The sequence below is a fragment of the Streptomyces sp. NBC_00820 genome, assembly GCF_036347055.1.
In the GTDB taxonomy this organism is placed as follows: domain Bacteria; phylum Actinomycetota; class Actinomycetes; order Streptomycetales; family Streptomycetaceae; genus Streptomyces.
The window spans coordinates 226,154-452,666 of sequence record NZ_CP108882.1; the positions used below are offsets into that span (position 1 = coordinate 226,154).

The following is a 226,513-nucleotide window of genomic DNA, read 5'->3' on the forward strand; positions in this document are numbered from 1 at the left end:
GCGCAGGCGCATCCCTGGGGAGGATCGTCTTCACCGAACATGCGCTGCCCACCGCCCGCCCGGTCAACCATGTCCTGGACGGCGGCGACGTCGTCATCCGCACCCACGAGGGCGCGGCCCTGACCTCCCAGGCCCGGCATGCCGCCGGCACCGGTGTCGTCGTCGCCTATGAAGCCGACGCCATCGACCCGGACACGCGCCTGGGCTGGAGCGTCGTCGTCACGGGATACGCGCGCCTGGTGACCGACACCGACGAACTGAACCGTATTCAAGAGCTGTTGGAGCCCCTGCCGTACCACCCAGTGCGCCCCCTCACACGGTGATCCGTCGTCCGGAGACGACGAGGGGACCGATGCGGATCCACAGGCTGCGAAAGCCCCCTGCCCAGGGTTCGCTGTGCGCCCGTTCCGTGAGCCGGCGCTGCTCGTGGGGGTCCGTGACGACGTGTGCCGGTCCACGGGCCAGAACGCTCCAGCCCTGGCTGAACGCGTCGTCGATGCGGTCGACCTCGAAGGCGACCTGGCAGCCGTCGGCCAGGGAGGGGGTGGCCCCTCGGGCGGTCCGGAAGACGACGGCACCGTCCACCATGCTGTAGTTGACGGGCACGATCACCGGCCCGGATTCCGTGGGGACCGCGAGCCTTCCCACTGCGTGGGCCGCCAGGAGTGTGCGGCACTCGCCGGGACGCATCGTGGTGAACTCCGGTGCGTGCCCGGCGCGTCCGGTTCCGGGTGGCAGGTCGGCGGCGCCGCCGGTGAGTTCGGTGACCGTGGTCTCCAGTACCTCGGCCAGCCTCGTCAGCGCATCGATGGCCGGTGTGGCCCCCGGATGCTCCTCCAGGTACCCGAGATAACTGACCGCCATCCCGGCTCGTGCCGCCACCTGGCGTCGTGTCAGGCGCAGCTTCACCCGCCGGGCGACGAGCCGACGGCCCAGATCGCCCAACGGCGCCCCCGTGGCGACCTCGACGGACGCGTCCGTCGTCACGCTCGCCCTCGCTCGTTCGGTCATGATCGGTCACCTTGTCTCGTCAGGCCGTGGGCACGGCCACTTCGTGCTGCTCCCCGCCGAGCACCACCTTGAGCGCGCCCGTCTCGGCGGCCCGGGAGAAGATCTCGTACGCCTCCTCCATCAGGTCCAGCGGGAAGGTGTGGGTGACCAGCTCCGCGGTGGGCAGTCGGCCGGCGGCGGCCATCCGCAGCAGCGTGGGGGTTGAGTACGTGTCGACCAGTCCGGTCGTGATCGTGACGTTCTTGCTCCACAGCTCTTCCAGGTGCAGCGTGGCCGGCCCGCCGTGCACGCCGATGTTCGCCACGTGCCCGCCGGGACGGACCATGCGGGTGCACAGCTCGAAACTCTCCGGGACCCCGACCGCCTCGATCACCACGTCCGCGCCGAGCCCGTCGGTCAGATCCGCCACCAGCTGGCGCGGAGCCTCGTGCGCGTCCGCCACCGCGTCCGCGCCGAGCCGCCGGGCGGCCTCCAGGCGGGCGGGCGCCAGATCCACCACGACGATCCGCGCCGGCGCGAACAGGCGGGCCGTGGCGATCGCCGCGAGCCCGATCGGGCCGGCACCGACGATGACCACCGTGTCTCCGGGACGCACCCGGCCGTTGAGGACGCCCACCTCGTACGAGGTGGGGAAGATGTCCGCCAACAGCACGGCGTCCTCACTGCGGACCGTGCCGGGCAGCGGGTACACGGACAGGTCGGCAAAGGGCACCCGCACGTACTCGGCCTGGGTCCCGTCGACCAGGTGGCCCAGGATCCAGCCACCGCCGCCCCGGCACTGACCGTAGCTGCTGTCCCGGCAGTAGGAGCAGCGGCCGCAGGCGGAGATGCACGACATCAGCACCCGGTCGCCCGGTCGCACCGTGCGCACGTCGCCGCCGGTCTCGACGATCTCACCGACGGCCTCATGACCCAGTACCGTGCCCGGACGGACCTCGGGCACGTCCCCTTTGAGGATGTGCAGGTCCGTCCCGCAGATGGTCACGACGCCGACCTTCACCATCGCGTCGGTCGGCTCCTTGATCCCGGGATCCGCGACTTCTTCCCAGAACGCCTGCCCGGGACCGTGGAAGACGAAGCCTTTCATGACGCCCCTCTCTTCGGTCTGTCCCGGGACCCCGTTCCGGTGCGCCCGACAGGGAGGTCGGGCCGGGCCCCGGCGCGGTGCCGGAAGGGCCCCGCACCTTCAAGAGTGCGGGCTGTGCGACAGGCTCCGCTTGGGCCGACCGGCCCTCGCGGCCGGTCGGTCGGCGCCCGCCCGCGCCCGGTCCCGATGCCCTTGGTGGCCCTCGTCCGGATCCGGTCGGCCCTACCGGCCGTTTCCGAGCCGCGCTTCGGCTCGTAGCGTCGACGACGGCACAGCAGCGGGCCAGGGCGGCAGTCGGGCGGCCGGGGAGACCCGATCCACCCACGCAGGGGGGCGGCCGGGACCGCCGGGACCACGGGCAGGGCCTGAGGCCTGTGGACACGGCCCTCGCCACACACTGTTGGGCGAGACCGCGGCCGACCATGGCACCGGCGTCCGCACCACAGTCGTTCGACGCCGGCGGCTGGAGGACGCGCCGGTCGAGGTCAGGCAGACTCTGGTACCACAGCGCCGGCAGCCCGGCTCTCGGGCGAGTCCACGAGGCCTACGGTGAGGGGTCGGGACATCGTCTCCACCTCCTGGGCAACGCATCCGGTTCCAGCGTGGCGGCGCGGCGACAGGCCGGGGCAGAGGCCGAACGGCCCGGCCGGGGACCGAGGGGCCCTGTCGCAGGTCGTCGTACCGGCACATGCTGGAAGTCGGCAGGAACGCCCACCGACGGCCATACGGAGGCATCATGTTCAGCAGCCCGCACATCGTCAGCGATGTCATGACCCGCACGGTCGTCTCCGTCGGCCGGTGGGCCTCGTTCAAGGACATCGTCGGCATGATGCAGGAGCGGCGGGTCAGCGCCCTGCCCGTACTCGAGGGCGAGGGCCGGGTCGTCGGTGTGGTCTCCGAGGCCGACCTGCTGCCCACGGAAGAACTCCGGGACAGCCCCGAGAAGGGCTACGCGCTGCTGCGCCCCGCCGAGGTGACGAAGGCCGGCGCACTGACCGCGGGGGACCTGATGTCCTCCCCCGCGATCACGGTCCCGGCGAACGCCACCCTGGCCGAGGCTGCACGGATCATGGCTCGCGAGAAGGTCAAGCGGCTGCCCGTCGTCGACGAGGCCGGGCTGCTGGAGGGCGTGATCAGCCGCGCCGACCTGCTCAAGGTCTTCCTGCGCGACGACGAGGACATCGCCGAGGAGGTTCGGCGGGAAATCGTGTCGTACCTCTTCCCACTGCCGACCTCCAGAATCCATGTGGACGTGCACGACGGAGTCGCCACACTGACAGGGCGGGTCCGCGACGCCGCCCTGGTCCCCGTGGCCGCGCGGCTGGTGCTGGCCGTCGAGGGAGTCGTGGACGTGGGGTTCGACCTCGCCCAGGGCGAGAGGCCGGGGCAGGCGTAGGGGGTCCTCGTCGCTGTGCGGCAGGGCCCGGTCGGCCCTGGTGCGACCGCGGCCCACGAGTGATGATCGGGATGGACGGCCGCAGTCCGTCCATCCCGGGGAAACGAGGGGTCTTCATGGCCGAGACACGCACCTTCACGGAACAGGACCCGATCCGGGTGTTCCTGCTGGACGACCACGAGGTCGTGCGACGCGGCCTGACCGACCTGCTCGACGCCGAACCGGACATCCGTGTGATCGGTGACGCGGACACCGCGGAGCACGCCCTCGTGCGCGGACCGGCGCTGCGCCCCGACGTGGCCGTGCTCGACGTACGTCTCCCGGACGGCGACGGCATCACCGTCTGCCGCGAGCTGCGCAGCCGGATGCCGGAACTGGCGTGTCTGATCCTGACGTCGTTCGACGACGAGGAGGCCCTGCTGGACGCGATCATGGCCGGCGCGGCCGGTTACGTCCTCAAGCAGATCAAGGGCTCCGACCTGGTCTCGGCCGTGCGCACCGTCGCCTCAGGCCAGTCGATGCTCGACCCCGCGACCACGGCCCGGCTCCTGCACTCGCTGCGCGCCGGCCCGGCCGAGGAACCGTCCCTCCCCCCGGAGCTGACGGGCCTGTCGCCACGGGAACGGGACATCCTCGCTCTCATCGGCGACGGCCTCACCAACCGCGAGATCGGCAAGAAGCTGTACCTGTCGGAGAAGACCGTCAAGAACCACATCTCCCGGCTGCTGGCCAAGCTCGGCGTGCAGCGCCGGGTCCAGGCGGCCGTCCTGGCCTCCCACCTGGACCAGCACGAGACCGGAAACCACTCCGCGCACTGATCGCGCTCGCGGAACCCTCGGTCAGGCAGAGGTCAGGTACCGGCCCGCCGGTGCCTACCCCGGTTACCTCTACAGCGACCTCGCGTCCCTCTGCGAACGCTGCGGCAGACTCAAGGGCCGCCCGGGGCCGGTGACCGTCCTGTCGGTGCTCACCATGCCCGCGGGTGACATCACCCGTGCCGAACCGGGCCGGCCAGGAAGGGCCACCGGGATCGGCCCGACGACCGATGGGCACTGGCACATCAGCCGTACCGAGGCCTTCAATGGAATCGGCGACGGCACTCCTCCACGCCGCCGCAGCAAGGAGGCAAGGGCGATGTCCACTCCCGCATCGACGAAGAACAGCGACCATGCCGCCCTGTCGGTGATCGGAGGCAGCCGTGTCCCGGCCCGGTGACCGCCGGCCGATCGTGGTGGGCGTCGATCCCGACCCCGCTCACCGGATGGCGCTGGCCTGGGCGGCCGACGAGGCCACGCGCCGTCGGCTGCCGTTGCGTCCGGTCCTCGTCGAGGGCGTGCCGACCAGGGGCTACGGAAGGGGGGAGATCCCTCCGTCCTGGGAGGAGTGGAACCAGGCCCTGCACAAGGCCGGGAAGCGGGCACTCGAAGAGACCGCGGAGTTCGTCGCGGCGAAGCACCCACAGCTCGAGGTGGACACGCTCCTCGCGGAGGGCGATCCCGTGTGGGTGCTGCGCGAGCAGAGCCGCGACGCCACGGCTGTCGTGCTGGGCTCACGACACCTGAGCCGGGCCCAGGAGGTGTTCGGCTCCGCCTCGGTCGCGGTGCCCGTCATGGCCCATGCGCACTGTCCTGTGGTCGTCGTCCCCGAGCCGGAACACGTCAGCCAGGAACCCGAGCGCCCCGAGTACTACGTCGTCGGGGTCGACGGCAGCGAACACTCCGCCGCGGCGGTCGACGTGGCGTTCGAGGAGGCCGCCCTGCGTGGTGCCGAGCTGCGAGCCCTGTTCGTCTGGCAGCCCGGGATGCTCAGGGTCTTCGACGAACACGGGCCGCAGCAGGAGTGCCGCCGGATGCTCTCCGAGATCGTGGCCGGCCGCCGCGCCCGCTACCCCGAAGTCGACCTGCGCCACGAACTGGTCGTCGGGCATCCCGTGCAGGTGCTCACCGAGGCCTCGGCCCACGCGCTGGGCCTGGTGGTGGGCACCCGAGGGCGCGGGGGCTTCACCGGCATGCTGCTGGGCTCGGTCAGCCAGGGCGTGCTGCACCACGCTCGTTGCCCCGTCATCGCCGTCCCGTACACGGCCGCGTAGGCGACCGCGGCCGTCACGGTCCACCCGGCCCCGCGTCAGGCCCGTATGGCCCCTGCCCGTAGCGGTGCGCGAAGCCCACGCTGGAGACCGGATCCGGAGCGACGTACTCGGCCTGTCGTCCGCGGCGCCGGCCGCGGTCTAGCTGACCGAGGCCGGCGCACCTGGCAGCGAAGGGAAGCCACCGTGTCTGCAGAACCCTTTGACGAGGACACCATCACAGGGCTCGTGGCGGACGCCACAGCGGCCCCCTCGCTGCACAACGCACAGCCCTGGAGATTCCGTTACCTGGGGGGCGTCGGCGTCCTGCGCCTGTACGCCGACCTGAAACGTGCCCTGCCGCGCACCGACCCGGAGAGGCGGGGTCTGCATCTGGGCTGCGGTGCCGCGCTGCTCAACCTGCGCGTGTCAGCCGCCGCCGCAGGGCTGGCGCCGGTCGTCCGGCTGCTCCCGGACCCGGCCGACCCCGGGTTCCTCGCCGAGGTGCACCTGCGCGCCACCGCACCCCCCGACCAGGCGCTCGCCCTGCTGCACCCCGCGATCCACCGCCGTCACTCCAGCCGCCACCCCTACCGCGACGAGGAAATCCCCGCCACGGTACGGGAGCACCTGTGCGGCGCTGCCCGCGCCGAGGGTGCGCAGCTGCTGTTCCCCGGCGCCTGGCACGTGCGGTCGATCCTGGAGCTGGTGTGGGACGCCGAGGGGCAGGAGGCGGAGGACGCCGGAGTGCGCGGCGAAACCGCGCAGTGGGCACGGACGGAACCGTCGGGGACCGCTGAGGCGCCTGACGGGATCCCCGCCGAGGCGTTCGGCCCACGGCAGCGCGGTACCGCCGCCCCCGTGCGTGACTTCGCCGTCGGACGCCCGATGCCGGGCCGCCCGTGGGCGTCCTTCGAGAAGAACCCACAGATCGCGATTCTGGGCACAGCCCGTGACGGGCCGGCGGAATGGCTTCGCGCCGGACAGGCACTGGAACGGGTCCTGCTCCGGGCCACCACGGACGGGCTGGTCGCCTCAGTGACCTCCCAGCCGCTGGAATGGCCGGAACTCAGGTGGGTGGCTCGCGACCCGGTCTCGTCCATGGCCCACGTACAGATGGTGCTCCGGCTCGGCTACGGCCCCCAAGGCCACCCGAGCCCGCGCCGGCCGGTGAACGAAGTGCTCGACATCGTCTGAGCAATGGCATGGCCCGAGCAACGACGGAGGCAGCACCATGAAGGTCTCCGAGGTGACGACCGCCCCTCCCGTGTGCGTCGCGGGCAGCGTCTCCCCTGTGGACGACCTCCAGGTGGCCCACCTGACGTTCCGCCGCGCCGGTGTGCGACGCCTTCCGGTCCTCGACGGTGGCCGGGTGGTCGGCGTCCTGACCACCGACGACCTGTTCCTGGACGTATTCCGGCGGCCGGCCGACCTGCTGGGACCGGCTGCCCGGAGCGTGATGCAAGAGCCGCCCGGGCCGCCTTCGGCACGCGGCGGTCCGTATGAGCCCTGAACCGGCCCGGCGGGGAACGGCCGCGCTGCGCGAGGCGCCCCGCCACGGACGCCGGCGTGCGACGGGCGTCCCACGTGCCAAACCCCGAGGTGAGGCTTCTGCCGGGCGACGAACTCCTGCGGCACCGTGCCCCGCGTGGCAGGTTGGACACATCACCATTCTGAGGAGAGGGCGGCGATCATGCGAGCTCACCTCGGCGACCAGCTCGTCGTCGAAAGCCGGGCGACCGGCGCCGGCAGGCGCGACGGCGAGATCGTCGGACTCCACCACGAGGACGGAACACCCCCCTACGATGTGCGCTGGTCGGACACGGACGAGGTGACGCTCGTGTTCCCCGGGCCCGACGCACACATCAGCCACCTCCAGACCGCGCGAGAAGCACAGCCGGACACGGGTGAGGCGGGGACCATGTCCACAACCGCCCCACCGCGCGAGGCGGCCAACCCCGGCGACATCGGCCGCCGCGTGGCCCTCGAGCGCCGGCGACAGGGAGTCAGCATGGAGGAGGCAGCCCGCCGCGCCCGGATGTCGCCCGACTATCTCGCCTACCTCGAGGAACAGCCGGCGGACCCGACTTCGTCCACTCTCATCAGGCTGGCCGGCGCACTGGGAACCACGGTCGCCGCTCTGCGCGGCGGCGGCATCGATCTCCCACCGGGCCAGGGACACGCACTGCTGCACCCTCGGCTGAGGGACCTCGGCCCGGAGGAATGCCGCACCCTGCTCTCCACGCACGGCGTGGGACGCGTCGCGGTACGGACGTCCGACGGCCGCCCGGCGGTCGTCCCGGTCAACTACGAGGTCATCGACGACGCCATCGTCTTCCGGACCGATCCGGGCTCCGTGACCGCAGCGGCCGCGGGCAAGGAGGTCGCATTCGAGGTCGACCACGTGGACGAAGCCCTGAGTCAGGGCTGGAGCGTACTCGCCGTCGGTCCCGCGAGTGTGGTGACGGAGCCCGACGCCGTACGCAGGCTCACCCAGCATGCCCACACCACGCCGTGGGCGGGCGGTGAGCGCGAGATGTGGGTGTCGATCAGGCCCGCGAGCCTCACGGGCCGCCGGATCACTCCGGCCGATCAGTAGGCGGACAGGCCGGCGGATGTCGGAATGGACATGGGAGTGGACGGGCTACGACCCCACCGCCGAACAGTTGCGTGAATCTCTCTGCACACTGGGCAACGGCTACTTCGCCACGCGGGGCGCGCTGCCGGAGTGCCGGGCCGACCTGGTGCACTACCCGGGAACCTACGCGGCCGGGTGCTACGACCGCCTGGATTCGACCGTGGCGGGGCGCCGGGTGGTGAACGAGGATCTGGTCAATCTCCCGAACTGGCTGCTTCTCCGGTTCCGTCTGCGCCGCGCCGAGGGCACGTGGGGCCCGTGGTTCTCTCCCAGCACGCACTCCCTCCTGGACCACCGCCACACCCTGGATCTGCGCCGTGCCACCCTCACCAGGTCTTTCCGTCACCGGACCGGCGAGACGGGTGTGCTCGGCGTGGAACAGACCCGTCTGGTGCACATGGGGGATCCTCACCTGGCCGCGCTTCGGACGGTCTTCACCGCCGAGGGCTGGTCCGGAGAGATCGAGATCGAGAGCTGTCTCGACGGTGAAGTGATCAACGGCAATGTGCACCGCTACCGCGCGCTCAGTCACCGCCATGTGACCCGGGTGCGGACGGGCGCACAGGAGCCTCACACGGTCTGGCTGAGCTGTCGCACCAGCACGTCGGACATCGCTGTCGCCCTGGCTGCCCGGACAAAGGTGGTCTCCGACCGGCCCCCGTCGTCGGAGCTTCGTCCTGGCCGCCACCGTGCCACTCATCGCCTCGTGATCCCGGCCGTCCCGGGCCGTCCCGTCACCGTGGAGAAGACCGTGGCACTCCACACCTCACGGGACACAGCGATCAGCGACCCCCTCGGCGAAGCGGTCGACCGGGTGTCAAACGCGGCGGACTTCCCCACTCTCCTGGACTCCCATACCGCCGCGTGGGAGCAGTTGTGGCGGCGAGCGGACATCCAGGTGTCCGGCGAGGCCGGCCGCACTCTGCGATTCCATCTCTTCCATGTCCTGCAGACGCTGTCACCGCACACCGCGGATCTTGACGTGGGCGTCCCGGCCCGGGGACTGCACGGCGAGGCGTACCGGGGTCATGTCTTCTGGGACGAGCTCTTCGTCCTGCCGTATCTCAACCTCCACTTCCCGGAGGTCTCCCGGGCGCTGCTCAACTACCGCCACCGGCGCCTCCCGCGGGCCTGCCGGGCGGCCGCCGCGGCCGGCCGGGCCGGGGCCATGTACCCGTGGCAGAGCGGCAGCGACGGCCGTGAGGAGTCCCAGGAGTGGCATCTCAATCCCCGCTCGGGCCGTTGGCTGCCGGACCACTCCCGGCTTCAGCACCACGTGGGCTCGGCGATCGCCTACAACGTGTGGCAGTACTGCGAGGCCACCGGCGACACGGAGTACCTGCACACCAAGGGCGCGGAGATGCTGCTGCAGATCGCCCGCTTCTGGGCGGACCTCGCCGTCCTCGACACCGCCACGGGCCGCTACCGGATCCGCGGGGTGGTCGGCCCCGACGAGTACCACGACAGCTACCCGGGTGCCGAGTCGCCGGGACTGGACGACAACACGTACACCAATGTCACCGCCGCCTGGGTCCTCACCCGCACGCTGGAACTCCTGCGGCGCCTTCCCGCATGGCGTCGCGAGGAACTGTTCCAGCGGGTCCGGCTGGGAGCTGAGGAAGTGCCCAAGTGGGAGGAGGTCTCGCGTCGGTTGCGGGTGCCCTTCCACCAGGGCGTCATCAGCCAGTTCGACGGCTACGACAACCTCGCCGAACTCGACTGGGACGCCTACCGCGCGCGCTACGGCACCTTCCGGCGGCTGGACCGGATCCTCGAGTCCGAGGGCGACACGGTCAACCGTTTCAAGGCGTCCAAGCAGGCCGACGTCCTCATGCTCGGCTACCTGTTCTCGCCCGCCGAGCTGCGGGCTCTGTTCCGGCGTCTCGGCTACGACCTGGACGACGACATCTGGCGCAGAACCGTGGACTACTACCTGCGGCGCACCAGCCACGGCTCCACCCTCAGCGAACTCGTCCACGGCCTGGTCCTCGCCAAAGCCAGACGGGCCGAGGCATGGCAGTACGTCCACGACGCCCTGGAAGCGGACATCGCCGACATCCAGGGCGGCACGACAGGCGAGGGCGTCCATCTCGGGGCCATGGCCGGGACCCTCGACCTGGTGCAACGCGGCCTGACGGGACTGGAGACGCGCGAGGACGCCCTGTGGCTGCACCCGGTGCCTCTCCCCACGCTCTCGGAATACGGTTTCACGATGCACTATCGCGGTCACTGGGGCATTCGTGTACGGCGCCGCGGGGGTCAGTTGGAGATCGCCGTCCCGGACTCGGACGAGTCGTCGATCCGAGTCGTACTGGCCGACCGTGCGGTGACCGTCGCCCCCGGGGAGACGTGCGTGCTCGTGCTGCCGGAGGAGTGACCGACACCGCCTCTGCGCGAGACGGTACGGGAGGCAACCGACGACCTCGTGCACGGCTGAACTCATCGCAGAGAGAGCCGGATCCCGTCGCCATGGCCGCGTGGATCGGTGATCACTCAGCGGTGAGGGCCGACGGCGGAAAGTCCCTGCTCGCCCGGACCGAACCGTCGTCCGAGACGGTGAGGAGGGCGTAGCCGGGCTGCGAGGCGATCCATTCGTGCGCTTCGCCGGCTCCCAGCACGACCGCCGCCGTCGCGAACACGTCGGCCCACACCAGCGTGGGGCCCGTGACCGTGGCGGAGAGCAGGCCCCGTGCCGGCCGTCCGGTACGTGGGTCGCTGATGTGGCCGCCCCGCTCTGTCGTGCCGGAGGTGGCGACGGCGATGTCGCGGCCCTCGACGCACGTCAGCAGGTGCCCGGGGCGCCGGGGGTCGCTGATGCCGATCCGCCACACGCCCGTGCTCCCCGCCCGCACGTCGCCGCCGGCGTTCACGCACACGTCCGCGGCTCCCGCCTCCCGCAGAAGGCGCCACGCGCGTTCTGCCGCCCAGCCCTTGACGAGCCCGCAGGGGTCAGGCGCACCGTCCGCCCAGACGTCGAAGGCCCCCCGGGTGCGACTGTGTGCCGTCTCGCACAGCTCCAGCACGTGCCGTACCTGAGGGGGCACCGTGTCGCGCCGGACCTCGCCGCGGCGCAGGCGGCTGATCACGCTGTCGGTGCGGAAAGGCGAGTACACCCGGTCGGCATCGTGGAGGAGGCGCACGGCGCGGGTCAGGGCACCCCGCAGACCGGGGGTGGGCGCGTGGCGGAGGTCGAACGAGACGACCGTGCCCATGACCTCCTCGGTGTGCCGCATCCGCTCGTCCGCCTCAGCCACTCGCCTTGTCCAGGGCGCTCTGCAGGGAACGGACGTACCCGCCGCTCGTGTATGTCGCTCCCGAGACGGCGTCGATGCGGGCGCTCTGTGCGTCGAGCGCCTCACCGGTCAGGCGCGGCACCGCGTAGGAGGCGATCTCGCGGTCCCGCGGATTGCCGTCCGGCGTGCGCAGTGCGGTCACACCCGTGAGCCTTCCGCCCCGCAGGGTGATCCGCACCTGAACGGGTCCGTAGGGAGTGTCGACCGTGTCGCCCGTGTAGACGCCCGAGGGGTTCGCGGTGGTGCCGTGTCCCTGCAGCGGCGAGGTTCCGCCCGTGGGGCCGGCCGCCGCCGCGGGCGCGGGCGGCTGGTGCGGCTTGAGAGCGAGCAGCGTGGTGATGCCGGCCGCGGTGGCGGCGAAGGTGAACAGGGTACGGCGCATGAAGGTCTCCGGCGGGAGGGTGGTGGAGGCAGGCACGAACCGGCCGACGCCCGGGAACGGGCTACGGGGACGCTGCCGGACAGGGCCTAGAAGGTGAACGACTCGCTGTGGATGCGGCGGGAGGGCACTCCTGCCGCCCGCAGGGCGTCGCGGGCGGCCTCGGCCATCCCCGGCGGTCCACACACGTAGCAGTCACGGGCACGGACGTCGGGGACCAGGGCCCGCAGGTTCCGCGCGTCGAGCGGGAGCCGGTAGCCCGCCGGTTCGCTCACCGAGAGGTGGAGCCGGGCGCCGCGAGTGGCCGCCAGCGTCTCCAGTTCGCCGCGCAGGACCAGGTCCTCGGGCCTGCGGGCCCAGTACAGCAGCACGGTGTCGCCGGGCAGCGTCTCGAACAGAACCCGCAGGGGCGTGATGCCGACACCCCCTGCCAGGAGCAGGCTCCCGGTACCGCGGGCGCGATCCGGCGTCAGCGCGCCGTACGGCCCCTCCGCCCAGACCCGGGTGCCGGGACGGAGCCGCGCCAGCTGGGCGCTGTGGTCGCCGGCGGCCTTGACCGTGATCCTCAGTCCACGGCCGTCGGCCGGCGCCGACAGCGAGTACGGCGAGGAGGTCCACCGCATGCCGGGCGCCATGAACCGCCAGCGCATGAACTGCCCGGGGCGCACGTGCAGCTCCTCCATGCGGTCGCCCGTGATGAGCACCGACACCACGCCCGGGCCCTCGGGCCTGACCTCGGCGACCCGCAGTCGGTGCCGGCGCGACAGACGCAGGGGTTCCAGCACGCGGAACCAGCAGATCAGTCCCGCGACACCGCCGTACAGGGCGTACCAGCATGCCTGGGCCGCGGGATGACCCACGAAGTCCGCCCCGGTCGACAGTTGGTGCCCGAAGGCCAGGAACACGGCGGCGTAGGTGGCGAGATGGAGGTGGTACCACGTCTCGTGGCGCAGTCGGCGGCGTGCGGCCCGCGCGGAGACGAAGGCGGTGACCAGGAAGATCACGAACGCGGCGAGCGCCTTGAGCATGTCCGGGTAGTGCAGCAAGACCTGACCTGCCTCGGTGACCGGCGACGTGCGACCGGTCAGGGCATAGCCCTCGATGATCAGCAGCAGGTGGGCCGTGACGAGCGTGATCGTGTACCTGCCGAGCCAGGCGTGCCACCGCGCCAGGCGGTCCGGACCGGCTGTGCGGTCCAGCCAGGGCATCCGGCTCATCAGCAGCACCACCAGCGCGCACAGGTATCCGGCCAGCAGCCCCGACAGGCGTCCCGCTCCCGTCAGCCAGCCCGGCAGACCCACCACGGTGGACGTGTCCGACCACCACAGCCCGAGTACGCCGATCCCCCCGGCCACGGCCGCCAGTCGTACCGACCAGACGATCACCGCGACAGGCACGCCCCGCCGGCGGACCGGTCCTCGGTGATCGCGCGGCGCGCTGAGGAGTCGTATGCCGTCAGTGCTCACGCTGTGGTGCTCCTTGCCCGCGGGGACCACCGCGCCGGGCGGCGCGATGAGAGCACCGTGGCCGAGCAGGCTCTGAAAACCCTCTGAACGGGGGCGATGACCGGGTGGTTCAGAGGAAACTCAGAGGATTCCCGTACGCGTGGGTCCTCACGCATGCCGCATGCTGGAGGCGCGATGAACACCCACGACTCCCCCACCCCGCCCCTGCGTACCTCCGACGGAAGGATGCCTCGCGCCCTCGTCGTGGACGACGAGGCCGACCTCACCGACGTCGTAGCGGCCGCCCTGCGTTCCGAGGGCTGGCAGGTGCGCACCGCGGCCGGTGCGGCCGAGGCGCTCACCGCAGCCGCTTCGTTCGAGCCGGACGCCGTGGTCCTCGACTGGATGCTGCCCGACGGCGACGGACCGGGCGTCCTGCGCGCACTGCGCCGTGACCGTCCCAGCATCTGTGTGCTCTTCCTCACCGCACGCGACGCCGTGGAAGACCGTGTCGCCGGAATCACGGCCGGCGCCGACGACTACGTCACCAAGCCCTTCAGCATCGAGGAGCTCCTGGCCCGGCTGCGCGGTCTGATGCGCAGAGCCGGCCTCACCGCGCGGAGCGCACCGGACAGCACACACCTCGTCTTCGGCGATCTGGTCATGGACGAGGACGCCCGTGAGGTCACCCGCGGCGGCAGCCCCGTAGAGCTGTCCCGGACCGAGTTCGAGCTCCTGCGCTACCTCATGCGCAATCCCCGGCGCGTACTCTCCAAGGCCCAGATCCTCGACCGCGTCTGGGCCTACGACTTCGGGGGCCGTGCCCACGTCGTCGAGCTGTACATCAGCTACCTCCGCAAGAAGATCGACGCGGGTCGGCCGCCACTCATCCACACCGTCCGCGGCGTGGGCTACGTCCTGCGCCCGGCACTGCGATGATCCGCGCGAGGGGCATGCCCCGGTCCCTGCGGGCACGTCTGACCGCGGGACTCGTGTGCCTGCTCGCGCTCGCCTGCACGTGTGTCGGCATCGTCACGGTCCTGGCGCTGCAAGGGTTCCTCGTCAGCCGCCTGGACCAACAGCTCGTCACTGCCGGCGGCCGGTTCGCCGCCAGCCTGGAACACGAGGCACGGCCCGACGCCGACAACGTCCCGGACACCCGAGGCCAGGCCGACGGCACGTTCGGCGCCCGCACCCTGGACGGCCGGGTCACCGTGGCCGCGGTCGTGCACGGGGCCGCCGACCTCACCGTTCCGCTGACCACGCGCGACCGGCGCACGCTGCTCGCCGTACTCCCCGACGGCCGGCCCCGCACGATCCACCTGAGCGCCACCGGTGCCTACCGCGTCGCCGCCTGGCGCGGCGACGACCGTGACATCCTGCTCACCGGCCTGCCCCTGCACCCGGTCGAGGAGACCGTGCACCGGCTCGAGGCCGTGGAGTCGGTCGTCTTCGCCGCGGTCCTCGTCACCGCGGGCGTGGCCGGCGCGCTGTGGGTACGACGCTCTCTGCGTCCGCTGGACGAGCTGGACCGTACGGCCCGGGACGTGACCGCCCTCCCGCTGGCCGCCGGACAGGTCGCCATGCCACCGCCCCTGCCGGCGGACCGCCCCGACACAGAGGTGGGCCGCCTCACCCATTCCTTCAACCAGCTGCTCGGTCACGTCGGCGACGCCCTCGACCGCCGCCACCGGGGCGAAGAGCGCCTGCGCACCTTCGCCGCCGACGCCGGACACGAACTGCGGACCCCCGTCGCCACCATCCGCGCCCACGCCGAACTCGCCCTGCGGCAGGCCGCACCCCTGCCGGGCGACGTACGGCACGCCCTGGAGCGCATCGAGGTGCAGTCACGGCGCATGAGCGTCCTGGTCGACGAGCTCCTGCTCCTGGCGCGGCTCGACGCGGGACGCGAGCTCCGCCGGGAACCCGTCGATCTGACCCGCATCGTGCTGGACGCCACCGAGGACGCCGCCGCCCGTCACCCCGGACACCGCTGGGAACTCGATCTCCCCGAAGAACCGGTGGAGGTCACCGGCGACCCGGAACGCCTCCAGCAGGCCGTGACCAACCTCCTCAGCAACGCGGGCCGCCACACCCCGGAAGGCACCCGCGTCGACATCGCCCTGTCGGCCGGACCGCGGTGGACGCGGCTCTCCGTCACCGACGACGGCCCCGGCATCCCCGCCGATCTCCGCGCGCGGGTGTTCGGCCGCTTCACCCGGGGCGACACCTCCCGCGCCCGTGCCACCGGCTCCACCGGCCTCGGACTCGCCATCGTGGACGCCGTCGCCCGGGCGCATTCGGGACGCGCGGAGGTACAGAGCAGGCCCGGCCGCACCTGCTTCACCCTCGTCCTGCCGAGCGCGCGCGATGGGCAGCCGGTCGAACCCCCGTGATCCACGGGGGAGTCGGTGGGCGGACCTCGATCAGTTCGGCTCACCCGAGCGGCGGGCACCGCGGTGGATGAACTTGCTGGGCAAGCAGTTGTGCGAGCCGATGGGCCGCCGGCGGGACGACGGGGGGAGCTGACGGTGGCCCGGTCTCCGCCCCGCCGGCGACCGCCGCCTCCCGACGCCTGCGAGCGGCGCGCACACCTCTCGCATGTAATTCCCCGTCGACGAAGCATGCTTGGACCGCAGGCTGCGCGTTCTGTCGGTACGCCGATGCCCCGGGCCACCTGAGTCTCACGCGTCCACACGCCCGGCACATCCCAGAGGCGGGGGCCGGAGGCGGGGGCCGGAGCAACGGTGGACTGAGGGCTGCGGGCCGGGGCCCCAGGTCGCGCTCGACGAGGTTACGAGCCCTCCGTGAACGCGGTGGCGTGGTCGGCGGCCCACTGGCGGAGCGTTCGCGGTGCGGTCCCGAGGATGTCGGTCACCGCAGTGGTGACGTACGCGGGCTGTCCGACCGCCGCGCTCCACGCGGCGAGCAGCATGTCGACGACCGAAGCGGGCGCCGTACCCTCCGACAGGCTTCGGAACTCGTCCGGCGTCATCTCCTCGAATGCGATCCGGCGCCCCAGGGCGTCACCGATGACGTCCACCTGCGCGGCTTGGGTCAGCGATTCGGGTCCGGTGAGGACGTAGTCGCCTCCGACGTGTCCGTCCTGACAGAGCGTCCGCGCCGCGACGGCTGCGACGTCGCGGTCGTCGACCGGTGCCGTCTCGGCGGCGCCGTAAGGCCACCGGACGACTTCGCCCTCCCGGATCGCGGGCGCCCACCAGGCCAGAGAGTTCGACGCGAGCATCCCCGGCCGGATGATCGTCGACTCGAGACCGGTGGCCGCGATGAGTCGCTCGATGTCGGCGTGCAGTAGCGCCATGGGATTGGGCTGCTGGAAGAAGGGGTGCGCCGTCTGGTGCGGGGAGGAGAGGAAGACGACCCGCCGTACGTGGGCTGCCAGTCGCTCGATGACTGCCGCGGCGGTGCGAGGCGGGGCGGTCCACACGAGGAAGACCGCACCGGCGCCTTTCAATGCCGGGTCGAGCGACTCGGGCGCGGTGAGGTCGCCGGTAAAGACCTCGACCTTCGCCGGAAGGGTTGCCGCCGCCTCGGGGCGATGGGTGAGGGCGCGGACCGGCACGCCCGCGTCGAGGAGTCGGTCGATGACGACGCGGCCGATCCGGCCCGTCGCCCCGGTCACGAGCACGGGAGGAATGTCTGTCTGATTCACGCCGCCATGAAAACGTTACTCGGTTAAAAAAGCAACTCGGTAATGAATGTTACGGTGGATGGATGAGCGAGCCGACGGGACTGCGGGCCCGCAAGAAGGAGCGGACACGCGACGCCATCGGCAACGCGGCCGTCTCACTGTTCCTGGAGCACGGCTTCGACCGCGTTTCGGTCAACGACATCGCCGCGGCGGCCGAGATCTCCAAGCCGACCCTCTTCCGGTACTTCCCCACCAAGGAAGACCTGGTGCTGCACCGGTTCGCGGACCATCAGGGCGAGGCGGCACGCGTCGTACGTGACCGCGGGGCGGGCATCGAGCCGGTGACGGCGCTGCACCGGCACTTCCGGGCCGGCCTCGATCGGTACGACCCCGTCACCGGCCTCAACGATCATCCCGAGGTGGTGGCGTTCCACCGGCTGGTGTTCAGCACACCGAGCCTCGCGGGACGACTCACGCAGTACCAGCTCGAGGACGAGGAGGCACTGGCCGACGCCCTCGGCGAAGGCATCCAGGCACGCTTGCGAGCAGCCCAGGTACTCGCGGTCCAACGGGTGCTCGCCCGGGCCAACTGGCAGAAGATCGCCGACGGCCGGACCGCCAGCGACGTCCACCCCGAGGCCGTGGCCGATGCCGACCAGGCATTCAACCACCTGCACTGACAGGCAACACTCCTGGCCGAAGAAGACTGCGCGGCCCGGTGCACGCGTTGCCACGGGCCCGGTCAGACCGCTTCCGCGGATCCTGACGGCCACCGGCTCGCTCGTCGGAGACAGGTCGCCGGCACGGTCCCCATCCGGTAGCCACGGAAGGTGACGGGGCACGGCCGGACAGCTCGCCGTCAGGTGGCCGCCGACGGGAACTCCGGACCGACCACCTCAGCGGGTGAGCGAGCGGAACTCAGGCTGGTCCACGATGCGTAGCCGGGTACCGTCGGATTGCCGGCGGACCACCTGCGCTCGGGCGCCGGCGCCGCCCTTGGGTGGGGTCGAGGTGAGGGCGATGTCCCCGCAGACGAGCGTCGGAAGCGGCTTCTCCGGTTCGAATCGGGGCGCGCCGGCGAGCACCTTCTCCCACAGTTGACGGATGGCTTCCCGACCGGTCGTCACGCTGCCCGGTGGGTAGGCCATCACCGCGTCCTCCTCGTACAGCGCGGCGAGGCCGGCGGCGTCACCGGCGTTGGCGCGTTCCACGAAGAGGCGGGTGAGGTCCTCCGGCTTCAGGGCCTTCTCGTTCTCGGACACGACGCCCCCTCCCCCGGGCCGATTTCCAGCGCGTCCGTCTTCGAGCGGCGACTCGACCAAAGGCCAATCAATCGTCACGACCCGTTCTACAATCAGGAGTTATGGAGCTCAGGCAGTTGAAGTACTTCCTCGCTGTTGCCCAAGAAGCGAACTTCACTCGCGCCGCCGAACTTGTCCATATCAGCCAGCCCGGGATCAGCGCTCAGATCCGTCAGCTCGAGAACGACCTCGGGGCGACGCTCATCGATCGGTCGGGCCGCAGCGCCGGGCTGACCGCGGTCGGGGAGGTCGCGCTCGACCGCGCGCGGTCTGTGCTGGCGGCGGTGGATTCGCTGCGGCAGGCCGTCGACGAGATGAACGGACTCGTTCGAGGCAAGCTCGTCGTCGGCATGGTCACGGCGTGCACCATCACCCCGTTGTTCGATGCGCTGTCCAGCTTCCATCGCGCGTATCCGGGCGTGGAGATCAGCCTTGTCGAGGACGACTCCGACCAACTCGTCGACCGCGTCCGCGAGGGATCCGTCGACCTGGCCCTGGTCGGCACGGCCGGCGAGCCGCCGGACGACCTCGACGGATGGCAGATCGTCGCCGAGCCCATCATCGCCGCGGTGCCACCCGGTCATCCGCTGGCCGAGCAGGGTTCGGTCACCCTCGCCGAACTCAGCGCGCACCCGATCGTCTGCCTGCCTCGCGGGACCGGGATCCGCGCGGTACTCGACCAGGCCGCTGCCGCACTGGGTCTCACGTTGACCATCTCCCTGGAGGCGAGCGCCCCCGGCGCGGTGGTCAACCTCGCGGAGCGAGGGCTCGGGGTGGCCGTGCTCTCCGAGTCCATGGTCGCCCGGCACGAGAAGCTGCGGACCGTGACCATCAGCGACGTCGGCATCTCCGCGGTGCTGGCCCTGATCGCCGCGCCCACCAAGAGCCCGGCACTGTCTGAATTGCTGGTGCACTGCCGGCGATCCTTTGGCGAGCCACGGCGCGAGGAGCTGGTGCCGGTGAGCGGAGTGGCCGACGGCAGTGCTGTGACCGCATAGGCTCGCCGTGTTGGTGGTCGTGGCGGTTGGATGCGTGGTGACGTCCGATCCGACCGCTGGAAGCGCGGTGGCCGCGCCTGTCCGTGTGCGCAGACTGACCGACCAGGAGGGGCAGCGGCTGCAGCGGATCGTGCGCCGGTGCAGTACAAGTTCAGTGCGTTACCGGCGCACGATGATGCTTCCGGCCCCGTCCGGCGGGAACCGGTGCCGATGATCGCGTAGCTGCGCGGCGGTTGATGGTGAAGCCGATGTCGGCCAACTCGTGGGTGATCCGTTGCGTGGACCACTTGTGCTCGCGCCGCCAGATCTCGATCTTGTCGATCACCTACGCGGGCGACGCGTTCGGATTCCGGCGCGGGGTCGACGGCCGGTCTTGCAGGCCAGCCTCACCGTGACGCCGCCAGCGGTTGACCCACTTCGACGCACACGCACGGGATATCCCCATTTCGGCGGCGACGTGTGCGATCGGCCGAGTCTGGCAGCGCTCGACCAGGCGTCGGCACCCTTCGATGGACAGCGGAGCGTTGGCGTGCGTCATGGACGCCTTCCTGCCGGAAATTGAACGACGATTGCCGCCCCAAGGACTCCATGCAGGTCATCGAGCACGTGCGTCATGGTCTGGTGGGGCGTCCCGCGGTTATCGTCAGTTGAACTCGGCCGCGTGGTCGATGGCCCACCTCGCGAAGGTGCTGGCCGGTCGGCCGGCGAGGCGCTCAACATGATCGGTGGTGCGGTTGGACTCTGGTCGCCACACCGCAGCGGCGACAAGCGCCTCCGCAAGTGGCTCGGGACGACCGTCTGCGAGCATCCGTGAACGCGCGAGATCAGCGGGGAGTGCCTGGAATCGCAGATCGCGTCGGAGCGCAGCACCGAGGTGAGCGATCTGGTCGGCGCGGCTGAGTACCTCGGGTCCGGTCAACATGTGTGGGCCGTGGTCCAGGTGATCGTGGTGTGCGAGCAATACAGCTACGGCCGCATCAGCGACATCGCGCTCGTCGACGACGGCTGTGCGCGCCACCTCTGGGCCTGAGACGACATCACCCGACCGCAACTGTTGCACCCAGCCACGTGCGTTGGAGGCCAGCGTGTCGCTACGCAGCACCACGGGTCTCAGACCGGCATCGTGGAGCAGGGATTCCATATCCGCGTGCACTTGAACGATGGGATCACTCTGACCAGCGGCTTCGTCGTCTATGGCGGTCGAGGACAGGTAGACGACACGCGGCGCCGCCGCAGTGAGTTCTGCGATCAGGTCGTGGGCAGGGGCGGAATCGAGCAGTGGCCAGATCAGAAAGACCGCGTCGATGTCCACGAGCGCCTCGCGCATGGCACCGGGGTCCGTGAGGTCACCGACCACCCACTCGACTCCTGGTCGCGGGCCGGCCTGATCGCGCACCAGGCATCGTACGCGCGCGCCGTGTGCTTGGAGACGGTCAACAATCTCTCGGCCGAGATTGCCAGTCGCTCCGGTGACCAGGATAGATGGACGGCACGGGGAGCTTGTGGGGTCGGTGGTATCAGGCATGATCGAGACGCTATGGGTTCAGGTCGACATGAAGGCAAGGAGCGTGCGGTGAAGACGATCGGGGAAGTAGCCGCAGAGCTCGGCGTTGAGGCTCACGTGCTGCGGCACTGGGAAAACGTTGGTGCCCTCACCGTGCGTCGCGATCGCAACGGCTACCGCATCTATGACGACAGCGCGCTGGAACAGGCACGTACCGTGCTGAAACTGCGACGCGTTGGGCTCTCATTGCCCGAAGTCACCTCCGCCATGTCGCCGACGAAGTCGGCGGCACAGGCCGTCGTGAGGGCGAAGATCGCGGCACTCGAAGATGAAGTCGTCCACAGGCAGCAGGCAATCACCTTCCTGCAACACACCGTTGAGTGCCGGCACCGATACCTCGACGACTGTCCGGACTGTGCGACCTTCGTCCGCGAAGCTTGAGCCGCACCGCTGGAGTTCGCAGCCCCGAACGGTGCCCACGCCGCCGTCATGAACGTCACGTCCTGCAACAGCCAGGCCGTCCGCTACCGGCCCCGCCGAGGCGAGTTGAACTGGCCCCGGTTCGCGGATGATCCGTGAAGATCGGGCGTTGTGCGGTGGCCCCGGTGGGTAGCTTGATCTGGGACCACCGCTGACAGAGGTGCGGGGCGAGCGCCTGATCGAGTTTCAGCGTGCGGTGATCTCCGGCCTCCGTCGAGCGAGTGCGTCACGCTGTATTCCCGTCGGCATCGGTGTGGCGTGGGAGCAGGCAGTCGAAAACAACCTCTGCCAGCCTCCCGGGCCTCTCACTCGTGCCGCGCCGGCGGCTGGCCGTCAGTGCGGCTACGACGATGGCCTGCACGTCTGCTGCGCCCACGTCGTCGCGCACTGCCCCGGTCCGCTGGGCGCGGGAGAGGAGCGCGCCGAACAACTCGCGCAGCTGTGCCGCCAGCCCCTCGGCCTCGACGCCCATGGGGCCGCCCGCCGCCGTGATGGCCTCGGTCAGGTCCTGCTTCGCATATGCCTCGGCGGTCATCCGGGCGAGGAAGGCGAAGAACGCCGGCCCGGCCTCCGCCTCGGCCAAGGTGGCGCGGGCATCGAGCGTCAGCTGCTCCAGGTGCTCGCGCACGACGGCCTCGAACAGCACCTCCTTGGTGGGGAAGTGGCGGTGGACGGTGCCCGATCCGACCCCGGCCCGCCGGGCGATTTCGTCCAGCGGGACCGCGAGGCCCTCGGCGGCGAAGGCTGTACGGGCGGTCTGCAGGATGCGCTCTCGGTTGCGGCGCGCGTCGGCACGCAAGGGGCGCTGTCGCTCGGTGGTCAAGTGCCCTCCAGGGACGGGGGTTTGGAGTATTGATAACCGGGGCCTGCGCCCCGTATATTCAATCACGTAAACGGGGCCATCGCCCCGGTTACGTCGAGAGGAGTGCCCCATGACCACTGCAGCACCGCGTGAAGTCCTCCAGCATTTCCTCCGTCTGACCGCCGACGGCCCCAGCGAGGGGATGGCAGACCTGTTCACCGCGGACGCCGTCTTCGAGATGCCCTACCTGCCGCCGGGCGCACCCGTGCAGGAGCCGGGACGAGACGCCTTCCGGGGCCACCTGCAAGAAGGGCGAAGCTGCAGAAGTTCACGGCCATGGACCGCGTCCAGGTGCACGAGACGACCGATCCCGAACTCGTCGTGGCCGACTACCGCCTCCACGGCCGCGTCCTGGCCACCGGGAAGCAGTTCGCCTTCGACATGGTGATGTTCGCCCGCATCCGGGACGGACTGATCACCTGGTCGCGCATCTACTCCAACCCGCTCGACGGGGCGATCGCCTTCGACGCGGCTGAGGGACTGCTCGCCGCGATCACGGCTGCTTACTGATCATTTCAGCATGAGGCCTTGAGTTGTCGCAGGCAGATGATGCTGCATGCGAGTTGGAGCAGACCTTGGTGGAGGTCGGCGCGGATCTCGTAGCGGATGCGGAGCCGCTTGAACTGGTGGAGCCAGGCGAAGGTCCGCTCGACCACCCAGCGGGTCTTGCCGAGTCCGGAGCCGTGGGCCAGGCCGCGGCGGGCGATCCTCGGCGTGATACCGCGGCGGCGGAGGATGCGGCGGTACTTGTCGTAGTCGTAACCCCGGTCGGCGAAGAGTCTGCGGGGTCGTCGTCGCGGGCGTCCGCGCAGGCCGCGGATCGGTGGGGTGACGTCCAGTAGCGGCAGGAGCTGGGTGACGTCGTGGCGGTTGCCGCCTGTCAACGTGACCGCAAGCGGCGTGCCGTGCCGGCCGACGATCTGCCACGGCTTGCGCGGCGCCTCCAAGTCGGCGCGGAGCCAGTCGTCGACCGTCTTCTTGTACGGCTCCATCCGCGGCGATGTTCGCGCCGGCTGCTTGCGTGGCTTCGGCACCGGCACCGGCAGGGCCAGAGCTTCCCGCACCAGCCGCCGGTGTACGCCGTCCTTCCGCGACAAGGCCCGGATCGACACCTGCTGTTGCCAGCTGTCCCGGCGGATCCGGTCAAACAACTCCTGCTTGGACAAGGACATCCACAGCACCCACCCTCGGCGCACCACAAACACCGTTCCACCGCAAGACCCAAGGTGGGGCCAGTTCAACTCGCCTCGGTGCGGCCGATAGCGGACGCCCTAACCACGAGAAAGGCATCCGCTGGGGCAGACGCCCCCTCAAAGCCGCGCGCTGACCAACCTGGCGAACCTACGCGGTCACAGCACCAGGTCGTTGACGCCCCCATCGCAGACTCACCAAGGGTGCCGTAACCCCGAGAGCAACCATGACCACCGCGGTGACCCAATGCCGCGGTTCCTGTCCCAGGCCGAGTACCGAAACCGCACCCACCACAGTTCCGAGGCTGAGACTCAGCGCCGGCCACCACTCCTTGCGGCGAAGCAACCCGGGAACCCAGTACAACGTCACGATGGCTCCTGCCACGAACGCGAACTCGTAGAACCCTCCACCGTCGGGAAGGCTCCAACCGCCACGGCGCCGCCCATTGTTGTGGTGCACCAACCCCAGATGCACCGTCCCGGCCACTCCCCAGCACAAGGCACTCGCCCCCGCCGCGCCGATCAGTGCTCGCCACCCGTTATGCCCCACGCCGTGGATCGTAGCCGCATCGGTCAGTCTGCGTACCGCGTACAGGGATGGGCCACCAAGACCTCCAGCGTTCGGCACGGATGTCTGCCGCTCCTCCAACTGCTCCAACCGCTGACCCGGCGAACCTATGCGGACACAGCACAAGCGGTACGGCACTGGCCGGATATCCGGTCCGCGGGATCGTACGAAGAGGAGGCGCCGACGCCGACGCCTTCGCGTGCCTCGTCCTGTCATGTCCGGTCAGCTCTGCCCGGGGGCCGTGCGCCACCGAGGCCGTCACGAGGTGGCCGCTCCTCAGCCTTGCGTGGCCGCCGGCGACCGGCCGGGAGTCTCCCCGGCCGGAGCCTTCGGCTGCTGGGCGGCCTGGAAGTCGGCCGCGCGGATCAGCAGCAGGGAGAGCATGCCGCCGACCAGGGCCACGCCGGCCGAGATGTGGAGCAGGGTGTTGAGGCCGTCCGCCAAACCAGCCTTGGCGACGTGGGCGACGTCGGCGCGGTACTGCTCCGGGACGAGCCGCACGGCCTGTCCGCTCTCACCACCGCGTACCAGTGCGGCGAGCTGATCGCCGCGGCCCGCCGACCCGGGGACTCCGCGCAGCCCGTCGCGGATCCTGTCGCCGATGACGACGGAGAAGACGGAACCGAGGACCGCGACGCCTCCGCTCACCCCGAGCTGACGGAAGGTGCCGTTCACCCCCGACGCCATGCCGGAGCGGGAGAAGTCCACGACGCCGACCGCGGTGGAGGCGAGCGGCGGATTCACCATGCCGGCGCCGATGCCGCCCAGTGCGAGGCCGGGGATGAAGTGCTCCCACCCGGTCGACTCGGTCGCCCCGCCCATCAGCAGCAGAGCGGCACCGACCACGAGCAGACCCACTCCGATGAGGTAGCGGGCCGGGATCCTGGTGCTCAGCCGGCCCGCGATCAGGGACGCGGCCAGCATCGGCAGGGAGGCGGTGAGCAGCCGGAGGCCGGTCTCGAGAGAGGAGTACCCCAGGGCGTCCTGGAAGTAGACCGCCAGGAACAGGAACATCGCGAACAGTGAGCCGTTCATCGCGAGGGCGGCGATGGACCCGCCGACGAACGTGGGAATGCGGAACAGCTTGAGGTCGAACATCGGCTGCTCGGACTTGGCCTCGACGATGAGGAACAGGAGCAGCAGGACGCCGCCGACGGTCAGACCGGTCACCGCGCCCGGGTTGCTCCACTCGGTCTCACCCGCGCGGATGAGGCCGTAGACGAGGGTGGCGAGGCCGCCGGAGAGCAGGACGAAGCCGGGCCAGTCCAAGCGGCGGGCGAACATCGACTTGGTCTCGTCGACGCGCAGCGCGGTGATCAGGAACACGAGGATGCCGATCGGGACGTTGATGAGGAAGATGCCCCGCCAGCTGAAGCCGCTGGAGATCAATCCGCCCGCAACCGGTCCGATCGCGGAGGCGAGGCCGGTGACCATGCCCCACACGCCGAACGCCGTGCCGCGCTCCTTGCCCTGGAAGCTCCCCGCGATCAGGGCGAGACCGGTCGCGAACATCACCGCGCCGCCGACACCCTGCAGCACCCGGGACAGGATCAGCATCAGTGGCGACTGGGCCGCACCGCACAGCAGGGAGGCCATGGTGAACAGCCCCACACCGGTCGCGTAGAGGCGCTTGCGGCCGAACCGGTCGGCGAGCGTGCCGCTGCTCAGCAGCAGTGAGGCGAGCGTCAGAGCGTATCCGTCGATCACCCACTGCAGGTCGGAGAAGCCGGCCGCCAGGTCGTGCTGCACATCGGGCATGACGACGTACACGATGGTGGTGTCCAGCAGGAGCATGAAGGTCCCGCCGCACACTCCCAGCAGCGTCCACCATTTCTTTTCCATGTGTGTCCCTTCCGCTTGGTGAACTCGCGTAGCAGAAGAGGGCGCTGCGGGTGCGTTCGGTCAGCTTCTCGGCAGCCACGCGGAGGTCGTTGCGCGGTTCATGCTCGTGACCCCACGGCCAGAAGTCCAAGACCTGGTTTTTGTCGATGCCCAAAGTTGCGGTTATGGCACGGTGCGACCTGCGGGCCAGTGCGCCGACGCCCCCCGGCGCAGGTCGCCAACTGCCCCCGCGTGAACGACTCCGCGCAGGTGCGCCGGAGTCGATCACCCGGCATATTGGCCTGCCGGGCCCGCTGAGATGTGCAACTCGGGCGGGAATCCGGTCCAGCGCAGCCCGGTGGGCGGATGCCGCGATGTCGTTGGAGGAGGGGACGGAGGCCGGGCGGCCAGGCGTGCCTTCGGCGTGACACAGCCGACCGTGCACAAGGTGTCGTTACCCCTACGGACAGCATCACGGCCGCCTACCCTGCTACGTGGTAACCGCTGCCTTCTGTGCGGGGATCACGGTCGTTGCCGAGCGTTGCACTGCCGTACTCGCCGCCGGCAACCCACTCGACCTTCAGCGCGAATCGGACATCGCCCTTTCCGGGATTGATCCTGAGACTCAGCTGTTTCGGAGCGTCAGCGGAAACAGTGAAGGGGAAGTCCGTTCGGTTGGATTCGGCCTTTTTGGCCGTTGGCACAACAGGGACAGGGCTTTGCGTCAGATTCACGTCAAACATGGGCTCATGTGCCGTACCTGTGCAGGTTGCCGGAGAAGGCTTCTGTCCATCCTTCGGGAGAGGCACATCGGACAGGACCTTCACCTTGATCCCGGTGACCATGACGGCCTGGTCGGTCTTCGCCTGCAGCACAAGAGGAAGTGTGACGGGTGCGCAGGGGGTAGGACCCGGGGTGTACGCCGTCAGCCCGGGCGGCCCGGAGATCTTGTCCCAGGCCCATCCCCATATTCCTTGAACTGCCCAGAACCCCATGGCCCCCAGCAGCGGCAGAATCACGAGCGTCGCCCAGTGGGTGCGGTCCCGTAACGGCGCCCAGGGCTGCGTCGCTGAACCCGTCCCGGGCTGTGGTTCCCGCCTTGCGTCCGCATCGGCCTGCGGCGATGTTCCCGCACTCGAGTCCTCAGACATACGAACCTCTCCAGGTCCAGGCATTCCTGTACGCCCATGCTCTCAAGTCGTCGGCAGTCATGCGTGATTCGACAGGAACCGATCGACCCGGCCAAAGAACAGCTGCTGCACCGGGAGTTGAACCCCTTCGCCGTTTCCGGGTCCGCACGACGGCGCCTGCCGCGGGCGTCCGAGATCGCCCGGCGCGTGCAACCCCCGCCAGGTGAATGACCGTCCCCCGTCATGGCGCGGAGAGTGAATCAGGGGGACGTGTGATGGCTGGTGGGACGGTCGGCGGGGCGGACGTGGATGCGGTTCGGCGGCGGGTGCGGCGGCAGATGAGGTCGTATGCCGCTGCGAGTCTGGCCACCGTGGTGCCCCCGGCGCTGGGGCTGTACGAGGACGCCTCGGGGTTGTTCGGGGTCTCGTGGGGACTGGGGGCGCTCGTGGTGTTCACCGCCCTGTTCAGTGTCAAGCAGGCCCGCAAAGGCGCCGAGACGGGCCGGGTGGCCGCCATCCGGGACGAGGGGCTCGCGACGGGCGAGTACACGCTCACCCAGTACAAGGTGTTCCTCCCCGACGACCGGCCGAAGAGTTCTCCGGAGCGCGAGGAGTCGCCCCTGACGCTCCGGACGACCAACCTCGGCCTCCAGCACTGGGACAACGACGTTCTGCGCTGGAGCCACCCGTGGGCCGGCCTCCGCCTCGTCGTCGAGGACGAGCTGCTGTTCGTGCACCACGAAGGACAACTCATCGCCCGGTTCTGGGTGTTCACGCCGTTCGGCGCGATCGACGAGATCCTCCTCGCCGCCGACCGGCTCCAGCGGCACCGGTCCCACCGTTGAGCCCCGCCGCCGCACCGCCGACAGGCTGATGGGCGCGAACCTTGCGTCGTCGACGAGGCGCGCCACAGTGCCGACCCCGTCCGGCTGGTGGAGCTCTCCGGCCCGTCGAACCTCTCCGCCACCCGCTACGTCCTGTCCGCGCACCCAGGCAAGGGGAAGGGCCCATTGCCCCGTAGAGCAATGTGGACCTGCGTCGACGGAGCAGCCAGAGAAGGCCTTTCGGACGGTCGGCGTCCTGACGTATCCGTTCCAGACCGGTCGCTCAGGCGGGGCCCGGGGCCTGCACACGATCGCCAGAGCCGGTTGCTGCTTCCACGCGCGGCCGTGGCCGCGAGCGACGGGACGCAGATCTCCAGTTCCTCGCGGAACGCAGAGCGCTGGGGACAAAGGCGAACCACCGGGTGGGGCACTTCGCGGCCGCCACCCCACCCTCGGTTATCGACGATAATAAAATAATGTTAGCGTTGAATCATGACAAAGGAGCGATTCTCGGCGGCGGACAGCCGTGAGCGCATCATCGCCGCCACTCTCGCCCTCCTGAACGAGGAGGGACGCGACGGGATCTCGACCCGGGCGGTCGCCACCGCCGCACACGTGCAGGCACCGACGATCTACCGCCTCTTCGGAGACAAACAGGGGCTGCTCGACGCGGTGGCCGCCCACGGCTTCGCCGCGCACATCCCACAGAAGCGGGCGCTGGAGGCGGACGGCGACCCCGTGGACTTCCTGCGCGCGGGCTGGGAGGTGAACATCTCCTTCGCCCTGGAGAACCCTGCGCTGTACGCACTCATCTACGGCGAGCCGCGCCCGGGGGTGCGGGTCGAGGCGGCGGAGATCGCAGAGAAGATCCTGGCCGACGCCATCCACCAGATCGCCGCGGCCGGCCGCCTGCGGGTCGACGAGGCCCTCGCGACCCAGCTGGTGCACGCCGGCGGCCGCGGGGTCGCACTGGAACTCCTCTCCCGCCCCCCGGAAGAGCGCCACCCGTCCCTGAGCACCGCCGGACGGGAGGCCGTGATCGCCGCGATCACCAACGACACCCCCCAGGCCGCGGACCCCGGCCCCGTCACCGCCGCCGTCTCGCTGCGCGCCGTGCTCTCCCAGAGCAGCGCGCTGACCGACAACGAACGCACCCTCCTCGAGGAGTGGCTCGACCGCGTCGCCCTCGCCGACAACGACCGGAGCACCTCATGATCGTCATCACCGCCCCCACCGGCCAGATCGGCCGGCAGACCCTCGACCTCCTCCTCGACGGCGGCCACCCCGTCCGGGTCATCGCCCGCGACCCCTCACGGCTCACCCCGCGCACCCGCGAGCAGGCGGAGATCGTCCAGGGCTCCCACAGCGACCCGCAGGTCCTCGCCGAGGCCTTCAAGGGCGCCGACAGCGTCCTGTGGCTGGTCCCCCCGAACTCGGGCACCGACGACAACCGGGAGCACTACCTCGGCTTCACCCGCGCGGCCTGCGAAGCCATCACAGCCCAAGGCGTGAAGCGGGTCGTGGGCGTCACCAGCCTGGGCCGCGCCTACAAGAAGCCCGCCGGACAGCTGTCGGACGCGTTCGCGATGGACGACATGATCGAGTCCACCGGGGTCGGCTACCGGGCGCTGGCCATGCCGTTCTTCATGGAGAACCTCCTCCAGCAGGCCCAGGCGATCACGACGCAGGGCATGTTCTTCATGCCCAACGCGGCCGACCGGCCGCTGGCGCTGGTCGCCACCCGCGACATCGCCGCGGCTGCCGCCCGGCTCCTGGCGGACGACTCGTGGTCCGGGCAGGACACCGTCCCGGTGATCAGCCCCGACTCCCTTTCGCCCGACACCATGGCGGAGGTCCTGTCCGAAGTCCTGGGACGTCCGGTCCGCTTCCAGCAGGTCGGCGCCGACACACACAAGGCGACGATGCTCCAGTACGGGATGAGCGAGCCGTTCGCGCAGAGCCTGGTCGACATGGCTACCGCCCAGAGCGACGACATCTACGACGCCGAGCACGCGCGGGCCACGCCCGCCCCCACCAGCTTCCGCCAGTGGAGTACGGAAGTCCTCAAGCCCGCCGTCCAGGCCTGAACGACAGCACCACCCGGCGTGCGGCCCGCCGCGCGCCGACAGCGGGTGCGGGTGCGGGTGCCCCTGGGGTCACCACCGTTCCCCTCCCCCACCAGGCTTCCTCCACCAGGCCGTACCCGTCGGTGACTTCTCCGTCGCCCGCCTCGCCCAAGCGTTGGGCACCACCACGGCATACGTCCGGCACCGCTCAAAAACGGCGTCCGCCTGCGCCCCGCCGGGTCCTGTCCGGGCCGCCCCAGGCGGAAGGGATCGTCACACACCCGTCCGTGTCAGGCACGCTTGCTTCCGCAAGCCGCCGTCAGCTTGTTGTGGAGGGTTCTGTGGCGTCGGCGTCCTGGGTGGCGAACCAGGTCGCGAGGAGTCGCAGTCCTTCCTCGGAGGGCGATCCGGGTTCGGCGGTGTAGATGGTGAGGGTGAGGCCGGGTTCGGCGGCCATCTCCAGTCCTTCGTAGGCGAGGGCGAGGTCGCCGACCGCGTGATGGTGGAAGCGTTTGGTGCCGGTGCCATGGTGGCGGACGTCGTGGGCGCCCCAGCGCGTGCGGAAGTCGTCGCTTCGGGTCGAGAGCTCGCCGACCAGGTCGTGGAGATCCTTGTCGTGGGGGTTGCGGCCGGCTTCGGTGCGCAGGATGGCGACGGCGACGTCAGCGGCCTTGTCCCAGTCGGGGTAGAAGCGTCGGGAGGCCGGATCGAGGAAGTTGAAGCGAGCCAGGTTCGCTTGGTTGTGGGGCGCGGCGTAGACGTCGGCGTACAAGGCTCGGGCGAGCTGGTTGGCGGCGAGGATGTCCATGCGGCCGTTGCGGACGAAGGCCGGGCCGGCGGTGATGGCGTCCAGGGTCCATTGCAGGCTTCGGTGGGCCGTCCACTGGGGGGTGGCTCGGCGGCGGGGTCGGGTGAGGGCGTCGGAGCCGTCCGCTGTCCGTGCCAGGTTCAGCAGGTGGGCGCGTTCGGCGTCGTCGAGCTGCAGAACGCGGGCGACGGATTCGAGGACAGCCGGGGAGACGCCGGCGAGGTTGCCGCGCTCCAGCTTGGAGTAGTACTCCACGCTCATGTCGGCCAGCGCGGCGACCTCGCTCCTGCGCAGGCCGGGCACGCGCCGACGGCTGCCGGTGGGCAGGCCCGCCAGCTTGGGGGTGATCTTCGCTCGCCGCGAGGTGAGAAACTCGCGGACCTCCGCTCGGTTGTCCACGCCTTCGACGGTACGTCCCGCCGGCGGCCGTAGGGATGTACTGGCAGTACACCCTTTGACGGTGTCTCGCTACGTGCGCCGGGAGCGGGTTACCTGGATGACGTGGTGCTCTCCGCCCGGGCTTTGCGAGCCGGTCGGGCGGTCAGCCACCTTTCTCTGCACTCGGCGACGGCCGGTTTCCGCCGGCACGCCTCGGAAAGGAACCCTTCTCATGCGCGGCGCAGTCATCCACGCCCCCGGCGACATCCGCTTCGAGACCCTGGACGACCCGAAGCTCCTGCACCCGACCGATGCGATCATCCGTACGGCCGTGACCTGTGTGTGCGGCTCCGACCTGTGGCCCTACCGCGGTCTGGAGCCCACGGACGAGCCGCACCCGATGGGCCACGAGTACGTCGGCTTCGTCGAGGAGGTCGGCTCCGCGGTCACCTCGGTCAAGCGTGGCCAGTTCGTGATCGGCTCTTTCGCCACATCCGACAACACGTGCGCGAACTGCCGGAACGGCTTCCAGTCGAACTGCCTGCACCGCGAGTTCATGAGCACCTGCCAGGCCGAGTACGTGCGCATCCCCAACGCGCAGGGCACCCTGGTCGCCCTCGACGACACACCCGACGAGCGGTTCTGGCCCGGCCTGCTGGCCGTGTCCGACGTCATGGGCACCGGCTGGTGGGCCGCGGAGGCCGCCGAGGTCGGGCCCGGCTCCACCGCCGTGGTCGTCGGCGACGGGGCAGTCGGCCTGTGCGCGGTCATCGCCGCGAAGGAGATGGGCGCCGAACGGATCATCGCCATGAGCCGCCACGAGCCCCGCCAGAAGCTCGCCCTGGAGTTCGGCGCCACCGACATCGTCACCGAACGCGGCGAGCAGGGCGTCGACCGTGTCAAGGACCTGACCGACGGCATCGGCGCCGACTCGGTGCTGGAGTGCGTCGGCACCCCGGAGGCCATGCGGCAGGCACTGCACTCGGCCCGGCCAGGTGGCGACGTCGGCTTCGTCGGCGTCCCCCACGACGTCGTGATCGACGGCCAGGAGCTGTTCTTCTCCCAGGTCGGCCTGCGTGGCGGCCCCGCCCCCGTGCGCCGCTACCTGCCCGACCTGATCGACCGCGTCCTGACGGGCCGGATCGACCCGGGCAAGGTGTTCGACCTCACCTTGCCCCTGGACCAGGTCGCCGAGGGCTACCGGGCCATGGACGAGCGCCGCGCCATCAAGACCCTGCTCACACCCTGACCGACTCCCACCAAGAGCCTGTGGCTGTGACCACGACGTCCCGTGCACCCCAGCTGCTCAGAACTCGTAGCACTCGTAGAACAAGAGAGAACCACCATGCCCCAGCAGTCCGCCCCCGAGGAACTCAGGGCGATCGCCCCCAAGCTTGTCGAGGTCACGAACGACGTCCTGTTCGGCGACGTCTGGAAACGCCCCGGTCTGTCCCCTCGCGACCGGAGCCTGGTCACCGTGAGCACGCTCGCCGCCCTCTACCGCAGTGAGCAGCTCGGACACCACCTGGGTGTCGCCCTCGACAACGGACTGACCGTCGAGGAACTCTCCGAGGCCATCACCCATCTCGCCTTCTACGCCGGCTGGCCCAACGCCATGACCGCCGTCAACCGGCTCAAGAAGATCGCCGACGAGCGCGGCGCCTGACGCACCCCGCCTCGTATCCCGACCCCGCGAAGGAGAACAACCATGGAACACATCACCGAGACGGCCACACTGAAGGCCCCGGCCGAACGCTTCACCGGCGACGTCCACCTCAACATGATCGAGTCCCCCACCTCCCCCGGCCGCCTCGCCGCCGCGCTCGTCCGCTTCACCCCTGGCGCCCGCACCAACTGGCACTCCCACGCCAACGGCCAGACCCTCTACGTCACCGACGGCGTCGGCCTCGTCGGCACCCGTGACGGCAGCGTCGTGCGCGTCAGCGCCGGAGAGACCGTCAAGTGCCCCGCTGGTGAGGAGCATTGGCACGGGGCCACCGACACGACTTTCATGGCCCACATCGCCATGGTCGTCGGAGACACCGACGGAGACGGCACCACATGGCTGGAGCCCGTCACCGCCGACGAGTACGCCGCCGCCCTGAACACCACCGACTGACCCACAGGAACGGTCTCCTCCGCAGAAGGCGGCGCAACGGGACGCAGAGGCCGTGCAGGAGACCGCACGGCCGATGCGTCGCAGCCGGCCGGCGATGGCCTCTCGGCGAAAAGAGCGACGGCTGTGCCTGGGACGGGTGCGGTCAGGCGTCCAGGCGGCGCCCCGCGAGCCAGGTGACGATCTCGGGGTCGTGGTGGTCGAAGAACAGCGAGCCGCCGGCGTCCAGGGTGGCGATCCGGGCCATCTGGTCGTCGGTGAGCCGGAAGTCGAAGATGTCGATGTTCTCGGCCATGCGTTCGGGGCGAACGGACTTGGGGATGGCGATGACTCCGCGCTGGGTGAGCCAGCGCAGCACGACCTGTGCCACGGACTTGCCGTACTCCTTGCCGATGCCGGCCAGCAGCGGGTTGGTGAACAGGTCGTTCCTGCCTTCCGCGAAGCCGCCCCAGGACTGGATCCGCACGCCGTGCTCGCGCATGAGTTCCTGGTAGCCGGCGCGCTGGAAGAAGGGGTGGGTCTCGATCTGATTGACCGCCGGGGTGATCTCGTTGTTGACGATCAGGTCGATCAGCCGGTCGGGGTAGAAGTTGGCGACACCGATCGCCTTCGCCGCCCCCTCGCGGTTCAGTGCCTCCATGGCGCGCCACTGGCCGTAGACATCGCCGTAGGGCTGGTGCATCAGGTACAGGTCGAGGTGGTCCAGGCCCAGCTTGTTCAGGGACGTCTCGAAGGCGCGCCGGGTGTTCTGCTCCGCGGGGGCGTCCTGCACCCACAGTTTGGTGGTGACGAACAGGTCCTCGCGGGCGATGCCGCTGGACTTGATGGCGCGGCCCACGGCCTCTTCGTTGCCGTAGGCGGCGGCGGTGTCCAGCAGCCGGTAGCCGGCGGCCAGTGCGTCGGAGACTGCGCGTTCGGTGTCCTCGGCGGGGATCTGGTAGACGCCGAAGCCGAGCAGCGGCATCTCGATGCCGTTGTTGAGGGTGACGAACTGCATGAGCGGTGATCCTTCGTTCTGGGGCGACGTCAGGGGCGGACGAGGGCCTTGAGGACCTGGCGGTCGGCCATGGCCCGGTAGGCGTCCGGGGTCCGGTCGAGGGTGAAGGTCCGGTCGAAGACGCGGCCGGGGGCGATCGTGCCGTCGAGGACGTCGGGCAACAGCTGTTCGATGTAGGCGCGGGCGGGGCCGGCGCCGCCGGTGAGGGTGATGTTGCGCATGAACTCGGCCGGGCCGATCGGGCCCTGCTCGTACTGCGGGACGCCCAGGCGGCTGATGGTGCCGCCGTCCAGGACCGCGCCCAGGGCGGTGTCCAGGGCCTGGCGGGTGCCGACGGCCTCGATCACCTTGTGCACGCCGCCGGTCAGCTCGCGGATGCGGGCGATGCCCTCCTCGCCGCGCTCGGCGACGACGTCGGTGGCGCCGAACTCGCGGCCCAGGCCGGTGCGCGCCGCGTGGCGGCCGGCGAGGACGATCCGTTCGGCGCCCAGCCGCTTGGCGGCGATCACCGCGCACAGGCCGACCGCACCGTCCCCGACGACCAGCACCGCATCGCCTCGGCCGACGCCTGCGGTGACCGCGCCGTGGTGGCCGGTGGTCATCACGTCCGACAGCGCCAGCAGGGACGGAAGCAGCGCGGAGTCGGCGGCCACCGGCAGCTTCACCAGCGTGCCGTCCGCATGCGGGACGCGGACGGCTTCGCCCTGGCCGCCGTCGACACCGTCGAAGCCGTACCGGCCACCGTTACGGCACGAGATGTGCAGGCCGCGGGCACAGTAGTCGCACGTGTTGTCGCTGTACGTGAACGGGGCGACGACCAGATCGCCCGCCTTGAGCCCGCTCACGTCCGCACCGGTCTCCTCGACGACGCCGAGGAACTCATGCCCCATGGGGCGGCCGGTGTCAGTGGCGGGCATCGACTGGTAGGGCCACAGGTCGCTGCCGCACACGCACGCGGCCACCGTGCGTACCACGGCGTCGGTTGGCTTGACGATCTTCGGGTCGGGCCGCTCCTCGACGCGGACGTCTCCGGCTCCGTACATCACTGCTGCACGCATAAGAGGGGTTACTCCAAACGGGGGGGTGGGCTGTCGCACCGGGGGCGGAATCAGCGTTCGAGCATCTGAGCCTGTGCCTCGGTGTGGGTGTCGCCGGCGGCGGGCGGCAGGCTGCTGAGCTTGTCGATCTGCTCACGGGTCAGCGTGACGGCGTCGGCGGCGGTGTTCTCCTCGACGCGGCCGACCCGCTTGGTGCCGGGGATCGGGGCGATGTCGTCGCCCCGGGTGAGCAGCCAGGCCAGCGCCACCTGCGCGGGCGTGGCACCGACCTCGGCGGCCAGGGCCTGCACCTCGTCGGCGATCGCGAGGTTGCGCCGGAAGTTCTCGCCGGTGAAGCGCGGGTTGTCGCGGCGGAAGTCGGAGGCGTCGAACTGGTCGGTGGAGCGGACGGTGCCCGTCAGGAAGCCGCGGCCCAGCGGGGAGAACGGCACCAGGCCGATGTTCAGCTCCCGCAGGACGGGCAGGACGCGCTCCTCGATGCCGCGCGTCCACAGGGAGTACTCCGACTGCACCGCGGTGACCGGCTGCACGGCGTGGGCGCGGCGGATCGTGTCCGGGCCGGCCTCAGAGAGACCGAAGGCGCGCACCTTGCCCTCGGCGATCAGCTCCGCGACCGCGCCGGCGGTCTCCTCGATCGGCGTGTTCGGATCCACCCGGTGCTGGTAGTAAAGGTCGATGTGGTCGGTGCCCAGCCGCTTCAGGGAGCCCTCGACGGCGGTGCGGATGTTGGCCGGGCCGGAATCCAGGTTCCAGGCGCCGTCGCCGCCGTGGGAGACCAGGCCGAACTTCGTGGCCAGCACCACCTGGTCCCGGCGCCCCTTCAGCGCCCGGCCGAGCAGTTCCTCGTTGGTGTAGGGGCCGTAGATCTCGGCGGTGTCGATGAGGGTGACCCCCAGCTCCAGCGCCCGGTGCACGGTCCTGATCGACTCCGCCTCATCGGTGCCGGAGCCGGTGTAGCCGTGGGACATTCCCATCGCGCCCAGGCCGATCCGGGAAACCTCCAGGTCACGCAGTTTGATGTACCGCATATCGCTCTCTCCGGTTCGTGTCGTAGTCCGGCCCCTCGCGCTCGCCCGGCCCGGCAGATCGGGCCTGCTGTGGTTCGGGCGGCGGGGTGCCGGCGTCTCGCTCATTCACCTTGGACCGGATTGCGCGCGGGTGGCAGGGCGGGCTCTTCGGGGGTAATGACAGGGCCCCCCACCGGCCCGCGCAGCGGGTGCCCGGCGGGCGAGACTGGAGTCATGGCATCCGAGAGCGCGAACAGCGAGGGAGTCGAGCTGGGCCGCTTTCTGCGCGCCCGCCGTACCCAGACCCGCCCCGAACACGTCGGCCTCACCGTCGGCGCCGGCATCCGACGCACCCCCGGCCTGCGCCGCGAGGAGCTGGCCACCCTCGCCGGCATCAGCATCGACTACTACGTGCGCCTGGAACGCGGCAAGGAGACCCGCCCCAGCCCCTCAGTCCTCGACGCGCTCGCCCGCGCCCTGCGCATGGACGACCAGGAACACCAGCACCTGCGCGAGCTCGCCGCCCGGGCCGCCCGCTACACCCCCGAACCCCCGCCCGCCCCCAGCCGGACCGTGCGCCCCCACCTCAAGCTGCTGCTCGAATCGCTGCGCCCCAACCCGGCGTACGTCATCAGCCGCAGCATGGACCTGCTCGCCTGGAACCCCGGCGGCCTCGCCCTCTACGCGGGCCTGGACGACTGGCCCGTCAAGCACCGCAACCTCGCCCGCTATCTCTTCCTCCACCCCGCAGCCCGCGACCTCTTCACCGACTGGGACCGGCAGATCACCGCCTGCGTCGCCCGCCTGCGCGCCATCGCCGGCACCGCCCCCGACGCCCCCGACCTCACCAACCTCGTCGGCGAACTCCTCCTCAAGAGCCCCGACTTCGCGGGACTCTGGGAACGCTACGAAGTGACCGGCCGCAAACCCGCCCACAAGACCTTCCAGCACCCCCAGGTCGGAACGGTCACCCTCACCTCGCAGTCCCTGCACGTAGAAGGCACCCCCGGCCAGCGCATCGGCGTCTACACCGCCGAGCCCGGAACTCCCGGCCACGACGCCCTGCTCCTGCTCGACATGACGGCACCCCGGCCGACGGAACATCCCACGCCCGCCCCGAAAGCCACCGGCCGACAGCCGTAAAACCGCCGCGCCTCCGATTTCCTCAAAAACGGCTCTCGCCACGATGCTGTGAATCCGCAGGTCATCCACGACCAGGATCGTGGTCTGCCTCCCATCAGGGAGGAGCCAGGTCACCCCGGTCCTCACAGGGCGTCGAGGTCGAACTAGCCTTCGGTCCATGGCCTTGCGACCTGACGAGTTCTACGACCACGCGCTTGCCGCCGCGGATGGTGAGCGTCGGCTCCCGCTCGCACGCATGACAGGGTGGAACATCAGCCCGTTCGAACCAGACGGATTGCGCGTCGCGCCGCTGCGCCCTCCGGTTCTGCCCGAGCCTGCGCGGCACGGCGAGGACCCGTCGAGCTGCGAGGCGTGCAGCGACAGCGGCCGAGGTGACGGGATCTGGTTCAACGACAGTTGGCGGCTCACCCGGATCACGGGAGTCGGTGTGCCGCTGGTGCTCATGCTGCATCCGCTCGAGCACTATGACATGGCTGACCTGCCTGATGAGCTGGCAGCCGAGTTGGGGGTTCTGTCCACTCACATCGTCCGCCACGTGCAGGCCCTGCCACACATTTCGCGAGCCCACGTCTACCGCATCGGAGACGGAGGCGCACACCTGCACATCTGGTTCTTCGCCCGACCCGAGGGACAGACCCAGCTGTTCGGATCATGGATGCCTGTCTGGGACGATCTGCTGCCGGAATACCCGGCAGATGTCGCAGAGGCGGATGCGGCGATCGTGGCAGACGCGCTGACCGCCTCCATCGGGGGTCGCCGCTCGGCTGCCGGCGAATCGCCGCAGGACTGACCTGCCGGCGGACGCGGCGAGCGGCGTGCGGCGACGCTCAAGAGCCCTGGACCGGGCCACCAGACTCCAGGAGCTGAAGGCAGGGTGATCCACCCGCTACGCATCACCCCCTGCCGCGGTGGCAGGGGGTGATGCGCACAGTCGCGGCTGCGGCTAGGCCCCGGCCTGCTGATTGTCGGTTGTGACAGGGTGCTGACATGTCCAACCCCGTCGCGTACCCGGTCTTCCGCACCACCGACCCGGTACTGGCTCTGCGCGTGGCGCGTCAGCTTGCAGCAGTGGGCGAACGGCACGCCTCCTGGCTGGCAGAGCAGATCGGTCAGTCCGTCATCGGCCCACCGCAGGAGTAACCCCCGATCGAGCCCTGCCGCTGCAGGGCGATCACGTGTCTGTCCCGTCTCCGCGTCGTTTGGGGTGGACCTGGGGCGGGGCGATCTGAGTGATGCGGAGTGGGAACGACTGCGCCCGTTCCAGCCAGTCAGTAACAGGCGTTGTGGCAGACGGTGGGATCACCGGAAGGTGATCAACGGGATTCTGCACCGCGTGCGGACCGGGGTGCAGTGGCGTGACCTGCCCGAACAGTTCGGACCGTGGAAGACGGTCTACGAACGTCACCGGCTGTGGTGGGCCGACGGAACTTGGGAACGACTACTTCAGCAGGTCCAGAGCGAGGCCGACGCAGCAGGTGAGCACGAAGCCCGACAGTCTCGCGGCGGACAAGACCTAGAGCAGCGGCCCCCGTTCGCGACTACCTGCGACATCGAGGCATCCGGCACACCATCCCAGAGAAGACCGACACCCAGACAGCCGATGGGGCTGCGGTTGCTCACACGTCACTGCCGTTGCCGTCGCCCGCCGCGCGAAGATGTCCGTCCGGCGACCCGGGGGGCGACTTCGTTCGCCTGAATGAGGGGCGCGAGCAGGCGCGCACCATGTCCGTGCCGCCGGCATCGGGCATCGTGGCCAGCTCACGGCTGCTGCCGTGCCCCAGGACGGCGGTCACGGCCGACCCGTCCGGCCCCCTCCCGGGCCGCCCCTGGACTTCGAGGCCTTCTACCTCAGCTGCCCTGGGTGAGGGCTGGCCTGGCGCCTGGTGTTCGGTCAGGTATGTGCGGAGCGTCAAGGGGAAGTGACGATGATATGGGCGTTTCTTCGAATGGCCGAGGTGAGGCTCGTCGCGTGGGTGGCAGCCCGGCGGTGAGAGTGGCGGCGCGGGCGGGCTTCGCGGCCCGTGGACTGATCTATCTGCTCGTGGCCGTCATCGCGGTGCAGATCGCGTTCGGCGGTGACGGCAGCGGACGGCAGGCCGATCGCGGGGGTGCCCTCGGCCAACTGGCCGACAAACCCCTCGGGTCGGTGATGCTGTGGATCGTCGGACTCGCCTTGGTCGGCATGGCCTTGTGGCGGCTGTCCGAGGCGGTGTTCGGCGCGTCCGGGCCTGACGGCGCCAAGCCGTCCAAGCGGGCGATGTCCGCCGCACGGGCCGTCTTCTACGGCTTCGTGTCGTACTCGGTGCTGTCGTACGCGGCCGGAGAGGAGGGCAGCGGCAGCGGCTCCTCCGACCAGCAGACCGACGACGTCACCGCGACAGTCCTGAAGTGGCCCGGCGGTCAGTGGATCGTCGGTGTCGCGGGAGCGGTCGTGGTGGGCGCCGGTGTGTGGATCGCGTACCGGGCCGCGCGGCAGAAGTTCCGCAAGCACCTGCGGACCGAGACGATGTCCCGCCAGGTCACGCGGGGCACCGACATCGTCGGTACAGCGGGCGGTGTGGCACGCGGAACCGTCTTCGCCGTAGCCGGGGTCTTCGCCCTCGTCGCGGCCGCCCGGCACCAGCCCGACCAGGCCAAGGGTATGGACGACACACTGCGTTCGTTCCGGGACCTGCCCGCAGGCCCCTGGCTGCTGGCGCTGATCGCGCTCGGCCTCGCGGCATTCGGCCTGTTCTCCTGGTGCAACGCGCGCTGGCGCAGACTCTGACCCGGCGGCCGCGCGCGGGGCGAGTCGCGAGGTCTCTTTCGGTGGTGGTCCGCGCCGCGCCCGAGGAAGGCGCCGTGGGCGGCCGGGCCTCGCCGGGCCGCGTCGCATGGGGCGCCGAGATGCCGCGCCCTCCTTGCCGGCGCGTTCATCGAACCGTGTCAGGACAGACGCAGCAGCTCTGCCAGGTTGCCGCCGAGTACCCGGTCGCGGACCTCGCCGGGAGCTGTCACTCGTTCCACCGTGGTGCGGGCGACGACGGGGTCTCCGTAGGGGGCGTCGGAGCCGAAGAGGGTGCGGGTGGGGAGTTCGCGGATGGCGAGCCGGACGGCGAAGATCAGATGTGCGGTGGAGAGTTCGAGGTAGATGTTGGGTGTGGCCCTGGCCAGTTCGATCGCCTGCATCCAGTTGGTTCCGGCGAGTTGGCTGATCACCAGCGGCGCCTTCGGATAGCGCGCCGCCAGGCTCGCCAGGGTGCGGATGTCGCCCGCGGTCGTGGGCGCCCAGCCGTGGACGATCACCGGCAGGCCGGCGTGGTCGTGCGCGGCCTGGAGGACGGGCTCCACCAGGGCTGCACGGTCGGGAGGCGGAGTGAGCTCTCCGACGCCGTGCAGCCCGCGGGCGACCACGTCACGGGCTACGGCCTCCCCCGTCTCGGCGGCGGGGCGGCCCAGCCGCACGGAGCCGAAACCGAGAAACCGGTCGGGGTGGGCCGCCAGGGCCGCATGCAGCTCACGCTGCGCCACGGCGAAGCCATCGGCCGCGGCCGCGCCGTCCGCCTCGCCCTTCAACGCGGTGTCCAGCACGCTCATCTCGCGACGCAGAGATGCCAGATCCTTCGCCCGCTCCGGGTGCGGGCGAGTGGGGAAGAGGACGACACGGTCGACGCCCGCGTCGTCGAGCGCGGACAGGTGCGGCCCGAGCGGGTCGTGAACGTGACTGTGCGCATCGATGATCATGATCACCCTCCGAAGGAGTGGGGCCGCGGATGGAATGCGGCCGGGCCAGGCCAGTGTTGACCCCTGACACGGTTGGAAGGTCAAGCGAGGAGACGGGTTCGTGCTGATCGGGGAGTTGGCCGCACAGACCGGAACCAGCGAGCGGCTGCTGCGCTACTACGAGCGAGCGGGGCTGCTGCGGCCCGAACGGCTGCCCAACGGTTATCGGGTCTACCCCGCCTCCGCCGCCGATGACGTACGACGTATCCGCGCGCTCCTCGCCGCCGGGCTCCCCACCCGCGTCATCCGCCAAGTCCTGCCCTGCACGACGGACACGGCAACCGTGCAACCGTGCCCCGGTGTGCTCCGCGCTCTCCGCGAGCAGTTGCAGGCCATCGAGCAGCGGGCCGCCGAACTCGCCTCAGCGGAGCAGGTGCTGCGGGAGACCATCGCGGGCGCGGAGGCGCGACACCCCTCGTAGTCATGGCGGATGGAACTCCGGCCTCCGAGCACCGTTCGGGCCCCTCCCTCCCGAAAGTCCCCCTGGTGCCTTCGAGAACCCATCTTCAGACCGGTGAGAGGCCTGACCGAGATACGGGTCAAAGGGGCAACGGGATGGATGGCTGCCGTGGGGACGAGGTTTGTGACGGTTCTTGTGAGCCCTCGCCGTATTTCAGGGGGATGTCCGCGCTGCTCTGCCAGCGGCAGAACAGCGGGTGGACCGGGCTCGACGATCACTACGGTCCCGTCTCATGACGACGATTACGACGCGTACGGTCGAGTACCCGGCCGACGGTCTGACGATGATCGGGCACCTCGCGCTCCCGGCCGGTGTCGACCGCCGGCCCGCGGTGCTGCTCGGACCAGAGGGCACGGGGCTCAGCGACGTCGAGCGCCGCCGGGCCGATGCTCTCGCCGAGCTGGGATACATAGCGCTGGCCTTCGACCTTCACGGCGGGCGCTATTTGAGCGACCCCGAGGAGATGCTGGCCCGTTGCATGCCACTGCTCGCTGATCCCGACCGGATGCGAAGCATCGGGCATGCGGCGCTCGACGTGTTGCGCACCGAGCCGCGGACCGACCCCGACCGGATCGCCGCCGTCGGCTACGGCACCGGGGGCGCTGTCGGGCTGGAACTCGGGCGCGACGGCGTCGACCTGCGCGCGATCGGCACAGTCAACGCACTGACCACGGGCCGACCGGGCGAGGCGGCGCGAATTCGCTGCCCGGTGTGGGCCGGGGTCGGGTCGGAGGACCCGATCATGCCGCCCGCGCGACGGAACGCGTTCACCGCTGAGATGCAGGCCGCGGGCGTCGACTGGCGCCTCGCGGTCTACGGCGGCGCCTTGCACGCCTTCCACCATCCGCCGGTCGACCACCCCACGGTCCCCGGCGTCGGCTACCACCCGCAGCACGCGCAGCGAGCCTGGCGCGACGTCGTCGACCTGCTCGCCGAGTGCCTGCCCGTGACGGAGGATCTGGGGGCATGACCCAGGCGAACATGCCGGCCCCAGGCTTGGTCGGTCATGCACTGACCCGGCCGAGCGCGAGGCGGTCCTGAACGACGCGATGGACGGCATCGTCGCGTCCATCGCGATGCCGCTCCCGTCGGACCTGTGACGCCTCAAGCAGCGTGGACGGGTTCGGCAGATCGGGGCAGGGATGCGTCGGGCCGGACGGCGGGCCGGTGAGTCTGCGGGTCATGAGCGTGATCGAGGCGAGGGTGAGCAGCGACCAGCCGATAGGGTCGGGCGCTATGACTGACTGGACCGGGGTACGCGAGCGGGTTCTTGCTCTGGCCGCCGTCCCGGGCAGCGACAAGGTGTTCGGGGCGGTGGGACACGGCTTCGCACTCGCTGCACCTCTGACGGCGGCCGAGGTAGCCGATCTCGAGGCGTGGTTGGGTGTCGAGCTGCCCGAGGACTATCGCTCGTTCCTGCTGCACGTCGGAGCTGGCGGGGCCGGCCCGGCTTACGGCGTTTTTCCGGTGCGGCGCGAGGGGTCCGGCGGGTGGCACTGGATTGGATATTCCCCTGAGGAGTTCGAGCCGGGCGTGGTTGCCGAGTTGTTTCCGGGAGGGGCGGATCCAGAGACAGCGGCAGGGATCCTGGCCGAGCAGCCTTTCAGGGAGGAGTTCGACGACCTCGCCGATCTCGAAGCAGCCTTTGAGGTGTGGGAGGAGCGTCTGGCAGATGTGCAGTACGACCCGCGCTTCACTGCCGGGGCGCTTTGCCTGTGCGATGAGGGCTGCGGGCTGACGGCCTGGCTGGTTGTCACGGGATCGGAGCGCGGCCGAATGTGGCGTGACCCGCGCTCCGACGGCGAGGATCTGCATCCGATACGTCAAGCCGGCGGCTCTCGGTCGGACTTCGCCGGTTGGTACCTCGGGTGGCTCACGGCCGCCGAGGCCGCCTGCGGCCTGGACCGATAACAAGGCATCCGCTAACGATCCCGGCGAGCGCGATCTCTACGCCTGTTGCCCAGTTGCGTGGTGTCCGAGCCGTGCGCGCATGGAGACAGGGCTTCCTGCACAGCTTGCGGGTGTTCAAATCCGACCGAGCAACAGGGGCCCTGTTGTCGCAGCCTTCCGCTTGTGTCCCGCATCGTCCAACTCGGTTGCCTGTGGGTGTGATTGCCTCGCTCATCGGTGCGGGAACGCGGGGGATCGGCCGCGCAGGCGGGCGTCGGCGAAGGCACGTGCCCACGCCGGTGGTCGCCACCCGCACGGCCGGACCGACGATCTCCTGCACCGGTGGCGGTGCTCACATCCGCACCGGGTTTCCTGACGGTGGCCAGGGAACAAGATGATCAAGAAGGCCTGTGGGCACTTCGTGTTCGGGCCTGACAACCTCCCATCCGCTCACTCGGAGCACTTGACGGTCAGGCCTGTACGACTGATTGCCCGTCAAGTTGGAAACCTCGTGGTTTCGGCTCTCCCGAGCCGTCTGGCAACGTACGGAGACCTGGTGGACATAGAGGTTGCACGAAATGAAGGAGATGGCTCCGCGAAGCCGCTGACCGCGACGGGCGGCGCCGTGGGGGAGCCCCTGGAGGACGGCGTCGAGCTCGGTGACCACTGGACGGGGGTGGACGCGGCCGGCCTGGCGCGCGCCGCCCGGGCGCAGGCCGAGCGGGCCTTGCCCGGAGCGGAGGACATGGTGTCGTATCTGGCGGCGCAGGTGTCCGACGATTCCCACCGGGACGTGGTGGGTCCCCTGCTCGACGGGCAGGGGGCCAGCGGCGTCGTCGTGAGGCGCGGCGTGGTCGTCGCTTCCTGGGGGGACCCGGCACGGGAGGAGATGGCGTTCAGTGCGACCAAGAGCGTCCTTTCGCTGGTTGCGGGTGTGGCGTTCGACGACGGGCGGCTTCGACTGGACGAGCCGGTCTGCCGATCCGTCGACCTGCCGCAGTTCGCCAACGGGCACGGACGCGGGATCACGTGGCGCCATCTCCTGGATCAGACCAGCCAGTGGGAGGGCGAGCTGTGGGGGAAGCCCACGGCGGTCGACGCCCAGAGCACACGGGAGGGGACGGAGTCGGCAGGAGGTCCTCCCGGAGAGGGCTGGGCCTACAACGACGTCCGGGTGAACCTGACCGCCCTGGCACTCACAGTGCTCTTGCGGCAGTCCCTGCCGGAGGTGCTGCGGAGCCGGATCATGGAGCCGATCGGCGCCTCGCCCTCGTGGTCCTGGCACGGCTACACAGACTCCGTGGTGGACATCGACGGCCATCCCGTACCCGTGGTGTCCGGAGGCGCACACTGGGGCGGCGGGCTGTGGATCAGCGCCCTCGACCTGGCCAGGATCGGACACCTCTGCCTGCGGGGCGGGACGTGGGGTGACCGTCAGGTCATCTCCCGCCGATGGATCGACGAGATGTGGACGCCCTGCCAGGTCAAGCCGAACTACGGGCTGTCCTGGTGGCTGAACGACGACCGCACGGTCTGGCCCGAAGCCCCGGCATCCGGGCGCTGCGCCCGGGGAAACGGCGGCGGCCATCTGCTGTGGATCGACCCCGCGCGGGACCTGGTGATCAGCTCGCGCTGGGGAGCGGACGTCGAGTCGCTGTTGACAGAGGTGTCGAGGGTGGTGAAGCCGACCCCGGCCGAACAGTGACCGTGGAAGAAGGCGCAACTCAAGCCACAGGCGTTGACGTCCGTCGGATCTGCGATCTGTTCGGACACTCGATCGATGCGGCCTTGCGCTATGCCACGACACTCCGCCACCCCGACCTGACCGCCGGTCGCGCCATGATTCCCATGAACTCGCCCGTGGGTTCATGGGAATCACGGGCGCGGTATTCGTGAACTCACGGACCTTGAGCTTCATCCGCTGGTAGGTGCCGGTGAATCCGTGCTCGGCCACCAGCCTCACGTGAACCACGGCTCCCTTTCATCAGGTTCCCGGACCGCAGCATCGCATCGATCAGCTGGGCGACCTCATCCACCATCTGCCGACGGCCATGTCCGGGCACAACCCGACACCGCAGGGCAACCGATGCCTGGGAGGACAAGTACGTGCGGAGTGGGGGCGGTTGAGCCCCGTCTCCTTCGCGAGTGCGGACAGGCTCATGGCCCCGGACTCTCGCAGCCCGCGAAACGCAAGCTCTCACCGACCCGCATCTGTGCCCTGTTCACCCAGCTGAACGGCACCCACTTGCCGAAGGCCCTGCCCCTGCAGGTCAGCTGACACACCGTTCCAGAGGGACAACCGTCCCGAGCTGGGGGGGTGACGTCCTGGGGCCGAGCGCGTCGCCTGCGCCTGACATGCCGCCGCCTTACGGAGGCCGACCCCCGACCGGCGTGCGCCTTCACGGGCCTGACCGCGCGCCACTCCCCACCCCCAGCCACGACTTTGCCGATCCTTTACAACCCGTACCGCTCCTGTCTCGTCTCTCCGCTCGATCCATCACGCAGCCTTCCCGGCCACCCGCCGGGTCGGCCGACGAAAGAGAGCGATTCATGCGCCGAACAGTCCTCAGCGCCACGGCAGCCGCGTGCGTCGCCGTGCTGGCGAGCACGGTGCCCGCGTTCGCCCACGGGGCGAGCGCGTCCCCGACCGCCCGCCCCTCCGCCACCTCCGGACCGTCGGCCCGGCCGAGCGCGCCGGCCAGTGCGGAGCCGAGCGCGGTCCCCACCCGGAAGCCGAGCCGGGCGGCCTCCCCCGTGCCGTCCGCCGCGCCGAGCAAGGGACGCGGCCAGGTCGGCGTCGTACCGAGCGGCGCTCCCAACACCGGTGTGACCACCGGCTCCGACAGCTCCGGCTCGGACGGCATGCTGATCGGCGGCAGTGCCGCCGGCGCCCTCGCGGTGGGCGGCGCGGCGGTCTTCCTCGTGCGCCGCCGACGGGCGACCGGGGCATGACCCATCTCTCCAGGCGCGTGTTCGTCACCGCGGCGTCGGCCTCGCTGCTCGTGAGCTGCGCCGGCCACGGCGGCGACGGGGCGTCCGCAACTCGCCCCAGTGGCAAGCACGTCACCGCCCGCTCCTCCGCGGATCCGGCGAACGCGCCGGACACACTGGGCCGTTCGGTCCCGGCGCGGCTGCGGATTCCCGGGATCGGCGTCGACACCCCGGTCATGCGACTTGGGCTGGCGCAGGACGGCAGCGTGCAGGTGCCCCCGATCATCGCGCACGACCGGGCGGGCTGGTACGAGCGCTCCCCGACGCCGGGACAGACGGGTCCGTCGGTGATCCTCGGCCATGTCACGGTCGGCGCCTACGGGGACGGTGTCTTCCGCCACCTCGACCGGCTGCGCCGGGGCGACGGGATCACTGTGCGCCTGGAGAACGGCAAAGCGGCCGAGTTCACCGTCACCTCCGTACGGACCGTCGCCAAGGCCGACTTTCCGACGAAGGCGGTCTACGGCGACGTCGACCGGCCGGAGCTGCGGCTCATCACATGCGGTGGCCCCCGTACCGGCGACGGCTATCTCGACAACGTGATCGTCTTCGCCGCGTCGAGCACCGCGAGCCACTGACCGGTTGCCGCCCGCCCCGATCCCGGGCCGATGGAACGTACGCCCTCGGTCCGGGGTCTTTCCCGCGGGTGCCCCACGCACCCGGGCGCAAAGAGTGCCCCCATCCCCCATGGAGAGCGTTGAAACGGTCCCGTGAGAAAGCGGCAGCAGAGCTGTTCGCCGTTCTCTACCCGCGCCTGGCCGGCTGGTGCCGCCGTCTGGTCGACGACGACGAGACCGCCCACGAGATCGCCTCGGAGGCGTTCACCCGCCTCTGGGCCCGCTGGACGTCCGTGTCAGAACCCCGGGGGTTCCTCTACGTCACGGCCGCCAACATCGTCCGGGACCACTGGCGTCGCCTGGAGCGCGAGCGCAGAGCCATGCGCCGCGCCACCGTGGAGGCATCCGTCCTCCCGCCCACCGAGCAGACCGACCCCTCGGTCCGCCTGCTCGTCCAGGCGCTCCCCGAACGACTGCGCATACCGACCCTCCTGCACTACTACGCTGACTTGCCGATCCGGGAGGTGGCCATGCTGACCGGACGCAAGGAAGGAACCGTCAAGGCCGACCTGCACGCGGCCCGCGAACTGCTCCGCGCCCACCTGAGGAGAAGCCTTGATCACATACAGTGACGACGGTCCGGACTTCGAACCCGACGACCCCCTCGCCGTCATCATGCGGCCGCCCTCCGGACACCTCATGCCTCCCCCCGGCCGGTACGAGGAGATCCGCCGCGGCGCGGCCCGCCGCCGCATCCTGCGCGTCGCCGTCGGAGCCGGCGCGGCCTGCGCGGCCGCTGCCCTCTTCGCCGTACCGCTGCTGCGCACCACCCACCAGGACCCCGCCTCCCCGACGGTCCCCCTGGCTCCGCCCCCCGCGAGCAGCCCCACAGCCCTACCGACCCCGGCCGAGCCGGTTCCCGCGAGTGTCACTCCTCGCCCCGGCGCCCGCTCCTCGGCGGGTACGACGCCCATTCCCACCCGTCCACCGGCCGCCACCGCCTCACCCTCCGCCGTCCCCTCGACACCCCCTGCGGGACGCCGGCCCTCGGCCCCCACCCCACGCTCGCGCACGGCGGCGCCGTCGACGGCCCCGGCGCGCTCCGACGCTGCCGCGGCCTCAGCCGGAGCAAGGTGACGCGCGTGCATCGCACAGAACCCGTTCACCAATCCCCTCGGCAATGTGACAGGCGGAAAGGTGTCCCGACCCGCGCGGAACGGAACATCGCCGCGGACACCGCCCTCGGCCTCCTCGCCACCTGCAGCATGCCCACCCTCCGAATCCGGCACCGGCACCCTCCTCGTCCGCCGACTGGTCCAAGCCCTCACCCGCACCTCGACAGGGCGACGTTCCAGACCTGGCAGCCACGCGATCCCACAGGCTCCGGCGGTTACCTCGGCATGAACGGACTGTCCCGCGTGGCGACAGCGATTGCCGCTCCGCTCGCCACCACCGCTGTCCCACCCCACGCCTGGATGTCCTGCTGGACGGCATCGAGTTCAGATGGGGAATATCCGACTCAGGGCCGGGAGGAAACCTCGACCGCTTTCACCCGGCAGTCCGAGCACGTCCCGGACCTCTTCGCGACGAACAGATGCCGATAGACGGTCACTTGGCGCCGCGGGATGCCACAGAGCGTCTCGCTCTCCATCAAGGCATGCTCCACAGCCGGGACACGTGTCTCCCGGCATGCAGCGAAGCGCGTCGGAGCAAGCCCGAACTCGAAGCTGAAAGATCGGAGGGCGTGACCAAGCTGCGGCATGGCCACCACCCTCGCACGTGGTCCGATCAACGCGAAGTCAAAAAGACAGGCTCTGGCCAGGATAGCCCCCGACGCCGGAACGACGCCCGATGCTCATAGGGAGCATCGGGCGCCGGCGCGTATGCCGGACTGTCATGTCCGAATCTGGCAGAAGACCGTCATTGCCGCCACCAAGTCACGCGGGTCAGGATGGGCCCATGTCCAGCACCCGCCGCATCATCATCCCGGTCTTCCCCGACGTCGACCTCCTCGACGTCACCGGCCCGGCCGAGGTCTTCGCCCCGGCCAATCGGGAGACCGGGGGCGCCGCAGGTTACCGGGTCGAGCTCGCGGGGCGGGCCCGCGGCGAGGTCACAACGTCGGCGGGGCTGCGGCTGGTCGCGGACCTGTCCTTCGATGAGGTGGACGGCGTGCTGGACACGCTGCTGGTCCCCGGGGCGGTCGAGGCGGGCCCCGGCGGCCCGGTCGCCCGTGTGGACGGCGACGTGGTGGCGTGGGTCGCCCGGGTCACGCCGCTGGCCCGGCGGGTCGTGTCGGTGTGCGTGGGCGCACACCTGCTGGCCGCCGCCGGGGTGCTCGACGGCATGCTCGCGCTGCGACGAACGGCACCTGGACAGTGCCGGCGCGCTATAGGCCGACCTCCTCGTATCCGCTCCTTCGGCAGCTTGATCTCGTCCAAGTGAGAGATCAGGGCGTCGGCGGCATGACATCGACGTGACTACCGGTCAGGTCTCGCGGGCCCGCAGGCGGCGCAGCATGCGGGGGTCCTCGAAGCCGACCGCGCGGGCGGCGGCATCGACCGTGGCGCCGTGGCTGATGAGGTGTTCGGCGCGTTCGAGGCGGAGGGTCTGCTGATAGCGCAGTGGGGTGAGGCCGTCAGTGGCGCGGGTGAAGCGACGGGTGAGGGTGCGTTCGCTCACGCCGATGGCCGCGGCCAGGTCGGGCAGGGGCAACGGCTGGTCGAAGCGGGCGTCGAGCAGGTCCTGGGCGCGGTGCACGGTGTCGTCGAGGTGGGACCGGTACCTGAGCATGGCCCCGACCTGCGGTTCGTCGCCGTTGCGCCGCGCGTAGACGACCATGTCCCGGGCCACCTGGGCGGCGACGGCGGGGCCGTGTCGGGTGGCGATCAGGTGGAGGGCAAGGTCGATGCCGCTGGCGATGCCGGCCGAGGTGATCACCCGGTCGTCGGCGGTGTGCAGGACATCGCGGACGACCACCGCCCTGGGGTAGCGGCGTGCGAGCTCGTCCTGCACACCGTGGTGGGTGGTGCAGCGGCGGCCGTCGAGCAGGCCGGCTCGGCCGAGCGCCTCGGCTCCGGCGCAGACGCTGGCGACGGTCCCGCCCCTGGCGTGGTGATCCCGGAGGGCCTGCAGGGAGGCCTCGCTGATGGCAGGGCCGTCGACCAGGGTGAGCGCACGCCAGCCGGGCACCACGATCAGGTCCTCGGGGCCGAGCTCGGGCCAGTCGATCCGGACCGCCAACGGCAGGCCCTGAGCTGTGGGGATCAGGGGCTGCTCGGCGACGTAGCTGAGGGTGTAGGGGTGCCCGAAGTCGGAGGCCGTGGAGAAGACCTGCGCGGGGCCTGCCAGGTCCAGCAGGTGGAGTCCGGGCACCAGGAGGAAGGCGATCTGGTTCACGATCCGGTCATCATGCCGGAGATCCGGCCGCGGCCTCCAGCTCCCCGACGGTGGCGATGGTGGCGAAGCGTCCGGCAAGGGCGTACTCGCTGCGCCTGATGACCTCCCCGGCGCTCAGGGTGCGGGGGTCCGCCAGCAGTTCGGCGATGCTCTGGTCGGCGGGAGCGTCACGGTGCGGAATGGGATTGGTCGCGGTGGCGTCGATGACGAAGGTGACCAGGTAGCCGAGGTCGCTCGCGACGCGGGTGGTGGTCTCCACGCACTGCTCGGTGCGGATGCCGCAGACAGTGAGCTCGTGGATGCCGCGCTCCGTGAGGAGTTGCTGCAGGTTGGTGGTGGTGAAGGCGTTGTGCGAGGTCTTGTGGATCAGCGGTTCCGTGTCCCGGCGCTCCAACTCCTCCATCAGCCGGACATGACCGAGGGCGGGGTCGAAGACATTGCCGCTGCCGGGCTCGGAATGCAGCACCCACACCACCAGGTCCCCGGCCTGGCGGGCGAGGCGGACCAGTCGGTCCACCTGGTCGGCGATCTTCGGATTGGAGATGGTCTGCCACAGCGAGCGGGCGCGGAAGGATTCCTGGACGTCGATGACGATCAGTGCTCGGGTCATGTCCCAAGCCTGACCGGCGCAGCCGGTGTGGCGACAGGCCTCATCAGGTCCGAGTGCGGACCGATCCGGTCACGGCAGGAGCCGCGGTGATGCGGGGCGTCCTTGCGGCGCGCTACTGCGCCGCGGGCTCGGATCGTGCCATGGCTCCGCTCGGAGTTCAGTCCGCCTCGTACCGAGCCGAACGCTGTCGTAAGGCAAGGTTCTCGCCTTACGTAGCCTCCAGAGCTTTCGCAGCCCCTCGACCTCTGCGTGGTGAGCCTGCTGCTGCCGGGGGGCGGGCGCTCAGCGCTCCTACGGCTGCTGAGGCAGACGGGTCGCCTGGCGGTTCCGTACGCTCCACCGCGGTCAAACCGCCCTTGGCCCAGTGCCGTTCGATCCGGGTGCGCGGTTCCACGCTTCGGCAGAAGAAGTCGGTGCTCACTGCGGCTTGGCGGGCCACTGCGGTGAAGCTGACTGACTTGCCGGCCGGTCTTCACCGGCTCGGAGACGGACGGAACCTGGGCGCAGCCTCTGGAGCGCGTGCAGGTCAAAGATGATGCCGTGGGCACGGTGGAGTGGACCGTTTCAGTGGACTCCACCACCAACCGTGCCCACCGGCACGCCGCCGGCGCCGCCTACGGGTGGCCGCAAAACCCCGCGATGCGTGGGGGTGCGGAAGGCGGCGGGGCGGTCAGGACTTGTCTCGGGAGCGTGCGGTCGGGAGTGGTGGCGGGCCGGTGGGGGCAGGCTGGGCCTTGCTCAGGAGGGCGAGACCCTGGCCGGTGCCCGGATCGACACCGCCGCCGATGCCGGTGCCGCCACCGATGCCGGTGCCGATGCCGGTGCCGGTGCCGGGGTCCGTGAGGCCGCCCCCGGTGGTCGGCGGAGCCGGGACGGAGACGACGTTGGAACGCCCCGATTCCGCGGCGCCGTTGACGGCAGTGACCGCGAACTCGAAGTTCCAGTTGCCGGGGAAGAGGAAGGCGATGCCCCGGTCCGGGGTGTCCGAGATGTACTCGTCGGACTGCCAGGGGCCGTTCTCCGTGCGGTTGCGGTACCAGACGCGGTAACCGGCGGCCTGCGGGGAACCGCTCCAGTTGAGCTGCACCGTCGTGGCGTCCAGGGACTTGATGCGCAGGTCCGTCGGGGCCGGCGGAGTGCCCGCGCCGATGGTGACGGGACGGGCGCCCGCCGGCAGGCCGCCGCCCACCGCGTTCCAGGTGACCATCGCGACCAGGTAGTGATGGCCCGGGGTCAGCCCGTCGATGTGCGCCGAGGTGCCGCGCACCGCCGTGCTCTGGATGAAGGCGCCCGGCGTGTCCTTGTCCCAGGTGATGATCTCGTAGCGGTCCACGCTGTCGCTGTACGGCCCCGTGGCGGGCTCCCAGGAGAGGTCCACACCGTCCAGGGTGGCGTGGGTGAGGATCTTCGCGGGTGCCGCCGCCGTGTGCGGGTGGGCGGTGGCCCGGATCACCGGGGACCACGCCGAGGTGCCGTCGCCCGCGTTGTCGACACGGACCGAGTACTCCCATTCCCAGCCGTCCTGGGTCCAGGTCGTGTCGTAACGGTTCGCCGTGACCGGCGTCTCGTTCCACGCGGTCGCGCCCACCAGCCGGGAGCGGACCGTGTAGCCGCGCGCGCCGTACACCCGGTCCCAGGTGACCGTGACGCCCAGGTCGCTCGATACGGCCTTGACGTTCCGTGCGACGGTCAGCGGGCGTTCCGGAATCGAGTGGGGGACGTCGGGGACGGTCTGACCGATGCCGTACCGGTCGTGAAGAGTGCGTTCGAAGGCCTGCGCGATCTGGAACTCGCCGAGCGCGTTAGGGTGCAGCCCGTCGTAGCCGGCGGGACAGGCGCCAGGGGCGCAGCTGTAGTTGCCCGACCAGTCGACCGTCTCGATCGGTGAGGTGACGGTGCTCCACTGCGGGACTGCCTGGCGCAGCATCAGGTCGTAGTCGGTGGTGCTGAGCGGCAGGTCGTCCCGCCCGCCGATGGCGGTGCGCTGGGGGACGTCCGCGAGGGCGAACTTCACGTCGGGACGGGCTGCCCGCGCCTCGTCCACGAACGTCTTCATACTGTCGAGCGTCCCCTGCGGGCCGCTCACGAACCAGCCCATGTCGTTGAAGCCGAGACCGACGAGGATCAGGTCGGGGTTGTACTGCGCCACCATGCCCCGGATCAGCTTCTTGTCCTGCATCACCTGACGGCCCCAGACCCCGAAGTGGTCGCTGTCGAAGGCCGGGTCGGCGCCGGCCGCGTAGCCGCCGGAGGTGTCCGGGTCGTCCAACGAGGCACCGGGGGTCTCGCCCTGAAGGGCCGGCCTCGACGGGGGCTGCGGCAGGGCCTGCGCCTTGGTCCCCTTGTACGGGCCGACGAAGTCGACGGCGACGTGCTGGTTACGGAACCACTCCCAGAGCCGGTAGCGCCAGGTCCAGTCGCCCTCGTACCCCTGCGTCATCGAGTCGCCGACGACCATGACCCGCAGGGGGACGCTGTTGCCGACGCCCCGTTGAAGCTCTCCGAGGCGCTCCACCAGGCGCGGCACCATCTCGGCCAGGTGATCTCCCAGGTACGCCAGCGGGTTGCCGAAGTTGCCCAGCCGGGCGGCGAGGCCGCGCAGGTTCTCCTGGATCCGGGTGACGAAGGTTCCGGCGCTTTCGCCGGCCCACTTCACCAGGGCACCGCCGAAGGCGCCTCCCGCCGCGCCCCAGAAGGCCGCGGCGAGCAGACCGCCCCACGTGTCCGGGTTCTGGAAGTCCGCATGGTCGAAGGCCGCGTTCATCACCTCGGTGACGAAGCCGCCGATCCCGCCTCCCACGGCCCCGCAGACAGGGGCGGCAGCCGCAGCCCCGGGCGCGAACATGGCGAGACAGGCGCCGCTCGCCAGCACGGTCGCGGCCAGGCCGGCCCCGCCCGCGAGGAACTTCTGCCACCACGTGGCGCTCGTGCCGATCCGCCCGGAGGGCAGGACGAGCACGATGCTGTCGCCCACGGTCTCGATCCGGCCGTCGTAGTCCCCGACGTCCGTCGTCGGGTAGAGCCCCACCGCGTTGTCCCGCGCGCGGTCGTAGAGCGCCTGGGCGAGGGTGTGCCCGGAGTTCTGGTCGGCGTGGACGGAGTCGACCACTTCCTGGGCCTCGGCGCGGGTCTCGTCGCGGCGCTCGGGCACGTTGTAGTCGAAGGCCACGACGAGGTCGTCATCGCTCTGGGCGAGTGTGCGCAGCGACCCCGCGTCCCCCGCACAGCCCATGCGGAGGGTCATCTCCGGGGCGTTCGCCACGGCGCCGAAGGAGGTGGCATGCGCGGCGCAGGCCGCGCCAGCGTCCTGGTCCTGCGCCGTCGCGGGTCCCGTGCTCAGCGCGGAGCCGGTGACCACCATGGTCAGCGTGAGGAGGAGGGGCACCAGGCGGTCGAGGAGGGGGCGGCGCGGGCCGGCGCCCCGCTTTCTCCGTACCGCTGCCGCTGGTCTGGGTAACGCACGCATCGTGATCGGTGTTTCCTTCCGGATCGGGGAGAAGCACTGGCGGCCGGACCGGGCTCGCGGTCACGGCGCGCGCCGAAGATGCGAATCCCGGCGAACGGCCGACTCCCCCGGTGAGATTCCAGGGACGCCAGTGTGGTTGCCTCGGCGCACGAACCCGCCCCACTCGGCCGCCGCGCGAAGATGTCACAACCCGACGTCGAGATCATCTTCGGGTGCGGGGAGGGGGCAGGGGTAGGGCGGCACGTGATTGGTGCGCGAACTCATGTGCGGGGAGCGGGGCGTCGCCGCGTCTGCGTCAGTGCGGGGCGGTGCGGTGCGGTGCGGTGCAGTGCGGTGCAGTGCGGTGCGGTGCGGTGCGGTGCGGGGGATCGTCCCCGCGCGTGCGGTGGTAGCCCATCGGCGGGAGCCAGTGCCAGTTGCCCCAGGGCGCGACCCGTGGGCGATGGGGGCTTCAGCACGGTCCTTCGCTGTGCCCACGCCGCAGAGCCGGAGCAGTTGTTCACCGGCCAGTGGCAAGCCGCCCCACCAAGCTCGATGCCTACAAGCCCTACCTCGACCAGCGATGGCAGGAGGGCTCGACCAATGCCTGGAAGCTGTGGGAGGAGATCAAAGAACAGGGCTACCCGGACGGCTATGGCAACGTTCGCGCCTACGTCAGCCGGCATCTACGCGGCAAACCCCAGCCGATCGGCCCCGGCCGCCATCTGCCCGCGTCGTTACCCGCTGGATCCTTGCCCACCCCGAGGCCCTGGGCGAGGGCGACCGGCTCCAGCTCAAGGCCGTACTGGCGAACTGCCCTGAACTGGACGCACTCGCGGGGCACATGCGCTCCTTCGCCCACATGCTTACTCAGCTGCAAGGCCACCAACTGCCGACGTGGATCGAGGCCGCGACCAACGCCGACCTGCCCAGCCTCCAATGATTCGCCCGGCACCTGGAGCGCGACCTCGACGCCATCACTGCCGGGCTCTCGCAGCCGTGGAACTCCGGAGTGGTCGAGGGCCACGTCAACCGGATCAAGATGCTGAAGCGCCCGATGTTCGGCCGCGCAGGCTTCGAGCTCCTGCGCAAGCGCGTCCTGCTCTACTCCTGAAAGACTGCTCAGGACGCATCGTCGATGAGCCCGAATCCCTCCGGGAACTCTTCCAGGAACTCGCGGCGAGCCGGGTTGGTCTCGGCGGCTGCCATCTCCCCGACCAGGGCGAGCAGCTCCTGTCGCTGATCATTCGACAGCGTGCTGACCAAATGGGCGACACCCTCCAGGACCTTGACCGCGTCGTCTGGATCCATCTGCTGGTCCTCGCAGCCGTCGACGAACCACAGGACATCGACCAGTGCCTCAGCCAGGGCATGAGTCAGGGACGGGTACGAGGACGTCACAAAGGGCTCCCAGAAGATCAACGGCGCAGTCCGGCCATCCCACCACACACCACTGACGTCACTGTCCGTGAGCCACCACAAGAAGTGGACCAGAGCCCCCATTCTCGTGAACGAAGCCAACTCTCTCCATACCACCGGTCCGTCACGGCTGCTGCACTCCTCATCGAGCTCAGGCCGTGATCGCTAGTAACCCGTCATGCGGAACCACCGCATCGTTGCGACGAGCTCTTCACCGAAGTCCTCACAAAGCGCGAGCAGCTCGCCACCGGAGGACGAGTCGAGCAGCCCTGCGGATTCGGGGAAAGCCCGGAGGGCGCCGTGGCAGGCAGACTCGACAGCGAAGTTGCGTGATGCGAAATATCCCCCGCTCGCCCGGTCCGCCAGGTGGGCGAGATATTGGCGGTGGGCTTCCTCCGAGGGATGGGAGTAGAACGAGCCCTCGACGAGACGGTCGAGGTAGTCCGCCAAGCCGGACAGGGATTCGACTACCCGCTCGCCCGCATCCGAGCCTGACTCGTCCAGCAAATCGCCGAAGGCCAGCAGGTTGCCGATGGTTTCCAGTTGGATGAGCTGGACCGTGTCCGGGTCGACTTCAGACGTGAAGAGCGGGGCCGTGCGCAGCTCGGCGATTGCTTGCCTGTATGCGTGATGCGACTGTTCGTCGGCGGTCGCCGCTGCCAGTCGGAACAACGAATCCAGCACAGACAGGTCGACGCCCCACTCCGCGTCCATTTCGAACGCGAAGACCGGTGCGCGCCACCGCCACAGAGCAAGGGCGGCATCCTGACGCTGACGGACGGGATCCAGGTCGGCCAACCGCTTGATCTGCACCACGTCCTTGCGTCAGCCCTTCTGATCTGCCGTTCCCTGCTCAGCCTCTTTCGCCTCGGACACTGTAGAAGCTTCAGAAGGACAGCGTGACAGCCAAGGCGATGCCCAACCCAAGCCAAAGCCCGGATCGGCCATACCAGTTCAGAATGCCCTCTCGGAATGAGGTCGGCTGCTGCTCCAGGGTGACGGCATGGCGCCGACGTCGAGGCTGGACCGAGGCCGATGTCTGGCCCCGCTTGCACGCCGCCCTGCTGGGCGAGCTGCGCCGTGCCGACCTGCTGGACATGCTCGACCTGCTCGACCTGCTCGACCTGCTCGACCTGCTCGATTGTGCCGTGGACGGCTCGCGCATCCGGGCCCTCAAAGACATCTCAGGGGGCTAAGAAGTCAAGCTGGTGGACGTAGCCGAGTTACCAGGGTCGGCCTGCTGCGCCGTGGTGGCGTCCACTTGCGCGATCGACCAGGGCGAAGACGGACAGGGCGACCGTCGACGCGGCCCCCGTGGCCAGGGCATCCGCCACGTACCGGCCCAGGTCCGGCCGCAGGATGTCCACGAGCCCGAACAGCACGACAAACCCCGCGAGGCACGCCGCGACCGCGGCCCGCCAGCAGCGGTGATACGCAAAGAACCATTGGGCCAGGCCCATGCCGATCAGTGGGGCAGGGGACAGCTGCGGCTCGTCGAGGGCGGCGAGTACTCCGTATCCCAGTCCGCTGACCGTCCAGCAGGCGGCGCTCACGAGTGCCGCCTCGCTCCAGGACACGGGCCGCTTCACTTGTGCCGTCCGTGCCGTCCGCTGACGGCACCATCGGCCCGACTGCGCGCTCGCCACTGGGACACGCCTGCAGCGGTCATCGAGAAAATCATGAGCGGTCCGGCAGCCCAATAGAGCACGGCCATCGGCCAGGCCGGCTCCTTGCCGGCCAGCATGGTCGTCATCTTGCCAGCCATACCGATGCCCAGCAGCACATAGGCGAGACCCCAGGTGCGGGCTACCCATACGGGACCCACGATCGGCCGCAGCGGCCGGTGCGGCCGGAGCACGGCCAGCCCTCCCAACCACGCAGAGCCCAGTGCCACAACCGTCATGAACACTCCCCCGGCCGTGTCCAACGCATCGGTCTGGATCCCGAGCATTCGCGCCACACTCTTCCCACGTCACGCGGCCCCCAACGCCAGGCCCGCCCCGGGTCACCATGATGGCAGTCCGGGCGCGAGACCTCAGCTGCAGGGCGCGGCAGGTGGCTGGAGCGGCTGCCTTCCGGCATCCGGCAATGTGGGAGGCCCGGACTACGGTCACGCAGGTGCTGGGAGAAGTGGCGGGAAGGCGCGTTGTTCGTCGAAATGCTGGCGGGTCTTGAGGCAGTGGTGGAGCTGGCCGAGGAAGCGGTTCAGCAGGTGCCGTTGTGCGGCGGCGTGCCAGTCTCCGTGGTCGCGTCGGCGTCGGTAGTGCATGTTGGCTCCGGGTGAGGTGGTGAGGGCGGCGAAGGCCCAGAGGAAGCCGGCGTTGATGAGGCGGTTGTTCTTGACGAAGCGTCGGCCGACGAAGCGCTTTTTGCCGGAGGCCCGGGTGATGGGCGCGGATCCGGCGTACGACTTCAGCGCCCTGGCGTCGGCGAACCGTGCCCGGTCGTCGCCCAGCTCGGCGAGCACGCGGGCGCCGAGCATGGGCCCCAGGCCCGGGAAGCTGAGCAGGATCTCGCTGTCGGCGTGCTGGTGAAAGGCGGCTGTGGCCGCCTCCGCGAGGTCGTCCGCGGCCTCGCGGAGGCGGCCAGCTGCTTGAGCAGGGCCAGGAGCTGGTGGCCGAAGGCATCTTCGACGCCGGGCAGCTGGTGGGCGTATTCGGCGCGGAAGACGCCCCGCAGCCGCTCGGCTTCCGCCTCGCTCCCCCGGACTGATCCATACCTGTGAGACACCTGGACTCGTGATTCGTGAGTCACGCGGCCTGGCGGAAGCCGAGCCAGAACCCGAGTCATGGCAGCACCGGACGGTCGACAGGCCGGCATCACGATGCTCCAGGGAGAAAGATCCGGTCACGCAGCTCAAAGCCTGTGCGCGTGCCGGCGTCCGGATGATGAGGTGACACGGTGACCAACCGGGATGAGGCGGCGGCTGTCCGCCCGTTGACACGGGCTTGGGTGAGCCGGCAACTGGAGGCCGGCGAAAGGATCGTCGGAACCGAGGCGCTGCACGGCGGCATCACCGCCGAGGTGCGGAGGCTGAGCATCGGCACGCGGGACGGAGGCACCCGTGATCTGGTGCTGCGGGCCTTCGTCGATCCGCTCTACGTGGAGCGCGCCGAGGACTGGCTGAACAGGGAGGCCCGCGCCCTGACCCTGCTCGCGGGGACAGCCGTACCGGCTCCTGTACTGGTCGCCGTCGATCCGACCGCCGCGCACTGCGATTATCCGTCGCTCCTCATGACACATCTGCCGGGACGGACGGTTCTCGACGATGCGGGACTGGAGACGCGCGTTCCTCTGCTCGCCCGTCAACTCGTGGCGATCCACGCGTTGCGGCCCACCGAACGGCCCCAGGCGTACCAGGCGTTGACGACTGCCGACACCGTCGTGGTTCCGGAGGGCGCCGACGTGACCGCATGGGCTGCGGCGATCGACGTCATCCGCGAGCCCGCCCCGTCCGATGAAGAGCGGTTCCTGCACCGGGACTTCCACCCCGGCAACGTGCTGTTCGACGTGCCGCCCTCAAGGCCGGACGATGCGCGGATCACCGGTGTCGTCGACTGGGCGGCTGCCTCCTGGGGGCCGGCGGATCTCGACGTGGCGCACTGCTCCACCAATCTCGCGCTGCTGCACGGCCCGGCGTGGGCTCAGCGGTTCGCCGAGGCGTACGAGGAGGCCGGCGGAGTGCTGGCCGCGGCCGCGAGTGAGCGCCTGTACTGGCGAGTTCGAGACGCGCTGGCATTCTCGGAGGACTTGCAGTCGGCGGCACGGGCATGGCGAGAGGCAGGCAGGACAGAGCTGACGACGCGAGCCGTGGAGGAGCGACTCGATACCTATGTCACCACCCTGATGGGCGCACCGGACCGAGGCGGGGCGGAAGGACCGTAAGAGCCGTCGATGCGGAAGCCTCCGCATTCCTGCACGGAGTGGCGCGGAAAGGCTTGTCACCGATGGGCGGCAACCCTCCAAGCCGTCGTCGCCGTTGCCGGTGGCTTCGGGGGCCGGGTCCGAACTTCCACACCGCGAACAGAGGGCCTCTCGCGTGTTCACAGCCCTGGGGTTTGCATCAGATCAGTGCTCCGTTCCCTCCAACGGGCTGTCCAGTGCGGTCATGGACCCTCCGGGTGAGCCCGCGTCCCGGCTTCGCCTCCGGAGTGTGCGGCATCTCCAGCATGCGGCAATTGCCTCCACCCCGATGCCCCGCCACTGCGGCGGCCGATTCATCGGCCGATCGACCTCTGTGCGAGCGACGACCCTGGTCTGCTCCCCTCCGATCCTGCGGATATGCTCGCGCCATGCGACGACAGGATCGAATAGCCAAGTTGGTTCGCTGGCTGGTGGTTTGGGCCGCGTTCACCGTCGTCATGCGCTTTGTCACCGGCCTCGCGCACATCTACAGGGGCTGGCCGACCACCGCGGTGACGTCCGCGTTGGTGGTGGCCTGCTGGTACCTGGTCTCGTGGTTGCGGTCCCGCAGGGAGCACAGCGCCACAGCACAGTAACCGGACGACGAGCTCGGACGTCGTATCCGCGGATGAGACCCGCTACCCAAGCTTCTGCGGCAATCACACAAGGTTCAGCGTCAGAGGACACGCGGAACGGATACCGGTCGGCCTTCCTGGCGACGTGGGTCTAGGGTCGTATATCGAAAGTGGACCCAGGTGATGCGCTTGCCCTGCTCCAGAGGTAACCGTCTCGGCGTGCACGCGCTGGCAGGATTGGTGATCTCCCCGCGTCGGAGGACGCGGGCCAGGACGGAGAGGTCAGCCACGTCCATAGCCGGACCTACGAACACACGTACTGTGGTTGAGGAGTTGCTGCGCAGAATCGGCGAGGGCGACCCTGAGCGCATCGCCGAGCTGTATGCCGAGCAGAGCGATTGGAAGCTCGACTGGCCGGAGGCCGAGCACGGCCGTACTGGCACGCCGTGGATCCGTCGCCGGTCCACGCGGGCCGACGTGGCCGCCCACTATCGAGAGCTTGCCGAGTACCACGTGCCGGAGCATGTGGCGACGGAGGTCGAGCGCATTCTTGTCGACGGAAGCGACGCGGTCGTGCTCGGCGAGATCCGACAGACCGCCCGGCCCACCGGACGTGCATATCAGGCGCGGTTCGCTCTGCATCTCACCGTCGAAGACGGCCTTGTCACCCGGCACCGTGTCTACGAGGACAGCCTGGCCGTCGCCCAGGCATTCGAGGCCGAGGACCAGTGAAAGCCACCGGACCAGGCGCGAAGGCGCTGATCACAGCCACTCTTCAATGACCGCGACGAGTGGCTGCGACACCCCGGTCCGCCCAGCCCGGAGTGCCCGAGGCGCCGAGCAGTTCCAGGGTCAGGTCGATGACCAGCTCCGGCCGACCCACAAACGGAGAGTGCCCCGTCTCCCACTCGCGGACGGAGTCGCAGCGCGCGGCCATGACCCGTTGGAGTTCGGGATCGATGGCTCGGTCCTTCGTGCAGACGGCGTAGACGGAAGGGGCATGTTTCCAGCTCTGGCGTTCCGGGACTCCTCGCCCGCAGCCGGCGGCCTGGGCGCGTAGTAGTCCCACTGCCCAAGCGGCCAGGTGCTCAGGGCAATCTGCATACAGCGCATCCACGGCGCGGTTTGGGTCAAGGCGCGTAGAACCGTCGTGCTGCGGCTCGATGGCGGATTTCAACTGGCTGGATGCGCCGCCCAAGCCCGCCGCACTCTCCCCCGCATCCGGTACGAAGGCCGCCAGGTACACCAGACGCCCGACTCCGCACAGGCCAGTGATCACCGACCCTCCGTAGGAGTGGCCCAGAACCAAGGGAGGCTCCGCCAGTCGGTCAACGGCGGCCTGCACCGCCGCCGTATCCGCAGCCAAAGAGCCCCTGTGCAGTTCGGGAGCGACCACGTCCACGCCTGCCGCTCGCAAGCCCTCGGCAACCCGGCTGAAGTGCTCAGGCTGGTGATAAAGACCATGAACCAAGACTGCGCTGGGCACTTGGGACGCCTCCCCGGGTCGACGTGCCGAGGAAAACGATCCTAGACGTCGAGCTTCGCCGGTGATCCATTTTCGATACGCGCCCTGACGAGCTCGTGCACGGTTGGCGGTGCGCGTCGTGAATCGTGGATTCGCCGGTTGGTTCACACTCGCGGAGCGGTGGGCAGGGCGACGGTCTGCTGCCGGGAGAGCAGTGCGGCGACGGCTTGGACGGGGTTGCTCATGGGGTCGCGGCGACCGTGGTGCCGGGCCAGGGCTCGCCAGTTCTTTGGTGCGGTCTGTCTGCGTAGCCCTGCCGGGCGAGTCAGGGCACGTGAACGGGTGACGTGCGGCAAAGTCGTCCTGACTGCGCGGTAAGTGCTGTGACGACATGCATCGCACTTCACAGGGAGCATTCATGCGTCGTATCGCCGCAGTGACTCTCGGGGGCCTCGCGTTCCTCGGATTCGCCGGCACGCCTGCCAGTGCTGATCCTCCTCCGGACCCACAGACCGAGACCACATGTCTCACCCAGGCCGCTGGCGATATCACGAGCCTCGTGGACCCCGCCAGCCCCGCAGCCCCTCCAGAGGTCACTGGCGCTGCATGCCTGGCACCCTGATCTGTACATGAGCTGGACCGGTCCGCTTGGCCGAACCGGCCAAGCGGACCTTGGCCATGTCGGTTCTCCGGGGGCACAGGACCGATCCACTGGGCGCAGCGCCACCCCAGAAGTTGAGCCAGAACCGATCAACGACGCTGGAGTTCGTCACCACCCGCAGGCCATGCCGTTCAATCAGCCCAGCCCTCGGTGTTGGCGCAGGATTCGTAGGAGTAGCGGGTATCGCGGTCCCACTCCTCCCCGGTGATGCGTTCGTACGCCCGGTCTGGTGCGTAGAGCAGGGGCTCGGCCCAGATGAGGTCGATGGCGTAAGGAGTGAAAGCTGCAGGGTCCTGGAGGACGTTGTCGAATTCGGTGCGGCCGGCGGCGACGACCGCGGCACGGGTGTAGAGGAAGGCGTCGTCGGACAGGTTGTGTCCGTATTCCTTGCGGTCCAGCCGGTAGAGCGCCCATGACAGTTGTTCGGCAAAGCCGATGACCAGCGCCAACGGGGACTGGGCATGCCGCTCGGTGAGCGTGACTGCAAGGAGTTCGCCGTCCGGGTCAGTCTCCGCGGGCCTGCAGTCCTCGATGAGCTGCCAGAAGGCGTCTTCGTTCATGCTGGCGAGCATGCCGCAGGGGTCTGACAGCCCTGGCTCCGGGTCACCTGTTTGCTGCGGCCGTGAGAAGGACGCGTTTGCGGAGCAGGGGGAGCTTGGCTCGTCCGAGCATCTGGCGTTTGACCATCTTGATGTGATTGACGCATCCCTCGACGGGTCCGGAGTTCCAGCGTGTGCTCAGGCCTTGGAGCACGGCACCCTGGTCTTCCTCCAGGCCGGTGGCGAAGGCATGCAGGCGGGGCAGGTCCGGGGTGCGGACGGCGATGATCCAGCTTTGAGGTGCTGACCGGAGCATCTTTGAAGGATCTCCGCGAAGCCGCGGACGCGCTCGTGGAGGGCCTTCAGTTCAGGGCAGTTGGCACGTAGGGCGGGCGAATTGTTGGCGTTCTCCGTCGGCCGGATGCTCGGAGTGCCACGCTGATGGGGCTCCTTGAATTCGGCCACTCCGTGATCGGGGGTGGGACAGACCTGCTCTCCGAAATTCCCCACCGGCGGCCAGCCGACCTGCGTCGGAACGGCGCACCTCCGGATTCGCCTGAGATCTGGCCGCAGTTGGGGCCGGGGTCCCGCCGGTATCAGTCTGCGCCGTCGAGGACCTGGCGCTGGAGTCGCTCGCGGAGTCCGGCTTCCTCGGGGGTGAGGGGTGCGTCGCGGCGTCGGACACGCGCCGGCTTGGGCGGCAGCCGGAGCCCGTCCTCTTCGGCGTCCTGCTCTGCCTCGGCCGGACCCGGTACAGCGAGGCAAACGACGGGTTCTTGCCAGCACACCAACGGTGCACCTGGTGTGATGTGGTTCACATCAGCGGCCTGTCACGTCCGGTGCGGGTTGCTTGTCCCATGGGCGTCACCGGCATCGAAGCCGGTGCCCGACCTTGGGAGATCCAATGAACAACGGCCACCACATCGTCGTCCTCGGCGCCGGCTACACGGGCTTGTTCAGCGCCATCCGGCTGGCCCACCGCACTCGCCGGACCGGTGTGAAGATCACCCTGGTCAACCCCTCGAGCCGCTTCGTCGAGCGGCTGCGGATGCACCAGTTCGCCGCCGGGCAGGAGCTGGCCGACCATCAGATCCCCGACCTGCTCGCCGGGACCGGCGTCACGTTCGTCCAGGGCACCGCCACCGCCATCGACCCCGAGGCCCGGCAGATCACCGTCGACGGCGCCGAGACCCTCGGCTACGACACGCTCGTCTACGCGCTGGGCAGCTCGACCGACACCGGCAAGGTCCCCGGCGCCGACACCCACGCGTTCACCCTCAACAACCCGGAGATCGCCGGTCGGTTTGCCGCGCGGCTCACCGAGGTCGCCGCGTCCGGCGGCACGGTCACCGTCTGTGGCGGCGGCCTGACCGGCATCGAGGCGGCCACCGAGATCGCCGAGAGCCACCCCGGCCTGGACGTCACGCTGATCAGCCTGGACGAGCCCGGCGGCATGATGGGTGCCAAGGCTCGGGCCTACCTCTACGGCGCACTGGGCCGCCTCGGCGTCACTCTTGAAACCGGCGCCCGCGTCACCAAGGTGCTGCCCGACGCCGTCGAACTGGCCGACGGCCGGCTCGTCCGCACCGACGCCTGCCTGTGGACCACTGGCGTCAAGGTGTCGCCGCTCGCCGCTGCCGCCGGGATCACCACCGACGACCGCGGCCTCATCCTGGTCGACGCCACCCTGCGTTCGGTTTCCCACCCGGAGATCCACGCCATCGGCGACGCCGCCGCCGTCCGTTTGGCCTGGGGACAGATCCACGGCACCTGCCAGAGCGGCCTGCCCACCGCCCAGTACACCGCCGACACCATCGCGCGGCTCGTGCGCGGCAAGGCGGTCAAGCCGTTCCGCTTCGGCTACTTCCACCAGCCGGTCAGCCTCGGCCGCCGTGATGCCGTCATCCAGTTCACCAAGGCCGACGACACCCCCCGCCGCATGCACCTCACCGGCCGCAGCGCCGTCGCGTACAAGGAGATGGTCAGCGCCAGCCCGCTCATGACCTACCGATTCAGCAAGCACATGAACGTCACCACCATCGTCTCCAAGGGCGGCCGCGCCACCCGCGAGCCCGCGGCATGACGGGCACATCAGCTCCCAGCGCCGTGCTCTCGGGCCTTGCCGCCCTGGTTACGGCGCTGGCAGCATGAGCCGATGGTCGACGCCAGGGACGAGCAGGACCCGTACATCGAACACCGCAGGCTGCTGTTCGCCACCGCCTACCGCATGCTGGGCAGCGTCACCGACGCCGAGGACGTCCTTCAGGACACCTGGCTGAGCTGGAGCACCGCGGACCGCGAAGCGATCCGCCACCCCAAGGCCTACCTGGTGCGCACGGTCACCAACCTCTCGTTGAACCGCCTCACCTCCGCACGGGCAACCCGCGAAACCTACGTCGGGCCGTGGCTCCCCGAGCCCCTGCTGACCTCCCCCGACATCGCAGCGGAGACCGAATTGGCCGACAGCGTCTCCACCGCGATGATGGTCGTCCTGGAAACCCTCAGCCCCGTCGAACGCGCCGTCTTCCTGCTCCGCGAGGTCTTCGACTACTCGCACGCCGACATCGCCGAGACCCTCGAACGCCCCGAGCCGACAGTCCGCCAGATCGCTCACCGCGCACGCGAGCACGTCCAGGCCCGCCGCCATCGCTTCGACGCCGACCAGACCCAGCGCCGGCTGGTCACCGCCCAGTTCATGGACGCTTGCGCGGGGGGCGACCTGAACGCCGTCATGGAGCTGCTCGCCCCCGAGGTCACCGCTTGGTCCGACGGCGGCGGAAAGGTCACCGCTGCCCGCCGCCCGCTTCACGGCACCGACCACGTCGCGCGCTGGATCGTGGGTTTCCTGGCCAAGCCCGAACTGGCGGCCCTGACCATGGAGCCAGCCATCATCAACGGCGAGCTCGGCGTCCTGGCCACCCTCGGCGGACACACCGTCGGCGCCCTCTCGTTCGACCTCGTCGACGGCCGCATCCAAAACCTGCGCTTCCAGGTCAACCCCGAGAAGCTCAGCGGCCTGATCCCCGACAACAGCTTGGCACTGCCCTGAAGCATCCAATCCTGAAGCCCTACTGGCGGGCCCTGGACCGGGACCAGCTGTCCAGGGCCGCCGCAGCCCGTCGCCTACGACGCCGAAGGCGCCCTTGACGGAGCCGAGTCGCCCCGAACCCTGCGCTGGCGGGCGAATCGGCCCCAGTTGACGAAGGCAACGGTCTGGGCAGCGAAGAGCATCGCTGGCCGTTTTCAGGGCTGTGACCGCGCTTCCGTGATGACTACGGATGGATGAGGTACGGCGTCTGCTGTTGGATAGCCCGATGGAGCGCATTGAGGCTGAGCTGTTCACGGATCCAGGCAACGACGCGGTTGTCCGCCTGCCACCACGTCACTTCCCGGGCGTGCTGATCCAGGGGGACTCGCTGTCGATCATCCGCGGCGACGTTGCTGAAATCGTGGAAGCCTGCGCCCAGGGCAACGTCGATGACGCGCACGAGGCTGCCACCATCCTGCTGGCCAACTTCGACGAGTTGCTGGCCCGCTACGAAAGCGCGCTGGAGGCTCACGACATCAAGCGCCCCTACTGATCGCAACCGCAAGGGCCGACGGCTGGCGTTGTCTGGCCGCCGGACGTCGCTCATCCGTCTGCTGTCGGCGCCGGTGGTACCGGCCCGGGCTCCGCGGGTCCTGGGAGTGGATGACTTCGCCTTCCGGCGTGGCCACACCTACGGAACGATGCTCGTGGACGTGGAACAGGGCAAGCCGTTCGATGTTCTGCCCGACCGCAGCTCGGAGACCTTCCTTGCCTGGCTGGAGACTCATCCCGGAGCAGAGGTCATTTGCCGGGACCGGGCCACCGGCTACACCCGCGCGATCAAGCAGGCCGCCACCGGGGCGACCGAAGTGGCCGACCGGTGGCATCTGCTGCAGAACCGATGTCCCAGCGTTCCAGGAGCCGGACGCGAGTCCAAAGCACCGGTGCGTGGTAGCCGTTCAGGCGCTGCATTGCGGCGCGGTGCGATCGGGTGCCCTGTGGAAGCTGCACGAGGAACTCGCGCCGATCACCGAACAGGCCCGAGGAGACAGCGAGGTCGTACCAGTCCGCATTGAGCCTCTCGACCAGGTGCGGGGTGTCGTACCGATGGGAGAAGCCGTCGGTCACGTCTTCGCCGCCCCATCCACGGACGAAGGGCATCGTGCCCACCGGTACGGCATTGGGTATGACTTCTAGACCAGCCCGCCGTAGCGGCCGGTACACCTTGCGTTCGCGTTCCTTGATGCCCATCGGCCCATGTTCTACCAGGCCAACAACCCCTTGGCCCTCCGATTTTTCCGCCTCTACGTGATCGGCCGGACAGCTCCCGGTCACTGATGGTCCGGCAGCTCCCGCGGTAGCCCAGGTTCTGGAGCTCGGCAAGCAGCTGGATGGCGTTGGGGTGTCCTTGGGCCCAGAGTTTGTCCAGGTGGGACTTGTAGGGGTTCGAGCCGGCTGGCCGGGGGGCCGGCGCCTTCCGGTCAGCAGCTGATTCGGGGACTGCCGCGCAGGCGTTGTGGCGGACGGTGCAACCGCCCATGTGCAGTTCTCTGGCGATCGCGCCAGCCCCTACGGACGACGAGGACACACACCACCACCGGCTCCCCCCATCACCACAAACACCGTTGCGGTAACGGGGTATCTCCTGGACGGCGGTGGGTGGGACCGGCCGGTGCGCGATGTGTGTCGCCCACCGGCCAGTCCCGGCCACCAGCCCGGCCCAGCCTCTCCGTCGGCGCGGTCGCTGCCGTCAGAAGCGCATCGCGTACGAGATGCGCCGCCGCAGGGACTTGACCCGCTGGGCGTCGTGGAAGCGGGAGTCCTGCTCCAGGACGCTGGTGGCCTCGCGCACCTTCGCGCCTGCCCGCTCGATCGCCTCGTCGAGCGGCATCACCAGGGGCAGGCCGAATATCTCGACGATTCGCTCCACGCGCTCGCGGACACTTCCGCCCACCACGTGGTACGGGATCTCCAGCTCCTCCAGGGTCTCGATCAGCAGCTCGTCGGACATCTTGCGGAAGGGTTCGGAGACGGGCCGGTGGCCGTCGGCCTTCATCTCGAACTCGACCGGCAGATGCACGTAGGCGTCGTAGATCCGCTTGGCGCGCGCCTTGGCGACGGCGCCGTACGCGTCCATGTACTGGCGGTAGAACCGCTTGACCGGCAGTCCGGCGACGTTCTTCGCCGTGCGCACGAACAGGTTGGCGCCGGGGTTGATGCCGACCCGCATGCGGGCCTCACCGTAGATCCACTCGTGGATCACGGAGCCGTCGGAGATGAACGGCCCCTCGCCCGACTCGTTGTGGATCCGCTCCTCGAGCCGGCGCAGGCCGAGCATCGTCAGCTCCATGGCGCTCAGTTCCTGGACCTGCTTGCCCGGGACGAGGTCGAGGAGGATCTCGCGCGAGGTCAGCGCGTGAGTGCGAGGGATGCCCGTCGCCATCGACAGGGTCTCGGTCGTGGTGCTCTTGCCGCTGGAGTAGGTTCCCGAGATCGCCAGGTGCAGACCGCGCTGCGGGACGTCGGGGGCGGGCGTGCTCGTCGGGGCGGGGGTACTCGTGTTCCCCATGGTGTGTTCTCTTCCCGTCGTGGATGGCCCGGCCGCGGCCGGGGTGTGGAGTGGAGGGGTCAGCCGCCCAGGCCCAGGCCGCCGCTGACCGGCAGGACCGCTCCGGTGACGAAGCGGCCCGACTCACCGGCGAGGTAGCGCACGGCGGCGGCGACGTCGGCCGTCTCCCCGGCGCGGCCGAGTGGCGTGATGGCCAGTAGGTGGTCGCGCCGGCGGTCGGTGATCTCGCGGCTCATGGCCGTGTCGATCAGGCCGGGCGCGACGACGTTGACCGTGATGTTCCGGGGGCCGAGTTCCCAGGCGAGCGAGCGGGCCATGCCGAGCATTCCGGCTTTCGCCGCCGCGTAGTTGACCTGTCCGGGCGCCCCGTACGCATAGGTCATGGACGACATCAGGATGATCCGCCCCCAGCGTGCCCGCACCATGCCGCGCACCGCGCGGCGGACGGTACGGAAGGCGCCGTGCAGATTGACGTCGACGACGTCGGTGAAGTCCTGCTCGTCCATGCGCAGGAACAGCGTGTCCCGGGTGATGCCCGCGTTGACGACGAGTACTTCGACCGGCCCGTGTGCGGCCTCGGCCTTCTCGAAGGCCGCGTCGATGCTCGCCGGGTCCGTCATCTCCGCGCGGACGCCGAGCAGTCCGTCGGGCGGTTCGGTGTCGCGGTGGGTGACGGCGACGCGGTCGCCGTCCGCTGCCAGGGCGGTTGCCACGGCGAGTCCGATGCCGCGGTTGCCGCCGGTGACCATGACCGAGCGTCCCATCAACGGCTCCTCGGGGCGGTGGTGTCGGGCCGGTACGGACGCCAGCCGGTACGTGCGAGATTGCCCGTGGCGGTCTCGGCCAGCAGGCGGCCGATGTCCCACCGGCTGAGGACCGGGCCGAGCGGCTCGGTGTGCTGCGGAGGCTGCTGCTTCATCGGACCGCCTCGCAGCCCGCCGACGCCGCGCACGGGCGCCCGCCGTCGGCGAACAGGTACTCCACGGCCGCCGCCAGGCGGTCCGTCGTCAGCGCGCTCGGCAGCAGCCGCCGGGCGAAGCGGGGGCTCTGGGGCACTCCCGGCCGCGTCTCCTCGATCAGCAGCGGCGGCAGGAGCGCCATCGGTGTGCGGGACAGCGCCGCGTCGCTCTCCGCGAGGAAGCGTGCGGCGCGCTCACGGTCCGCCTGCGGCAGCCAGTCCAGGAACGGCAGCCGGACCTCGACGACCTCGTCCCCGTCGTCCGCGAGGTCCTCGCGGACGGCAGCCACGAGATCGCGCACCACTCGGCGAGGGGCGGCCTGCCACTCCTCGCGCAGCAGCGGCAGGTGACGGCGGGCGTCGTCCAGCAGGACGAGCAAGGGGCGTTCGTCGTCGAGGTACTCGCGCACGAGGGCGCGCTGTGCCTCGTCCGGCCACAGTCCCGTCGGGGTCCATTTCCTCCTTCCGGGCTCGACGGCGGGCTCGTTCCAGAGCACGCGGGCCGGTCCCTCGAGTATGACGAGCACGTCTCCCAACCGGAGCGTGGGCGTAAAACGCATGATGTGTTTCCCCCGTTTTTTCTGCCACGAAATGTGCGCGAAAAAAAGACGGCTTCGCGCATGCCGAATCACCCGCCGGCGGACCGGACGTTCCGGAGAATCGGACACAGAGATTTCGCGAGTAATTGATGTGCCGTTTACGCGGCGGCGGGCAGGCGGTGGGCCAGCCAGCAGCGTCCGCCGATCCCGGCGAAGTCGTCGATCGCCAGTTCCGCGGTGCGCCATAGCGCGTCGCCCATGGGCAGGAGCCGGCTGCTCGCGGTGCGCACCGTCGGCACGAAGCTGCGCCCCAGGGGGCGCACCGGCGTGCGCGCGTTCATGACGAAGCGCCGCATCCACAGGGTGTCGCTGTCGCCCCGCGCCAGGCCGTCCTGTGCGTAGAGCAGGATCTGGGCGAGCTGGGCCACGCCCACGATCGCGTCGACCAGCGAGACCGACGGCCCGTACGCCGCTTCGGCTCCGCAGGTGTGCGGGGCCGCCTCCGCGCCCTCGGCGACGACGTGCCGCAGCACGCGGACCTCTTGCCGGTCCAGGTCGACGCGAACGTGTTCGGCGCGCTGCTCGCGCCGCTTGTAGCCCTTGCCGTAGTGACGCGCGTGCGCGGGGCCGAGAGCCTGTTTCTCGTCGGAGTACCTGGCCGGCTCCCCTGCCGCGTCGCCCTGTTCGTGCACGAGTGTGCAGCGGACCTTCAGCCGCCCGACCCGGCACTCGAACGTACTGGCCAGGGTCGAGTCCTGCGCGGACGGTCCTTCGACGGTGACGAGCCTGCCCTGTACGGGAAAGTCCGCCAGCTCCTCATGGGGGCTGCTCCCGGCCCGTACGTCGGCGTGACGCAGCCAGATCCTGCGCCGCTCGGCCGGGCTCAGACCGAAGGCCCGGGCGAGGTGCACCTCCGCCAGATTGGCGGCGAGCACCAACGCGTCGATGCTGCTCAGGTGCGGCCTCAGATCGCCGGTGCCCGATTTGCGGGACCAGTCGCGCGGGTACGTCAGCGTGCCGCGCGCGGTGACGAGCGCGCCCGGCCGGGGGCTCCCGTCAGTGGTGATGTCCGTGAGGGTCTGAGTGACGCGCTTGTATCCGCTTCCGAAAAAGCGCGAGCTGCCCGACCCGAGGCAGCTTTCCAGAGATGCGTAGAGTAACTCGCTGCTGCCCTTACCGTTCTCTATGGAGTTCATTCCCCGTTAAACCTTCCCCCGTGTCCGGGCCGCACGGCCCGGACGGAAAAAGACTAACACGGGGGTAGGTCCCGGAGAAAGCATGATAAGAGGTGTGACACCCTCCACAGATCAAACTCAATTGATCCTCAAAAAGGGATTCATTAATTCCAGTTCCGCTTTGATCTCCGCGGTTCGGGTTCCGTTCCGGCGCGGCCTCCGATTCGCCTTCTGGTCCGGGTTTCACCGAAACCGGGCGTCACCAGGTCGCGGACCGGATTCACTCGCAGGCGATCACGCGGGGCCAGCGGTCGGCGAGCAGATCGCCGAGGAGGGCCCGCAGCCGCTCGCGGTCCTCCACGGGTACGGCCGCGAGGAAGTCCCGCTCCACCGCGTCAACGGCGCGCCCCGCGCGCTCCAGCGCCGCCCGGCCCTCGTCCGTCAGGCGCAGGATGTAGCGCCTGCGGTCCGACGGGTTACGCCGCCGCTCCACCTGGCCGGCCCGCTCCATCTCGTCGACGAGGGCCACCATGGTCGTGGGGTCGAGGTGGAGCAGCCGGCTCAGATCCTGCTGGGACAGGCTCAGATCGCTTTCCAGCGCGGCGAGTACGTAGAAGTAGCGCAGCCGCATGCCCTGCTCCGCGAGGGCGCGCTCCGCGTCCTCCATGAGGATCGCCCCGGCCTTGTTCAGCAGATAACCGGTTCTGCGGACGAGAGGGAAGTCGAAGCCGCCGGTGGACTGCGCCGGGGTGGGCGTCGCCTGTGTCATGCGGGCCGTGCCCCCTTCTCGCTCGGTTGTCGCTCTTCGTCGCCCGGTCGCCGCTCGGCGGTGCCGGAGCGCCTGCTTGTCGGCCGGCGGCGCCGAAGCACTGGGTGGCCGGCCGGTGATGCCGAAGCGCCTGGCCGCCGGCCGGTGGTACCGAAGTACTCGGTGGAGCCGAACGTCCCTGGTGCCGATCGTCGATTCTACAAAGGCTACTGGCGGTGGCGCCGGGCTCCAAGGCCGGTACCACCGCCAGTTGCCCGACGACCGGCTCTACCGCTCCCCGCCGGAGCGCACGGACTCCGCCGCGGAAAGCCCCTCGACGCCCGCGCCGCCTGCGATGCCTTGCGAGTCCGGGGTGTTCACGACATCGCCCCGGGCGCTCTCGTGCAGGTCCCGCGTGCGGATGAAGAGGAAGCCCACGAGCGAGCCGACGACGGCGACGGCCGCGCACACGAACATCACGTCGGTCAGTCCGTCCACGAAGGCGGTACGGGCCGCCGCCTGGAGCGCGGGGGCCATCGCCGCGGGCGCCCGGCCGATGGCCTCCGCGCCGCCACCGGCCGCCACGGCATCGCCGAACTCATGTGCGGAGGAGCCGAGTTGGCGACCGACGTCGGACGTCGCGAACAGGTCACTCACCCGGCTCTGGAACGCCGCACCGAACCCGGCGATCCCGATCGCGACACCCACCTGCTGGAACGTCTCGTTGATCCCGGAGGCCATGCCCGCCTTGGCCGGCTCGACGACGGCGATGGACAGTGACGCACGCGGCGGGTTGAACAGCCCCATGCCGAGGCCGATGCCGAACATGCTCGGCAGCAGCGCGGTCCAGGCGGTGTCCGGACCGATGAGCGCGACGAGACCGAGGCCGAGCGCGATGAGCGCGAGGGAGGTCCCCATCAGCAGCCGCTGCGGCACGCGCGTGGTCAGCGAACCCGCGACCGCGGCGGCGACGAACAGCGTCCCGGTCAGAGGAAGGAACCGCAGTCCGGTCTGCCAGGGCGAGAACGCCAGCACGTTCTGCACGTACGACACGAGGAGGAAGATCGCCGACATCGTCGCGGCGGCGCACACCAGGGTCACGACCGACACACCGTTGAAGGTCATGTTCCGGAACAACGCGAGCTGGAACATGGCCCGTTCGCCGCGGTGCCGCTCCACGAGGGCGAACACGACGAGGAGAACCGCGGAGGACGCGAACATGCCGACGATGGGCGCGCTGCCCCACCCCTCGGCCTCGCCTCGCAGCAGCGCGAGGACGAGAAGCGTCAGCGCACCGGTGAAGAGCACCATGCCCCACCAGTCGACGGCGACGGCCGACTCGGCGCGGGACTCACGCATCCGCAGTCCGCTCACGGCCAGGGCGATCAGCCCGACCGGGACGTTCACCAGGAAGATCCAGCGCCAGCTCAGCCCGTCGGTGAGCGCGCCCCCGATGAGCGGGCCGAAGGCGATGGACAGCCCGACCACACCGCCGAAGATCCCGAAGGCCTTGCCCCGGTCCTTGCCCTGGAACTCCTGCCCGATCAGCGCCGGGCCGACGGCGAACAGCACGGCCCCGCCGAGGCCTTGGACCCCCCGGGACACGGACAGCATGACGGCGTCGTTCGCGAGGCCGCAGGCCAGTGACGCGAGCACGAAGACGACGAAGCCCACGTTGAAGACGCGTTTGCGGCCCAGGCGGTCCGCCAGCGATCCGGCCGTCAGGAGCACCGCCGCGAGCCCGAGGGCGTACGCGTCGAGCACCCATTGGAGTGAGGTGAAGCTGGCGTCGAACGCGTCCCTGATGTCAGGCAGCGCCACATTCACCACGGTGAGGTCGAGCAGCAGCATGAACGTGGCCACGCACACCACGGCCAGGGTCCAACCCCGCCCGCTGGTCGGTGTCGTTCGTTCGGACATTGTTCCCCCGAAATCTGAATGATCAAGAACTTAAATCATCGAAATTCCAACGATCCGAGAAGATACGAAGCGGCTGGGGGCGTGTCAACGAAAGCCGCACATTTCGGCCATGATCAGTCCGGGTGACGCAGAAGGGTGCGGATCGCTCAGAACGAGTAGGTCTTGTCCGCGAGGACAACCTCTGGCGCCTTCCTGGTCCGGCCGGGCGGCCGCCCGGCAGCACGGCGGGTCGTCCGGCAGCACGGCGGGTCGTCCGGCCCCAGGCTTCGCACCAGGCAGAACCCAGGAACGGGGACTCCCTGCCAAGTCCAGCGTGTTGAGCACGAGCTGACCGACTTCCTCGGTCCGAGGGGGTGCTGCTCGTGAACACGACTCATCGCGATCTCACCTCGCAGCGCTCCAACGGATCAGTGCTGCCCGGCGGGCGGGGCAGTGAACTTGGCGAGTTGCCCTCGTTGGAGCATCACGAAAGCGTGGTCATCGGGGGCCGGCAGGGGTGGGACTGGGGGCGGCACCGGCATCGTCCCCCTTCACAGGCGCCGCGACCCCGGTGACCACGGTGGCACATCAGTGCGGCTGGTCGTCCACCAGCGCCTTCATCGACGTCTTCCGCCGCGCCTTCGGCCACACCCCTGGCTCCCACCCGACGGGCTGAGGGCACGTACGAGCCTGGACCCAAGGCGGTTCGCATCGACCGGTGGCCCCGACATCGGTGACGCCGTCGACCTTGACGGCCCGCGGGTCGCCGAGGAGTTCAGCGAGCGGGGCGTCATCACCCCTTCGCACACCCCGGCAGGTGCTACCGAAAGGCCGGCAGGTGGCGCGCGACCCAGTCGTCGAAGGGCCTGGCAGGGCGGCGGAGGACCGTCTGCACGTCAGGGCTGATCGCCTGCTCGACCGGCAGCGGCTCCCCGATGACGTCCAGGGTGCCGTCGACGATGTCGTCGGGCATGAACCGCGCCATCTCCGCGTGTGCCTCCTCGCGGGACAGTTCCACGAAGGCGACCTCCTCGCCCAGGGCCCGGGAGATCGCCGCGGCCTGTCGGCGCGGGCTGATGGCCTCGGGGCCGGTCAGTTCGTACGTACGGCCCTCGTGCCCTTCTTCGTGCAGTGCGGCCGCGGCGACTGCGGCGATGTCGGCCGCGTCGACGACCGGCAGGGCCACGTCGCCGAACGGGGCGAAGATCCTGCGCCGGGTACGGACCGGCTCGGCCCAGGCGAGGGCGTTGGAGGCGAACGCGCCCGGGCGCAGGATCGTGAAGTCCGCCCCGGAGGCACGCACAGCGCTCTCGAAGTCGCGCAGGCGGGTGTGCGAAAGGGCTGCGGGGCGGGTGGAGTTGATCTGGGAGGAGAGCAGGACGATCCGCTTGACCCCGGCCTCCTCTGCGGCGCCGATCAGGACGTCCGGGCTTTCGCCTCGGCCGTTGAGCTCGCCGCCCAGCAGGAGGAATAAGGCGTCGGCGCCGTCGAGGACGGGCCGCATGCTCGCACCGTTCCCGATGTCCGCCCGGGCGTGCCGGACGCCGGCCGGGAACTCCTCGGGCCGTGGATGCCGCGAGACGGCCACGACGTCCTGCCCCGCCTCGACGAGGAGGGGCACCAGGGTACGTCCGATCTTGCCGGTCGCGCCGGTCACCACGATCATTTCCATCACCTCAAAGTGAGTTGGTCGACTGACTTACTCGTGGACCGTAACACGGCTCTCCTGGGGGCTGTCTATAGTTAGTTGTGTGACCAACTCAGCGAATTCCCGGGCGCGTTCGGCAGACAAGCGCCGACGGCTGACGACCGAGGCCGCCCGGGTGCTGCACGAACAGGGCGTCGAGCGCACCACTCTGGCGGACATCGCGCGCGCGGCCGACGTTCCCGTCGGGAACGTCTACTACTACTTCAAGACCAAGGACGAGTTGGTCCTGGCCGCGCTCTCCGAGCACCGGGCGCACCTGGACGAACTCATCGGCCGACTCGACCAGTTGCCCGCCCCGGTCGATCGTCTCAAGGGGCTGATCGAAGCCTGGGTAGACCAGCGGGAGGTCGCCGCCCGCCACGGCTGTCCCACCGGCACCCTCGCCGTCGAACTCGACAAGCGTGCCGACGGCACCCTCGACGCGGAGGCCGGTACGGCGATCCGGCACCTTCTGGACTGGACCGAATACCAGTTCCGCGCCATGGGCCTGCCCGAACCGGACGACCTCGCCGTTACCCTCGTCTCCGCCTATCAGGGCATGTCGCTCCTGGCCAACGCCCTGCGCGACCCCGACATCATGGCCCGCCAAGGAGCCCGCCTCCTGCGCTGGCTCACCTCCCTGGCGACTCCCGGCCGGCCCGCGGACCCCGCTCGGCAGGCGCCGGGACACTGATCCCGACAGCCCCGCCGGCCCTGACACCGCCGCGCGGCTGTCGGTGTTCGGTCACGGCGCACTTCGTGGTGCGGGTCGGGGGGTGTGGGCGAGGTAGACGGTGTTGGCCGACTCGCGTTCCTGCAGCGGATTGTCGAAGGAGACGACCTCGGCCCGCGCCTCGACGAAGGCCTGGGCAAGCACCGCGAGGAACTCCTCGTCGGGCCGGTCGTTGGACCAGAGCGCGAACACACCGCCCGGGTGGAGGCGTTCGCCGAGGCGCCGGAGGCCGTCGAGCTGGTAGAAGTCGGCGTTGCCGGGGTGCAGCAGGTGGCGTGGCGAGTGGTCGATGTCGACGATGATCGCGTGGAACCGGCGCTCGGGGGCGAGCGGGTCAAGGCCGGCCGTGGAGCGGCTCATTGAGAAGAAGTCACCGTGCACCAGCCGGCACCGCGGATCCGCCGCCAGCCCACTGGGGATCAGCGCGCGCTCATGCCAGTCGATCACCGCGTCGATCGCGTCGACGACGACGAGCGAGCCCACGTCCGGGTTCTTCAGCACCGCCTCGGCGGTGTAGCCGAGGCCCAGGCCACCCACGACCACGTCGAACGGTGCGGTCGCGGCGAGTTCGGGGGTGGCCAGTTCCGCCAGGGCGAGGTCGGCCAGCTTCACCTCGGCGACCGTGAACAGACTGGACATCAGGAACTCGTCGTTGAGCTTGATCTCGTAGACCGGTTCGGCGATACCCGGATACCTGCGCCGCCGGAGAGCGAGCTCACCCAACGACGTCTTCTGCCAGTCGAGTTCTTCGAAACGCGCGCTCACTGGATCACTCCCCGTCTTTCGGTTCGAGACGTGCACATGCAGGGTCTGCAGTCCGCTTCGTCCTGTCGTCGACTCGCTGTGCTCGTCCGAGATCCCACCGGGCTCTTCACGGCGGCGCAGTCGACGGCCAGGCGGCCAGCAGACGGCAGACGGCAGACGGCAGACGGCAGACGGCAGACGGCAGACGGCAGACGGCAGACGGCGCAGTGTATCCATCTCGCCCGTCGGCTGAACGGGTACGCCGCGCCCGTCGGCTCGCCGCCGAACGTGATGTGCGATCAAGCACGGACAGAGCGCGGCGCATCCACCCCGAAGGTGGCTGTATCAGGAGGTGGGAATCCTCGTGAGGCGTTCCGCGAGCGTGCCGGCGAACTCCTCCGCCCGGGCCAGCTGGGTGCGCAGATCGGCGACCCGCTGCTGCGCGGCCCGCTCGAAGCCGCGTATCCGCTCCAGCAGTTCCCCGCGCTCCCCCGACGGCAACTCCTCGCCCGAGTCGAGGCGCTCGGTGGCGTCGAGCAGGGCGCGCATCTCGTCCAGGGTGAAGCCGAGCGGCTTCATCCGCCGGACCACCATCAAGCGGGCGACATCGGCCTCGCCGTAGAGGCGGAAACCGCCCTGGGAGCGGGCGGAGGGGACGACGAGGCCCGCCTCCTCGTAGTGGCGGATCGTGCGCAGCGACAGCTCGGTGCGTGCGGCGACCTCGCCGATCTGCATGTGCTCGCTGTTCACGCGGGGTAGCTTCCTCGTCCCTCGGTACGGCCGCTCCGACGTCAGGGCAACCCTACCCTAACGTTAGGGTAGGGTTGCCCTGACGTCGGGGGACCATTTGCCGCGCCCGCCTCACGGTGCCGGATGTCGTCCCGCGCCTGTCAGTCCTGTCGGGGCCGATGACGCCCCCGGCGAAGATCGTTGTCCGTAGGAGAGAGCGAGCGCGTGACCATGGTGCATGGCGCTGCCGTCTGTCCGCCGTGACCCTTCGCCCCCAAGCAGTGTCCGTCTGCCTCGCCGGTCGTGTCGCTGCCCACTGACTTCGGTCCGCCGCTCGCGGACTTCGTGGATCGCCGCCCCGGCTCTCCATACCCTCCTGCACGCCCGCCGTGATGTCGGGTGTGCCCGAGCACGACAGGTTCCGCTTCTCTTGTCTTCCCCCGCACCGTCCCCGGCCGAGCGACTGCGCGGCATCCGGCCGGCCCGCCCCTCCTGGCTGTCGCCGAAGGTCTTCCGTACCGAGGTCCTGGCCGGATTCGTGGTCGCGCTGGCGCTGATCCCGGAGGCGATCTCGTTCTCGATCATCGCCGGCGTCGACCCGGCGATCGGCCTGTTCGCGTCCTTCACGATGGCGGTGACCATTGCCGTCGTCGGCGGCCGCCCGGCGATGATCTCCGCGGCCACCGGCGCCGTCGCCCTGGTCACCGCCCCGCTCAACCGTGAACACGGCTTCGGCTACCTCGTAGCGGGTGTCATCCTCGGCGGCGTCTTCCAGATCGTCCTCGGCGCGCTCGGGGTGGCCAAGCTGATGCGGTTCATACCGCGCAGCGTGATGGTCGGCTTCGTGAACTCCCTGGCCATCCTCGTCTTCATGGCGCAGGTGCCGGAAATGACGAACGTGCCGTGGGCCGTCTATCCGCTGATCGCCGCCGGCCTGGCGCTCCTGGTGTTCTTCCCGAAGGTCACCAAGGTGATCCCGGCGCCGCTGGTGTCCATCGCCATCCTCACCGCCATCACGGTGGCCGCGGGCATCGCGGTACCGACCGTGGGCGGCAAGGGCGAGCTGCCGTCCTCCCTGCCGGTGCCCGGCCTGCCGGACGTGCCGTTCACCCTGGACACGCTGACGACCGTCGCCCCGTACGCGCTCGCCATGGCCCTGGTCGGTCTCATGGAGTCCCTGATGACCGCCAAGCTCGTCGACGAGATCACCGACACCCATTCCTCCAAGACCAGGGAGTCCATCGGCCAGGGCATCGCCAACATCGTCACCGGCTTCTTCGGCGGCATGGGAGGCTGCGCCATGATCGGCCAGACGATGATCAACGTGCGGGTGTCCGGCGCCCGCACCAGGCTGTCGACGTTCCTGGCGGGCGCGTTCCTGATGGTCCTGTGCATCGTCTTCGGGCCGGTCGTCTCCGACATCCCCATGGCCGCACTCGTCGCGGTGATGGTCATGGTTTCGGTGGCCACCTTCGACTGGCACTCCATCGCCCCGAAGACCCTCGGGCGGATGCCCGCCGGGGAGATCGCCGTCATGGTGATCACGGTCGCGTGTGTGGTCGCCACCCACAACCTCGCCATCGGCGTCGTCGTCGGCTCGATCACCGCGACGGTGGTCTTCGCCAAGCGCGTCGCCCACCACGCCGAAGTCACCGCGGCCACCGACCCCGATGGCGGCACTGTGGTCTACCGGGTCTCCGGCGAGCTGTTCTTCGCCTCCTCCAACGACCTCGTCGGCCGCTTCGCCTACGCCACGGACCCCGACAAGGTCGTCATCGACCTGTCCGGCGCGCACGTGTGGGACGCGTCCTCCGTCGCTGCCCTGGACGCCATCGAGGCCAAGTACGCCCAGCGCGGCAAGACCGTGGAGATCACCGGCCTGAACGAGCCCAGCGCCCGCATCCACCAGACGCTCAGCGGCGAGCTCACCGGCAGCCACTGACCGGCGTGCGTACACCGGAGCCGACGGCGCGGAGGCTGTCGGCTCCGGCGGCCTTCGCCAGGGCGCGGGCGGCGGTGTGCTCGTACGGGAACGTAACCGCGACGCCCGATCGCTCGGCGACGGCCCGGCGGAACTCACGCGGCCTCTTCGGAGTGACTCGCGCCAGTTCCCGGGCCCGGACGGCGGTGGGCCACACCCGGTCGAAGCGGTCCTCTGGGCCGCGACACGGGTCCGGCTCACGCGCGTGCGACGGGACCGGCTCACGCGCGTACGGCTGAGATCCCGGGCCGGGTGCCGACCGGAGTCGTCAGTATGACGGCGAGCAGGGGCAGCGCCGCGGTGGCATGGGGTGCCTGTGCGGCGGCAAGGCCGGCGACATCGTCTGTCAGGAGTGTGCCGGGGCGGGGAATCGCCAGGACGTTCAGGCCGGCGGTGGCGGCGGCGCGGATGCCGTTCGGGGAGTCCTCGGCGGGTGGCCTCCGGGCCGGGCCCGCAGCGGGAAGACATGCCCCGGCCGGATCAGCCGCTCGGGACCGCTGCCGGGGTCGGCCAGGGTCCGCAGCGTCAGCGCCCGGTCCGCCGTGCCAATCCCGGAACCGGTGCCTGCCGCGTCCACCGACACGGTGAACGCGGTCGCCTCCACGCCGCCGGCATGCGGGACCATCAGCGGCAGTCCGAGCCGCTCGGCGACTTCCGGCGCCATGGGTGAGCAGATCAGCCCGGAGGTCCAGCGCACGAAGAAACCCACCGCCTCCGCGGTCGCGAACTGTGCAGCCATCACGAGGTCACCCTCGTTCTCCCGGTCCACAGCATCGACCACGATCACGGGCCGCCCTCTGCGCAGCTCCTCGACCGCGCCCATCACCGTGTCGGGGACCGTGCCCGGCCCTGGTACCGAAACCGACGTCATCGCGACCCGCCGTTTCCCTTGTCCTGACTTCTGCGAGGTGTATCGGTGACCAGGTTGCCGGGCTTGAGGGCCCTGGACCGGCGCATGAAACACGTACCGAGGCTGCCGCGAGCGCGGGCGTGCGTTCGGCCGCGGGACCCGCGACCTCCCCCGTTCCGTCGCGCCGTGGGGTGAACGTTCTCGCCGAAGACGCTCCGGCAGGAGTCGACCGGGCCGTCGCGGCGCCCCGCAACGCTTCCGGCGAGGGTCCGTAGGCCACGCGGCCGTCGGCGGAGCGCGTCGCGCCGGTATCGCGCTCGTATCGCGCTTCCACGAGCTGCACGCCGCCCGTGCGCAGGAGATCGCGCCGGCCTGAACAGGTCCGAGGACGGCTCGCCCACCTGGTTCTGCGAGGCGCGGGACGTGGGCGGCGAGCCATCTCCCGGACGCCGAACCGGAAAAGGATCTTACCGCCCTCCGGCCCCAACTACGATGGCAGTCAACCCAGTTACACCGTACCCCGACAGACCTGACCGACCGTCCTTCCATCGCCCCACCGCTGAAGGAGACCTCGTGCCCGAGCAGCCGATACTCGTCCTGGACCCCACCGGTGCAGACCACCACGCGGAGCACGAGGCCCTGCGTGAGCGGGGTCCGGCCACACGCGTGGACCTGCTCGGCGTGACCGCCTGGTCCGTGAGTGACCCGGCACTCCTCAAGCAGCTCCTGACCAGCCCGGACGTGTCCAAGGACGCGCGAGCGCACTGGCCGGCCTTCGCGGACACCGTGCCCACCTGGCCGCTGGCCCTCTGGGTCGCGGTGAACAACATGTTCACGGCGTACGGCGGCGACCACCGCAGGCTGCGCCGGATGGTCGCGCCCGCCTTCAGCGCGCGCCGGATCGCCGCGCTGAAGCCTGCCGTCGAGGAGACGGTGACCGCCCTGCTGGACGAGCTGGACACCCGGCGCGAGGGTCAGACCGTGGACCTGCGCGAGCATCTGGCCTACCCGCTGCCCATCGCCGTGATCAGCCGTCTGATGGGTGTGCCGGAGGCGCACACCGGCGCCTTCCGCCAGGCCGTGGACGGTGTCTTCGACACCACCCTCACCACCGAGGAGGCGATGAAGAACACCGTGGTTCTGTACGAGGGGCTGGACCAGCTGGTCGCGGCCAAGCGCGCGGAGCCCGGCGACGACATGACGTCGCTGCTGATCGCCGCCCGCGACGAGGAGGGGGACGGCAGCGCGCTCACGGACGAGGAGCTGCGGGACACCCTGCTGCTGATGATCAGCGCCGGGTACGAGACCACGGTCAACGTCATCGACCAGGCCGTCACCTCCCTGCTGGCCGACCCCGCGCAGCTCGCCCACCTGCGCGCGGGCCGGGCCGACTGGGACGACGTGGTCGAGGAGACCCTGCGGCACGAGCCGGCCGTCAAGCACCTCCCGCTGCGCTACGCGGTCCGGGACATCGAGCTGCCCGACGGCCGGACGATAGCCCGCGGTGAGGCGATACTCGCCTCCTACGCCGCCGCCAACCGTCACCCGGACTGGCACGGTCCGACGGCCGACGCGTTCGACGTGACCCGCCCGACGAAGGAACATCTCGCCTTCGGTCACGGCGTCCACTTCTGCCTCGGCGCCCCGCTGGCCCGCCTGGAGGTCGCCACCGCGCTCCGTCAGCTCTTCGAACGTTTCCCGGACGTGGAGGCGGTCGTCCCGGCCGCCGAGCTGGAGCCGCTCCAGTCCCTGATCAGCAACGGCCACCAGACGCTTCCGGTACGGCTGCGGCCGCTCCGCGACTGACCTCGCGGGTCGCGGCTTCTCCGCGATGCGATGCGGCCGGGTCCGGCCAACGGGCACAGCGAAAGCTCGGCAGGTCGCGGGCGGTGCCGGGCGCCGGCCCGTCCGCGTCCGCCGAAGCGTGCCCGTCGGCGATACCCCCCGACTGGCGGGGTGCGCTTCGGCCAGTCGGCGGGGTGCCTTCGGAACGCCGCCGGGGTGGGCCGGGGCGACGAAGGGGCAATCCTCAGAGCATGAGACCGGACACACCGCCGACCGCGCCATCAGACGTACCGGGCGGGCGCTGGGGTGGAAGGTTCTCCGGCCTCGCAGGTGGGGCGCCGTACGGTCGAGGTCGGCCGCCCGGCCTCCCGCCTTCCCGACCAAACGTGACCGATCGGGCGCTCAGCGTCATCATCCTCGCCCGAGCACCTCGTCAGGGCTCTCGAAACATCCGGGACGCGATGGGAGAAGAGAAGTGACGCAGACACGAGCAGGACAGGTCGTGGCGCAGGGGGGCTTCACGCGCGGTGATGTCGCCCGGGCACGCGCCGACACACCGGGATGCGCCAAGGTCGTGCACCTCAACAACGCGGGCGCCTCGCTCATGCCCCGCCAGGTCCTCGACGCGTCCGTACGCCACCTCCACCTCGAAGCCGGCATGGGCGGCTACGAGGCCGCCGCCCACGCCGCCGAGGACATCGAGTCGGTGTACGGCTCCGCGGCACGGCTGCTGGGCTGCGACCGTGACGAGATCGCGCTGGTCGACAACGCGACCCGGGCGTGGGGCATGGCCTTCTACGGGATCCCCTTCCGGCCCGGGGACCGCATTCTGACCAGCACGGTCGAGTACGCGAGCAACTTCATCGCGTACCTCCAGATCGCCGAGCGCACCGGCGCCCGCGTCGAGGTCGTCCCCGACGACGAGCACGGCCAGATCTCCGTCGACGCCCTGCGCGCCGCGATGGACGAGCGGGTGCGGCTCATCTCGGTGACGCACGTCCCCACCAACGGGGGCCTCGTGAACCCGGCGGCCGAGGTGGGAAAGGTCGCTCGCGAGACGGGCGCGCTGTATCTCCTCGACGCCTGTCAGTCGGTCGGCCAGCTCGACGTCGACGTGCGGGAGATCGGCTGCGACATGCTCTCGACGACGGGCCGCAAGTACCTGCGCGGTCCCCGCGGCACCGGGCTGCTCTACGTCCGACGAGACGTACTCGACCGACTCGTCCCACCGACCCTGGATCTGCACTCCGCGACCTGGACCGCCGCCGACCGGTACGACATACGGCCGGACGCACGCCGGTTCGAGACGTGGGAGGCCAACTACGCGGCTCGGCTGGGCCTCGGCGCCGCCATCGACCACGCCCTGGGCTGGGGCCTGCCGAGGATCCAGGCGCGGGTCACCCAGCTCGCCGAGACACTCCGCGAGCAGCTCGGCGAGGTGCCCGGCATCACCGTGCGGGATCTGGGGGTACGACGCTGCGGTATCACCACGTTCACCCTGGACGGCGTAGCGCCCGACAACATCAAGTCGGCCATGGCCGCTCAAGGGATCAACGTCAGTGTCTCTCGTACGGCCTCGACCCGGCTCGACATGGACGCCCGGGGCCTCGCGGAGGTCGTCAGGGCGTCCGTGCACTACTACAACACGGAAGAAGAGATCGCCGCCCTGGTCTCTGCCGTGCGGAACTGCTCCTGCTCAGGCCCTGGAACAGCGGCCGGGGCCGGGACCGGCGCTCACGGCGGCAAGCTGGCTTCCGTCCGCTGACCGACCGCCCGTGGGCTCGCGGTGGCAGGGGTTCACCGGTTCGGATCGACGGGCAGTTCCAGGCGCAGCTCGTAGCCGCCGTCGGGCATGGGGCGCGATGTGACGCTGCCACCGAGGAGTTCCGCACGTTGCCGCAGGCCGACGAGGCCGTGGTGGGAGCTGGGCAGCACGAGGGCGAGGCGGGTGGGGGCGGTGTTGGTGACGGTGGTGTGCAGGATGCCGGCCCTGTGGTGGATGCGGATGACGGCCGTCGCGCCGGGGGCGTGTTTGCGCACGTTGGTCAGGGCTTCCTGCACCGTTCGGTAGACGGCCCGCTGGACGGTCGGCGGAAGGTCCTCCGGCAGGTCGGTGTGCAGTTTCGCTTCGATACCGCCGGCGTCGACCAGCTGGTGCAGGTCGGCGAGGGAGGGCTGGGGGGTGAGTTCCGTGGGCCGGCTGCCCGAGGCGCGCAGCACGCTGACCATGTGGCGCAGTTCGTCGAGGGTCTGCACACTGAGTCGCCGGATCGTGGCCGCGGCCTGTCTGGTCTTGGCGTCCGGTCCGGCGACCTGGAGCGCTCCGGCCTGTACGGCGATGAGGCTGACCTGGTGGGAGACGACGTCGTGCATCTCCCGGGCGAGCTGCGCGCGCTCTTTCGCGAGAACGCTCTGGTCGGTCAGCAGCCGTTCGTGCTCGCGGGCCTCGGAGATCTCGGCGAGGCGCAGGGACAGGTCGCGCCGGGCCTGTACCAGCTGGCCGAGGAAGACGGGGGCGGTCGCGGTGGCCAGCGTGTAGGTGAGGTGGAAGAGGTTGGCGGTCCCGGTGAGTTCGGTGGTCTTCAGCGACGACCAGGGCCACGGCAGGAACGCGCCCACCCCGAAGACCAGTGCGCACGCGCCCAGCAAAAGGCGATGTCTGCTCAGTGAGGCGAGGGTGTAGAGCGCGGCCGTGGTGGCGAAGGCGGCGTCGGAGATCAGGGCGGTCGGGAGGGTGAGGACGAAGGTCGTCAGTGGAAGCCGGCGCCGCAGCAGGAGAGCGAAGGCGGCGAGCAGTGCCAGGGCCATGGCCGGCTGGTCGCCGAGGCCGACGTGCACCGACGCGTCCGCCAGCGCGACGCCGACCAGAGCGACGTCCAGGAGCGGAGCAGGCACCCTTCGGGGCGTCATCCGGCGTCCTCTTCCTTCGACGGCGCCAGCAGCCCCGCCCGCTCGGCGATCAGCACCGCCTGGACGCGGCTGCTGACCTCCAGCTTGTTCAGCACGGCACTCACATGGCCTTTGACGGTGCCGGTGCTCAGGTGCAGACGGTCGCCGATGTCGGTGTTGGCCAGCCCCTCGGCCACCAGCACGAGGACGTCGCGCTCGCGCTCGGTCAGCCGGGCCGTGAGCCGGACGGCCGAGGGGTCACGCGCGCCCGCGTCGAGGTAGCCGTCCACCACGGTGCGGGCGACTTTGGACGACAGCACGGGGCCGCCTCGGGCCAGCGCTCGTACCAGCTGGGGAAGCTGCTCGGGGTCGGTGTCCTTGAGCAGGAATCCGGCGGCTCCGGAGCGCAGTGCGGCCGTGACGTACTCGTCGGTGTCGAAGGTGGTGAGCATGGCCACCACCGGGGGCTCCTGGAACCGGCGGATGTCGGCCAATACGGTGAGCCCGTCCACGTCGGGCATGCGGATGTCCAGCAGAACGATGTCGGGTCGCAGCTCCCGCACCGCCCGTACGGCGTCGGCGCCGGGAACCGCACCCACCACCTTGATGTCGTCCGCCGCGTTGAGAATGTGCGAGAAGCCCTCGCGGACCAGGGCTTCGTCGTCGACCACCAGGACCTGGATCACGTGCGCTCCACTCGTCGCGGGTTCGCCGGTGGATCCGTACCACCCCAGAGGCCGGGCATCGGTCGCCCATCCGTGATTCCCGCCGGTTGGCGGGGTGGACCCAGCCGGTTGGCGGGTTGGGCCTCGACCGGTACGCGGCGTGGCTTCGGAGGGCTGCCGGGGTGGGCCGAGGCTCATCCAGGAGAGTCAAAAAAACTTGGACGGCGATGTCGAGAACGCGCGATCGGCTCCGTCCCCGAGGTGAGCGTGACCACAATGGGTCGCACCAGCACCGAGGAGAAGCACGATGGCCAAGTACCTGCTGCTCAAGCACTACCGCGGCGCTCCGGCCGCAGTGAACGACGTGCCCATGGACCAGTGGACTCCGGAAGAGATCTCGGCCCACATGCAGTACATGCACGACTTCGCCGCCCGGCTCGAGAAGACCGGCGAGTTCGTCGAGGGTCAGGCACTCGCCCCCGAGGGGACCTGGGTGCGGTACGACGGTGAGGGGCGCCCGCCGGTCACCGACGGCCCGTTCGCCGAGACCAAGGACCTCATCGCCGGCTGGATGGTGATCGACGTCGACAGCCACGAGCGCGCCGTCGAGCTGGCCGGGGAGCTGTCGGCCGCTCCCGGTGCGGGCGGGAAGCCGATCCACGAGTGGCTCGAAGTGCGCCCGTTCTTCGGCGCGGCGCCCACCATCACGGAGTGACTTCTCCGATGAACGAGGCCCTGCTCCGGAGCCTCACGTGAACGCGGCCCTGTTCCGGAGCCTCACGCCGAGCGTGCTCGGGATCCTCGTCCGCCGCGGAGCCGACTTCGCGGCGGCCGAGGACGCCGTGCAGGACGCGCTCGTCGAGGCGGTCCGCGTCTGGCCGGCCGACCCTCCCCGGGACCCGAAGGGCTGGCTGGTCACCGTGGCCTGGCGCCGGTTCCTCGACGCGACCCGGGCGGACGCCTCCCGTCGCCGGCGCGAGGACCGCGTCGACGAGGAGCCGGCGCCCGGGCCCGCGCCCGCGACGGACGACACGCTCCAGCTCTACTTCCTGTGCGCCCACCCGTCGCTCACGCCGTCGTCCGCGGTCGCGCTCACCCTGCGCGCCGTGGGCGGCCTCACCACCCGCCAGATCGCCCAGGCCTGTCTGGTGCCCGAGGCGACCATGGCGCAGCGCATCAGCCGGGCCAAGCGCACCGTCTCCGGTGTCCGCTTCGACCAGCCCGGCGACGTCGCCACCGTGCTGCGCGTCCTCTACCTGGTCTTCAACGAGGGCTACTCCGGCGACGTCGACCTCGCCGCCGAGGCCATCCGGCTCACCCGGCAGCTCGCGGCCGCGATCGACCACCCCGAAGTGGCGGGGCTGCTCGCCCTCATGCTGCTCCACCACGCCCGGGGCGCCTCCCGGACCGGGCCCGACGGCAGGCTGGTGCCGCTCGCCGAGCAGGACCGCGGCCGGTGGGACACCGAGTCGATCGCCGAGGGCGTCGAGATCCTGCAGGCGGCCCTGGCCCGTGACCGGCTGGGCGAGTTCCAGGCCCAGGCCGCCATCGCGGCCCTCCACGCCGACGCGCCCACCGCCGGGGAGACCGACTGGGTGCAGATCGCCGAGTGGTACGACGAACTCGCGCGCCTGACCGACAGCCCGGTCGTGCGGCTCAACCGCGCGGTGGCCGTCGGCGAGGCCGACGGACCGCGCGCCGGGCTGGCGGCGCTCGCGGCGCTGGACGACTCGCTGCCCCGACACACCGCGGTGGCGGCGTACCTCCACGAGCGCGACGGCGACCTGGCGACGGCGGCACGGCTGTACGCCGAGGCGGCCCACAAGGCACCCAGTCTCGCCGAGCGCGATCACCTGACGCGCCAGGCCGCCCGGCTCAACGCCCGCCGGTGCCGCTGACGGGTCACGCCCGGATCCTCCCGCGGCGGTAGCGGGCAAGGGAAACGCCGGGCGCACCCCTGTTCTCCATGGCGGCCGTCGCCCGGGGCGCCTTCATGTCTGTCGTTCCCGCCATCAGGCGTCGAGGCCGCCGCGCTTGACGAGCTGGCCCGCGATCACGTTCTTCTGGATCTCGTTGGTGCCCTCGCCGACGATCATCAACGGGGCGTCGCGGAAGTACCGTTCGACGTCGAACTCGGTCGAGTAGCCGTAACCACCGTGGATGCGGACGGCGTTGAGAGCGATCTGCATGCCGGTCTCGGAGGCGAACAGCTTGGCCATGCCGGCCTCCATGTCCACCCGCCGGCCGGCCTCGGCCTCCCTGGCGGCGTACAGGGTGAGCTGGCGGGCGGCGGTCAGCGACGTGGCCATGTCGGCGAGGTAGTGGCCGACCGCCTGGTGCTGCCAGATGGGCTTGCCGAACGACTCGCGCTCCTGGGCGTAGGCGAGGGAGTCCTCCAGCGCCGCCCGGCCGACGCCGAGCGCACGGGCCGCGACCTGGAGACGGCCGGTCTCCAGACCCTTCATCATCTGCGAGAAGCCGTTGCCCTCGACGCCGCCGAGCACCGCGTCCGCGGGCACTCGGTAGTCGTCGAAGGCCAGCTCGCAGGTCTCCACGCCCTTGTAGCCCAGCTTGGGAAGGTCGCGGGAGACGGTGAGCCCCGGTCCGTGTTCGGCGAGGAGGATCGAGATGCCCTTGTGCGCGGGGCTGGCGTCGGGGTCGGTCTTGCACATCAGCGCGATCAGCCCGGCCCGCCGGGAGTTGGTGATCCAGGTCTTGGAACCGTTGACCACGTAACCGCCCCCACGCTCGGCTTCACCCCCACGCTCGGCTTCACCCGCCCGGGAGGTGCCCCCGTCGTCCTTGCGGGCTACGGTGCGCATGGCCTGCAGGTCGGAACCGCCGCCGGGCTCGGTCAGGGCCATGGTGGCCCGCGTCTCGCCGGTGGCCATCTTCGGCAGGTAGCGGCCCTTCTGCTCCTCGGTGCCGAAGTGCACCAGCAGCTTGGCCACCACGGTGTGGCTTCCCATGGCACCGGCCAGGCTCATCCAGCCACGGGAGAGTTCCTCGGTGACCAGGACGAAGCAGGGCATGGAGACCGGGCTGCCGCCGTACTCCTCGGGGATCGCCAGCCCGTAGATGCCGAGCTGCTTCATCTGCTCGATCAGGGCCTCCGGGTAGGTGTCGGAGTGCTCCATTTCCTGGACGACGGGCTTCACCTCCTTGTCGACGAACTCGCGTACGGTCTTGACGACGAACTGCTCGTCCTCGGAGAGGGCGTCCAGGGTGCTCACGGTGTACTCCTCGTGGTTCAGGGCGCTCAGGTCGTTCAGTGCGCTCAGTGCGCTCAGTGCCGAAGCGTGCTGTCAGATGACGCCGTCGGCCCGCAGTCCCTCGATCCGGGCTGCGGAGAGTCCCAGTTCGGTCAGGATCCGCTCGGTGTGTTCGCCGACGGCGGGCACGGGGTCCATGCGCGGCCCGATGCCGGCCAGGTCCGCAGGCGGCCGGAGTGCCGGCACCACGGCGCCCGGGATGGCCACTTCGTGCCAGCGGCCGCGCCCGGCGAGCACCGGATGGTCGATGAACTCCCGTACGTCGTTGACCCCGGCGTTCGCGATCCCTGCCGCGTCCAGCAGCTTCATCACCTCGTCGCCGTCGGACCGCAGGAACCACTCGGCGATGATCACGTTGAGTTCACCCCGGTGGGCGACCCGGTCCGGTCCCGTGGCGAACCGCAGATCGTCCACCAACTCCGGCCGGGCCAGGACGCGTTCGCACAGCGCCGCCCACTCCCGCTCGTTCTGGACGGAGAACAGCACCTGCTTGCCGTCGCCCGCCGTGTAGGCGCCGTACGGTGCGATGGTGGCGTGCTGGGTGCCGATGCGCGGGGGCTGCGTGCCACCATGCCGCGTGTAGTAGGCGGGCTGGCCCATCCACTCCGCCAGCGCCTCGAAGAGCGAGACCTCCACCGCCCGCGCCACACCCGTGGTCGCCCGCGTGTACAGCGCCGTCAGGATGCCGGAGTAGGCGTACATGCCCGCGGCGATGTCGGCGACCGACACCCCGACCCGAGCGGTCTCCTCCGGTGTGCCGGTGAGCGAGACCAGGCCGGTCTGGCACTGCACGAGCAGGTCGTAGGCCTTGCGGTCCGCCCACGGGCCGCTGGTGCCGTACCCGGAGATGGTGCACGGGATCAGCGAGGCGTACCGCTCCGTGAGGGATCCGGCGTCCAGCCCCAGGCGGGCCGCCGCACCAGGAGCAAGGTTCTGCACGAACACGTCCGCCCCGCCCAGCAGTTCCTCCAGCACCTCCCGGCCGGCCGGGGACTTCAGGTCCAGCGTCACCGACTCCTTGGACCGGTTCAGCCAGACGAAATAGCTGGACTGGCCGTGCACGGTGGTGTCGTAACGGCGGGCGAAGTCACCGTCTCCCGGCCGCTCGACCTTGATCACGCGGGCACCGAGGTCCGCGAGCTGGCGAGTGGCGTAGGGTGCGGCCACCGCCTGCTCGACACTCACGACGGTGACGCCAGAGAGCGGAAGTGCGGTCATGTTCGGACCTCCAGGGATCTTCCAGGAGCCTTACGGGGAACGTGCTGCGCGGAGGACCCGTCACCGGCGGATCTCCCGCAGGGTTCACACGGCAGCTCCGTCGGTGCGGAATAGGGGTGCGATCGCGCCCTCCAGTCGCCCGATGCACCGTCGTGCGGCCGGTGCGTTCCGGGAGCCTCCCTCGTTCCGGCAGCAGTGCCATCATGGATGCTCATGGCGCCTCAGGTGAAGTACTGATCTTCGACGGCCCCATGCCCGGCAGCCGGTACGGCCCTGGTGGAGCGCGCCCGGCGTGCCCTGAACGAGCCGCAGTGGCCGACCGCGCCGCCCTCGCCACCTGTTGAGGAGAAGTCATGCACATCGTCCGGAACGGGCTCGGTCCCTACGTGGAATCGTGGAGTCCCTCAGCGGTCACCGAGGACGACGTCCTCTCCCCCGCCCCGGTCGCCGCGCTGTCGGCGCTCCTGGACCAGCCGAAGCCGGTCACGACGGCCGGCGATCCACTGCCCCCGCTGTGGCACTGGCTGTACTTCCTGCGATGGCCGGCGCAGCTGGACCTGGGAGACGACGGACACCCCCGTCACGGCCACTTCCTGCCGACCGTCCCCGACCGGCAGCGGATGTTCGCCGGCGGACGCTGCGAGGTCGTCGAACCGCTGCGGGTCGGTGAGCCCGCTCAGCGCGTCAGCGGCGTGAGCACGGTGGCGACCAAGCAGGGCTCCACCGGGGAACTCCTCTTCGTCACCGTGCGCAGCGAATACCTTCAGCACGGCGCCACGTGCGTGGTCGAGGAACAGGACATCGTCTACCGGTCCGGGCGGAGCGCCGGACGGCATCCGGTGGATCTCGACGTCACCGCCGAGCCGCACTCCGAGGATGCATGGCGGCTTCCCCTGCGCACCGGCCCCGCGCTGCTGTTCCGGTTCAGCGCCCTCACCGCGAACGCACACCGCATCCACTACGACGCTCCGTACGCCCAGGGCGTGGAGGGCTATCCCGGCCTCGTCGTCCACGGCCCGCTCCTGGTGCTCACCATGCTCGAACTGGTACGCCGCAACGCTCCCTCCCGCCCTGTGCGGTCGGTGTCGTACCGGCTACGGCGTCCCGCGTTCGCGCGCGAGCACCTGCTGGCGTCCGGAGCACCGACGGGACGGAACGCCGCCCTGAGCATCGCGACGCATCGTGAACGGCGCCACGCCACGGCCGAGGTGGCCTTCGCGTGACTCTCTGCCACGTGGAGCGACGCCGGTCCACGTCAGAGTGATCTCGTCGGCGGCCACATATAATCGATCGATGCATAAGCGGGCTACAAGTGCCGACCCTGCGGTGTCCGGGGTGCCGTCGGACGACCTGATGATCGCCGTGGAGCAGTTGGTCCGCTACATGCGCCACAGCGCCACCGCCGGCGGCCTGAGCACCGCGGCGTCCACCGCGATCGCCCGGCTGGGCCGGGAAGGTCCCCAGCGGCTGACCGTGCTGGCCCGGGCCGAGGGAGTCTCTCAGCCGAACATGACCCAGCTCGTCACCCGTATGGAACGTGGCGGGCTGGTGCAGCGGGTCGCCGATCCCAGCGACGGCCGGGTGGTGCTGGTGGAAGCCACCGAGACCGGTCTCGAGGTCTTCCGGCAGCGCCGCGCAGAGCGCGCCGAGGCCCTGCAGCAGCTCATCGAGGAACTGGCCGAGCCGGAACAGCGCGCGGTGAAGGTCGCGCTCCCGGCCCTGGCCCGCGCGATCCAGGACCGTCAGTCGCGTTCCTGAAGCCCTGTTCGTCCACAGGCGTTCTCCCTGAAGCCGACGACCGGCTGGACTACGACGGCCCCGGCGACGAGAATTTCCGCTTTGCCGGATGGCTGTACGGACTACGCCGATGGCGCGCCTCGCACCCGGTGCAACTGCTGGCGGCGACCTGTGCGCTGACGCTCGATACCTTGCTCCTGCTCACGGTCGGCTCGCCGTGCGGGCTCGGACTGGCCGTGGCCCTGACCGGTGCCACGATCCCGCCCCTTCTGGTGCTCTTCTCGGTGCTCACCGTGTCAACTGTCCACCAGACCGTCCTGACCCAGGCGTTCTCCTGGCTCGGCTCCGCCAACGCGGCGGGCTCGGCCGCTGCGGCGGCAGTCTCCGGCTGGGCGATCGACTCGCTCGGGGCGCACGGTGGGTTCATCGTCACCGCCGCGGGCCGCCACCACGATGACGCTCCAGAGCCTCGCCGGCCTACGCCTGTTGCGCACGCCGAGGGAGCGGTCGACGCATACGAAGCCGACGACGAAACGGGACCACCCGCGCGGACCATGAAGTCCCCCGCGCATGTGGACTCGGCCCGGCCAGGAGAGAGCCGGCCCGCAAGCGCCCCAATCAGTGTCGGCGCTCTCGGACTGCCGTTCGTCGTCCGAGTTACCACCACCAACGTCTTCGGCGACGCCGGCGGCATTCACCTGCTGTCGCGCATCACCGAGATCCGATGCCCGTTCCGTCGTTTCAGAGCTGGTAAGGCCACAGTCCGATGCTGTCCCGCCGGACACGGACCTCGACCCAGGTTCCATCGGCCCCGTCCGGCGGCAGCGGGTCGGCGAGGTCGAAGAGGATCTGCGAGCCGCCGACCTCGAGGAAGGCCGCTTTGTCGGCGGTCAGGCTCAAGCGCCCTCGCAGGACGATCCAGTCGCCCTCCTCGCCCACCGCGGACGAAGCAATGGCGGCAGGCATCGTGTTGCCTGCCCAGGTCATGTCCTCGTCGACCGTCCACTCGACATGATGCTCACGCCCCACACCGGCCGGGTCCCCCCGCCAGGGCACCACGACGGTCCCCAGCGCGGAGCGCACGCGCACCATCCGGGACGGCGTTGAATCCTGCCTCGTCGCCTCTGTCTCAACCAGCACCCCGCAATCATCCACAGTGCTGCCCAGGAGCGTCATCCGGCGTACCGGTCGCGCGAGGACCCGCGTTCCCGACACGTTTGACCGGGCTTCCACACCTCTCATATAGTTCGTTGCGCAACTAATTATACCTGAGGTGTTCCGGTTCCACGCAGGCCCTTTGGCTGCCGCGAATCAGCGCGTGGAGTCAGCGTCGCCCCTGTCCGCCGGAACAGCCCTCCCGGCACCGGGGGTCGGCTGAGGCGGTCTCCCGCCTCGCGGTCACGGCCCTGCGGAATCCGCGCGGTCCCAGACCTCGTCAGCAAGGAACCAGGCATGCCCGACACTTCAGCCCAGCACGCTCCCGTGGCCTCGCGAGTCCGTTCGCGGCAACCCGTCCGTCCCCGGGGGCCCGCGTGGATGCGGTCGGTGCTGGTTCCGGTCGCTGTGGCCGTCGCGATCGGGACGATCTTCATCGGTGTGTACCTGTCGGCGTTCCACGCCCCCACCGCCCGCGGTCTGCCGGTCGCCGTGGTGTCCTCCGACCGAGCCGCAACGGTCGCGGCACGCCTGTCGCGACAGTCCCCGGACACCTTCCGCGTCCAGGCGGTGCCGGACAGGGAAACCGCTCGTACCGCCGTCGCACGGGGAGAGGTCTACGCCGCCTACGTTCCCGGACACGCCACCGCGGAGCTGCTTTTCGCGGGCGCCCACGGACCTGGGGTCAAGACCTTGGTGGTCAGGGCCTTCGGTGCGGCCGCCCATGCGGGTGGGGAGCGGCTGACGGCTGTCGACGTCGTCCCGGCGTCACCGAGGGACGCCAACGGACTCGTCGTCTTCTACACGACTTTCGGACTGGTCCTCGCCGGTTACCTGTTCGGCATCATGACGTTCCAGTTCGGCCCCGGACTGACCACGGGACGACGCCTGCTCTCGCTCGCCGCGTTCGGCGGTGCGGGCGGCCTGACGGTGGCCGCCGTCGTAGCGGCGTTCGATGTGCTGCCCGCACCGTTCTTCGGGGTCGCGGGCCTGGTGGCCCTCGTCGCCATGGCCGTGGGCGCGTCCACGATGCTGCTCGTACGGACGCTGGGGGCTCTGGGCTCCAGTGCCGCAGCCGTGGTGTTCATGACGGTCGGCAACGCGACCAGCGGCGGCAGCCTTCCCCCCGATTTCCTGCCCGTCTGGCTGAAGCCGTTCTCCGCCGTCCTCCCGGTCGGGGTGGGCGTACGCGCCGTCAACGGCCTCGCCTACTTCCACGGCGACGGAATCATCAGCGGCATCGCCGTACTGACCGCCTGGACGGGCTTCGGCATCGGCGGGCTGATACTCCGGCAGCGCGTCTCGCGGCGCGCCTGACCGACTCGGGCCGCCCACGGGGAGTGGGCGGCCGCATGGTTCATGTGCCGGTTCACGGACGGGCAGAGCCCCAGGCCGCGCGACACCGCTCCTTCACGTGAGAACGTGGCCACCGTCAGGCGCTTGCGGCGGGGCCGTCGAACGCGCCTGGCCCTGTCTGGACGGTTCAGGTCCGGACAGGGCCGAGTGTGAGGTGTGCGGGTGCTAGGGGGTGTCGTTTGGATCAGGTCGGATCAGGCCGCGGCGTCCGGTGCGGTGCCTCGCAAGGCGGAGGATCTGCCGCGTACCGGACGTACTCGGCTGATCCGACAACGCGGCGAGGTGCCGTGCCGGGCGTCGCGGACCCGAGCTGATCCAAACGACACCCCCTAGGGAGGTCAGCAGGTTTCGGCTTTTTCGTCGAAGCCGACCGTGGACCAGATCCCGGCGAGCTTGGTGAGCTCCTCGTCGGAGAGCTTGTCGAGGAACTTCTCGCGGAGGCTGGTCCGGTGCACCTTGCCGGCACGGCGGTAGGCCTTGCGGCCCTCGGCGGTGAGGACGGCGTCGAGGCCCCGGGCATCCGTGGGGCACTTCTCGCGTACGACGAGGCCCTGGCGCTCCAGGTCGTCCACGATGCGGGTGAGTCCGCTGCGGCTGATCAGCAGGGAGGCGGCTATGTCCTTCATCCGCACGCGGCCCTCGGGGGCCTCGGCGATCGTGAGCAGTACCTCGAAGGAGGACAGCGACATGCGCTCGGTGGCCATCAGCTCCGCGTCCAGGGTGCGCAGCAGCTTCAGATGGGTGGCGAGGAAGCCGAGCCAGACCGAGCGCTCGTCGTCGTTCAGCGGACGGGACGGCGAACCCTGCCGATCCGAGGTCCTGCCTCGGTCCTCGCTCGCGCGGTTCTCGGCAGTGTGGCTCACGAATGCCCTCCAGAAGTTTGTTTCACAACGAATTATATCGGGCTCCGGGGGACGAAGCACGTCCCCCGGAGCCCGGCACCGCGGCGGAGGTTACTCGCCGGGCTGCGGGATGATCAGCTTCTCGAAGCCGGAGACCATGCCGTACTCCAGGCGCAGGGCCTCCAGGACCGAGTACGCGTGGTACTTGGTCATGACGTCGGCGCCGGCCAGGCGCTGGGCCCAGGTCTGGCCGTTGTCGGTGACCTTCTCGAGGGTCTTCTTGGTGACGTAGTTGGTCATCTCGTTGAAGTAGTTCTCCCACAGGACCCAGGCGTTGCTGAAGCCGATGCGCTCGATGTACTCGAACTCCTGGCCGTGGTCGAGGGCTTCCTTGGAGAACTCGATGATGTCGTTGGTGTAGTCGCGGGAGGCCCTGGCGTCCTCGGGGGTGCCGTAGCGGTTGACGTGACCGGAGACGACGCCCTTGAAGTCGTAGCCGAGGATCCAGTCGTGGGCCTCGGCCCAGCCGCGGATGTTCTCGGAGGCGTCGCAGTGCTTGAAGGCGCTCCATCCGGGGCTGATGATGTCGATCGCCGCGAGCGCCTTCTGCTGCGGGGCGTAGATGAAGATGTTGCCCGGGGTGTGGTTGACGCCGTGGTAGTCGAGATTGAACCGGACGCCGTTGACGTCGAGGGTGTCGCTCTCGGTGATCGTGTCGGTCGGTACCGGGAGTCCGCGCTTGCCACCGAGGTCGGGCCAGCGCTGGATCATCTCGCGGGTGTAGTCGTGGGATATGACCTTCACGTGGTCGTTGGCGAAGATGCCGGCCGCGCCGATGTGGTCGGAGTGCCAGTGGCTGTAGATGAGGTGCGTGACGGGCTCGTCGGTGACCTCGGCGACGGCACGCTTCAGGTTCTCGCCCAGCAGCGGCGGGGCGTCCACGACGACGACGCCGTTGCCGGTGCGGACGAACATGGTGTCGTACGCGCCGGAGGTGACGTAGTACGCGCCGTCGTGGATCTCCTCGACGTGGTAGCCCTTGGCGATCCGCTCCGGCAGGAACAGCGCGCCGTAGCCGTCCGCGGGGATGGGGCGGTAGTCGGCGAGCGTGTTGAGCGGCATGCCCGCGGCGCCGAGCTGGTGACGGTCGGTGGGCGTGCCGGGATTTGCGAAGTCGGTCATGATCCTTTTTCCTCTTGCCTTTTGCCTTTTGACTGTTGGACGGTGGGGATGCGGCGGCTCGGGGTCCGTGCCGCTACTCCCCGATGCGCAGCACGGGCTTGATCACAGCTCCGGTCCGCGTGTCGGTGACGGCCTCGTTGATCCGGTCGAAGCCGTAGAAGGTGATGAGCCGGTCGAAGGGGAACCGTCCGGCCTTGTAAAGGTCGATGAGCTGGGGGATGAACAGCTGCGGGACGGAGTCGCCCTGGGCGACGCCTCGCACGGTGCGCCCGCCGAGCAGTGCGTTCATGTTCACCGGGGCGTGGGTCCCGGCCGGGGCTCCACCGATCAGCGTGGCCGTCCCGAGGGGAGCCAGGGCGTCGACGGCGAGGGTGAGCATCTCGGGCCGCGCGGTGATCTCCAGGACGTAGTCCGCTCCGGTCCCGGTGATCTCCGCGATCCGTGCGCCGGTGTCCTCCTCCTTGCCGTTGACCGTGTGCGTGGCGCCCAGCTCGCGGGCGAGTTCCAGGCGTTCGTCGACGATGTCCACGGCGATGACCGAGCCGGCTCCGGCCACCTTGGCCGCCATGACCGCGGCCAGGCCCACGGTGCCGGTGCCGATGACGACGACAGACGAACCGGCCGCCACCTTCAACGTGTTGAGCACCGCTCCGGCGCCGGTCTGCAGACCGCAGCCCAGCGGGCCGAGCAGCTCCAGCGGGATGTCCTCGTCATCGATCCTGACCACGTTGCGTTCGGTCGCGAGAGCGTGCGTGGCGAAGGACGACTGCCCGAAGAAGTGGCCGTGGATCTCCTCGTCCCCGGCGCGGAGCGCGTTGGTGCCGTCCAGGCGGGAGCCGCCGAAGTTGGCGGGGAACGACAGGGCGCAGTACGCCGGGTTCCCGGTGAGGCACGGGGTGCAGTGGCCGCAGGCCTGGTAGGACAGGACCACGCGGTCGCCGGGGCTCACGGTGCTGACCGCGTCGCCCACCCGCTCCACGATGCCCGCCCCCTCGTGCCCCAGGACCGCGGGCAGCGGGGTGGGCAGATGCTGGTCACGGACGTGGATGTCGGTCTGGCACAGGCCGGAGGCCACCACCTTGACCAGAACCTCGTCGGGCCTGAGGACCGTACTGAGGGTGAGGTCCTCGAGAGCGAACGGACCGCCCTTCTCACGCACCACCGCCGCTGTGACGGAGACGGCGGGACCCGGGTCCCCGCCTGTCCGCGGTGAGGGCGAACCCTGCGCTGTCACCATGATTGTTTCTCCCAACCGGACGCACGCCCCGTGAGACGGACCCGACGGTCACGTGGGGCGTGGCAGTCCTTCGGCCGCCCCTGTGGGGGCGTGCTGCGAAATACGGAGGCGAACCTGCGGCGACCGGGCGTCGGCGTGACACCCCGAGGCGCATTTAGTTCGTTCTGCAACGAACCATAGGTCGCATCGGAATCGCGGTCAAGCGAGGGTGACGTCACACTCCCCCGAGCGAAAACACCTCTCCACGGGCCACACGACGACTGCTACGCTTCGTTGCGCAACGAACCATGTGGTTGGATTCGCGGCATGTCCGGACCAGCCGCGGCGCCTCCGGCGACCGAGGCTCGGCGTCCGGCGGACCGCTCCTGGGCGACCTGCCCGGACCCCGCCGAGGACGGCCGGGAACGGGCTGCGGATGAGCTCCGGACCGGCTGCAGATCGGCTCCGGACCGGCCTGCGGACCGGCCTGCGGTCCAGCCGCGGATGGGCCGCGGATGGGCTGGAAGCCGCGGCACGACCGTCGGGTCGAACCGCTCAGGGCGTGCTCCGTGCGCGCCGAGGCGACCCGTCCGTCGTCGGAACGGCAGCCCGGGCCGCGGCTCCGCGTCCAGGGGTACCGGCATGGCCGGCTGCCCCCTGGCATCCGCTTCACCTGCCCCGGCGCCCACGGCGACGGCCCACACACCGCCGCTCGCCGGGACAGCCCGTCCAAGCGCGCCAGGACGCGTCCCCAGCCTTCCCCTCCCCGATTCATCGATCGCGAAGAATCCCGAACCACCGAGGAAGCAGCTCTCATGACCACGACACCCCACGCCCGCAACCACATCGACGGGCTCTGGACCGACTCCGCCACGATCGGGCGATCGACCGACCCGGCAACCGGTGAAGTGCTCGGCACCTTCGCCGACGGCGGCGCGGCCGAGGCACGTGCGTCGATCGACGCGGCGCGGCGCGCCTTCGAGACCGGTGACTGGGCCCGGGACCGCGATCTGCGCGCCAGGGCCCTGTTCGAGATGTCCGACCGGATGGCGGCCCGCCGCGACGAACTGGTCGCCCTGCTCTCCCGCGAAAACGGCAAGATCCCCGCGGAGGCGGCTCTGGAGGTCGATCTGACGATCTCCAAGATCCGCTACTACGGCGCCCTCGCCCTCACCGAGAGCGGGCGCGCCTCCGAGGTCAAGCCGGGCCTGTACTCGATGACCCTGCGCCAGCCCGTCGGTGTCGCCGGAGTGATCGCCCCGTGGAACTCGCCGGTCATCCTCTCCGTGCGGAGCTTCGCCCCGGCGCTGGCGGCCGGTGCGACCGTGGCGCTGAAACTGCCGGCACAGACCGCGCTGACCAACAGCATGCTGTTCGAGATCGTCGCCGCTGTGAAGAGCCTGCCGAAGGGGGTCTTCAACGCCTTCACCGAGTCCGGCAGCGCCGGCGCCCGGCTGATCGTGGCCGACCCCGAGGTCGACGTCGTCAGCTACACCGGCAGCACACATGTGGGCCGTACGATCATGGCCGGCGCGTCCCCGACGCTGAAGGGCATGTCCCTGGAACTGGGTGGCAAGACCCCGATGATCGTCTTCGACGACGCCGACCTGGACGCCGCCGTCCCGGTGCTCACCAAGGCCATCACCACCTTCACCGGGCAGTTCTGCATGGCGGGCAGCCGCGTCCTCGTCCAGCGGGGCATCGCGGACACGCTGCGCACCCGGCTGTCGGCGGCCCTGGAAGCAGTACGCGTCGGCCCCGGCAGCGACCCCAGCAGCGAGATGGGGCCGCTCATCGACCAGGCCAACGCCGACCGCGTGGACAACGAAATCGCCGACGCCGCCGAGTACGCCAAAATCCTGGTCAGGGGCGGCCGGATCACAGACGGCCCGCTCGCGCGCGGCGCCTTCGTCCGCCCCGCCCTGATCGAAGTCGACGACGTCGACCGGCCGATCGTCCAGGAGGAGATGTTCGGCCCGGTCGCCACCTTCGAGATATTCGACACCGAAACCGACGCCATCACCCGCGCCAACGCCACCGAATTCGGCCTCGCCGCCGCCATCTGGACCCGTGACGCGGACCGCCCCCTGCGCGTAGGCCGAGAACTAGACGCCGGCACCGTCTGGACCAACACCTGGGCCGTCGTCGTCGACCAAATGGAAGAAGGCGGTTTCAAGCAAAGCGGTGTCGGTCGGCTCAACGGCGAACGTGCCCTGGAGGAATTCCAGGAAATCAAGCACATCGTCCATCTCGCTCCGCGCATAGCCTGACCTACCAGCTGCCGAACCGCCGCCCCGGCATCGGCACCGACCCCAGCCCCGGCCTCGCGCACCAAGTGAGGTGCGCTGCGGCACGGGCGGTGGACGGTGGGGCCGTATGGCAGTGGGGCCGTGGGGCGGTGGGGCCGTGGGGCGGTGGGGCGGTGGGGCCGTGGGGCGGTGGGGCCGTAGGACGGTGGTGGGGGCTGATGCCGGGGTGGCGGTGGGGCCGTGGGTGGTGAGGGTGCGCGGGCGGCCAGGGTCGCTGGAACGTGGGTGCGATTCCGGGAGCCTGGTCCTCGCCTCTTTCGCATGCGGGCCGGCCGTGAGTTCCGGAGGGGCGGTTGTACGGCTATCGAATGCGCATTTGCGGCCCTGCGGCGCGGCGGCTTCGAGGTCGCCGAAGCGCACGGTCACAATCTGACCGACGAACCCTGTCTACTCTTCGTCCACCACCGGGCCGTCGGTGACACCGCATGTACCGCCGACGATTGCGTCGCGCTGTGGACACCACCGATCTCGTACCCTTCCCCGGAGGAACTGGCTTATGCCCAGCGACAAAAACGCAGTCACCTGTCCGTTTGATTTCAGCGATGCCCTCGAATTCGATCCCGTGCTCGCCGAACTGATGCAACAGGATTCTCCTGCCCGCATCAAGCTTCCCTACGGCGATGCCGACGCGTGGCTGATCACCGGCTTCGACGCGGTGAAGCGGGTGACCACGGACCAGCGGCTGAGCCGGGCGGGGATCATCGAGCACGACTACCCCCGGCTCACGCCGGAGCCGATCGTCTCACCCGAGTCGATCAACGTCATGGACCCGCCGCACAGCAGCCGTGTCCGCCAGCTGGCCTCGCAGGCGTTCACCCAGCAGCAGGCCGACGGCATGCGGCACCGGATCGTCCGGCTCACGGACCACCTCCTGGACGAGATGGAGAAGCAGGGGCCGCCGGCCGACCTGGTGGAGCACCTGTCCAACACGCTTCCCCAGCAGACCGTGATGGACCTTCTCGGCGTCCCCCGCGAGGACTGGCCGCGCATGCAGGAGTACGTGCGCCGGCTGCTGATCGTCGGTGCCGGCAGCAAGGCGGCCGCCGCGAAAGCCAAGGCAGACCTCACGGCCTACTTCGCCGAACTCGTCGAAGAGCGCCGGCACACGCCGGGACCGGACCTCATCAGCCTCATGGCCGAAGCCCGGGACGGCGACGACTGCCTCAACGACAGGGAACTCGCGGTCATGGCGCTGACGCTGGCGCTCAGCGGCCAGGACACCGCGACCTGCCAGATCAGCAACATCGTCTATCTCCTCCTCACGCGTCCCGAGCTCGCGGACTACCTCAGGAGCCGCACCGACGACCTGACCGACGTCCTGAGCGAGATGCTTCGCTACATCCCGTTCCGTAAGGGAGTCGGAATCCCCCGGGTGGCCCTTGAGGACGTGGAGCTGGACGGCGCGGACATCCGGGCGGGGGACTTCGTCCACGTGTCGTACCTCGCGGCCAACCGTGACCCGGAGCACTACCCGAACCCGAACGTCATCGACGTCGACCGGCCGAACCGTCCTCACATGACGTTCGGCTGGGGCGGGCACCGGTGCATCGCGGTGCCTCTGGCCATGGCTGAACTCGAAGTGGCCATCGGGCGACTCCTGGAGCGCTTCCCCGAGCTGCAGCTGGCCGTGCCGCCGGAGAAGGTGCTCTGGGACACGGAGACGATCCGGCGTTTCCCCTTGCGGCTGCCCGTCACTTGGTGACACGGGCTGACGGCCTTCTCGGGCCTCGCTCACCCACGTTCCACCGGACGCGGCCGGTGGAACGTGGGTCAGTGGAATGTGGCCGAGGTCCATGGCGGGCGGGACAGTGTGAGGCTGGGGCGCCGACGAGGCCGGGCTGGTCATGTCCGCGGTGGTGAGCGCCGGAGCGGGCGGTCACGGGCGGGTGGTGGCGGAGGCGACTGCCTTGGTGGCGCAGACGGTGCCGCGGCCGTCGACGATGGCGCAGGCGCGGAAACCGGCGAGGTCGGCGCGGTCGTCCACGTGCGCCATGCGGGTGTGAGCGTCCTGTCCGCGCTGTTGCCGGTATTCCTGGGAGTTCTCTTCGTCGTGCCCGACCGTGAGGGTGACGCGGTCGCCCAGGGAGGTGCCGCTCATCTTGGCCCAGGCGGCACGGCAGCGCGGGCTGTAGCGCAGCTCGACGAGAATTCCGTAGCCGCGGCCGGAGTACGCCGTGGTGGCGTCCTGGGCGCACACCGTGGTGGTCGGCTCTACGGACGTACAGGAAGCGCCGCCGCAGGTGGCAGGGGGCGCGGAGCGGGCCGAGGCCCCCGACGTCGTCCGGTGCGGTGCCCCTCCGGCCTGGGTGGAGCCGGCGAAATACCAGGTCAGGAACGCGATCGCGAGGACGACGGCCGCCCCTGCGGCTGCCAGGATCGTGAGTGCGGTCCTCTTTTTCGGCGCCTGGCCCGGTTGTTGTGCGTGCCCTGGTTGTGACTGGCCCGGTTGTGACTGGCCCAGTTGTGACTGCCCCGGTCCGGCTTCCGCGTGTGCCGGTAAAGGCGTCGTCGGTGCGGTGGGTTCGGGCGGGGGCGCAGGTGTGGAAGTCGGCCTGAGGCCGCGGCCGCGTTCCGCCATCGCTTGCTGGTGCAGTTCCAGGGCGCGTGCGAGTTCGTTGTCGTTCGCCGGCGCGTCGGTGGGCCGCGTGTGGATCCGGTGGAGCTCCCGGATCACCTCGACGGTGGGGAGTGTGGTCCCCGACTCCCACCGTGAGACCGTCGGTTGCCTGGTTCCCAACTTCCTGGCGACGGCGCTCTGGCTCCGGTTGCTCTCCTCACGCCAGCGTTTGAGCGTCTGCCCCAGCTCGACTCCTGCGGGTGTCGGCGGCTCCTGGCCGCCGCCGGTGTCGTTCGGAGGCTGGGTGTCCACTCGCACGCTCCCTCTGTCCAGTCCATAACGCCAGGTCAAACCCCATACGCGCGACGGCGTATATGCAGGTATGGCCGATACGCGGCATAGCGTAGAACCCGGTCGGAACTTGGTCCAAGGTTGTCGTCAGCCGGTGAGAACGTCCCGGCCACTCCTCTCCTCCGCGGTCCCTGGCCGTGCCATGCCCTGGCGCGTCACGGACATGCGCGGAGACGTGACACGAAAGGACTAACCCACATGAACGCGAAGTACCGTACGAGCCTGCGGATCGCCGCCGGAACAGCCGCCTCCGCCGGACTCCTCGCCGCGATCGGCGTGGCCACACCCGTCGGCACCGCCGCCGCCCGCGACGCCGGCACCACCGCTCCGGCGCGCCTGGCCCAGCCGCTCGGCTCCGTCCACGCCGGCGCGAAGGCGGTGGGCGCCTCGCACGCCCGGCGTTGGCCCACGCTGCGCTCCGGCAGCCGCGGACCGGCGGTCCGCGCGGTCCAGCACCTGCTGACCGCGCGGGGGAACGCGGCGAAGGCGGACGGCGTGTTCGGCTCCCGTACCAAGGCCGCGGTGAAGGCCTTCCAGAACCGGCACCACCTGCGCGCGGACGGTGCCGTGGGTTCCGGCACCTGGAACGCGCTGGTCGTCACCGTGCGCTCCGGCAGCCGCGGGCACGCGGTCATCGCGGCCCAGCAGCTCCTGACCGCTCGGGGGCATGCCGCGAAGGCGGACGGCGTGTTCGGTTCCCGCACCACGACCGCGGTGAAGGCCTTCCAGAACCGGCACCACCTGCGCGCGGACGGCGTCGTCGGACCCGACACCTGGAGCGCGCTGGTCAGCGCCCCCGCCGGCGCGACGCCCGTGCCCCGCGGGTACGTGCTGAAGTTCAGCAAGAACTGGGACCGTACGGACGATTCGAGGCTCGCCCTGTACCGCGACGGGCGGCTGGTGAAGAGCTACCGTGCCGGATCCGGCATGGGCAGCACGGACGAGTGCGCCAAGAAGCGCGGCTGGCTGCCGAGCGGCACCTACAAGGTCCTCGGGCACCAGACCGACCGCAACAGCGCGATCAAGGGGTACGCGATCCACCTCGCGGACAAGGCCTGCCACCCCAAGCGTGGGCAGAAGCCCGTCAGGCGCGGTGATCTGTTCATCCACAGCAACATGACCCCGGGTGGTGCCAGTCGCTGGCGCGGCAACTACAAGTCCTACGGGTGCGTCAAGCTCGCTCCCGCCGACATCAAGAACCTGTTCGCCCACCTGAACCAGGCTCACTGGCCCAAGAACCTGACCCTCCAGGTCGGCTGACACCACCGCTCCGTCGGCGAAGGAATCCAGGAAGGGATCGGAGAAGGGATCCGGGAAGGCATCGGGGAACGTGCTGGGAAGGGGCTTGCCGGGCAGCACTGCCCGGCAAGCCCCTCCAGATGCGGGAGGAAGAGATCCGCCCCATGTCCGCTTCCGGGTGCATGCCATGATTGCTACCGCCCAGTAGGTTCATGTGTGCTGATCGGAGGTCACGGCATGGCCCGTGTATTCACTGTGAGCGGCGACATCGTCATCGACGTCTCGCCCGACGCCGCCTACGAGGCCGTGAGCCGCCCCGCTGACATGGGCCGTTGGAGCCCCGAGAACCTGGGGACGGCGGGAGGAGCGGCGGACGGACCCGTCGAGCTGGGCACGACCTTCGTCGGGCGCAACAAGCGCGGAAGGTTCCGCTGGGTGACACGGTGCACGGTCACGGCGGCCGATCCGGGCCGTCGCTTCGCGTTCCGGGTCCACTCCATCGGGCTCAGCCGCCCGCGGCTGCGCGGCCCGATCGCCACCTGGGAGTACCGCTTCGAGCCGGCCGACGGCGGTACGCGGGTCACGGAGACGTGGACCGATGACCGGCGGGCGTGGCCCGCATTCGTGGCGAACACCTTCGACCGGATAGCCACCGCGGGCAGCACGTTCGCCGACTTCCAGACCCGCAACATCCACATGACGCTGCGGAACCTCAAGCGGGCACTGGAGACCCCAGAGGGCTGATCACGCCGACGTCCCGCCGAGCTCCCGCGCAGTTCCCGCCGTCGCGCGTGAACGTCGTGTGCAGGCAGGGACGTCCAGGGGTGTGGATGATCATGATCTTCGCAAGTCGGGGTAGGCGCGTCTGTCGAGCGTGAAAGCTTTCCGACATTGGAGTTCCCATGCCTGCAGAGCCCCTGCCCGCCCCGCCCGGCGCGTCAGCGGCCGTTCAACTGGCGGCCGCCTGGCCGGGCTGGGTGGAGGACCACACCGCCGCCCTGGTCGAGGTACCGCTGCGCATCGCCCTGATCGTCCTCGCGCTGGCGTTGGTCCGCTGGGTCGCGAAGCGGGCCATCACCCGCGTCGTCCAGCACATCCTGGAACCCTCGGGCGGTGATCGCGAACCCAGGCAGCGGCGCTCGAACCAGCGCGCCGCCGTCCTGCACCGCGACCGGTCCCGTGCCTCGCAGCGACGCGAGCAGCGAGCGCGCACCATCGGTTCGGTCCTCAGCAGCGCCGTGACGATCGTGCTGTTCCTGATCGGTACGGCCATGATCCTCGACCAGGTCGGCATCGCCCTGGGCCCCTTGCTGGCGAGCGCCGGCGTGGTCGGCCTGGCGATCGGATTCGGCGCGCAGAGCCTGGTCGCCGACTATCTCTCCGGCCTCCTCATCATGCTGGAGGACCAGTACGGCGTCGGCGACACGGTCGACCTGGGTGAGGCCGTGGGGGAGGTCGAGCACGTCGGACTGCGCCTGACTCACGTGCGCGACCTCAACGGCGGCCTGTGGCACATCCGTAACGGCGAGATCCTGCGCGTCCGCAACGACAGCCAGGACTGGGCCCGCGCCGTCCTGGACGTCGCCGTCGCCTACGACGCCAACCTGGACGCCGTCTACCAGGTGCTGGAGAGCACCGGGCACTCCCTGCGCGAGGATCCGGAGTTCGCCGACGTCCTGCTGGAAGACCCCAGCGTGTGGGGCGTGCAGTCGCTGGACGCCGACGGCGTCGTCGTCCGTATCGCCGTACGGACCTCCCCTCTCAAGCAGTGGGCCGTCACACGCGAACTGCGCCGTCGCGTGAAGGAGGCCCTCGACGCCGCCGGCATCGACATCCCCTTCCCGCAGCGCACCATCTGGCTGCGCACCGACGACCCGGCGACCGAACTCGCCTCGCAGGCACGCTGATCCGGACCCGCGTCACTACGCGGGCGGCGGTGCCGGGGGAAGGCTCCCCCCGGCACCGCCGACGCACGTCGGCAGCACCGTTGCCTTCCGAACGCGCGAGAGTTCTGGGCCGGATCCGGCGCTGCCGAGGTCGGGGTCGCGGGTGTCCCGGCACGGGATGTCGGCCGTGGTTCACGGCTCGGGCGGACGCTCGGCGTGCGGTTCGGTGGCGGGGAGCGGTTCGACCACGGCGTGGCCGAGGCGCGGCCGGATCCACTCACCGTCGCGTTCGATGCCGAGCACGCCGCCGAGGAAGGTCATCTCGACGGTGCCCCCGGGTGTCTCCCAGTGGAAGGGCACGCGGGAGACGTGCGAGGGGAAGTTCTCTTCGCCGGTGCTTCCGGGGCCGAACGACCGTTTGGGAGCAGGCCCCTCGTCGGGGTAGTCGTGGGCGAGGAAGGCGGTGATCCAGCCCGTGACGCGATCACCGCCGGACGCCGATTCCCATTTGTAGAGCGAACGCCAGAAGCTCTGGTCGACACCCCAACCCGAGGCCGTCGCACTGATCGCGTCCAGCACGGGATGCAGGGCGGCGAACCACGGACTCAGGCCTTCGAACCACCCCTCCAGCTCCCGCACTCGTGCCGCCAGCATGCGCCAGTCCCGGTCGGTGCCCTCCAGGCGGATCCTGGGGATGCCGCAGAGCGAGATCCACTTGAAACGGTAGTACGGGCTGACCACGTCCATCAGCGCCACCAGCGCGGCCGTGGCGTCGGCGGGGGTGGTGGTCGAGAACGCGGGCTGGAACAGGTCGGCCACCTCATCGCCGATGCGGGCGCGCAAGGGCTGTTGGACGAGGTTGATCGAGCGCTCCCAGTCCAGCGAGGCCAGATCGTCGCGGATCGTGATCGTCTGCCGGCGCCCGGGCGATTCGGTGAAGACTCCCGCGTACGTATCGGAGTTGAGGCCTACGTGGACGGCCACCTCGTGCACGACGGCGTACCAGAGCAGATCCGGTGAGAGGCTCAGTGGCAAGTGGGCCGTGAAGCACAGGTGGAGAGCGCGCAGGAGGAGGCTGGAGGCGGGCTCCGTGCCGTCCGGAGTGTCGGAGGACCAGCCGACGAGGCGTTCGGTGCTGCGGTGGTGGCAGCGCGCTCGGGTGCGAAGTACCGCGCGCAGGAAGCGCTCGTTGCCAAGTTCGGTGAGTGCGGAGGCGAGTCGGGCGGCTTCGGCGGCATGGGCGGCTTCGACGACGCCGTCAGCTTCGTCGACTTCGCCCAGCGGCAGGTCTATCTCGAGTGCCATCCCTGTTCCTTCGACACGGTGATCGGCCCCGATCCTAGAAGACCTGCGCGATCCCGGGTTCCCGCAGGGTCCTGGGTTCCCGCAGGGTCCTGGGTTCCCGCAGGGTTCCGGGTTCCGGCAGGGGTTCCCGCAGGGTCCTGGGCGGCGGCCTGGAATCACCAACAAGGTCTGAAATAGCGTCACTTGCAGGAGAGTTCCGACTTCCGCCGGCCCCTGGAATCCGGCGCGCAAAGCTTTGCGCAATGGCTATGCGCGGGCGCCTCGGGCCGCTAGCTTGTGGGCACCTGGGCAGGTCGACGGCGACCTGTACCGAGGAAAGCCGAGGAAAGGGGCGGATCGTGGGACGTCTGCGTTTCCCTGTCAGGGCCTCCGTCGTCACCATGGCGGGCATGGCCCTGCTGGTGACCGGGTGCACGTCGACCAAGAGTGGCGGAGCGGACAAGGGCGACCAGGCAGGCGGCGAGATCACCGTCGGGCTGGTCACCAAGACGAACAGCAACCCGTACTTCGTCAAACTGCGCGACTCGGCGAAGGCCGAGGCAGGCAAGCGGGGTGCCCGGCTGATAGCCCTCGCGGGCAAGTTCGACGGCGACAACGAGGGGCAGGTCGACGCGATCAACAACCTGGTCGCGCAGCACGTCAAGGGCATCCTGATCACCCCGAGCAACTCCAGCGGCATCCTCGGCGCCATCAAGGCGGCCCGCGCCAAGGGCATCGTGGTGATCGCCCTGGACACCGCGACGGACCCGGCCGACGCCGTGGACGCGACGATCGCCACCGACAACAAGGCGGCCGGCGTCGCGCAGGGCTCGTACGTCAAGGCCGCGCTCGGGCACCGGAAGCCCGATGTCGTCCTGCTGGACGGCACGCCCGGCTCGACCGTCGACGAGCTGCGGCACGCCGGATTCCTGCAGGGGATGGGGCTCAGCAAGGGTTCCCCGGAGATCAAGGGCACCGCCGTCACCAACGGCGACCAGACCAAGGCCCAGACCGCGATGGAGAACCTCTACCAGCGCGACCGGAACGTGAACGCCGTCTACACGCTCAACGAGCCGGCCGCCGCCGGTGCCTCCGAGGCCCTGGGCGGCAAGAAGGACGTGGTCATCGGCTCGATCGACGGTTCCTGCTCGGGCGTACGCAACGTGCGTGACGGGAAGTTCGCCGCGACGGTCATGCAGTTCCCGCGGAAGATGGCCGAGTTGGGCGTGGACGCCGTGGTCGACTACGCCAAGAGCGGGAAGAAGCCCTCGGGCTTCAACGACACCGGCTCCCAGCTGATCACCGACAAGCCGCTGGCGGGACTCGCGTCCAAGGACACCGCCTGGGGCCTGAAGAACTGCTGGGGCTGATCCGTGACCGCCACGCACACTCCCTCCCCCGCGGCGGCGGAGAGCACCGCCGCCGCGTCGCCCCTGAAGGACGCCGCCGTGCGCGCTCTCGGCAACACGGCGGCGGGCCCGCTGGCCGCGCTGATCGTCGCCGTGGCCGTGTTCGCGCTCAGCACCGACACGTTCTTCACCCTCGACAACGGCTCGCTCATCGTCGAGCAGTTCCTCGTGGTCGGCACCCTCGCGCTGGGGCAGACCCTCGTGATCCTGACGGCCGGCATCGACCTGGCCAACGCGGCCGTCATGGTGCTGGGCACCCTGGTCGTCGCACGCCTCGGGCAGCACGCGCTGCCCGGGGGCCTGGCCCTCGTCGCCGGCATCCTGCTGTGTACGGCCGCGGGCTGCGTGGCGGGCGCCTTGGTGACGCGTCTGAAGCTGCCGCCGTTCATCGTCACCCTCGGCGTCCTCAGCGTGCTGACCGCGACCGGCCAACTGTTCGCGGGCGGCGAGAGCTTCGCCGTCCCCTCCGGCATCCTCACCATTCTGGGCGAGCGTTCCTACCTGTTCGGCCAGATCGAGGTCACGTACGGCATGGGGGTCATGCTGGTCCTGGCGGCCGGCCTGTGGTTCCTGCTGACCCAGACCTCCTGGGGACGCAACGTGTACGCCGTCGGCGACGACGTGGAGGCGGCCCGGCTGACCGGCGTCAGCACCCGGCGCATCCTGCTGAGCGTGTACGCGCTGGCCGGGTTCGTCTACGCGATGGCGGCCTGGCAGGCGCTGGGCCGTATCCCCAACGCCGACCCCAACGCCTTCCAGACCGGCAACCTCGACAGCATCACCGCCGTCGTGATCGGCGGGACCAGCCTGTTCGGCGGCCGGGGCGGGATCCCGGGCACGGTGCTCGGCGCCCTCGTCGTGACGGTCCTGGCCAACGGGCTCACCCAGGCCGGCATCGACAGCCTCTACCAGCAGGTCGCCACCGGCATCCTCGTGATCGCCGCCGTCGCCGTCGACCGTGTCGTCCGCGGGAGGGCCGCATGAACGTGCAGCGAACCGCCGCCCCGGCGGCCGGCACCGACGAACCGGGCGCGGGTGCCGTCGAGGTGGTGATGCGGGCGACGGGACTCGTGAAGCGGTACGGCAACGTCGTGGCCATCCGCGAGTCCGACTTCGAGATCCGCGCCGGCGAGGTCCTCGCGGTCGTCGGTGACAACGGCGCGGGCAAGTCCAGCCTGATCAAGGCCCTCACCGGGGCGCTCGTACCGGACGCGGGATCCATCGAGCTGAACGGCCGCCCGGTCCATTTCCGCGGGCCTCGCGACGCGCGCGCCGCGGGGATCGAGACGGTCTACCAGACCCTCGCCGTCGCACCGCAGATGGACATAGCCGCCAACCTCTTCCTGGGCCGCCCCCTGCGCCGCCCCGGGGTCCTGGGGTCGACGCTGCGCATGCTCGACCACAAGGCGATGCGGGCCCGCGCGGCCGAGCAGCTGGACCGGCTCGGCATCGCCACCGTCCAGGACATCACCCAGCTCGTCGGCACCCTGTCCGGCGGTCAGCGGCAGGCCGTGGCCGTGGCACGCGCCGCGATGTTCGGCACCAGCCTGATCATCCTGGACGAGCCGACCGCCGCGCTGGGCGTGCGGGAGTCGCGCCAGGTGCTGAACCTGATCGCCCGTATCCGCGACCGCGGCGTGCCCGTCGTCCTCATCAGCCACGACATGCCGCAGGTCTTCGAGATCGCCGACCGCATCCACGTGCACCGCCTCGGCAGGCGGACCGCCCTGGTCACCCCGCGGACCTGCACGATGACCGAGGTGGTGGGCCTCATGACCGGCGCGCTGCGGACGGGCTCCGACGGCACCCTGCTGGAGAACACCGCACAGCCCATGCCCCCGGACGAGGCTCCGCACCCGCGCGCCTCGGAGTCCGCCGAATGACGGTCACGGGCGCCGACCGCGCGCCCTCGACCGGCACTTCGGGGCGTGACCCGCTCTACGGACATCCGTCCCTGGACGGTCTCGTGGAGCGGGCCCACGCCCTGGCGGCCACGCGCCGGACACTGCTCGGCATCGTCGGCGAGCCCGGTGCCGGCAAGTCCACGCTCGCCGCGCAGCTGTGGGAACGTCTGGAGGCCGACCGGCCCGGTCTCGCCGTCCCGGTGTCCATGGACGGCTTCCACCTGGCGCAGAAGGTCATCGACGCGCGGGGGCAGTCGGCCGTCAAGGGCACGATCGACACCTTCGACGCGGACGGCTTCCTCGCGCTGCTGCGCCGTACCCGGACCGAGACCGGGAACAGCGTGTGGTGGCCGGAGTTCACGCGCGAACTCGAGGATCCCGTGGCCGGCTCGATCGAGGTCAGCCCGCGCCACCGCCTGGTCATCGTGGACGGCAACTTCCTTCTCTCGGACCGCGATCCGTGGCACCGGGTGAAGGGCGAGCTGGACGAGACCTGGTTCCTGGACGCGGAGCCACGGGCACGCCGCGAGCGGCTGGCGCGCCGTTACATGCGGTACGGCTTCACTCCCGAAGCCGCGTACGCGAAGGCCGGCGGCGTCGACGAGGACACCAGCGCGCTCATCCGGAGCACCGTCTCACGTGCCGATCTGGTGCTCGGCGAGGTCGGATAGGCTCCCCGGCATGCCAGGCAGAGCACCGCGACAGAGACCGACGATGGCGGACGTGGCACGCCGTGCGGGTGTCTCCGTCTCGACGGTCTCCCATGTGCTCAACAAGACCCGGCCCGTGGCCCCGGCGACGGCACGCGGTGTCCTGGAGGCCGTGGCCGATACCGGCTACGTACCCGACCCGGTCGCCCGTGCCCTCGACAGCACCGGTTACGGCACCATCGGTCTGGCCATGTCCGCCCTCTCCAACCCGTACTTCAGCAACGTCGTGCACGGGATCGACCGCCACGCCTCGGCCGCGGGCTACTCCCTGGTCCTGGCGGACACCCGTGACGAGCGGGACACGGAGATCAAGGCCGTGGGCGAGCTGCTGCGCCGCAGGGTGAGCGCGGTCCTGCTCGCGCCGTCCGGCGACGGGGCACAGGCCCTCAGCTACGCCGACCGGGTCGACGTCCCCGTCGTCGTCATCGACCGGTTCGTTCCGGCGGGCGTCGACCAGGTGGCTGTCGACAACGCCGAGCCCACCGCCGCGCTTGTCGACCATCTCGCGTCCATCGGGCACACCCGCATCGCCATGATCACCGGACGGGAGGGCATCACCACCACGGACGAGCGCCGGGACGGCTACCGGACAGGCCTGCGGCGCAACGGCATCGACACCGAGCCCCGGTACGAGGCCGGCGGTGACTCCAGTGAGGAGGGCGCCGCGGCGGCGGTCGGCCGGCTGCTGGCGCTCCCCGAACCGCCCACGGCGCTGGTCGTGGGCAACAACCGCATGACCATCGGCGCGATGCGTGCCCTGCGCGACGCCGGTCTGCGTGTTCCCGCGGACATGGCGCTGGTCTCCTTCGACGACTTCGAGTGGGCCGACCTCTTCCACCCCCGGCTCACCGCGATCGCCCAGCCCGCGCTGTCCATCGGCGAGCAGGCCGTGTCCATGGCCCTGTCCCGCATCGCCACGCCGTCGCTCCCGCCGCGCAGGGTCACCATCAACCCGTCCTTCGTGCACCGTGAGTCGTGCGGCTGCCCGGCGCCCCGGGCGGACTGACGGCAGCGGCGCCGAGACCGGACTCGACCCGGATCACCGGCCGGGGTTCGCGTCGGCGCGGGCCGGCACGCCGTGGGTCAACTCCCTTGGGCCAGCTGTCCGTCCAGGAACACGGTGTCAAGGGACAGCGTGCCCAACGTCGCTGAGGCCTTGGTGAGCGCAGCACGGTCAGTTCAGGTCGAGTGGGATCACTTCGCCGATGACGGGCATGAGGCATCTGTTCTCGCTGCACGCCCCGTAGCTGACGACGACTTCGGCGTGGCGCGGGCTGGTTGTCTGCCGGACCGGCAGCGTGAACGTCACGGGGCCGTCCGGATAGACGGGGATCTCGGTCGGCAGACCGGCCGGCCGCAGCAGCCGGGTGGCGGCGTTCACCTTCGGCCTGCCCGCTGCGGTGAGGTCACCGCGGACGGCGAGCCTGGTGGGGATGCCCAGTCCGTCGACTCCGTGTGCGGGCAGATCGATGCTGTAGATGTGGAAGCCGCGCTGTCGGGGGCTGAAAGTGGTGCGCAGCTCGCGCCGGCCGTCGGCCGAACTCAGCAGGGTGGCGGTGACCTTGACTCCGTTGGCCGTGATGTGCCCCGTGGGTTCGGGGACTTGCTGCCGGCCGCAGCCGCCGACGGTGAGGACGAGGACGGCCGCTACGGCCGCGCCGCCCGCGACGTGGTGCCGACGTGCCGCGGTCACCGGTTTCCTCTGGGTGCCCAGTGGGTCAGGAACGCTTTGATCTGGGCGGGGCTCATGGTCCGGGCGTCGGCGAAGGAGCCGTCGTTGGTGGCGGTGCGCAGGGTGCCGTCCGGCTTCAGGACGACCAGGGCCGGGATGCCGCTGGTCCGCAGGTTGACGTAGTCGTCGGCGACGTCGAGGTTGTGGTCGAACTGGCCGACGTCGACGGCGACCACGACGTAGTCCTTGCGCAGCACCGGCTCGACCTGGGCCGAGCGGAACATCCCGCCCAGGACCCTGCAGTCCGGGCACCAGTCGGCGCCGAAGTCGATCAGTACTTCCCGGTGTTCCCTGGCCGCGGTGGCAAGAGCGGCCTTGATGTCGGCCTTCGCGTTCCGGGTGGCGTCGTACCCCTCGGGGAGAGCCGGAGCGGACGTCCGCGGCGCCGCGGAAGTGGGCACGTCGCTGGGAGAGTTCGGCGCGGTGGGCACGGAACTCGCGGTCGGCTTCCTCGCCTTGCCGGCCGAGGACGCCGCGTCGGTGGTGCCGCCCGCAGCACACCCCGCGGTGAGCGCGGCGGCGCATATCGCGGCCGCCAGACCAAAGCGCCTTCTGCGCATGATGGTTCCCCTCCCGTTGATGATCGGCCGGAGGAGGATAACGCCATTCGGACGCCCCACTCGCACCGGCCTTGACCGTGCACCGCGGCCGACGGGTCGCTGTCGCCGACGCGGCTGTCCGCGCGGGTGTGCCGTGGCCGGCCCGGATCGATTCCCGGGCATCACGGCTCCGGACGGTTTCCCTCACGGGCGCCCCGAAACCCGGCGCACCCCGAGGCTCCCGGACTCGGCATGATGATCCGCATGACTTCGATCGCCCAGACACCGATCACCAGCCTGGATCTCACCGGATTCACCGAACTCGAGCCCGGCGTGTGGAGCGACACGGCGGGACTCATCCTGTCGGTCCACTTCTTCCCCCTCGTCCCGGACCTGTCGGCCCCGCTGCACGAGCTGGAGCGGCTGCGGTTCGGGAGCGCGCAGGGCACGGCAGGGTCCGGGGGCGGCCTCATCGAGGCGGTGGTGGGGACCGTGGACGGGGTCCCGGCGTTGCGCCAGCTGGTCAAGATGCCGTTGCAGAGCAGGCGGGGGCAGGCGTTCATAGGCAGCTGGACGCTGCCGAAGGACCGGTGCAGCACCGTGGTGAAGGTACAGGCCGCGGAGGGCGGGACGACCGGTCTACGGGAGGCCGTGGTGCTCGGTCAGGTGGGGCCGGCCGACTTCTTCCAGCCCCATCCGTACGCCGGCGGCGGGCAGTTCGGCGGGCTGCCGTACCACGTGGGCGACCTGGAGCAGTGGGATCCCCAGTTCCCGGACCACCCGCTCACCCTGGTACGCGCCGCGCTGAACCGCATCACGCCGACCCTCACTCTCCACGATCAGTTCAAGACGCTGCCCGACTTCGCCGGGCCGACGCCACCCCAGGCCCATCCGGGCCCGCCCGCGTCCTCGTACGGACCGCCCCCGGCTGCGTACCCGGGCCCCACTCCCCCGCCGTTCCCGGGCCCGGCGGCCCCGTCCGCGCCCCGACGCGGTTGGTTCCGCCGCAAGGGTGTCTAGCCCGCGAACCCGCAGGTCAAAGCCTCCGGCCGGACGATCCGCCGTACGAGAGCGACCGTCGGCACGATGAGGACCTCTTTCCCGCCGACCGCTGGAGGACGAGGATGCCGTCCGAATCCCTGCCCGTCCGCCCGCAGTGCGGGGAGCCCTTGACGGCGGGCGGCCTCGTCCTGTGCCGGCGTGAGGACGACGAGCGCGCCTGCCGATCGGTCTGGAGCTGTTCGAGCCGACACGTCTGGTGGAGATGGGCCGACCGCCCGTCGGCCCCGCTGGAGCACTGCCCGCACCCTGGTCTGTTCGCCAGGTGAGGGGCGGTGGTCCGCCGGGCCGGGACACGGCGGCGGAGGGGACCTGACGCGTCGGCGCGGGAACCCTCCACGGATGCGTCAGCGGGGAACGCAGCCGAACCAGTTCACCGCGCCGGGGTCGGACGTGTAGCCCATGCATCTGATGGTTCTGTCGTGCAGGGTCTCGGTCCGGTCGGCCTTTCCGTTCGCATACTCCGTCTTGTAGTGGGGCTGTACGAGGGTGTCGATCCTGACGATGTACCAGGGGCGCTTGCTGGCCGGGATGCTGCATCCGTGGCTGGTCATGTTGCGGCTGGGGTCGCCCCTCCAGACGGGCCGTTCGGCGCGGTCGCAGTGCGCTCTGACGTTGCGGCCGGAGGCGTCCGCGGTGCCGGTACCGGTACCGAGCAGGGCCGTGGCGCCCGTGGCCACCGCCGCGGTGACGCCGAGCAGTCGTTTCAGGGTGAGGTTCATCGATGGGTCCTCCTGCCAGCTGTGGTGACGGCCGGGAGTCGCCATGTCACCTTGAAGTGATAGTCACACTTATCCGGGATGTCCGGCTCGGCAGCCGACGGCTCAGTCCTCCGACCCGGTGACGTCGGTCCTGCCAATGCAGCAGGCCCGGTCACACCCCGGCGGCGGGGAGAGTCCGCCGCTTCCGCCGGACGACACCCTCCCCGCACTGTGGCTCGCCGACGAGTATGGAGGAGGAAAGGTGGGAAAACGACGCATCAACGACGCGGCTGGCACCCGCCCGCATCCTGGTCGCACGATGTCGACTGGGCGCAGTTGTGGCGAGTGGCCCTGCTCGGCCGCGGTCGTGTACTCACGTACGGCTGCTGCCGGGCCCGCGTGCCGCCGCCGTCCCCCTGCTGGTGAGGGGCATGTCGGCGCTGCGCCTTCCGGGTACCGGTGAGTGATTGGGGGAAGGGTGACTGCCGACCGATGCTCACGCCCACGGGCGCCGTTCGTCGTGTGCGGCGTGCCCGTGGCCGTGTCCGTGATGGGGCTGTCCACTGTCCCGATCCCGGGGCCGTGACCATGTCGCGCCGAAGGCCGGGCCGACGCCTCGCGGCCGGCGGTCGCTCAGGTTCCGTACCACCCGGCGGTCGTCCGGATTCCGCACTGCTGAGTGCCCGGGAAGGCCTTGATCGGCCGCCGATTCCGGCAGGTGATCCGGATGGCGGTGTCGCCGGGCGCGTGGGCACCGCCCGTTCCGGGGTACGCGGGCGGCTCGGCGACGCTCTGTTCCGTGGGGTCGCCGGGCCCGGGGGACCCGAGAACCGGCAGCGTGTTCATGGCACGCCGGGGCCTCGCTGGTTCGCGGCGGACCGGCCGATCCGCGTGGTCCACGGCGACGCGGCCATGTTCGCCGGCGGGCTGTCCGCCCTGCTCCTGCAGTCCCTGCATCCACTGGCGATGACAGCGGTCGCCACCCATTCCGGCTACCGGTCCGACCCGTGGGGCCGGCTCGCCAGAACCAGTACGTTTCTGGCGTACACCGCCTACGGCACCGCGGACGACGCCCAGCGGGCCGTCGACCGGGTGCGAACCGTGCACGAGAGGATCCGGGGCCGTACTGCCCGTGGTGAGCCCTACCACGCCTCGGACTCGCACCTGTTGGCGTGGGTGCACGTAGCGGAGGTGTACTGCTTCCTCAAGGCCCACCAGCGCTATGGGGCACGGCCACTGGACGCCGCGGGCCGGGAGGGCTACGTGGCCGACATGGCAACGGTCGGTGCGGCACTGGGCGTGGAACGGCCGCCCACGACGCTAGCGGAACTCATCGAGCGGATCGACGCCTACCGTCCCGAACTGCACGCCACCGAGCAGGCGCGCGAGGCGATGGGGTACGTCCTGCTGCACCCGCCGCTGCCGAGGCCCTTGCTGCCCGCGTACCTCCTGCTCGGCGCGGCGGCCGTCACCCTGCTGCCCGCCTGGGCACGTGACCAGCTGGGGCTGCCTGTGCTGCCCCGTGCCGAGCGCTGGTGCGTGCGCCCGGCCGGAGCCGCGGTGACCGGGCTGATCCGGTGGGTGCTGCCACCGCCTCCCCCGACCCCGCGTGGGCCCGGGCCGAGTACCGACCACCGATGAGGCCCGTCATGTCCGATCACCCGGCGCGAACGACGGAATCCGTCTGGGACTATCCCCGCCCGCCTGCCCTGAGAGCCGACGGCCGGCGTGTCCGTGTCACCTGCGCGGGCACGCCGGTGGCCGACACGCGACGGGCTGTCCGCGTGCTGGAGACGTCTCACCCGCCGGTCTTCTACATCCCGCCCCAGGACGTCCGCACCGATCTGCTGACGCCCGCGCCTGGAAGCACCTGGTGCGAATGGAAGGGGCGGGCCGTCTACTGGGACCTGGCCGTGGGCGATGACGTCCGCGGACGGGCGGCCTGGAGCTACCCTCACCCATCGAGCGGGTACGACCGGCTCACCGGCCACTTCGCCTTCTACCCCTCCCGAGTCGACCTCTGCACGGTGGACGGCGAGGTCGCCACCGCACAGGAGGGCGACTTCTACGGCGGATGGGTCACCGTCGAGATCGAGGGCCCGTTCAAGGGAGGCCCGGGTACGGCTGGATGGTGACCCGGCCCGGGCGTCTGCCGCGCTGGTGAGCGGCCGACACCGCTCACGCGCGGGTGAGCGGCCGACACCTCTCAGGGGATCACGGCTTCTATCGTGGCCGCAGGAAGACCTCGTCCACGTAGCACCACGCCCACTCCTCGCCGGCCTCGGCCGAGACGGCCACGGGGTGTCCGCTCTCCTCGTGGTGCGCGGTCGCGTGGGCACCGGGAGAACTGTCGCAACATCCGACATGCCCGCACGTCAGGCACATGCGCAGATGGATCCACCGCTGGTTCCCGGCCGTGCACTCCTGGCAGCCGCCGCAGGGCGGCGGGAACGGGGCGGGCTGGTCGAGATGCGCGCAGTGCCGGCCCTCCGGCCGCCCGCCGTCCGGTCGTAGCACCCACGTGCTCATGGCTCACGTCCGTTCTCGCGGTCTGCCCTGTCCGGCGTACCGTGCGGATCCCCCGAGGACTCTTCCGGGGAACCCGCACGCGCGGTTGCACCAACCGCGTCCGCGGTGGCGCGCTCCAGCCGACAGGCCGCACAGTGTGCCTTTGCGCACATTGTCCGGCGGACCGCGCCTCCGTGCCGTGGCCGGCGGACGGACGCACGGACGCACGGACCAGCGGAGCGGTCACAGCCGCCCCACGGTCATACCTTGCAGAAGCCGCTGGTCTTCAGGGCCCGGTTGATCTGCTTGCCCTGTGCCTGCGTGGTCGTGACGTCCTTGTACGAGAAGCGCTGCGAGGCCGACCGGTCCAGCTTGACGGCGCCGCCGTTGATCGCGGTGCACTGATTGCGGGCCGCGTCGACGGCCTTGTCCTCGTACTTCACGATGTTGGGGCTGACGGCGGAGAGGTCGTGCAGCAGCTGAGCGCGCTTGGCGCCGGTCGGCTCGGGCGGCAGGCCGATGGCCTTCGCGGCGGCGCCCTGGCCGGTGGCCGGCGTCGTGGCGCCCTTCGGCTTGCCGTTCTTGCCGGTCTCACCGGACGTGCTGGACTTGCCGGCCTCGCTGGACTTGCTCGTCTCGCCGGACTTGCCGGCCTCGGCGGTCTCGCTCTTCTTGCCGGTCGTCGAGGCATGCTCACCGCTGCCCGGACCGTCGGCGTGGCCAGGGCCGGAGCAGGCGGTGAGTGCGAGGGTGGCGGCGGCCGCGAGGAGCGCGGCGGCAGTGCGGGTGTTCAAGGTCCCCCCTTGGACGTTGTACTGGAGGGGCCATCATGACGCCTGTGATGCCGCTATGAGGAATCTATGGTCAGATCGGGTGGAATTTCCGTCTGTCGTACAGAATCAGGTCGCCGGTCCTGTCATTGACGACGTGGTGAGCCCCTTGGAGTGCCGAGGTGGGGTCACAGCCGCCGGGCGGACCGGCCGGCCCCCGTGTCCCGACAGGGCGGATGCTGCCAACTTCCTTACAGAACAACGTTGTTGCCCGTCCGGGATCCGCCGTGATAGCCGATGGTCATGGATGTTCACGGACGGGACCTGAGGTACTTCGCCGCTGTGGCCGAGGAGTTGCACTTCACGCGCGCTGCCGAGCGCCTGTACGTCTCGCAGCCTGCGCTGAGCAAACAGATCCGGGCACTGGAGAGACAGGTGGGGGCCAGACTGTTCGATCGCGACCGGCGCGACGTGCACCTGAGCGAGGTCGGCGCCGCGCTGTTGCCGCACGCTCAGCGGATTCTCGCCGAGTGGGAGGCAGCCCAGGAAGCGGTCGCCCGGGTGGTGGCCGACCGGGAGGCCGTACTCGTCGTGGGGATGAGCACCAGCCCGGGGCGCGGGGGTGTGCTGCCGGCGATCCGCTCCCGCTTCACCGCCGCGCGTCCCGACGCCCGCATCAGACTTCGCCAGGTCCCCTGGGACGACCCGACCGCCGGGCTCGCCGACGGCACGTGCGACACGGCGTTCGTGTGGCTGCCGCTGCCCGATCCGGACCGCTACCGGTGGGTGGTGGTCGCCGAGGAGCCCCGCCTGGTCGCCATGCCCGACACCCACCCGCTCGCCGTGCGGGAGATCGTCGACTTCACCGACCTGATGGACGAACCGTTCCTCGCTCTGCCCGACAGCGCCGGGCCGCTCCGGGACCACTGGCTCGCCGACGACGCCCGCGACGGGAAGCCGGCGCTCATCGGCGCGGAGGTGGCGAGCGCCGAGGAGACGTACGAGGCGCTCGTCGCGGGTCTCGGCGTGGTGCTGCTGGCCACCGGGAACGCCCCGCTGATCTCCCTTGGCGGAGTCGTCACCCGTGCGGTGAAGGGCATCTCACCCAGCCGCTTCGTCCTGGCCTGGCGCGCCGACGACCGCCGTCCGCTGGTGCGCGACTACATACGCGCGTGCGAGCAGGCAGCCGGGGCGACGGGCTGAGACGCGGCGCAGCCACGCGATGCGGCGCGGTATTCCCAAGGGTTCGAACGGAAGCCGTCTCGTGCCCGGCGCTTCCGCCTCGCCCGCATCGTCACAGGCCGCCGGGATCGAGTTCCGCGTGCGCACGGCACATCGCGGTGATGCGCAAGACATGCGCGCCTGCGGCCAGGGGGGGTCGGCACGCGCATGCTCGCCGTGCTCCGTGCGGTTTGGTGTGACGGGCCGTGCGGAACATCAGACCTGTTCCGTCACGGTCGGATGGTCAGTAAGTTGGCTCAGAGGTCGGGGGGTTGGGCGTGCGCGACAGAAATCGTGGCAGATTGCCGGGCTGCTCTGTGGATCATCCTGGGATGTCGACCGAGGGCGGTATCGACGTCCAGCAGCAACTAGAGTCACTCATCCGGGACTTCCGCACCAGTGATCCACCGATGCCGGTCGTCGTGCTGCACGCCGAGGAAGCCGACGACGACGAGCGGGTCGTCGGATCCGTCGAGGAACTCTGCGCCGGCCAGAACGCCCACGGCACACGTTGCGCGGTCGCGTCGCCCGATCAGGAGGGCAGCACGGAGGTGCGGCGGGCGGCCGCACTGGTACGGGACCTCGGTGACCCGAAGCGCTGGGGTACGCGCGCTTCCCTCTACCGTCGGTACGCGTTCCCGCGCCTGCGACTGGTGCACGCGATCGAGGACGCGGTGCGTGAACTGGGGCCCGACTGGCCCGCACCGCCTGCCGGCGCCTCCCCCGCCGCGAGCGCGTACGACCCCGCACAACGCCTTCTCAACCAACTGGCGAAGCAGCGCTGGCGGCCGAAGAGCGCCGCACGCTGGCACTCCGGAGTGCCGCTGTTCGACATGGCGCACATCCTGCCCGCCAGTCTGGTCGCGGTACTGACCGCGCTCCTGGCCCGCACCGACTGGTACACGGCCGTCATCCTGGGAGTGGGCTTTCTGCTTCTCCTGGCGGTGCTCAGCTCCGTCCTGCCGGGCCGCGCGCCGATCTTCCTGTGGCTCCGCAGGGAGAGCAAGTGGTTCATGACCACCACGTTCCTCAGGGCGGCCGCACGGGGCCGGGTCACCGAGGTCTCGCTGCTCCGACCCGTGCGCTCGTGGCAGGCGATCGCGGCACGCGCCTTCGACGTGGCAGAAGCGCTGAATGAAGGCGACGAGTTCCAGCTCCAGTTGTACGTACTCGCACTCTTCGAGGACCTGCGCGACAACCACCGCCGCTGGAGCTGGGATCTGCGCGGATTCAAACGTCCCCGGCCGCCCATGCTGTTCCTGCCTCACGTGGGAACGGGCAACGGTGGGATCGAGTTGATCAAAGCCGTCAGCGACGTGCGCAGCCGGCGCAGCGAACTGGATCCGCTGTTGTGTGTGGCCGCCGTACCGGCGGCGGACATACAGCGGCTGGAACGCAGCGTCGTCGGTGAGCCGCAGCCCGGCCGGACGGCGCGGCCGTTCCAGGACCGGCTGCGGGACTGGTACGAGGAGTGGGCGCGCAGCCTCCGGTCCGGGCAGTCCCCCAGCCGCGAGCGGGCGGTGGTGCCCTGGGTGCTGAAGATCCCGCTGCCCTCGTCCGAGCTGGCGCCGCTGCGGGATCGCCGGCGGCACTGTGTGAAGGCCTCCACGAGGCCCACCCTCGCGCGCGTGGCGTGGGCGCTGCACACCTTGGTCGTGGTGGCCGTCGTGGTCGCGGCCACCGTCGCCGTGCGCGCTGAACAGCTCTCCCGCGAGTACTGCTCCGCGACGGTGCTGACGGCCAACCGGGACACCCGGCGCGAGGCCACGTCGGGCGGGAGCACGGAGTGCATAGGCATCGCCACCGGGGACGTGCGCTTCGCCGACTGGCTGCCGAAGAGCGAGCCCGGCGGCCACGACGCCAAGGCGTCCACCGGCGTGAGCCACGCGCCGTGGACGTTGGCCGAGCTGGAGGGCCGCATCGGCCAGGAGAACGACAAGGTCCTCGACACGCATCCGGGCCATTACGTCAGCGTGGTCTACGCGGGTCCACTCAGTGTCGATCCCCATGACGGCTCGGCACCGGTGAAGGGGGTGGAGGAACTGGCGGGCGTGTATCTGGCGCAGGCCGTCATCAACGACACCTTCACCGTGAAACTGCGCGTCCTGATCGCCAACGGGGGCGTGGACCTGGACCACCAGACCGACATGGCCAAGGCCATCGCCTCCTACGCGGCGACGGATCCGACGTTGGTCGGGGTCGTCGGCACCGGGCGCGACCTGAAGTCCAGCGAGGCGACGACGCGCACGCTCCGGGACGCGGGGCTGCCCGTGGTCTCCGGTACGAACTCCGCCACGTATCTGCCCCGTGAGTTCGCCAACTGGTTCAGCCTGGCCGCCACGGACGAGTGGCAGGTCTCTCAACTCGGCCTCATAGCACGCCAGCTGCGGACGCCGGGTTCCACGCAGTTCGCGTTGACGCTGGCCCGGGACACCGCCCGGACCGACGACCGCTACACCGATGAACAGGCACGCTACGGCGGGCAGATGCTCAGCAGGTACGGATTCACCCCACTCCCCCAGCGCCGCTACACCCTCACCGGCGGCAAGCCCGAGTTCCGGCTGCCCGCCGAGGAGTTCTGCGGCGGGGACCGCGTACCGTCGGTGATCTACTTCGCGGGACGGGTGGAGGACGTCGATCCCCTGATGACCCAGTTGGGCACGGAACCCGGCTGCGCCGACAAGAAGATCTCCATCATCACCGGCGACGACCTGTCCAAGGCCGACTTCGCCCAGGGCAGGGACGCGGTGGCTCCGAGGGTCACGCTCTATCACGCCTCGCTGGCCGAACTGCGCAAGCCCGCCAGGGGGACGACGTTCTACCAGGACGCCGGCAGATACCTGCCGGGGCTCGACAAGCAGTCCACCCGCTACGACACCGCCACTTTCGCGAGCGGCCAGACAGCCCTGGCGCACGACGCGACCCGCGCCCTGTACTGGGCGGCCACCCGCAACGGCATCCCGCAGAGCCGCGCCGCGACCTGGGTGAACCTCAGGACCGTCAATCTGGAGGGGATGGCGACGGGCACCATCGATTTCACCCACGCCCCGCTCTACGGCGACCGCAGCGGGCACAGCATCGTCCTGATGGAGGTCTGGCACGCTGCCGACGGAAGTCTCGAATCACGCGAGGTGTGCAGCAGAGTGGCCGGGGACGTGCGTCCGCTGACCGGGAAGGAGTGTTCCATCAGCCACCACGGCTGACGTCGGCGCGCCGGCATCGGCGCGCTCGCCCGGGACGGGGTCGGGTCTCCGTCGTCCCCGCACTGTCTTCGGTCCCAGGCGCCGATGACGGCCTGCTCGCGCAGAACAACGCGCCGCTCGTTCACGTGGTGTCGAGCTGCCCCGTCGGCAGGTTCGTTCCGACGGCGCCGTTGACGGTTTCCGAGTCGAAGTGTGCTGCCGTGCTGGGGAGTTCAGCCCAGTCCGCAGCGGTCGAGTGCGGCACGAACCCGGGTGAGCCCCTCCGCTCTCCAGTGGTCCCGGTCGGGCATCTGGTCGTCTCGGCGCCAGCGCCAGGCCGAGAACATCGCCCAGTTCAGGGCGCGGCACCGGTGGATCAGGCCGTGGTCAGCCCCCGCGTAGTGTGCTCCCACTTCTTCGGGCGCATGGGCGAGGTCGAACTCGATCGGCCCACGGCAGCACGTGGCGAGGTCCACGAGAAGCGGCCCTCTCCTGGTGTTGAGGAGGTTGCCCGGATGCGGCTCGCCGTGCAGCAACTGGTCGCCGGCCTTCTCGGCGCTGATCGCGGCGCTCAGTCCGCTGAGTGTGTCGCTGAGGAGTTCCCGGCCCGGATCGGGCAGCTCGGGAGACCGCTCCCGGTCGTTCACCTCTCTCAGCGCCCCGGCGACTCGATCAGTGAAATGCGGTGCGTCCAGATCGATCTGGCGCAGGGCCGCATGGTGCCGCAGGAGCACGTCCGCGTAGTCCGCCGGCGCGATCTCCGATTCCACGGGTCCGTAGTAGGTCCAGAGCGAGATGGCGAAGGCATCACGCACATACACTCGCGGGTCGACCCGCGGCTCGAGTTCAGCCACCGGAGCGTCGACGTCGGCGAGACGTCGAGCGACCTCCACCTCGAACTCTGAATCAGCCAGCTGCCCCAAAGGCGCGACCCGAGCCAGAACACCGCAGGGGACCAGGCTCAGCGCGACGCGGTCCGAGTCGTGGATGACGACCACATCGTCGACCCGAAGCCCCAGCTCCGAGGCGGTCACCCGTCCCGCCGCAACCGCGCGACGGAGTTCCAACGGCTCCATGCCGCCCTCCTCGTTGTTGAGTGCACTGGACCGCCCAGCGCAGCACACGGCTGGGGCCAACAGCGACGCCCCCGATGCCTTCGCGGACATCATTCGATACCCAGACCCGGGTTGTGTGGTCTTGTTCACGGCACGTCGGCGATGCTCCGAACCGTCCGTCCTCCCTGACGGTCCGAGGCGATCAGCAGCGGCGCACCGTACGAGCTCCGGGTCCGCGTCACCGGCTCCTGACACCGGAACCCTGGTGCGCCGCTTCGGCCCAGCCCGTACGATGCCGTACATCCCTCGTCGTCCAGCGGCCAAGGACACCGGTCTCAGGTTCGCCTGGAATCGGAAACCCGGGTTCGAATCCCGGCGAGGCAACCCGCCCGCGCCATCGAGCGGACCGCGTATCCGCGGTTCATGCGCCTGATCATCACGCGTGAGCCGCACGTGTCCTTCACCCCGGGCGAGGATGAGCGGGTCCGGGCCGAGGAAGTCACGCCCTGGAAGCGGCGGTTCGTCACGGGCAGCTGTCGCGCCCTCCCCCGGCACAGGGGAGCAGGACCGTCCGCGCACGTCACCTCACACGAAGGGTGGTGACCTTGTCCGCGAGCGACTCGCACGCAAGGGCGACGGCCACCCGCTGCGGTAAATCGATGGCGCACGCGAACCACTGTGTCCACCCTGGTCCCCGTGGCAGAACCCAATTATCAGATCCGCGCCTTATACGCGGATTCCGCGGTCACCGTCTACCAGGCGTACGGGCCGGAGATCGGTCTGCCGACGGCCCGGGAGGGCCGTTTCCCCGCCGTGTGGCAGCGGGTCCGGATGACATGGGTCATCAAGGCGCGTTCACGGCCTTTTCCCTCTGTCGGAAGTGGCCGGCCCCTGCAAGGGAAAGGCCTCTCCGCTGATCCAGTGCTCGAGGCAGGATCCGCAGAGGACCCGGCTCGACGCCGGGTCCTCTGCGGATCTGTGGTTCAGTCGGTGTCGTCGCCGCACTCCGGCTCGGCGAGGCTGCCCTGCCGAGCCGCTCGCGTCGGCAGGGACGGCTGGGTGCCGTCCTTGGCGACCGGCTGGAAGTAGTGGTCCAGCGCCCAGGCGGCCACGCGGGTGCCGGCCCGGCAGCCGGCCACGTCCGCCGTGCGGGAGTGGACGCCGCCCCACACACGCGCGTCGACGACGTCCCGGTTGAGGTCGTCGGCGGACCCGTAGAACCGCGTGGTGCCGGTGACCTCGGAGGGGACGTAGAGGTCGATGTGCGAGGTGCGGAGGACGCCGGTCAGCGCGCGTGCCACGGCGGCGGCGACGGTCGTATGGCCGGCGATGTAGTCCGGGTGTGGTGGGGTGAGGAGCAGCGGCTCCCAGGCCGGGTCCGCCGTCGTCGCGGGGTTGCCGTCGGTGTCGGCGAGGCGGATGGCGGTGATCGGCCGCCAGGTGCCGTAGTGGAGCTTGGCGTCCCATGCCGTGACGACGGCGTCGGTCGCCGACGCGTTCACCGCGGCGAACAGCCGGGCCGTCTCGGCGATGCCGAGCCGGTGCCGGGCGGCGTGGTCCCGTACGGCGATCTGGACCTGTTCGACCAGGTTGCCGCTGAAGAAGAGGGCGGTCTCGGTCTGCTGCGCGCTCCTGCCCGAGCCGGTCTTCACGCCCATGGTCTTCAGCTCCTGGACATCCTCGGCGTAGGCGGCCGAGGAGAGGGCGGGTGGTCCGCCGGGCCGGAACTGCTGCGGGGAGGCGAGCAGGAGGGGGCGGAGCCTGGCGAGCCAGGTGTCGATGAAGGGCTGGAACGCGGGCGGGGTGGGCCGCCAGACCCCCGGTGCCGGGGATGCAGTGAACGGAACGTCCGCGAACCTTCCGTCCCCTTCCCGGAGTTCGATGATGCGGGCGGCGGCGCGCTTTCCGTAGTCCACGCCCTGGTCTCTGGTGTGACCGGCCGGAAGAGCGGCGAGCGAGTCCGCGTAGGCGGTGTCGAGCCGCTCCTTGAAGGCGGGGAAGTAGGTGAGCAGCACGTCGTGGGCCGCGGTGGCGGCGGCCGCCGCGGAGGATGCCTTGGCCGGACCGCGCTCGTGCCATTTGTACAGGGCGTAGCCGCCTTCGATCCCCACCACGGCGTTGTACACGGCGGCGGAGACGAATCCCTCCCAGATCGCTGCCTGCCCGGAGGGGCGTGGGCCGAGGCTGGTCTTGATCGTGTCGGTGGCGATGGCGTTCCACTCGCGGACCACGGCTGCCGGGTCCGCCGCGGTCCGGGTGTGCGCGTCGGGGGGACTTGTCGCGGCGGTGAGCGTCACGAGGGCGATCGCCGCGACGGCGCAGATGAATCCCCGGGCATGTGAACGCGGAGGAGTGGGAAGAGGGGGCTCTTGATGCACAGCGTGCTCCCTAGAGTCGAGTGCCCAAGGCATAGCAACGGCCCACTGGGTGAGCAAGACAACTCGCCGCGAACCGGGCAGGTTCAAGGCGCCCTCGAACGCCTCACCGCCCGCTGTGCGGAGATCACCGCCGGACAGCCCCCGCACCCGCCCCGGGCCCCGGCGAACCGCGCTGCCCTTGTTCCCCGAGAGCTCCCCATCGCAGCCTGTTGACCTGCTCTGTGACCGTCCGTCGAATCCTCGCCACGTTCTCGGTTCGCGCCCGACGACGGCCAACACCCGATCGCAACCTTCGACCGCATCCACACCGCCCTGCGCACCCGCGTGAAGCTGTTTCCTCCAGGTGCTTCGGCTGTCTCGATCGCGAGCGCGACCACGCGCGGGACCGCGCGATCCGGGCAGGCTGCCCACCGATTCGATCACTTGGACGCGGTGCGACAGAATCTTCCTGGTAAGAGGCCTGCGGGCCGTTCGATCCCACCAGAGAAGCGTGCATGTTTCAGGAGACACCGATCTACACCCGCCTCATCACCGAGCGCGGAGATGTTCCCGCCATGGTGCGTGGCGAAGCGGACCGCATCCATCGTGACCTGGAACGGGTCACCGGTTATTCACCCGTCCTGGCACCGCATCACAGCTTTCGCTCCATCGCTCCCGCCCCCAACCACTGATCCCTTGGGCTGAGATCGGCGAGCCGTGGGCCGGGGTGTGCCGTTGGCTGACGCCCAGTAGGCGTGGATCGGGCCTCTCCCGCCCGACCGGGCGCCGAGGCGAGGTGTTCGGTGGCGGGGGTCAGGAAGCGTGCGGCCGCCCGCCCCCGTCACCGGAGCGGGCCCGCGTACCCGCGTGTCCGCGTTCACTTCTCGGCGGACGCCGGTCCGTTTCGCCGGCACGGAACGCGCGGTGGCCGGTGTCCACGGGCGGCCGTCGTGTTCCCGCGCGGGTGGGGTGACCGCGGCGGCCCACCAGGGTGCGCGTGCCGTACCGGTACGGATGGCCGGTGGCCGGGCGTGCGGGTGGGTCCGAAGGCCGGTGCGCGGTGCGGCGGTTTTCAGGATGTGGCTTCCGAAGGGTTGCCGTCCGATTGACTCACCCCTTAAATCAAAACATGAACTAAGCAGTGGGACAGGTGACTTGAACCCCCAGTCGAGGAGCCGCCGCATGAGACTGAGATCCCTGGGTACCGCGCTCGCCGCCCTCGCGGCGTTGATCGCTCTGCCCGCAACCCATCCGTCGGCCGTCGCGGCCGAGACCCCCTTGTCGCAAGGAAGGACGGTCGTCGCGTCGTCCGAGGAGACCGCAGCAACCACCGCCGCCAAGGCCGTCGACGGCGACACCGGGACCCGTTGGTCCTCCGCCGCCGGTGACGACCAGTGGCTCCAGGTCGACCTGGGCGCCGTCGCCACCGTCACGCAGGTGGTCCTGAACTGGGAGGCCGCCTACGGCAAGGATTACAAGGTCCAGATTTCCGGGGACGGGAGCACCTGGACCGATCTGAGATCCGTCACCGGCTCCGACGGCGGCGTCGACACGCTCGACGTCTCCGGCCAGGGCCGCTACGTGCGCATGCTCGGCGTGCACCGCGCCACCCAATGGGGCTACTCCCTCTGGGAGTTCCAGGTCTTCGGGACGGCGAGCGGCGCCCAGCCCGCCTGCGGCACGTCGAACGCCGCCCAGGGCAGGAGCGCCACCGCCTCCTCCACCGAGAACGCAGGCACCCCCGCCTCCGCCGCCTTCGACGGCAACGCCGGGACCCGCTGGTCCAGCCAGGCCTCGGACCCGCAGTGGGTCCAGGTGGACCTCGGTTCCGTCCAGGACCTCTGCAAGGTCGATCTGACCTGGGAGGCGGCGTACGGCAAGGACTTCCAGATCCAGACGTCCTCCGACGGCCAGGGCTGGAGCACCCTCAAGAGCGTGACCGGCGCGAGCGGCGGCACCGCCTCCTACGACGTCAGCGGATCGGGCCGTTACGTCCGCGTCTACGGCACCGCACGTGGCACGGTCTACGGCTACTCCCTGTGGGAGGTCGCCGTGCACACCGGCTCCACCGGCGTCCCGCCGGTCCAGGGCGGTGGCGACCTCGGCCCCAACGTCATCGTCGTCGACCCCTCCACCCCGAACCTGCAGCAGAAGTTCGACTCCGTCTTCGCCCAGCAGGAGTCGAACCAGTTCGGCACCGGCCGCTACCAGTTCCTGCTCAAGCCGGGGACCTACAACGGCATCAACGCCCAACTCGGCTTCTACACCTCCATCTCCGGCCTGGGCATGAACCCCGACGACACCCAGATCAACGGTGACATCACGGTGGACGCGGGCTGGTTCAACGGCAACGCCACGCAGAACTTCTGGCGTTCGGCCGAGAACCTCGCGATCAGGCCCTCCAACGGCACCGACCGGTGGGCCGTGGCCCAGGCCGCCCCGTTCCGCCGCATCCATGTCCAGGGCGGCCTCAACCTCGCGCCCAACGGCTACGGCTGGGCCTCCGGCGGCTACATCGCCGACTCGAAGATCGACGGTACGGTCGGCCCGTACTCCCAGCAGCAGTGGTACACCCGCGACAGTTCGATCGGCGGCTGGACCAACGGCGTCTGGAACATGACCTTCACGGGCGTACAGGGCGCACCCGCGACGGACTTCGACAGCGGGTCGTACACCACGCTGGACACCACTCCGGTCTCCCGGGAGAAGCCGTTCCTCTATCTGGACGGCTCCGCCTACAAGGTGTTCGTGCCCGCCAAGCGCACCAACGCCCGCGGGGTGTCCTGGCCGGCCAACGCGGGCACCTCACTCCCGATCGACCAGTTCTACGTCGTGAAGCCGGGCGCGACCGCGGCCACCATCAACACCGCGCTCGCCCAGGGGCTCAACCTCCTCTTCACTCCCGGCGTCTACCACCTGGACCGCCCGATCGAGGTGACCCGGGCCAACACGGTGGTTCTCGGCCTCGGCCTCGCCACCCTCGTGCCGGACAACGGCGTCGACGCCGTGCACGTCGCCGACGTGGACGGGGTCAGGCTCGCGGGATTCCTGATCGACGCGGGCTCCGCGAACTCCGACACGCTCCTGCGCATCGGCCCCACCGGCTCCTCCGCCGACCACTCCGCCAACCCCACGACCATGCAGGACGTGTTCGTCCGCATCGGCGGTGCCGGTCCCGGCCTCGCCACCAACTCGGTCGTGGTGAACAGCAACAACGTCGTCATCGACCACACCTGGCTCTGGCGCGCCGACCACGGCAGCGGCGTCGGCTGGGACACCAACCGCGCCGACTACGGTCTGCGGGTCAACGGCAACGACGTACTCGCCACAGGCCTGTTCGTCGAACACTTCAACAAGTACGACGTGTTCTGGAGCGGCGAGCGAGGCCGCACGATCTTCTTCCAGAACGAGAAGGCCTACGACGTGCCGAACTCCGCCGCCATCACGCACGACGGCATCGTCGGCTACGCCGCCTACAAGGTCGCCGACTCGGTCACCTCGCACGAGGCGTGGGGCCTGGGCAGCTACTGCAACTTCACGTCCGATCCCTCGATCGTCCAGGCCCACGGCTTCCAGGTCCCGACGACATCGGGCATCAGGATGCACGATCTGCTGGTGATCTCCCTCGGCGGCAAGGGGCAGTACGCCCACGTCGTCAACAACACGGGCTCCCCCACCTCCGGGACGAGCACCATTCCCTCCAAGGTGACCCAGTTCCCGTAGGAACGGGCGCGCGACGGTGCCCCGGGACGCGACGGCCGCGGCCCGGGGCACCGTGCGAGGGGCCGTCGGCCGCCGGGACGTTTCCGGGACGCGCTACGCCGGGTCCTGACGGCGGTGGGCACGTGTGTCGTGCAGGAAGTGGTCGCCGATGGCGCGCAGCGTGGGGGCGGCGAGCGCGCGGCCCATCAGGACTCTGACGTTGCGCCAGAACCGGTCGAGTCCTTCGGCTTCGGCGAGTTCCAGCACGCGCTCCCCGGTGAGGAGTGCGGTCCTGAAGGTGGCGGCCTCGGCGGCTGCGACGAGTGCGGCCACGTCGGCACGCTGCCCGGCGTCGAGTTCCGGTCCGGCGCGCAGCGCGCGTGCCATCGCCGCCGTCGCCCGCTCGACGACCGCGGACGCGGTACAGGAGGCCAGCGCGAGTTCTCCGAAGGCCAGCAACAGATCGGCGTCCGTGGCGGGCATGGGCGCGAGCGGGCCGGTGCCGTGGGCCGCCCATCGGGCGTGGGTCTCGGCGAGGCTGAGGTCCCTCGCCTCCGCCAGCGCCCCCTCGGCGATGCCCAGGGCGACGTGCGCGAGCATCAGCCGCAGGGCGAGCGGGGCGACGGTGGCGTACGGCGCGCTGCTGTCCTCGTCGTGGGCCGCGGGTCCGAGCACCTGATCCGCGGGGACCGGCACGTCGTCGAAGAGGACGGTGCCCGCGTCGGCGAGCCGCTGGCCGAGCCGCTCGGGCGACGGAGTGCGGGTGACACCCGGGTGACGCGGATCCACGAGGACGACGAGGGCCTCGCCGGTGGACGTGCACACCGCGTCGAGCACGAACCGGTCGGCCACGTTGGCCGCGGTGGCCAGGACCCGGTGCCCGCTGAGCAGAAAGCCTCCGGCGGCCGGGGTGAGCACGGGTGAGGCTCCCCCGCCGCCGGGGCGACCGGCCTCGCCCGGGCCCGGGAGGCCGAAGTCCCCCGCCCACAGCCACTGTTCCGCCGCCGCGCGGGATTCCAGGTCCGCGGCGTGCTCGGGTGCGGCGAAAAACCGGGGGCTCCAGGACAGCACATAGTGGCGGCCCAGCAGTTCGCCCATCGAGCCGTCGGCGGCCGCGATCCGGCGGACGATGGCGCAGGCGTCCTCCCACGCCGTCCCCGTCGCCGTCTCCGTCGCCGTCTCCGCGCCTGCCCCCGCCTCCGCCCCCGTTCTCGTCGCTGCCCCTGTCCCCGCGACCGCCGTTCCGGGCGGCGCGAGAACGGTCTGCAGGCCGGATTCACGCAGGCGTGCCACCTCGTCGTACGGCGGCTTGCCGGCCCTGTCGCGGTCGGGCGCGTCCACCGCCAGGTCCTCACCGAACTCGTGGGCGACGCGCTGCCAGAAATCCCCGGGAGGGGCACCGGCCTCCGCCGCGGCCTCACTCGTCGTCGCACCCCGCACTTGCCCGGAACCCGCGCTCACAGCCACCTCGGACCATTCCCTAGTATTCCTAGTGCCTTAGTAGGAATTAATCCTGCGGGCCGGGAGATGCCGCGAGCAAGGGAGCATCCAGCACCTGGACACGAGCGTCTCGCCCACCGGAACAGGGTTACGGATTCAGCCAGGCGTCCGGCGTCTCGGAGAGCGCCACGACCTCGGCGGGAAGCTGCGCCGACACCACGTGGGCGAGGGAGGTCCCGTCGAGGATCTGCCGGACGTTGACGCGCAGCGCGATCCACAGGGGAAGCAGCGACGTGGCGGGCCCCGAGTACGACAGGTCCGGTGGGCGTACGTCCTGCACGGACACCAGTGGCCCGTCCACGACGCGGATGACGTCCGCGATGCTGATGGACGCGGCGGGCTTGGCCAGGCGGTAGCCGCCGCCCGCGCCGCGCTGGCTCAGTACGAGCCCGCCGCGGCGCATGTCGTTGAGGATGCCCTCGAGGAACTTGTGCGGAATCGCCTGGGCTTCCGCGATCACCTCCGCCTTGAGGGGCCCGGCGTCGCCGGCCGCGGCGAGTTGGAGCGCGGCCCGCACCGCGTAGTCTGCTTTGGCCGAAATCCGCATGACAGCATTATCCTGCACGGCGCCGCCCCGATGGCTGCGGGGCGCTGCGACTCACGCCGAACCGGGCACGCGGCGTCACGCGTGCCCCGGCAGGTACTCTGGCCGGCGCCCTGTCCGGCCGGACCGGGGGACGGGGGCGCACGCGGGTGCGCGCTCCGCCCGTCCGGCCGGGTGGGCGCATACCCGTGCTTCAACTCCGCACGTCATGCTGGTACTTCGTGACCGCCTGTGGTTACCTGACTGCATGACCGTGCTCGTGATCCGCCGCCACGTCGACTACGTGCGCGTCACCACCACGGCGTGTCCCGCCGTGAGCTGACGCTCCCCTCCGGCACGCGATCGTCTCCCCCCTCCTTCTCCGCCCTCTCCACTCTCCGAGCACCCGTGCTGTCCGCTGCCCGGGCACGGCGCACGGCCTCTCGGTGCCTGCCTCCACCCTCCTCCTGCGCACCCGCGCTCCCGCACGCCAGCACAAGGGAGAACCATGAGCCAGCCCCTCGACTCCGTCGCCGCCGGCCACACGCCCGAGGACGAGCCCGTCGGCCCCGACACCTCCGCCTGGTCGTTCGAGACCAGGCAGATCCACGCCGGCGCCGTGCCGGACCCGGCGACCGGGGCGCGGGCCGTGCCGATCTACCAGACCAGCTCGTTCGTCTTCCGCGACACCCAGCACGCCGCGGACCTGTTCTCGCTGGCCGAGCCCGGCAACATCTACACCCGGATCCACAACCCCACCCAGGACGTCTTCGAGCAGCGCGTCGCCGCCCTGGAGGGCGGGGTCGGCGCGGTGGCGGTCGCCTCCGGGCAGGCCGCGGAGACCCTCGCCGTGCTGACCCTGGCGTCCGCCGGCGACCACCTCGTCTCCAGCACGTCCCTGTACGGCGGCACCTACAACCTCTTCCGCCACACGCTGCCCAAGTTCGGCATCGAGGTGTCCTTCGTCGACGACCCCGACGACCTCGACGCCTGGCGGGCCGCGATCCGGCCGGACACCAAGGCGCTGTTCGCCGAGACGCTCGGCAACCCGCGCGGCAACGTGCTCGACGTGCGCGGGGTGGCGGACGTCGCCCACGAGGCGGGGGTCCCGCTGATCGTGGACAACACGGTGCCGACCCCGTATCTGCTGCGGCCCATCGAGCACGGGGCCGACATCGTCGTCCACTCCGCGACCAAGTTCCTCGGCGGCCACGGCACCACCATCGCCGGTGTCGTCGTCGACGGCGGTACCTTCGACTTCGGCGCGCACCCAGGCCGCTTCCCCGACTTCAGCGAGCCGGACCCCAGTTACCACGGTCTTCGGTACTGGCCCGCGCTCGGACCGGGCGCCTTCGCGGTCAAACTGCGGGTGCAGTTGCTGCGCGACCTCGGTCCCGCCCTCTCTCCGCACTCCGCGTTCCTGCTCCTGCAGGGCGTGGAGACCCTCAGTCTGCGCCTCGAACGGCACTCCGCCAACGCCCAGGCCCTCGCCGAGTGGCTGGAGCAGCGCGACGAGGTCGCCGCCGTCCACTACCCGGGACTCGAATCCAACCGGTGGTACGCGGCCGGGCAGCGCTATCTCCCGCGCGGTGCCGGGGCGGTGCTGGCCTTCGAACTGCGCGACGGGGTCGAGGCCGGGAAGCGGTTCGTGGACGCGGTCGAGCTGTTCAGCCATCTCGCCAACATCGGGGACGTACGCAGTCTCATCATCCACCCGGCGTCCACGACCCACAGCCAGCTGGACGAGGCGCAGTTGGCCGCGACCGGCACCTCGCCCGGTCTGGTGCGGCTGTCGGTCGGCATCGAGAACCTCGCCGACCTCAAGGCGGACCTGGAGGCCGGCTTCCGCGCGGCGAAGGCCGCGTCCTGAACATGGTGCGCACGCCGTCCGCGGTCCCTCTTCCGCCGGCCTCCGGGGCCTGGCGGGAGGGGGACCCGCCCGGCCGCCGCCGATGGCATCTGCGGGAGAAGCCGCTGCCCCTGGAGGCGGGCGGCGAACTGCCGGGTGTACGGCTGGCGTTCGAGACCTGGGGACGGCTCGCACCGGACCGCTCCAACGCCGTGCTGGTGCTGCACGCGCTCACCGGCGACAGCCATGCCGCCGGACCCGCCGGACCCGGGCACCCCTCCCCCGGCTGGTGGGACGCGCTCATCGGTGCCGGGCTGGCCCTGGACACGGACCGCTGGTTCGTCGTCGCCCCCAACGTGCTGGGCGGCTGCCAGGGCAGCACCGGACCGTCCTCGCACCGCCCCGACGGGCGGCGCTGGGGCGGGGACTTCCCGTTCCTGACCCAGCGCGACCAGGTCGCGGTGGAAACCGGTCTGGCCGACGACCTGGGCATCGAGCGCTGGGCACTGGTGATCGGGGGCTCGATGGGCGGGATGCGCGCCCTGGAATGGGCGGTGACGTATCCGGAGCGGACGGACGCGCTCCTGCTGCTCGCCACGACCGCGGCGGCGACCGCCGAGCAGATCGCCTGGGCGAACATCCAACTGCACGCCGTCCGCGCCGATCCGCACTGGCGTGGCGGCGACTACCACGACGCCGCTCCCGGCCGCGGACCGCACGCGGGACTCGGCCTGGCCCGCCGCCTCGCCCATGTCACCTACCGCAGCGAGCCGGAGCTCGCGGCCCGCTTCGGCCGGACGCCACAGGGCGCGGAGGACCCCTGGCGCGGCGGCCGCTACCAGGTCGAGTCCTACCTCGACCACCACGCGGCCAAGCTGGTCCGCCGTTTCGACGCGGGCAGTTACGTGACGCTGGTGGAGGCCATGAACAGCCACGACGTCGGCCGTGACCGCGGTGGCACGCGCACCGCCCTGCGCCGGGTGACCGCTCGGACCCTCGTCGCCGGAGTCGGCTCCGATCGCCTCTATCCGCTCTCCCAGCAGGCGGAGTTGGCCGCCGGGATCCCTGCCGCGGACCGTCTCCGCGTGATCGAATCCCACTACGGCCACGACGGCTTCCTGATCGAGGCCGAGCAGGTCGCCGCACTCGTCCGTGAACTCGTCGGTTAGCCAGCCGACAGGACCTGCGGCCGGTCGCTCGGGACCGTGACCCATCACTCCTACCGTTCGGCGTATCCGACGGGCGACGGGACACGGCATATCTCCGACATCTCGGTGTCCGACTCCGGCCGGATCATCGTCAGTTCGGCGGCGGACGCCGGCGACGACGGTCCGTTCGACTCCGCGGTCAGCGACGCCGGCCGGGTGATCCTGTCGCAGGACGGCCGGGTCAAGGTCACGCTCACGCCGTCTCCGGTCGTCCTCGGCGCGTTCCCCCAGTACAAGATCGAGGCGGTGGAGTGCCTTCCGGGGTCCACCGACGCTCTCCTCGGCACCGACGACGAGAACCATGGCGGATACGTGCGGACCATGCCGTTCTGCCGGGGCTGACGCTTCGGGGAAGGCCTGGCTCGGCATTGCTCGTCGGCCCCTTCTCGGGCCTTGCCGGCGCACACGGGGGACAGCCTCGGCGGTGTTCGTGACCACCGCCGCCGGTGGCGTCAGGTCGGCGGCGGCTCCGTGAGCGTTCTGGTGAACGGGGTGACCGGGCGCTCCAGGCGTTCGCCGTCCACGGTGATGGTGACCGCCTCGTTGTAGAAGGCGAGGAGGTCTTTGACGGCGCCCACCGCGGGCAGCGGATCCGGATAGCTCCAGACGACGTTCGACGGGACGTCGGCCTCGCCCCGCCACGACCAGTACGCGGCGGTGCCCTTGTAGGGGCAACCGGTGCTGTGGTCGCTCGGTTCGAACAGATCCAGGCGGACGTCCTCGCGCGGAATGTAGTACCGGGTCGGCAGGCCGGTCTCGAAGACCAGGACGGGGCGGTGGGTGTCGGCGACGACGGTGCCGTCGATCTCGACCTGGACGTGGCGGCTGCTGGCGATGGCGTCCACCCGTTTGTGCGGGTCGCGGGGGTGGACGAAGATCTCTTCCTCCTCCTCGTACCAGTGGTCCAGGCCCCGGCCGGCACGCCGGAACCACTCGAAGGCGATGTGCCCGGCCAGGTCCTCGGCCGGGAACGTCCAGGCCGCGTTCTCCATCAGCTCGCCGCCGGCTTCGAGGTCGTAGAAGGTCCGCGATCCGGTGTGCGTGTCCTTCGGGGGGTTCCTGGCCGGGTGGAGCAGGTCCTCGCGGACGTCCCCGCGCGGGAAGGCGTACAACGGCACCGGCACGCCGGGCTCCCACACGAGGACGGGGTGCCTGCTGTCGACGACGGTGACGTCACCCTTGCGGCCTCGCACCCAGCGTTCGCAGGGCTCCCACAGCAGGCCTTCCGGGGTGGTCCTGACGGCTCGCGCGGTGGGGAACGTGGTCATGACCGGCTCTCCTTCGGCTGGCTCGCGCGGTGACTCCGGCGGGGCGGGCGCGCGGTTCCCGCGCCGAGTACCGCGCCGGGTCCCGGCCTCGTTCGGGCGACCTCGCATCCGCGGGTACCTGTCGACGGTACTGCCGGCCCTCGGCCGCTGCGATCCGGGAGGGTCGCGGTACCAGTGCCGCCGCGCCTGCGCCGAGCAGGCTCAGGACAGCTGACGGGACGTGCTCGCGGTGGGCGTCGGCGTCTGCGGCCGGCCCAGCTTCTCCATGACGCGGTCGCGCAGCAGCTCGTACTCCTCGCGGAGTCTGCGCCACTCGGTCACGGGCGGGCGGGGTATGACGACGCCCTCGGTCACGATCTCCTCCGGCCCGAACTGCTCGCGGGTGAGGTCGATCTCGATGCCCATGCCCAGGCGGTTCCACCAGTGGTAGTCCACGCGCTCTCCGCCGACGAGGACCTCTCCCCTGAGCAGTTCGCCTCCCAGCAGGTCATGGAGCACCATGGCGGTCACCCCGCACTGGTCGCGGGCCGGATTCTCCTCGCTCCAGCGCGACCGGTACTCGGGCGTGCACGTCCGCGCGCTCCAACTCCCGCGCACGGCTTGTTCGATGTCGGTGAGAAGCAAAGGTGTCATGCCGGTGATCCTGCCAGTCGGCACCGACAACGGCCGGGCCGACGGACCCGGCCCCGTTTCCTGCGCGCCCGTGCGACTCGAACTGAACCGCCTTACGGTCCAAGGGTGTTATCACTTGAACGAACCGATGACCCTGTGGGAGTCCCGCACGCTGGTGCGCGGGAACGCGTCGACGTGGGAGGACCGGGCGCTCACCGCTGTCGGCCGGGCGGGCCCGGGCTGGAGCTTCGCCCTGGAGCCGCGTCCGGGCGCGACCTTCGCCGGGCAGCGGTTCGTCAACCCCGGCATCGCCGCTTCCCGGGGCACCCGCGGTGACGGTGTGGCGCGAGCCCGCCGGGGGGGCGCGGGCCCGGTGTCTTCCATCTGTCCGTCGCGGTGGACGGGGCGGAGCAGTACGCGTTCACCGTGACGGGGACCTCGGTCGTCACCCGCGGTCCCGTGCCAAACGTGCTGGACCCGGACCGGCTCTTCCGGCAGGACGACGACCCGCATGCCGAGTGGCTGGGCGAGCGGGGGGCCCTCGAAGCGCTGGCCGTCGAGTTCGGGGTGCGGTTGCCGCGGTTCGCGCTCCGGCACGGACGGCTGCATACGTTCCGGACCCAGCCGTGGAACCGGGCACCGCGCGCCGGGGAGGGCTATGTGACCGTGCGCGTGACGAGCATCGGACTGTGACGGCGTACGGCATCGGCTGAGACGGGGGCGGGGAGCGCCCCGGCCGATTGAGCGGTGGCACCGGTTGGGGGGGCGCCCCCGGTGGACCGGTGGTCGCCGGGGGCGGTTCGGCGCTCGGGGCGCCGGCGGTCAGGCGGCCGGCCCCTCTCCCTCGCGGACCAGTCGCCAGGCTTCGGTGAAGAGTTCGGGGAGCGTGCCGGGGAGCAGTTCGAAGGACCTCACCTCGCTGCCGTCGCCGCTCAGCTCCGCGCCGAGCAGGGACGCCTTCCACGACTCCATCGGCGGCAGCGGCTTCTTGGCGTGGGCCCAGGGGCCGGGCAGGAAGAGCGTGCGTCCCGCGCGGGCACGGCGGTCCTCCAGCACCAGGCCGCGCGCCACCAGCTGCGCCGCGGCCGCCTTGTGACGGGCCGGTGTCCAGGCGTTCCAGCGCCGCACGTTGCGGTCCGACGGCATGGGGAGCAGCAGGAGCTGGAGGTAGAGGGCGGCGGCGTCCTCCGGCAGGCCGAGGGTGGCGGCGACGTCGGCGACCAGGTCGGGGACGCAGGCACGCGGGTCGGACTCGTAGCTGCCCGGAGGCAGGTCGTCGGCGGTGATACGGGCCATGACCCGGTCGCAGGTGCCGTGCGCCAGCCACTCCCGGCGCCGGCTGCCGCGGCTGCCACGGATCAGGCCCGAGTGCAGGACCCTGGCCGGTGAGTCGTGGCCGGCCAGCACCTTGCGCAGGTGGCGGACGGCCTCCGGCGCTCCGGCGCGTACGGGGTCGCCTGCGGGGAGGTCCGCGTACGCCCACGCCAGGCCGGTGAAGAGGGCGTCCGCGACGGCCGTGGCGTCGTAGTCGCTCATGACGTCCCATGCGGTGCGCAGGTGACGGTGTTCGGGCGGGCAGGACCGGAATCGGAGGTAGAAGCCCGGCGGCAGGGTCGCGTTCACCGGGTCGAGGAGCAGGTGGCACAGGTGGGTGGCCGGCATCCCGGTCTCCAGGGCGACCGCGGCCTGCCAGGTGCTCCACGGCGCGTGCGGACGGGCTCCGTGCTGCTCGTCCCAGGCCGCGGCGGTGCGCTCCGCGACACGGGCGAGGCCGTCCGGCAGCCAGAGGTCCGCGGGGTCCGCGGGCATCACGTCGGCGAGCAGGGCGAGCCGCTCGTCGTCGCACAGCATCCCCAACTCGGCGTGTGCCGATTCGAGTTCGCCGGCCTTGAAGCCGAGGGCGGCGCGCTCGTGTGTGTCGAGGAAGGGCGGGTGGTAGCTTCCCGCACCGGGGTTGCCGGCAAGGACGAGGGCCGCGGCGGGGCGGCTCAGACCGGTCGCCTCGCTCAGGGCGACGACCGCTTCGGCGTCCCGGGCGACCGGGCCGCGCTCCCGGACGAGTTCCACCAGGCGCAGCAGTTGTCCGGGGGTGCCCCAGCCCCGGTGGCAGTCCACGACGTGGAGCGGGTCTTCGGGGCGCGGCGCGGTCCCGCCGCCCGGGAGGACGGCCTCGAAGTAGCGGGTCTCACGCGCGGCGGGCAGGTGCAGTCCGAACGAGGCGCCCTGGTGGTCGCGGACGGTGAACGAGGTGGTTCCGGCGAGCCGGCCGAGACGGAAGCGGTAGGCCGGGTCGGCGAACGGTGTCTGTGCCCACATCTCCAGGAAGTCGAGCAGCACCTCGCGGCGCACCGGCCTGGTCTCGGGAGCGGCCGCGCGCAGCGCGATCGCCCCCACGCGGCCTATGAACGCCGTCCAGCTGCCCGCCGCGGGGAGACGGACCTCCCTTTCACCGGGGCCGGGCGCCCAACTGCCCTCGATGTAGCGGCCGACGCGTCGGATGTCGGCGAAGGTGTCGTCGTTCCAGCAGCCCCCGGCCCCGACGAGACCCTGCAGGGCGGCGGTTGCCGCGTATCCGTTCCACGTGCGGACGGGGGTCCCGGGGGCGACCGTGTCGATCTCGTTCATGCGTCCGATGATGGCGTACGGCACTGACAACGGACCGCGCCGGTCCACGACACCGCACCCCGCTGCCGCCGCGTCCCGCCGGAACTCCGGGACGCGGCGGCAGAGGTGACGGCTCATCGGCCACGGCGAGGAACGGGCATACCGGCGGCGCGGAAGTCCCACGGCATCGGACGGTCCGCCACGTGGGCCGCTAGTGCGCGAGGGACGCCGGCCCGGCGGACCGGCCGAGGTGGACGGGAACGCTCTGGTGACCGTTGGAGATGAAGCTGGGGAGCGGCTCGAGTTCGCCGGGTTCGACGGCGAGGCGCAGGTCGGGGAAGCGGGCGAAGAGGGCGGAGAGCGCGATGCGTGCCTCGATGCGGGCGAGTTCGGCGCCGAGGCACAGGTGCACGCCGTGGCCGAAGGCGAGGTGCTCGCGGGCGGTGTCGCGCGTGCTGTCGAAGTCGTCGGCGTCGGGGCCGTGGACGCCCGGGTCGCGGCCGGCGGCGGCGTAGTTGATGACCAGGCCGTCGCCCTGGGCGAAGGTGATCCCGGTGGCTTCGTCGGTCACGTCGCGTACGGCGAAGCGCATGATGATCGTCGCGATGGGGGCCTCCAGCCGCAGGGCCTCCTCGACGACCTGTTCCCAGGCGGTCTTGCCCGAGGTGACGAGGGCGAGCTGGTCGGGATGGGTGAGCAGGAGGACCGTGGCGTGGTCGAGCAGGTTGACGGTCGTCTCGTGGCCGGCGCCGATGAGCAGCATCATGCTGTCGGCCAGTTCCTGCTGGGTGATCTCGCCGTCGGCGTGGGCGCGGACGAGCTGGGACGTCACGTCGTTCTCGGGGTGCCGCTGCTTGTGTTCGATCAGCCGGCCGATGAGCCCGTACACGGCGGTGGCGGCGGCGACGGCTTCCTCGGGGGTGGTGCTGGTGCCGAAGAGCCGGCCGATGCTGTCCCGGAACGCGTCGTGCAGGTCGTCGGGAACGCCCAGGATCGCGTTGACGACGAGGAGGGGCAGGCGCCAGGCGAAGCGGGCGCGCAGGTCGACGGTCTCGTCCGGGCCCGCGTCCTGGAGTTCGTCCAGCAGCCCGTCGGTGATCTCCTCGATCCGCGGGACGAGGGCGCGTACCCGGCGTGCGGTGAAGGCGGTGGAGAGGGCGCGGCGCAGCCGGCGGTGCTCGGTGCCGTATGCGGACAGGGCGTTGCGGACGTCGACCCAGATGCGCAGGGGCCAGTCGGCGGGGACCTCCCCGTCGATGTAGGCGGGCCAGTGCTGGGAGGCGTCCTTGGAGATGTCGGGGTGGACGAGCAGGCGGCGTATGAGGGCGGGGTCGGTGACCGACCAGGCGTTGATGCCGCCGGGGAGGACCACCGGGGCCGCCGGTCCGAGGGCGCGCAGCGCGGTGGCTTCGGCGTGGATGTCCGCGCCGGCTGCGTCGAGGGCATAGGGGCAGCCGGTGACGGGGGTCAGGGAGGTCATGGCATCACTTTCCGGCGGGGGCGAGTGGGGCGTGGGGCTGGAAGCGGACGGGGAGGGCGGCGGGGCCGGCGAGGAAGGTGCCGGGCAGGGGCGGGATCCGGTCCGCGTCGATGGCGAGGCTCAGTCCGGTGAGCCGGTCCAGGAGGCGTTCGACGGCGGTCTCGGAGATGACGCGGGCCAGTCCGGGGGCCGGACAGGCATGGGGGCCGGCCGAGAAGGCGAGGTGGGCCCGGTTGCCGACGCGCTCGTCCGGTGCGACGGCCAGCTCGGGGTCCCGGTTGGCCGCGGCGAAGCTGCACAGGATCGGGTAGCCGGGTTCCACGAGCACGTGGTCGATCCGCTGGGTGCCCTGCGCGTACAGCGGGCAGTAGTTGGCGACGGGCGGGTCGTCCCACAGGACCTCTTCGAGGGCGGCGGCGACGGGCCGGATGCCGGTGTGGACGCTGCCGGAGAACCGTTCGTCGGTGAGGTAGCGCTGCACGCCGCGTGCGATGTGCTTTCCGGCCGGGGGCGCGGCCGCGCCGAAGACGAGGAGCAGGGTCTGGACCAGCTCCTCGTCGCCGAGGCCGGTCTGGACGAGGTAGGTGACGATGTCGCGGCCCGGCCGGTCGCGCTTGAGCCGTACGAGGTCCAGGCAGGCGGATTCGAGGTCGGCGTTGGCGTCGGCGGCGTCGGGGCCGGCGGCGAAGAGCCGGGTGACGGCGTGGACGATCCGTTCGCCCAGTTCGGGCGGGCAGCTGAAGAGGTCGATGACGGTGAGCATCGACAGCGGGTCCGCGTACTGGCCGACCAGGTCGGCTTCGCCGGCCGCGGAGAACGTGTCGACCAACTGGTCCGCGATGCGGGCGACGGCGTCGGTCACGGCGTAGGTGTCGACGCGCGCGAGGGCGGAGGTGATGGCGCCGCGCAGCCGCAGGTGCTCCTCGCCGTCCTTCCACAGGGCGTTGTCCCGCGGCTGCATCATCATCCGGGCCGGGCTGTCGGCCGGTACCCGCCCGTCGCGCAGGGCCTCCCAGTTGGTCGTGGGGTCCTTCGCGAACAGTTTCGGGCTGTTGCGCAGGAGGTGGACGACGGCACGGTAGGTGACGGCCAGGTAGCCGTAGACGCCGGGGGCGATCTCGACGGGGGCGATGGGGCCCTGCAGGCGGAGCCGCCGGTAGGTGGCGTGGGGGTCGGCGTCGAACTCCGGGCCGTGGATCGGCAGCGGAGCCTCGGACGGTGAGGTGTGCGCACCCGGTGGACACTGCGCGGCGGGCGGGGAATGCGGGTTCATCAGGGGGACTCCGGCATGAGGGCGAGCAGATGGCGGATCAGAACGGTCAGCGCGGTCCGCGAGCTGCCCGGATCGCGTGCGTCGCAGATGACGAGGGCGGTGGGACCGTCGAGGTCCATCACCTCGCGCAGGCGCTCCGGAGGGTGGACGGGCGCGCCGTCGAAGGCGTTGACGGCCACGGTGTACGGCAGCCCGAGCTTCTCGATCAGTTCGAGGATCGGATAGGTCTCCCGCAGGCGCCGGGTGTCGACGAGGACGAGTGCGCCGAGCGCGCCCGCCGCGAGGTCCTGGAGGATGGGGAAGAACCGTTCCTGGCCGGGCGCGCCGAAGAGGTACAGGACGAGGTCGTCGGCCAGGTGCAGCCGGCCGAAGTCCATCGCCACGGTCGTGGTGGACTTGTCCGGCAGATCGGTGTGGTCGGTTGCGGTGCCCGCTTCCGTCATCACCTCTTCGGTGCTGACGGGCCGGATCTGGGAGAGCCCGTGGACCAGCGTGGTCTTCCCGGCCCCGACGTGCCCGGCGATCAGGATCTTCACGGTCCGTTCGGTCCCGCGCAGTGCGGGCGGCTCAGAGGCTTTGAAGCCCGGCAAGAACGTCCTCCAGCAGTTCGCGGGTCTTGGCGGTGGCGGGGGCGGTGATGCGTTGCCGTGTGGTGATGTGCCCGCTCTCCATGAGGTCGGCGAGCAGGATGCGCAGCACGCTCACCGGCAGTTCCAGGAGTGCTCCGAGTTCGGCCACCGACTGGGATCCGCCGGCGAGCCCCGCGAGGATCCGGAGCTGTTCGGGGTTGAGTCGGGCGTGGGAGAGGGTGCCGGACGACGGGGACAGGGTGACCAGGGTGATGTGGTCGAGGGTGTTGCGGCAGGCGTGCGACCGCCCTCCGGTGATCACATAGGTCCGCACCAGCCGGTCGTCACCATGTCCTGCCGGGCTCATCCGTGTTCGGCGCGGAGCTGCCTCGGCCCGACACTGAGTTCGGTGCCCAGGCGTTTGACCACGTCGGTCATCTGATAGGAGAAGGCGGCGATGTCGACGTCGCTGTCGGCGGACGCGACGAGGAAGCAGCCGTTGCCGGCGGCGATGATGAACAGGAACCCGCCGCGGTAGCTGACCATGGTCTGCTGCCAGGGCGTCGTCTCGTCGCCGACGAACCGCGCGGCGTTGCGGCTGAGCGACTGGAGCCCCGAGGCGGTCGCGGAGATCTGGTCGGCCAGGTCCTGCTCGACGTCCTGGGAAGCCACCATCGGCAGTCCGTCGGAGGACAGGACGACCGCGTGACGGGCGTGCGGGAACTGGACGAGGTTGTCGACGATCCAGCTGAGGTCGGGTCGGACGCTGCTGGTCACGAGGTCGGCTCCTTGGGTGCGGAGGGCTGGGCGGGGGCGTGGGCGCGGGTGATGCGGGCGAACGCGGCCAGGGCCTGGCCGGCGTCACGCGGCGGGGGTTCGGTCGTGGGCAGGGTGCTCTCCGCCCGCTGCGGCGCGACCCGGCGGCGCATCGGCAGTCCGTCCTCCGCCACGGGGTACGAGCGCGCCGGCTCGGCGGCGTTCCCGGCGTCCGTGCCGGCGGGAGCGGGCGTGCTCCGCGTGGCGGGCTCCGGGGCGGGGGTGGCCGGTGCGTCGACGAGGAGGTCGCGGGGTACGAAGACCACGGCCCGGGTTCCGCCGTGGCGGGAGTACTCCTCGTCGATGCTGACGTGGAAGCCGTACCGGGAGGCCAGGTCGCCGACGCCCGCGTGTCCGAAGGCGGCCGGGTTGTCGATCTCGGTGAACCGGAAGGGTTCGCGGCCGGACAGCCGCCGGTCGGCCTTGTGCCGCACCTCGACGGCCATGCCCGGTCCGGCGTCGTGGATCTGGATGCTCACTCCGCGGTGCGCCTCCAGGATGGTCACCTCGACCGGTGTCGTCGGCGCGCTCTGGCGGGCCGCGTTGTCCATCAGCTCGGCCAGCACCAGCACCAGGGCCTCGACGATCCGGCCCGAGACGTGGAACTCGCAGGTGGCGGGGACCTGGACCCGGCGGAAGTCGCGGATGCGCGACATGCCTCCGCGTACCGCGTCCAGCAGCGCCGTGTCGTCACGGCGGCGGCCGGGCCAGCTTCCGGTCAGCACACTCAAGAGCTGCAGGCGGCGCAGCAGTTGGCTGGTTGCGTGGTCGATGGGCTGGATCAGTTCCAGGAGCCTGTCGTCGTGCCGGGTGTCCAGCAACTGGGTGATGGCCACCTGGAGTTCGTAGCCCAGGGACTGCACCGAGCGCGTGGCCGCGCGTACGGCGACCCGTGCCGCGCCCTCCGACCGCTCGGTCTGCTCCGCGATCAGCCTGCTCATCTGCTCCAGGACCGACAGGTACGCCGTGTCGGTGGCGGTGCCGCCCAGTTCGGCGTGCAGCGGTCCCTCGGACGGTGTGGCGGCGTCCGCTCGGCTCTCCTGCGCGAGCAGGTGCCGGGGCAACCGGGTCGCGGCCAGGTGTGCGGCCTCCGCCTCGAGAACGGCGGCTCGGCGGTCGGCCTCGGCGGCGGCTCTGGCGGAGCGGCTCGCCTTGACGCGGTACCGGATCGCGACGCTTCCCGCGGCGGCAGCGGCGACGGACGGAGCCCACAGCAGCACGTCCTGCATGAGCGGGTTCATGGCAACCTCTTGGCTTGGGGGTGGCGTGCGGGCCGGGGGCCGCCACCGCGCGGCCGGACGAACGGTCCGGCTCCGGGCGGCACCCGGGACGGGTGCCGCCGTTGCCCGAGGCGCGGGTCCCGTAAGTGACGCCGGCGCACCCGGACACCGGCGTGCGGCTCCCTGCCGCCGGGGAGGGGCGGTAAGGCACTCACACTTCCCCCTGGCGGGCAACTCGGTGAACGTCTGCGTATGACCGTCAACTCGGCCTGAAAACAACCCGGTTGGAGAACGGAAGGTGACACGGCCGAACCGGATCGTGATCCTCCCCCGAGCGTCGCCGCACTGTCAACCGAAGTGGACGGCTCCCGCTTCGACGGCTACTTCTCGATCTGGAGGACCGCCATCATGCCCGCGTCCTCGTGGTCGAGTACGTGGCAGTGCACGACCGTGCGGCCCGGATACGGATGACCATGTCTCCGCGTGGGGGGGGACGTCGACGGTGTCCCGCAGCCCGTAGTTCGTCTGCGGCTTGCCGTCGACGCTCATCACCTGGAAGTCGTTGGTGTGGACGTGGAACGAGTGGACCTCGTCGCTGTGGTTCTTGATCGTCCACTCCTCGACGGTGTCGAGCCTGGACGCGTGCCCGCCTTGTTCTCCGTGAAGACGATCGACTTGCGCTGGGCGACGGCCGCCGTCCCCAGGTCGTCCACCGGGGCGACACGACGCGAGGGGCCGGCGCCGCTGTCACCTCGATCAGCGGACCGTACGTTCCCGGGAGCCCGACGAGCCCGGCACGCGACCGCGCCGCCTCCCGCACCCGCGTCGGGCTCCCGGTACGCCGGCCTGTTGGCCCGGCGATGCCGCCTTACCCGGCGGCCTCCGCCTCGCAGTAGGCCTGGTACTTCTTGGCGTCGAGCAGACCGTCGAGCTGGGCCCTGTCGGCCACCTTGACCTCGATCAACCATCCGTCGCCGTACGCGTCGGTGTTGACGTCCTCCGGCGAATCGTTCAGCATCTCGTTCACGGCGGTCACCGTGCCGGTCACCGGCATGTAGAGCTCGGTCACCGCCTTCACCGACTCCACGCTGCCGAACGGTTCCGTCGCCTCGAACCTGTCGCCCTTCTTCGGCAGCTCGACGTACACGATGTCGCCGAGCTGCTTCTGGGCGTAGTCGGTGATACCGATACGCACGGTGTCACTCGCGGTCCGTGCCCACTCGTGGTCCTCGGTGTAGCGGAGATCTGTCGGGACGTTCGCCATCAGGGGCTCCTTGAGGGTTGATCAGCGGGATCAGCCTGCCGCCTGCGGGGCCACGGCGAACGCAATGTCACCCGGACGAGTGGGGGCGGGCGGCGGTCCCGCCGCGGGCCGCCCGACGTTCCCGGGGGCGGAAACGGCGGTCCCGGGACGGTCGGAGAGCCGCGCGTCCGGGCGACGGTCGTAGCCGGTCAGTCACCCACCACGAAGCCGACCGCCTCGTGGGCGGCCTCCGCCCGCTCGGCGGCCTCCCGGCCGTCGGCTCCGGTCGCCAGCACGTACCCCTGTCGGCTGCCGGAACCCTCGAGCCGGCCGAGCTTCTGGCCCTCGTGCGCGGTGATCCGCACGCTCACCACTCCCGGCAGCGCGCGGGCCGCCTCCACTGCGCCGACGGCGCGGACGACGGTGTTCTCGTGGGCGAAGAAGCGGATCGCGGCGGCAGGGGCCCGGGGGTGCGACTTGGTGGGGCCCGAGGCACCCAGCATCGCGGCGGCCGTGGCCGCCGCGAGACGCACGCCCGTCACCAGCTCCACCATCTGCCAGATCTGGTCGCCGCCGAAGCGGGTCTGGGTCTCGATGACGACCGGGGTGCCGTCCTCACGGATTCTGAACTCGGTGTGCGCGGGCCCCCACCGCTGGCCCAGGGCGTCGAGCACGGCCGTGGTCGCCGACGTCACCGCCTCGTGGACGGCAGGGCCGAGCGGCGCCGGCAGCCGGTGACCGGTTTCGACGAACGCGGGCGATCCGGTGGTGGCCTTCTCGGTGACCGCCAGGACCTCGTGCCTGCCGTCGAGAGTGAGCGTCTCGACGCTGACCTCCTGCCCGGGCACGTACTCCTCGGCGATGACCGCGCCGCCCCCGGCCGAGGCGTGCTCCCAGGCGGCGGCCAGCCCGTCGGGTCCCTCGGCCAGGCGGACACCGCGGCTGCCGGAGCCGGCCGCGGGCTTGAGCACGACCGGGGCGCCCGACCCGGCCTGGAAGCGCACCGCATCCGCCAGAGAGCCGCAGGCGCGGTACGGGACGCTGCGCAGCCCGTGCTCGTCCAGCAGGGCACGCATGCGAAGTTTGTCGCGGCTGTCACGCACCGCGGGCAACGGGTTGTGCGCGAGCCCGAGCCGCTCACCGATGCGGGCCGCGGTGAGCAGATGCTGTTCCGCGAAGGACAGCACCCCGTCGAAGGGAGCCTCCCCGTGCTCGTGGAGGAAGACCGCCGTGGACTCCGCCAGAGCGGGGCCGAGCCGGTCGTGAACGATCAGGGTGTCGGCCCGTTCGGTCTGGAGCGGGGTGAGCCCGGCGCGCTCCTGCACGAGGGTGATGCGGATGTCCAGCTCGGCCAGGGACGCGAAACCCGAGTCCCGTCCGCCGACGAGCAGCAGATGGGGGCGATCCGCGACGCGGTCGACGACGGGCTCGGCCACGGACTCGGGCTCGGGCTCGGGGCCGGGGCCGGGGTCGGGGCCGGGGTCGGGGCGCGCCGCCGTCAGCTGGTCCGTCATGGGCCGGTTCCGCCTTCCGGTGACTGCCGTGACGGGGCGCGGTGTGTCCATGCTGTACGTCATGCCTCAAACCGCCTTCGTCGAGGTCGCGTTGTGCGTGCGACCAGCAAGACCGGCTCCGCGCCAGGATCCAAACAGGCGGAAGATCACGGATCAAGGCCGGAGGCCCTCTCATGATCGAGATGTAGGTCACAGAGGCCAAAGGGAACGACGTCCGCGGTCGGACGGGACGACGTGGGCGCCGAAACCCGCCTGGGCCGGGGCCGGGGCAGGGTGAGGGTAAGGGGCAAGGGCAGGGCCAGGCTGGCCGTGTGCCGCCGGAACGCTGTCAGTGATCGGCGGCTGCCTGCGCGGGCGATCGCTCGCCGGCCCGGCCGGTCACCGCCGCGGCGAGGCTCGGCTGGAGGCGGCGTGCGGCGTCGAGGTGGTCGCGGGTCCAGATCAGGCGGACGGCCGTGGCGGCCCGCGCCTGGTCGCCGTGCATCGCGCGGAAGATGGCGTCGGCCAGGCGGGTGGCCAGGGCCGGATCGCTCTCGACCGGATCCGGCAGGGCGGTGTGGTCCTCCAGGGTGGCGGCGAGCGCGGTGAACCAGCCGGTCACGCGGGTGGTCGCGGCCAGCAGCGTGTGGCGGTCCTCGGCCCGCTCCGCGCCGGGGCGCGGGTCATCCGCGTGCCGCCACAGGGACAGGACGGCGTCGGCGGCGAGCCGCAGTCCGACCACGCCGGTGACGAGCGTGGTCATGTCTGCCAGGGGCAGCGGTTTGGAGCCCCGTTCGGCCAGGTAGTTGCGGAAGGCGTCGTCGAGCCGGCGCGCGGACGCGGCGGCCTCCTGGCCGGCCCGCAGCGCCTGCTCGGGGCCGATGGGTCCGGAGGCGGAGCCGACGGCGTACTCCACCGTGGACGTGAGGTAGCGGGCACTGTCGGTGTAGGCGTCGGCCAGGGCGTGGTCGACGGCGGCCGCGGCGCCGCGCGGCCAGAAGAACAGGGCCACGAGAACGCTCACCCCGCAGCCGAGGGCGATGTCCTCGATGCGCAGGAGCACGATGTGCCAGTCCGGGTTCTGGTCGATGTTGAACAGCACGACCAGGGTGACGGTGAAGGCGGCCTGGCCGGCCGCGAAGGAGATGACGGCAGGGGCGATTCCGGTGAGCAGGACGGCGAGCGGCAGCAGGAACCACAGCACGGTCCCGTGATGTCCGATCAGCCGCAGCAGCCCGGCGCCGACGACGGATCCGACGACGGTTCCCATGATGGCCCGTACGGCGTTCTGGCCCGTGTTGAGAGCGTTGGACCGCAGCACCGACAGGGTGCCCAGCAGCACCCAGAAGGAGTGCTGAACGCTTGTCACGTCGGCGAGGGCGACCGCGATTCCCAGGCCGACCGCGCCGCGGAGACTGTTGTGCAGCCACAGCGAGTGACGCTCCAGGTGGGCCTTGGCCCGGGCCGCGGCGGCGGCCAGAGGTCCGGTCGGGTCGTCCGGTTCGAGGCCCAGGAGCCGTTCGGGCCAGCTGCGTTGTTCGGCGGCCGCGGCCTCCTGGACGTTGGCCGCGATCTGCAGCACCGCGAAGCCCAGCTCGTGGGCGCGGAAGGACAGGTCCAGCGCGGTCAGGAATCCGTAGACCTCCGCCACGGTGCCCGGGCGGGCGGCGGGCAGACGGGTGGTGGAGCTGTCCTCCATACGGTCCAGAGCCGAGCGCAGCGCGGCAGCCGAGGAACGCAGGCCGGACGTGTCCGCGCGCAGGTCGCCGAGAAGGCCGGCGGCCGCGTCGAGGACGTCGGCCGCCGCGCGGCGCGCGGCCCGGGCGGTCACGTCGCGCCGCGGAAGGCCGTCGCTGTAGTCGGCCGTGTCGTTCAGGATGCCGTGCAGCCAGGTGAGTTCGTCGACCAGGCGTACCAGGGCCCGGGAGGTCGCCGACAGCCCGGTGGGCCGGTAGGGAGTGGCGTCGAAAGCGCGCCGCAGGTCGGCCGCGGCGGCCTCGGTCCCGTCGGCGGCGGCCCTGCACCGGGCCACGTCGGGGGCTGCGGAGCCCCCGTCCAGGTAGGCGGCCTCCGTGCGCAGCTGTTCGGCGGCCGCACGGCAGACGCGGGCCGCGGGCGGCGCGACGGGATCACCGGCCGGACGCGGCCACAGCAGGCAGATCGCGAGCGTGGCGGCCGCGGCCGCGAGACCCGCCCCGGCGAGTCGGTCGGGCAGCTGCGACAGCGGGGCCGGCGTGGTCACCGGCAGGATGAACGCCAGCAGCAGCGCGGTGGCCGACCCGGCGAGGACCGAGCTGACGACACCGCTGAACAGCACCAGGAAGCCGACCACGACGGTCACGACGACGGCGAGCCACATCCGGGGTGCCGCCGCCGTCCCCAGGCAGATCAGCACGGCCCATGCCACGGCCAGGCTCAGGTGTGCGCGCAGGCGCTGCACCATGGGGCCGGTGAACTCCACGAGCAGCAGCATCGAGAACGACGCGAAGGCGGCGTAGCTCGCCATGACACGCGAGTGGAAGACCTGGGAACAGAGCGCGAACAGGGCCGGCATGACCAGCGCCGTCCGGCAGGCCCGCCGCGTCGCCGCCAGTTCGGGGTCACGGGAGCGCAGCCACTCCCCTGCCCGCGCCGCGCTGATCCGACCCGGTGTTCGCATGGACCCGCGCACCTCTCGCCGAGGGGGCGTACGGCCGCCCCGCTGCCGACGAGTATCCGTCGTACTCCCCCGTCCGGCCGGGACCTGCCGTGCGGCTCCCGGAGGTGGCGCAGTACGCCAGGGGGGCGCGGGCGCGGCAGGGCGTTCAGATGTCACGGCCGAGGGGCTGGCGGCGCCGATGTCGAGATGGGCGTGCCGCGTGATTGTCGGCGCGGTGGATTCACCCGAGCGTTCACATCAGGGCCGCGAAGTCGACGGGGCCGGGGCGAGGGTCTGCTCGACCCAGATGGTCTTGCCGCGGGGGCCGTAGCGGCTGCCCCAGCGGCTGGAGAGCTGGGCGATGAGGAACAGGCCGCGGCCTCCCTCGTCGGTCCAGCGCGCCCGGCGCAGGCGTGGCTGGGTGTTGCTCGGGTCGGTGACCTCGCAGACGAGGACCTCCTCGCGGATCAGCCGCAGCCCCACCGGGCCGCCCGCGTAGCGGACCGCGTTGGTGACCGGCTCGCTGACGATCAGTTCGGTGGTGAAGGCCATCTCCTCCAGCCCCCAGTCGGCGAGTTGCCGGGTGGCGGCCTGCCGGGCGTCGGCCACGACGGCCGGGTCCGCGGTGAACTCCCAGCTCGCGGTGGACCGTTCCGGTACGGCGCGGGTGCGGGCCAGGAGCAGGGCGATGTCGTCACGGGGCGGTGCGTCGCCGAAGCCGGCCAGCAGCGCGCGGCCGGTGCGGAGGGGTCCGTGCCCAGCACGCGGTAGGTGACGTCGACCGGATCGCCGCAGCGGTGCCGGAGCAGGGCGCGGCCCGCCTCCGGAAGGCCGGTGCCGGGCGTCGCGCCCCGGCACTCCTCGGCCAGCAGGGCACGCACCGGGAGGCCGCAGACGTCTTCCGCGCTCCGGCCCAGAAGCTGGGCGGCCGCCTCCGACCAGCGCGTTACGGTGCCCTGGTCGTCGAGCACGGCCGTCGCGATACCGGCGAACGAGAACACCTGCTCCCCGGCACCGGCGCTGAACCCGCGCATCCCGCTCCTCCGGCTCGGGAGCCCCCGCCTCTTTCTACGGTGCGTCCGCGGGGGTGCGCGCGCTTCCCGCGGACGGCTGCGCCGGCAGGCGGCGACGGGCGGGTCGGCGCGGGCGCGTCCGGCGAGCCGGCCGCACGCGCCGCGAGCTCACGCCGGTGTCGCGAAGACCGGCGTCAGCGTGGCCCGCGCCAGGCTGTGAGCCAGGAGCTGGAAACCGAGCCAGGCGGGGGTGGCGTCCGGCGCGATGTCGAGCGTGGGGACGTCCAGCGCGTGCACGACGAAGATGTAGCGGTGGGCGCCGTGCCCGGGCGGGGGCGCGGCGCCCAGGTAGCCCCGCTCACCCGCGTCGTTGGCCAGCGTCTTGGCGCCTGCCGGAAGGTTCTTCCCGCCGACGGCGCCGGCGTCCGCGGGCAGCTCGTTCACGGATGCGGGGATGTCGTACACCGCCCAGTGCCAGAAGCCGCTGGCCGTCGGCGCGTCCGGGTCGTAGCAGGTCACCGCGAAGCTCCGGGTGTCCTCCGGATAACCCTCCCAGGACAGCTGCGGGGAGCGGTCCTGCCCGGGGCCGCCGAACAGGCCGCTGCACTGGGCGGCGTCCAGGGTCTCTCCGTCGGCGATGTCGGTGCTGCGCAGCGTGAACCGCGGCACCGGCGGCAGAACGCTGTAGGGATCGAAGGGGTGAGGCATGTTCATCTCCTTGACGTCGACGGACATTTACCCATAATGCGCCCGATCGGCGACAGACCATCACCCTGCGGACGTGGCGCCGCTCGACGGCCGGACAGGCCGGACACGGCGGGTGCGCCGGACACGGCGGCTGTGCCGCGCGCGTCAGGCACACCAGGCGTGCCAGGTGCGCCAGGCGCATCGGGCACTTTCGGCGCCTTCCCCGGAGCGACGCACCCATCTTTGCTTCACAGTACACGCAGATGCATAATGCGGTTATGCAGAATCGGGTGACGCCCCCAGCGCCCCCAGCACCCCGGACGCGGCCGCCGCGACCTCGTCCGCGCTGGGCCCGCTGGGCCCGCTGGGCCCGCTCGGCCGGCTCGGCCGACTCGGCCGCGACGAGCCCCAGCGGCCGGCCGAACTGGCCCGCGTGATCCGGGACGGCCGAACACCCTCCTGATCAGGCCCGTCAAGATCCCTGCCCCGTCGCGACATGACTGGAGAGAACCGGTAATGAGTGCACCGCGTGGAAAGACCGCCAGCCCCTTCAGGCAACCGAAGGCCGTCTGGGCCGTGGCGTTCGCCTGCGTGATCTCGTTCATGGGCATCGGTCTCGTCGACCCGATCCTGCCCGCCCTGGCCGAGAGCCTGCACGCCTCCCCCAGCCAGGTCTCCCTGCTGTTCAGCAGCTATCTCATCGTGACCGCGGTGGCCATGCTGTTCGTCGGCTGGTTCTCCAGCCGGTTCGGCGCCAAGCGGACCCTCGTCATAGGCCTGGCCGTCATCGTCGTCTTCGCCGCGCTGGCCGGCACCTCCGGCTCCGTCGACGGCATCGTCGGCTTCCGCGCCGGCTGGGGCCTGGGCAACGCCATGTTCATCGCCACGTCCCTGGCGGTCATCGTGGCCTCCGCCAGCGGCGGCTTCGGGGGCGCGATCATCCTGTACGAGGCCGCGCTCGGCCTCGGAATCGCCGTGGGCCCGCTGCTGGGCGGGGAGTTGGGGGCCATCAGCTGGCGCGGCCCGTTCTTCGGCGTCGCCGTCCTGATGGCCGTGGCCCTGGCCGCGACCGTCGCCTTCGTGCCCTCGCTGCCCAAGCCCGAGCGCCCCACCTCACCGATCGCCCCCCTCAGGGCACTGCGCCACCGCGGGCTGCTGACCATGGGCATCATGGCCCTGCTGTACAACTGGGGCTTCTTCACCATGCTCGGCTACGCCCCGTACCCGATGAAGCTGAGCGCCCACGGACTCGGGCTGGTCTTCACCGGCTGGGGTCTGCTCGTGGCCGCCTTCAGCGTCTTCTTCGCCCCGCGCCTTCAGGCCCGCTTCGGCACCGCCCCCGTCCTGTACGCCAACCTCGTCGGCCTGAGCATCGTGATGGCCGTCATCGCGGCCGGTGCCGACGACCCCACCGTGGTGATCGTGGCGGTCGTCCTCAGCGGTGCCTTCATCGGCGTCAACAACACCCTGACCACCCAAGCCGTCATGCTCGTCGCCCCGGTGGAGCGTCCGGTGGCCTCCTCCTCGTACGGCTTCCTGCGCTTCATCGGCGGCGGCCTGGCTCCGTACGTCGCCGGAAAGCTCGCCGACTCGGGCGGCCTGAGCGTTCCCTTCTACCTCGGCGCCGGCACCTTCCTCCTGGCCGTCCCCGTCCTGGCCGGCGGACACCATCTGCTGCGTCAGGCCGAACAGCGCGCCGATGAAGGCGAGTCGGTCGCCGCCCCGGCCCTCGTCCCCGTCCGCGGCGCATCGGCCGGCGGCAGCGCGTCCACCGGCGGCGCATCCGCGGTCATCGTCGCCGTGGGCGCCCACGACAAGGCTCCCGCCATCGTCGACGCGGCCGCGCGGCTGGCCCGCGACACCGGCAGCCCGCTGGAGGTCGTCCACGTCCAGCAGACCGCCGTGGTCGAGGAGCAGGCCGTCGACACCGAGTCCGCCGATCAGGCCCGCGCCGCCGTCACCGCCCACCTCGACCGGCTCGCCTCGCTCGGTGTCGCCGCCACCGGTCAGGTCCTCACCAGCGTCGGCGACCACGCCGCCGCCAGCCGCGTCCTGGCCCGGCACGCCGCCGAGGTGAACGCCCGCGCCGTCGCCGTCGGCCGCTCGCCGCGCGGCCCCCTCGTCCAGTTCGCCGACGACAGCTTCACCAGTGCCCTCACCCGCTCCTCCAGCTGCACGGTGGTCCTGGTCGATCCGGAGGACGCACCCCGGGACCTGACCACGGACTCCCTGGCGGAGCTGCGCGACAGCGCGGTCTGAACGCCCCCTCCGCTCCCCCTCGCGGGCGGCGGCAGTCGCTTGCGCCGGACGGCGACGAACGGCGACGGCCGTCGCCGGTCCGCGGGCCGAACCGGTGCCCGGCGCAAGGCCTTCCGCTTGCCCGGCCCCCCGTCCGAGCCGCCCTTCGGGGGGTGCGCGGGTTCTGAACTCCCATGGTCCGGCCACCTCGGCACGTACGCCCGCGACGGCCGGCCGGATTCAGTCTCCCTCCGGACGCCGCGCGACGAAGACGAACTCCCGGCCGGGGCGGTCGGGAGCGTCCCGCACCTCGTCGATGACGTACCCCCGTGCGATCAGGTCCGCCTCGACCTCCCGTCGCTCGCGGAAGCGCAACGTCGAGTCCGAGGTGAGCACTTGCCCGTCCGCGGCGAAGACGTAGGTCGACCGGAACGTCACCAGCGGCCCCCTCACGTCCGTCACCTGGACCCAGCTCTCCACGGCGCCGACACCCGGGATCCGCGTCACGCCGTACGACTTCTCGCGGGTCCATTCCTCCCATGCGCGCCTGGCGGGGTCCCGCGTCTCGAACACCAGGCGGCCACCGGGCCGCAGAGACCCGTACGCGCCGCGCAGTGTCTCCTGCCAGTCCTTCGGGTCCACGATGGCCTGGGCCACGTTCGCCGTCATGGTCGCGAGGTCGACCCGCAGCGGCGGGAGGGCCGTCGCGTCTCCGTGGATCCAACGCACCCGTTGCCCGCCCGGCTTGCCCTGGGCCACGTCGACGGACGCCTGGGCGGGGTCGACCCCGACGACCTCGATCCCGCGATCGGCCAGGAGGAGGGCGAACACTCCCGTGCCGCAGCCGATGTCCAGCACCCGGCGGGCCCTGAACTCCTCCGCCATGCGGGCGTAAGCGTCGAGGTCGCCGCGATCGGGGTCGAGCAGGTCGTAGATCGCGGCGAGGCGTGGATGTCCGAAGCACTCGTCAGCCATGGAGGTGAAGGTATGCGGCGCCGGCTCCTCGGCTCCACCCGGTTTCGCTGTCGCCCGGCGGTTTCCGGCCGGTGCGCGGGGGTCCGGCGGGACCCCACCGCGAAGATCATTTCGTTGGGGCGCGTAGGCCGGATGCCCGTGTCCGGATGCGCGTGGAGTGCGTTCGCCACAGGATCCTGATCATGCGGACATCTCGTGTTACCCGGTCCTCTCTCCGTCCGATGCGGCGCGGTGGTGCGCGCCATGCCATATCCGCGGCTGTCGCCTGCGGCGTGCTGCTGACGGCGACCGCGGCGTGCGGTGGCACCGCCGAGCGGACGAGCCCCGCCGGCGCGCCGGGAACCAACAATCCGGCGTCCCCCGCCTCTCCCCGCCTGACCGTGGGCACCCGCCTTCCGGGCGTCGGTGACCGGATGTGGAAGCAGGTACCGGCCGGTACCCGTCAGGCGCTGGTCGTCTACGGCGATCGCCGGGACTCGCCCGACAGCGTCCTCGTGCTCTACGAGAAGCGCGGCACGGCCTGGGAACAGACGGCCAGCTGGCCCGCGCACAACGGCAGGATGGGCTGGACGACGGACCACCTCATGGACGACGAGCGCAGTCCCGTCGGGGTGTTCACCCTCACCGACGCGGGAGGCTCGCTCAGGAGTCCGGGCACCCGGCTGCCGTACTGGTACGACGACAACGCCTTCGCGGCCTCGGTGATCCAGGAAGAAGCTCACGCCCACGACTTCGACTATGTCATCGCCATCGACTACAACCGGCTCAAGGGCTCACCGCCCTTCGACTGGACCCGCCCCGACGGGGTGGAGAAGGGCGGCGGGATCTGGCTGCACGTGGACCACGGTGACGGCACCTCGGCCTGTGTCACCGTCCCGGCGTCCGGGATGAAGACCCTGCTGCGCACCCTCGATCCCGCCCGCCACCCCGTCGTGGTGATGGGAGACAGGGAACACCTCAAGGCCTGAGGCGCGAAGGTCCGTGCCACTGACCGGAGTTCGGATCACCCCTCGTGCGCCTGCCGGAGGGGTGATCCGTACTCCGGACCGAATCTGAGTACGCGCACTCATGCACCCGTCTCCCCTCACCGCACAAAGTAGGGGCGGAGGTGGGGAGATGGAGAAGAGAGCGGCGACTTGGTGGTGCCGGGGCCGTGTCCGGTGCGCGCAGGTGAGCCATCTGCTGCTGGCGTTCACCTTGATAGGGCTCACGACGGCGTGTTCCCGTGAGCCGTCGGAGAAGAAACTGAGGACGCAGGCCACGTCACCCCCGGCGGAGGCCCGCAGGGCGGCGGAGGAGCGGAGGATCCGCGCCCTGATCGACCGCCTGTCCGCTGTCGAGGGTCTGGAGCACGTGGGCACGCGCCTCGCCGACTTCTGTGCCAGGCCGTACCGCGGTTCGGTCTTCGAGAACTTCCACTCCCCCTACACCCTCACGTGCGACATGCGGGCCGACGTCTACTTCGGCGTCCGGGGCGACATCACCGACGTGCTGCCCCGGATCCGCGCGGCCGGCATCGCGGCCTGGGGACCGCATGACGGCGAGGGGCGGGAACTGCCGCACGCTGCGGGGACCGTGGCCTACGCGCTCGACTACCACCGCGCACACGGCCGGGACCGGGACGGCACCCTGATGCCCGCTCCGACCCTCGAAGCTCGGGGGATGCTCATCGAATGGGACCGCTCGGACCTGCCGCTGCCGAACCGGATCGAGGAACCCACCCCGTGCCCCCCGGCCAAGGCCGCCGTCTACCAGCGCTGCGCGCTCACCCCCGACGCGTCCATGAGCCTCACGACCGCACGGACCCGCTACGGCACGGTCCTGCGCTTCAGTCTCGGTGACGGGGTCTTCCCCTCGTCCCCCTACTTCACCGTCGCCCGCCGGAAGTGACCCCGGCATCCACCCGGCCGCGTGCAACGGGAACAGACGGCCACGATGCCCTGCCGGCCGTTCGTTCAGCGCGGTCCGGGACGCCTCAACTGGGCTTCGTGGACGGATGGTTACTCGGCCGAGCCGGGCGGTGTCCACGGCTTCGGGCGGGGCGGCGGGGCCGCCAGGGCGCCGCGGAGGAGCTCTTTCAAGGTCTTCGGCGGAGCTTCCTTCTCCTCCTGGGAATGCACGAGCCGCGCTGTGGACACCCGTATGTGGCAGTCTCGGTGCCGCTGCCTGACGAGCACCACCCATGAACCGTCCTGCGCGCGGAACGCGTGCCGGGCCGGTTCGTCTCCCGGCCGGGCATGCCGGGCGAGGACGTCGGGTACGTGGTGCAGAGCCGCGTCCTCGGCCGCCGCGACGGCCTGCGCCTCGTCCCCCTCGATGTGGTGCGTGCCCACCAGCATCCACCGGTGCAGTTTCAGCGAGGTGCCGTCGACGGTCTCGCTCACCCGAGTGTCCTCTTCGATGAGGACGTACCACTCAGCAGTCATGGCTGGTGCCTATCTGTCTTTCCAGGGCCTGCGCGGGCCGACGAGCAGTCCGGCGAACGGCATCGACGTCACTCGCGGGAACGCTTTCCGACCAGCACAAAGATCATTTGTTCGGCCCCGCGCATCCTGCCATGTGGACCAACGGCAGCGGACGTCAGGCCGTCCGGCCGGGCGGCCCATGAGGCCCTGAGGCTCCGGGACTCCGGGGTTCCGGGACTCCGGGGCCGCGTACTCCGCGAGCAGTACCTCGATGGCTTTTCCGCCGATCAGGTACACCGCGCCGGCGATGGACAGGCCCGGGATCAGCTCGGCGGCATGGGCGATCACGTCGCGGGCGATCTCCATCCCGTCGACCACGCCCCGCAGGGCCTGCTCCCAGCCCGGCGTACCTTCGGAGAAGTAGTGGAACCTGATGTCCGGCGGTTCGGCGGGATCGGCGCCACGCGTCCGCACGCGCGCGGCGTGCGGACGCGCGCTGATGCCGCTCAGCCCTCTCCCGCGGAGGGCGCGGGATCGGTGCGGGCCTCCGGTGCGGAGCCCTGCGGGTCGGTGACGGCGGTCGCGGGGCGTGGCATGAGGAGCAGCGCGGCCATGGCGGCGACGCTGCAGCCGACGATGTACCAGCTGATGTACGTACTCGAACCCGTGTGCTTGAGGATCGCCGCGGCGATGAGCGGCGCGGGGCCGCCCGCGATGACCGAGGCGAGCTGATAGCCGAGGCCGGCCCCGCTGTAGCGCACGTTCGTCCCGAACCCTTCGGCGATGAGCGCGGCCTGGGGGCCGTACTGGACACCGTGGAAGACGAGTGAGAGCACGATCGCGAGGAGGACGAGCCCCGAGCTTCCCGTGTCGAGCAGGGCGTAGTAGGGGAACGCGAACAGCCCGACGCAGCAGATGCCGATCCCGTAGATCAGGCGTCGGCCGAACCGGTCGGAGAGGTGGCCGAAGAGGGGGACGCAGACCAGTCCGACGGCGGCCGCGACGAGCGTGTCGTTCAGCAGGTCGCCCTTGGCGAGCCCGACCTTCTCGGTACCGTAGGTGAGCACGAAGGTGATGAAGAGGTAGAAGGGGGCCTGCTCCGACATCCGGACGAAGGCCGATGTCAGCACCGCGCGGGGCTGGTGCCGCAGCACGTTCCACACGGGGTTGCGGACCACCACACGTTCCTGCTTCACCTCGGTGAAGGCCGGGCTCTCCAGTACCTTCAGCCGTACGTACAGGCCGATGCCGATGAGCACGACGCTGGCGAGGAAGGGCACGCGCCAGCCCCAGTCGTCGAAGTCGTCGCCGGTCGTGGCGTTCATCAGCTTGACCATGCCGGTCGAGGCGAGAAGGCCGAGCGGCACGCCGAGCTGCGGCCAGCTGGCCATCACTCCGCGGCGCCGCCGCGAGCCCCATTCCATGGACATCAGGACCGATCCGCCCCACTCACCGCCGACACCGATGCCCTGGACGACGCGCAGCAGGACGAGGAGCAGGGGCGCGGCGTACCCCAGGGTGGCGTAGCTGGGCAGGAGGCCGATGAGGAAGGTGCTGACACCCATCAGGACGAGGGTGGTCACGAGGGTCGACTTGCGGCCCACCCGGTCGCCGACGTGCCCGAAGATCGCGGCTCCCAGCGGGCGGGCCGCGAAGCCGACGAACTGCGTACCGAAGGATGCCAGCACCCCGGTGTAGGTGGCCTGGCCGGGGAAGAACACGTGGGGGAAGACCAGGGCGGCGGCGGTGCCGTACAGGAAGAAGTCGTACCACTCGATCGCGGTGCCGACCGTGCTGGCGACCGCGGCGCGGCGGCGGTGACGACGCACCGCTCCAGGCGTGGCCGAGGGGGTCTCGTACGTGGTCATCGCGGCTCCGAAAGTAGTTGAACCACTGCACCAGTCAACGAACTCCGGTGAGGTTCCTGGTCCGCCGCGGGTGTGTCAAGGGATAGCGCAGTGATGGGCGGGGCACCGGGTGCTTTCCGATGAAATGATCACGGTGTGGGGGTGCGTGACCCGTGCTCGTCCCCGCGGATGCGTAACGCCTGCTCGTCCCCGCAGACGCGTGACGCGTGCTCGGCCGTGCAGGTGCCGACGAAGGGGAGCGGGAGGGCGGTCGGACTCCCGGTCGGGGCCGCCCTCCGTCGCCCTACGAGCGGTGGGCCGCGCGGATCGAGGGCCGTTCGACCGCCTCGGCCAGCCAGTCCAGGTCGGCCGTGTCGCCTGTCACGGTGTTGCGGAGCACCCCCACCCCGTCGATGCCGATCTCGACCAGGTCACCGGCGTGCAGGGTGAAGCCGATGTCCGGCACGATGCCCGTTCCGGTGGACAGCACGACGCCGTCGGGGAACCGCTGGGAGTGCAGCAGATGGTCCACCAGGGTCTGCGGGGGACGGTGGAACGCGGCCGTGGAGGTGGTCCCTTCGAAGGCCGCCGCGCCGTCGCGCCACACCACGAGGGAGATCTTCAGCGCCTCGGGGTGCGGGACCTCCCACGCGGGAACGATGCCCGAGGACACCGCGGCGCTGCCGGCGTAGATCTTCGCCTGCGGAAGGTAGAGCGGGTTGTCGCCCTCGATGGAGCGCGAACTGACGTCGTCGACGACGACGTAACCCACCGTCTCACCAGAGTGGTTGACGACCAGGCCCAGTTCGGGTTCGGGGACGTTGAGCGGAGAGTCGTCCCGTACGGCGATCGGTTCGCCGTCGGTGACCACCCGCCACGGCACCGACTTGAAGAAGAGTTCGGGTCGTCCGGCGTCGTAGACCCGTTCGTAGACGGACTGCTCGGTGCTCTCCTCGACGCGGGCCTCGCGGGAGCGCTCGTAGGTGACACCCGCGGCCCACAGTTCCATCCGCCCGTCCAGCGGGGGCAGCAGGAGCACCTCTCCCCCGTCGGTGTCCGCGGCGGGGCGGGCCGCGGTGGCCTCGACGAGGGCGCGCAGGTTCGCGGCGGGCAGGCGCAGCAGGTCCGCCACCCGGGGCGCGCCCGCGAACTCGCGTATGCCGCCCGCCTCGTCGGTGATTCCGGTACGGACGGCTCCGGTGCCGTCAGCGAAGCGCACGATGCGCGTCATCGGAAGTCCTCTCCTTGTGGGTCCGCGATGCCTGTCCGACCCAGTGAAAGGTCGTGACGACCACGGCGCCGACGGCCACGATCGCGGCCACGGCGTACAGTCCGCCGGCGCCCGAGCCGGTGCCCGACTCGATGACGCCCATGAGATAGGGGCCGAGGAAACCGCCGAGGTTCCCGAAGCCGGAGATCAGCGCGATGGTGCCGGCCATCTGGGCGCCGGACAGGATCGTGGGCGGCACCGTCCAGAACACCGGCTGTGCGCCGAGGAACCCGAAGGCGGCGACGCACAGCGCGGCGACCGCGGGCACCGGCGGCAGGAGGACCGCGCCGGTCAGACCGGCCACGGTCAGCAGCAGCGCGAGCCGCAGCGGCCCCCGACGGTCGCCGGTGCGGTCCGAGAACCACGGCAGGATCAGCACGCCGGCCAGGGCGAACACCCACGGCAGGGCCGAGACGAAACCAATTCCGACGTCGCCGAGTCCGTCGATGCGGCCGACGAGGGCAGGCAGCCAGAACGTCACGCCGTACACGCCGATCTGGATGGCGAAGTAGACGTACATCAGTCTGAGGACCCGGCTGTCGCCGATGATGTCGCGGATGCGCCGGGGCGACGCGGCGGCGTCCGGCCGGTCCTCGTCGAGACGCGCGGCGAGCAGTCGCTTCTCCTCGGCGTCGAGCCAACGGGCCTGCTCGGGGCGGTCGGTGAGCAGCCAGGGCACGGCGAGCGCGAGCAGCACGGTCGGCGCGCCTTCCAGGACGAACATCCACTGCCAGCCGTCCAGGCCCGCCAGCCCGTGCAGCCCGATCAGCCAGCCGCCGACCGGGTTGCCGATGATGCTGGCCACGGCCACGGCCGCCTGGAACATCCCGGTGGCCCTGCCTCGTTCGGCGGCCGGGAACCAGTAGGTGAGGTAGAGGATCACGCCGGGGAAGAAGCCGGCCTCGGCCACGCCGAGCAGGAAACGCAGCAGATAGAAGGTGGCGGGGCTGGAGACCAGCGCCATCGAGCAGGACAGCAGCCCCCAGACGAACATCAGCGCGGCGAGCCAGCGGCGCGCGCCGAAGCGGTGCAGCACGAGGTTGGACGGCACCCCCAGCAGGGCGTAGCCGAGGAAGAAGACGCCGGCTCCGAAGCCGTACGCGGCCGCGTCGATGCCGGCGTCGGTGGCGAGATGGGTTTTGACGAGGGCGACGTTCGTGCGGTCCAGAAAGCTCAGCACGAACATCAGGAACAGTGGCGGGAGCAGACGGCCGGCGACTTTCCGGCGCACGCCCTCCGCGGTGACGACCGCGTTCACGGGACCTCCCTGCGGCTCAGACATCTGACCGCTGGACCGTAGAAGGCGAGCAACCTCCCTGACAAGACACGTACGTTCAGCAATTTTTCCATAGGGCACGGTCTGGTCTTCGCGGCAGACATCTGACATCTTGAGCGCCGTAAGGCCTCGCACCCCGAATCTCGTACCCCGGGTCTCGTATCCGGGATCTCGTTTCCGGGATCTCGAATCCGGGGCCCCGGATCCGTACGGCCGGCGTGATGTGGCGTGCGTGCCGCGCGGGGTCGTGAGGCAGCGGGCGTACCCGTGCGCCCGCACGGCGTCCCATGGACAGGAGTGAGTGCCGATGACCGCTCGTATCGTCGACGTCGAGACGATCGACCTCCGCTTCCCGACCTCGCTGGACCTCGACGGCTCGGACGCGATGAACGAAGCCCCCGACTACTCCGCCGCGTACGTGGTGCTGCACGTCGACGGCCACGACGACGGCCCGGTCGACGGCGCGGATACGGCCGTCGGCGTCACCGAGGGCCACGGTTTCACCTTCACCATCGGACGCGGCAACGAGCTCGCCCTGCAGGCCGCCCGCGCGATCGGTGAGCGGGCCGTCGGTATGTCCGTCGACGAGATCGTCCATGACCTGGGCGGCTTCTCGCGCCACCTGCTCGGCGACAGCCAGCTGCGCTGGATCGGCCCGGACAAGGGGGCGATCCACCTCGGTACGGCCGCCGTCGTCAACGCCGCCTGGGACCTGGCCGCCAAGCGCGCGGGCAAGCCGGTGTGGAAGCTGCTCGCCGACATGACCCCGCGGCAGATCGTCGACCTCGTCGACTGGCGCTATCTGAAGGACGCGCTCACCCCCGAGGCCGCCGTGGAGATGCTGGAGTCCCGGGCGTCCGGGCGTGCGGAGCGCGAGGCGTACGTCAGGGCGCACGGCTACCCCGCCTACACCACCAGCGCGGGCTGGCTCGGCTACGACGACGCGAAGCTCGCCCGCCTCTGCCACGAGGCCGTCGCGCAGGGCTGGGACGCGGTCAAGCTCAAGGTGGGCGCCGATCTCCAGGACGACATACGGCGCTGCCGGATCGCCCGCGACATCATCGGGCCGTCCCGGCGGCTGATGATCGACGCCAACCAGACCCTGGGGGTGGAGGAGGCCATCGCCTGGGCGGAGGCTCTCGCCGAGTTCGACATCTGGTGGTTCGAGGAGCCCACCAGCCCGGACGACATCCTGGGCCATGCCGCGATCGCCCAGCGCATCGGCCCCACCCACGTCGCCACCGGCGAACACGCCCACAACGCGGTCATGTTCAAGCAGTTCCTGCAGGCCAAGGCGATCGGCATCTGCCAGATCGACGCGTGCCGGCTCGGCGGGGTGAACGAGGCCGTCGCCGCCCTGCTGCTCGCCGCCGCGCACGACGTTCCGGTCTGCCCGCACGCGGGCGGGGTCGGCCTGTGCGAGCTGGTCCAGCATCTGTCGATCTTCGACTACGTCGCGGTCAGCGGCTCCATGGAGAACCGCGTAGTCGAGTACGTCGACCACCTCCACGAGCACTTCCACGACCCGGTCCGTGTCCGGGGCGCCCGGTACCTGGTGCCCGAGGCGCCCGGCTACAGCGCACAGATCCGCCGCGACACCCTGCGGACCTACCGCTACCCCGACGGCCCCGTCTGGAGCACGCGGCGCCCGGTGGGAGACTGACCCCATGCCGACCAAGCCAGACGCGGGTGCGGACGGCGGCAGCGTCGTCGACGTGGCGATCAGCCGCCTGAAGAAGCGCATCGAGACCGGCGAGTTCAAGCCGGGACACCGCCTCCCCCCGGAGGCGGTGCTCGCCGCCGAGCTCGCACTCTCCCGGCCCTCGCTGCGCGAGGCCGTCCGCGCCCTCGCCATGGCCGGCGTCCTGGACGTGCGCCGCGGCGACGGCACGTTCGTCACGGACCTCCGCCCCGACCGGCTGGTGAGCGCCATCGGCAGCTTCCTCGACCTGGCCAACGACACCGGCCTCGGCGAGATGCTCGAATGCCGCAAGGTCCTGGAGCCCGGCGCCACCGCGCTCGCCGCCACCCGCATCGACGAGGCCGCCCTCGACGACCTGCTGGAGCGGATCGAGCGCATGCGCACCCTCCAGGATCCGGAGGAACTGGTCCACGAGGACCTGGCCTTCCACGGCGCGGTGGTCGCGGCGACGGGCAACCTGACGCTGGAGTCCCTGGTCTCCTCCGTGACGCACCGCACGGCGCGGGCCCGTATCTGGCGGGCCCTGGTCAAGTCCGACGTGCTGGACTGGACACATCAGCAGCACATGGACATCTACGAGGCGCTGCGTGCCCGCGACAGCCTCGGTGCCTTCGCCGCGGCCAGCCGCCATGTCAACGCCGTGGACACCTGGGTGCGTACACGGCTCGAAGGACTGCGGGAAGAGGCCTGAGCGCGGGGCGACGCGCGTTCCCGGGCCACGTTTCTCGCCGCCGCGGACGGGGGTTCGTACGATCCCCCGTCCGAGCCGGGTCGGCGTCCGAGCCGGGTCGCCGTGTGACCGGGTCGGCGCGTGGCCGGGTAGCCGTGTGACCGTCGATCCCCTCGTCCGAGCCGCGTCGCAGTGTGGCCGGCTCACCGCTCCGGCGCGGGGCGTGGCCGCTATCCGGCCGGGCTCGTGTCCCGGCAGCGCTCCTGCGAGATCAGCGCGGCGATCTGTGACCGGGAGGAGAACCCGAGCTTGGCGAGGATGTGCTCCACGTGCGCGTCGGCCGTACGCTTGGAGATCACCAGCTGCTCGGCGATCTCCCGGTTCGTCATGCCCTTGGCGATCAGGGTGGCGACCTCACGCTCGCGTTGCGTGAGGCCGTTGCTTCCGGACGGCCTGGGCTGTGCGGGGATGTCGGGGGGCAGGTCGTCGCGCGACAGGGCGAAGGCGACCAGTTGCTCCCTCGGCAGCCGGGCTCCCTGGCGGCGCAGCCGCTCCAGCTGCAGGTCACCGAGCGCGTCCTCGGCGGCCCTGAGTGCCTGTTCGTGCAGTTCCGTCAGCAGCGGATTGCCCAGCGCTCGCCGCCGGTCCAGCAGGTCGTACGGTGCGTCCACGCCGCCGAGGATGACAGCGGCGCGGTGGTGGCGCCCCTGGGCGACGGCCGTCCAGGCGACGGCGTCCAGGGTGACGCCCAGGTCCAGTACGCCGTCGCGGAGGTCGTGCAGTTCCACGGCCCGCCGGCCCGTCCGCTCGGCCGCCTCGGCATCCCCGGCGGCCAGGTGGGCGACGGTCAGGTAGCCGTGCGCACAGCCCTGGATGTAGCTGTCCGTACGGTCGTCGGCGACCAGCCCCGTCAGGTCCCCCAGGACGGCGAGCGCGCCTTCCGTCCGGCCGCCGAGCGCATACGCCATGCCCAGGCGCAGGTTGGCCACCGCCAGGTCCAGTTCCGTGCCGACTCGGCGCAGTTCGTCCAAGGCGACGGTGAGCTCGGCCACCGCCTCGTCGCATTCGCCGAGGAAGGCCGACGCCTGGCCCGAACACAACCGGGCGAGCGCGATCAGTCGCGGGTCCGCAAGGTGTTCGGCCTGTTCCCGCATCTCGCGGGCCAGCCTCCGCGCGGTGGCCGGGTCACCCTGGAGTGCGGCGAAGGTGGAGGCCCACTGCAGTGCCCGTACCCGCTCGGGGGACACCTCCCGCTGCTGGGCCAGGGCCAGTTCCAGCCAGTGGGACGCCTCGGCGGGCTGTCCGCCGCACAGCCAGTACGGCCACATCGCCGAGGCCATCGACAGCAGGTCACCGTCCGCCTGGGCGTACTCCAGGGCGGCGCGGAGATTGTCGTGCTCGGGCAGCAACGCCCGGTGCAGACGCGCCTGATCGGGGCTCAGGAACCGTTCCTCCAACTGCCGCAACCGGCTCCGGTAGTAGGCGGTCAGCCGGTGCCGTACAGCGGCGGTCTCGTCGAGCTCCGCCAGCCAGTCGGCGCCGAACTCGCGGATGGTGTCGAGCAGTTGATAGCGGTTGTCCAGCCGTACCACCACGGACTTGTCCACCAGGCCGATCAGCGGGTCCACCACGGCGTCGGTGGGCAGTTGAAGATCCGTGCACACGGACTCCACCGCCCCGAGGTCGAAGGTACCCGCGAAGACCGACAGGCGGGCCCACAGCAGCCGTTCCGTCGGCGAGCACAGTTCATGGCTCCAGCCGATGGTGGTACGCAGCGTCTGGTGCCTCGGAAGCACCGACTTCCGGCCGCCGTTGAGGATCGCGAAGCTGTCGTTGAGGCGCGCGGCCAGTTGCTCCAGCGGCAGCGCCCGCAGCCGTACGGCGGTCAGCTCGATGGCGAGCGGAATCCCGTCGAGGCGGCGGCAGAGCGCGGCGGCGAGCACGCGCTGGCTGTCGGTGAGCCGGAAGCCGGGAACGGCCACTGCCGCGCGCTGCTCGAACAGCTCCAGCGCGTCTCCCCCCTCGCCGCCCTCGGGCAGTCCCAGCGGCGTCACGGGCAGTACGTATTCGCCGGGGATGTCGAGGGCCTGCCGGCTGGTGGCCAGGACCTTCAGGCCGGGGGCCTGGGACAGCAGGAGGTCGGCCAGCAGGGCGCAGGCGTCGACGAGATGCTCGCAGGTGTCGAGAACGAGGAGCAGCTCGGCATCGGCGACGTGCTCGATGACCGAGTCGATCGGCGACCTGCCCGTCCGGGCCGGCAGCCCCAGCGCTTCGGCGACCACGCCCGGCAGCAGGTCGGGGTCCTTCAGGCCGGAGAGTTCGGCCAGGCGCACCCCGTCGGGGAAGTCCGCGGCCGCCTCGGTGGCGGCCCGCAGCGCCAGCCGGCTCTTGCCGACCCCTCCGGGGCCGGCCAGCGTGAGCAGCCGGGCCTGCTTCAGCAGCTGCCGGATCTCCTCCAGTTCATCGAGTCGGCCGACGAAGCTGGTCAGTTCGGCCGGCATCTGTCCAGGGCGCCGCCATGAGGACCCCAACTGCACGTGTACCCCCCGTAGTCACCTTCCGCGTACGCGACGTGTCCGAGGGTAGCGGCCTTTCCATGCCTTCCACCGGTCCTTTCGCCAGGCTCCGCCACCGCGCCGGGTCGTGGACGTGTGCGAGCGGCCCGGCGGGGTGCCGCCCGCCATGCCACGGACACCGGCGGACGAAGCGTCGTCCGAGGAGGGAACGACGCCCCGTCCGGAGGAGAGCGACGTGCCTTCCGGAGGAGAGCGACGTGCGGCTGCCCAGCCGACCAGGGCAGCCGCACACGCCCGCGCCACCGGGAAGCGGGACCGCACCGGACGCCTTTCTCATGACAGCCGTGGGGATGACCAGCATCGACGGCGTCCGGACCGTTCCGCCCCCGGGCGGCAGAAAGACCTTCGCAGGCTGTACGGAGTTCCCGCATCTGTAGTCGACCGAGATCGGTATGCGTATGTGGCGGGCCGGGCGAGTGCGGCATGCGTACGTATGCGGCAGTGGAGAGTGGGCGCGCCACCGCTCACCGACCACCGGTCACCACCCACCACCCACCGGTCCTGCCTGACGGGAACGGCTGATTCGCGTTCTTTCGCGTCCTCGAGTCACTCCCCCGGTCCACCGGGTCCGCCATCGCCGCCCCTCAACTCCCGTGACAACGATGTCTGTTACGGCTGTGGACACCGTGAAGTCGGCGTGGTCTCATGCCTGCAGCCCGCCTTTACAACGTTGTAGGCGTGCCCGCAGGCAAGTGCAGTCGTCTCCTCATGTCCGTTGCGCTCACCAGAGTGCCGCTGTCCCAGGATGGAGCGTGCCGTGCGACCCCCCTTCTCCAGAACTCCGCGCCCGCGCCGCACACGTACCCTCGGCCTGATGCTGGCCTGTACGTCGGTGGCACTCAGTCTGGCCTGCGCCGATGTGGCGGCCGCGGGCACCCCGGGCGACCGGTCGGGCCGCCCCGCGACGGTGACCGTGGCCGACGCCCGCTTCGAGGTGCTGTCACCGACCCTGATCCGTACCGAGTACGCCGGAGACGGCCGGTTCGAGGACAGCGCCACGTTCAACGCGATCGGCCGGAACGCCTTCACGCCACGCCCCTCCTACACCTCGACCGTGAAGGACGGCGTCCTGACCCTCACCACCAGCGCCCTGACCCTGCGCTACCAGGTGGGTTCCGGACCGTTCGACGCACACAACCTGACCGTCCAACTCACCGCGGGCCAGAACCCGGTGCTGGCCGCGCCCTGGCGACGCTCCTCGTGCACGCTCGGGACGCTGTGCGAGGCGGAGGACCAGGCGTACGACGGTCCCGGCATCGCCGTGGACCACCCGGGGTTCACCGGCAAGGGCTTCCTCGCGGGCTTCGAGGTCGACAACAACTCCCTGTCCACCGATGTGCGGGCGCCGGCGGCGGGCACGTACGACTTCGCCGTGCGGTACGCCAACTCGGCCGGCAGCGACGGCCGGCACGAGACCCGCACGCTCAGCCTCGCCGTGGACGGGGGCGCCGAACGGAAGGTGAGCCTGCCGGAGACGGCCGACTGGAACACCTGGGCCGTGACCCGCGTACCCCTGGCGGTCGGAGCCGGCCCGCACACCGTGCGGCTGCGCCGCGCCGCGGCCGACTCCGGGAGTGTCAACATCGACAGCACCGCCCTGGTCGGGTCCGGTGCGCCGTACCCGTCCAGGGCGGAGACGGCCGCTCCCGGCTGCCGGTTCGGCACGAGCTGCGAGGCCGAGGACGCGTCCACGGCGGGTACCGCCGTGATCGCGACCGACCACCAGGGGTACTCCGGCGACGGATTCACCGCCGAACTCAACAAGGGCGCCCAGCTCTCGGACCGGATCGTGGGCGTGCCCCAGGACGGCACCTACCTGCTGCATCTGCGCTACGCCAACGGCACGGGCGGCGACGGTCTGCACCAGACGCGCGACGTGACGGTCGGTACCGGGGACGGCACGACCCGCGCCCTCTCCCTGCCGCCGACCGACGACTGGGACACGTGGAAGTCGGCTTCCGTACCGGTGGAGTTGAAGGCGGGCGACAATCGGATCACCCTGAACTGCCCGGAGTCCGCCGCCTGTCACGTCAACGTGGACACCCTCGCGCTGACGCCCGCGACGGACACCGCCCCCGCCCCGCACCTGGCCCTGGGCGGCTACCGGCGCAGTCTCGACGGATTCAACGGCGAGGGCGGGGCGACGCCCCGGACCGCGCCCGGGCTGCTGCACCGGGACGGCTGGTACCTGCTGGACGACACGACGTCCGCCGTCTACGACACGGACACCGAGAAGGCCGGCCCCCGTCCGTCCCACGCCGGCGCGCCCTACCAGGACGGCTACCTCTTCGGCTTCGGACACGACTACCGGCAGGGCCTGTCCGACCTCGCCACGCTGACCGGTCCCCCGCAGCTCCTGCCCCGCTGGGCCTACGGCGTCTGGTACTCGGAGTACATCGACCGCACGGCGAACGACTACGAGAACACCATCCTGCCCGCGTTCCGCGCCGCCGGCGTGCCTCTGGACGTTCTCGTCACCGACACCGACTTCAAGTCCCCCAACACCTGGAGCGGATGGAACTTCGATCCCGCCAAGTACCCTGATCCCAAGGGGTTCTTCGACTGGTCGGCGGCACAGGGACTGCACAACACCCTGAACGTGCACCCGAGCATCCTCGACTCCGACCCCCAGTTCGCGACGGCGCAGGCCACCGCCAAGGGCAAGCTGCGCAAGGGCGGATGCTCGTCCGCCGGGGGCGCCGCCTGCTACACCTTCGACTTCGCGGACCCCGACCAGCTCGACGCCTACCTCGCCCTCCACCGGCCGATGGACGCGGCGGGCAACGACTTCTGGTGGCTGGACTGGTGCTGCGACGCCTCACGGTCCTCGCGGGCCGGAGTCACCCCTGACGCCTGGATCAACCAGAAGTACGCCGACCTCACGGCCGAGACCAGTGGACGGGGATTCGTCCTGTCCCGTGCCTACGGCTCCCTCCAGGCGGGCGGATACAGCGGCGGGGTCGGACTGCCCACGGGGCCCTGGGCCGACAAGAGGACCACGCTCCACTTCACCGGCGACACCGCGTCGACCTGGGGCACCCTGCGCGCCGAAGTCGGCTACACACCAGGCGAGTCCGCCGCCACCGGCATGTCGGCCATCAGCCACGACATCGGCGGCCACAACGACGGGTTCGGCATCCCCGGCGCGGAGACCTACACCTCCGACGGCCGCTCCCACCGCACCACGAAGCTGCCCGACGACCTGTACGCGCGCTGGGTGCAGTTCGGCACCTTCCAGCCGGTCGACCGCCTCCACAGCAACCACAGCGACCGGCTCCCCTGGCAGTACGGCCCCGACGCGCGGAAGTCCGCCGAGAAGTTCCTCAAGCTGCGCGAGGCACTCGTGCCGTACACCTACACCCTGGCCCAGCAGGCCGGCACCACGGGCGTTCCCGTCGTACGGCCGCTCTACCTCGACCACCCGGAGGAGGAGAGCGCCTACGACAGGTCCGGCAGCGAGTACCTGTACGGGCCCGACCTCCTGGTGGCACCGGTCACCACGCCGGGCGCCCAGGCCACCACGTCGGTGTGGTTCCCGCCGGGCCGGTGGACGGACTACTTCACCGGGCGCACGTACACGGCGGGCCCCGGCGGAGCCACCGCCGACGTGTCGAGCACGCTGGACACGATGCCGGTCTTCGTCCGCGCGGGCGGCGTGATCGCCACGCGGACCGGTGACACGTCCGGCGACACCCGCAGCCCGCTGACCAAGGCCGGCGTCACTGTGGGCACCGGCGCACCCGGCACCTTCACGCTCTACGAGGACGACGGGGTGAGCCCGGTCTCGAAGCGTGCGGCGACCACCAAAATCCGCTACACCGAGCACGGCGGCGACCACCGCGTGCGCATCGGACCGGCCAAGGGCTCCTTCCACGGCCAGGTGACCCGCCGCCAGTGGACCGTCTCCTTCGCCGGGACGGAACAGCCACCGGCCCAGGTGACGGCGGACGGCACGCGCCTGAAGGCCTCGGCCTGGCACTGGGACCCCGACACCCACGTCCTGCGGGTCACGTTGCCGTCGTCCGGCATCCGCGAGGCGGTGACGGTCGGCTACCGGTAACGGCCGGCGCAACCAGCCTGGGGGCCTGCGCACCGACCTCGGCGCGCAGGCCCTACGGATTGCCCGTCCCCTCACCCTCCGCTGAGGGGACGCACGTCCCACGCTGTGCGCGCCCCGTCAGCGGCAGGCGATCACGTTTCGGCCGGCCCGCTCCACGTGAGCGCTCTTGCGGCTGCGCGCGGTAGTGGAAGCCCGCCGCACTGACCGGCCGAGCCGCGTACATCGGCGACGGGGACTGGGGAACAGAGGCAACGGGAGAAGTGGAGGGGGTGAAAGCAGCAGGGGAAGCAGAGCGAGCCGGGAGAGCGGTTGGCCGCCGGGGGCACCGCACTGCACCTGCGGTCAAGTGCCCCCACAGCAGGCCGAGTCGGGCCAGGGCGGCCCCTCGGAGGGGTGCCGGCCGGCATGGCAAAATCAGCGGGTGCAGATCGGGATGCTGGGCCCATTCGAAGTGCGCACGGACGACGGCGGCATGGCCGACGTGCCGGGGGCGCGGCTGCGCGGACTCCTGATCGCCCTCGCGCTCAAACCGGGTCACGTGGTCCCGAAGGCGTCGCTCGTCGACTGGATCTGGGGTGAGCACCCGCCCACGGATACGGCGAACGCCCTGCAGCGCTTGGTTTCCCGGCTGCGGAAGGTATCTGCGCGCCGAGCTGACGAGTTTCGTCGGCCGGGAGACACGGCCACTGCCACGGCCGCTGACACGCCGTCCGGCTGCCCGGCATCCCGTCCCGGCTGACGGGCGAAACCCGGAACCGTATCCTCGCCACCAAGGACTGCGCCCGCATCGCCCTCGCTCCCTCCAGGACGGTTCGAGGAACCACCGGCCCGGCCGACCGCCCCGCCCGCCGGCGCCGTCGGCCGGATGCGGTCGGCGGATTCGGCGCTCGCCCCGCGGTGCCCGCCTTGGGAACATGTCCGTTCCGGCTCGTGCCCAGGAGGTCCGCGGTGAGTCTTCGTGAGCTGCAGCAGCAGGCGTTGCGCATACATGATCTGTACGACGAACTGAACCGCCGGGAGCGGGGCCGGACGTGGACCTGGTCCTCCTGGACGCCGACGTCGCCGGCCTCGTACAGAGGGAACTGAATGGCGGACTCGACGACAGCGGCATCGCGCACCTGTGGGGCTGCATCGCCGACCTCGACAAGATCGTGCCCCTGATCGACGAGGAGTACTGCGCCTCCTACTTTGCGAAACTTCGGACGTTGGCCCAGGTCGCAGCAGCGCCCTACATCCCCACCGCGATCTGACCACCGGGGTTGAAACAGAATCGGGGTTTCCCACGACCCCTGTCAGGGTCTGGTTCGGTCCCGTTCGATCAGGCTCTCTGGGCGTTTGGCGGTTTTGTCCACTTCGTAGCGGGTGGCGGGCTGCTTGTTCTTCGAGCCGAGTGGCCGGCCTGGTCCAGGCCGCGACGGTTTCGGCGCACGGGCCGGACAGGGCGAGTGAACCCGGAGGCTCCGAAACCCCCGCCGGACGCGAGCGGGGGTGAGTCGGCTGGGCTCTGCCGGCCGCTCCCAGGGCCGGCGAAGGTGACCATCCACGTCCAGCGGTTACCTTCGTGCTGTTCAGGCGCCTCCACTTCGCCAAGTGGGCGGACGAGGGCATGTTCGCATAGCTGGACGGCTTGCTCCGGCAGCTCCTGCGGGCGAAGGAGGGGCGGCATGCCGAGCCGTCGGCCTGTGTGATTGACACCCGGAGCGTCCCGACCTCCACCGGCGTCCCGACCTCCACCAGCGTCCCCGCCGCCGGCACCAGCCTCTTGAACCAGGTCGCGGCCGAACACCCCGGCATCCGCGAGGTGTAGGCCGACGGCGGCTGCCGTCAGCACCTCGTCGAGCACACGGCCACCCTCGTCCGCACCTGTCGTCGCTGGTGAGCGGGGGTGCGTCCGATCCGCGGCGGTCGTCGGCCGCGGAGGGAATGGCCGAATTTCGACGATGACAGGCCGCCGGATTGGTGCTGCCCGAACCGACGTCCTACAGTCGATCTTGGTTGGCCTAGGCAACCTTTACCCAGGTACAGGCCACCACTCGCGGAGCCGAGGCGGCATGACCCGAGTCATGCGACACCCCGCTCCCGTCCCCCCACAGAACAGCAACAACGCGCCGGCCCGCGAACGAGGCGTGCCGGCCCAGGAGGACCGCAAATGCCCGATGTCGCCCCACACTTCCGAAGCCATGTGGAGGACATCCTCGACGCCCTGCGGGAGAACCCCGACCGCGAGGCGCTGGTGTACGGCAACCGCCGTGTCACCGCTGGAGAGTTCCGCGACCTGACGCACCGGATGGCCTGGGCCATGCAGGCCCAGGGAATCGAGCGCGGACAGACCGTCACCCTGCTCAGCGGCAACCTGCCGGAGGCGATCGCCGTACGGTACGCCGCCAACCTGATCGGCGCTCAGGTCAATCACCTCTACAGCAAACTCTCCGCCGACGTACAGGCCGCCATCGTCGAGGACGTCGAGACCCGGGCGCTCGTCGTCGATCCCCGGATGGCCGGCCGGGCCGCCGAGATCGCCGAGTCCGTGCCGGTCAAGTCGGTGCTGGCGCTCGGCCCGTGCGACATCGCCGAGGACCTGACCGCGCTCGCCGACGCCGGGTCCGGCGAGCCGTTCCCGAGCCAGGCGGAGCCGGACGACATATGCGGCATCCGCCACACCGGCGGCACCACCGGTCACCCGAAGGGCATCTGCACCACCTACCGTCAGGTGCAGGAGCTGCGCTCGGTCCGCCCGGTCAGCGGTGACGAGGCCATGGCGACCCGTCAGCTCGTCGCCACCACCATCGCCCACGCGGCCGGCCTGCTCGCCGACGCCGTGCTGGAGACCGGCGGCACGGTGGTCCTCCTCGACGACTTCGAGCCCGGAGAGGTGCTCAGGACCATCGAGCGCGAGCGCATCTCCCACATGTGGCTGCTGCCGCCCCTGCTCTACCAGCTGCTCGACCACCCGGACATGGAGCACACCGACACCTCCGCACTGCGCCAGGTCCTCTACGGCGGCTGCCAGGCCTCCCCGGCCCGGATCGCCGACGCCGTGCGGCGCCTGGGCCCGGTGCTGATGCAGGGGTACGGCCAGAACGAGGGCGGCATCTTCAGCATCCTGTCCACCGACGACCACGACCCGGACAACCCCGCGCGGCTGCGCACCGCCGGACGGATCCTGCCGGGCGTCGAGGTGGAGATCCGCGACGAGGACGGCAACGTCCTCCCCGACGGCGAGCACGGCGAGATCTGCGTCCGCTCCGCCATGGTCATGCAGGGCTACTGGAAGCAGCCGCAGCTCACCGCGGAGGTTCTCCGGGACGGCTGGCTGCACACGGGGGACGTCGGTTTCCGCGACGGCGAGGGCTACCTGACCGTGGTGGACCGCCTCAAGGACATGATCGTCGTGGTCGGCGGCCACGTGTACACCACGGAGCTGGAGGACCTGCTCAACAGCCACCCGGACGTCCGGCAGAGCGCTGTCTTCGGCGTGCGCGACGAGGACCGCATGGAGCAGGTGCACGCCGCCGTGCTGCTCGCCCCCGGCGCCACCACCAGCGCCGACGAGCTGCGCGCGATGGTGCGCGCGGAGCGCGGCGCGATGTACGAGCCGGCCCGCATCACCTTCCCCGCCGAGCTGCCCCTCACCGACGTGGGCAAGCCCGACAAGAAGGAGCTGCGCCGCCGCGCCACGGCCCACGCGGCCTGACCCGCGCCGTCCGCCCATTCGTCCGTCCCGGATCCGCACGTGATCCGGGACGGACGGACGAGGGGTGCCAGCGCGGAACATGCCGCCCAGTGGAGCAATCCCCGGTGTGCCGGGAGCGCGGGGACCAGGCTGGTGCTCTTGTCGAGGTCATGTGACAGGAGTCCCGTGTGCCCAGCCCGTCCAGGCCGAACCCTCAGGCATGCCGTCCGCCGGCGCTCGCAGCCCGCGGCGCGGTCGCGTCCGGTACGACGGCTTGCGGCGCGCCCGTGCGGACAGCCGGCGCGCCGGTGCGGACGGCTCCCGCGTCCGTGCGGACCGCTCTCGCGTTCGCGACAGCAACTCTCGCCTCCCTGGCGACAGTTCACGTGCCCGCCGGGACGGCTCCCGCGTCCGCGGGCGGCGCGTGAAACGCGAGCGTGACGGCGTCGGCCCGGAGGGCGATCTGGCGGTACGGACCCATCTGCCGACGCCTCCGGCGTGGATGCGCTGGCTCCCGCTCCTGTACGTGGTGGCCGTACTGCTGCTCGAACCCGTCACGCCGGTCGACTGGCCGGTGAGCTTCGTACTCATCGCGCTGCCACTGGTGACCGCGTTCGCGCACGGTCCCACCGCCGTCGCCTGTGCCACGGTGGGGGCCATCGTGCTGGAGGGCTTGCTCGCGGGCACTCCGTGCTGTGCGGGCCGCCCGGTCGGCTATCTCTGGGACCGCCACTACGTGGCCGCCTACGTGTGCACCGCCCTCGTGGGCGCGCTCGGTATGGCGGTCGCCGCCCACCGGACACGCCGCGAGCGCACTCTCGCCGATGTCCGTTTCGTGGCCGAGGTCGCCCAGCGGGTACTGCTCAAGCCCGTACCGCACCGGCTCGGCGGTCTTGCCCTGGACAGTCTGTATCTCGCCGCCGCCGCGGAGGCACGTATCGGCGGCGACCTCTACGAGGCCGTCCTCACCCGGTGCGGGGTTCGGCTGGTCATCGGCGACGTGCGCGGCAAGGGGCTGCTCGCGGTCGAGACCGCCGGTGCCATGCTCGCCGCGTTCCGTGAGGCGGCGCACGACGAACCGGGGCTTCCCGGGCTGGCGGACCGCGTGGAGCGGAGCATGAGCCGCCGGGCGGCGCAGCTCGGCGGGAGCGAGACCGGCGAACGGTTCGTCACCGCCGTCTTCGTCGAGGTGCCTCTCGGTGAACACGTCGTACGCGTCGTCAATTGCGGTCATCCGCCGCCGCTGCGCATCCGCCCCGGCGATGTGCGCGAACTGGACCGGGGACGGTCGGGGCCGCCGCTGAACCTCGGCATGCTGGTCCCGGACCCGTTCCGGGTCGACACCTATTCCTTCCGGCCCGGCGACGAGTTGCTGCTGTTCACGGACGGCGTCACGGAGACGCGGAACGCGGACGGGCGGTTCTATCCCCTGGCCGAGCGACTCGCGTCCTGGGGTCCCCTCGACCCCGAGAAGCTCCTGGACCGGCTTCACCGCGACCTGCTGGTATACAGCGGCGACCAGCTCCAGGACGACACCGCCGCGCTCGCCGCCCACCGCCTCCCCGACGAGCCCACCGCGTCCGCCGAGCCCGCCGCGTCCACCGGACCGACGACACCAGCGGGACCGACCGAGCAGCAGTGATCCGGCGCCGCCCGGGCCGTCGAGGGGCACCGGATCGCCGTACAGGTCTTCCGCGAGGCGGCCGCGGCGAGGAACACGTGAAGCGGCTCCGTCCGGCTGACATACGACCACGCGGCCGGGCGGCGGATCAGCGGATCCTCGTGCCCGGCCGCGTCGTCGTGCGTCAGCCCTGCGGTACGGGCGCCGCGCGGGAGATGATCCCCTCCTCCCGCAGCGCACTCCAGAAGGCCTGGGGCACCGGCCGGCCGAGGGCGCCGAGGTCCTCGGCCATGCGGCCGGGCCGGCTGGCGCCCGGGACGACCGCGGCGACGGCCGGGTGAGCCAGTACGAACTGCAGCGCGGCGGACTTGACCGCGATGCCGTGTTCCTGCGCGAGCGCCTTGATGCGGGCCACCTTCTCGACGACGGCCGCGGGCGCCTCGCCGTACTCGAAGTGGCTGCCGCCGACGAGGATGCCGGAGCTGTACGGGCCTCCGACGACGAGGTCCACGCCCTGCTCGGCAGCGGCGGGCAGCAGCCGCTGGAGGGCTCGCTCGTGGTCCAGCAGCGTTTGACTTGCTCCTCGGGCTGAAGCCCGAGGATTCTGGCCTTCTCGTCCGATGCCGTGCCGCTACGCGGCACGAGGTTCGGGGGAGAATCCGTGGCTTCCTGCTTCGTCGCGCTGCGCCAGGACGAGTCCTGGTCTTATCTGCGCTCCACAGGCTGCAACCGCCAGTCCGGCGGCCGTCTTGACGTTCTTCGCGGCGTTGTGGTCCCGGTCATGGACCGCACCGCAGGCGGCACAGGTCCAGGTCCGGATGCGCAAGGGCTTGGGGCCGTCCTTGGCCCCGCACTGTGAGCAGACCTGGCTGGTCGGCTCGAACCGGCCGATCTTCACCAGGGTCCGCCCGTACCTGACCGCTTTGTACTCCAGCATGTGTACGAACTGCGACCAGCCCGCGTCATGCACACTCTTCGCCAGTCTGGTGCGTGCGAGTCCTTTGACCGCCAGGTCTTCCACGCCGATCGCTTGGTTGTCGCGGATCAGCTGTGTGGAGAGCCGGTGGTGGAACTCACGGCGGGCGTCGGACACTTGTGCGTGGGCGCGAGCGACCTTGAGTCGGGCCTTCTCGCGGTTCTTCGATCCCTTCTGTTTACGGGACAGCTCGCGTTGGGTCTTCTTGAGTTTCTTCTCCGCGCGCCGCAGGAACCGCGGGGAGTCAATCTTCGTGCCGTCGGAAAGGACGGCGAAGTGCGTCAGCCCGAGGTCGATGCCGACTGTCTGGTCACTGTCGGGCATCCGGACGGCGTCGGCGGCCGGGTCGGTGTCGATGACGAACGAGGCGAAGTAGCGCCCGGCCGCATCCTTGATCACGGCGACCGACGTCGGGGTGGCGGGCAGGGCGCGGGACCACTTCACTTTCACCGCGCCGACCTTCGGCAGGTTCAGCCGCCCACTGTCAGTGACCGACCAGCGGGCATTGGCCGTGAACCGGATCGACTGCCGCTTGTCCTTGCGGGACTTGAACCTCGGTGCACCCGTTCTCGGTCCCTTGCGGATGCCCTTGAGGGAGGTGAAAAAGTTGCGGTAGGCGGCCTCCACGTCGCGCAGGGCCTGCTGGAGCACAACCGAGGACACCTCCCCCAGCCAGGAGCGCTCCGCAGTCTGTTTGGCCTGGGTGATCAGCTTTTTGGACAGCTCACCGGCCGTCGGGAACACTGCGCCCGTCCTCCGGGCTTCCTCGCGGGCGCGCACCGCGTCGTTGAACACGACGCGGGCGCACCCGAACGCCTGGGCCAGCGCGGCGCGCTGGGCGGTGTCCGGGTACAGGCGGAAGCTGTACCGAAGCTGCATGACGGCCACGATACATACTTGGGTTATGGGCGAAATGCAGAAGATCAGGACTGGCCGGCACTGTGTTTTCGTGATGCATGTGCACTTGGTCTTCGTGACCAAGTTCCGGCACAAGGTGTTCACGGATGTTCATCTGACACGCATGGAGGAGATCATGCGGTCGGTGTGCGAGGACTTCGAGTGCGAACTGGTGGAGTTCAACGGCGAGGACAATCACGTCCACCTCCTGGTGAACTTTCCGCCCAAGGTCGCCGTCACGAAGCTGGTCAACTCCCTCAAGGGTGTCTCCTCCCGCCGTCTGCGCCAGGAGTTCCCCGACCTGGTGCGCCACTACTGGCGGGCCAACAAGCTCTGGTCCGGGTCCTACTTCGCCGGAACTGTCGGCGGCGCCCCGCTCTCCGTGGTCAAGCAGTACATCGAGCAACAGAACCGGCCCGTGTGAGCATCACCCGGCTCCGCCGGGACCAGCCATCGCGGTGCTCCGCACCACGGGTGGTGAACACGCGATGTCCGGCTCCGCCCGCCAGGAATCCGCAACACTCCGCGTCGCCACGACAAGATTCACTTCACCACCGGACTGAAGCCCTATGCACTGCGAATGAATCCCGGTAGCCCTCGAGGATCACGACGCGGAACCTGGCCTCGAAGGCCCGGATCACCTCTCCCGGCATGGCCGCGCCGCCGGACACGCCGACGCGCAGCGAGGACAGGTCCCGCTGCCGGTCCGCGGCCTTGAGGAGCGCGACGTACATCGTGGGCACGCCGGGGAAGACGGTCGCGCGGTGCTTTTCGACGGCGTCGATGACGGCGTCCGGATCGAAGCGGGGCACCAGCACCAGCGTGGTACCGAAGCGCACGGCGGTGTTGAGGACGCTGGACAGCCCGAAGACGTGGAACAGCGGCAGGACCGCGACGGCGATGTCGTCGTCCGTGAAGCCGAGCAGCTCCCCGGACACGGCGCAGTTCATGTAGAGCTGGAAGTGCGTCAGCTCGGCGCCCTTCGGCTTGCCCGTGGTACCGCTGGTGTAGAGCAGTACGGCGGTGTCGTCGGCGCAGGTCGGGACGATGTCGGGGACCTCGACCGGAGCCAGCAGTTCCTCGAACGCCGCGGTGCCCTCGGGCCGCTGCCCGCCGCCGAGGCCGACGACGTACGTCGCGACGCCCGGCACCGCGCTCGCGCCCCGGTGCGCCTCCTCGGCGGACGGCTCGCCGGTGATCAGGACATGGGCGTCGCTGTTCTCCAGGTGGTAGGCCACCTCGGGCGCCCGCAGGAGCGGGTTCAGCGGAACCATGACCAGGCCGGCCCGCATGGCGCCGAAGTAGGCGAACAGGAACTGCGGGACGTTGGGCAACTGGACGGCGACCTTGGCGCCGCGTTCGAGGCCGAGCGCGAGCAGGTTGCCGGCCACCAGACCCGACATCCGCTCGACCTGGGCATAGGTCAGGACGGTGTCGTCGATGATGACGCAGGGCTTGTCCGGGTCGGCCAGCGCCGACTCGTGAAGCATCGTGGCGAGGTTGAGACTCACATCGGCTCCTGGGGACCGTGGCGCGGGCCCCTATGGATACCGCCCGGTCGGTACGCGGTCAAGGGGTCGCACGCGGCGTCCGGAGCTGCGGTGCGTGGCTCCCAGCGGGTCCTGCGTGGCTGGTCGCAGGGGCGGACGAAGGCGGCAGCCCGCAGGGGCGGGCGCGGCGGCCCGGTGCGGCACCGGGGCCGCGGCGGGCGGGGCCTCAGCCCTCCGGCGGGGCCTCAGCCCTCCGGCGGGTCCTCCGCCGCCCGGGGTGTCCCGGCGGTACGGGGTTCGTCCTCGGGGCGCCAGCCCAGTTCGCGGGAGATGGCGGTCGTCGTCTCCAGCAGGGCCGGCAGGTGGGCGCGCAGGTCGGACAGGCCGGACCGCGACTTGATGGCGGTGATCGAGATGCCGCCCACGGCGGTGCCCGAGTGGTCCCACACGGGCGCGGCGACGCAGTTGGAGATGGCCTCGTACTCGCCGTCGTCGTACGCCCATCCCCGCGCGCGTACCTCCGCGAGCCGTTCCTCGAAGGCGGCGCGTGAGGTGAGTGTGGTGTCGGTGAAGCGCTCGAAGCCGACTTCCGCGAGGAACTTCTCGCGTTCCTCGGGCGGCAGATGGGCGAGGAGCGCCTTGCTCACCCCGGCGGTGTGGATCGTGACGTAGCCGCCGATGCGGGTGTTGAGGCGGATCGAGTCCGGCGGTTCGATCTTGTCCACGTAGACGACGCGTGAGCCCTGCGCGACCGCGAACTGCACGGTCTGGCCGACCCGTTCGCTCAGCTCGACGATGTACGGGTGGACGACCGTGCGCAGGTCGAACTGGTCCAGGGCGGCGCCGGCGAGGGCCGCGAGGCGGAAGCCGACGCCGTAGCGCCCGCGTTCGTCGCGGCGGATGAGACCGCCGGCGATGAGCGTCTGCACGATCCGCAGTGCCGTGGTGCGGTGCACGCCCCACAGCGCCGCGATCTCGCGCAGCTCGCGGGGCCGGCGACTGCAGAACTCCAGCACGTCGATCGCTCTGCCGACGGTTTGCGACACCGTGTCTCCCTGTGCGTTCCTCGCGTCGTACGAGCGGACTGCGCGTCCCGAGTCTACTGCCGACGACCCGGGCCGCCGAGGGCTGCCGCGGCGGACGGGGCGGCGGGCGGGGCCCGGGTTGGCCGGGGCTTCGGAGTGGCTCGGGGTGCCGGTGGGCGGTCAGCCGAAGTACTGGCCGCCGTTGACGTCGACGACCGTGCCGGTGACGAAGTCGCTGTGCGCGGAGGCCAGCCAGAGGGCGGGGCCGGCCACGTCCTCGGGGCGCCCGGCGCGGCCGGCCGGGATGGTGGTGAGCGTGGCCTCCTTGGACGCCTGCGTGGTGAACGTGTCGTGGAAGGGCGTCGCCTCGATGAAGCCGGGGGCGAGGGCGTTCACGGTGATGCCGCGCGGGGCGAGCTCCTTGGCCAGGCCGCGGGTGAAGCCGAACACGGCGGCCTTGGCGGTGGCGTAGGCGAGCGCGCCGGGGTGGCCTCCGTTGCGTCCGGCGAGCGAGGCGATGTTGATGACGCGGGCGGCCTCGCCGGTCATCAGCGGCAGTGCGCGCTGGGTGAACAGGAACATGCTGTCCAGGTTGACGGCCAGGACGCGGTGCCACAGCTTCAGGTCGAGGTCCTCGATCCCGGCCCGCTGGACCAGGCCGCCGACGTTGTTCACCAGGATGTCGAGCCGCCCCAGCTCCCGGCCGACCGTGTCCATGGCGTCGGACACCTCGCTCTCGTCGGTGGCGTCGACGGCGAGGGCGAGCGGGGTCTCGCCGGACAGGTCGGCGAGTTCGCCGAGGAAGGACGGGTCGGGCTCGTGGGTGCGGTAGGTGACGGCGACCCGGGCGCCGGCCCGGGCGAACTCCCGGGCGATGTCCCGCCCGATACCGATACCGCCGCCGGTGACGAGGGCCGTCCGGTGCTCGAGGAGCCGTGTCATGGTTTTTTCTCCTTGCTGTGTCGCCGCACTGTCCGGTCGTCGGTCCGCCGGGTGCGTGCGGGAGTGGGGATGGGGAGGCGGGGCGCCCTGGCCGGGCGGTGCGGTGGCCGTCGCCACGGTCGGGCGGTGCGGTGGCCGCCCCGGTCGCCGGCCCGGGGCAGGGGCACGGGCAGGGGCCGGGAGGCCGCGGCGGCTCAGTCGGCCGGTGCCGCACTCACCGTGGCCGCCGTGGTCGCCGTGGTCGCCGTGGGCACCGGTCCGGTGGCCGGAAGGCGGGCGGGGGCGGTGCCCTCGGGGCGCCGGGTGGCGTACCGGTGCACGAGGAGAGCGGTGAGGGCGAGGCAGGCGGCGAGGAAGAGCAGGGCGTAACGGACGTCGCCGGTGCCGTCCTTGATCAGGCCCACCGCGTACGGGGCGACGAAGCCACCCACGTTGCCGAGGGCGTTGACCAGGCCGAGCCCCGCGGCCGCGGCGGCGCCCGCGAGCGCGGCGGACGGCATGGCGAGGAAGGGGGCGGTCGCCGTGTAGATCCCGACAGCCGCCACGACCAGCATCAGCAGGGCGGCGACGGGGCTGGCGGTGTACACCAGCGCGGCCCCGGCGAGCCCGGCCGCTGCCGTCGCCATGCTCACCGCCGCGTGCCAGGCGCGGCGCCCGGTGCGGTCGGCACGCCGGCTCCAGTAGAGGACGCACGGCACCGACACGGCGTAGGGGATCATGACGAGGAGTCCGAGGCGGGTGCTGCCGAAGTCGCCAAGCGCGCCGACGATGGCCGGCAGCCACAGGCCGAGGCCATAGATCCCGCACACCATGCCGAAGTTGAGCAGCCCGTACACCAGGGAGCGGCGGTCCTTCAGGCCGGCGGCGAAGGAACCGCGGTGCGGGCCGGTCCCGTCGCGGTGCTCCGCCTCCAACGACCTTGTCAGCCAGTCACGTTCCTCGCCGGTCAGCCAGCGTGCGTCGGCCGGGGTGTCGGTGAGCAGCCGAGGGGCGAGGCAGCCGAGGACGACGGCCGGTGCCCCTTCGAGCAGGAACATCCACTGCCAGCCGTGCAGCCCCGCGACCCCGTCCAGGCGCAGCAGCAGCCCGGAGAGGGGGGCGCCCAGGGCGTTGGCGACGGGCTGGGCCATGACGAAGATCCCCAGCGCCGCGACGCGTTGGGCTCGCGGGAACCAGAGCGTGAAGTAGAACAGCACCGCCGGGAAGAAGCCCGCCTCGGCCGCGCCGAGGAGCAGCCGCACCGTGTAGAAGGACGTCGCGCCCTGCACGAAGGCCATCGCGAGCGCCATGACGCCCCAGCTGATCAGGATCCGCGCGATCCAGCGGCGGGCACCGTAGCGGTACATCCCGGCGTTGCTCGGCACCTCCATCAGCACGTATCCGATGAAGAAGATCCCGGCGCCGAGCCCGTAGACCGCGTCGCCGAACCCGAGGTCGTGCTCCAGGCCGGCCCGTGCGAAGCCGACGTTGTTCCGGTCGAGATAGGCGACCAGGTACAGCAGGACGATCACCGGCAGGACGCGTCGGCGGACCTTGCGCAGGGTGCGCTCGGGAAGAGCGTCGGGGCTCTGCCCCTGGGACCGGCCGGTGGCCGGGGTGGGCGCTTTCTCGGGCATGGCGGCTCCTCGGACTCGGGCCGGACGTACGTCCTTGAACGCCCGACTCACGCACGCCAACGTACGCTGCACGCACAGGGTGTGCAATATGTGCACAGCAATTATCGATCGAGTGACGCCACGACGCGCCTCCCCACCAAGGGACTTGTGCCAGAAGAGGCTGAACACCGCGACGACGAACCGGGGTTCGACCTCCACTGCTGAAACGCCTGTGGAGGCGCCCGAGTTCAGACCGAGCCAGCCGGGCGGCCCCTCACCACCGGGGGGTGGGCCCTCACCGCCGAGGAGCGAGCCCTCAGTCCCACCAGAAATACCAGTCGTGACGCTTCATGAGGTCCTCGTGGCACGTGGACCAGTCCAGGTCGGGGTCGTTGTGGAACACGTCCGGGCAGGCGACGAACTGCTCCGCGGCAAGGACGCGGGCCTGATGGGGGTCCGCCGGGCGGCTGGCGACCGAGGCGAACAGACTGCCGTGCCCGAAGGCCACGACGCGGAGACCGAACCGGCCCTCCCAGGACCGCAGCACCGCCGACAACTCCTCCGCGTCCATGTGGTTCCCCATCCCGCGCCAGCCGAGGGCAGCCGGCACGTCGGCGCCCCGGGCGCACTGGACGAGTGCGAGACACCGGGCCCAGCTCTCGCGGACGACAGTGGCCGCCACCTCACCCGCGCGCTCGTCGATGCCGGACACCACCGCCGCGGGTGTCGCGAGACCGGGCCACTCCTCGAAAGGCGGCCAGCACCCCTCCGTCCACTCGCTCCGCAAGTACGTGGCGGCGTCGATGTCGGCACCATAGGGACCACAGGCAGGCTCGACGAAGTCGTCGGGGTGCTCGAGCAGCAGCGGATACAGGCCGGTCTCGCCGTGGCGAGCGTACAGACGCTTCCACCAGTCGGCAGCGTCCGGGACCGGTCCGTCGCTCATCCAGACCACCGGCCGCGGGGCACGACCCGATCCCACCAGCCGGCCGGGCGGCAGTGCGCCCAGCAGTCGCCCGAGTTCTTCACTCAAAGGTTCGATCACGGCCCGGAAGCTACTCGGCACCTCTGACAGTGCCAGTCGACCCAAGGAACCGGGCGGGTCCGGCGAACGCTCGAACGGTGGTCACCGCGATGGGCGTTGACACATGCCACGAGCCCTCCACCACGCTCCCCACACACGGCTCACCTCTGGCCAATGCATTGCAAATTTCAAGTAATACCCGCACTCGCACATCTGTTCATGCGTCAGGCGGCGCCGAGGCGCGAACTCCCGGACCACTTGCGGCATTCAGGGAGCCGCAGGCCATCGAGAAGTGCGCTGACCAGCGCATATGCGAACCGAGCCGCATGCGGGGGCCGGTCCGCGAGGCGGGGTGACCGCGACCGGCGGCGCGCACCCCCGCCCCCCGGAGGGAGTAGCCCCTCGAACACGTGTCTTCACACTTTCATCACACGACCTCCAGACCATCTTTTCAGTTGGTATGGTGCTGCCCGGCTTCGATGCAACGGATTTTTTCGAAGCCCTTACGGCTGCGCGTTGCCCGCTCGACACGGAACGCGCGGTCCCCTGGGGAGGGGGAGGGAAATGGAACATCACTGGGGTGCGCTGCGCCCATGTCCGGACGGCCCGGAGTCATAGGCCGCACACCATTGACCGACCGCGGGGCGCTCATGCCGCCCCGCAGGTGAGCGATCTGCCGGCACGGCCGGATCCACTTCACCTTTTCTCCGAGAACGGGCGCGCCGCGCCCGATCGGAAATTCTTGCTGCCCGGGCGCAAAGACGCACTCCGGGAAATCACGCTCGCTTTCCGCGCTGTGCCCACATCGTTCTTCCGCGCCATTGGGGGGCTTACCGTGAAGAGGTTGTCCGTAGTCATTCCCGCGCTCAATGAAGCGCCCAATCTCCCACCGCTCATGGAGACCATCCCGGTCGCCGCGCTGACCAAGGCGGGCTGGGAGACCGAGGTCGTCGTGGTCGACAACGACTCGTCCGACGGCACCGGCGAACTGGCGCTGGCCCTGGGCGCCAGAGTCGTGCACCAGCCGGAGCGTGGCTACGGGAACGCCTACCAGGCCGGGTTCGCCGCGGCGTCCGGGGACGTGATCGCCACCGGCGACGCCGACCTCACCTACCCCTTCGACGCCCTCCCGGCGCTGCTCACCGCGCTGGAGGAGCACGAGATCGAGTTCATGAGCACCAACCGGCTGCTCCAGGAGAACTCGGCCGCCATGAAGTGGTCGCACATGGTCGCCAACCACGCGCTCAGCCGGGTGAGCCGGATGCTGTTCCGCAACGGGCTGCGCGACTCGCAGTCGGGCATGTGGATCTTCCGGAAGTACGTGTGGCAGGGAATAGACGTACGCTCCCCCGGCATGGCCTTCTCGCAGGAGATCAAGAACGCCGCGACGCTCGCCGGATTCCGCACCGCGGAGGTGCCGATCGAGTACCGGAAGCGGGGCGGCGACGTGAAGCTCAATGCCCTGCCCGACGGGATGGCCAATCTGCGCCAGCTCTTCCAACACCGTTACCGCAGACCCCACATGGCGTCCACGGCCCTGGTCTTCCCCACGCCGCTGTCCTCCGTGGAGGGATTCGGGACCACCGCATGAGCCGACTGCTCGACGCGCCCGGCCGGGGGCCGGCGGGGTCCGCGCCGGAGCCTCGCCGCCACAGGCGTGTGGCGGCGAAAACGCGCAAGCGAGCACGCCGGACGCCGGGCAGGGCACTGGCCGGCGGCGCGGCACTGTGCGCGCTGGCGCTCGCCGCGTGCGTCCTTCCTCAGGTACGGCACGAACTGCGGGCCTCGTTCACCCGGTTGCCGAGCACGTACACGGAGCTGTACTTCACCCGCGAACCCTCGCTCGCGCACGGCGAGATCGTCGCTCCCCTCACCCTGGTCGACCACGGTGACTCCCCCGGCAGGTACCGGCTGCGCACCTGGCTCACCACCGCCACGGGCAAGCGGATCGGGTCCCGCACGGACACCCTCGCTCCGCGTCGCACCGAGGTGCCGGTGACGATGACGGCGCGCCTGTCGGTCGCCGGCGGGGCACAGCGCGGCTCCGGGCCGGTCGTCGTACACGTGGCGCTGGTGGGGCGCTCCCAGTCGCTCCACTTCACCCTGAGAGGCACCCCATGACACACCCCGCGGTGGTGGTCACCACCAGCTGGGACGACGGACACCGGCTCGATCCGCGACTGGCCGGCCTGCTGGAGAAGTACGGCGTACCCGCCACGTTCTACATCGCCCCGCGCAACATCGAGTTCGACGCCGCGGACCGCCTTCCCCCCTCTGGAATCAGGGAGTTGGCGGACCGGGGCTTCGAGATCGGCGGGCACACGCTGAGCCACAGGCGGCTGCCGCTGATCCCCGAGGCCGAGGCCCGGGAGGAGATCGAGGCGGGCAAGGCCGAACTCGAGGACGTCACCGGTGCCGAGGTGACGAGCTTCTGCTACCCGCGCGGTGAGTACCGGCCGGTGCACGTCCGGCAGGCGGCGAAGGCGCGCTTCACCCTCGCGCGCACGGTCGTACGCGGTTCGCTGGGAACCGGACCCTTGATGGAGGCGGCCACGACGGTGAACGCCTATGCGCACAGGGTGGACGTGCCCCTGGTTCTCAGGCTGGCGGCCGGCAACCCGGCCAAGGCCGCGCGAATGTATCTGAACTGGGATGAACTAGCCATCCACTGGTTCGAGTTGTGCCGTCGCGATGGCGGCGTCTACCACCTGTGGGGACACAGCTGGGAGGTCGACGAGCGCGGCGACTGGGACCGTCTTGAGCGGGTGCTGGCACACATCGGCGGCCGGACGGACGTCCGGTACGTCACCAACGGCGAACTGCCCGGGATGGGGATCGCATGAGCACGGTCGTCCAGATCACGCCCTACTACCCGCCGCATCTGGGCGGGTTGGAGCGGGTGGTGGAGAGCCTCGCCGCCGGCCTGGCCGAGCGGCACGACGTCCGTGTTCTCACCACCGGCATCGGCGCCGAGGGAGCGGCCCGCCTCAGCCGCGAGGGCGCGGTGCGTGTCGTGCGGCACCGGTCGGTCGAACTGGCGCACACGCCGGTCGCCCCCGGCATGGTCCGGTCGCTGCTGCGCGCGCCGCGGGGTGCGGTGCTGCACCTGCACTCGGCCCATGCGCTGCTGCCCGAACTGGTGGCGCTGCTGGCCCGGTTGCGCGGGCAGCGTTTCGTCCTGCACTTCCACCTGGACGTGGACGCCTCCGGGCGTCTGGGATGGCTGCTGCCGGCGTACAAGCGGCAGGTGTTCGGCCGCGCGCTGCGGGCCGCGGCGGGCGTCCTGGTCCTGACCGAGGCCCAGCGGGACTTCGTGACCGGCACCTACGGCGTCGCGCGCGAGAAGGTGTTCGTGGTGCCCAACGGGGTCGGCGCGAGGTACTTCATGCCCGTGCGGGAGACCGGGCAGGGGCCGCTGGACCTGCTGTACGTCGGACGGCTCAGCTCCCAGAAGCGCGTGGACCGGCTGCTGGACGCCATGGCCCTGGTGCGTCGGCCGGTGCGGCTGCGGATCGTCGGTGACGGCGAGGACGGCGCCGCACTGCGGGCGCGAGCCGAACGCCTGGGCCTCGACAACGTCGTCTTCGACGGCCCCCGGCTGGGGGACGAGCTGATCGAGGCCTACGCCCGGGCCGACGCGTTCGTGCTGCCGTCCGACAAGGAGGGCATGCCGCTGGTGGCCCTGGAGGCCATGGCCGCGTCGCTTCCGGTGATCGCCACCCGGGTGCCGGGCAGCACCGAACTCCTCGACGGCGTGGGCCTGCTGGCGGCTCCCGAGCCGGACGCGCTGGCCGCGGCCATCGACTCCGTCGCCGCTGATCCGCGGCTTCGGCGGCGGCTCGGTGAGCAGAGCGCCGCCTCGGCGCGCGAGCACACCTGGGACGCGGTCGTGCGGCAGGTCGAGGGCGTCTACCGGACGGTGTTCGCGTGAACACCCGTGTCTGTGCCGTCGCGTCGGCGACGCTGGCGGCCCTGCTGGAGTGCGTGCCCGGCCTGCCCGCCGTGCTGCTGGTCCCCGCCGGGCTGTGGCTGCTGGTCGGGGCGCCCACCCTGCTGTGGTACGGCCCCGCGGAGCGGGCGGTGTCCACCCGGGACGGGCGCGCGCTCGTCGCCCTCGGACTGGGCGTCACCGGGGCGATGGTGGTGCCGCTCGCGGTGAACACCGTACTGCCCTGGCTGGGCGTGGCCCGTGCCCTGGAGCGGGGGCCGCTGACCGCGGCGGCCTGGGCGTACGTGGTGCTGGTCGCGGCCATCATCACCTGGCGTGCGGGTGACTGGTCCGCGCTGCGCTCCCGGCCCGCGCTGCCCCGTGTGCGCGGGCGCCTTCCGTACGGTCTGGGCACGGTCGGCACGTCGGGTGTGCTGGTGCTGGTGCTGTGCGTGGCCGGGCCCGTCCGGCTCGACAACGGCCTGGGGGGCGGGGTCTCCGTCGTCGCCCTGCTCGCGATCACCGCGTCGCTCGCCTGGCTGATCGTCCGGCGCGGCCGGTACGGGGCGCTGGTGACGGGGCTGGGGCTGTGGTGCGCGGCGGCCGGTCTGCTGTTGCTGACCAGTCTGCGGGGCTGGTACATCACCGGGCACGACATCCAGCGCGAGTACCAGGTGTTCCGGCTGGCCGCGGACAACGGGCACTGGGACATCTCGTCCTTCCCCGACCCGTACAACGCCTGCCTGAGCATCACCCTGCTGCCGGCCGCGCTCGCGCGGCTGACCGGGATCGAGGGCACGTACATCTTCAAGGTGCTGCTGCCCCTGCTGTTCGCGCTGACTCCGGTGCTGGTGTACCGCTCGGTGCGCAATGTGGCCCCGGCGATCGTGGCGCTGCTGTCCGCCGTGTACCTGATGCTGTTCCCGACCTTCTTCACCGACATGACGTTCCTGGGGCGGCAGGAGGTCGCCTTCTTCTTCACGGGCTGCGCGATGGTCGTGGTCACCGACACGTCCCGTCCGTTCGCGAGCCGGCGCCTGCTCTTCGCGGTGCTGGGGGCCGGCATCGTGCTGTCGCACTACTCCACCACCTATGTCCTCGTCGTCGTCCTCGCCCTGGCCCTGGTCACGGACGTGTGCTGGCGGCTGCTGACCCGGCTGCGCGGCAGGCCGGCCGCCGCACGGAGCTTCGTGACCTGGTGGCTGGTCGCGGTCACCGCGGCGGGCGCGTACGCCTGGTCGGGCCCGGTGACCCACACGACGGGGCAGCTGCACCGGACCCTGTCGCTGACGGTGCGGGAGATGACCGGCAGCACCCCCGGTGACACGGCGTCCTCGGACGTGTCCTACAGCCTGTTCAGCGGTGACTCGGTCAGCGCCGGGCAGCGGCTGCGGGACTACCGGGCGGACATCGTCAAGCAGACCGCCCGTGGCCGCGCGCAGGGCGACTATCTTCCGCTCGGCACGATCGACCGGTACCCGGTGGCCGTGGTCGACGGACAGGCGCGGCTGCCGCTGACCGTGGCCGGACGGGTGCTGGGGAAGGCCGGGATCGACGTGGCCGCCCTCAACGACCTGGTGCGGGCGTCGGCCGCGCGGCTGCTGCAGGTCCTGCTGCTGATCGGGCTGGTGGTGGCCGTCGCCGCGCGGCGCTCACGCCGGCCGGGGTTCCGCCCGGTCCGGGACCAGGTGACCCTGTCGGCGGGCATGGTCGGTGTGATCGGACTGCTGACCGTGCTCCCCCAGCTGTCGGTCGACTACGGCGTGCTCCGCGCCTTCCAGCAGGGGCTGTTCTTCTTCGCGCCGTTCGTGGCCGCGGGCTCGCTGTGGCTGGTCCGCTGGGCGCGGCGGTGGGCGGTGCCGGTGGCGAGCGCGCTGGCCCTGGGGCTGTTCCTGGACCTCACGGGCGTGGTTCCCACGGTGCTCGGCGGCTATCCGGCCCAGCTGCACCTGGCCAACACCGGCCAGTACTACGACATCTACTACGTGCACCCGGAGGAACGCTCCGCGATCCGCTGGGTGCAGCGGCGGGCGACCGAATCGCAGCGGGAGGACGTCCAGTCGGAGGTGCAGACCGACCGTTACACCTTCAGCCGGCTGCAGACCCTGATCCGGGGCCGGGCGCAGAACGACATCTATCCGGTGCTGGTGGGCTCCCGCACCTACGTCTTCCTGGGCAGTACGACGGTGACCAAGGACGAGGCCACCACGTTCTTCCGGGGCGACCTGGTGACGTACCGGTATCCGGTCGGACTGCTGAACGCGACCAAGGACAAGCTGTACAGCAACGGGGGAGCGGAGATCTACCGATGACGCGCGTACTGCTGGTGAGCCACTACTACCCGCCGCACGTGGGCGGTATCGAGAACGTGGTCCGCCACGAGGCGCTGCACCTGACCCGGGCGGGCGTCGAGGTGACGGTGCTGACCAGCGGCCGGCACACGGTCACCGAGGACGACGCGGGGGTCCGGGTGGTGCGCGTCGCGGCGTGGAACGGTGTCGAGGAGCGGACCGGGGTGCCGTTCCCTGTGCTCGCGCCGCGGGTGCTGGCGGCGGCGGTGCGCTGGGCCCGGTGGGCGGACGTGGTCCATGTGCACGACTGCCTGTACATGACCTCCTGGGCGGCCGGGCTCGCCTCGGCACTGACGGGCACGCCTCAGGTCCTCACTCAGCATGTCGCGCTGGTCGAGCATCCGTCCGCTGTGGTCCGTGGCGTCCAGCGGGCCGTCTACGGCCTGGCGGGCCGGCTGCTGCTGCGCCGTGCGCGCCGCGTCCTCGTCGTCAACGGCCGGGTCGCCGACTTCGTCACCGCCTACGGTGCCCGCGCCGTGGGCCATCTGCCCAACGGCGTCGACACCCGGCTGTTCCGCCCGCCGCACACGGCGGAGGAACGCCGGGCGGCGCGCGGGAGGTTCGGGCTCCCGCGGAACCGGGTCCTGGTGCTGTTCGTCGGCCGGCTGGTGCCGAAGAAGGGGTACGACCTGCTGCTCGGCGCCGCGGACGCGGGATACGACCTGGTCTTCGCGGGAGACGGGGCCCAGGCCACCGCGGACGGGCCCGGTCTGCATCATGTCGGCGCCCTGGCGCCGGACGAACTGGCGGAGCTGTACCGCGCGGTGGACCTGTTCGCGCTGCCGTCGGCCGCCGAGGGTTTCCCGCTCACCGTCCAGGAGGCGATGGCGTCGGGTTTGCCCGTGCTCACCACCGACGACCCCGGCTACGCCCCGTACCGGCTGGCGGAGGCCGGGGTCCGGCTGCTGCCCCGGGACAGCGGGCGCCTGCGCGGGGCTCTGCGGGAGCTGGCGCAGGACGAGGACCTGCGGGCCGCCATGGGCCGCTCCTCCCACGCCCGCGCGGCCACGGACTTCGCGTGGGAGCAGCACACGGCCGAGCTGGTGCGCACCTATGCCGCGGCCACGGGCCGCCGGACGCGGGAGGCCCTGGCGTGAAGCGCGCGACGGGTGCGAAGCCCGCGACGGCGGCTTCGCGTGTGAGGCGGGGGGCGCGTGCGATGCTGGCGATGCGTGCGGTCGCGGAGACCGCCATGGTGTACGGGCTGCTCGGCTGGCTGTACGTGGCCGTCGTGGCCGCCATCCGGCCGGACGACCTGGCCGGGCCGGTCAGCGCGTTGGTGCCGGTGCGGCGGGACACCTGCGGTGCCGTGTGCTTCGCCGTGTCGGCCACCGCGGCGCTCGCGCTGCAGACGGCGACGGGCACCTGGTGGTTCAGGGCGGCGCCCCGGCGCGGTCCCCTGATCGCCGTGCTGCGGGTCTGCACGGGGTACGGGCTGCTCGTCTGGGCCTACTTGTGCGTGAACTCGCTGACCCATCCGGCCACCCTGTCCCGGCCGCTGACCCACTTCGCCGCCGTGCCCCGGGAGGGACAGACGGCGTCCTGGGCCTTCGTCGTGTCCGCGGCGGCGCTGGTGTCGGCCAGGGCTCTGGCACGGCCCGCGGGCACCGGCGGAGGGACTTCATGACCTTGGCCACCCGGCCGTGCGCCACCGACCCCGCCCCTGTCCCCCGCCGTACGGACGCCGGACGGGCGCGGATCGCCGCGGCGGTCCGTGACCCCCTGCTGCGCAACTCCTTCTACCTCCTCGCCACCACCGCGCTCGGGGCGGCGGCCGGGTTCGCCTTCTGGATCCTGGTCGCACGGCTGTATCCGGCTGCGGACGTCGGGCGTGCCTCGTCGTTGCTGTCCAGCCTCTCGCTCCTGTCGTACTTCAGCCTGTTCGGGCTCGGCTCCACCCTGGTACGGCACCTGCCGACCAGCGACCGCCGGGCCGAAGAGACCAGCACCGCGCTGAGCACGGTCGTGGTCGCGTCGGTCGTCGTCTCCGGGGCGTTCGTCGTCCTGGTCCCCTGGGCCGCCCCCGAGCTGGGCTTCCTGCACGGCTCGCCGATGCGTGCCGTCGTGTTCGTGGTGCTCGCCACGGGCGCGGCCGTCAATCTGCTCACCGACTCCGTCTTCGTCGCGTTCCGCACGAGCAAGGTGAACCTGGCCGTCAACGGCCTGCTGATGAGCCTGGTGAAGCTGGGCCTGCCGGTGGCGTTCGTCGGGTTCGGCGCGTTCGGTGTCTTCGCCGCCAGCGGGGCGGCCTCCACCGTGGCGGCGGCGGCCAGCGTCCTCGCGATCCGCCGCGTGCTGCGGATCGCGGTGCGGCCGGCGTTCTCGTGGCGCATGCTCCGCTCGACGCTCGGATACTCGCTGAGCAGTTACCTGTCGGGCAGTCTCAACCTGGTCCCGCAGATCGTGCTGCCGATCGTCGTGCTGCAGACGCTCGGCCCTGTCCCGGCGGCCACGTACTTCGTCGCCTTCCAGATCGCGAACCTGGTCAACTCGGCGTCGTACGCGATCGGTGAGGCGTTGTTCGCGGAGGCCTCGCAGGCGGGGGTGGCGCTCGCGCCCGTCGCCCGCAGGTCCGGCAAGGCCATCGCGCTGGCGACCGTGCCGGCCGTGCTGGTGGTGTGCCTGCTGGCGCGTCCGGTTCTCACGGTGTTCGGACCGCGGTACGCGGCCGACGGTACGGCGACGCTGATCGCCTTCACGGTGAGCGCCCTGGCGGTGGCGTTCAACACCTGGGTGAGCTTCCTGCTGAAGGTGACCCGGCAGCTGGTGGCCATGGTGGTGTCCAACGTCGTCCTGGCGGCCGTCGTGCTGGCCGTCGCGGTGTCCCGGCTGGACCACGGGCTGCAATGGGCGGCCGTGGCCTGGGGCGTGGGCAACCTCGCCTCCGGGATCGTGGCGGGTGCGGCGCTGCTGGCCGGTGGCCTGCGCGAGCCGTACAGCGGGCGGCACCGGCGCCGGCGCGGTGAACGGGAGACGGCGTGAGAATCCTGCAGATCGTCAACATCGGCCAGGAGGCCGGAGGCGCCGAGAAGAGCGTCCGGCTGATCACGGACGGCCTGCGGGCCCGGGGGCACGAGATACGGGTCGTCGCCACCGACCTGCTCAGCGACGGCGGCCAGGTCTTCGCGGACGAGCTGGTGCCTGCCATCTCCGGCCACGCGGTACGGCGGTTCACCCGCAAGCTCTGGTACCGGCAGGCGTACCGGCAGGTCTCGCACGTCGTGCGCGCCTTCGCGCCGGACTGCGTCCACCTGCACACCATCGGGGAGTTCAGTCCCTCCGTGCTCGCCGCGACCGCCGGGGTCCCCCGGCTGCTGACCGTGCACGGGCCGGAGGACTGGACCCGCTCGCTGCTGCGGTGGAACCTGCCGAGCGCGGTCGACGGCCGGCTCACGCCACCCGACGCGCTCCGGTACGCCTACCTGCGCTGGGTCCAGAGGCCCGCGTACCTGCCCCGGCTGCGGCGCGTGGACCGGGTGCTGGCGCCCAGCCGGTACTTCGCGGACTCCGTGCGGGCCGACTTCCCCGCGCGTGTCCCCGTGCACGTGCTGCCGAACGGCGTCCCGGGCACGGTCGCGGCACGTCCGCTGCGGACGGCGGAGAACGTGCTGTACGTGGGGCGGCTGGAACGCGTCAAGGGTGTGGACGTCCTGCTGGAGGCGTTCGGCCGGCTGGACCGCGGCCGGCTGACCGTGGTGGGCGACGGCACGGACCGGTCGCGTCTGGAGCGTCTCGCCGGACCGCGCGTCACGTTCACCGGCTGGCTGGACGAGGCCGGGGTGGCCGAACGGCTGACGGACGCCTCCGTCGTCGTCCTGCCGTCCCTGTGGCCGGAGAACTTCCCGACCGTGGCGCTGGAGGCCCTCAGGACCGGGCGCGCGCTGGTCGCCTCCCGCGTCGGTGGCCTGCCCGAACTGGTCGGGGACGACAACGGGGCGCTCGTCCCCGCGGGCGACGCGGAGGCGCTGGCGGGCGCGCTGCGCGGCCTGCTCGGTGACCGGGCCGGCCTGGAGCGCAGGGGAGCCGCGTCGGCGGTCCGCGCCCACCGCTACACCGTCGAGGTCTTCCTCGACGCCCTGGAACAGCACTACAAAGAGGTGGCGGGACGATGAAGGTCGTGATCGTGAACGCGTTCGAGCGGGGCAACCGGGGTGACGCGGCCCTGCTCAGCGTGGCGGTCCAGCAGGTCCAAGAGGCGTTCCCCGATGCCCGGGTGCTCGTCGCGGGCTTCGAACACCCCTATCGGTGGCCGGAGTTCGACGGGGCCCGCAACATCGGCTCGATCCGCCGCTACGCGGGCGACGAGGCGGCGAGCCGCCCGGCCCGTGTCCTGCGCAAACTGCTGGTGCTGGCGCTGGTGGCGGTCGCGGCACTGCCCCTGGGCGTCCGGATCGTGCGGGCGTTCGCCGGACTGCTGCCCCGGGAGATCCGCGACGAGACCAGGGCCGTCACCGAGGCCGACCTGGTGATGGCGCCGGGCGGAGGCTTCCTGAACGCGCGCGCCGATCTGCCCTCAGACCTCAACATCGCCTTCCTCCTCCTGCCCCTGTGGCTCGCCCAGCGCGCGGGGGTGCCCACGGTGCTGGGTCCGCAGTCCTACGGCCCGTTCCCCCGCCGCCGGCAGCGGCTGATGGTGCGCCGGGTGGTGGGCCGCGCCGCGGTCGCCGTGGCCCGCGAGGACATCAGCGTGACCCGGCTGGCCGAGGCGGGGGTGACGGCGCCGACCGTGGAGCGCGGCGTCGACAGCGCCTTCGTCTTCCGGGGCGGCTCACGCCGTCCGTGGCGTGCGGAACTGGGTGTCCCGGCCGGTGCCCCGCTCGTGCTCGTCACGGCCCGCCGGCATCTGGCGCCGGAGCCGCAGGCCGCCTACGAGGAGGCGGTGGCCGCCGCCGTCCGTCATCTGCTCGAACGAAGCTGCCACGTGGCGCTGGTGCCCCAGGTCACCTGCTCCTTCCAGGCCGACGACGACCGGCTGGTGAACATGCGCATCGCCGAACTGGTCGGTTCGCACCGGCAGTTGCGGGTTCTGGACGACGCCGGAATCGACCACCACGACGTCCACGCCCTGTACGGCGCCGCCGACTTCATCCTCGGCACCCGCTTCCACTCCGTCATCTTCGGCCTGACGGCGGGCGTGCCCTGCGCCGCCGTGGAGTACGACCACAAGACCCGCGGCATCATGCGGGACCTCGGACTGGAGGAGTGGGTCATCCGGATGTCCGACGTGCGGGGAACCGCCCTGATCCCGCTCGTCGACCGTCTCCTGGCCGACGGCGAGGAGTACCGCAAACATCTCGCCGCCGTCCTGCCGGCCTACGCGGAGCGTGCCGCCGGCTTCGTTCCCGTGCTGCGCGCGGCGGTCGGCCGATGACGCCCGGCACGGGTGCGGACGGGACGGGTACGGACGGGGCGGTGCAGGGTCCCGCGGTGCTGCTGGCCGCGCCGTACTTCCCGCCGGCCATAGGAGGTGTCGAGCAGTACGTCTGGAACCTGGCACGGGAGCTGCGCGACCACCACGGCCGGCGCGTCGTGATCGCGACCACGAGCACGCCCGGACCGAACGGCAGCGGGCCGGGACGCTATCAGGACGGCCCGGAGGGGTGCACGGTCTACCGCCTCGCGGCCCCCCTGCGCGTCTCCCGTACGCCCTACGGCCCCGGCTGGCGGCGGCAGTTGGGCCGGATCATCCGGGCCGAGGAGGTGGACCTGGTCAACGGCCACGCTCCGGTGCCCTTCTTCGCGGACGCGGCGGCACTGGCCGCCCGTGACACCGGACGCCCGTTCGTCCTGACCTACCACACCGGACGGATGCGCAAGGGCGCGTTCCTGCGTGACGCGGCACTGGCGTGCTACGAGCACACGGTGCTCGCCCGCACCGTACGGCTCGCGCGGGAGGTCATCTGCTCGTCCGACTACGTGGTCGCCGACCTCCCCCATCTGTTCCCCGGCCGGGCGACCGTGATCCCCCCGGGTGCCGATCTGCGCCTGTTCACCCCGAGCCCGGTGCCGCGCGACCCGCGCCTGCTGTTCGTGGGTTCGCTGGAGCGGGGCACCGCCTACAAGGGCGTGCCGCGCCTGCTGCGGGCGATGAGTGAGCTGAGGGAACGCGGATCCGGGGTGCGTCTCGAGGTGGTCGGGGACGGGTCTGCGGTGGGCGACTACCAGCACGTGGCCGAGCGGCTCGGCCTGCGGTCGGCCGTCACGTTCGCGGGGCGCCTGCAGGGCGCGGAGCTGGCCGCCGCCTACCGGCGCGCCCGGGCCCTGGTCCTTCCCACCTCCTACGACAGCTTCCCCACCGTGCTGGTGGAGGCGATGGCCAGCGGCCGGCCGGTGGTCACCACCCCCGTCGGGGGCATCCCGGGCCTGGTCCGGGACGGCGAGAACGGTCTCCTCGTGGAGCCGGACGACGCGGACGGCCTGCGTGACGCGCTCGGCCGGGTGCTGGACGACGACGCCCTGGCCGGCCGGCTCGGCGCCGCGGCCCGGACGGAGGTCCGCGAGAACCGCGGCTGGGAACGGCAGGCCCGGCGCACGGCCGAGGTCTTCGAGCGGGCCCGGAGCGGCAGGAAGCTGCGTACGGTGGCCGTCGTGGCCCCGTACTACCCGCCGAAGGTGGGCGGGGTGGAGCACTACGCCGCGCAGGTCGCGGGTGCGGCCGACGCGGACGACGCCCTGCGGGCCGTGGTGCTGACCACGAACCCGGCCGGCCGGCGCACCCGCGTCACCGTGGAGGACGGCGTGCCCGTCGTACGGCTGGGCACCTGGGCCCGGCTGTCGAACACACCGCTCAGTCCGCTGTGGCCGGTGCAACTGCGGCGCCGGCTGGGCCGGATGCGGGTCGACGTGGTCAACTGCCACGCGCCCGTACCCGGTCTGGCGGACATCGCCGTGGCGGTGAGCGGTGGGCGTCCCGCCGTCGTCACCTACCACGCCGGTTCCATGCTGAAGGGCGAGGCCGCCGTCGACCGGATCATCAGGGCGTACGAGCACCACGTCCTGCCGCGCACCTTCGCGCGGGCCCGGGCACTGGTGGCCGTGTCACCGGTGTCCCTCGCCGCCGGACACGACCACGCCGTGCAGATCACCCCCGGCGTCGACACCGGGCGCTTCACCCCCGGTCCGCTGCCCCCGTCCCGGCGCTCACGCCTGGTCGTCTACCTCGGGCGACTGGACCGCACGTCGGCGTGGAAGGGTGTCGACGTGCTCCTGGAGGCGTTCGCCGGGCTGCCGGACGACACCCGCCTCTGCCTCGTCGGCGGCGGGGACGCGCTGCCCGACCACCTCCGGCACGCCCAGCGGCTCGGCATCGCCGAACGGGTGGCCCTGCCGGGCCAGCTGACGGGTCCGGCCCTGGTGGACGCCCTGCGGGAGGCCGCCGTCGTGGTCCTGCCCTCGCTGACGGAGGCGGAGTCCTTCGGCATGGCCCTTCTGGAGGCCATGGCCTGCGGCACGCCCGTGATCGGCTCGGACGTCGGCGGTATCCCGCACATCGTGCGGGACCGGGAGAACGGCCTGCTGGTGCCGCCCGGCGATCCGGGGGCCCTCGCCGACGCCATGAAACTGCTGCTGGACGACGGCGTCCTCGCCGACCGCCTCGGCACGGCGGGCCGGCGGCACGCGGTCACCCACTTCGACTGGAGCGCCCTCACCGCCAGATACGTACAGCTCTTCAAGGACGTGAACTGAAGTGAAGCGGCCTGGCCCGCACTGACCTGACGCATCCCGCGCCGCGGTGCCGCAATGGGGCCGGTCGCCGCTCCGGGGCCCGACGCCATGGCCGCGGACCGCCGGAGCGGCCCCGCTCACCCCGTCTCGGAGCGCACGATCACGACCGGGCAGCTCGCGTGCAGCGACACGTGGTGGCTCACGGAGCCGAGCAGGGCACGCACGAACCCGCCCCTCCCCCGGCCGCCCACGACCAGGATGTCGGCTCCCTCGGCGGCCCGCAGGAGGATCTCGGCGGGGTTGCCGTGCGCCAGCCGGGCGCGCACCGGCACGACCACGTCCGCGCCGAGCACCTCGGCCAGTTCCCGGCTCATCCGCTCCCGGGCCTCGTCGATGTCGACGTCCATGTCCACGGCGGGCGCCGACCAGCCGTACAGGCCAGGCAGGTCCCACGCGGTGACCGCGTCCACGGTGCCGCCGATCAGGCCCGCGTAGCGCACCGCCCAGCGCAGGGCGTCGTACGAGGACGTCGACCCGTCGACACCGACCACGACCCTCGGCCCGCTGACATCCCCGTCCATAAATCCCACCTCTCCAGGGGCGCTCACGCCTGCCGCTCGGCCGGCCCGCTCGCCTCAACGCTGCGCGAGACGGCGCCGCACCGCCAGAGATACGCGTCCGGCAGGAGGAAGGCCGCGAGCACCGCCCACCGCGGGGGGGGCGAGGTCGCCTACTTGGGCCTGGACGCCTCCACGATGTCGCACTCGATGAACGACGGAGGCCGCGTACACAGGGCCGCCATGGACTCCGCGAACTCGCGCGCCCCGGGGTTCTCCCGGCTGCGCATCGCCTCGTCGAAGGAGTCGAACTCCAGCACCTCGTAATAGCGGTCGGGCTGGTTCCTGTCCTTGAGGACCACCTGGTACGAGGGCCCGTTCTCCATGCCCGCGAAGCGCTTCTCGGTGTTCAGTGCCAGGGTGCGCATCTCGTCGATCCGGTCGGTCTCGAAGGCGATGATCTGCACGAACTTCTTCGCTGCTTCCACGATTCCTCCAGCCGGGTGACGGCGCCCCCCGCATCGGGAACGCTCAGCACCCAACGAAACACGAGGCGTGGTCGTCGGCAATTCGTCCGCCCTCCCCGCCCTCGCGGACGGCCCGCGGCACGCCACCACTTCGCGGGCCCCCCGGCGCGAGCTTACGATCCATTCGTGACAGACATTCCCGACAACCTGATCGCGCTGGAACGGTCCGCCGATATCGAACGCGCCAGACTGGCCGGTCTCGCCGGCGCCGAGTACGACGCACAGCGAAATCGCTGGTGCACGGCGTACGAGGCCGTCCAGGCGGCCATCGCCTCGTACGCGGCGGCGACGGGCGAGAACCGGGACACCCTGGAGCGCGCGGTCAAGGCCGCGGTCATGCACGCGCAGGAGGACCCCGCCGTGGAGTGAGGGCGCACGCGTGACATCCGGGTCACGCGTACGGCATGGCGCCCGGCCCGGTGGCACTCGGCGACGCCCGGATCGAACCGCCCGTCGAAGGGCAGGCACGCGGGCCGACCCCCGGCCGCGTCCAGACGGTCCCTCCCGGTGCGTGGCCAGGGGTGGTGCTGGGGGTGGTTCCAGGGGTGGTGCCGGGGGTGGTGCCGGGGCGGGGTTGGTGAGTGCTTCCTGGACGATGCGGTAGACCGTCAGCCGTACCCCGCCGTCCAGGGCGCCCGTGTCGCCGGCCGTGCGGTGGACGACGTCCGGTGGCAGAAGAGCAGGAAGACCAGCGCCTCCACCGTGGTGTCCAGGACCCAGGGACGGGCCCGGCCGGCGCGCGGCGGAGCCGCCGGCCCGCGCCGCCGAGGCGGGCGACCAGCGGCGCCATCCCGCTGATGCCCTCGGTGGTCCCGGAAGTCACGCCGGAGGCCACGCCGGAAAGTCATGCCGGAGGTCACGCCGGAGGTCATGTGCGTGCGGTCAGGCGTCGTCGCGCACCAGCCGGTACGCCGCGCACGCGAGCGCCAGCGCCGTCCAGCCGAGGAAGACGAGCAGTCCCGCGCCGGGTGACAGGGTGGTGGCGTCGTGGGTCAGGGCGAACATGGACTGGCCGGCGTTGCTCGGCAGGTAGGGGTCGAAGTCGTCCTGCCAGGAGCTGGGCAGCAGCGAGGCCAGTCCCGGGATCAGCATCAGGGTGGCGACCAGCAGCGAGATCCCGCCGGCCACGGACCGCACCAGCGCGCCGAGCGCCGTACCGATCACGCCGACCAGGCCGAGGTAGAGCCCGGCGCCGAACAGGGCGCGGACGACGCCCGGGTGGGAGAGGCCCATGGCCGCGGGTGTGCCGGAGAGGATCCTGCCCCCGATCAGGAAGGCGACGAACGCGCCGAGGACGCCCAGCACGAACGCGACGGCTCCGAACGCCGCCGCCTTCGACCACAGTACGGGCAGCCGGCGCGGCACGGCCGCCAGGGTGGAACGGATCATGCCGGTGGAGTACTCCCCCGCCATGACCAGCACGCCCAGGACGCCGAGGGCCAGTTGGGCGATGTTCGTGCCGAAGAGGGACAGGCTCACACCGGTGGCGCGGGCGAAGTCGCCCTGCAGGCGGCCCGATCCGTAGCCGGACCGGTACCGGGCGGAGGCGATGAGCCCGAACGCGACGAGGAACAGCAGGCCCAGGCCCAGGGTGATCCATGTCGAGCGCAGGGACCACAGTTTGGCCCACTCGGAGGCCAGTACGCGCCGTCCGGTGACCCGGTAGGCAGGACGGGCGGAGGCGGGGTCGGTGGACTGCGGGGTCTCGGTGAGGGTGGTCATGCCGGCCTCCCCAGGGGCTCGGGGGTTTCCGTGGTCTCACGGGCGGTGGTGGAGCCGTGGTATTCCACGGACTCTCTGGTCAGTTCCATGAAGGCCTGTTCCAGGGACACCGCGCGTGATCCGAGTTCGAAGAGCGGGATGCCGTGCTCGGCGGCCCGCAGTCCGATCTCGCGGGCGGTCACCCCGGTCACCTGCAGTTCCTCGGAGCCGACGCGGCCGGTGACGGAGACGCCCGGTCCGGCCAGGACCTCGCGCAGGCGCGCCGGGTCCTGTGTCGCCACCTTGACGGTGTCGCCGCCCGCGTCGCGGACGAGGTCGCGCACGGTCGTGTCGGCCAGCAGCCGGCCCCGCCCGACGATGATCAAGTGATCCGCGACGAGGGCGACCTCGCTCATCAGATGCGAGGATACGAACACCGTGCGCCCCTCGGCCGCGAGCGAGGTCAGCAACTCGCGGATCCACAGCACGCCCTCGGGGTCGAGTCCGTTGACGGGTTCGTCGAGCATCACCGTCTGCGGATCGCCGAGCAGCGCCGCCGCGATGCCGAGCCGCTGCCCCATGCCGAGGGAGAAGGCTCCGGCCCGCTTTCCGGCCACGCTGCCCAGTCCGGCGAGTTCGACGACCTCGTCGACCCGGCGCCGGGGGATGCCGTGGGTGAGCGCGAGGGCCCTGAGGTGGTGGTGGGCGGAGCGGCCGGGGTGGATCGACCTGGCCTCCAGGAGGGCCCCGACCTCCTGGAGGGGGGCCTGGTGGCGGGCGTAGCGCCGGCCGTTGACCAGCACGGAGCCGTGGGTCGGTGCGTCGAGCCCGATGATCATGCGCATGGTGGTGGACTTGCCGGCGCCGTTGGGCCCGAGGAAGCCGGTCACCGTGCCCGGCTTCACGACGAAGTCCAGCCGGTCGACGGCCGTCTTCTCCCCGTACCGCTTGGTCAGCTGGTGTGCCTCGATCACTGGCTTTCCCTCTCCTCGGCCTGCGGCGTCCGTCGCTCCCGACGCCCATCGGTAACGCTATGAGGTGAAACGCCCGTAAACGGTGGTACCGGGGGCCCCACTACGCCGGCCGGGTGGTACCGCGGTACTACGAACGGTCAGGGCAGGATCGCGTCGACGCATCCCCCGTCGACGCGCAGGGCTCCCCCGGTGGTGGCGGACGCCTGGTCGGAGCTGAGGTAGACGACCATGTTGGCGACCTCTTCCGGCTCGATGAGCCGTCGCAGCAGGGACTGCGGGCGGTGCTCGCGCATGAAGACCCGCTGGGCCTCGTCCCAGGGCAGGTCCCGGTCGACGAGTTCGTAGACGAAGTCCTCGACCCCCGCGGTGTGGGTGGGTCCGACGATGACGCTGTTCACCGTCACGCCGGTACCGGCCGCCTTCTTGGCGAATCCGCGGTCCAGCGCGAGCATCGCGGTCTTCGACATCCCGTACTGGATCATCTCCTCGGGGATGGCGATCGCCGATTCGCTGGAGATGTACTGGATCCGCCCCCAGTCGCGCTCCATCATCCCCGGCAGGTACATCCGGGTCATGCGTACGGCGGACAGGACGTTGACCTCGAAGTAGCGCCGCCACTCCGCGTCGGAGATCTCCAGCGGGTCGGCGGCGCCGAAGATGCCGAGGTTGTTGATGAGGATGTCCACGTGCGGGAGCGCGTCCGTCACCCGGCGGGCTCCGTCCTCGCTCGCCACGTCCGCCACCACCGGGACCAGGTCGGCTCCGGGTACCGCCTCGGCCAGCCGCCGGACGCTCTCGGCCACCCGCCCCTCGTCGCGCCCGTTGACGCCGACGCGGGCGCCGGAGCGGGCGAGTCCGGCGGCGATGGCCGCGCCGATGCCCTGGGTGGAACCGGTGACGAGGGCGGTGCGTCCTGCCAGATCGATGTGCATGGGTGAGCGGCTTCCCTTCACGCGTCCGATACATGGCCTTCATTGAGAAATGCGGCACTTCGTCAAGTGTGCGGGGACGACGCGCACAACGGGCGCAAGGGCAGCCGTCCGGCGGATGTGTCCGCCGCCGCGGCGGATGTGCCGACCACTGCCCGGTTCGGCCGTCCGGCCCACCCGGCGGACCGGGGCCGCCGGCCACGACCCCACAACGGGTGCGCAACGGGACGGTAGGCGGCACTGCCGTCCGACGCGGGTCGTGGCTACTGTCGGAAGGGTGGGGACACGGGGGGCGCGCAAGGCGGTCCCACGCGGCGGTTCCGTAAAACGGGGGGACTTCATGAGGTCGGGAGTTTCATCGCGGGTGGCGCGCCGCCTGGCCGGTGCCGCCGTGGCGGGCGCGGCCCTGGCCTCGGCCTCCGGGTGCACGGTTCCGGTCGATGCCGTGAGCGGTATCTCCGTCACCGAGGACGGTCGCCTGCTGGGCGTGATCGCGGTCTGCGGGCACCGGATCGACGGTGCGACCCTCTACGTGGACGGACGCGACCCCGACGACACGCCCACGGTGGGTGACTGGGTCGCCGACCGGCCCGTCACGTCCGGCGTCGCCACCTGGACCCTGGACGCGCCGTCCCCCGGCTGGTCCACGCGGAAGAGCCTCGCTCCGCTCGCCTCCGGAACCACCTACACGCTGTACGGCTGGACCAAGGACAACTCGTGGTCGGCGGCGGACGTCACCTTCAAAGGCGCCGACCGGAAACGGCTCACTCCCGGGACGGTCCGGTACGACGAGATCTCGGACAACGGCGACGCCATCCCGGTCACGGTCCCCATGGCCCGCTTCAAGGCCAAGGCCTGTGCGGACGAGTGAGGGAACCGCTCGACTTCGGGGCCATGGGCGGCAGTTCCTCAAGGCGAGAATGCCAACCTGAAGGCCCCTGTCCACACCTACCCGGAGTTCATGGGCCGGTCAGGATCAAGAGCGTGGCTGCAGCCAATGGCGCGCCGAGGCCAGCGTCACCTCGATGCCGTCGCTCCATGAACAGACTTCCAGCCACGACAGACAGCCGCCCTGCGTGAAGACCAGAACCTCGCCGGGACACTCACCGGTCTCGGTGACGAGTTGCGCTTCGGCCGCCACCACTGCGCCGGGGCCGGTGGAGGCGGGCTCCACCTCGCTCGTGTCGAGTTCGAAGTAGGCGGTACCGCACCCGCATGTGCAGCGACCTCGCACGCTGAGGTGCGGAACCTGCCTTCGGAGCGCGTCATGAATTGGATTGTCAGAGTTCAGGACTGCCGCGAGCACGTCGGCGACGTCGGAAGGCAGGCTCTCGGTCACTCCGTCACCGTATCCGGCCGGCGCCTTCGAGTCCCACGAAGCCAGACCTGTCGCACCCTTCGGCCGGTCGGCGCGGTCACGCGTCCAGGAGGTCGGCAGCGGCGAGATCGCCGATGTCCACGCTTGGCCGGCGATCAGATAGCGCGGTGCCCTTACCTGCGGCCATAGCTCCTTTGTGCTGCCGACGACACCCCTCCCCCACTCGGACGCATACACGAGCCACGAACTCCCTTTCGATTGCGCTGATATGGTGGCGCGCCAAAGGGGAGGGGTACATGTCAATATCGTTAAGATCGGCACGCCGCCGTATCGCCACCGCCGTGGGCGCCCTGGGGCTCATATGCAGCATGTCGCTGGTCCAGGCTCCCGAGGCCGCTGCGGCCGACACCGGGTCTCACGCCTTCTTCAGTTCACCGTCGAACCCGAACGCGATCAAGAACCAGCTTCTTGACCTCACCAACCGCACCGCGGTCGGAGCCGACATCCACGTCGCGATGTACATCTTCAACGACCTGGACATCGCCCAGGCTCTGGAGAACGCGGCCGACCGCGGGGTGCACGTCAAGGTCGTCGTGGACCACATATCCGCCGAGTCGGACGCCCACTACGTGCCCTTCAAGGAGCTCCAGAACCACATCGGTTCATCCATCACGGCAGCTTCCTACGCCGTGGCGTGTCCGGAGCACCGGGGTTGCATCGGCGACAACAGCAACCTGCAGTCCATCAACCACAACAAGATATTCCTCTTCTCGCAGCTGACGGACGGCACCTCTGACGTCGTCGTACAGTCCTCCGAGAACCTGGACGCCCGCGCCAGCGCCGGCGGCTTCGGGGCCTGGAACAGCGCACTGCAGATGAACGGCAACGCCGGTCTGTACAACGGGTACGCCTCCTACCTCGGCGACCTGGCGGCGATGCACCCCAACAACAACTACTACACGACATTGACGTCGGGGAATGCCAAGGCCTACTTCTTCCCCGAAGCGTCCGTGAACTCCGACTGGCCCTCCGAACCGGACACCGACGCGGTGATCAACCGGCTCCACGGGGTGGTCTGCAAAGGCAACGACCCTGGTTTCGGTACCAGTGACGGCCGTACCGTCGTACGCGTCGGAATGAACCTCTTCAGCCGCTACGAGATCGCCAAAACGCTGCAGGACCTCGACGAGGCCGGCTGCTGGGTGGAGGTCCTGTACCAGCTGCCCAAGCATTACCGGGGCACTGGAGAGGACGCGGCCCCCGTGGAATACGGGAAGGTGACCGACGAACTCACGGCGTCCTTCAACGCCTACAACGGCCCCGTGGTGCACACCTACCCCGAGTCGGCGAACTACGCCACGCCGTTCCACTCGAAGTTCCTGCTGGTCAAGGGCGGCTACGACGACGGGTCCGGCAAGGTCAACAACCGCAAGATCCTCTGGACGGGCAGCCACAACTACACGTTCAACTCGCTGCGATACAGCGACGAGGCGTTCGTCAAGCTCGAGGACCCGGCGGTGTTCGACGACTACGAGAACTTCTTCAAGTCGGCTCTGCCCGGCGCGACCTGCACCTGGATCGAGGGAAGCTGGTCCGCCGCCGGCTGCAACTGACGCCCCTCCCTTCGGGCGTCCCCCGGGACGCCCGAAGGGCCGCGCTACCGAAGGCAACGGAGCCGGAGGCGAGATCGTCAACGGCCAAGCGGAGCCACGTCATTGAGCGCCAGGCAAATCAATACCGGCCGGGAGCGGCACAGGGTTGACTGTCGGTCATGACCACGACACCAGTCTCACAAGGCTCCGACCAGCGGGAAAGACGCGCCACTCGCGCGGGAGGACTGCTTCCCGCCGATCCGGTGCTGCGCGCCGCCACCGTGCTGACCGCCGTCAACTCCCTGGGCAACGGCCTGTACTTCCCGCTCGGCATCCTGTACTTCACGCGCATCATCGGCCTCGACGCGACCGCGGTCGGGCTCGGCATGACGGTAGCCGGTCTGGTGGGGGTGGTCTCCGGGGTGCCGGCCGGACGGGCCGCGGACCGCTGGGGCGCCCGCCGGATCGGCGCGGTGCTGTGGGGTGGCACGGGCCTCGCCACGGCCGCGTACGCCCTGGTGCACTCCTACGCCGGGTTCCTCGTGACGGCCGTCTGCGCGACGGGCCTGATGACCGCGAGCCGCGCGGTGCAGGGCGCGGTGTACGCCGACGTGCTGCCCGCGGCGACCCGGGTGGAGGCACGGGCGTACCTCCGCATGGTGACCAACGTGGGAATGGGGCTGGGCGGAACGCTGGGCGCGGTAGCGCTCCAACTGGACACGCGGGGCGCCTACATCACGGTCATCCTGCTGAACGCACTGTCGTTCGCGGGTCCGGCGCTGCTGCTGCCGCGGCTGCCGCTGGCCTCGCATGTGCGTGAGCGCACGGCGCCGGACGCCGCTGCCCCGGCCGACGGCCGCTGGCGGGCCGTGCGCGACCTGCCGTTCCTCGCGGTGACCGTGCTGAACGCGGTGCTGGTGGTGCAGTACACGCTGTCGGAGGTCGGGCTGCCGCTGTGGATCGTGGAGCGGACACAGGCACCGCGCTGGACGGCGGCACTGCTGATGGTCGTCAACTGTGTGCTGGTGGCGCTCCTCCAGGTACGGGCCGCCCGCCGCGCCTCCCAAGTGCCCAGTGCCGTAAGGGCGATGGGCTGGTCGGGACTGCTGCTCGCGGCGGCCTGCGCGGTGTACGCCCTGTCCGCGGGCCTGTCCCCGGTGTGGGCGGTGCTGTCGCTGACGGCGGGGGCGGTGGTGCAGGTCTTCGCCGAGGTGCTGTCGGCGGCCGGCGGCTGGACCCTGGGCTACGAGCTGGCCGACGCCCGCGCGCACGGTGTCTACCAGGGTGTGTTCGGCGCCGGCATGTCGGCGGGGATGATGGCGGGACCCTCGCTGGTCACGGTCACCGCGATCGCCCACGGCACGGTCGGGTGGGCCGTGCTCGGCGTGCTGTTCGCCGTGGCCGGCCTCGCCGTGTCGCCCGCCGTGCGCTGGGCCGCGCGCGACGGCGCGTGGCGGGGCGAGTCGGTCCCCGAGCCGCTCGCCGGCTCAGCGCACTGACCGACTGAGGCGTGGCAGCGGAGATACCCGACCGAACGGTACGGACGCGGTGGCGGGCGGTGCGGCGGTGTGGACGTGGCGGCCGGGCTTCCCGGCCGTTCCATGCCGTACGAGGGCCGTCCGTCACCCGAACCGACGCCGGGCCACCACCCGGACCGCCGTCCGGTCGGGCGCGTGGGGCTCGATGGGTCGATGATCGAAGGAGAGGCAAGAGACCCATCCAGTCCCGTGCGGCGAACAGGGGAGGGACGGCCCGTGAAGCAGTGGCGTCGCGGCCTCCACCGCGCCTGGGAGTGGATCGCGCTGTCCACCCTGCTCAGGCGGGGCAAGGAGCTGGAGCTGCTGCACCGGGCCATGGGGTTCGCCACGCTGGCCCTGGTCACGCTCGCCCCGCTGCTGATCGTGGTCGCCGCCGCGGATCCGCTGGTGCGGGGAGGTTTCTCGTCATGGCTCGCGGACGGGATGGGGCTGTCCGGGAAGTCCGCCCGGATCCTCACCGACATCTTCAGCCCCCCGCACGAGGTCATCGGCACCATCAGCGCGTGGAGCGTGGTCCTTCTCGCCCTGTTCGGGGTGTCCTTCGCGAGCAGTGTGCAGAACGGCTACGAGCGGATCTGGAACCTGGCCGCGGGCCCGTGGCACCGGGTGTGGCGGCAGACGACCTGGCTGGTGGTGCTGATGGCCTACCTGTACCAGGAGGTGCAGACGAAGACGACGATGTACGGGATCCAGCGGTTCGTGGTGACCACGGTGAGCACGGTGCTGTTCTTCTGGTGGGGGCCGCGTTTCCTGCTGGGGAGCCAGGTCCGCTGGCGCGACCTGCTGCCGGGTGCCCTCGCCACCATCGTGGGCCTGGCGGGTCTGCGCGCGTTCTCCGAACTCGTCTTCGCGCCGCTGATCGTCACCAACGCGCTGAGCTACGGCGCGGTCGGCACCGTGCTGGTGGTGGAGTCGTGGCTGGTCGGCGTCGGGTTCGTCGTGTACGGGGGCGCGCTGTTCGGCCGCTGGTTCTGCGAGCACCACTGGATACCGTCCCACCACCGGTAGCGAACGGTCAGGGCAGTTCCTGCTCGGCCCAGATGATCTTTCCGTCGGCGGTGTAGCGGGCTCCCCAGCGGTGGGCGAGCTGGGCCACGAGGAAGAGACCGCGGCCGCCCTCGTCGGTGCTGCGGGCGTGCCTCAGCCGCGGGGCGGTGCTGCTGCGGTCGGAGATCTCGCAGGTCAGCCGGGCGTCGAGGAGGAGCCGTAGCCGGATGGGAGGTGTGGCGTAGCGGATCGCGTTGGTGACCAGCTCGCTGACGACGAGTTCCGTGGTCATGGCCAGCGCGCCCAGGCCCCACTCCTCGACCTGGCGGGTCGCCCCGGCGCGGACGTGGCCCACGGCGGCCGGGTCCGCCGGCACGTCCCAGGAGGCGATGCGGCCCGGTCCGAGACGGTGGGTGCGGGCCAGCAGGAGCGCGATGTCGTCGGGCTGCGGCACGGGCACGAGCTGCCGTACGGCTGAGTCGCACAGGGTGGTGAGGTCGGCGCCGGTGTCGGTGAGCACCTGGCCCAGGCGGGTCATGCCGTGCTCCATGTCGTGGTCGGCTCCCTCGACGAGGCCGTCGGTGTAGAGGCCGAGCAGGGTGTTCTCGCCCAGCTCGATCTCGGTGGCCTCGAAGCCCATGCCGCCGAGGCCGAGGGGCGGTCCGGCGGGGATCTCGGGGAAGCTCACACGTCCGTCGGGTGTGACGACGACGGGCGGCGGATGGCCGGCCCGGGCCATGGCACACCGGCCGGTGACGGGGTCGTACACGGCGTACAGGCAGGTCGCGCCGGTGAAGGTGGCGGTGGCGCGGGCGGCGGGGTCGCCGTCGCCGGATTCGTCGCTCAGTCGCAGCACGAGGTCGTCGAGGTGGGCGAGGAGTTCGTCGGGGGGCATCTCCATGTCGGCGAGGGTCTGGACCGCCGTGCGCAGCCGGCCCATGCTGGCCGCCGCGGTGACGCCGTGACCCACCACGTCACCGACGACGAGGCCCACCCGTGCCCCGGACAGGGGGATCACGTCGAACCAGTCGCCGCCGACCCCGTCGGTCGGGTCGGCCGGCCGGTAGGAGGAGGCCACCTCCAGGGCCGTACCGCCCTTCAGGGCATGCGGCAGCAGGCTGCGCTGGAGGGTGACCGCCGCGGTGTGCTCCCGGGTGTAGCGGCGGGCGTTGTCCACGCAGACCGCCGCCCGCGCCACCAGTTCCCGGGCGAGCAGGACGTCGTCGGGTCCGAACGCGACCCGGTTGAGCGAGCGGAAGAACGAGGTCAGGCCGAGGGCGGTGTCGCGGGCACGCATCGGTACCAGGATCAGGGAGTGCAGGCCGTACTCGCGGATGCGGGCGATCCGCAGGGGCTGCTCGGCCGCGCCCTGACCGTCAGGTGGGTCGAGGACCGGGATGAGGACGGGGTCCCCGTGGCCGAGCAGGTCGGCGGCGTAGGAGGCGGGTACGAAGTCCGCCATCTCACCGACCCCGACGAACGCCCCGGGGCAGCCGCCGCGCACCGCGCGCATGCCCGCGCGGCGCATCGCCGTCCTGGCGGGGGCGGGTCCCGCGTCGGTCAGCCACGCCCCGTGACCCTCGCTGCTGAGCACGCGCTCCAGGAGGTCGACGACGACGTAGTCGGCGAAGCGGGGTACGGCGAAGTCGGCGAGTTCCTGGGCGGTGCGCAGCACGTCGAGGGTCGTGCCGATGCTGGTGCCGGCCTCGTTCACCAGGGTCAGCAGCCGGCGCGCGTTCCAGCGCTCGGTGACGTCCGAGACCATGTAGCAGACCCCGGAGACGGAGTCGCCGCCGTCCGTCAGCGGGAAGAACGAGGTGGAGTACGCGCGCCGGCGGTGCGGGTCGGCCCAGCTCCAGCCGACGTACTCGTAGTCGAGCACCGGTTCCCCGGTGGCCAGTACCTTGCGCATCCGCCCCTCCAGGGCGTCGGCCTGGATCCCGGGCAGCAGTTCGCTCAGCCTGCGGCCCAGCCGCTGCTCGCGGGGGACGCCGCCGAAGCGTTCCAGCGTCTCGTTCACCCAGACATAGCGCAGCCCCGGGTCCATGACGGCCATACCGACCGGTGCGCAGGCCAGGAACCCCTCCAGGACGGAGCCGTCCACCTGCCACTGCGCGCACGGATCGCGTGCGGAGACCAGGAAGCACTCGTCCGCGCCGATACGGAAGGCCGCCGAGACCCGCAGGTCGACGTCCATGCGGTGGCCGTCGCCGTGGCGTACGGCGACGAGCCCGCTCCAGCCCGCTCCGGCGCGGCAGCGGTCCGCGACGCGGGCGGCACGTGCCGGGTCCTCGGCCAGCAGGCGGGAGGCGGGACGGCCGACGACGTCCTGGGCGGGGAGCCCGAACAGGTCCTCCGCGCCCCGGGTCCAGCCGGTCACCACGCCCCGTGCCGTGATCACCGCCGCCGCGTCGGTCGACGCGTCGAAGCCCTTCCGCGCAGATTCCATCGGTTCCTTCCCTGACAGCACCATGGTCCCGCTTGTCCGCGCGATGCGCACGGGCCGGTACGGGTGCGGCCCTGACGTGGGCGAATGCGACCCGGCATGGGCGGGCGCCGTCCCGCCCTCCTCGCCGCCCACGACGGCGGCCCGGCGGCGCGGCGGCCGGCCACTGTGCGCGCCTGCCCTGACGGCGGCGGAGCCGTCCGCGTGGTGGGGCTCAGCCGGTGATGCGACGCTGGGTGGAGAGGTGTCGTCCGAGGAGCGGAATCCAGGAGGGCCGATGGGGCGTGACGTCCCGGCGCTCGTCTTCACCCGCGAGGACCGCCGCCGGTACCGGATCAAGATGCAGGAGTGCCTCGACGCGTTCGCGCAGATGCTGCGCGAGTCACGGTTCGAGGCCGAACGGCCGCAGGTGGGACTGGAGATCGAGCTGAACCTGGTGGACGGCGAGGCGGAGCCGGTGATGCGCAACACCGACGTGCTGGAGGCGATCGCGGACCCCGCCTGGTCCACCGAACTCGGCCGGTTCAACCTGGAGATCAACGTTCCGCCGCGCCGGCTGACGGCGGGCGGTCCGGACGCCTGGGAGGAGGAGATACGGGCCGCGCTCAACCACGCGGAGGAGCGCGCCCGGTCGGTCGGCGCGCGTCTGATGATGACCGGCATCCTGCCCACGCTGCGACAGGAGGACATCGGCGAGGAGTCGCTCTCGGAGAACCCGCGCTATCACCTGCTCAACGACCAGGTCTTCGCGGCCCGGGGCGAGGACCTGCACATCGAGATCGACGGCGTCGACCGGCTGCGGACGTACGCGGACACGATCACCCCGGAGGCCGCGTGCACGAGCACCCAGTTCCATCTCCAGGTGTCCCCGGAGAACTTCGCCCCCTACTGGAACGCGGCGCAGTCCATCGCCGGGGTACAGGTGGCGCTGGCGGCCAACTCGCCTTTCCTGTTCGGCAAGGAGCTGTGGCACGAGACCCGGATCCCGCTGTTCGAGCAGGCGACCGACACCCGCCCGGAGGAGATCAAGGTCCAGGGAGTCAGGCCCCGGGTGTGGTTCGGGGAGCGCTGGATCAACAGCGTCTTCGACCTGTTCGAGGAGAACCTGCGCTACTTTCCCGCCCTGTTGCCGCTGTGCGACGAGCAGGACCCCGTGGAGACGCTGGACCGGGGTGACGTGCCCGAGCTGTCCGAACTCACCTTGCACAACGGCACGATCTACCGCTGGAACCGCCCGGTCTACGCGGTCGTCCACGACCGGCCGCACGTGCGCGTGGAGAACAGGGTGCTGCCCGCCGGGCCGACCGTCGCGGACGTCCTGGCCAACGGCGCCTTCTACTACGGCCTCACGCGCGCCCTGGTGGAGGAGGACCGGCCGGTGTGGTCGCGGATGTCGTTCGCCGCGGCCGAGGACAACCTGCACACGGCGGCCCGGCACGGCATCGAGGCCCGCCTGTACTGGCCGGGGATGGGCGAGGTGCCGGTGCCCGAACTGGTGCTCAGGCGGCTGCTGCCGCTGGCGCACCAGGGTCTTGAGCGCTCCGGCATGGACGCGGCGTGGCGCGAGCCGCTGCTCGGCATCATCGAGCAGCGCTGTGTCGCCGCCCGCAACGGGGCCGTCTGGCAGAAGGAGATGTTCCACCGCATCGAGGCGTCCACCCGCGCCGGCCGCCACGAGGCCCTGCGGCGGATGACGGAGCTGTACATGGACTACATGCACCTCAACGCCCCGGTGCACACCTGGCCCGTCGACTGACGCACTGCGGGTGGGGGCCGCACGGAGAACGTGCGGAGGAATAGTGGATGCGGAACGAAACGATCACCGTATAGGCTCCGCCTGGCATTGCGGGGGAACGGTGGAGGTGGGGGGCATGACCGACGGTTCGGCGTCCGAGAAGGGTCACAACGCCGGGGTCCAGGCCGTCGTGGCGGTACTGGTGGTCGGGGGCGCGCTCGGGGGTCTGTGGGCACAGGGCGAACTTCAGGGGAACACCGGTGACAAGGGGCCGGCCACGTGCTCGCACGACGACCGCCGGGTGTCCCGGCACGTCTCCGGGCACCGGCTGTGCACGGCGCTGAACCGCCCGAATCTGCCGGTGCTCCTCGGAGCGCCGGACGAGACCGCGCAGACGGCGAACGGTTCGTCCTCCTCCTTCGCCCTCCCCGACGGCACCAAGGTCACCACCCCCACGGCGGAGGTCGACACGCAGACCTTCTCCGTGCAGCTCACGGCGCCGGACGACCGTGCTCCCGTCGCCGAGACGGCCGGTCTCATGGGCATGAGCGCGCAGAAGACGACGCTGCTCGGTCACCCCGCGGTGCTGTACTCGGACCACACGATCGCCATCCGTTTCTCGCTGGGCGGCGGCGACACCGACGCCGACACCAGTACCGGCGGCATAGCCCGCCATCTGCTGGTCGCCAGGGACCGCGAGGACGGCGGCGGTTCGTACGAGCTCGCCCTGTGGCGCCAGGACAACGGGACGCCCGACGACGCGGCGCTGCTGCGCGTCGCCGAGCAGGTGCTGCCCAGGGTCCCCGGCTGGGCGGCCGGCTGACGTCACGGTTCCGGGCCGGCGGCGCGTAGCGCGCTCCCATGCGCGTCGACCACTCACCGGAATCCATGGATCCGGGCTCGTTCTACCGCCTGGTGGTCGACTTGCCGCCGGCTGGGCATCCAAATCGGGGGGACACCTCCAATAACCAACGCGCCACCACCCGCGTGACCTCCACGTATGTTGCGGGCGTGCTGCGCAGGCCCTGGCACAAGCGCGGGTCCGGGGGCGTATCCGGGGACTGTCAGGCGGTGACCTTGCCGAAGATGTGGTTGGCGGGAGCCTCGGGGTCGTTGCCGTAGAAGAACTCTTCGAGTGCCTGGTGGAACTCGTCACGGTCCAGTCCGCCGGAACCATCGAGGTCCAGAGCGGCGAAAACGGCGGCGCTGTCCTCGCCGGGGACGGCGGCGACCGAGTCGAACATCTGCTGGAACTCGGCCTGGTCGATCTTGCCGTCTCCGTTGAGGTCGACGAGGTCGAAGAAGCAGTTGGTGACCGGCGCAATCTGCTGCGGGTAGAGCGCGCGGTCGGTCAGGACACTCTTGAAGCCTTCGGTCATCTCCCGCACATCGACCTTCCCGTCACCATCCTGATCCATCGGGGCGATGACGTTCGACCAGAACCGGTCCATCCCCTCGGTGAGCCGGCGGACGGTCTCGGCATCAGGGGTGGTCTCGCGGAGGCTGATGTAGCGCTCGCTCATCTTGCGGACGTCGTGCTGGGTGATGAACCCGTCGCCGTCGACATCGGCGCCCCTGAACCACTGGCCGTACTTGAGATCTTGAAGTGCAGTCATGACTGCGCACCGTATTCACGCAGTTACGGCGGTGCAAACGTCCGAGTGGAGGCTGGGAGCCGGTCGGACCTGTCTACCGGGCGCCCGACGAGGGTGAACACGGCAAACTCACCCGTCGTCGAGTCGGCTTCGTTTCAGTGTTCGAGGTGTGGTGGTGTGAAGGCGAGTACCTCCTCGACCGGCCCGTCGTAGACCTCGACGTCGACGAGAGCACTGTGCGCACTCGGTCCCTGGGACAGCCGCGAGCACCCGCGGTCCCCGGTGAGGGTGTTCGGGTTGCCGTGGCGGTCCAAGGTTCCGCTCCGGCCCGGCTGGGCCGGGTCCCACCACGCTCCGGTGGACAGCTGGATGACGCCGGGCATGACGGCGTCCGACAGGATCGCGCCCGCCAGACAGCTGCCTCGGTCGTTGAAGACGCGCACGATCATGCCGTTCTCGATACCGCGTGATGCCGCATCTTGCGGGTTGATCGTTACGGGCTCGCGGCCGTGGATCTTCGACTTGAGGCTGTGGCCACCGTTGTCGTACTGGCTGTGCAGGCGTGAGGCAGGCTGATTCGAGATCAGGTGCAGCGGGAAGCGGTCCGCCAGGTCGGCGCGAAGCCACTCCACCGGTTCGAACCACGTCGGATGTCCGGTGCAGTCGTCGTAGCCGAACGAGTCGATCTCCTCGGAGAAGATCTCGATCCGGCCCGACGGCGTCGTCAGGGGGAAGCGCTGCGGATCGGAACGCAGTGCTTCGAAGCTGCCAGGAAACGGCCCGCCGAGTGCGGGCAGTTCGACACCGGAGGCGCGTTGCCAGAAGTCGTCGAAGTCTGGCAGGGCCGCGTCGTCGCCGAGGTTCGCCCGCGTCTGGACGTAGAGGTGCCGGACCCATTCGATCTCGGAACGCGCCTGGGTGAACTCGCGTTCATAGCCGAGCCGGGCAGCCAAGGCGGCGAAGATCTGGTGGTCGGTGCGTGCCTCGCCGGCCGGCTCGCGGACCTTCGGCATCGCGACGAGGTGAGGGTCGGAGAACCCCGCGGCGAAGTCGTCACGCTCCAGGCTGGTCGCGACGGGAAGCACGATGTCGGCGAATTTCGCCGTGGTGTTCCACCAGGCTTCATGGACCACCACCGTGTCCGGGCGCTGCCAGGCCCGGGTGAGGCGGTGGAGATCCTGGTGGTGGTGGAAGGGGTTTCCTCCGCACCAGTAGATCAGGCGCAGGTCCGGCAGGGTCAGGCGCTGACCGTCGTAGTCGATGGTCGCGCCCGGTTCCAGCAGGGTGTCGGCGATCCGGGCGACCGGAATGAAGTCCGCGACAGGGTTGGCCACCCGCGGCATCGACGCCACAGACGGACGGCCCGGGGCAACACCGGTCGCGTCCATCGTTGCGTAGCCCGCGCCCCAGCCGCAGCCGGGCCGGCCCAGCGAACCCGCCATGGCCGCCAGCACGACCGACATCCAGATCGGCTGCTCACCGTGGTCCGCCCGCTGTATGGCGTAGTTGACCATGATGAGGGAACGCTGTGTGGACAGGCGGCGGGCGAGATCGAGGATCGTGTCGCGGCTGATGCCCGTGATCCTCGCGGCCCAGTCGGCGTCCTTGACGACGCCGTCCACGTCGCCGGTCAGGTAGGAGGCGAAGCGGTCGAACCCCTCGCAGCAGCGGGTGAGGAAGTCCTCGTCGTACAAGTCGTCGACCAGCATCGTGTGCGCGATGCCGAGCATCAAGGCCGTGTCGGTGTTGGGGATGACCGGCAGCCACTCGGCGTCGAGGAAGTCGGCGGTGTCACTGCGGATCGGGCTGACGTTCACGAACCGCACCCCGGCCTCACGGCACTTCCGCTGCAGGTCCCGCGTCTGGTGCCGGGCCAGCCCGCCAGGGTTGATCTGGCTGTTCTTCAGAGCCAGCCCCCCGAACGCCACCACGAGCTCACAGTTCTCGGCGATCTCGTCCCACATCGGCATCCGGGACTGGTAGCTCCACGGAGCCCCGCCGATCACATGCGGAAGGATGACCTCAAGAGCGGCGGTGCTGTACGTGTTGCGCGAGTCGGTGTAGCCCCCGCCCAACGCCAGGAACCGCTGGAGCTGACCCTGCGCATTGTGGAACCCGCCCGCACTGGCCCAGCCGTACGAGCCGCCGAACACCGCGCTGTCCCCGTGCTGTGCGCGCACTTGGCGCAATTCCTCGCTCACCAGCGTGAGCGCGTCGTCCCAGCTGACCTCTACGAAGGCGTCCGCACCTCTGGCCGTTTCATCGGCGCGCGGCAAGCCATTGAGCCACCCTTTGCGCACCGCGGGACGCAGCACACGCGCACTGTCCTCAGCAGCCGTCACCATGCCCGGGCCGATCGGCGACGGCGCGGGGTCATCACCCCGGGGCTCAATGCGCACCAGCTGACCCGAATCGACCACGGCTACGAAACTGCCCCAGTGCGTCGCCACCGGCATGCGTCGTTCCACCGTGCATCAACTCCATCCCTGAAGTTTCTCCGGCTCTCGAACAACGGCCGCTACACCACAGGGGTCCCGCGTCAGTCAGCGGTCCGCAGGACACAGGCTCCCCCTGGCGGATACTGCCCAATCCTGACGGTGCGCACGACTCCCACCGCCGCCACTCAACCGGAGCCCGGAGCGCCTCTGTCGACCGCGACCTGACCGTCGTCCGACACCAGCGTCAAGGTCCTGGTGCTCCGAGCAGGAAGGTTCGCCATGTTCACGGCTGTTCGGCTGCGCCGAACTCACCCCCGCCGCCTGAGCGCGCCGTGTCCATCCGGCGCCGGGCGCGTTCGTCACGGTGACGTGTACACGGGTTGCAAAGACCCCACGGGACTCGTGCCACGGGCGCCGGGGCCGCGCGATACCCGTCTCCCCTTCCCGACCGCCGATCGAAGCCCTGGTCCGCCCGGGACCAGGGCTTCGTGCTGCACCCGCGCGCTGGGACACGGTGGCGGCCGGGCGGGTGTGCACTGACGCTGCCGGGCCGGCGGCAGCCCAGGAACGCGGCGCCCGCACCGCGCGGTCAGCGACCAGGCCAGGGATGACAGCGGGCAAGGATCGCCCACTCCTCATCCGGCCGGCCCGGTACGAGACGGCCGTCCGTCTCCCACCGCAGGGCGAGTTCGGTGAAGGTCGGCGGCTCTTCGTCCTGGTGCGACCCTGTGCTCGGGTTCGACCTCGGTGCTGACCGGGTTGCGCTCCATCCGGCTCAACAGGTCGGTGAGGAAGACGCCGATGCCCCATGCCCTGTCGTGTCCGCGTCGGGCTCCTCATACACCCTTGTCCTGCCGCCGGGTAGGTCATCGGTGATGTCGCGCCTCGCCGCTTCCCCGGGCCACCACCACAGGGAGGGATCCGCCCGCCCACCCGTTCGGCAGCCCGACGCGCCTGCGAGCCGGGGCACCCCTAGCATGCTGACTGTGCGACCCATTCTCCCGAAGATCGAGGGCGGCCGGGTACAGGGCCTCCTGCAGCTCGTCGAGGACGGCATCCACCTCGTCGTCGCGGCGCTCCTCGTACTGCTCGCGGGGCTCCTGACCGTCGGGGTCGTCCACGACGTCATCAGGTCGATCCAGGGGCCGTACCACGAGGAGACGGTCGTTCTCTCCGCCCTGGACAACAGCCTCGTGCTGTTCATCGTGGCCGAGCTGCTCCACACCGTCCGCCTCACCATCAGGAACCAGACCCTCGACGCGGAGCCGTTCCTCGTCGTCGGCCTGGTTGCCGGCATCCGCAAGGTGCTCATCGTGACGGCCGAGGCGGAGAAGTCCTTCCGGTGGAACGTCGAGGGGATCGAACTGCTCATCCTGGCGGGGTTGATCCTCGTGATGGCGACAGCGGCGTACGTGTGGCGGCGCTCGACGCGGCCGGGAGACTACCTCCCGCTCCAGGAGGCGCGGCGCTCCCCGCCGCCGGAGCCGTCACCGACCCCGGCGCGCGGGTCCTGATCCATCGCCTTCCGCAGCCGCGGCCGCCCGTACCCGCTGCTCCTCGCGAGCAGAGCCGACGTCCCGTTCCAGGGGTGTGCGGCTCACGGCCGTCGCGAGGTCCTCCAAGGCCCGTTTTTGCAGTTCCGCCTCACGCCGCACCACCGGGCTACGGTCCCCGGCGGCGGCGCCCTCCCACGCATGAAGCGCCTCCTCCACGCGCCCCCAGTCCGGATTTCTGTGCTCGCGCACGTCGACTGCCGCCTGCGCGGTGTCCGCCTCAAGGGCCTCGGCGAACCGCTCAGCCTCAGGGACGAAACGGCCGTCGGCCCGCGGGACGTGGCTCTCCATGAGCATCGCCGCCCGGCCGAACTCCTTGAGTGCCTCCTGCGCCTCCTGCGCCTCGCGCGATGTCAGACCCCTGGGGCGGACCGGTTCCTGTCTTGCCCGGTCGTACGCCTCCTGCCAGGCGGCACGTGCCTCCCTGCTCGCCAGCAGTGCCCGGCGCATGTCGGCGTGATGTTCCGGGGTCGGTTCGGCGTGGTTGCGGAGCACCGCGGCCGCGTAGTGGCCGTTGGCGGCGAGCCAGTCCGCAAGCCGGGACGGCAGCCGGGGCGTCTCCCACGCGGGGAACACCACGTAGGCCAGCATTGCCAGGGCCCCGCCGAGCAGGGTGAGCACCACCCGCTCCGGGACCGTCTGCTCCCATGTCTGGCCGCCCATGCCGAGCAGGAAGACGACGTACGCGGCAGTGAAGCACTGCGAGTAGGCGTAGCCGGTACGGATCAGCGTGTACGACAAGCCCGCCGAGACCACCGCCAGTGCGCCGAACACATGGGCGTCCGGGCCCAGGGCGCGCACCATCCCGCTGGCGAACGCGACCCCCGCAAGGGTCCCGGCGAGACGGGCCACCGCACGCGCGTACGTCCGGTGGAAGTCCGGCCGCATCACCATCACCGAGGCGACGGGCGCCCAGTAGCCGTGTCCCAGGGGCAGCCGGGCGGCGATCAGATAGCCGAGCGTGGCCACCGCCGCGAGGCGGACGGCGTGCCGGAACACGGGCGAGTCCCGGCGGAGCTCACGGCGGACCGCCCGGACGACGACCGGGACCAGCCGGAACATTGTCGGGCGCACCAGGAACTGGGCGCCCGCGGGGCCGGGCGGCGGGGGCGTCCTCGCGGAGGTGCCGCCGCTCCCGGCGACCTCCAACGCCTCGCCGAGCAGTTCCACGAGCCGCTCGGCGGCCTGCCGCGCGGGGCCCTCCAGTACCTCGTGCTCCTCGTCGACGCGCAGGACATCCGTGCTCCCGGGCCGCACCTCGGCGGGAGTGCCGCGGCGGATCGAACGGGCGGCCGCGTCCAGGACGTCGGCGGCCGCGTCGAGCAACTCCCGCGCGCGGTCCCGCCCGGGTCCCTCCGCCGGGGCGCCGACATCCGGGTCGGCGAGCGCGGCGACGACCGGCCGAATGCGCTCGGCGAGCCCCCGGGGGCCGTGGAGGACGGAGGGACGGGTGCGGGCCTGTGACGGCGTAACGGCGGCCGCGTCCCGGGCCGTCATCAACGGCTCCGGGTCGAACGGGGCGGTCGGGTCGTGCCGCAGCCGGCGGGCGTAGTCCGCCACGGCGGCCAGGGCGTCGGCGAGCGCGTCACGATGCGCCCCCCAACGGCGGATCGGGAACAGCAGGATCAGCACGGCCTGCACCACGCCTCCGAGCGCGATGACCCCGGCGTGCTCCAGGGCTCGCCCGACGCTCGTGGGAAGGGTGATGGTCACCAGCATGCTGCCGACCGTCGTCGCTGCGACGATCCCAGCGGTCGATCCGACGGCCCACGCCATCCCCGCGGCAAAGGCCCATACGGCCAGCAGCGGGAGGAACGTCACGAGTCGCCCCGCCGCCAGGTAGCCCACGAAGGTGCTGAGCGCCAGACCCGCGCCCGCGCCGAGCGCGATCACCTTGCGTGGACGCCAGGTGCGCTGGAAGGTGGCCCCACCCGCGGAGTAGGCACCGAGGGCGGCGGACGCGGCATACGCAGGGGAGACCAGCCACAGCGCCGACCCGATGACGATCGCCACCCCAGCAGCCGTGCGCAACGCGAGCAGAGGCTCCAGCCGCGTCTCCTCGATCGTGAGCCCGGATCGCACGACCTCCCCGAAGGCCCGCAGCCACGTCACGGGTGTGAGCCTAGCCGGAACGCCCTGCCGGGTCGCGTCGGCCGCGCCGCCGCCTCCTGGCTGCGCTGCGCTCGGCGGGCGTGCGACCCCGGCCGACCTGCACTCACAAACCGGCACCCTCGCGTGCGGGGCAATCGATGACCGCACCCCAACCCCGCCTGTTCACCCCCAGCGGCCGCGGCTCGTCGTCGTTCTCATGGCCGATCCGGGATGGCCGGCGGAGGTTGCGAAGCGACTGAAGCAGGGTGACGGACCTGCCCTACTGGGACAACTCCCGCCCCCGCCATTGCCATGATCGGGTCGCCGGAGCACATCGCGCTGATGTCGCTGCCCATGCTTGGCCTGATGCGCGCCGCCCACCGGCTGAGGGGAGCGGCCCTCGGTGTGATCGGAGCGCTGATCCCGGAGTCCGGCAACGCCCTGTTGCCGTCATGACCGTGATGATCCATCGCCAGCTAACAGCGCCAGGCGGTCCAGAGCCCGCGCTGCAGCGCCACGTCCACGTCGAACTCGTCTGCGGTGGAGCGCAACGCCCCACGCGCGCTGGGCAAACAGCCCTTGGGGCGGCTGACGCACCTGGTCGGTGAGCCGGCCGCTGGAGCAGACCGTCGTGCGGCTTGCGTGCATCCGCAGGATCCCCGACCGGCTGGTGTCGTCAGCCGATCCCGAAGCCCGACCTGTCCGCAAGGGCAAGCCCCAGCACCCCAGGCTGATCGGCCCACATCCCGGGTGCCGGAGAGTTCAGATTGTGGCGGCTCGACCTCGCGGGGATCATCGAAGGCATGGACAGGAACATGTCCGTCAGGTCCGGGGAGCGGCTGCTGGAGGAACTGGTCAGAGCAGCCCAGCTGGCATCACCTGCGGAACTGCCCGTGGTCCTGAACCGGTATGCCGAGGCCATGGATCTGGGCAGGGCCGTTATCTATCTGGTGGACATCCAGCAAAGACTGCTGGTGCCGCTTGTCGAAGGCGAGCCGGAACTGGAGCTCGACACTTCGCTGGCCGGATGGGCCTACCGCACCGACTCTCTCCGAGTGGAAGAAGGCTCCTCCGGCGGGCTGACCGTATGGCTGCCCCTGGCCGACGGAGCGGAGCGGCTGGGTGTCGTGGAGCTGGACATGAGCACCCTGGACGGGCTCAAGCTACGGCGCTGTCGAACGACGGCGCTGCTCCTGGCACTGATCATCACATCCAAGCGCACCTACAGCGACACCATCGCACAGCGCATGCGTACCAGGCCGATGCACCTGCCCACGGAGATGGTGAGGGCTTTTCTCCCTCCCCGGTCGATCGGCACCGGGCGGGTCGTTTCGACGGCGGTTCTGGAGCCTGCGTACGAACTGGGTGGTGACGCTTTCGACCACGCGTTCACCGAGGACGTTCTGCACGCCACAATCCTTGACGGCATGGGGCACAACCTGGCGTCCGGACTTGCCACCTCTGTGGCCATGGCAGGCTGCCGTAACGCCCGGCGCAGCGGGGCAGACCTCAACGAACTCGCGGGCACCGTGGACGAGGCGCTGGCGAAGTGGCTTCCGGAGCAGTTCTGCACAGGTGTCTTCACCCATTTGCACATGCCCACCGGTGTGCTGCGCTGGTGCAACTGCGGCCACCCGCCTCCGTTGCTCATCCGTCGCCACCGCCTGCTCCACCATGCCTTGGAGCGGCCTCCTGAGCCTCCGTTGGGTCTGCCCGCCAGTCTCGCCGGGACCGCCCGTCAGGTGCACGAGGTCAGCCTCGAACCCGGTGACCGAATACTGCTCTACTCAGACGGCGTCGTGGAGTCACGCGACGAGGCAGGCGAAGAGTTCGGCCTGGAGCGCTTCACCGACTACATCATCCGGTCGACCGCAGCGGGGCAGAGCGCCCCGGAAGTGCTGCGCCTGCTCATCCATGCCATCCTCGAGCATCGGCACAACAAACTCAGCGACGACGCCACGATTTTGATGTTCGAATGGCAGCCCCCTGATCCGTGACCGCAAGAGCCGGAGGGCGCAGCGGTGGCGCCGGCACTGCGAGGACGCAGACGATGACGTCGGTGGTTGCCGAACGTAGCTCAGTCTCCGGGAAGCGGCGGGTATGGCCGCACATCTGCAGCGCCATATCCGCGCATGCAGGGGTCCCAGGCGACGGGCTGCAGCTCTTTGGCCGCAGCGGCGGCCTGTTTATCGGCGGATGCTGCCGGAGGCTTGGGTTCTACAGTGGCCAGCCGCAGCTACACCGTCTCGTAGCCGGCCACGGTGTCCGGCTGGAACCGGTCCACGACGCTCTTGCGGCATTGCGCCGGGTTGAGATCCCCCACGGCCTCCAGTGCTTCCGGCAGTTCGTCGGGCGCCTGGCGGATCAGGCCGGTCACTCCGTCGTTCAGCCGGGGCATGGCGGTGTCCGAGGATGGTGAACTGGTCAAACTGTCCTACTGCCAATGCGGCGCCAACCTGGACCAGGACGTTCAGGCAGCGAAGGGGGAACCCGAGAGCTGACTTCCGCGATGGGCACGAACCGGGGAGGAGCCAGCCGTTCGTCAGGCGAGCCATGCGGACTCCTTGTGACGTATGCGTGGGGAGGCGTCCGAGCCGCCCCCGGCAGCGGACGTGCCCGTGGTGCCGGGTGCGGCCGAGTACCCCAGGTGCCGGTGCACGAAGTGGATGGCCATCGCGCCCTCACCGGCCGCCGAGGCCACCCGCTTCACCGAGCCGCTACGGACGTCCCCTGCCGCGAAGACCCCGGGCAGGCTGGTCTCCAGGGTCATGCACGAGCGCCCGCGGCCGTGCCACACCTCGGGGTAGGCGCAGGCTTCCTGGGCCTCCGGGCCGGTGAGGACGAAGCCGCGGGAGTCGAGGGCGACGATGCCGGCGAGCCACTCGGTGTGGGGGTCGGCGCCGGTGAAGACGAACAGGCCCCGTACCGCGAGTCGGCGGTGCCCGCCCGTGCGGTTGTCGACCACGTCGAGCTCCTCCAGCACCTCCTCGCCGATGACCTCGGTGACCTCGGTGTGCAGCATGACCTCCACCCGCGGATGGCGCTCGACCTGGTCGACCAGGTAGCGGGACATGCTGGCCTCGAGGCTGGGTCCTCGGACGAGCAGGTACACCTTCGGCGCGTACCCGGCGAGGAACAGCACCGCCTGGCCCGCCGAATTGCCTCCGCCGACGACGGCCACCGGGTCGGTGCGGCACTGCTGGGCCTCGTAGACGGACGCCGAGTAGTGGACGCTCGTTCCCTCCAGGCGTTCGATGCCGGGAACCTGGAGCCGGCGGTAGCGGGCCCCCGTGGCCAGGACGACGGCGCGGGCGGCGATCTCGCTGCCGTCGGCGAACGTCACCGCGTAATGGTCCTCGTCCTCGGGACGGAGACCGGTCACCTCCACCGGAATGCTGATTCCGGCGCCGAACTTGTCGGCCTGCAGCACGGCGCGTTCGGTGAGTTCGGCGCCGGAGATGCCGGCGGGGAAGCCGAGCAGATTCTCGATGCGGGACGACGTGCCGGCCTGGCCGCCGGTGGCCATCGCCTCCACCACGGTGGTGCTCAGGCCCTCGGAGGCCGCGTACACCGCGGCAGCGAGTCCGGCGGGTCCGGAGCCGACGATCAGGACGTCGCCGTGACGGTTTCCGGCGGGCAGTGACGGCAGGCCGATGAGCCGGGCCAGTTCCGCGTTGCTGGGGTTGCGCAAGAGGGTGGTGTCCCGCCAGATGACGAGCGGTGTCTCCTCCGGGCCGACGCCGAAGCGGCGCAGCAGGTCCTCGGCCTCCTTGTCGGTCTCCAGGTCGATCCAGCGGTGCGGCAGCCGGTTGCGGACGGCGAACTCACGCAGCCGCCTGGTGTCGGGCGAGTAGCGCGAGCCGATGATGCGGAAGCCGGCGCCCTGTTCGACGAGCAGCGCGCGACGGCCCAGACAGGCGCGCAGCACGACGTCCCCGATGGTGGAGTCCTGGGACACCAGGTGGCGCAACTGGTCCAAGGAGACGACGAGGACCTCGCCCGGCTCCCTGACGACTGCGGTGTAGAAGGCCACCTGTCCGTGCAGCAGCCCGAGTTCGCCGATGAAGCGACCGGGGCCGTGCACGCGCAGCACGTGCTCCTCGGGAGTGCCGTAGTCCTCGACCACGGCGACGGTACCGCTGAGGACGACGAAGAGCGTCTCGCAGCGCTCCCCCTCCCGGATCAGCACGTCGTTCGCAGCCGTGCTCCGGCGTTGCCCGTGCTCCGCCAGACGTTCCGTCTGGTCCTCCGTAAGGCGCGGATACGCGCCGTAGATGTCCGGGGTCTCCCAGAACACGGCCTCGTCCGCTTCCTCCGGCACCGGTTCTTCGCCCGGCAGCGGCTGGTCGCCGGACATCAGACGAACGCCTCGTGGACGTAGCACCAGCGCCATTCCTCGCCGGGCTGGAACGACTGCACGATCGGATGGGCGTCGGCAGCCGCGTGCTTACGCGCGTGCTTGTTCGGCGAGGAGTCACAGCAGCCGACGTGCCCGCAGGTCAGGCAGAGCCTCAGGTGGACCCACGGGGAGCCGAGCAGCAGACACTCCTGACACCCTTCCGGGGTCAGCGGCTGGACCGGCCGGACAAGCGCGAGGTGAGGGTCTGCGTGCAGGGTCATCCGGATCACCTTTCCCGGGCCGCTATCGACTGTTCGACCCACTGGCGCAGAGCGGGGGCGGGCGCCGCACCCGCCTGCCGGGCTACCGTCCGGCCCCGGTCGAGGACGAGCAGTGTCGGTACCGCCTGGACCTCGAAACGCTGCGACAGCCGCGGGTTCTTGTCGACGTCGACCTTGACGAGTCTGATTCGGCCCGCGAGATCGGAGGCGACCCTCTCGAGCGCGGGGCTGACCATGCGGCAGGGGCCGCACCAGGTGGCCCACAGGTCCACCACTACGGGGACGTCGGCCCGCTCGGCGACCTCGATGAAGTCGTCGTCGCCCGCGTCCACCATCCACGGTAGGGGCTGCTTGCAGTGGCCGCACTCGGGGCGGCCCTCCGCGGCCACGGGTACCCGGTTGGTGCGCCCGCAGTTCGGACAACTGACGGTCGTCGCCTGCATCGTGCAGCAGGTTCGTCCTGCGCCCCGGCGGCCGGCGGACGTTCGGCGCGGCCGGCGCGCTGGGCGCCTTCGCCTTCGCGATCCTCGGCCCGATCTCCTCCCTCGGGGCGAGCGTGCTCCATGGCACCCTGCACACCGACTCGCACCTCGTGGTCGGCCTGGCGGCCTTCCTCATGTTCGGTTCCGCGGCGGCCGTCCAGCTGGTGCTGGGTCGCCTTCCACTGCCCCGGCTCCTGACCGTGGGGGCAGTGGTCTTCCCGGTCGGCCTGGTCCTGTGCGCCGTCGCCCTGTACACCCGGCGCTCTGGCTCTACCTGGTCGCCGTGTCCCTGTCAGGAGGCGGCTCTGGGCTGCTGTTCAAGGGAGGCGTCGAACGTGCCGTCTCAGTGGCCGAGCCCGCCTCACGCGCGGGGGTCCTCGCCGTGTTCTTCGTCGTCGCGTACCTGGGGAGGGGCCTGCCGTCCGTCCTGTTCAGCATCGCCCTGCGGCATTTCGCCGTGCAGACCGCGATGATCGGTTTCGCGGCTGTCCTCTCCTGCGGCGCCATCGTGTCGGTCGCCGTCGCGTTGCGCGACCGCGCACCCGGTCCCGGCGAGCTCTCGGCGCAGTCCGCTCGCCCCTCCTGACCTCCCTGCGGCCCACGCGACACCGGTTGTCTGGGGGCGCGGACCTGGGCACTCGGTGCGGGCGCGCGTGACATGGATCCGCGGCGGACGGGAGGCCCGAGATGTCTGCGGTATCGGCCAGAACGATCGCGCTCCCCTCCGGTGAGGAGATCGCGGCGCTCGGGCAGGGCACCTGGTACCTGGGCGAGGACCCGGCCCGGCGTGAGCAGGAGATGGCCGCGCTGCGGCTGGGCGTGGACCTGGGCATGACCGTCGTCGACACGGCGGAGATGTACGGCGACGGCGCGGCCGAGGAGCTCATCGGGGAGGCCCTGCGG

199 protein-coding genes, 1 tRNA gene and 22 pseudogenes (1 of these 222 only partly in view) are annotated in these 226,513 nt (G+C 70.8%); 115 read left to right on the forward strand and 107 right to left on the reverse strand.

The features are described 5' to 3' along the window. Positions 1 to 11 precede the first annotated feature (11 nt). Positions 12 to 323 (forward strand): annotated as a pseudogene (locus tag OIB37_RS01055) (pyridoxamine 5'-phosphate oxidase family protein); the annotation flags it as partial. Here the strand turns inward: OIB37_RS01055 and OIB37_RS01060 are convergent. Next, the gene (locus OIB37_RS01060; RefSeq protein ID WP_330455582.1) at positions 313 to 1,011 is read right to left on the reverse strand and encodes a helix-turn-helix domain-containing protein; all 699 of its coding nucleotides are present in this window, start codon (positions 1,009 to 1,011) and stop codon (positions 313 to 315) included. The pseudogene OIB37_RS01055 and the gene OIB37_RS01060 overlap by 11 nt on opposite strands. 19 nt (positions 1,012 to 1,030) lie before the next feature. Continuing rightward, a complete protein-coding gene (locus OIB37_RS01065; protein WP_330455583.1) occupies positions 1,031 to 2,098 on the reverse strand; it encodes a zinc-dependent alcohol dehydrogenase family protein in 1,068 nt (355 codons plus the stop codon). Positions 2,099 to 2,834: 736 nt separating this feature from the next. Between OIB37_RS01065 and OIB37_RS01070 the strand changes: the two genes are divergently transcribed. From OIB37_RS01070 to OIB37_RS01105, 8 genes and pseudogenes are all read left to right on the forward strand, one after another. Continuing rightward, a complete protein-coding gene (locus OIB37_RS01070; protein ID WP_330455584.1) occupies positions 2,835 to 3,494 on the forward strand; it encodes a CBS domain-containing protein in 660 nt (219 codons plus the stop codon). 116 nt (positions 3,495 to 3,610) lie between these two features. Then, a complete protein-coding gene (locus OIB37_RS01075; RefSeq protein WP_330455585.1) occupies positions 3,611 to 4,312 on the forward strand; it encodes a response regulator transcription factor in 702 nt (233 codons plus the stop codon). A gap of 100 nt (positions 4,313 to 4,412) precedes the next feature. After that, positions 4,413 to 4,709: pseudogene (locus OIB37_RS01080) on the forward strand (hypothetical protein); the annotation flags it as partial. Next, entirely contained in the window at positions 4,693 to 5,583 is an 891-nt protein-coding gene (locus tag OIB37_RS01085; RefSeq protein ID WP_330455586.1) for a universal stress protein, read from the forward strand. The pseudogene OIB37_RS01080 and the gene OIB37_RS01085, both read left to right, overlap by 17 nt. Before the next feature lie 183 nt (positions 5,584 to 5,766). Beyond that, a complete protein-coding gene (locus OIB37_RS01090) occupies positions 5,767 to 6,756 on the forward strand; it encodes an Acg family FMN-binding oxidoreductase (RefSeq protein WP_330455587.1) in 990 nt (329 codons plus the stop codon). Between the two features lie 37 nt (positions 6,757 to 6,793). Further along, on the forward strand, positions 6,794 to 7,072 hold the full coding sequence (locus OIB37_RS01095; RefSeq protein ID WP_330455588.1) for a CBS domain-containing protein: 279 nt from the start codon (positions 6,794 to 6,796) through the stop codon (positions 7,070 to 7,072). A gap of 180 nt (positions 7,073 to 7,252) precedes the next feature. Then, the gene (locus OIB37_RS01100; RefSeq protein ID WP_330455589.1) at positions 7,253 to 8,158 is read left to right on the forward strand and encodes a pyridoxamine 5'-phosphate oxidase family protein; all 906 of its coding nucleotides are present in this window, start codon (positions 7,253 to 7,255) and stop codon (positions 8,156 to 8,158) included. Between the two features lie 16 nt (positions 8,159 to 8,174). Further along, positions 8,175 to 10,574 carry a glycoside hydrolase family 65 protein gene (locus OIB37_RS01105; RefSeq protein WP_330455590.1) on the forward strand — a complete coding sequence of 800 codons (2,400 nt, stop codon included), beginning with the start codon at positions 8,175 to 8,177 and terminating at the stop codon, positions 10,572 to 10,574. A 112-nt stretch (positions 10,575 to 10,686) separates the two neighbouring features. Here the strand turns inward: OIB37_RS01105 and OIB37_RS01110 are convergent, their stop codons facing one another. From OIB37_RS01110 to OIB37_RS01120, 3 genes are all read right to left on the reverse strand, one after another. After that, entirely contained in the window at positions 10,687 to 11,451 is a 765-nt protein-coding gene (locus OIB37_RS01110) for an FAD:protein FMN transferase (protein ID WP_330455591.1), read from the reverse strand. Then, positions 11,444 to 11,872 carry an FMN-binding protein gene (locus OIB37_RS01115; RefSeq protein ID WP_330455592.1) on the reverse strand — a complete coding sequence of 143 codons (429 nt, stop codon included), beginning with the start codon at positions 11,870 to 11,872 and terminating at the stop codon, positions 11,444 to 11,446. The genes OIB37_RS01110 and OIB37_RS01115 overlap by 8 nt, the downstream gene beginning before the upstream one ends. Before the next feature lie 86 nt (positions 11,873 to 11,958). Next, complete coding sequence (locus tag OIB37_RS01120) at positions 11,959 to 13,335, reverse strand: ferredoxin reductase family protein (RefSeq protein ID WP_443058104.1); 1,377 nt, start codon at positions 13,333 to 13,335, stop codon at positions 11,959 to 11,961. Between the two features lie 174 nt (positions 13,336 to 13,509). On the opposite strand from OIB37_RS01120, the gene OIB37_RS01125 reads away from it, so the two are divergent. Further along, complete coding sequence (locus tag OIB37_RS01125; RefSeq protein WP_330455593.1) at positions 13,510 to 14,253, forward strand: response regulator transcription factor; 744 nt, start codon at positions 13,510 to 13,512, stop codon at positions 14,251 to 14,253. Positions 14,254 to 14,267: 14 nt separating this feature from the next. Beyond that, complete coding sequence (locus OIB37_RS01130) at positions 14,268 to 15,710, forward strand: sensor histidine kinase (RefSeq protein WP_330455594.1); 1,443 nt, start codon at positions 14,268 to 14,270, stop codon at positions 15,708 to 15,710. 398 nt (positions 15,711 to 16,108) lie between these two features. On the opposite strand, the gene OIB37_RS01135 is transcribed toward OIB37_RS01130, so the two are convergent. After that, positions 16,109 to 16,963, reverse strand: a complete 855-nt coding sequence (locus tag OIB37_RS01135) for an NAD(P)H-binding protein (protein WP_330461746.1) — start codon at positions 16,961 to 16,963, stop codon at positions 16,109 to 16,111. Positions 16,964 to 17,049: 86 nt separating this feature from the next. Between OIB37_RS01135 and OIB37_RS01140 the strand changes: the two genes are divergently transcribed. After that, complete coding sequence (locus OIB37_RS01140; protein ID WP_330455595.1) at positions 17,050 to 17,646, forward strand: TetR/AcrR family transcriptional regulator; 597 nt, start codon at positions 17,050 to 17,052, stop codon at positions 17,644 to 17,646. Positions 17,647 to 17,862: 216 nt separating this feature from the next. Here the strand turns inward: OIB37_RS01140 and OIB37_RS01145 are convergent, their stop codons facing one another. Beyond that, on the reverse strand, positions 17,863 to 18,228 hold the full coding sequence (locus OIB37_RS01145) for a YybH family protein (protein WP_330455596.1): 366 nt from the start codon (positions 18,226 to 18,228) through the stop codon (positions 17,863 to 17,865). Positions 18,229 to 18,329: 101 nt separating this feature from the next. Here OIB37_RS01145 and OIB37_RS01150 point away from each other — a divergent pair, with 101 nt between their 5' ends. Beyond that, positions 18,330 to 19,265 carry a LysR family transcriptional regulator gene (locus OIB37_RS01150; RefSeq protein ID WP_330455597.1) on the forward strand — a complete coding sequence of 312 codons (936 nt, stop codon included), beginning with the start codon at positions 18,330 to 18,332 and terminating at the stop codon, positions 19,263 to 19,265. Between the two features lie 67 nt (positions 19,266 to 19,332). After that, positions 19,333 to 19,470, forward strand: a pseudogene (locus OIB37_RS01155) (IS630 family transposase); the annotation flags it as partial. Positions 19,471 to 19,479: 9 nt separating this feature from the next. Here OIB37_RS01155 and OIB37_RS36205 read toward each other — a convergent pair. Then, positions 19,480 to 19,803, reverse strand: a pseudogene (locus OIB37_RS36205) (helix-turn-helix domain-containing protein); the annotation flags it as partial. A gap of 105 nt (positions 19,804 to 19,908) precedes the next feature. After that, entirely contained in the window at positions 19,909 to 20,790 is an 882-nt protein-coding gene (locus tag OIB37_RS01170; protein WP_330455598.1) for an SDR family oxidoreductase, read from the reverse strand. 48 nt (positions 20,791 to 20,838) lie between these two features. Between OIB37_RS01170 and OIB37_RS01175 the strand changes: the two genes are divergently transcribed. Next, complete coding sequence (locus tag OIB37_RS01175) at positions 20,839 to 21,210, forward strand: MerR family transcriptional regulator (RefSeq protein ID WP_330455599.1); 372 nt, start codon at positions 20,839 to 20,841, stop codon at positions 21,208 to 21,210. 265 nt (positions 21,211 to 21,475) lie between these two features. Here OIB37_RS01175 and OIB37_RS01180 read toward each other — a convergent pair whose 3' ends face one another. After that, positions 21,476 to 22,072 carry a TetR/AcrR family transcriptional regulator gene (locus OIB37_RS01180; RefSeq protein WP_330455600.1) on the reverse strand — a complete coding sequence of 199 codons (597 nt, stop codon included), beginning with the start codon at positions 22,070 to 22,072 and terminating at the stop codon, positions 21,476 to 21,478. Positions 22,073 to 22,387: 315 nt separating this feature from the next. Between OIB37_RS01180 and OIB37_RS01185 the strand changes: the two genes are divergently transcribed. Next, on the forward strand, positions 22,388 to 22,621 hold the full coding sequence (locus OIB37_RS01185; RefSeq protein WP_330455601.1) for a nuclear transport factor 2 family protein: 234 nt from the start codon (positions 22,388 to 22,390) through the stop codon (positions 22,619 to 22,621). Positions 22,622 to 22,626: 5 nt separating this feature from the next. Here the strand turns inward: OIB37_RS01185 and OIB37_RS01190 are convergent. The 3 genes and pseudogenes from OIB37_RS01190 to OIB37_RS01200 all read right to left on the reverse strand — a co-directional run. Continuing rightward, positions 22,627 to 23,031 (reverse strand): annotated as a pseudogene (locus OIB37_RS01190) (IS5 family transposase); the annotation flags it as partial. Positions 23,032 to 24,145: 1,114 nt separating this feature from the next. Next, positions 24,146 to 25,711 carry an MFS transporter gene (locus OIB37_RS01195; RefSeq protein WP_330455602.1) on the reverse strand — a complete coding sequence of 522 codons (1,566 nt, stop codon included), beginning with the start codon at positions 25,709 to 25,711 and terminating at the stop codon, positions 24,146 to 24,148. A 461-nt stretch (positions 25,712 to 26,172) separates the two neighbouring features. Then, complete coding sequence (locus OIB37_RS01200) at positions 26,173 to 26,565, reverse strand: hypothetical protein (protein ID WP_330455603.1); 393 nt, start codon at positions 26,563 to 26,565, stop codon at positions 26,173 to 26,175. Positions 26,566 to 27,158: 593 nt separating this feature from the next. Between OIB37_RS01200 and OIB37_RS01205 the strand changes: the two genes are divergently transcribed. From OIB37_RS01205 to OIB37_RS01215, 3 genes are all read left to right on the forward strand, one after another. After that, positions 27,159 to 27,665: a hypothetical protein gene (locus OIB37_RS01205; RefSeq protein WP_330455604.1), complete on the forward strand. Its 507-nt coding sequence runs from the start codon at positions 27,159 to 27,161 to the stop codon at positions 27,663 to 27,665. 471 nt (positions 27,666 to 28,136) lie between these two features. Further along, positions 28,137 to 28,859: a TetR/AcrR family transcriptional regulator gene (locus OIB37_RS01210; RefSeq protein WP_330455605.1), complete on the forward strand. Its 723-nt coding sequence runs from the start codon at positions 28,137 to 28,139 to the stop codon at positions 28,857 to 28,859. Continuing rightward, positions 28,856 to 29,731, forward strand: coding sequence for an NmrA family NAD(P)-binding protein (locus OIB37_RS01215; RefSeq protein WP_330455606.1), 876 nt, complete (start codon positions 28,856 to 28,858; stop codon positions 29,729 to 29,731). Before OIB37_RS01210 ends, OIB37_RS01215 begins: the two co-directional genes overlap by 4 nt. A 298-nt stretch (positions 29,732 to 30,029) precedes the next feature. On the opposite strand, the gene OIB37_RS01220 is transcribed toward OIB37_RS01215, so the two are convergent. After that, positions 30,030 to 30,917 carry a helix-turn-helix transcriptional regulator gene (locus OIB37_RS01220; RefSeq protein WP_330455607.1) on the reverse strand — a complete coding sequence of 296 codons (888 nt, stop codon included), beginning with the start codon at positions 30,915 to 30,917 and terminating at the stop codon, positions 30,030 to 30,032. 211 nt (positions 30,918 to 31,128) lie between these two features. Here OIB37_RS01220 and OIB37_RS01225 point away from each other — a divergent pair, with 211 nt between their 5' ends. The 3 genes from OIB37_RS01225 to OIB37_RS01235 all read left to right on the forward strand — a co-directional run bounded on the left by OIB37_RS01225 (position 31,129) and on the right by OIB37_RS01235 (position 33,015). Further along, positions 31,129 to 32,145: a zinc-dependent alcohol dehydrogenase family protein gene (locus tag OIB37_RS01225; protein WP_330455608.1), complete on the forward strand. Its 1,017-nt coding sequence runs from the start codon at positions 31,129 to 31,131 to the stop codon at positions 32,143 to 32,145. A gap of 96 nt (positions 32,146 to 32,241) precedes the next feature. Further along, complete coding sequence (locus OIB37_RS01230) at positions 32,242 to 32,562, forward strand: carboxymuconolactone decarboxylase family protein (RefSeq protein ID WP_330455609.1); 321 nt, start codon at positions 32,242 to 32,244, stop codon at positions 32,560 to 32,562. Between the two features lie 42 nt (positions 32,563 to 32,604). After that, the gene (locus tag OIB37_RS01235) at positions 32,605 to 33,015 is read left to right on the forward strand and encodes a (R)-mandelonitrile lyase (RefSeq protein ID WP_330455610.1); all 411 of its coding nucleotides are present in this window, start codon (positions 32,605 to 32,607) and stop codon (positions 33,013 to 33,015) included. A gap of 142 nt (positions 33,016 to 33,157) precedes the next feature. Here OIB37_RS01235 and OIB37_RS01240 read toward each other — a convergent pair whose 3' ends face one another. The 3 genes from OIB37_RS01240 to OIB37_RS01250 are packed head-to-tail and all read right to left on the reverse strand — an operon-like array spanning position 33,158 to position 36,095. Continuing rightward, the gene (locus tag OIB37_RS01240) at positions 33,158 to 34,009 is read right to left on the reverse strand and encodes an aldo/keto reductase (RefSeq protein ID WP_330455611.1); all 852 of its coding nucleotides are present in this window, start codon (positions 34,007 to 34,009) and stop codon (positions 33,158 to 33,160) included. A gap of 29 nt (positions 34,010 to 34,038) precedes the next feature. Beyond that, the gene (locus OIB37_RS01245; RefSeq protein WP_330455612.1) at positions 34,039 to 35,067 is read right to left on the reverse strand and encodes a zinc-binding dehydrogenase; all 1,029 of its coding nucleotides are present in this window, start codon (positions 35,065 to 35,067) and stop codon (positions 34,039 to 34,041) included. 50 nt (positions 35,068 to 35,117) lie between these two features. Beyond that, positions 35,118 to 36,095, reverse strand: coding sequence for an aldo/keto reductase (locus OIB37_RS01250; RefSeq protein WP_330455613.1), 978 nt, complete (start codon positions 36,093 to 36,095; stop codon positions 35,118 to 35,120). A gap of 213 nt (positions 36,096 to 36,308) precedes the next feature. On the opposite strand from OIB37_RS01250, the gene OIB37_RS01255 reads away from it, so the two are divergent. The 5 genes and pseudogenes from OIB37_RS01255 (at position 36,309) to OIB37_RS01275 (ending at position 39,984) form a co-directional block, all read left to right on the forward strand. Further along, entirely contained in the window at positions 36,309 to 37,217 is a 909-nt protein-coding gene (locus OIB37_RS01255; protein ID WP_330455614.1) for a helix-turn-helix transcriptional regulator, read from the forward strand. A gap of 157 nt (positions 37,218 to 37,374) precedes the next feature. Continuing rightward, positions 37,375 to 38,007 (forward strand): hypothetical protein, encoded by a 633-nt coding sequence (locus tag OIB37_RS01260; RefSeq protein WP_330455615.1) that lies wholly within the window; start codon positions 37,375 to 37,377, stop codon positions 38,005 to 38,007. Between the two features lie 197 nt (positions 38,008 to 38,204). Then, positions 38,205 to 38,357: a hypothetical protein gene (locus OIB37_RS01265; protein ID WP_330455616.1), complete on the forward strand. Its 153-nt coding sequence runs from the start codon at positions 38,205 to 38,207 to the stop codon at positions 38,355 to 38,357. A gap of 70 nt (positions 38,358 to 38,427) precedes the next feature. After that, positions 38,428 to 38,694 (forward strand): annotated as a pseudogene (locus OIB37_RS01270) (transposase); the annotation flags it as partial. 453 nt (positions 38,695 to 39,147) lie between these two features. Then, on the forward strand, positions 39,148 to 39,984 hold the full coding sequence (locus OIB37_RS01275) for a DUF1206 domain-containing protein (protein ID WP_443058105.1): 837 nt from the start codon (positions 39,148 to 39,150) through the stop codon (positions 39,982 to 39,984). A 158-nt stretch (positions 39,985 to 40,142) separates the two neighbouring features. Here the strand turns inward: OIB37_RS01275 and OIB37_RS01280 are convergent, their stop codons facing one another. Next, positions 40,143 to 40,940 carry an amidohydrolase family protein gene (locus OIB37_RS01280; protein ID WP_330455617.1) on the reverse strand — a complete coding sequence of 266 codons (798 nt, stop codon included), beginning with the start codon at positions 40,938 to 40,940 and terminating at the stop codon, positions 40,143 to 40,145. Positions 40,941 to 41,040: 100 nt separating this feature from the next. Between OIB37_RS01280 and OIB37_RS01285 the strand changes: the two genes are divergently transcribed. The 9 genes and pseudogenes from OIB37_RS01285 to OIB37_RS01325 form a co-directional block, all read left to right on the forward strand. Beyond that, a complete protein-coding gene (locus tag OIB37_RS01285) occupies positions 41,041 to 41,400 on the forward strand; it encodes a MerR family transcriptional regulator (protein ID WP_330455618.1) in 360 nt (119 codons plus the stop codon). A gap of 271 nt (positions 41,401 to 41,671) precedes the next feature. Then, the gene (locus OIB37_RS01290) at positions 41,672 to 42,409 is read left to right on the forward strand and encodes a dienelactone hydrolase family protein (RefSeq protein WP_330455619.1); all 738 of its coding nucleotides are present in this window, start codon (positions 41,672 to 41,674) and stop codon (positions 42,407 to 42,409) included. 212 nt (positions 42,410 to 42,621) lie between these two features. Next, a complete protein-coding gene (locus tag OIB37_RS01295) occupies positions 42,622 to 43,350 on the forward strand; it encodes an SMI1/KNR4 family protein (protein WP_330455620.1) in 729 nt (242 codons plus the stop codon). Between the two features lie 535 nt (positions 43,351 to 43,885). Further along, on the forward strand, positions 43,886 to 45,034 hold the full coding sequence (locus tag OIB37_RS01300; protein WP_330455621.1) for a serine hydrolase domain-containing protein: 1,149 nt from the start codon (positions 43,886 to 43,888) through the stop codon (positions 45,032 to 45,034). A gap of 845 nt (positions 45,035 to 45,879) precedes the next feature. Beyond that, on the forward strand, positions 45,880 to 46,281 hold the full coding sequence (locus OIB37_RS01305; RefSeq protein ID WP_330455622.1) for a sortase-dependent protein: 402 nt from the start codon (positions 45,880 to 45,882) through the stop codon (positions 46,279 to 46,281). Then, the gene (locus OIB37_RS01310) at positions 46,278 to 46,898 is read left to right on the forward strand and encodes a class F sortase (protein WP_330455623.1); all 621 of its coding nucleotides are present in this window, start codon (positions 46,278 to 46,280) and stop codon (positions 46,896 to 46,898) included. The genes OIB37_RS01305 and OIB37_RS01310 overlap by 4 nt, the downstream gene beginning before the upstream one ends. Positions 46,899 to 47,017: 119 nt before the next feature. Next, positions 47,018 to 47,509 (forward strand): RNA polymerase sigma factor, encoded by a 492-nt coding sequence (locus OIB37_RS01315; RefSeq protein ID WP_330455624.1) that lies wholly within the window; start codon positions 47,018 to 47,020, stop codon positions 47,507 to 47,509. Continuing rightward, entirely contained in the window at positions 47,493 to 48,014 is a 522-nt protein-coding gene (locus OIB37_RS01320; RefSeq protein WP_330455625.1) for a hypothetical protein, read from the forward strand. The genes OIB37_RS01315 and OIB37_RS01320 overlap by 17 nt, the downstream gene beginning before the upstream one ends. A gap of 822 nt (positions 48,015 to 48,836) precedes the next feature. Further along, a pseudogene (locus tag OIB37_RS01325) lies at positions 48,837 to 49,232 on the forward strand (DJ-1/PfpI family protein); the annotation flags it as partial. 132 nt (positions 49,233 to 49,364) lie between these two features. On the opposite strand, the gene OIB37_RS01330 reads toward OIB37_RS01325, so the two are convergent. Next, the gene (locus tag OIB37_RS01330; RefSeq protein ID WP_330455626.1) at positions 49,365 to 50,276 is read right to left on the reverse strand and encodes a GlxA family transcriptional regulator; all 912 of its coding nucleotides are present in this window, start codon (positions 50,274 to 50,276) and stop codon (positions 49,365 to 49,367) included. A 10-nt stretch (positions 50,277 to 50,286) separates the two neighbouring features. After that, positions 50,287 to 50,886, reverse strand: coding sequence for an isochorismatase family protein (locus tag OIB37_RS01335; protein WP_330455627.1), 600 nt, complete (start codon positions 50,884 to 50,886; stop codon positions 50,287 to 50,289). A gap of 471 nt (positions 50,887 to 51,357) precedes the next feature. Between OIB37_RS01335 and OIB37_RS01340 the strand changes: the two are divergent. Beyond that, positions 51,358 to 51,498: pseudogene (locus tag OIB37_RS01340) on the forward strand (IS5/IS1182 family transposase); the annotation flags it as partial. Positions 51,499 to 51,556: 58 nt separating this feature from the next. Here the strand turns inward: OIB37_RS01340 and OIB37_RS01345 are convergent. Next, on the reverse strand, positions 51,557 to 54,352 hold the full coding sequence (locus OIB37_RS01345; protein ID WP_330455628.1) for a fibronectin type III domain-containing protein: 2,796 nt from the start codon (positions 54,350 to 54,352) through the stop codon (positions 51,557 to 51,559). Positions 54,353 to 55,277: 925 nt separating this feature from the next. Between OIB37_RS01345 and OIB37_RS36210 the strand changes: the two are divergent. Beyond that, a pseudogene (locus tag OIB37_RS36210) lies at positions 55,278 to 55,445 on the forward strand (ISL3 family transposase); the annotation flags it as partial. Between the two features lie 8 nt (positions 55,446 to 55,453). Here the strand turns inward: OIB37_RS36210 and OIB37_RS01350 are convergent. Further along, entirely contained in the window at positions 55,454 to 55,732 is a 279-nt protein-coding gene (locus tag OIB37_RS01350; RefSeq protein ID WP_330455629.1) for a hypothetical protein, read from the reverse strand. A 183-nt stretch (positions 55,733 to 55,915) separates the two neighbouring features. Next, a complete protein-coding gene (locus tag OIB37_RS01355) occupies positions 55,916 to 56,566 on the reverse strand; it encodes a hypothetical protein (RefSeq protein ID WP_330455630.1) in 651 nt (216 codons plus the stop codon). 143 nt (positions 56,567 to 56,709) lie between these two features. Here OIB37_RS01355 and OIB37_RS01360 point away from each other — a divergent pair, with 143 nt between their 5' ends. Next, positions 56,710 to 56,946, forward strand: a complete 237-nt coding sequence (locus OIB37_RS01360) for a hypothetical protein (protein ID WP_443058106.1) — start codon at positions 56,710 to 56,712, stop codon at positions 56,944 to 56,946. A gap of 27 nt (positions 56,947 to 56,973) precedes the next feature. On the opposite strand, the gene OIB37_RS01365 is transcribed toward OIB37_RS01360, so the two are convergent. The 3 genes and pseudogenes from OIB37_RS01365 to OIB37_RS01375 form a co-directional block, all read right to left on the reverse strand. Further along, positions 56,974 to 57,327 carry a hypothetical protein gene (locus OIB37_RS01365; RefSeq protein ID WP_330455631.1) on the reverse strand — a complete coding sequence of 118 codons (354 nt, stop codon included), beginning with the start codon at positions 57,325 to 57,327 and terminating at the stop codon, positions 56,974 to 56,976. A gap of 8 nt (positions 57,328 to 57,335) precedes the next feature. Then, a complete protein-coding gene (locus tag OIB37_RS01370; RefSeq protein WP_330455632.1) occupies positions 57,336 to 57,701 on the reverse strand; it encodes a hypothetical protein in 366 nt (121 codons plus the stop codon). 159 nt (positions 57,702 to 57,860) lie between these two features. Further along, positions 57,861 to 58,441: pseudogene (locus OIB37_RS01375) on the reverse strand (transposase); the annotation flags it as partial. Between the two features lie 210 nt (positions 58,442 to 58,651). On the opposite strand from OIB37_RS01375, the gene OIB37_RS01380 reads away from it, so the two are divergent. Together OIB37_RS01380 and OIB37_RS01385 are read left to right on the forward strand one after the other, a co-directional pair. Beyond that, a complete protein-coding gene (locus tag OIB37_RS01380) occupies positions 58,652 to 59,635 on the forward strand; it encodes a phosphotransferase family protein (protein WP_330455633.1) in 984 nt (327 codons plus the stop codon). Between the two features lie 914 nt (positions 59,636 to 60,549). Beyond that, entirely contained in the window at positions 60,550 to 60,960 is a 411-nt protein-coding gene (locus OIB37_RS01385; protein ID WP_330455634.1) for a nuclear transport factor 2 family protein, read from the forward strand. A gap of 43 nt (positions 60,961 to 61,003) precedes the next feature. Here the strand turns inward: OIB37_RS01385 and OIB37_RS01390 are convergent, their stop codons facing one another. The 3 genes from OIB37_RS01390 to OIB37_RS01400 all read right to left on the reverse strand — a co-directional run bounded on the left by OIB37_RS01390 (position 61,004) and on the right by OIB37_RS01400 (position 63,209). Next, the gene (locus tag OIB37_RS01390) at positions 61,004 to 61,714 is read right to left on the reverse strand and encodes an alpha/beta hydrolase (RefSeq protein WP_330455635.1); all 711 of its coding nucleotides are present in this window, start codon (positions 61,712 to 61,714) and stop codon (positions 61,004 to 61,006) included. Between the two features lie 771 nt (positions 61,715 to 62,485). Next, a complete protein-coding gene (locus tag OIB37_RS01395) occupies positions 62,486 to 62,914 on the reverse strand; it encodes a DUF4240 domain-containing protein (RefSeq protein ID WP_330455636.1) in 429 nt (142 codons plus the stop codon). Positions 62,915 to 62,957: 43 nt separating this feature from the next. Continuing rightward, on the reverse strand, positions 62,958 to 63,209 hold the full coding sequence (locus OIB37_RS01400) for a transposase (protein WP_330455637.1): 252 nt from the start codon (positions 63,207 to 63,209) through the stop codon (positions 62,958 to 62,960). Between the two features lie 588 nt (positions 63,210 to 63,797). Here OIB37_RS01400 and OIB37_RS01405 point away from each other — a divergent pair. The 4 genes and pseudogenes from OIB37_RS01405 to OIB37_RS01420 all read left to right on the forward strand — a co-directional run. Then, positions 63,798 to 64,976, forward strand: coding sequence for an NAD(P)/FAD-dependent oxidoreductase (locus OIB37_RS01405; RefSeq protein ID WP_330455638.1), 1,179 nt, complete (start codon positions 63,798 to 63,800; stop codon positions 64,974 to 64,976). 72 nt (positions 64,977 to 65,048) lie between these two features. Then, on the forward strand, positions 65,049 to 65,942 hold the full coding sequence (locus OIB37_RS01410) for an RNA polymerase sigma-70 factor (protein ID WP_330455639.1): 894 nt from the start codon (positions 65,049 to 65,051) through the stop codon (positions 65,940 to 65,942). 265 nt (positions 65,943 to 66,207) lie between these two features. After that, positions 66,208 to 66,474 (forward strand): DUF6959 family protein, encoded by a 267-nt coding sequence (locus tag OIB37_RS01415; RefSeq protein WP_330455640.1) that lies wholly within the window; start codon positions 66,208 to 66,210, stop codon positions 66,472 to 66,474. Between the two features lie 148 nt (positions 66,475 to 66,622). Continuing rightward, positions 66,623 to 66,757 (forward strand): annotated as a pseudogene (locus OIB37_RS01420) (hypothetical protein); the annotation flags it as partial. Between the two features lie 4 nt (positions 66,758 to 66,761). Here the strand turns inward: OIB37_RS01420 and OIB37_RS01425 are convergent. From OIB37_RS01425 to OIB37_RS01460, 8 genes are all read right to left on the reverse strand, one after another. Continuing rightward, positions 66,762 to 67,172 (reverse strand): hypothetical protein, encoded by a 411-nt coding sequence (locus OIB37_RS01425; protein WP_330462092.1) that lies wholly within the window; start codon positions 67,170 to 67,172, stop codon positions 66,762 to 66,764. A 499-nt stretch (positions 67,173 to 67,671) separates the two neighbouring features. After that, entirely contained in the window at positions 67,672 to 68,490 is an 819-nt protein-coding gene (locus OIB37_RS01430) for an AAA family ATPase (RefSeq protein ID WP_330455641.1), read from the reverse strand. A gap of 59 nt (positions 68,491 to 68,549) precedes the next feature. Beyond that, positions 68,550 to 69,254, reverse strand: coding sequence for a 3-oxoacyl-ACP reductase FabG (fabG, locus tag OIB37_RS01435; protein ID WP_330455642.1), 705 nt, complete (start codon positions 69,252 to 69,254; stop codon positions 68,550 to 68,552). Next, positions 69,254 to 69,409: a hypothetical protein gene (locus tag OIB37_RS01440; protein ID WP_330455643.1), complete on the reverse strand. Its 156-nt coding sequence runs from the start codon at positions 69,407 to 69,409 to the stop codon at positions 69,254 to 69,256. Before OIB37_RS01440 ends, fabG begins: the two co-directional genes overlap by 1 nt. Beyond that, complete coding sequence (locus tag OIB37_RS01445) at positions 69,406 to 69,975, reverse strand: hypothetical protein (RefSeq protein ID WP_330455644.1); 570 nt, start codon at positions 69,973 to 69,975, stop codon at positions 69,406 to 69,408. Before OIB37_RS01445 ends, OIB37_RS01440 begins: the two co-directional genes overlap by 4 nt. 170 nt (positions 69,976 to 70,145) lie before the next feature. Continuing rightward, positions 70,146 to 71,183 (reverse strand): AvrD family protein, encoded by a 1,038-nt coding sequence (locus tag OIB37_RS01450; RefSeq protein ID WP_330455645.1) that lies wholly within the window; start codon positions 71,181 to 71,183, stop codon positions 70,146 to 70,148. A gap of 259 nt (positions 71,184 to 71,442) precedes the next feature. Then, positions 71,443 to 71,931 (reverse strand): MarR family winged helix-turn-helix transcriptional regulator, encoded by a 489-nt coding sequence (locus OIB37_RS01455; protein WP_330455646.1) that lies wholly within the window; start codon positions 71,929 to 71,931, stop codon positions 71,443 to 71,445. A gap of 267 nt (positions 71,932 to 72,198) precedes the next feature. Next, positions 72,199 to 73,830, reverse strand: coding sequence for an MFS transporter (locus OIB37_RS01460; protein ID WP_330455647.1), 1,632 nt, complete (start codon positions 73,828 to 73,830; stop codon positions 72,199 to 72,201). A 544-nt stretch (positions 73,831 to 74,374) separates the two neighbouring features. Here OIB37_RS01460 and OIB37_RS01465 point away from each other — a divergent pair. Next, a pseudogene (locus OIB37_RS01465) lies at positions 74,375 to 74,485 on the forward strand (AraC family transcriptional regulator); the annotation flags it as partial. 144 nt (positions 74,486 to 74,629) lie between these two features. Here the strand turns inward: OIB37_RS01465 and OIB37_RS01470 are convergent. Beyond that, positions 74,630 to 75,475: an SDR family oxidoreductase gene (locus tag OIB37_RS01470; protein ID WP_330455648.1), complete on the reverse strand. Its 846-nt coding sequence runs from the start codon at positions 75,473 to 75,475 to the stop codon at positions 74,630 to 74,632. 85 nt (positions 75,476 to 75,560) lie between these two features. Between OIB37_RS01470 and OIB37_RS01475 the strand changes: the two genes are divergently transcribed. Beyond that, positions 75,561 to 76,190 (forward strand): TetR/AcrR family transcriptional regulator, encoded by a 630-nt coding sequence (locus tag OIB37_RS01475; RefSeq protein ID WP_330455649.1) that lies wholly within the window; start codon positions 75,561 to 75,563, stop codon positions 76,188 to 76,190. Between the two features lie 51 nt (positions 76,191 to 76,241). Here OIB37_RS01475 and OIB37_RS01480 read toward each other — a convergent pair whose 3' ends face one another. Beyond that, positions 76,242 to 76,994: a spermidine synthase gene (locus tag OIB37_RS01480; protein WP_330455650.1), complete on the reverse strand. Its 753-nt coding sequence runs from the start codon at positions 76,992 to 76,994 to the stop codon at positions 76,242 to 76,244. 324 nt (positions 76,995 to 77,318) lie between these two features. After that, on the reverse strand, positions 77,319 to 77,723 hold the full coding sequence (locus OIB37_RS01485; protein WP_330455651.1) for a MerR family transcriptional regulator: 405 nt from the start codon (positions 77,721 to 77,723) through the stop codon (positions 77,319 to 77,321). A gap of 409 nt (positions 77,724 to 78,132) precedes the next feature. Between OIB37_RS01485 and OIB37_RS01490 the strand changes: the two genes are divergently transcribed. Then, the gene (locus tag OIB37_RS01490; RefSeq protein WP_330455652.1) at positions 78,133 to 79,644 is read left to right on the forward strand and encodes a SulP family inorganic anion transporter; all 1,512 of its coding nucleotides are present in this window, start codon (positions 78,133 to 78,135) and stop codon (positions 79,642 to 79,644) included. A 421-nt stretch (positions 79,645 to 80,065) separates the two neighbouring features. On the opposite strand, the gene OIB37_RS01495 is transcribed toward OIB37_RS01490, so the two are convergent. Continuing rightward, the gene (locus OIB37_RS01495; protein ID WP_330455653.1) at positions 80,066 to 80,554 is read right to left on the reverse strand and encodes a 3,4-dihydroxy-2-butanone-4-phosphate synthase; all 489 of its coding nucleotides are present in this window, start codon (positions 80,552 to 80,554) and stop codon (positions 80,066 to 80,068) included. 552 nt (positions 80,555 to 81,106) lie between these two features. On the opposite strand from OIB37_RS01495, the gene OIB37_RS01500 reads away from it, so the two are divergent. Further along, positions 81,107 to 82,339: a cytochrome P450 family protein gene (locus OIB37_RS01500; protein WP_330455654.1), complete on the forward strand. Its 1,233-nt coding sequence runs from the start codon at positions 81,107 to 81,109 to the stop codon at positions 82,337 to 82,339. Positions 82,340 to 82,793: 454 nt separating this feature from the next. Continuing rightward, positions 82,794 to 84,083 carry an aminotransferase class V-fold PLP-dependent enzyme gene (locus OIB37_RS01505; protein ID WP_330455655.1) on the forward strand — a complete coding sequence of 430 codons (1,290 nt, stop codon included), beginning with the start codon at positions 82,794 to 82,796 and terminating at the stop codon, positions 84,081 to 84,083. A gap of 32 nt (positions 84,084 to 84,115) precedes the next feature. On the opposite strand, the gene OIB37_RS01510 is transcribed toward OIB37_RS01505, so the two are convergent. Then, positions 84,116 to 85,228: a sensor histidine kinase gene (locus tag OIB37_RS01510; protein ID WP_330455656.1), complete on the reverse strand. Its 1,113-nt coding sequence runs from the start codon at positions 85,226 to 85,228 to the stop codon at positions 84,116 to 84,118. Next, entirely contained in the window at positions 85,225 to 85,893 is a 669-nt protein-coding gene (locus OIB37_RS01515) for a response regulator transcription factor (protein WP_330455657.1), read from the reverse strand. The genes OIB37_RS01510 and OIB37_RS01515 overlap by 4 nt, the downstream gene beginning before the upstream one ends. 286 nt (positions 85,894 to 86,179) lie before the next feature. Between OIB37_RS01515 and OIB37_RS01520 the strand changes: the two genes are divergently transcribed. Then, a complete protein-coding gene (locus OIB37_RS01520) occupies positions 86,180 to 86,587 on the forward strand; it encodes a YciI family protein (RefSeq protein WP_330455658.1) in 408 nt (135 codons plus the stop codon). A gap of 37 nt (positions 86,588 to 86,624) precedes the next feature. After that, positions 86,625 to 87,770, forward strand: coding sequence for an RNA polymerase sigma factor (locus tag OIB37_RS01525; RefSeq protein WP_330455659.1), 1,146 nt, complete (start codon positions 86,625 to 86,627; stop codon positions 87,768 to 87,770). Positions 87,771 to 87,884: 114 nt separating this feature from the next. On the opposite strand, the gene OIB37_RS01530 is transcribed toward OIB37_RS01525, so the two are convergent. Together OIB37_RS01530 and OIB37_RS01535 are read right to left on the reverse strand one after the other, a co-directional pair. Beyond that, positions 87,885 to 89,105: an acyl-CoA dehydrogenase family protein gene (locus OIB37_RS01530; protein ID WP_330455660.1), complete on the reverse strand. Its 1,221-nt coding sequence runs from the start codon at positions 89,103 to 89,105 to the stop codon at positions 87,885 to 87,887. 72 nt (positions 89,106 to 89,177) lie between these two features. Beyond that, positions 89,178 to 90,362 carry a CaiB/BaiF CoA transferase family protein gene (locus tag OIB37_RS01535; RefSeq protein WP_330455661.1) on the reverse strand — a complete coding sequence of 395 codons (1,185 nt, stop codon included), beginning with the start codon at positions 90,360 to 90,362 and terminating at the stop codon, positions 89,178 to 89,180. A gap of 353 nt (positions 90,363 to 90,715) precedes the next feature. On the opposite strand from OIB37_RS01535, the gene OIB37_RS01540 reads away from it, so the two are divergent. Both OIB37_RS01540 and OIB37_RS01545 read left to right on the forward strand, forming a co-directional pair. Continuing rightward, positions 90,716 to 91,585, forward strand: a complete 870-nt coding sequence (locus OIB37_RS01540; RefSeq protein ID WP_330455662.1) for an FAS1-like dehydratase domain-containing protein — start codon at positions 90,716 to 90,718, stop codon at positions 91,583 to 91,585. Between the two features lie 70 nt (positions 91,586 to 91,655). Then, positions 91,656 to 92,120 carry a MarR family winged helix-turn-helix transcriptional regulator gene (locus OIB37_RS01545; RefSeq protein WP_330455663.1) on the forward strand — a complete coding sequence of 155 codons (465 nt, stop codon included), beginning with the start codon at positions 91,656 to 91,658 and terminating at the stop codon, positions 92,118 to 92,120. Positions 92,121 to 92,840: 720 nt separating this feature from the next. Here OIB37_RS01545 and OIB37_RS01550 read toward each other — a convergent pair. Further along, a complete protein-coding gene (locus tag OIB37_RS01550; RefSeq protein ID WP_330455664.1) occupies positions 92,841 to 93,275 on the reverse strand; it encodes a hypothetical protein in 435 nt (144 codons plus the stop codon). 276 nt (positions 93,276 to 93,551) lie between these two features. Here OIB37_RS01550 and OIB37_RS01555 point away from each other — a divergent pair, with 276 nt between their 5' ends. Then, a complete protein-coding gene (locus OIB37_RS01555; protein ID WP_330455665.1) occupies positions 93,552 to 94,571 on the forward strand; it encodes an ABC transporter permease in 1,020 nt (339 codons plus the stop codon). Between the two features lie 377 nt (positions 94,572 to 94,948). On the opposite strand, the gene OIB37_RS01560 is transcribed toward OIB37_RS01555, so the two are convergent. The 3 genes from OIB37_RS01560 to OIB37_RS01570 all read right to left on the reverse strand — a co-directional run bounded on the left by OIB37_RS01560 (position 94,949) and on the right by OIB37_RS01570 (position 97,871). Further along, entirely contained in the window at positions 94,949 to 95,473 is a 525-nt protein-coding gene (locus OIB37_RS01560) for a MarR family winged helix-turn-helix transcriptional regulator (protein WP_330455666.1), read from the reverse strand. Positions 95,474 to 95,563: 90 nt separating this feature from the next. After that, entirely contained in the window at positions 95,564 to 96,634 is a 1,071-nt protein-coding gene (locus OIB37_RS01565; RefSeq protein WP_330455667.1) for an MBL fold metallo-hydrolase, read from the reverse strand. A 73-nt stretch (positions 96,635 to 96,707) separates the two neighbouring features. Then, positions 96,708 to 97,871 carry an NAD(P)-dependent alcohol dehydrogenase gene (locus OIB37_RS01570; protein ID WP_330455668.1) on the reverse strand — a complete coding sequence of 388 codons (1,164 nt, stop codon included), beginning with the start codon at positions 97,869 to 97,871 and terminating at the stop codon, positions 96,708 to 96,710. Positions 97,872 to 98,665: 794 nt separating this feature from the next. Here OIB37_RS01570 and OIB37_RS01575 point away from each other — a divergent pair. The 3 genes from OIB37_RS01575 (at position 98,666) to OIB37_RS01585 (ending at position 101,861) form a co-directional block, all read left to right on the forward strand. Then, positions 98,666 to 100,120 (forward strand): aldehyde dehydrogenase family protein, encoded by a 1,455-nt coding sequence (locus tag OIB37_RS01575; protein WP_330455669.1) that lies wholly within the window; start codon positions 98,666 to 98,668, stop codon positions 100,118 to 100,120. Positions 100,121 to 100,420: 300 nt separating this feature from the next. Next, complete coding sequence (locus OIB37_RS01580; RefSeq protein ID WP_330455670.1) at positions 100,421 to 100,693, forward strand: DUF1259 domain-containing protein; 273 nt, start codon at positions 100,421 to 100,423, stop codon at positions 100,691 to 100,693. After that, positions 100,656 to 101,861: a cytochrome P450 gene (locus OIB37_RS01585; RefSeq protein ID WP_330455671.1), complete on the forward strand. Its 1,206-nt coding sequence runs from the start codon at positions 100,656 to 100,658 to the stop codon at positions 101,859 to 101,861. The genes OIB37_RS01580 and OIB37_RS01585 overlap by 38 nt, the downstream gene beginning before the upstream one ends. A gap of 174 nt (positions 101,862 to 102,035) precedes the next feature. Here OIB37_RS01585 and OIB37_RS01590 read toward each other — a convergent pair whose 3' ends face one another. After that, positions 102,036 to 103,028 (reverse strand): DUF2690 domain-containing protein, encoded by a 993-nt coding sequence (locus OIB37_RS01590; RefSeq protein ID WP_330455672.1) that lies wholly within the window; start codon positions 103,026 to 103,028, stop codon positions 102,036 to 102,038. Between the two features lie 237 nt (positions 103,029 to 103,265). Between OIB37_RS01590 and OIB37_RS01595 the strand changes: the two genes are divergently transcribed. The 3 genes from OIB37_RS01595 (at position 103,266) to OIB37_RS01605 (ending at position 106,213) form a co-directional block, all read left to right on the forward strand. Beyond that, positions 103,266 to 104,327, forward strand: coding sequence for a L,D-transpeptidase family protein (locus tag OIB37_RS01595; protein ID WP_330455673.1), 1,062 nt, complete (start codon positions 103,266 to 103,268; stop codon positions 104,325 to 104,327). Between the two features lie 216 nt (positions 104,328 to 104,543). Next, on the forward strand, positions 104,544 to 105,050 hold the full coding sequence (locus tag OIB37_RS01600; RefSeq protein WP_330455674.1) for an SRPBCC family protein: 507 nt from the start codon (positions 104,544 to 104,546) through the stop codon (positions 105,048 to 105,050). Positions 105,051 to 105,208: 158 nt separating this feature from the next. Then, complete coding sequence (locus OIB37_RS01605; protein ID WP_330455675.1) at positions 105,209 to 106,213, forward strand: mechanosensitive ion channel family protein; 1,005 nt, start codon at positions 105,209 to 105,211, stop codon at positions 106,211 to 106,213. Between the two features lie 171 nt (positions 106,214 to 106,384). Here the strand turns inward: OIB37_RS01605 and OIB37_RS01610 are convergent, their stop codons facing one another. Continuing rightward, positions 106,385 to 107,497, reverse strand: a complete 1,113-nt coding sequence (locus OIB37_RS01610; protein WP_330455676.1) for a DUF4419 domain-containing protein — start codon at positions 107,495 to 107,497, stop codon at positions 106,385 to 106,387. A gap of 338 nt (positions 107,498 to 107,835) precedes the next feature. Here OIB37_RS01610 and OIB37_RS01615 point away from each other — a divergent pair, with 338 nt between their 5' ends. The 5 genes from OIB37_RS01615 (at position 107,836) to OIB37_RS01635 (ending at position 112,505) form a co-directional block, all read left to right on the forward strand. After that, positions 107,836 to 108,846 carry a substrate-binding domain-containing protein gene (locus OIB37_RS01615; RefSeq protein WP_330455677.1) on the forward strand — a complete coding sequence of 337 codons (1,011 nt, stop codon included), beginning with the start codon at positions 107,836 to 107,838 and terminating at the stop codon, positions 108,844 to 108,846. A 3-nt stretch (positions 108,847 to 108,849) separates the two neighbouring features. Then, positions 108,850 to 109,869, forward strand: coding sequence for an ABC transporter permease (locus OIB37_RS01620; RefSeq protein ID WP_330455678.1), 1,020 nt, complete (start codon positions 108,850 to 108,852; stop codon positions 109,867 to 109,869). A gap of 68 nt (positions 109,870 to 109,937) precedes the next feature. After that, the gene (locus OIB37_RS01625) at positions 109,938 to 110,768 is read left to right on the forward strand and encodes an ATP-binding cassette domain-containing protein (protein ID WP_330461748.1); all 831 of its coding nucleotides are present in this window, start codon (positions 109,938 to 109,940) and stop codon (positions 110,766 to 110,768) included. Further along, on the forward strand, positions 110,765 to 111,460 hold the full coding sequence (locus OIB37_RS01630) for a nucleoside/nucleotide kinase family protein (protein ID WP_330455679.1): 696 nt from the start codon (positions 110,765 to 110,767) through the stop codon (positions 111,458 to 111,460). The genes OIB37_RS01625 and OIB37_RS01630 overlap by 4 nt, the downstream gene beginning before the upstream one ends. Positions 111,461 to 111,503: 43 nt before the next feature. Then, a complete protein-coding gene (locus OIB37_RS01635) occupies positions 111,504 to 112,505 on the forward strand; it encodes a LacI family DNA-binding transcriptional regulator (RefSeq protein ID WP_330455680.1) in 1,002 nt (333 codons plus the stop codon). Positions 112,506 to 112,673: 168 nt separating this feature from the next. Here OIB37_RS01635 and OIB37_RS01640 read toward each other — a convergent pair whose 3' ends face one another. Then, the gene (locus OIB37_RS01640) at positions 112,674 to 113,192 is read right to left on the reverse strand and encodes a hypothetical protein (RefSeq protein WP_330455681.1); all 519 of its coding nucleotides are present in this window, start codon (positions 113,190 to 113,192) and stop codon (positions 112,674 to 112,676) included. Further along, a complete protein-coding gene (locus OIB37_RS01645; RefSeq protein WP_330455682.1) occupies positions 113,189 to 113,791 on the reverse strand; it encodes a thioredoxin family protein in 603 nt (200 codons plus the stop codon). Before OIB37_RS01645 ends, OIB37_RS01640 begins: the two co-directional genes overlap by 4 nt. 243 nt (positions 113,792 to 114,034) lie before the next feature. On the opposite strand from OIB37_RS01645, the gene OIB37_RS01650 reads away from it, so the two are divergent. Next, positions 114,035 to 114,790 (forward strand): hypothetical protein, encoded by a 756-nt coding sequence (locus OIB37_RS01650; protein WP_330455683.1) that lies wholly within the window; start codon positions 114,035 to 114,037, stop codon positions 114,788 to 114,790. A 386-nt stretch (positions 114,791 to 115,176) separates the two neighbouring features. Here the strand turns inward: OIB37_RS01650 and OIB37_RS01655 are convergent, their stop codons facing one another. After that, a complete protein-coding gene (locus tag OIB37_RS01655) occupies positions 115,177 to 115,551 on the reverse strand; it encodes a hypothetical protein (protein WP_330455684.1) in 375 nt (124 codons plus the stop codon). A 726-nt stretch (positions 115,552 to 116,277) separates the two neighbouring features. Here OIB37_RS01655 and OIB37_RS01660 point away from each other — a divergent pair. Together OIB37_RS01660 and OIB37_RS01665 are read left to right on the forward strand one after the other, a co-directional pair. Next, positions 116,278 to 117,171: an oxygenase MpaB family protein gene (locus OIB37_RS01660; RefSeq protein ID WP_330455685.1), complete on the forward strand. Its 894-nt coding sequence runs from the start codon at positions 116,278 to 116,280 to the stop codon at positions 117,169 to 117,171. 8 nt (positions 117,172 to 117,179) lie between these two features. Continuing rightward, a complete protein-coding gene (locus OIB37_RS01665; RefSeq protein WP_330455686.1) occupies positions 117,180 to 117,665 on the forward strand; it encodes a DUF427 domain-containing protein in 486 nt (161 codons plus the stop codon). A gap of 88 nt (positions 117,666 to 117,753) precedes the next feature. Here the strand turns inward: OIB37_RS01665 and OIB37_RS01670 are convergent, their stop codons facing one another. Both OIB37_RS01670 and OIB37_RS01675 read right to left on the reverse strand, forming a co-directional pair. Continuing rightward, a complete protein-coding gene (locus OIB37_RS01670; protein ID WP_330455687.1) occupies positions 117,754 to 118,059 on the reverse strand; it encodes a UBP-type zinc finger domain-containing protein in 306 nt (101 codons plus the stop codon). A gap of 239 nt (positions 118,060 to 118,298) precedes the next feature. Beyond that, positions 118,299 to 118,832 (reverse strand): hypothetical protein, encoded by a 534-nt coding sequence (locus OIB37_RS01675; protein ID WP_330455688.1) that lies wholly within the window; start codon positions 118,830 to 118,832, stop codon positions 118,299 to 118,301. Positions 118,833 to 119,105: 273 nt separating this feature from the next. Here OIB37_RS01675 and OIB37_RS01680 point away from each other — a divergent pair, with 273 nt between their 5' ends. Together OIB37_RS01680 and OIB37_RS01685 are read left to right on the forward strand one after the other, a co-directional pair. Continuing rightward, complete coding sequence (locus OIB37_RS01680) at positions 119,106 to 120,011, forward strand: LysR family transcriptional regulator (protein ID WP_330455689.1); 906 nt, start codon at positions 119,106 to 119,108, stop codon at positions 120,009 to 120,011. Between the two features lie 350 nt (positions 120,012 to 120,361). After that, positions 120,362 to 123,232: an ABC transporter substrate-binding protein gene (locus OIB37_RS01685; protein ID WP_330455690.1), complete on the forward strand. Its 2,871-nt coding sequence runs from the start codon at positions 120,362 to 120,364 to the stop codon at positions 123,230 to 123,232. A gap of 212 nt (positions 123,233 to 123,444) precedes the next feature. Here OIB37_RS01685 and OIB37_RS01690 read toward each other — a convergent pair whose 3' ends face one another. Beyond that, positions 123,445 to 124,287, reverse strand: coding sequence for a phosphotransferase (locus tag OIB37_RS01690; RefSeq protein ID WP_330455691.1), 843 nt, complete (start codon positions 124,285 to 124,287; stop codon positions 123,445 to 123,447). Positions 124,288 to 124,570: 283 nt separating this feature from the next. Here OIB37_RS01690 and OIB37_RS01695 point away from each other — a divergent pair. Both OIB37_RS01695 and OIB37_RS01700 read left to right on the forward strand, forming a co-directional pair. Continuing rightward, positions 124,571 to 124,650: transfer RNA gene (locus tag OIB37_RS01695), tRNA-OTHER, on the forward strand. A gap of 312 nt (positions 124,651 to 124,962) precedes the next feature. Continuing rightward, positions 124,963 to 125,355, forward strand: coding sequence for a DUF4291 family protein (locus OIB37_RS01700; RefSeq protein WP_330455692.1), 393 nt, complete (start codon positions 124,963 to 124,965; stop codon positions 125,353 to 125,355). Here the strand turns inward: OIB37_RS01700 and OIB37_RS01705 are convergent. Continuing rightward, a complete protein-coding gene (locus tag OIB37_RS01705) occupies positions 125,250 to 126,563 on the reverse strand; it encodes a vanadium-dependent haloperoxidase (protein ID WP_330455693.1) in 1,314 nt (437 codons plus the stop codon). The two genes, OIB37_RS01700 and OIB37_RS01705, sit on opposite strands and share 106 nt — an antisense overlap. Before the next feature lie 575 nt (positions 126,564 to 127,138). Here OIB37_RS01705 and OIB37_RS01710 point away from each other — a divergent pair. Both OIB37_RS01710 and OIB37_RS01715 read left to right on the forward strand, forming a co-directional pair. Continuing rightward, a complete protein-coding gene (locus tag OIB37_RS01710) occupies positions 127,139 to 127,315 on the forward strand; it encodes a hypothetical protein (RefSeq protein WP_330455694.1) in 177 nt (58 codons plus the stop codon). Positions 127,316 to 127,805: 490 nt separating this feature from the next. After that, entirely contained in the window at positions 127,806 to 130,346 is a 2,541-nt protein-coding gene (locus OIB37_RS01715; RefSeq protein WP_330455695.1) for a discoidin domain-containing protein, read from the forward strand. A gap of 93 nt (positions 130,347 to 130,439) precedes the next feature. On the opposite strand, the gene OIB37_RS01720 is transcribed toward OIB37_RS01715, so the two are convergent. Both OIB37_RS01720 and OIB37_RS01725 read right to left on the reverse strand, forming a co-directional pair. Then, on the reverse strand, positions 130,440 to 131,792 hold the full coding sequence (locus tag OIB37_RS01720) for an acyl-CoA dehydrogenase (protein WP_330455696.1): 1,353 nt from the start codon (positions 131,790 to 131,792) through the stop codon (positions 130,440 to 130,442). Between the two features lie 121 nt (positions 131,793 to 131,913). Beyond that, complete coding sequence (locus tag OIB37_RS01725; protein ID WP_330455697.1) at positions 131,914 to 132,372, reverse strand: RrF2 family transcriptional regulator; 459 nt, start codon at positions 132,370 to 132,372, stop codon at positions 131,914 to 131,916. A 484-nt stretch (positions 132,373 to 132,856) separates the two neighbouring features. On the opposite strand from OIB37_RS01725, the gene OIB37_RS01730 reads away from it, so the two are divergent. From OIB37_RS01730 to OIB37_RS01740, 3 genes are read left to right on the forward strand one after another with little or no spacing between them, the layout of a single operon-like run. Then, positions 132,857 to 134,218 carry a bifunctional o-acetylhomoserine/o-acetylserine sulfhydrylase gene (locus OIB37_RS01730; RefSeq protein WP_330455698.1) on the forward strand — a complete coding sequence of 454 codons (1,362 nt, stop codon included), beginning with the start codon at positions 132,857 to 132,859 and terminating at the stop codon, positions 134,216 to 134,218. A gap of 2 nt (positions 134,219 to 134,220) precedes the next feature. Continuing rightward, a complete protein-coding gene (gene metX, locus OIB37_RS01735; protein ID WP_330455699.1) occupies positions 134,221 to 135,366 on the forward strand; it encodes a homoserine O-acetyltransferase MetX in 1,146 nt (381 codons plus the stop codon). Positions 135,367 to 135,402: 36 nt separating this feature from the next. Next, complete coding sequence (locus OIB37_RS01740) at positions 135,403 to 135,747, forward strand: hypothetical protein (RefSeq protein ID WP_330455700.1); 345 nt, start codon at positions 135,403 to 135,405, stop codon at positions 135,745 to 135,747. Between the two features lie 110 nt (positions 135,748 to 135,857). Here OIB37_RS01740 and OIB37_RS01745 read toward each other — a convergent pair whose 3' ends face one another. From OIB37_RS01745 to OIB37_RS01755, 3 genes are all read right to left on the reverse strand, one after another. Continuing rightward, entirely contained in the window at positions 135,858 to 136,673 is an 816-nt protein-coding gene (locus tag OIB37_RS01745; protein WP_330455701.1) for a DUF427 domain-containing protein, read from the reverse strand. Between the two features lie 201 nt (positions 136,674 to 136,874). After that, positions 136,875 to 137,306, reverse strand: a complete 432-nt coding sequence (locus tag OIB37_RS01750; RefSeq protein WP_330455702.1) for a YunG family protein — start codon at positions 137,304 to 137,306, stop codon at positions 136,875 to 136,877. A gap of 111 nt (positions 137,307 to 137,417) precedes the next feature. Beyond that, complete coding sequence (locus OIB37_RS01755) at positions 137,418 to 137,594, reverse strand: hypothetical protein (protein WP_330455703.1); 177 nt, start codon at positions 137,592 to 137,594, stop codon at positions 137,418 to 137,420. 150 nt (positions 137,595 to 137,744) lie between these two features. On the opposite strand from OIB37_RS01755, the gene OIB37_RS01760 reads away from it, so the two are divergent. Further along, positions 137,745 to 137,978: a hypothetical protein gene (locus OIB37_RS01760; RefSeq protein ID WP_330455704.1), complete on the forward strand. Its 234-nt coding sequence runs from the start codon at positions 137,745 to 137,747 to the stop codon at positions 137,976 to 137,978. Positions 137,979 to 138,107: 129 nt separating this feature from the next. Here OIB37_RS01760 and OIB37_RS01765 read toward each other — a convergent pair whose 3' ends face one another. From OIB37_RS01765 to OIB37_RS01820, 15 genes and pseudogenes are all read right to left on the reverse strand, one after another. After that, positions 138,108 to 139,910, reverse strand: coding sequence for a hypothetical protein (locus tag OIB37_RS01765; protein ID WP_330455705.1), 1,803 nt, complete (start codon positions 139,908 to 139,910; stop codon positions 138,108 to 138,110). A 190-nt stretch (positions 139,911 to 140,100) separates the two neighbouring features. Next, on the reverse strand, positions 140,101 to 141,369 hold the full coding sequence (locus OIB37_RS01770; protein WP_330455706.1) for a cytochrome P450 family protein: 1,269 nt from the start codon (positions 141,367 to 141,369) through the stop codon (positions 140,101 to 140,103). A gap of 4 nt (positions 141,370 to 141,373) precedes the next feature. Continuing rightward, complete coding sequence (locus OIB37_RS01775) at positions 141,374 to 142,642, reverse strand: cytochrome P450 (protein ID WP_330455707.1); 1,269 nt, start codon at positions 142,640 to 142,642, stop codon at positions 141,374 to 141,376. After that, entirely contained in the window at positions 142,642 to 143,178 is a 537-nt protein-coding gene (locus OIB37_RS01780; RefSeq protein WP_330455708.1) for a GTP-binding protein, read from the reverse strand. The genes OIB37_RS01775 and OIB37_RS01780 overlap by 1 nt, the downstream gene beginning before the upstream one ends. A gap of 31 nt (positions 143,179 to 143,209) precedes the next feature. Continuing rightward, positions 143,210 to 143,578, reverse strand: coding sequence for a DUF742 domain-containing protein (locus OIB37_RS01785; protein WP_330455709.1), 369 nt, complete (start codon positions 143,576 to 143,578; stop codon positions 143,210 to 143,212). After that, positions 143,575 to 143,988 (reverse strand): roadblock/LC7 domain-containing protein, encoded by a 414-nt coding sequence (locus OIB37_RS01790; RefSeq protein ID WP_330455710.1) that lies wholly within the window; start codon positions 143,986 to 143,988, stop codon positions 143,575 to 143,577. Before OIB37_RS01790 ends, OIB37_RS01785 begins: the two co-directional genes overlap by 4 nt. After that, positions 143,985 to 145,268 carry an ATP-binding protein gene (locus OIB37_RS01795; RefSeq protein ID WP_330455711.1) on the reverse strand — a complete coding sequence of 428 codons (1,284 nt, stop codon included), beginning with the start codon at positions 145,266 to 145,268 and terminating at the stop codon, positions 143,985 to 143,987. Before OIB37_RS01795 ends, OIB37_RS01790 begins: the two co-directional genes overlap by 4 nt. 359 nt (positions 145,269 to 145,627) lie before the next feature. Further along, positions 145,628 to 145,702, reverse strand: a pseudogene (locus OIB37_RS36215) (multicopper oxidase domain-containing protein); the annotation flags it as partial. Between the two features lie 79 nt (positions 145,703 to 145,781). Beyond that, positions 145,782 to 145,856: pseudogene (locus OIB37_RS36220) on the reverse strand (hypothetical protein); the annotation flags it as partial. A 259-nt stretch (positions 145,857 to 146,115) separates the two neighbouring features. Then, positions 146,116 to 146,511: a glycine cleavage system protein GcvH gene (gene gcvH, locus OIB37_RS01800; RefSeq protein WP_330455712.1), complete on the reverse strand. Its 396-nt coding sequence runs from the start codon at positions 146,509 to 146,511 to the stop codon at positions 146,116 to 146,118. A gap of 188 nt (positions 146,512 to 146,699) precedes the next feature. Next, the gene (locus OIB37_RS01805; RefSeq protein WP_330455713.1) at positions 146,700 to 148,004 is read right to left on the reverse strand and encodes an ATP-grasp domain-containing protein; all 1,305 of its coding nucleotides are present in this window, start codon (positions 148,002 to 148,004) and stop codon (positions 146,700 to 146,702) included. 328 nt (positions 148,005 to 148,332) lie between these two features. Beyond that, positions 148,333 to 150,642, reverse strand: a complete 2,310-nt coding sequence (locus OIB37_RS01810; RefSeq protein WP_330455714.1) for an FUSC family protein — start codon at positions 150,640 to 150,642, stop codon at positions 148,333 to 148,335. 237 nt (positions 150,643 to 150,879) lie between these two features. Next, positions 150,880 to 151,359 (reverse strand): annotated as a pseudogene (locus tag OIB37_RS01815) (ATP-binding protein); the annotation flags it as partial. Positions 151,360 to 151,532: 173 nt separating this feature from the next. Further along, positions 151,533 to 151,655: pseudogene (locus tag OIB37_RS36225) on the reverse strand (PAS domain-containing protein); the annotation flags it as partial. A gap of 147 nt (positions 151,656 to 151,802) precedes the next feature. Further along, complete coding sequence (locus tag OIB37_RS01820; RefSeq protein WP_443058107.1) at positions 151,803 to 152,369, reverse strand: YbhB/YbcL family Raf kinase inhibitor-like protein; 567 nt, start codon at positions 152,367 to 152,369, stop codon at positions 151,803 to 151,805. A 468-nt stretch (positions 152,370 to 152,837) separates the two neighbouring features. On the opposite strand from OIB37_RS01820, the gene OIB37_RS01825 reads away from it, so the two are divergent. After that, positions 152,838 to 154,580, forward strand: coding sequence for an MFS transporter (locus tag OIB37_RS01825; RefSeq protein WP_330455715.1), 1,743 nt, complete (start codon positions 152,838 to 152,840; stop codon positions 154,578 to 154,580). Positions 154,581 to 154,799: 219 nt separating this feature from the next. Here OIB37_RS01825 and OIB37_RS01830 read toward each other — a convergent pair whose 3' ends face one another. Continuing rightward, a complete protein-coding gene (locus tag OIB37_RS01830; protein ID WP_330455716.1) occupies positions 154,800 to 155,534 on the reverse strand; it encodes a class I SAM-dependent methyltransferase in 735 nt (244 codons plus the stop codon). Between the two features lie 221 nt (positions 155,535 to 155,755). Here OIB37_RS01830 and OIB37_RS01835 point away from each other — a divergent pair, with 221 nt between their 5' ends. Together OIB37_RS01835 and OIB37_RS01840 are read left to right on the forward strand one after the other, a co-directional pair. Next, complete coding sequence (locus OIB37_RS01835) at positions 155,756 to 156,502, forward strand: hypothetical protein (protein ID WP_330461751.1); 747 nt, start codon at positions 155,756 to 155,758, stop codon at positions 156,500 to 156,502. Between the two features lie 148 nt (positions 156,503 to 156,650). After that, positions 156,651 to 157,424, forward strand: coding sequence for a hypothetical protein (locus OIB37_RS01840; protein WP_330455717.1), 774 nt, complete (start codon positions 156,651 to 156,653; stop codon positions 157,422 to 157,424). Between the two features lie 110 nt (positions 157,425 to 157,534). Here the strand turns inward: OIB37_RS01840 and OIB37_RS01845 are convergent, their stop codons facing one another. From OIB37_RS01845 to OIB37_RS01865, 5 genes are all read right to left on the reverse strand, one after another. After that, positions 157,535 to 157,960 carry a hypothetical protein gene (locus OIB37_RS01845; RefSeq protein ID WP_330455718.1) on the reverse strand — a complete coding sequence of 142 codons (426 nt, stop codon included), beginning with the start codon at positions 157,958 to 157,960 and terminating at the stop codon, positions 157,535 to 157,537. A gap of 9 nt (positions 157,961 to 157,969) precedes the next feature. Next, complete coding sequence (locus OIB37_RS01850; protein ID WP_330455719.1) at positions 157,970 to 158,413, reverse strand: hypothetical protein; 444 nt, start codon at positions 158,411 to 158,413, stop codon at positions 157,970 to 157,972. Positions 158,414 to 158,445: 32 nt separating this feature from the next. Next, on the reverse strand, positions 158,446 to 159,807 hold the full coding sequence (locus OIB37_RS01855) for an MFS transporter (protein WP_330455720.1): 1,362 nt from the start codon (positions 159,805 to 159,807) through the stop codon (positions 158,446 to 158,448). Positions 159,808 to 160,090: 283 nt separating this feature from the next. Then, a complete protein-coding gene (locus tag OIB37_RS01860; protein ID WP_330455721.1) occupies positions 160,091 to 161,017 on the reverse strand; it encodes a fumarylacetoacetate hydrolase family protein in 927 nt (308 codons plus the stop codon). Further along, on the reverse strand, positions 160,992 to 162,314 hold the full coding sequence (locus OIB37_RS01865; RefSeq protein ID WP_330455722.1) for an MFS transporter: 1,323 nt from the start codon (positions 162,312 to 162,314) through the stop codon (positions 160,992 to 160,994). The genes OIB37_RS01860 and OIB37_RS01865 overlap by 26 nt, the downstream gene beginning before the upstream one ends. Before the next feature lie 325 nt (positions 162,315 to 162,639). Between OIB37_RS01865 and OIB37_RS01870 the strand changes: the two genes are divergently transcribed. Together OIB37_RS01870 and OIB37_RS01875 are read left to right on the forward strand one after the other, a co-directional pair. Further along, positions 162,640 to 163,995, forward strand: coding sequence for an enolase C-terminal domain-like protein (locus tag OIB37_RS01870; protein WP_330455723.1), 1,356 nt, complete (start codon positions 162,640 to 162,642; stop codon positions 163,993 to 163,995). Positions 163,996 to 163,999: 4 nt separating this feature from the next. After that, positions 164,000 to 164,725 (forward strand): FadR/GntR family transcriptional regulator, encoded by a 726-nt coding sequence (locus OIB37_RS01875; RefSeq protein WP_330455724.1) that lies wholly within the window; start codon positions 164,000 to 164,002, stop codon positions 164,723 to 164,725. A 209-nt stretch (positions 164,726 to 164,934) separates the two neighbouring features. Here OIB37_RS01875 and OIB37_RS01880 read toward each other — a convergent pair whose 3' ends face one another. Beyond that, positions 164,935 to 167,205, reverse strand: coding sequence for a LuxR C-terminal-related transcriptional regulator (locus OIB37_RS01880; protein WP_330455725.1), 2,271 nt, complete (start codon positions 167,203 to 167,205; stop codon positions 164,935 to 164,937). An 889-nt stretch (positions 167,206 to 168,094) separates the two neighbouring features. Here OIB37_RS01880 and OIB37_RS01885 point away from each other — a divergent pair. The 3 genes and pseudogenes from OIB37_RS01885 (at position 168,095) to OIB37_RS01895 (ending at position 172,590) form a co-directional block, all read left to right on the forward strand. Then, positions 168,095 to 171,340 carry a TIM-barrel domain-containing protein gene (locus OIB37_RS01885; protein WP_330455726.1) on the forward strand — a complete coding sequence of 1,082 codons (3,246 nt, stop codon included), beginning with the start codon at positions 168,095 to 168,097 and terminating at the stop codon, positions 171,338 to 171,340. A gap of 421 nt (positions 171,341 to 171,761) precedes the next feature. After that, positions 171,762 to 171,977: pseudogene (locus tag OIB37_RS01890) on the forward strand (AfsR/SARP family transcriptional regulator); the annotation flags it as partial. Between the two features lie 394 nt (positions 171,978 to 172,371). Then, positions 172,372 to 172,590: a hypothetical protein gene (locus tag OIB37_RS01895; RefSeq protein WP_330455727.1), complete on the forward strand. Its 219-nt coding sequence runs from the start codon at positions 172,372 to 172,374 to the stop codon at positions 172,588 to 172,590. A 42-nt stretch (positions 172,591 to 172,632) separates the two neighbouring features. Here the strand turns inward: OIB37_RS01895 and OIB37_RS01900 are convergent. Continuing rightward, positions 172,633 to 172,872, reverse strand: a pseudogene (locus tag OIB37_RS01900) (NF041680 family putative transposase); the annotation flags it as partial. 47 nt (positions 172,873 to 172,919) lie between these two features. Here OIB37_RS01900 and OIB37_RS01905 point away from each other — a divergent pair. The 3 genes and pseudogenes from OIB37_RS01905 to OIB37_RS01915 form a co-directional block, all read left to right on the forward strand. Then, positions 172,920 to 173,144, forward strand: a pseudogene (locus tag OIB37_RS01905) (IS5 family transposase); the annotation flags it as partial. Positions 173,145 to 173,489: 345 nt separating this feature from the next. After that, positions 173,490 to 175,034, forward strand: a complete 1,545-nt coding sequence (locus OIB37_RS01910) for an AMP-binding protein (RefSeq protein ID WP_330455728.1) — start codon at positions 173,490 to 173,492, stop codon at positions 175,032 to 175,034. A 403-nt stretch (positions 175,035 to 175,437) separates the two neighbouring features. Beyond that, on the forward strand, positions 175,438 to 176,655 hold the full coding sequence (locus OIB37_RS01915) for a PP2C family protein-serine/threonine phosphatase (RefSeq protein ID WP_330455729.1): 1,218 nt from the start codon (positions 175,438 to 175,440) through the stop codon (positions 176,653 to 176,655). A 163-nt stretch (positions 176,656 to 176,818) separates the two neighbouring features. On the opposite strand, the pseudogene OIB37_RS01920 reads toward OIB37_RS01915, so the two are convergent. Continuing rightward, positions 176,819 to 177,208: pseudogene (locus OIB37_RS01920) on the reverse strand (aldo/keto reductase); the annotation flags it as partial. A gap of 57 nt (positions 177,209 to 177,265) precedes the next feature. Beyond that, the gene (locus OIB37_RS01925) at positions 177,266 to 178,489 is read right to left on the reverse strand and encodes an RNA-guided endonuclease InsQ/TnpB family protein (RefSeq protein ID WP_330455730.1); all 1,224 of its coding nucleotides are present in this window, start codon (positions 178,487 to 178,489) and stop codon (positions 177,266 to 177,268) included. 25 nt (positions 178,490 to 178,514) lie between these two features. Between OIB37_RS01925 and tnpA the strand changes: the two genes are divergently transcribed. Further along, the gene (gene tnpA, locus OIB37_RS01930; RefSeq protein ID WP_330455731.1) at positions 178,515 to 178,931 is read left to right on the forward strand and encodes an IS200/IS605 family transposase; all 417 of its coding nucleotides are present in this window, start codon (positions 178,515 to 178,517) and stop codon (positions 178,929 to 178,931) included. A gap of 124 nt (positions 178,932 to 179,055) precedes the next feature. On the opposite strand, the gene OIB37_RS01935 is transcribed toward tnpA, so the two are convergent. From OIB37_RS01935 to OIB37_RS01955, 5 genes are all read right to left on the reverse strand, one after another. Further along, the gene (locus OIB37_RS01935; protein WP_330455732.1) at positions 179,056 to 180,018 is read right to left on the reverse strand and encodes an AMP-binding protein; all 963 of its coding nucleotides are present in this window, start codon (positions 180,016 to 180,018) and stop codon (positions 179,056 to 179,058) included. Between the two features lie 224 nt (positions 180,019 to 180,242). Then, complete coding sequence (locus OIB37_RS01940) at positions 180,243 to 181,043, reverse strand: IclR family transcriptional regulator (protein ID WP_330455733.1); 801 nt, start codon at positions 181,041 to 181,043, stop codon at positions 180,243 to 180,245. A gap of 159 nt (positions 181,044 to 181,202) precedes the next feature. Continuing rightward, a complete protein-coding gene (locus OIB37_RS01945) occupies positions 181,203 to 181,964 on the reverse strand; it encodes an SDR family NAD(P)-dependent oxidoreductase (protein ID WP_330455734.1) in 762 nt (253 codons plus the stop codon). A 194-nt stretch (positions 181,965 to 182,158) separates the two neighbouring features. Then, positions 182,159 to 183,580, reverse strand: coding sequence for an MFS transporter (locus tag OIB37_RS01950; RefSeq protein WP_330455735.1), 1,422 nt, complete (start codon positions 183,578 to 183,580; stop codon positions 182,159 to 182,161). A 295-nt stretch (positions 183,581 to 183,875) separates the two neighbouring features. After that, on the reverse strand, positions 183,876 to 184,604 hold the full coding sequence (locus tag OIB37_RS01955; protein ID WP_330455736.1) for a DUF4253 domain-containing protein: 729 nt from the start codon (positions 184,602 to 184,604) through the stop codon (positions 183,876 to 183,878). Between the two features lie 823 nt (positions 184,605 to 185,427). On the opposite strand from OIB37_RS01955, the gene OIB37_RS01960 reads away from it, so the two are divergent. The 11 genes from OIB37_RS01960 to OIB37_RS02010 all read left to right on the forward strand — a co-directional run bounded on the left by OIB37_RS01960 (position 185,428) and on the right by OIB37_RS02010 (position 198,548). Further along, on the forward strand, positions 185,428 to 186,174 hold the full coding sequence (locus OIB37_RS01960) for a glycosyltransferase family 2 protein (RefSeq protein ID WP_330455737.1): 747 nt from the start codon (positions 185,428 to 185,430) through the stop codon (positions 186,172 to 186,174). Beyond that, positions 186,171 to 186,704 (forward strand): hypothetical protein, encoded by a 534-nt coding sequence (locus OIB37_RS01965; protein WP_330455738.1) that lies wholly within the window; start codon positions 186,171 to 186,173, stop codon positions 186,702 to 186,704. Before OIB37_RS01960 ends, OIB37_RS01965 begins: the two co-directional genes overlap by 4 nt. Then, entirely contained in the window at positions 186,701 to 187,426 is a 726-nt protein-coding gene (locus OIB37_RS01970) for a polysaccharide deacetylase family protein (RefSeq protein WP_330455739.1), read from the forward strand. Before OIB37_RS01965 ends, OIB37_RS01970 begins: the two co-directional genes overlap by 4 nt. Continuing rightward, complete coding sequence (locus tag OIB37_RS01975; protein ID WP_330455740.1) at positions 187,423 to 188,514, forward strand: glycosyltransferase family 4 protein; 1,092 nt, start codon at positions 187,423 to 187,425, stop codon at positions 188,512 to 188,514. The genes OIB37_RS01970 and OIB37_RS01975 overlap by 4 nt, the downstream gene beginning before the upstream one ends. After that, positions 188,511 to 190,823, forward strand: a complete 2,313-nt coding sequence (locus tag OIB37_RS01980) for a hypothetical protein (RefSeq protein WP_330455741.1) — start codon at positions 188,511 to 188,513, stop codon at positions 190,821 to 190,823. The genes OIB37_RS01975 and OIB37_RS01980 overlap by 4 nt, the downstream gene beginning before the upstream one ends. Continuing rightward, positions 190,820 to 191,959 (forward strand): glycosyltransferase family 4 protein, encoded by a 1,140-nt coding sequence (locus tag OIB37_RS01985; RefSeq protein WP_330455742.1) that lies wholly within the window; start codon positions 190,820 to 190,822, stop codon positions 191,957 to 191,959. The genes OIB37_RS01980 and OIB37_RS01985 overlap by 4 nt, the downstream gene beginning before the upstream one ends. A 71-nt stretch (positions 191,960 to 192,030) precedes the next feature. After that, entirely contained in the window at positions 192,031 to 192,489 is a 459-nt protein-coding gene (locus OIB37_RS01990) for a hypothetical protein (protein ID WP_330455743.1), read from the forward strand. Beyond that, positions 192,486 to 193,844: an oligosaccharide flippase family protein gene (locus tag OIB37_RS01995; RefSeq protein WP_330455744.1), complete on the forward strand. Its 1,359-nt coding sequence runs from the start codon at positions 192,486 to 192,488 to the stop codon at positions 193,842 to 193,844. The genes OIB37_RS01990 and OIB37_RS01995 overlap by 4 nt, the downstream gene beginning before the upstream one ends. Continuing rightward, on the forward strand, positions 193,841 to 194,974 hold the full coding sequence (locus OIB37_RS02000) for a glycosyltransferase family 4 protein (protein WP_330455745.1): 1,134 nt from the start codon (positions 193,841 to 193,843) through the stop codon (positions 194,972 to 194,974). Before OIB37_RS01995 ends, OIB37_RS02000 begins: the two co-directional genes overlap by 4 nt. Further along, entirely contained in the window at positions 194,971 to 196,233 is a 1,263-nt protein-coding gene (locus OIB37_RS02005; RefSeq protein WP_330455746.1) for a polysaccharide pyruvyl transferase family protein, read from the forward strand. The genes OIB37_RS02000 and OIB37_RS02005 overlap by 4 nt, the downstream gene beginning before the upstream one ends. Continuing rightward, positions 196,230 to 198,548, forward strand: a complete 2,319-nt coding sequence (locus OIB37_RS02010) for a glycosyltransferase family 4 protein (protein WP_330455747.1) — start codon at positions 196,230 to 196,232, stop codon at positions 198,546 to 198,548. Before OIB37_RS02005 ends, OIB37_RS02010 begins: the two co-directional genes overlap by 4 nt. A 116-nt stretch (positions 198,549 to 198,664) precedes the next feature. On the opposite strand, the gene OIB37_RS02015 is transcribed toward OIB37_RS02010, so the two are convergent. Continuing rightward, positions 198,665 to 199,108, reverse strand: coding sequence for a universal stress protein (locus OIB37_RS02015; protein ID WP_330455748.1), 444 nt, complete (start codon positions 199,106 to 199,108; stop codon positions 198,665 to 198,667). Between the two features lie 149 nt (positions 199,109 to 199,257). After that, complete coding sequence (locus tag OIB37_RS02020) at positions 199,258 to 199,572, reverse strand: hypothetical protein (RefSeq protein ID WP_330455749.1); 315 nt, start codon at positions 199,570 to 199,572, stop codon at positions 199,258 to 199,260. Positions 199,573 to 199,737: 165 nt separating this feature from the next. Here OIB37_RS02020 and OIB37_RS02025 point away from each other — a divergent pair, with 165 nt between their 5' ends. After that, positions 199,738 to 199,980 carry a hypothetical protein gene (locus tag OIB37_RS02025; RefSeq protein WP_330455750.1) on the forward strand — a complete coding sequence of 81 codons (243 nt, stop codon included), beginning with the start codon at positions 199,738 to 199,740 and terminating at the stop codon, positions 199,978 to 199,980. 513 nt (positions 199,981 to 200,493) lie between these two features. Here OIB37_RS02025 and OIB37_RS02030 read toward each other — a convergent pair. The 3 genes from OIB37_RS02030 to OIB37_RS02040 form a co-directional block, all read right to left on the reverse strand. After that, entirely contained in the window at positions 200,494 to 201,333 is an 840-nt protein-coding gene (locus tag OIB37_RS02030) for an ABC transporter permease (protein ID WP_330455751.1), read from the reverse strand. Continuing rightward, entirely contained in the window at positions 201,330 to 202,286 is a 957-nt protein-coding gene (locus tag OIB37_RS02035) for an ATP-binding cassette domain-containing protein (RefSeq protein ID WP_330455752.1), read from the reverse strand. The genes OIB37_RS02030 and OIB37_RS02035 overlap by 4 nt, the downstream gene beginning before the upstream one ends. 137 nt (positions 202,287 to 202,423) lie before the next feature. Continuing rightward, on the reverse strand, positions 202,424 to 203,218 hold the full coding sequence (locus OIB37_RS02040; RefSeq protein ID WP_330455753.1) for an SDR family NAD(P)-dependent oxidoreductase: 795 nt from the start codon (positions 203,216 to 203,218) through the stop codon (positions 202,424 to 202,426). A gap of 361 nt (positions 203,219 to 203,579) precedes the next feature. Here OIB37_RS02040 and OIB37_RS02045 point away from each other — a divergent pair, with 361 nt between their 5' ends. Further along, a complete protein-coding gene (locus OIB37_RS02045) occupies positions 203,580 to 204,086 on the forward strand; it encodes a hypothetical protein (protein ID WP_330455754.1) in 507 nt (168 codons plus the stop codon). Positions 204,087 to 204,191: 105 nt separating this feature from the next. Here OIB37_RS02045 and OIB37_RS02050 read toward each other — a convergent pair whose 3' ends face one another. Next, positions 204,192 to 204,554 carry a hypothetical protein gene (locus OIB37_RS02050; RefSeq protein WP_330455755.1) on the reverse strand — a complete coding sequence of 121 codons (363 nt, stop codon included), beginning with the start codon at positions 204,552 to 204,554 and terminating at the stop codon, positions 204,192 to 204,194. A gap of 347 nt (positions 204,555 to 204,901) precedes the next feature. On the opposite strand from OIB37_RS02050, the gene OIB37_RS02055 reads away from it, so the two are divergent. From OIB37_RS02055 to OIB37_RS02065, 3 genes are all read left to right on the forward strand, one after another. After that, positions 204,902 to 206,146: a phospholipase D-like domain-containing protein gene (locus tag OIB37_RS02055; protein WP_330455756.1), complete on the forward strand. Its 1,245-nt coding sequence runs from the start codon at positions 204,902 to 204,904 to the stop codon at positions 206,144 to 206,146. A gap of 158 nt (positions 206,147 to 206,304) precedes the next feature. Further along, on the forward strand, positions 206,305 to 207,624 hold the full coding sequence (locus OIB37_RS02060) for an MFS transporter (RefSeq protein WP_330455757.1): 1,320 nt from the start codon (positions 206,305 to 206,307) through the stop codon (positions 207,622 to 207,624). 255 nt (positions 207,625 to 207,879) lie between these two features. Continuing rightward, a complete protein-coding gene (locus OIB37_RS02065; RefSeq protein ID WP_330455758.1) occupies positions 207,880 to 208,671 on the forward strand; it encodes a ribonuclease BN in 792 nt (263 codons plus the stop codon). Positions 208,672 to 208,678: 7 nt separating this feature from the next. Here OIB37_RS02065 and OIB37_RS02070 read toward each other — a convergent pair whose 3' ends face one another. Further along, positions 208,679 to 211,099 carry a SpoIIE family protein phosphatase gene (locus OIB37_RS02070; RefSeq protein ID WP_330455759.1) on the reverse strand — a complete coding sequence of 807 codons (2,421 nt, stop codon included), beginning with the start codon at positions 211,097 to 211,099 and terminating at the stop codon, positions 208,679 to 208,681. A 274-nt stretch (positions 211,100 to 211,373) separates the two neighbouring features. Here OIB37_RS02070 and OIB37_RS02075 point away from each other — a divergent pair, with 274 nt between their 5' ends. Both OIB37_RS02075 and OIB37_RS02080 read left to right on the forward strand, forming a co-directional pair. Then, positions 211,374 to 212,852, forward strand: coding sequence for a glutamate--cysteine ligase (locus tag OIB37_RS02075; RefSeq protein WP_330455760.1), 1,479 nt, complete (start codon positions 211,374 to 211,376; stop codon positions 212,850 to 212,852). A 115-nt stretch (positions 212,853 to 212,967) separates the two neighbouring features. After that, positions 212,968 to 213,654, forward strand: coding sequence for a DUF6215 domain-containing protein (locus OIB37_RS02080; protein WP_330455761.1), 687 nt, complete (start codon positions 212,968 to 212,970; stop codon positions 213,652 to 213,654). Between the two features lie 241 nt (positions 213,655 to 213,895). On the opposite strand, the gene OIB37_RS02085 is transcribed toward OIB37_RS02080, so the two are convergent. Together OIB37_RS02085 and OIB37_RS02090 are read right to left on the reverse strand one after the other, a co-directional pair. Beyond that, positions 213,896 to 214,447, reverse strand: a complete 552-nt coding sequence (locus tag OIB37_RS02085; RefSeq protein WP_330455762.1) for an EF-hand domain-containing protein — start codon at positions 214,445 to 214,447, stop codon at positions 213,896 to 213,898. A gap of 134 nt (positions 214,448 to 214,581) precedes the next feature. Next, a complete protein-coding gene (locus OIB37_RS02090; RefSeq protein WP_330455763.1) occupies positions 214,582 to 216,882 on the reverse strand; it encodes a molybdopterin-dependent oxidoreductase in 2,301 nt (766 codons plus the stop codon). Between the two features lie 959 nt (positions 216,883 to 217,841). On the opposite strand from OIB37_RS02090, the gene OIB37_RS02095 reads away from it, so the two are divergent. Continuing rightward, the gene (locus tag OIB37_RS02095) at positions 217,842 to 218,378 is read left to right on the forward strand and encodes a phosphate-starvation-inducible PsiE family protein (RefSeq protein WP_330455764.1); all 537 of its coding nucleotides are present in this window, start codon (positions 217,842 to 217,844) and stop codon (positions 218,376 to 218,378) included. Here the strand turns inward: OIB37_RS02095 and OIB37_RS02100 are convergent. After that, positions 218,352 to 220,529: an FUSC family protein gene (locus OIB37_RS02100; RefSeq protein WP_330455765.1), complete on the reverse strand. Its 2,178-nt coding sequence runs from the start codon at positions 220,527 to 220,529 to the stop codon at positions 218,352 to 218,354. The two genes, OIB37_RS02095 and OIB37_RS02100, sit on opposite strands and share 27 nt — an antisense overlap. A 291-nt stretch (positions 220,530 to 220,820) precedes the next feature. Here OIB37_RS02100 and OIB37_RS02105 point away from each other — a divergent pair, with 291 nt between their 5' ends. The 3 genes and pseudogenes from OIB37_RS02105 to OIB37_RS02115 all read left to right on the forward strand — a co-directional run bounded on the left by OIB37_RS02105 (position 220,821) and on the right by OIB37_RS02115 (position 222,505). Then, positions 220,821 to 220,964 carry a hypothetical protein gene (locus tag OIB37_RS02105; protein ID WP_330455766.1) on the forward strand — a complete coding sequence of 48 codons (144 nt, stop codon included), beginning with the start codon at positions 220,821 to 220,823 and terminating at the stop codon, positions 220,962 to 220,964. Between the two features lie 78 nt (positions 220,965 to 221,042). Next, positions 221,043 to 221,247, forward strand: a pseudogene (locus tag OIB37_RS02110) (ISNCY family transposase); the annotation flags it as partial. Between the two features lie 64 nt (positions 221,248 to 221,311). Then, complete coding sequence (locus OIB37_RS02115; protein WP_330455767.1) at positions 221,312 to 222,505, forward strand: PP2C family protein-serine/threonine phosphatase; 1,194 nt, start codon at positions 221,312 to 221,314, stop codon at positions 222,503 to 222,505. 239 nt (positions 222,506 to 222,744) lie between these two features. Here OIB37_RS02115 and OIB37_RS02120 read toward each other — a convergent pair whose 3' ends face one another. From OIB37_RS02120 to trxA, 4 genes are all read right to left on the reverse strand, one after another. Then, on the reverse strand, positions 222,745 to 222,936 hold the full coding sequence (locus OIB37_RS02120; protein WP_330455768.1) for a hypothetical protein: 192 nt from the start codon (positions 222,934 to 222,936) through the stop codon (positions 222,745 to 222,747). A gap of 114 nt (positions 222,937 to 223,050) precedes the next feature. After that, complete coding sequence (locus OIB37_RS02125; RefSeq protein ID WP_330455769.1) at positions 223,051 to 224,865, reverse strand: FAD-dependent oxidoreductase; 1,815 nt, start codon at positions 224,863 to 224,865, stop codon at positions 223,051 to 223,053. Then, complete coding sequence (locus OIB37_RS02130) at positions 224,865 to 225,128, reverse strand: UBP-type zinc finger domain-containing protein (protein ID WP_030347533.1); 264 nt, start codon at positions 225,126 to 225,128, stop codon at positions 224,865 to 224,867. Before OIB37_RS02130 ends, OIB37_RS02125 begins: the two co-directional genes overlap by 1 nt. A gap of 5 nt (positions 225,129 to 225,133) precedes the next feature. Beyond that, the gene (gene trxA, locus OIB37_RS02135; RefSeq protein ID WP_330455770.1) at positions 225,134 to 225,571 is read right to left on the reverse strand and encodes a thioredoxin; all 438 of its coding nucleotides are present in this window, start codon (positions 225,569 to 225,571) and stop codon (positions 225,134 to 225,136) included. A gap of 322 nt (positions 225,572 to 225,893) precedes the next feature. Between trxA and OIB37_RS02140 the strand changes: the two genes are divergently transcribed. Next, positions 225,894 to 226,196, forward strand: coding sequence for a hypothetical protein (locus OIB37_RS02140; protein ID WP_330455771.1), 303 nt, complete (start codon positions 225,894 to 225,896; stop codon positions 226,194 to 226,196). A 101-nt stretch (positions 226,197 to 226,297) separates the two neighbouring features. Next, positions 226,298 to 226,513 (forward strand): annotated as a pseudogene (locus OIB37_RS02145) (aldo/keto reductase); its annotated part runs 141 nt beyond the window's last position; the annotation flags it as partial.

Bases quoted from the DNA above. Each gene is read 5' to 3' on its own strand.
- OIB37_RS01060 (WP_330455582.1), bottom strand. From the start codon at position 1,011: ATGACCGAACGAGCGAGGGCGAGCGTGACGACGGACGCGTCCGTCGAG.
- OIB37_RS01065 (WP_330455583.1), bottom strand. From the start codon at position 2,098: ATGAAAGGCTTCGTCTTCCACGGTCCCGGGCAGGCGTTCTGGGAAGAA.
- OIB37_RS01070 (WP_330455584.1), top strand. From the start codon at position 2,835: ATGTTCAGCAGCCCGCACATCGTCAGCGATGTCATGACCCGCACGGTC.
- OIB37_RS01075 (WP_330455585.1), top strand. From the start codon at position 3,611: ATGGCCGAGACACGCACCTTCACGGAACAGGACCCGATCCGGGTGTTC.
- OIB37_RS01095 (WP_330455588.1), top strand. From the start codon at position 6,794: ATGAAGGTCTCCGAGGTGACGACCGCCCCTCCCGTGTGCGTCGCGGGC.
- OIB37_RS01100 (WP_330455589.1), top strand. From the start codon at position 7,253: ATGCGAGCTCACCTCGGCGACCAGCTCGTCGTCGAAAGCCGGGCGACC.
- OIB37_RS01105 (WP_330455590.1), top strand. From the start codon at position 8,175: ATGTCGGAATGGACATGGGAGTGGACGGGCTACGACCCCACCGCCGAA.
- OIB37_RS01115 (WP_330455592.1), bottom strand. From the start codon at position 11,872: ATGCGCCGTACCCTGTTCACCTTCGCCGCCACCGCGGCCGGCATCACC.
- OIB37_RS01125 (WP_330455593.1), top strand. From the start codon at position 13,510: ATGAACACCCACGACTCCCCCACCCCGCCCCTGCGTACCTCCGACGGA.
- OIB37_RS01130 (WP_330455594.1), top strand. From the start codon at position 14,268: ATGCCCCGGTCCCTGCGGGCACGTCTGACCGCGGGACTCGTGTGCCTG.
- OIB37_RS01140 (WP_330455595.1), top strand. From the start codon at position 17,050: ATGAGCGAGCCGACGGGACTGCGGGCCCGCAAGAAGGAGCGGACACGC.
- OIB37_RS01150 (WP_330455597.1), top strand. From the start codon at position 18,330: ATGGAGCTCAGGCAGTTGAAGTACTTCCTCGCTGTTGCCCAAGAAGCG.
- OIB37_RS01170 (WP_330455598.1), bottom strand. From the start codon at position 20,790: ATGCCTGATACCACCGACCCCACAAGCTCCCCGTGCCGTCCATCTATC.
- OIB37_RS01185 (WP_330455601.1), top strand. From the start codon at position 22,388: ATGGACCGCGTCCAGGTGCACGAGACGACCGATCCCGAACTCGTCGTG.
- OIB37_RS01195 (WP_330455602.1), bottom strand. From the start codon at position 25,711: ATGGAAAAGAAATGGTGGACGCTGCTGGGAGTGTGCGGCGGGACCTTC.
- OIB37_RS01205 (WP_330455604.1), top strand. From the start codon at position 27,159: ATGAGGTCGTATGCCGCTGCGAGTCTGGCCACCGTGGTGCCCCCGGCG.
- OIB37_RS01210 (WP_330455605.1), top strand. From the start codon at position 28,137: ATGACAAAGGAGCGATTCTCGGCGGCGGACAGCCGTGAGCGCATCATC.
- OIB37_RS01215 (WP_330455606.1), top strand. From the start codon at position 28,856: ATGATCGTCATCACCGCCCCCACCGGCCAGATCGGCCGGCAGACCCTC.
- OIB37_RS01225 (WP_330455608.1), top strand. From the start codon at position 31,129: ATGCGCGGCGCAGTCATCCACGCCCCCGGCGACATCCGCTTCGAGACC.
- OIB37_RS01230 (WP_330455609.1), top strand. From the start codon at position 32,242: ATGCCCCAGCAGTCCGCCCCCGAGGAACTCAGGGCGATCGCCCCCAAG.
- OIB37_RS01235 (WP_330455610.1), top strand. From the start codon at position 32,605: ATGGAACACATCACCGAGACGGCCACACTGAAGGCCCCGGCCGAACGC.
- OIB37_RS01240 (WP_330455611.1), bottom strand. From the start codon at position 34,009: ATGCAGTTCGTCACCCTCAACAACGGCATCGAGATGCCGCTGCTCGGC.
- OIB37_RS01245 (WP_330455612.1), bottom strand. From the start codon at position 35,067: ATGCGTGCAGCAGTGATGTACGGAGCCGGAGACGTCCGCGTCGAGGAG.
- OIB37_RS01250 (WP_330455613.1), bottom strand. From the start codon at position 36,095: ATGCGGTACATCAAACTGCGTGACCTGGAGGTTTCCCGGATCGGCCTG.
- OIB37_RS01255 (WP_330455614.1), top strand. From the start codon at position 36,309: ATGGCATCCGAGAGCGCGAACAGCGAGGGAGTCGAGCTGGGCCGCTTT.
- OIB37_RS01260 (WP_330455615.1), top strand. From the start codon at position 37,375: ATGGCCTTGCGACCTGACGAGTTCTACGACCACGCGCTTGCCGCCGCG.
- OIB37_RS01265 (WP_330455616.1), top strand. From the start codon at position 38,205: ATGTCCAACCCCGTCGCGTACCCGGTCTTCCGCACCACCGACCCGGTA.
- OIB37_RS01275 (WP_443058105.1), top strand. From the start codon at position 39,148: ATGGGCGTTTCTTCGAATGGCCGAGGTGAGGCTCGTCGCGTGGGTGGC.
- OIB37_RS01280 (WP_330455617.1), bottom strand. From the start codon at position 40,940: ATGATCATCGATGCGCACAGTCACGTTCACGACCCGCTCGGGCCGCAC.
- OIB37_RS01290 (WP_330455619.1), top strand. From the start codon at position 41,672: ATGACGACGATTACGACGCGTACGGTCGAGTACCCGGCCGACGGTCTG.
- OIB37_RS01295 (WP_330455620.1), top strand. From the start codon at position 42,622: ATGAGCGTGATCGAGGCGAGGGTGAGCAGCGACCAGCCGATAGGGTCG.
- OIB37_RS01305 (WP_330455622.1), top strand. From the start codon at position 45,880: ATGCGCCGAACAGTCCTCAGCGCCACGGCAGCCGCGTGCGTCGCCGTG.
- OIB37_RS01310 (WP_330455623.1), top strand. From the start codon at position 46,278: ATGACCCATCTCTCCAGGCGCGTGTTCGTCACCGCGGCGTCGGCCTCG.
- OIB37_RS01335 (WP_330455627.1), bottom strand. From the start codon at position 50,886: ATGACCCGAGCACTGATCGTCATCGACGTCCAGGAATCCTTCCGCGCC.
- OIB37_RS01345 (WP_330455628.1), bottom strand. From the start codon at position 54,352: ATGCGTGCGTTACCCAGACCAGCGGCAGCGGTACGGAGAAAGCGGGGC.
- OIB37_RS01360 (WP_443058106.1), top strand. From the start codon at position 56,710: ATGCCCTCTCGGAATGAGGTCGGCTGCTGCTCCAGGGTGACGGCATGG.
- OIB37_RS01370 (WP_330455632.1), bottom strand. From the start codon at position 57,701: ATGCTCGGGATCCAGACCGATGCGTTGGACACGGCCGGGGGAGTGTTC.
- OIB37_RS01395 (WP_330455636.1), bottom strand. From the start codon at position 62,914: ATGAACGAAGACGCCTTCTGGCAGCTCATCGAGGACTGCAGGCCCGCG.
- OIB37_RS01400 (WP_330455637.1), bottom strand. From the start codon at position 63,209: ATGCTCCGGTCAGCACCTCAAAGCTGGATCATCGCCGTCCGCACCCCG.
- OIB37_RS01405 (WP_330455638.1), top strand. From the start codon at position 63,798: ATGAACAACGGCCACCACATCGTCGTCCTCGGCGCCGGCTACACGGGC.
- OIB37_RS01410 (WP_330455639.1), top strand. From the start codon at position 65,049: ATGGTCGACGCCAGGGACGAGCAGGACCCGTACATCGAACACCGCAGG.
- OIB37_RS01415 (WP_330455640.1), top strand. From the start codon at position 66,208: ATGGAGCGCATTGAGGCTGAGCTGTTCACGGATCCAGGCAACGACGCG.
- OIB37_RS01425 (WP_330462092.1), bottom strand. From the start codon at position 67,172: ATGGGCATCAAGGAACGCGAACGCAAGGTGTACCGGCCGCTACGGCGG.
- OIB37_RS01430 (WP_330455641.1), bottom strand. From the start codon at position 68,490: ATGGGGAACACGAGTACCCCCGCCCCGACGAGCACGCCCGCCCCCGAC.
- fabG (WP_330455642.1), bottom strand. From the start codon at position 69,254: ATGGGACGCTCGGTCATGGTCACCGGCGGCAACCGCGGCATCGGACTC.
- OIB37_RS01440 (WP_330455643.1), bottom strand. From the start codon at position 69,409: ATGAAGCAGCAGCCTCCGCAGCACACCGAGCCGCTCGGCCCGGTCCTC.
- OIB37_RS01450 (WP_330455645.1), bottom strand. From the start codon at position 71,183: ATGAACTCCATAGAGAACGGTAAGGGCAGCAGCGAGTTACTCTACGCA.
- OIB37_RS01455 (WP_330455646.1), bottom strand. From the start codon at position 71,931: ATGACACAGGCGACGCCCACCCCGGCGCAGTCCACCGGCGGCTTCGAC.
- OIB37_RS01460 (WP_330455647.1), bottom strand. From the start codon at position 73,830: ATGTCCGAACGAACGACACCGACCAGCGGGCGGGGTTGGACCCTGGCC.
- OIB37_RS01470 (WP_330455648.1), bottom strand. From the start codon at position 75,475: ATGATCGTGGTGACCGGCGCGACCGGCAAGATCGGACGTACCCTGGTG.
- OIB37_RS01495 (WP_330455653.1), bottom strand. From the start codon at position 80,554: ATGACGTCGGTTTCGGTACCAGGGCCGGGCACGGTCCCCGACACGGTG.
- OIB37_RS01510 (WP_330455656.1), bottom strand. From the start codon at position 85,228: ATGACGCCCCGAAGGGTGCCTGCTCCGCTCCTGGACGTCGCTCTGGTC.
- OIB37_RS01520 (WP_330455658.1), top strand. From the start codon at position 86,180: ATGGCCAAGTACCTGCTGCTCAAGCACTACCGCGGCGCTCCGGCCGCA.
- OIB37_RS01535 (WP_330455661.1), bottom strand. From the start codon at position 90,362: ATGACCGCACTTCCGCTCTCTGGCGTCACCGTCGTGAGTGTCGAGCAG.
- OIB37_RS01540 (WP_330455662.1), top strand. From the start codon at position 90,716: ATGCACATCGTCCGGAACGGGCTCGGTCCCTACGTGGAATCGTGGAGT.
- OIB37_RS01545 (WP_330455663.1), top strand. From the start codon at position 91,656: ATGCATAAGCGGGCTACAAGTGCCGACCCTGCGGTGTCCGGGGTGCCG.
- OIB37_RS01550 (WP_330455664.1), bottom strand. From the start codon at position 93,275: ATGACGCTCCTGGGCAGCACTGTGGATGATTGCGGGGTGCTGGTTGAG.
- OIB37_RS01555 (WP_330455665.1), top strand. From the start codon at position 93,552: ATGCCCGACACTTCAGCCCAGCACGCTCCCGTGGCCTCGCGAGTCCGT.
- OIB37_RS01565 (WP_330455667.1), bottom strand. From the start codon at position 96,634: ATGACCGACTTCGCAAATCCCGGCACGCCCACCGACCGTCACCAGCTC.
- OIB37_RS01570 (WP_330455668.1), bottom strand. From the start codon at position 97,871: ATGGTGACAGCGCAGGGTTCGCCCTCACCGCGGACAGGCGGGGACCCG.
- OIB37_RS01575 (WP_330455669.1), top strand. From the start codon at position 98,666: ATGACCACGACACCCCACGCCCGCAACCACATCGACGGGCTCTGGACC.
- OIB37_RS01580 (WP_330455670.1), top strand. From the start codon at position 100,421: ATGCGGGCCGGCCGTGAGTTCCGGAGGGGCGGTTGTACGGCTATCGAA.
- OIB37_RS01585 (WP_330455671.1), top strand. From the start codon at position 100,656: ATGCCCAGCGACAAAAACGCAGTCACCTGTCCGTTTGATTTCAGCGAT.
- OIB37_RS01595 (WP_330455673.1), top strand. From the start codon at position 103,266: ATGAACGCGAAGTACCGTACGAGCCTGCGGATCGCCGCCGGAACAGCC.
- OIB37_RS01600 (WP_330455674.1), top strand. From the start codon at position 104,544: ATGGCCCGTGTATTCACTGTGAGCGGCGACATCGTCATCGACGTCTCG.
- OIB37_RS01605 (WP_330455675.1), top strand. From the start codon at position 105,209: ATGCCTGCAGAGCCCCTGCCCGCCCCGCCCGGCGCGTCAGCGGCCGTT.
- OIB37_RS01610 (WP_330455676.1), bottom strand. From the start codon at position 107,497: ATGGCACTCGAGATAGACCTGCCGCTGGGCGAAGTCGACGAAGCTGAC.
- OIB37_RS01625 (WP_330461748.1), top strand. From the start codon at position 109,938: ATGCGGGCGACGGGACTCGTGAAGCGGTACGGCAACGTCGTGGCCATC.
- OIB37_RS01630 (WP_330455679.1), top strand. From the start codon at position 110,765: ATGACGGTCACGGGCGCCGACCGCGCGCCCTCGACCGGCACTTCGGGG.
- OIB37_RS01635 (WP_330455680.1), top strand. From the start codon at position 111,504: ATGGCGGACGTGGCACGCCGTGCGGGTGTCTCCGTCTCGACGGTCTCC.
- OIB37_RS01645 (WP_330455682.1), bottom strand. From the start codon at position 113,791: ATGCGCAGAAGGCGCTTTGGTCTGGCGGCCGCGATATGCGCCGCCGCG.
- OIB37_RS01650 (WP_330455683.1), top strand. From the start codon at position 114,035: ATGACTTCGATCGCCCAGACACCGATCACCAGCCTGGATCTCACCGGA.
- OIB37_RS01655 (WP_330455684.1), bottom strand. From the start codon at position 115,551: ATGAACCTCACCCTGAAACGACTGCTCGGCGTCACCGCGGCGGTGGCC.
- OIB37_RS01665 (WP_330455686.1), top strand. From the start codon at position 117,180: ATGTCCGATCACCCGGCGCGAACGACGGAATCCGTCTGGGACTATCCC.
- OIB37_RS01670 (WP_330455687.1), bottom strand. From the start codon at position 118,059: ATGAGCACGTGGGTGCTACGACCGGACGGCGGGCGGCCGGAGGGCCGG.
- OIB37_RS01680 (WP_330455689.1), top strand. From the start codon at position 119,106: ATGGTCATGGATGTTCACGGACGGGACCTGAGGTACTTCGCCGCTGTG.
- OIB37_RS01685 (WP_330455690.1), top strand. From the start codon at position 120,362: ATGTCGACCGAGGGCGGTATCGACGTCCAGCAGCAACTAGAGTCACTC.
- OIB37_RS01690 (WP_330455691.1), bottom strand. From the start codon at position 124,287: ATGGAGCCGTTGGAACTCCGTCGCGCGGTTGCGGCGGGACGGGTGACC.
- OIB37_RS01710 (WP_330455694.1), top strand. From the start codon at position 127,139: ATGTTTCAGGAGACACCGATCTACACCCGCCTCATCACCGAGCGCGGA.
- OIB37_RS01715 (WP_330455695.1), top strand. From the start codon at position 127,806: ATGAGACTGAGATCCCTGGGTACCGCGCTCGCCGCCCTCGCGGCGTTG.
- OIB37_RS01725 (WP_330455697.1), bottom strand. From the start codon at position 132,372: ATGCGGATTTCGGCCAAAGCAGACTACGCGGTGCGGGCCGCGCTCCAA.
- OIB37_RS01730 (WP_330455698.1), top strand. From the start codon at position 132,857: ATGAGCCAGCCCCTCGACTCCGTCGCCGCCGGCCACACGCCCGAGGAC.
- metX (WP_330455699.1), top strand. From the start codon at position 134,221: ATGGTGCGCACGCCGTCCGCGGTCCCTCTTCCGCCGGCCTCCGGGGCC.
- OIB37_RS01745 (WP_330455701.1), bottom strand. From the start codon at position 136,673: ATGACCACGTTCCCCACCGCGCGAGCCGTCAGGACCACCCCGGAAGGC.
- OIB37_RS01750 (WP_330455702.1), bottom strand. From the start codon at position 137,306: ATGACACCTTTGCTTCTCACCGACATCGAACAAGCCGTGCGCGGGAGT.
- OIB37_RS01755 (WP_330455703.1), bottom strand. From the start codon at position 137,594: ATGCCGGGGTTGACGAACCGCTGCCCGGCGAAGGTCGCGCCCGGACGC.
- OIB37_RS01765 (WP_330455705.1), bottom strand. From the start codon at position 139,910: ATGAACGAGATCGACACGGTCGCCCCCGGGACCCCCGTCCGCACGTGG.
- OIB37_RS01770 (WP_330455706.1), bottom strand. From the start codon at position 141,369: ATGACCTCCCTGACCCCCGTCACCGGCTGCCCCTATGCCCTCGACGCA.
- OIB37_RS01775 (WP_330455707.1), bottom strand. From the start codon at position 142,642: ATGAACCCGCATTCCCCGCCCGCCGCGCAGTGTCCACCGGGTGCGCAC.
- OIB37_RS01785 (WP_330455709.1), bottom strand. From the start codon at position 143,578: ATGAGCCCGGCAGGACATGGTGACGACCGGCTGGTGCGGACCTATGTG.
- OIB37_RS01795 (WP_330455711.1), bottom strand. From the start codon at position 145,268: ATGAACCCGCTCATGCAGGACGTGCTGCTGTGGGCTCCGTCCGTCGCC.
- gcvH (WP_330455712.1), bottom strand. From the start codon at position 146,511: ATGGCGAACGTCCCGACAGATCTCCGCTACACCGAGGACCACGAGTGG.
- OIB37_RS01805 (WP_330455713.1), bottom strand. From the start codon at position 148,004: ATGACGGACCAGCTGACGGCGGCGCGCCCCGACCCCGGCCCCGACCCC.
- OIB37_RS01810 (WP_330455714.1), bottom strand. From the start codon at position 150,642: ATGCGAACACCGGGTCGGATCAGCGCGGCGCGGGCAGGGGAGTGGCTG.
- OIB37_RS01820 (WP_443058107.1), bottom strand. From the start codon at position 152,369: ATGTCCGTCGACGTCAAGGAGATGAACATGCCTCACCCCTTCGATCCC.
- OIB37_RS01825 (WP_330455715.1), top strand. From the start codon at position 152,838: ATGAGTGCACCGCGTGGAAAGACCGCCAGCCCCTTCAGGCAACCGAAG.
- OIB37_RS01830 (WP_330455716.1), bottom strand. From the start codon at position 155,534: ATGGCTGACGAGTGCTTCGGACATCCACGCCTCGCCGCGATCTACGAC.
- OIB37_RS01835 (WP_330461751.1), top strand. From the start codon at position 155,756: ATGCGGCGCGGTGGTGCGCGCCATGCCATATCCGCGGCTGTCGCCTGC.
- OIB37_RS01840 (WP_330455717.1), top strand. From the start codon at position 156,651: ATGGAGAAGAGAGCGGCGACTTGGTGGTGCCGGGGCCGTGTCCGGTGC.
- OIB37_RS01845 (WP_330455718.1), bottom strand. From the start codon at position 157,960: ATGACTGCTGAGTGGTACGTCCTCATCGAAGAGGACACTCGGGTGAGC.
- OIB37_RS01855 (WP_330455720.1), bottom strand. From the start codon at position 159,807: ATGACCACGTACGAGACCCCCTCGGCCACGCCTGGAGCGGTGCGTCGT.
- OIB37_RS01860 (WP_330455721.1), bottom strand. From the start codon at position 161,017: ATGACGCGCATCGTGCGCTTCGCTGACGGCACCGGAGCCGTCCGTACC.
- OIB37_RS01870 (WP_330455723.1), top strand. From the start codon at position 162,640: ATGACCGCTCGTATCGTCGACGTCGAGACGATCGACCTCCGCTTCCCG.
- OIB37_RS01875 (WP_330455724.1), top strand. From the start codon at position 164,000: ATGCCGACCAAGCCAGACGCGGGTGCGGACGGCGGCAGCGTCGTCGAC.
- OIB37_RS01880 (WP_330455725.1), bottom strand. From the start codon at position 167,205: ATGCCGGCCGAACTGACCAGCTTCGTCGGCCGACTCGATGAACTGGAG.
- OIB37_RS01885 (WP_330455726.1), top strand. From the start codon at position 168,095: ATGCTGGCCTGTACGTCGGTGGCACTCAGTCTGGCCTGCGCCGATGTG.
- OIB37_RS01910 (WP_330455728.1), top strand. From the start codon at position 173,490: ATGCCCGATGTCGCCCCACACTTCCGAAGCCATGTGGAGGACATCCTC.
- OIB37_RS01925 (WP_330455730.1), bottom strand. From the start codon at position 178,489: ATGCAGCTTCGGTACAGCTTCCGCCTGTACCCGGACACCGCCCAGCGC.
- tnpA (WP_330455731.1), top strand. From the start codon at position 178,515: ATGGGCGAAATGCAGAAGATCAGGACTGGCCGGCACTGTGTTTTCGTG.
- OIB37_RS01945 (WP_330455734.1), bottom strand. From the start codon at position 181,964: ATGACACGGCTCCTCGAGCACCGGACGGCCCTCGTCACCGGCGGCGGT.
- OIB37_RS01950 (WP_330455735.1), bottom strand. From the start codon at position 183,580: ATGCCCGAGAAAGCGCCCACCCCGGCCACCGGCCGGTCCCAGGGGCAG.
- OIB37_RS01965 (WP_330455738.1), top strand. From the start codon at position 186,171: ATGAGCCGACTGCTCGACGCGCCCGGCCGGGGGCCGGCGGGGTCCGCG.
- OIB37_RS01970 (WP_330455739.1), top strand. From the start codon at position 186,701: ATGACACACCCCGCGGTGGTGGTCACCACCAGCTGGGACGACGGACAC.
- OIB37_RS01975 (WP_330455740.1), top strand. From the start codon at position 187,423: ATGAGCACGGTCGTCCAGATCACGCCCTACTACCCGCCGCATCTGGGC.
- OIB37_RS01985 (WP_330455742.1), top strand. From the start codon at position 190,820: ATGACGCGCGTACTGCTGGTGAGCCACTACTACCCGCCGCACGTGGGC.
- OIB37_RS01990 (WP_330455743.1), top strand. From the start codon at position 192,031: ATGCGTGCGGTCGCGGAGACCGCCATGGTGTACGGGCTGCTCGGCTGG.
- OIB37_RS01995 (WP_330455744.1), top strand. From the start codon at position 192,486: ATGACCTTGGCCACCCGGCCGTGCGCCACCGACCCCGCCCCTGTCCCC.
- OIB37_RS02005 (WP_330455746.1), top strand. From the start codon at position 194,971: ATGAAGGTCGTGATCGTGAACGCGTTCGAGCGGGGCAACCGGGGTGAC.
- OIB37_RS02010 (WP_330455747.1), top strand. From the start codon at position 196,230: ATGACGCCCGGCACGGGTGCGGACGGGACGGGTACGGACGGGGCGGTG.
- OIB37_RS02015 (WP_330455748.1), bottom strand. From the start codon at position 199,108: ATGGACGGGGATGTCAGCGGGCCGAGGGTCGTGGTCGGTGTCGACGGG.
- OIB37_RS02030 (WP_330455751.1), bottom strand. From the start codon at position 201,333: ATGACCACCCTCACCGAGACCCCGCAGTCCACCGACCCCGCCTCCGCC.
- OIB37_RS02040 (WP_330455753.1), bottom strand. From the start codon at position 203,218: ATGCACATCGATCTGGCAGGACGCACCGCCCTCGTCACCGGTTCCACC.
- OIB37_RS02055 (WP_330455756.1), top strand. From the start codon at position 204,902: ATGTCGCTGGTCCAGGCTCCCGAGGCCGCTGCGGCCGACACCGGGTCT.
- OIB37_RS02060 (WP_330455757.1), top strand. From the start codon at position 206,305: ATGACCACGACACCAGTCTCACAAGGCTCCGACCAGCGGGAAAGACGC.
- OIB37_RS02070 (WP_330455759.1), bottom strand. From the start codon at position 211,099: ATGGAATCTGCGCGGAAGGGCTTCGACGCGTCGACCGACGCGGCGGCG.
- OIB37_RS02075 (WP_330455760.1), top strand. From the start codon at position 211,374: ATGGGGCGTGACGTCCCGGCGCTCGTCTTCACCCGCGAGGACCGCCGC.
- OIB37_RS02080 (WP_330455761.1), top strand. From the start codon at position 212,968: ATGACCGACGGTTCGGCGTCCGAGAAGGGTCACAACGCCGGGGTCCAG.
- OIB37_RS02085 (WP_330455762.1), bottom strand. From the start codon at position 214,447: ATGACTGCACTTCAAGATCTCAAGTACGGCCAGTGGTTCAGGGGCGCC.
- OIB37_RS02090 (WP_330455763.1), bottom strand. From the start codon at position 216,882: ATGCCGGTGGCGACGCACTGGGGCAGTTTCGTAGCCGTGGTCGATTCG.
- OIB37_RS02095 (WP_330455764.1), top strand. From the start codon at position 217,842: ATGCTGACTGTGCGACCCATTCTCCCGAAGATCGAGGGCGGCCGGGTA.
- OIB37_RS02105 (WP_330455766.1), top strand. From the start codon at position 220,821: ATGATCGGGTCGCCGGAGCACATCGCGCTGATGTCGCTGCCCATGCTT.
- OIB37_RS02115 (WP_330455767.1), top strand. From the start codon at position 221,312: ATGGACAGGAACATGTCCGTCAGGTCCGGGGAGCGGCTGCTGGAGGAA.
- OIB37_RS02125 (WP_330455769.1), bottom strand. From the start codon at position 224,865: ATGTCCGGCGACCAGCCGCTGCCGGGCGAAGAACCGGTGCCGGAGGAA.
- OIB37_RS02130 (WP_030347533.1), bottom strand. From the start codon at position 225,128: ATGACCCTGCACGCAGACCCTCACCTCGCGCTTGTCCGGCCGGTCCAG.
- trxA (WP_330455770.1), bottom strand. From the start codon at position 225,571: ATGCAGGCGACGACCGTCAGTTGTCCGAACTGCGGGCGCACCAACCGG.